The organism is Paenibacillus sp. FSL K6-2862 (assembly GCF_038005125.1).
In the GTDB taxonomy this organism is placed as follows: domain Bacteria; phylum Bacillota; class Bacilli; order Paenibacillales; family Paenibacillaceae; genus Paenibacillus; species Paenibacillus illinoisensis_A.
Map to the genome: position 1 here is coordinate 1,582,424 of NZ_JBBOSN010000001.1, position 230,686 is coordinate 1,813,109.

The 230,686-nt window shown below is 45.2% G+C and carries 238 protein-coding genes, 4 tRNA genes, 3 rRNA genes and 8 pseudogenes (2 of these 253 cut by a window edge); 211 read left to right on the plus strand and 42 right to left on the minus strand.

From position 1 onward, the window contains the following. Positions 1-399, minus strand: partial view of a GNAT family N-acetyltransferase gene (locus MHB82_RS07220; RefSeq protein ID WP_341174269.1) — the 5' portion only. The gene continues 147 nt to the left of window position 1, outside the view; 399 of the gene's 546 nt are visible here — the first part of the coding sequence; it begins with the start codon at positions 397-399; the stop codon falls past the left edge of the window. A 494-nt stretch (positions 400-893) separates the two neighbouring features. Between MHB82_RS07220 and MHB82_RS07225 the strand changes: the two genes are divergently transcribed. Further along, a complete protein-coding gene (locus tag MHB82_RS07225) occupies positions 894-1,778 on the plus strand; it encodes an alpha/beta fold hydrolase (RefSeq protein ID WP_341174270.1) in 885 nt (294 codons plus the stop codon). A gap of 56 nt (positions 1,779-1,834) precedes the next feature. Here MHB82_RS07225 and MHB82_RS07230 read toward each other — a convergent pair whose 3' ends face one another. After that, on the minus strand, positions 1,835-2,041 hold the full coding sequence (locus tag MHB82_RS07230; RefSeq protein ID WP_095360513.1) for a DUF1272 domain-containing protein: 207 nt from the start codon (positions 2,039-2,041) through the stop codon (positions 1,835-1,837). Positions 2,042-2,208: 167 nt separating this feature from the next. Between MHB82_RS07230 and MHB82_RS07235 the strand changes: the two genes are divergently transcribed. Together MHB82_RS07235 and MHB82_RS07240 are read left to right on the plus strand one after the other, a co-directional pair. Continuing rightward, a complete protein-coding gene (locus tag MHB82_RS07235; RefSeq protein WP_095360512.1) occupies positions 2,209-2,631 on the plus strand; it encodes an Lrp/AsnC family transcriptional regulator in 423 nt (140 codons plus the stop codon). A gap of 138 nt (positions 2,632-2,769) precedes the next feature. Further along, entirely contained in the window at positions 2,770-3,276 is a 507-nt protein-coding gene (locus tag MHB82_RS07240; protein ID WP_095360511.1) for a GNAT family N-acetyltransferase, read from the plus strand. Positions 3,277-3,405: 129 nt separating this feature from the next. On the opposite strand, the gene MHB82_RS07245 is transcribed toward MHB82_RS07240, so the two are convergent. Then, entirely contained in the window at positions 3,406-3,897 is a 492-nt protein-coding gene (locus MHB82_RS07245; RefSeq protein WP_095360510.1) for a DinB family protein, read from the minus strand. A gap of 280 nt (positions 3,898-4,177) precedes the next feature. On the opposite strand from MHB82_RS07245, the gene MHB82_RS07250 reads away from it, so the two are divergent. The 10 genes from MHB82_RS07250 to MHB82_RS07295 all read left to right on the plus strand — a co-directional run bounded on the left by MHB82_RS07250 (position 4,178) and on the right by MHB82_RS07295 (position 13,994). Next, positions 4,178-4,597 carry a hypothetical protein gene (locus MHB82_RS07250; RefSeq protein WP_095289285.1) on the plus strand — a complete coding sequence of 140 codons (420 nt, stop codon included), beginning with the start codon at positions 4,178-4,180 and terminating at the stop codon, positions 4,595-4,597. Next, positions 4,594-5,883 (plus strand): ammonium transporter, encoded by a 1,290-nt coding sequence (locus MHB82_RS07255; RefSeq protein WP_127539633.1) that lies wholly within the window; start codon positions 4,594-4,596, stop codon positions 5,881-5,883. The genes MHB82_RS07250 and MHB82_RS07255 overlap by 4 nt, the downstream gene beginning before the upstream one ends. 150 nt (positions 5,884-6,033) lie before the next feature. Next, complete coding sequence (locus tag MHB82_RS07260; protein WP_341174271.1) at positions 6,034-6,975, plus strand: YwqG family protein; 942 nt, start codon at positions 6,034-6,036, stop codon at positions 6,973-6,975. A 198-nt stretch (positions 6,976-7,173) separates the two neighbouring features. Beyond that, a complete protein-coding gene (locus MHB82_RS07265; protein WP_341174272.1) occupies positions 7,174-7,632 on the plus strand; it encodes a DinB family protein in 459 nt (152 codons plus the stop codon). Positions 7,633-7,766: 134 nt separating this feature from the next. Then, positions 7,767-8,708 carry an aminoglycoside phosphotransferase family protein gene (locus MHB82_RS07270; protein WP_341174273.1) on the plus strand — a complete coding sequence of 314 codons (942 nt, stop codon included), beginning with the start codon at positions 7,767-7,769 and terminating at the stop codon, positions 8,706-8,708. Beyond that, positions 8,705-9,436, plus strand: a complete 732-nt coding sequence (locus MHB82_RS07275) for a response regulator transcription factor (protein WP_176476115.1) — start codon at positions 8,705-8,707, stop codon at positions 9,434-9,436. Before MHB82_RS07270 ends, MHB82_RS07275 begins: the two co-directional genes overlap by 4 nt. Before the next feature lie 66 nt (positions 9,437-9,502). Continuing rightward, the gene (locus tag MHB82_RS07280) at positions 9,503-10,639 is read left to right on the plus strand and encodes a sensor histidine kinase (RefSeq protein WP_341174274.1); all 1,137 of its coding nucleotides are present in this window, start codon (positions 9,503-9,505) and stop codon (positions 10,637-10,639) included. 123 nt (positions 10,640-10,762) lie between these two features. After that, positions 10,763-11,485 (plus strand): HAMP domain-containing protein, encoded by a 723-nt coding sequence (locus MHB82_RS07285; protein ID WP_095360504.1) that lies wholly within the window; start codon positions 10,763-10,765, stop codon positions 11,483-11,485. Beyond that, positions 11,482-13,344, plus strand: a complete 1,863-nt coding sequence (locus MHB82_RS07290; RefSeq protein WP_255247989.1) for a transglycosylase domain-containing protein — start codon at positions 11,482-11,484, stop codon at positions 13,342-13,344. The genes MHB82_RS07285 and MHB82_RS07290 overlap by 4 nt, the downstream gene beginning before the upstream one ends. Positions 13,345-13,448: 104 nt before the next feature. Beyond that, positions 13,449-13,994: a DUF2569 domain-containing protein gene (locus tag MHB82_RS07295; protein ID WP_341174275.1), complete on the plus strand. Its 546-nt coding sequence runs from the start codon at positions 13,449-13,451 to the stop codon at positions 13,992-13,994. 131 nt (positions 13,995-14,125) lie between these two features. On the opposite strand, the gene MHB82_RS07300 is transcribed toward MHB82_RS07295, so the two are convergent. From MHB82_RS07300 to MHB82_RS07355, 12 genes and pseudogenes are all read right to left on the minus strand, one after another. Continuing rightward, positions 14,126-14,575, minus strand: coding sequence for a threonine/serine exporter family protein (locus tag MHB82_RS07300; RefSeq protein WP_095360501.1), 450 nt, complete (start codon positions 14,573-14,575; stop codon positions 14,126-14,128). A gap of 18 nt (positions 14,576-14,593) precedes the next feature. Further along, complete coding sequence (locus tag MHB82_RS07305) at positions 14,594-15,355, minus strand: threonine/serine exporter family protein (RefSeq protein WP_153980604.1); 762 nt, start codon at positions 15,353-15,355, stop codon at positions 14,594-14,596. A 278-nt stretch (positions 15,356-15,633) separates the two neighbouring features. Further along, the gene (locus MHB82_RS07310; RefSeq protein ID WP_095289295.1) at positions 15,634-15,939 is read right to left on the minus strand and encodes a hypothetical protein; all 306 of its coding nucleotides are present in this window, start codon (positions 15,937-15,939) and stop codon (positions 15,634-15,636) included. Positions 15,940-16,003: 64 nt separating this feature from the next. After that, on the minus strand, positions 16,004-17,047 hold the full coding sequence (locus MHB82_RS07315; RefSeq protein ID WP_341174276.1) for a S66 family peptidase: 1,044 nt from the start codon (positions 17,045-17,047) through the stop codon (positions 16,004-16,006). A 93-nt stretch (positions 17,048-17,140) separates the two neighbouring features. Continuing rightward, a complete protein-coding gene (locus tag MHB82_RS07320; RefSeq protein ID WP_341174277.1) occupies positions 17,141-18,478 on the minus strand; it encodes a DUF4179 domain-containing protein in 1,338 nt (445 codons plus the stop codon). Positions 18,479-18,480: 2 nt separating this feature from the next. Further along, positions 18,481-18,990: a sigma-70 family RNA polymerase sigma factor gene (locus MHB82_RS07325; protein ID WP_095360498.1), complete on the minus strand. Its 510-nt coding sequence runs from the start codon at positions 18,988-18,990 to the stop codon at positions 18,481-18,483. Positions 18,991-19,198: 208 nt separating this feature from the next. Then, a complete protein-coding gene (locus MHB82_RS07330; RefSeq protein ID WP_341174278.1) occupies positions 19,199-19,720 on the minus strand; it encodes an ankyrin repeat domain-containing protein in 522 nt (173 codons plus the stop codon). Between the two features lie 16 nt (positions 19,721-19,736). Further along, positions 19,737-20,168 (minus strand): NUDIX domain-containing protein, encoded by a 432-nt coding sequence (locus MHB82_RS07335; RefSeq protein ID WP_341176602.1) that lies wholly within the window; start codon positions 20,166-20,168, stop codon positions 19,737-19,739. Between the two features lie 117 nt (positions 20,169-20,285). Beyond that, positions 20,286-20,777, minus strand: a pseudogene (locus MHB82_RS07340) (GNAT family N-acetyltransferase); the annotation flags it as partial. A 180-nt stretch (positions 20,778-20,957) separates the two neighbouring features. Further along, positions 20,958-21,794, minus strand: a complete 837-nt coding sequence (gene speD / locus MHB82_RS07345) for an adenosylmethionine decarboxylase (RefSeq protein ID WP_095289300.1) — start codon at positions 21,792-21,794, stop codon at positions 20,958-20,960. Positions 21,795-21,906: 112 nt separating this feature from the next. Further along, complete coding sequence (locus tag MHB82_RS07350; protein ID WP_341176603.1) at positions 21,907-22,485, minus strand: DUF1273 domain-containing protein; 579 nt, start codon at positions 22,483-22,485, stop codon at positions 21,907-21,909. A 54-nt stretch (positions 22,486-22,539) separates the two neighbouring features. Continuing rightward, the gene (locus tag MHB82_RS07355; RefSeq protein ID WP_095360494.1) at positions 22,540-23,661 is read right to left on the minus strand and encodes an RluA family pseudouridine synthase; all 1,122 of its coding nucleotides are present in this window, start codon (positions 23,659-23,661) and stop codon (positions 22,540-22,542) included. A 181-nt stretch (positions 23,662-23,842) separates the two neighbouring features. Here MHB82_RS07355 and MHB82_RS07360 point away from each other — a divergent pair, with 181 nt between their 5' ends. Beyond that, a complete protein-coding gene (locus MHB82_RS07360) occupies positions 23,843-24,259 on the plus strand; it encodes a hypothetical protein (protein ID WP_341176604.1) in 417 nt (138 codons plus the stop codon). A gap of 145 nt (positions 24,260-24,404) precedes the next feature. Here MHB82_RS07360 and MHB82_RS07365 read toward each other — a convergent pair whose 3' ends face one another. Then, positions 24,405-25,115 carry a GT-D fold domain-containing glycosyltransferase gene (locus tag MHB82_RS07365; protein WP_095360492.1) on the minus strand — a complete coding sequence of 237 codons (711 nt, stop codon included), beginning with the start codon at positions 25,113-25,115 and terminating at the stop codon, positions 24,405-24,407. A 250-nt stretch (positions 25,116-25,365) separates the two neighbouring features. On the opposite strand from MHB82_RS07365, the gene MHB82_RS07370 reads away from it, so the two are divergent. From MHB82_RS07370 to MHB82_RS07390, 5 genes are read left to right on the plus strand one after another with little or no spacing between them, the layout of a single operon-like run. Then, the gene (locus tag MHB82_RS07370; RefSeq protein ID WP_341174279.1) at positions 25,366-26,055 is read left to right on the plus strand and encodes a glycosyltransferase; all 690 of its coding nucleotides are present in this window, start codon (positions 25,366-25,368) and stop codon (positions 26,053-26,055) included. An 18-nt stretch (positions 26,056-26,073) separates the two neighbouring features. Further along, entirely contained in the window at positions 26,074-27,063 is a 990-nt protein-coding gene (locus MHB82_RS07375) for a polysaccharide biosynthesis protein (RefSeq protein ID WP_341174280.1), read from the plus strand. 32 nt (positions 27,064-27,095) lie between these two features. Continuing rightward, the gene (locus MHB82_RS07380) at positions 27,096-28,571 is read left to right on the plus strand and encodes a nucleotide sugar dehydrogenase (RefSeq protein WP_341174281.1); all 1,476 of its coding nucleotides are present in this window, start codon (positions 27,096-27,098) and stop codon (positions 28,569-28,571) included. After that, on the plus strand, positions 28,558-29,304 hold the full coding sequence (locus tag MHB82_RS07385; protein ID WP_341174282.1) for a class I SAM-dependent methyltransferase: 747 nt from the start codon (positions 28,558-28,560) through the stop codon (positions 29,302-29,304). Before MHB82_RS07380 ends, MHB82_RS07385 begins: the two co-directional genes overlap by 14 nt. Before the next feature lie 54 nt (positions 29,305-29,358). Beyond that, positions 29,359-30,483, plus strand: coding sequence for a glycosyltransferase family 2 protein (locus tag MHB82_RS07390; protein WP_341174283.1), 1,125 nt, complete (start codon positions 29,359-29,361; stop codon positions 30,481-30,483). An 83-nt stretch (positions 30,484-30,566) separates the two neighbouring features. Here the strand turns inward: MHB82_RS07390 and MHB82_RS07395 are convergent, their stop codons facing one another. The 3 genes and pseudogenes from MHB82_RS07395 to MHB82_RS32090 form a co-directional block, all read right to left on the minus strand. Then, complete coding sequence (locus MHB82_RS07395) at positions 30,567-31,091, minus strand: DUF5412 family protein (protein WP_341174284.1); 525 nt, start codon at positions 31,089-31,091, stop codon at positions 30,567-30,569. 405 nt (positions 31,092-31,496) lie between these two features. Further along, on the minus strand, positions 31,497-32,411 hold the full coding sequence (locus MHB82_RS07400) for a phosphotransferase (RefSeq protein WP_095360486.1): 915 nt from the start codon (positions 32,409-32,411) through the stop codon (positions 31,497-31,499). Between the two features lie 258 nt (positions 32,412-32,669). Continuing rightward, positions 32,670-32,902 (minus strand): annotated as a pseudogene (locus tag MHB82_RS32090) (IS1595 family transposase); the annotation flags it as partial. Between the two features lie 26 nt (positions 32,903-32,928). On the opposite strand from MHB82_RS32090, the pseudogene MHB82_RS07410 reads away from it, so the two are divergent. From MHB82_RS07410 to MHB82_RS07545, 28 genes and pseudogenes are all read left to right on the plus strand, one after another. Then, positions 32,929-33,603: pseudogene (locus MHB82_RS07410) on the plus strand (Rpn family recombination-promoting nuclease/putative transposase); the annotation flags it as partial. Positions 33,604-33,950: 347 nt separating this feature from the next. Continuing rightward, positions 33,951-35,831, plus strand: coding sequence for a DNA helicase RecQ (gene recQ, locus MHB82_RS07415; RefSeq protein ID WP_341174285.1), 1,881 nt, complete (start codon positions 33,951-33,953; stop codon positions 35,829-35,831). Between the two features lie 521 nt (positions 35,832-36,352). Then, positions 36,353-38,362: a B12-binding domain-containing radical SAM protein gene (locus tag MHB82_RS07420; RefSeq protein WP_341174286.1), complete on the plus strand. Its 2,010-nt coding sequence runs from the start codon at positions 36,353-36,355 to the stop codon at positions 38,360-38,362. 756 nt (positions 38,363-39,118) lie between these two features. Then, positions 39,119-40,372, plus strand: a complete 1,254-nt coding sequence (gene thrC, locus MHB82_RS07425) for a threonine synthase (protein WP_341174287.1) — start codon at positions 39,119-39,121, stop codon at positions 40,370-40,372. 39 nt (positions 40,373-40,411) lie between these two features. After that, positions 40,412-40,915, plus strand: coding sequence for a hypothetical protein (locus MHB82_RS07430; protein ID WP_341174288.1), 504 nt, complete (start codon positions 40,412-40,414; stop codon positions 40,913-40,915). Between the two features lie 9 nt (positions 40,916-40,924). Next, on the plus strand, positions 40,925-41,476 hold the full coding sequence (locus tag MHB82_RS07435) for a thiamine pyrophosphate-dependent enzyme (RefSeq protein WP_341174289.1): 552 nt from the start codon (positions 40,925-40,927) through the stop codon (positions 41,474-41,476). Positions 41,477-41,523: 47 nt separating this feature from the next. Continuing rightward, entirely contained in the window at positions 41,524-42,534 is a 1,011-nt protein-coding gene (locus tag MHB82_RS07440) for an aldolase (protein ID WP_341174290.1), read from the plus strand. Positions 42,535-42,545: 11 nt separating this feature from the next. Beyond that, positions 42,546-43,448 carry a phosphoenolpyruvate mutase gene (gene aepX, locus MHB82_RS07445; protein WP_110757536.1) on the plus strand — a complete coding sequence of 301 codons (903 nt, stop codon included), beginning with the start codon at positions 42,546-42,548 and terminating at the stop codon, positions 43,446-43,448. Positions 43,449-43,468: 20 nt separating this feature from the next. After that, the gene (locus tag MHB82_RS07450) at positions 43,469-44,308 is read left to right on the plus strand and encodes a phytanoyl-CoA dioxygenase family protein (RefSeq protein ID WP_181429723.1); all 840 of its coding nucleotides are present in this window, start codon (positions 43,469-43,471) and stop codon (positions 44,306-44,308) included. Positions 44,309-44,376: 68 nt separating this feature from the next. Further along, positions 44,377-45,417 carry a hypothetical protein gene (locus tag MHB82_RS07455; protein ID WP_341174291.1) on the plus strand — a complete coding sequence of 347 codons (1,041 nt, stop codon included), beginning with the start codon at positions 44,377-44,379 and terminating at the stop codon, positions 45,415-45,417. 1 nt (position 45,418) lies between these two features. After that, a complete protein-coding gene (locus tag MHB82_RS07460) occupies positions 45,419-46,561 on the plus strand; it encodes a nucleotidyltransferase domain-containing protein (protein ID WP_341174292.1) in 1,143 nt (380 codons plus the stop codon). Positions 46,562-46,587: 26 nt separating this feature from the next. Then, positions 46,588-46,815, plus strand: a complete 228-nt coding sequence (locus tag MHB82_RS07465; RefSeq protein WP_341174293.1) for a hypothetical protein — start codon at positions 46,588-46,590, stop codon at positions 46,813-46,815. Between the two features lie 23 nt (positions 46,816-46,838). After that, on the plus strand, positions 46,839-47,246 hold the full coding sequence (locus MHB82_RS07470) for a YjbQ family protein (RefSeq protein ID WP_341174294.1): 408 nt from the start codon (positions 46,839-46,841) through the stop codon (positions 47,244-47,246). 16 nt (positions 47,247-47,262) lie between these two features. Continuing rightward, entirely contained in the window at positions 47,263-48,411 is a 1,149-nt protein-coding gene (locus MHB82_RS07475; protein ID WP_341174295.1) for a pyridoxal-phosphate-dependent aminotransferase family protein, read from the plus strand. Further along, positions 48,404-48,673, plus strand: coding sequence for a glutaredoxin family protein (locus tag MHB82_RS07480; RefSeq protein ID WP_110757520.1), 270 nt, complete (start codon positions 48,404-48,406; stop codon positions 48,671-48,673). Before MHB82_RS07475 ends, MHB82_RS07480 begins: the two co-directional genes overlap by 8 nt. Then, positions 48,670-49,341, plus strand: coding sequence for a metallophosphoesterase family protein (locus tag MHB82_RS07485; RefSeq protein WP_110757519.1), 672 nt, complete (start codon positions 48,670-48,672; stop codon positions 49,339-49,341). Before MHB82_RS07480 ends, MHB82_RS07485 begins: the two co-directional genes overlap by 4 nt. Before the next feature lie 16 nt (positions 49,342-49,357). Further along, entirely contained in the window at positions 49,358-50,587 is a 1,230-nt protein-coding gene (locus MHB82_RS07490; RefSeq protein WP_341174296.1) for an ATP-grasp domain-containing protein, read from the plus strand. Beyond that, positions 50,580-52,892 carry a hypothetical protein gene (locus MHB82_RS07495; RefSeq protein WP_341174297.1) on the plus strand — a complete coding sequence of 771 codons (2,313 nt, stop codon included), beginning with the start codon at positions 50,580-50,582 and terminating at the stop codon, positions 52,890-52,892. The genes MHB82_RS07490 and MHB82_RS07495 overlap by 8 nt, the downstream gene beginning before the upstream one ends. 29 nt (positions 52,893-52,921) lie before the next feature. Then, on the plus strand, positions 52,922-54,160 hold the full coding sequence (locus tag MHB82_RS07500; RefSeq protein ID WP_341174298.1) for an ATP-grasp domain-containing protein: 1,239 nt from the start codon (positions 52,922-52,924) through the stop codon (positions 54,158-54,160). Beyond that, positions 54,153-55,406 carry an MDR family MFS transporter gene (locus MHB82_RS07505; protein WP_341174299.1) on the plus strand — a complete coding sequence of 418 codons (1,254 nt, stop codon included), beginning with the start codon at positions 54,153-54,155 and terminating at the stop codon, positions 55,404-55,406. The genes MHB82_RS07500 and MHB82_RS07505 overlap by 8 nt, the downstream gene beginning before the upstream one ends. Before the next feature lie 120 nt (positions 55,407-55,526). Further along, positions 55,527-56,669, plus strand: coding sequence for an aminoacyl--tRNA ligase-related protein (locus MHB82_RS07510; RefSeq protein WP_341174300.1), 1,143 nt, complete (start codon positions 55,527-55,529; stop codon positions 56,667-56,669). Between the two features lie 41 nt (positions 56,670-56,710). Beyond that, positions 56,711-57,277: a histidine phosphatase family protein gene (locus MHB82_RS07515; protein WP_341174301.1), complete on the plus strand. Its 567-nt coding sequence runs from the start codon at positions 56,711-56,713 to the stop codon at positions 57,275-57,277. A gap of 64 nt (positions 57,278-57,341) precedes the next feature. Then, on the plus strand, positions 57,342-58,070 hold the full coding sequence (locus MHB82_RS07520) for a hypothetical protein (protein WP_341174302.1): 729 nt from the start codon (positions 57,342-57,344) through the stop codon (positions 58,068-58,070). A 373-nt stretch (positions 58,071-58,443) separates the two neighbouring features. Further along, positions 58,444-58,965: an NUDIX hydrolase gene (locus tag MHB82_RS07525; protein ID WP_095360480.1), complete on the plus strand. Its 522-nt coding sequence runs from the start codon at positions 58,444-58,446 to the stop codon at positions 58,963-58,965. Between the two features lie 191 nt (positions 58,966-59,156). Further along, positions 59,157-59,753 carry a chloramphenicol phosphotransferase CPT family protein gene (locus tag MHB82_RS07530; RefSeq protein WP_341176606.1) on the plus strand — a complete coding sequence of 199 codons (597 nt, stop codon included), beginning with the start codon at positions 59,157-59,159 and terminating at the stop codon, positions 59,751-59,753. A 486-nt stretch (positions 59,754-60,239) separates the two neighbouring features. Beyond that, the gene (locus MHB82_RS07535; protein ID WP_341174303.1) at positions 60,240-61,280 is read left to right on the plus strand and encodes an ABC transporter substrate-binding protein; all 1,041 of its coding nucleotides are present in this window, start codon (positions 60,240-60,242) and stop codon (positions 61,278-61,280) included. Between the two features lies 1 nt (position 61,281). Further along, on the plus strand, positions 61,282-62,055 hold the full coding sequence (locus tag MHB82_RS07540; RefSeq protein WP_341174304.1) for a (2Fe-2S)-binding protein: 774 nt from the start codon (positions 61,282-61,284) through the stop codon (positions 62,053-62,055). A gap of 45 nt (positions 62,056-62,100) precedes the next feature. Continuing rightward, a complete protein-coding gene (locus MHB82_RS07545) occupies positions 62,101-63,822 on the plus strand; it encodes a helix-turn-helix domain-containing protein (protein WP_337033942.1) in 1,722 nt (573 codons plus the stop codon). Positions 63,823-64,030: 208 nt separating this feature from the next. Here the strand turns inward: MHB82_RS07545 and MHB82_RS07550 are convergent, their stop codons facing one another. Continuing rightward, on the minus strand, positions 64,031-66,379 hold the full coding sequence (locus MHB82_RS07550; protein ID WP_341174305.1) for a helix-turn-helix domain-containing protein: 2,349 nt from the start codon (positions 66,377-66,379) through the stop codon (positions 64,031-64,033). 328 nt (positions 66,380-66,707) lie between these two features. Between MHB82_RS07550 and MHB82_RS07555 the strand changes: the two genes are divergently transcribed. The 4 genes from MHB82_RS07555 (at position 66,708) to MHB82_RS07570 (ending at position 74,705) form a co-directional block, all read left to right on the plus strand. Further along, entirely contained in the window at positions 66,708-68,270 is a 1,563-nt protein-coding gene (locus MHB82_RS07555; RefSeq protein ID WP_341174306.1) for an extracellular solute-binding protein, read from the plus strand. An 83-nt stretch (positions 68,271-68,353) separates the two neighbouring features. Continuing rightward, on the plus strand, positions 68,354-69,253 hold the full coding sequence (locus tag MHB82_RS07560) for an ABC transporter permease (protein ID WP_095360474.1): 900 nt from the start codon (positions 68,354-68,356) through the stop codon (positions 69,251-69,253). Between the two features lie 19 nt (positions 69,254-69,272). Continuing rightward, entirely contained in the window at positions 69,273-70,142 is an 870-nt protein-coding gene (locus tag MHB82_RS07565; RefSeq protein ID WP_095289326.1) for a carbohydrate ABC transporter permease, read from the plus strand. Between the two features lie 51 nt (positions 70,143-70,193). After that, complete coding sequence (locus MHB82_RS07570; protein WP_341174307.1) at positions 70,194-74,705, plus strand: Ig-like domain-containing protein; 4,512 nt, start codon at positions 70,194-70,196, stop codon at positions 74,703-74,705. 52 nt (positions 74,706-74,757) lie between these two features. Here MHB82_RS07570 and MHB82_RS07575 read toward each other — a convergent pair whose 3' ends face one another. The 3 genes from MHB82_RS07575 to MHB82_RS07585 all read right to left on the minus strand — a co-directional run bounded on the left by MHB82_RS07575 (position 74,758) and on the right by MHB82_RS07585 (position 80,478). After that, complete coding sequence (locus MHB82_RS07575; RefSeq protein ID WP_341174308.1) at positions 74,758-75,729, minus strand: alginate lyase family protein; 972 nt, start codon at positions 75,727-75,729, stop codon at positions 74,758-74,760. 69 nt (positions 75,730-75,798) lie between these two features. Continuing rightward, the gene (locus MHB82_RS07580; protein ID WP_341174309.1) at positions 75,799-79,791 is read right to left on the minus strand and encodes a glycoside hydrolase family 2 protein; all 3,993 of its coding nucleotides are present in this window, start codon (positions 79,789-79,791) and stop codon (positions 75,799-75,801) included. A 30-nt stretch (positions 79,792-79,821) separates the two neighbouring features. Beyond that, positions 79,822-80,478, minus strand: a complete 657-nt coding sequence (locus MHB82_RS07585) for a hypothetical protein (RefSeq protein ID WP_341174310.1) — start codon at positions 80,476-80,478, stop codon at positions 79,822-79,824. Between the two features lie 76 nt (positions 80,479-80,554). Between MHB82_RS07585 and MHB82_RS07590 the strand changes: the two genes are divergently transcribed. Then, the gene (locus tag MHB82_RS07590) at positions 80,555-81,415 is read left to right on the plus strand and encodes an AraC family transcriptional regulator (protein WP_341174311.1); all 861 of its coding nucleotides are present in this window, start codon (positions 80,555-80,557) and stop codon (positions 81,413-81,415) included. Between the two features lie 114 nt (positions 81,416-81,529). On the opposite strand, the gene MHB82_RS07595 is transcribed toward MHB82_RS07590, so the two are convergent. Next, on the minus strand, positions 81,530-82,417 hold the full coding sequence (locus MHB82_RS07595; protein WP_341174312.1) for a helix-turn-helix transcriptional regulator: 888 nt from the start codon (positions 82,415-82,417) through the stop codon (positions 81,530-81,532). Between the two features lie 140 nt (positions 82,418-82,557). Here MHB82_RS07595 and MHB82_RS07600 point away from each other — a divergent pair, with 140 nt between their 5' ends. The 14 genes and pseudogenes from MHB82_RS07600 to MHB82_RS07665 form a co-directional block, all read left to right on the plus strand. Further along, a complete protein-coding gene (locus MHB82_RS07600) occupies positions 82,558-84,531 on the plus strand; it encodes a beta-galactosidase trimerization domain-containing protein (RefSeq protein ID WP_341174313.1) in 1,974 nt (657 codons plus the stop codon). After that, positions 84,498-85,700 (plus strand): serine hydrolase domain-containing protein, encoded by a 1,203-nt coding sequence (locus MHB82_RS07605; protein WP_341174314.1) that lies wholly within the window; start codon positions 84,498-84,500, stop codon positions 85,698-85,700. The genes MHB82_RS07600 and MHB82_RS07605 overlap by 34 nt, the downstream gene beginning before the upstream one ends. Positions 85,701-85,711: 11 nt before the next feature. Then, complete coding sequence (locus MHB82_RS07610; protein ID WP_341174315.1) at positions 85,712-86,512, plus strand: polysaccharide deacetylase family protein; 801 nt, start codon at positions 85,712-85,714, stop codon at positions 86,510-86,512. A 66-nt stretch (positions 86,513-86,578) separates the two neighbouring features. Next, positions 86,579-87,766, plus strand: coding sequence for a glycoside hydrolase family 88 protein (locus tag MHB82_RS07615; protein WP_341174316.1), 1,188 nt, complete (start codon positions 86,579-86,581; stop codon positions 87,764-87,766). Between the two features lie 418 nt (positions 87,767-88,184). After that, on the plus strand, positions 88,185-89,996 hold the full coding sequence (locus MHB82_RS07620; RefSeq protein WP_341174317.1) for a serine hydrolase domain-containing protein: 1,812 nt from the start codon (positions 88,185-88,187) through the stop codon (positions 89,994-89,996). Between the two features lie 866 nt (positions 89,997-90,862). Then, on the plus strand, positions 90,863-91,111 hold the full coding sequence (locus MHB82_RS07625; RefSeq protein ID WP_341174318.1) for a hypothetical protein: 249 nt from the start codon (positions 90,863-90,865) through the stop codon (positions 91,109-91,111). Between the two features lie 2 nt (positions 91,112-91,113). Beyond that, entirely contained in the window at positions 91,114-91,176 is a 63-nt protein-coding gene (locus MHB82_RS07630; RefSeq protein ID WP_341176607.1) for a hypothetical protein, read from the plus strand. Positions 91,177-91,485: 309 nt separating this feature from the next. Continuing rightward, positions 91,486-91,857 (plus strand): hypothetical protein, encoded by a 372-nt coding sequence (locus MHB82_RS07635; RefSeq protein ID WP_341174319.1) that lies wholly within the window; start codon positions 91,486-91,488, stop codon positions 91,855-91,857. Positions 91,858-92,008: 151 nt separating this feature from the next. Next, the gene (locus MHB82_RS07640; protein ID WP_341174320.1) at positions 92,009-92,752 is read left to right on the plus strand and encodes a DUF1643 domain-containing protein; all 744 of its coding nucleotides are present in this window, start codon (positions 92,009-92,011) and stop codon (positions 92,750-92,752) included. A gap of 214 nt (positions 92,753-92,966) precedes the next feature. Then, positions 92,967-94,046: a phospholipase D-like domain-containing protein gene (locus MHB82_RS07645; RefSeq protein WP_341174321.1), complete on the plus strand. Its 1,080-nt coding sequence runs from the start codon at positions 92,967-92,969 to the stop codon at positions 94,044-94,046. 211 nt (positions 94,047-94,257) lie between these two features. Then, positions 94,258-94,626 carry a hypothetical protein gene (locus MHB82_RS07650; protein WP_341174322.1) on the plus strand — a complete coding sequence of 123 codons (369 nt, stop codon included), beginning with the start codon at positions 94,258-94,260 and terminating at the stop codon, positions 94,624-94,626. A 114-nt stretch (positions 94,627-94,740) separates the two neighbouring features. Continuing rightward, positions 94,741-95,355 (plus strand): hypothetical protein, encoded by a 615-nt coding sequence (locus MHB82_RS07655; RefSeq protein WP_341174323.1) that lies wholly within the window; start codon positions 94,741-94,743, stop codon positions 95,353-95,355. Between the two features lie 145 nt (positions 95,356-95,500). Next, positions 95,501-96,244, plus strand: a complete 744-nt coding sequence (locus tag MHB82_RS07660) for a barstar family protein (protein ID WP_341174324.1) — start codon at positions 95,501-95,503, stop codon at positions 96,242-96,244. A gap of 89 nt (positions 96,245-96,333) precedes the next feature. Then, positions 96,334-96,435, plus strand: a pseudogene (locus MHB82_RS07665) (IS30 family transposase); the annotation flags it as partial. Between the two features lie 182 nt (positions 96,436-96,617). On the opposite strand, the gene MHB82_RS07670 reads toward MHB82_RS07665, so the two are convergent. After that, positions 96,618-97,325, minus strand: coding sequence for a CAP domain-containing protein (locus MHB82_RS07670; protein WP_341174325.1), 708 nt, complete (start codon positions 97,323-97,325; stop codon positions 96,618-96,620). A 716-nt stretch (positions 97,326-98,041) separates the two neighbouring features. On the opposite strand from MHB82_RS07670, the gene MHB82_RS07675 reads away from it, so the two are divergent. From MHB82_RS07675 to MHB82_RS07720, 10 genes are all read left to right on the plus strand, one after another. Next, positions 98,042-98,425 (plus strand): nuclear transport factor 2 family protein, encoded by a 384-nt coding sequence (locus MHB82_RS07675; RefSeq protein ID WP_341174326.1) that lies wholly within the window; start codon positions 98,042-98,044, stop codon positions 98,423-98,425. A gap of 192 nt (positions 98,426-98,617) precedes the next feature. Then, on the plus strand, positions 98,618-99,370 hold the full coding sequence (locus MHB82_RS07680; RefSeq protein ID WP_341174327.1) for a nucleotidyltransferase domain-containing protein: 753 nt from the start codon (positions 98,618-98,620) through the stop codon (positions 99,368-99,370). Positions 99,371-99,730: 360 nt separating this feature from the next. After that, positions 99,731-101,260 (plus strand): PucR family transcriptional regulator, encoded by a 1,530-nt coding sequence (locus MHB82_RS07685; RefSeq protein ID WP_445671224.1) that lies wholly within the window; start codon positions 99,731-99,733, stop codon positions 101,258-101,260. A gap of 130 nt (positions 101,261-101,390) precedes the next feature. Beyond that, a complete protein-coding gene (locus MHB82_RS07690; protein ID WP_341174328.1) occupies positions 101,391-102,656 on the plus strand; it encodes a cytosine permease in 1,266 nt (421 codons plus the stop codon). Next, the gene (locus MHB82_RS07695; protein WP_095360453.1) at positions 102,657-103,760 is read left to right on the plus strand and encodes a DUF917 domain-containing protein; all 1,104 of its coding nucleotides are present in this window, start codon (positions 102,657-102,659) and stop codon (positions 103,758-103,760) included. It abuts the gene before it with no gap. After that, on the plus strand, positions 103,753-105,303 hold the full coding sequence (locus MHB82_RS07700) for a hydantoinase/oxoprolinase family protein (protein ID WP_341174329.1): 1,551 nt from the start codon (positions 103,753-103,755) through the stop codon (positions 105,301-105,303). Before MHB82_RS07695 ends, MHB82_RS07700 begins: the two co-directional genes overlap by 8 nt. A gap of 182 nt (positions 105,304-105,485) precedes the next feature. Beyond that, complete coding sequence (locus MHB82_RS07705; RefSeq protein WP_341174330.1) at positions 105,486-106,610, plus strand: GntR family transcriptional regulator; 1,125 nt, start codon at positions 105,486-105,488, stop codon at positions 106,608-106,610. A 527-nt stretch (positions 106,611-107,137) separates the two neighbouring features. Then, positions 107,138-108,439, plus strand: coding sequence for an ABC transporter substrate-binding protein (locus tag MHB82_RS07710; protein ID WP_341174331.1), 1,302 nt, complete (start codon positions 107,138-107,140; stop codon positions 108,437-108,439). Positions 108,440-108,511: 72 nt separating this feature from the next. Further along, positions 108,512-109,447, plus strand: a complete 936-nt coding sequence (locus MHB82_RS07715; protein ID WP_110757450.1) for a carbohydrate ABC transporter permease — start codon at positions 108,512-108,514, stop codon at positions 109,445-109,447. Between the two features lie 17 nt (positions 109,448-109,464). After that, positions 109,465-110,301 carry a carbohydrate ABC transporter permease gene (locus tag MHB82_RS07720; protein WP_095289351.1) on the plus strand — a complete coding sequence of 279 codons (837 nt, stop codon included), beginning with the start codon at positions 109,465-109,467 and terminating at the stop codon, positions 110,299-110,301. Positions 110,302-110,388: 87 nt separating this feature from the next. On the opposite strand, the gene MHB82_RS07725 is transcribed toward MHB82_RS07720, so the two are convergent. Then, positions 110,389-110,664, minus strand: a complete 276-nt coding sequence (locus MHB82_RS07725; RefSeq protein ID WP_095360449.1) for a hypothetical protein — start codon at positions 110,662-110,664, stop codon at positions 110,389-110,391. A 1,051-nt stretch (positions 110,665-111,715) separates the two neighbouring features. Here MHB82_RS07725 and MHB82_RS07730 point away from each other — a divergent pair. The 9 genes from MHB82_RS07730 (at position 111,716) to MHB82_RS07770 (ending at position 117,839) form a co-directional block, all read left to right on the plus strand. Further along, entirely contained in the window at positions 111,716-112,090 is a 375-nt protein-coding gene (locus MHB82_RS07730; protein WP_341174332.1) for a pentapeptide repeat-containing protein, read from the plus strand. A gap of 130 nt (positions 112,091-112,220) precedes the next feature. Further along, complete coding sequence (locus MHB82_RS07735; protein ID WP_341174333.1) at positions 112,221-112,754, plus strand: GNAT family N-acetyltransferase; 534 nt, start codon at positions 112,221-112,223, stop codon at positions 112,752-112,754. A gap of 183 nt (positions 112,755-112,937) precedes the next feature. Continuing rightward, positions 112,938-113,363 (plus strand): hypothetical protein, encoded by a 426-nt coding sequence (locus tag MHB82_RS07740; RefSeq protein WP_341174334.1) that lies wholly within the window; start codon positions 112,938-112,940, stop codon positions 113,361-113,363. A gap of 153 nt (positions 113,364-113,516) precedes the next feature. After that, positions 113,517-114,170, plus strand: a complete 654-nt coding sequence (locus MHB82_RS07745; protein ID WP_341174335.1) for a lysozyme inhibitor LprI family protein — start codon at positions 113,517-113,519, stop codon at positions 114,168-114,170. A gap of 226 nt (positions 114,171-114,396) precedes the next feature. After that, positions 114,397-114,939, plus strand: a complete 543-nt coding sequence (locus MHB82_RS07750) for a GrpB family protein (RefSeq protein WP_095360444.1) — start codon at positions 114,397-114,399, stop codon at positions 114,937-114,939. Between the two features lie 214 nt (positions 114,940-115,153). Then, positions 115,154-115,747, plus strand: coding sequence for a hypothetical protein (locus MHB82_RS07755; RefSeq protein WP_341174336.1), 594 nt, complete (start codon positions 115,154-115,156; stop codon positions 115,745-115,747). Between the two features lie 162 nt (positions 115,748-115,909). Further along, a complete protein-coding gene (locus MHB82_RS07760; RefSeq protein ID WP_341174337.1) occupies positions 115,910-116,431 on the plus strand; it encodes a phosphotransferase-like protein in 522 nt (173 codons plus the stop codon). 26 nt (positions 116,432-116,457) lie between these two features. Further along, positions 116,458-117,177, plus strand: coding sequence for a metallophosphoesterase family protein (locus tag MHB82_RS07765; RefSeq protein ID WP_341174338.1), 720 nt, complete (start codon positions 116,458-116,460; stop codon positions 117,175-117,177). 392 nt (positions 117,178-117,569) lie between these two features. Continuing rightward, positions 117,570-117,839, plus strand: a complete 270-nt coding sequence (locus MHB82_RS07770) for a hypothetical protein (RefSeq protein WP_341174339.1) — start codon at positions 117,570-117,572, stop codon at positions 117,837-117,839. A 151-nt stretch (positions 117,840-117,990) separates the two neighbouring features. Here the strand turns inward: MHB82_RS07770 and MHB82_RS07775 are convergent, their stop codons facing one another. The 3 genes from MHB82_RS07775 to MHB82_RS07785 form a co-directional block, all read right to left on the minus strand. Continuing rightward, complete coding sequence (locus tag MHB82_RS07775; protein ID WP_110757432.1) at positions 117,991-119,670, minus strand: ABC transporter substrate-binding protein; 1,680 nt, start codon at positions 119,668-119,670, stop codon at positions 117,991-117,993. Between the two features lie 289 nt (positions 119,671-119,959). Next, complete coding sequence (locus MHB82_RS07780; protein WP_341174340.1) at positions 119,960-121,567, minus strand: response regulator transcription factor; 1,608 nt, start codon at positions 121,565-121,567, stop codon at positions 119,960-119,962. A gap of 233 nt (positions 121,568-121,800) precedes the next feature. After that, positions 121,801-123,591 carry a cache domain-containing sensor histidine kinase gene (locus tag MHB82_RS07785; RefSeq protein ID WP_341174341.1) on the minus strand — a complete coding sequence of 597 codons (1,791 nt, stop codon included), beginning with the start codon at positions 123,589-123,591 and terminating at the stop codon, positions 121,801-121,803. A gap of 186 nt (positions 123,592-123,777) precedes the next feature. Here MHB82_RS07785 and MHB82_RS07790 point away from each other — a divergent pair, with 186 nt between their 5' ends. From MHB82_RS07790 to MHB82_RS07820, 7 genes are all read left to right on the plus strand, one after another. Next, a complete protein-coding gene (locus tag MHB82_RS07790) occupies positions 123,778-124,728 on the plus strand; it encodes an ABC transporter permease (RefSeq protein WP_095360536.1) in 951 nt (316 codons plus the stop codon). A gap of 18 nt (positions 124,729-124,746) precedes the next feature. Next, positions 124,747-125,619, plus strand: a complete 873-nt coding sequence (locus MHB82_RS07795; RefSeq protein ID WP_095360436.1) for a carbohydrate ABC transporter permease — start codon at positions 124,747-124,749, stop codon at positions 125,617-125,619. Between the two features lie 141 nt (positions 125,620-125,760). Then, positions 125,761-126,450: a hypothetical protein gene (locus MHB82_RS07800; protein WP_341174342.1), complete on the plus strand. Its 690-nt coding sequence runs from the start codon at positions 125,761-125,763 to the stop codon at positions 126,448-126,450. A gap of 136 nt (positions 126,451-126,586) precedes the next feature. Further along, positions 126,587-127,066 (plus strand): stalk domain-containing protein, encoded by a 480-nt coding sequence (locus tag MHB82_RS07805; RefSeq protein ID WP_341174343.1) that lies wholly within the window; start codon positions 126,587-126,589, stop codon positions 127,064-127,066. Positions 127,067-127,188: 122 nt separating this feature from the next. Continuing rightward, complete coding sequence (locus MHB82_RS07810) at positions 127,189-127,431, plus strand: hypothetical protein (RefSeq protein ID WP_341174344.1); 243 nt, start codon at positions 127,189-127,191, stop codon at positions 127,429-127,431. Beyond that, entirely contained in the window at positions 127,432-127,809 is a 378-nt protein-coding gene (locus tag MHB82_RS07815; protein WP_341174345.1) for a retropepsin-like aspartic protease, read from the plus strand. Positions 127,810-128,077: 268 nt separating this feature from the next. Beyond that, the gene (locus tag MHB82_RS07820; protein ID WP_341174346.1) at positions 128,078-128,719 is read left to right on the plus strand and encodes a FusB/FusC family EF-G-binding protein; all 642 of its coding nucleotides are present in this window, start codon (positions 128,078-128,080) and stop codon (positions 128,717-128,719) included. 90 nt (positions 128,720-128,809) lie between these two features. On the opposite strand, the gene MHB82_RS07825 is transcribed toward MHB82_RS07820, so the two are convergent. Continuing rightward, positions 128,810-129,391: an NAD(P)H oxidoreductase gene (locus MHB82_RS07825; RefSeq protein WP_341174347.1), complete on the minus strand. Its 582-nt coding sequence runs from the start codon at positions 129,389-129,391 to the stop codon at positions 128,810-128,812. 329 nt (positions 129,392-129,720) lie between these two features. Here MHB82_RS07825 and MHB82_RS07830 point away from each other — a divergent pair, with 329 nt between their 5' ends. The 25 genes and pseudogenes from MHB82_RS07830 (at position 129,721) to MHB82_RS07950 (ending at position 145,793) form a co-directional block, all read left to right on the plus strand. Next, complete coding sequence (locus MHB82_RS07830; RefSeq protein ID WP_164764330.1) at positions 129,721-130,023, plus strand: winged helix-turn-helix transcriptional regulator; 303 nt, start codon at positions 129,721-129,723, stop codon at positions 130,021-130,023. 58 nt (positions 130,024-130,081) lie between these two features. After that, positions 130,082-130,591 carry a hypothetical protein gene (locus MHB82_RS07835; protein ID WP_341174349.1) on the plus strand — a complete coding sequence of 170 codons (510 nt, stop codon included), beginning with the start codon at positions 130,082-130,084 and terminating at the stop codon, positions 130,589-130,591. Between the two features lie 105 nt (positions 130,592-130,696). Next, positions 130,697-131,278, plus strand: coding sequence for a class I SAM-dependent methyltransferase (locus MHB82_RS07840; protein ID WP_445671225.1), 582 nt, complete (start codon positions 130,697-130,699; stop codon positions 131,276-131,278). Between the two features lie 188 nt (positions 131,279-131,466). Next, a complete protein-coding gene (locus MHB82_RS07845) occupies positions 131,467-131,994 on the plus strand; it encodes a hypothetical protein (protein WP_341174350.1) in 528 nt (175 codons plus the stop codon). A gap of 81 nt (positions 131,995-132,075) precedes the next feature. Next, positions 132,076-132,498, plus strand: coding sequence for an NUDIX hydrolase (locus tag MHB82_RS07850; RefSeq protein WP_341174351.1), 423 nt, complete (start codon positions 132,076-132,078; stop codon positions 132,496-132,498). Positions 132,499-132,530: 32 nt separating this feature from the next. Beyond that, positions 132,531-133,073: an AAA family ATPase gene (locus MHB82_RS07855; RefSeq protein WP_341174352.1), complete on the plus strand. Its 543-nt coding sequence runs from the start codon at positions 132,531-132,533 to the stop codon at positions 133,071-133,073. Between the two features lie 42 nt (positions 133,074-133,115). Beyond that, the gene (locus tag MHB82_RS07860) at positions 133,116-134,114 is read left to right on the plus strand and encodes a serine hydrolase domain-containing protein (protein ID WP_341174353.1); all 999 of its coding nucleotides are present in this window, start codon (positions 133,116-133,118) and stop codon (positions 134,112-134,114) included. A 66-nt stretch (positions 134,115-134,180) separates the two neighbouring features. After that, positions 134,181-134,555, plus strand: coding sequence for a hypothetical protein (locus MHB82_RS07865; protein ID WP_341174354.1), 375 nt, complete (start codon positions 134,181-134,183; stop codon positions 134,553-134,555). Beyond that, positions 134,552-135,292: pseudogene (locus MHB82_RS07870) on the plus strand (class I SAM-dependent methyltransferase). The gene MHB82_RS07865 and the pseudogene MHB82_RS07870 overlap by 4 nt, the downstream one beginning before the upstream one ends. A 99-nt stretch (positions 135,293-135,391) precedes the next feature. Further along, entirely contained in the window at positions 135,392-135,826 is a 435-nt protein-coding gene (locus MHB82_RS07875) for a GNAT family N-acetyltransferase (protein WP_341174355.1), read from the plus strand. Between the two features lie 72 nt (positions 135,827-135,898). Then, the gene (locus MHB82_RS07880; protein WP_341174356.1) at positions 135,899-136,375 is read left to right on the plus strand and encodes a GNAT family N-acetyltransferase; all 477 of its coding nucleotides are present in this window, start codon (positions 135,899-135,901) and stop codon (positions 136,373-136,375) included. Between the two features lie 168 nt (positions 136,376-136,543). Beyond that, complete coding sequence (locus tag MHB82_RS07885; protein ID WP_341174357.1) at positions 136,544-136,750, plus strand: GNAT family N-acetyltransferase; 207 nt, start codon at positions 136,544-136,546, stop codon at positions 136,748-136,750. 429 nt (positions 136,751-137,179) lie between these two features. Continuing rightward, complete coding sequence (locus MHB82_RS07890; protein WP_341174358.1) at positions 137,180-137,722, plus strand: GNAT family N-acetyltransferase; 543 nt, start codon at positions 137,180-137,182, stop codon at positions 137,720-137,722. A gap of 60 nt (positions 137,723-137,782) precedes the next feature. Continuing rightward, on the plus strand, positions 137,783-138,403 hold the full coding sequence (yqeK, locus tag MHB82_RS07895; RefSeq protein ID WP_341174359.1) for a bis(5'-nucleosyl)-tetraphosphatase (symmetrical) YqeK: 621 nt from the start codon (positions 137,783-137,785) through the stop codon (positions 138,401-138,403). A gap of 15 nt (positions 138,404-138,418) precedes the next feature. Continuing rightward, the gene (locus MHB82_RS07900; RefSeq protein WP_341174360.1) at positions 138,419-138,967 is read left to right on the plus strand and encodes a GNAT family N-acetyltransferase; all 549 of its coding nucleotides are present in this window, start codon (positions 138,419-138,421) and stop codon (positions 138,965-138,967) included. A 357-nt stretch (positions 138,968-139,324) separates the two neighbouring features. Beyond that, the gene (locus MHB82_RS07905; protein ID WP_341174361.1) at positions 139,325-139,870 is read left to right on the plus strand and encodes an HAD-IIIA family hydrolase; all 546 of its coding nucleotides are present in this window, start codon (positions 139,325-139,327) and stop codon (positions 139,868-139,870) included. A gap of 103 nt (positions 139,871-139,973) precedes the next feature. After that, complete coding sequence (locus tag MHB82_RS07910) at positions 139,974-140,750, plus strand: DUF4085 family protein (protein ID WP_341174362.1); 777 nt, start codon at positions 139,974-139,976, stop codon at positions 140,748-140,750. Positions 140,751-140,825: 75 nt separating this feature from the next. Beyond that, positions 140,826-141,293: an NUDIX domain-containing protein gene (locus MHB82_RS07915; protein WP_341176610.1), complete on the plus strand. Its 468-nt coding sequence runs from the start codon at positions 140,826-140,828 to the stop codon at positions 141,291-141,293. A gap of 4 nt (positions 141,294-141,297) precedes the next feature. Continuing rightward, the gene (locus tag MHB82_RS07920; RefSeq protein WP_341174363.1) at positions 141,298-141,615 is read left to right on the plus strand and encodes a hypothetical protein; all 318 of its coding nucleotides are present in this window, start codon (positions 141,298-141,300) and stop codon (positions 141,613-141,615) included. Positions 141,616-141,682: 67 nt separating this feature from the next. Continuing rightward, positions 141,683-142,054 (plus strand): hypothetical protein, encoded by a 372-nt coding sequence (locus tag MHB82_RS07925; RefSeq protein ID WP_255247985.1) that lies wholly within the window; start codon positions 141,683-141,685, stop codon positions 142,052-142,054. A 143-nt stretch (positions 142,055-142,197) separates the two neighbouring features. Further along, complete coding sequence (locus MHB82_RS07930) at positions 142,198-143,052, plus strand: MBL fold metallo-hydrolase (protein ID WP_341174364.1); 855 nt, start codon at positions 142,198-142,200, stop codon at positions 143,050-143,052. Positions 143,053-143,258: 206 nt separating this feature from the next. After that, positions 143,259-144,299: a hypothetical protein gene (locus tag MHB82_RS07935; protein ID WP_341174365.1), complete on the plus strand. Its 1,041-nt coding sequence runs from the start codon at positions 143,259-143,261 to the stop codon at positions 144,297-144,299. Positions 144,300-144,314: 15 nt separating this feature from the next. Then, positions 144,315-144,815 (plus strand): DUF6985 domain-containing protein, encoded by a 501-nt coding sequence (locus MHB82_RS07940; protein WP_341174366.1) that lies wholly within the window; start codon positions 144,315-144,317, stop codon positions 144,813-144,815. 165 nt (positions 144,816-144,980) lie between these two features. Beyond that, the gene (locus MHB82_RS07945; RefSeq protein ID WP_341174367.1) at positions 144,981-145,370 is read left to right on the plus strand and encodes a hypothetical protein; all 390 of its coding nucleotides are present in this window, start codon (positions 144,981-144,983) and stop codon (positions 145,368-145,370) included. A gap of 135 nt (positions 145,371-145,505) precedes the next feature. Then, complete coding sequence (locus MHB82_RS07950; protein ID WP_110757369.1) at positions 145,506-145,793, plus strand: SHOCT domain-containing protein; 288 nt, start codon at positions 145,506-145,508, stop codon at positions 145,791-145,793. Positions 145,794-145,925: 132 nt separating this feature from the next. On the opposite strand, the gene MHB82_RS07955 is transcribed toward MHB82_RS07950, so the two are convergent. Further along, positions 145,926-146,894 carry a cation diffusion facilitator family transporter gene (locus tag MHB82_RS07955; RefSeq protein ID WP_341174368.1) on the minus strand — a complete coding sequence of 323 codons (969 nt, stop codon included), beginning with the start codon at positions 146,892-146,894 and terminating at the stop codon, positions 145,926-145,928. Positions 146,895-147,236: 342 nt separating this feature from the next. Between MHB82_RS07955 and MHB82_RS07960 the strand changes: the two genes are divergently transcribed. The 10 genes and pseudogenes from MHB82_RS07960 (at position 147,237) to MHB82_RS08005 (ending at position 155,113) form a co-directional block, all read left to right on the plus strand. Further along, the gene (locus MHB82_RS07960; protein ID WP_095289417.1) at positions 147,237-147,914 is read left to right on the plus strand and encodes a response regulator transcription factor; all 678 of its coding nucleotides are present in this window, start codon (positions 147,237-147,239) and stop codon (positions 147,912-147,914) included. Next, positions 147,911-149,287, plus strand: coding sequence for a sensor histidine kinase (locus MHB82_RS07965; protein WP_341174369.1), 1,377 nt, complete (start codon positions 147,911-147,913; stop codon positions 149,285-149,287). The genes MHB82_RS07960 and MHB82_RS07965 overlap by 4 nt, the downstream gene beginning before the upstream one ends. Before the next feature lie 65 nt (positions 149,288-149,352). Continuing rightward, the gene (locus MHB82_RS07970) at positions 149,353-150,477 is read left to right on the plus strand and encodes an ABC transporter permease (protein WP_341174370.1); all 1,125 of its coding nucleotides are present in this window, start codon (positions 149,353-149,355) and stop codon (positions 150,475-150,477) included. Further along, positions 150,474-151,151, plus strand: coding sequence for an ABC transporter ATP-binding protein (locus MHB82_RS07975; protein ID WP_341174371.1), 678 nt, complete (start codon positions 150,474-150,476; stop codon positions 151,149-151,151). The genes MHB82_RS07970 and MHB82_RS07975 overlap by 4 nt, the downstream gene beginning before the upstream one ends. A gap of 154 nt (positions 151,152-151,305) precedes the next feature. Beyond that, positions 151,306-151,845: an NUDIX hydrolase gene (locus tag MHB82_RS07980; protein WP_341174372.1), complete on the plus strand. Its 540-nt coding sequence runs from the start codon at positions 151,306-151,308 to the stop codon at positions 151,843-151,845. Between the two features lie 60 nt (positions 151,846-151,905). Then, positions 151,906-152,418: a DUF4275 family protein gene (locus MHB82_RS07985; protein ID WP_341174373.1), complete on the plus strand. Its 513-nt coding sequence runs from the start codon at positions 151,906-151,908 to the stop codon at positions 152,416-152,418. 55 nt (positions 152,419-152,473) lie between these two features. Beyond that, positions 152,474-153,507: pseudogene (locus tag MHB82_RS07990) on the plus strand (alpha/beta fold hydrolase). Between the two features lie 26 nt (positions 153,508-153,533). Beyond that, complete coding sequence (locus tag MHB82_RS07995; RefSeq protein WP_341174374.1) at positions 153,534-153,845, plus strand: hypothetical protein; 312 nt, start codon at positions 153,534-153,536, stop codon at positions 153,843-153,845. 131 nt (positions 153,846-153,976) lie between these two features. Further along, on the plus strand, positions 153,977-154,714 hold the full coding sequence (locus tag MHB82_RS08000; protein WP_341174375.1) for an alpha/beta hydrolase: 738 nt from the start codon (positions 153,977-153,979) through the stop codon (positions 154,712-154,714). An 81-nt stretch (positions 154,715-154,795) separates the two neighbouring features. Beyond that, positions 154,796-155,113 carry an RNA polymerase alpha subunit C-terminal domain-containing protein gene (locus MHB82_RS08005; protein WP_341174376.1) on the plus strand — a complete coding sequence of 106 codons (318 nt, stop codon included), beginning with the start codon at positions 154,796-154,798 and terminating at the stop codon, positions 155,111-155,113. Here the strand turns inward: MHB82_RS08005 and MHB82_RS08010 are convergent. Next, positions 155,110-156,048 (minus strand): hypothetical protein, encoded by a 939-nt coding sequence (locus MHB82_RS08010; RefSeq protein ID WP_341174377.1) that lies wholly within the window; start codon positions 156,046-156,048, stop codon positions 155,110-155,112. The two genes, MHB82_RS08005 and MHB82_RS08010, sit on opposite strands and share 4 nt — an antisense overlap. A 358-nt stretch (positions 156,049-156,406) precedes the next feature. Here MHB82_RS08010 and MHB82_RS08015 point away from each other — a divergent pair, with 358 nt between their 5' ends. The 9 genes from MHB82_RS08015 (at position 156,407) to MHB82_RS08055 (ending at position 163,241) form a co-directional block, all read left to right on the plus strand. Continuing rightward, positions 156,407-156,913, plus strand: coding sequence for a DUF2569 domain-containing protein (locus MHB82_RS08015; protein WP_341174378.1), 507 nt, complete (start codon positions 156,407-156,409; stop codon positions 156,911-156,913). A 93-nt stretch (positions 156,914-157,006) separates the two neighbouring features. Further along, the gene (locus MHB82_RS08020; protein ID WP_341174379.1) at positions 157,007-157,414 is read left to right on the plus strand and encodes an Imm7 family immunity protein; all 408 of its coding nucleotides are present in this window, start codon (positions 157,007-157,009) and stop codon (positions 157,412-157,414) included. Between the two features lie 34 nt (positions 157,415-157,448). Further along, positions 157,449-158,063: a histidine phosphatase family protein gene (locus MHB82_RS08025; RefSeq protein WP_341174380.1), complete on the plus strand. Its 615-nt coding sequence runs from the start codon at positions 157,449-157,451 to the stop codon at positions 158,061-158,063. Positions 158,064-158,511: 448 nt separating this feature from the next. Then, a complete protein-coding gene (locus MHB82_RS08030) occupies positions 158,512-159,168 on the plus strand; it encodes a pyridoxine/pyridoxamine 5'-phosphate oxidase (RefSeq protein WP_341174381.1) in 657 nt (218 codons plus the stop codon). 78 nt (positions 159,169-159,246) lie between these two features. Continuing rightward, complete coding sequence (locus MHB82_RS08035) at positions 159,247-159,816, plus strand: GNAT family N-acetyltransferase (RefSeq protein ID WP_341174382.1); 570 nt, start codon at positions 159,247-159,249, stop codon at positions 159,814-159,816. A 226-nt stretch (positions 159,817-160,042) separates the two neighbouring features. Beyond that, the gene (locus MHB82_RS08040) at positions 160,043-160,999 is read left to right on the plus strand and encodes a radical SAM protein (protein ID WP_341174383.1); all 957 of its coding nucleotides are present in this window, start codon (positions 160,043-160,045) and stop codon (positions 160,997-160,999) included. A 231-nt stretch (positions 161,000-161,230) separates the two neighbouring features. After that, complete coding sequence (locus MHB82_RS08045) at positions 161,231-162,223, plus strand: phosphodiester glycosidase family protein (RefSeq protein WP_341174384.1); 993 nt, start codon at positions 161,231-161,233, stop codon at positions 162,221-162,223. 2 nt (positions 162,224-162,225) lie between these two features. Continuing rightward, positions 162,226-162,753, plus strand: coding sequence for a glycosyltransferase (locus MHB82_RS08050; RefSeq protein ID WP_341174385.1), 528 nt, complete (start codon positions 162,226-162,228; stop codon positions 162,751-162,753). Next, a complete protein-coding gene (locus MHB82_RS08055) occupies positions 162,750-163,241 on the plus strand; it encodes a GtrA family protein (RefSeq protein ID WP_341174386.1) in 492 nt (163 codons plus the stop codon). The genes MHB82_RS08050 and MHB82_RS08055 overlap by 4 nt, the downstream gene beginning before the upstream one ends. Before the next feature lie 150 nt (positions 163,242-163,391). On the opposite strand, the gene MHB82_RS08060 is transcribed toward MHB82_RS08055, so the two are convergent. Genes MHB82_RS08060 through MHB82_RS08070 form a run of 3 tightly spaced genes read right to left on the minus strand, consistent with a single transcriptional unit; the run spans position 163,392 to position 166,267 of the window. Beyond that, positions 163,392-164,849, minus strand: coding sequence for a PTS transporter subunit EIIC (locus tag MHB82_RS08060; RefSeq protein WP_341174387.1), 1,458 nt, complete (start codon positions 164,847-164,849; stop codon positions 163,392-163,394). 30 nt (positions 164,850-164,879) lie between these two features. Then, positions 164,880-165,386 (minus strand): PTS sugar transporter subunit IIA, encoded by a 507-nt coding sequence (locus tag MHB82_RS08065; protein WP_341174388.1) that lies wholly within the window; start codon positions 165,384-165,386, stop codon positions 164,880-164,882. After that, positions 165,383-166,267, minus strand: coding sequence for a PRD domain-containing protein (locus MHB82_RS08070; protein WP_341174389.1), 885 nt, complete (start codon positions 166,265-166,267; stop codon positions 165,383-165,385). Before MHB82_RS08070 ends, MHB82_RS08065 begins: the two co-directional genes overlap by 4 nt. 371 nt (positions 166,268-166,638) lie before the next feature. On the opposite strand from MHB82_RS08070, the gene MHB82_RS08075 reads away from it, so the two are divergent. From MHB82_RS08075 to MHB82_RS08310, 48 genes are all read left to right on the plus strand, one after another. Then, entirely contained in the window at positions 166,639-167,349 is a 711-nt protein-coding gene (locus MHB82_RS08075) for an AAA family ATPase (protein WP_341174390.1), read from the plus strand. Positions 167,350-167,363: 14 nt separating this feature from the next. Further along, the gene (locus tag MHB82_RS08080; RefSeq protein ID WP_341174391.1) at positions 167,364-168,362 is read left to right on the plus strand and encodes a hypothetical protein; all 999 of its coding nucleotides are present in this window, start codon (positions 167,364-167,366) and stop codon (positions 168,360-168,362) included. Between the two features lie 2 nt (positions 168,363-168,364). Beyond that, positions 168,365-168,847, plus strand: coding sequence for a DinB family protein (locus MHB82_RS08085; protein WP_110757324.1), 483 nt, complete (start codon positions 168,365-168,367; stop codon positions 168,845-168,847). 120 nt (positions 168,848-168,967) lie between these two features. Then, positions 168,968-169,456, plus strand: coding sequence for a cysteine hydrolase family protein (locus MHB82_RS08090; RefSeq protein ID WP_110757322.1), 489 nt, complete (start codon positions 168,968-168,970; stop codon positions 169,454-169,456). A 221-nt stretch (positions 169,457-169,677) separates the two neighbouring features. Beyond that, a complete protein-coding gene (locus MHB82_RS08095; protein WP_110757319.1) occupies positions 169,678-170,163 on the plus strand; it encodes a hypothetical protein in 486 nt (161 codons plus the stop codon). A 50-nt stretch (positions 170,164-170,213) separates the two neighbouring features. Next, positions 170,214-170,675: an NUDIX domain-containing protein gene (locus MHB82_RS08100; protein WP_341174392.1), complete on the plus strand. Its 462-nt coding sequence runs from the start codon at positions 170,214-170,216 to the stop codon at positions 170,673-170,675. Positions 170,676-170,706: 31 nt separating this feature from the next. Beyond that, positions 170,707-171,348, plus strand: coding sequence for a hypothetical protein (locus MHB82_RS08105; protein WP_341174393.1), 642 nt, complete (start codon positions 170,707-170,709; stop codon positions 171,346-171,348). A gap of 11 nt (positions 171,349-171,359) precedes the next feature. Then, a complete protein-coding gene (locus MHB82_RS08110) occupies positions 171,360-171,659 on the plus strand; it encodes a hypothetical protein (protein ID WP_095360389.1) in 300 nt (99 codons plus the stop codon). Between the two features lie 52 nt (positions 171,660-171,711). After that, a complete protein-coding gene (locus tag MHB82_RS08115) occupies positions 171,712-172,194 on the plus strand; it encodes a GNAT family N-acetyltransferase (RefSeq protein WP_341174394.1) in 483 nt (160 codons plus the stop codon). Positions 172,195-172,247: 53 nt separating this feature from the next. Beyond that, on the plus strand, positions 172,248-172,757 hold the full coding sequence (locus MHB82_RS08120; protein WP_341174395.1) for a hypothetical protein: 510 nt from the start codon (positions 172,248-172,250) through the stop codon (positions 172,755-172,757). A gap of 13 nt (positions 172,758-172,770) precedes the next feature. Further along, complete coding sequence (locus MHB82_RS08125) at positions 172,771-173,115, plus strand: hypothetical protein (protein ID WP_341174396.1); 345 nt, start codon at positions 172,771-172,773, stop codon at positions 173,113-173,115. A gap of 215 nt (positions 173,116-173,330) precedes the next feature. Beyond that, positions 173,331-173,777 (plus strand): LytTR family DNA-binding domain-containing protein, encoded by a 447-nt coding sequence (locus MHB82_RS08130; protein ID WP_341174397.1) that lies wholly within the window; start codon positions 173,331-173,333, stop codon positions 173,775-173,777. Then, on the plus strand, positions 173,774-174,184 hold the full coding sequence (locus MHB82_RS08135; protein ID WP_341174398.1) for a hypothetical protein: 411 nt from the start codon (positions 173,774-173,776) through the stop codon (positions 174,182-174,184). Before MHB82_RS08130 ends, MHB82_RS08135 begins: the two co-directional genes overlap by 4 nt. Positions 174,185-174,199: 15 nt before the next feature. Continuing rightward, complete coding sequence (locus MHB82_RS08140; RefSeq protein ID WP_341174399.1) at positions 174,200-174,598, plus strand: hypothetical protein; 399 nt, start codon at positions 174,200-174,202, stop codon at positions 174,596-174,598. 44 nt (positions 174,599-174,642) lie between these two features. Next, positions 174,643-174,843: an immunity protein Imm33 domain-containing protein gene (locus MHB82_RS08145; RefSeq protein WP_341176722.1), complete on the plus strand. Its 201-nt coding sequence runs from the start codon at positions 174,643-174,645 to the stop codon at positions 174,841-174,843. Positions 174,844-174,902: 59 nt separating this feature from the next. Further along, entirely contained in the window at positions 174,903-175,406 is a 504-nt protein-coding gene (locus MHB82_RS08150) for a GNAT family N-acetyltransferase (RefSeq protein ID WP_095360382.1), read from the plus strand. A gap of 177 nt (positions 175,407-175,583) precedes the next feature. Beyond that, positions 175,584-176,249, plus strand: coding sequence for an HAD family hydrolase (locus MHB82_RS08155; protein ID WP_341174400.1), 666 nt, complete (start codon positions 175,584-175,586; stop codon positions 176,247-176,249). A 70-nt stretch (positions 176,250-176,319) separates the two neighbouring features. After that, positions 176,320-177,186, plus strand: coding sequence for an adenylyl-sulfate kinase (locus MHB82_RS08160; protein ID WP_341174401.1), 867 nt, complete (start codon positions 176,320-176,322; stop codon positions 177,184-177,186). A gap of 125 nt (positions 177,187-177,311) precedes the next feature. After that, the gene (locus MHB82_RS08165; protein ID WP_341174402.1) at positions 177,312-177,497 is read left to right on the plus strand and encodes a hypothetical protein; all 186 of its coding nucleotides are present in this window, start codon (positions 177,312-177,314) and stop codon (positions 177,495-177,497) included. Next, positions 177,494-177,985, plus strand: a complete 492-nt coding sequence (locus tag MHB82_RS08170) for an NUDIX hydrolase (RefSeq protein WP_341174403.1) — start codon at positions 177,494-177,496, stop codon at positions 177,983-177,985. Before MHB82_RS08165 ends, MHB82_RS08170 begins: the two co-directional genes overlap by 4 nt. A gap of 8 nt (positions 177,986-177,993) precedes the next feature. Beyond that, positions 177,994-178,323: a histidine phosphatase family protein gene (locus tag MHB82_RS08175; protein WP_341174404.1), complete on the plus strand. Its 330-nt coding sequence runs from the start codon at positions 177,994-177,996 to the stop codon at positions 178,321-178,323. Continuing rightward, complete coding sequence (locus tag MHB82_RS08180) at positions 178,236-178,559, plus strand: hypothetical protein (RefSeq protein WP_341176723.1); 324 nt, start codon at positions 178,236-178,238, stop codon at positions 178,557-178,559. The genes MHB82_RS08175 and MHB82_RS08180 overlap by 88 nt, the downstream gene beginning before the upstream one ends. Before the next feature lie 45 nt (positions 178,560-178,604). Further along, positions 178,605-179,117, plus strand: a complete 513-nt coding sequence (locus tag MHB82_RS08185; protein ID WP_341174405.1) for a nucleoside deaminase — start codon at positions 178,605-178,607, stop codon at positions 179,115-179,117. Beyond that, a complete protein-coding gene (locus tag MHB82_RS08190; protein ID WP_341174406.1) occupies positions 179,114-179,488 on the plus strand; it encodes a hypothetical protein in 375 nt (124 codons plus the stop codon). Before MHB82_RS08185 ends, MHB82_RS08190 begins: the two co-directional genes overlap by 4 nt. A 124-nt stretch (positions 179,489-179,612) precedes the next feature. Beyond that, positions 179,613-180,269, plus strand: coding sequence for a Type 1 glutamine amidotransferase-like domain-containing protein (locus MHB82_RS08195; RefSeq protein WP_341174407.1), 657 nt, complete (start codon positions 179,613-179,615; stop codon positions 180,267-180,269). A gap of 2 nt (positions 180,270-180,271) precedes the next feature. Continuing rightward, complete coding sequence (locus tag MHB82_RS08200; protein WP_341174408.1) at positions 180,272-181,165, plus strand: PhzF family phenazine biosynthesis isomerase; 894 nt, start codon at positions 180,272-180,274, stop codon at positions 181,163-181,165. Positions 181,166-181,191: 26 nt separating this feature from the next. After that, positions 181,192-181,953: an aminoglycoside adenylyltransferase domain-containing protein gene (locus tag MHB82_RS08205; protein WP_341174409.1), complete on the plus strand. Its 762-nt coding sequence runs from the start codon at positions 181,192-181,194 to the stop codon at positions 181,951-181,953. An 80-nt stretch (positions 181,954-182,033) separates the two neighbouring features. Continuing rightward, the gene (locus tag MHB82_RS08210; protein ID WP_341174410.1) at positions 182,034-182,465 is read left to right on the plus strand and encodes a cytidine deaminase; all 432 of its coding nucleotides are present in this window, start codon (positions 182,034-182,036) and stop codon (positions 182,463-182,465) included. 21 nt (positions 182,466-182,486) lie between these two features. Continuing rightward, on the plus strand, positions 182,487-182,942 hold the full coding sequence (locus MHB82_RS08215; protein WP_341174411.1) for a GNAT family N-acetyltransferase: 456 nt from the start codon (positions 182,487-182,489) through the stop codon (positions 182,940-182,942). Then, positions 182,926-183,948 (plus strand): phosphotransferase enzyme family protein, encoded by a 1,023-nt coding sequence (locus tag MHB82_RS08220; protein ID WP_341174412.1) that lies wholly within the window; start codon positions 182,926-182,928, stop codon positions 183,946-183,948. Before MHB82_RS08215 ends, MHB82_RS08220 begins: the two co-directional genes overlap by 17 nt. A gap of 52 nt (positions 183,949-184,000) precedes the next feature. Then, a complete protein-coding gene (locus tag MHB82_RS08225) occupies positions 184,001-184,801 on the plus strand; it encodes an inositol monophosphatase family protein (RefSeq protein WP_095360370.1) in 801 nt (266 codons plus the stop codon). A 159-nt stretch (positions 184,802-184,960) separates the two neighbouring features. Beyond that, positions 184,961-185,551: an HD domain-containing protein gene (locus MHB82_RS08230; protein WP_341174413.1), complete on the plus strand. Its 591-nt coding sequence runs from the start codon at positions 184,961-184,963 to the stop codon at positions 185,549-185,551. A 49-nt stretch (positions 185,552-185,600) separates the two neighbouring features. Next, positions 185,601-186,056 (plus strand): NUDIX hydrolase, encoded by a 456-nt coding sequence (locus MHB82_RS08235; protein ID WP_095360367.1) that lies wholly within the window; start codon positions 185,601-185,603, stop codon positions 186,054-186,056. Positions 186,057-186,073: 17 nt separating this feature from the next. Continuing rightward, positions 186,074-186,406: an HIT domain-containing protein gene (locus MHB82_RS08240; RefSeq protein WP_341174414.1), complete on the plus strand. Its 333-nt coding sequence runs from the start codon at positions 186,074-186,076 to the stop codon at positions 186,404-186,406. A gap of 563 nt (positions 186,407-186,969) precedes the next feature. Next, positions 186,970-188,521, plus strand: a 16S ribosomal RNA gene (locus MHB82_RS08245). A gap of 308 nt (positions 188,522-188,829) precedes the next feature. Further along, positions 188,830-191,758: ribosomal RNA gene (locus MHB82_RS08250) — 23S ribosomal RNA — on the plus strand. Positions 191,759-191,833: 75 nt separating this feature from the next. Then, positions 191,834-191,950 (plus strand): 5S ribosomal RNA (rrf, locus tag MHB82_RS08255). The 16S, 23S and 5S rRNA genes sit together here with 4 tRNA genes alongside, the layout of an rRNA operon. 90 nt (positions 191,951-192,040) lie before the next feature. Next, positions 192,041-192,112: transfer RNA gene (locus MHB82_RS08260), tRNA-Glu, on the plus strand. A 123-nt stretch (positions 192,113-192,235) separates the two neighbouring features. After that, positions 192,236-192,311: transfer RNA gene (locus tag MHB82_RS08265), tRNA-Val, on the plus strand. 4 nt (positions 192,312-192,315) lie between these two features. After that, positions 192,316-192,389: transfer RNA gene (locus MHB82_RS08270), tRNA-Trp, on the plus strand. A gap of 9 nt (positions 192,390-192,398) precedes the next feature. Further along, positions 192,399-192,471 (plus strand) — tRNA-Lys (locus tag MHB82_RS08275). 323 nt (positions 192,472-192,794) lie between these two features. After that, the gene (locus MHB82_RS08280; RefSeq protein ID WP_341174415.1) at positions 192,795-193,403 is read left to right on the plus strand and encodes a transglutaminase-like domain-containing protein; all 609 of its coding nucleotides are present in this window, start codon (positions 192,795-192,797) and stop codon (positions 193,401-193,403) included. 580 nt (positions 193,404-193,983) lie between these two features. Next, the gene (locus tag MHB82_RS08285; RefSeq protein ID WP_341174416.1) at positions 193,984-194,763 is read left to right on the plus strand and encodes a hypothetical protein; all 780 of its coding nucleotides are present in this window, start codon (positions 193,984-193,986) and stop codon (positions 194,761-194,763) included. Between the two features lie 87 nt (positions 194,764-194,850). Beyond that, positions 194,851-195,552 (plus strand): hypothetical protein, encoded by a 702-nt coding sequence (locus tag MHB82_RS08290; protein ID WP_341174417.1) that lies wholly within the window; start codon positions 194,851-194,853, stop codon positions 195,550-195,552. A gap of 16 nt (positions 195,553-195,568) precedes the next feature. Continuing rightward, positions 195,569-195,985: a hypothetical protein gene (locus tag MHB82_RS08295; RefSeq protein WP_341174418.1), complete on the plus strand. Its 417-nt coding sequence runs from the start codon at positions 195,569-195,571 to the stop codon at positions 195,983-195,985. 32 nt (positions 195,986-196,017) lie between these two features. Next, positions 196,018-196,587 (plus strand): GNAT family N-acetyltransferase, encoded by a 570-nt coding sequence (locus MHB82_RS08300; RefSeq protein WP_341174419.1) that lies wholly within the window; start codon positions 196,018-196,020, stop codon positions 196,585-196,587. Positions 196,588-196,732: 145 nt separating this feature from the next. After that, the gene (locus MHB82_RS08305; protein ID WP_341174420.1) at positions 196,733-197,509 is read left to right on the plus strand and encodes a Cof-type HAD-IIB family hydrolase; all 777 of its coding nucleotides are present in this window, start codon (positions 196,733-196,735) and stop codon (positions 197,507-197,509) included. Positions 197,510-197,780: 271 nt separating this feature from the next. After that, positions 197,781-198,443 carry an HAD family hydrolase gene (locus MHB82_RS08310; protein WP_110821174.1) on the plus strand — a complete coding sequence of 221 codons (663 nt, stop codon included), beginning with the start codon at positions 197,781-197,783 and terminating at the stop codon, positions 198,441-198,443. A 97-nt stretch (positions 198,444-198,540) separates the two neighbouring features. Here the strand turns inward: MHB82_RS08310 and MHB82_RS08315 are convergent, their stop codons facing one another. After that, complete coding sequence (locus MHB82_RS08315) at positions 198,541-199,698, minus strand: glycosyltransferase family 4 protein (protein WP_341174421.1); 1,158 nt, start codon at positions 199,696-199,698, stop codon at positions 198,541-198,543. Positions 199,699-199,928: 230 nt separating this feature from the next. On the opposite strand from MHB82_RS08315, the gene MHB82_RS08320 reads away from it, so the two are divergent. From MHB82_RS08320 to MHB82_RS08330, 3 genes are read left to right on the plus strand one after another with little or no spacing between them, the layout of a single operon-like run. Next, positions 199,929-200,498, plus strand: a complete 570-nt coding sequence (locus MHB82_RS08320) for a DMP19 family protein (protein ID WP_341174422.1) — start codon at positions 199,929-199,931, stop codon at positions 200,496-200,498. Positions 200,499-200,522: 24 nt separating this feature from the next. Then, positions 200,523-201,077, plus strand: a complete 555-nt coding sequence (locus MHB82_RS08325) for an AAA family ATPase (protein ID WP_341174423.1) — start codon at positions 200,523-200,525, stop codon at positions 201,075-201,077. Further along, a complete protein-coding gene (locus MHB82_RS08330; protein WP_341174424.1) occupies positions 201,077-201,367 on the plus strand; it encodes a hypothetical protein in 291 nt (96 codons plus the stop codon). The genes MHB82_RS08325 and MHB82_RS08330 overlap by 1 nt, the downstream gene beginning before the upstream one ends. A gap of 109 nt (positions 201,368-201,476) precedes the next feature. Here the strand turns inward: MHB82_RS08330 and MHB82_RS08335 are convergent, their stop codons facing one another. Then, entirely contained in the window at positions 201,477-202,850 is a 1,374-nt protein-coding gene (locus MHB82_RS08335) for a hydroxysqualene dehydroxylase (RefSeq protein ID WP_341174425.1), read from the minus strand. 176 nt (positions 202,851-203,026) lie between these two features. Then, positions 203,027-203,800 (minus strand): sporulation protein, encoded by a 774-nt coding sequence (locus MHB82_RS08340; RefSeq protein ID WP_127539269.1) that lies wholly within the window; start codon positions 203,798-203,800, stop codon positions 203,027-203,029. Between the two features lie 225 nt (positions 203,801-204,025). Between MHB82_RS08340 and MHB82_RS08345 the strand changes: the two genes are divergently transcribed. The 17 genes and pseudogenes from MHB82_RS08345 (at position 204,026) to MHB82_RS08425 (ending at position 216,832) form a co-directional block, all read left to right on the plus strand. Further along, positions 204,026-204,712: a class I SAM-dependent methyltransferase gene (locus MHB82_RS08345; protein ID WP_341174426.1), complete on the plus strand. Its 687-nt coding sequence runs from the start codon at positions 204,026-204,028 to the stop codon at positions 204,710-204,712. 68 nt (positions 204,713-204,780) lie between these two features. Next, positions 204,781-205,332 (plus strand): hypothetical protein, encoded by a 552-nt coding sequence (locus tag MHB82_RS08350; RefSeq protein WP_341174427.1) that lies wholly within the window; start codon positions 204,781-204,783, stop codon positions 205,330-205,332. Further along, positions 205,329-205,790 (plus strand): annotated as a pseudogene (locus tag MHB82_RS08355) (GNAT family N-acetyltransferase); the annotation flags it as partial. The gene MHB82_RS08350 and the pseudogene MHB82_RS08355, both read left to right, overlap by 4 nt. Before the next feature lie 90 nt (positions 205,791-205,880). After that, complete coding sequence (locus MHB82_RS08360) at positions 205,881-206,405, plus strand: YfiT family bacillithiol transferase (RefSeq protein ID WP_176476029.1); 525 nt, start codon at positions 205,881-205,883, stop codon at positions 206,403-206,405. Between the two features lie 18 nt (positions 206,406-206,423). After that, positions 206,424-206,927 (plus strand): NUDIX domain-containing protein, encoded by a 504-nt coding sequence (locus MHB82_RS08365; protein ID WP_341174428.1) that lies wholly within the window; start codon positions 206,424-206,426, stop codon positions 206,925-206,927. Then, the gene (locus MHB82_RS08370; RefSeq protein ID WP_341174429.1) at positions 206,924-207,436 is read left to right on the plus strand and encodes a GNAT family N-acetyltransferase; all 513 of its coding nucleotides are present in this window, start codon (positions 206,924-206,926) and stop codon (positions 207,434-207,436) included. The genes MHB82_RS08365 and MHB82_RS08370 overlap by 4 nt, the downstream gene beginning before the upstream one ends. A 296-nt stretch (positions 207,437-207,732) precedes the next feature. Continuing rightward, a complete protein-coding gene (locus tag MHB82_RS08375; RefSeq protein ID WP_341174430.1) occupies positions 207,733-208,470 on the plus strand; it encodes a class I SAM-dependent methyltransferase in 738 nt (245 codons plus the stop codon). A 2-nt stretch (positions 208,471-208,472) separates the two neighbouring features. Further along, entirely contained in the window at positions 208,473-209,213 is a 741-nt protein-coding gene (locus tag MHB82_RS08380) for an SDR family NAD(P)-dependent oxidoreductase (RefSeq protein ID WP_341174431.1), read from the plus strand. Between the two features lie 158 nt (positions 209,214-209,371). Then, complete coding sequence (locus MHB82_RS08385) at positions 209,372-210,061, plus strand: response regulator transcription factor (protein WP_095359196.1); 690 nt, start codon at positions 209,372-209,374, stop codon at positions 210,059-210,061. Beyond that, positions 210,058-211,062: a sensor histidine kinase gene (locus MHB82_RS08390; protein WP_341174432.1), complete on the plus strand. Its 1,005-nt coding sequence runs from the start codon at positions 210,058-210,060 to the stop codon at positions 211,060-211,062. Before MHB82_RS08385 ends, MHB82_RS08390 begins: the two co-directional genes overlap by 4 nt. Before the next feature lie 100 nt (positions 211,063-211,162). Beyond that, positions 211,163-211,918 (plus strand): ABC transporter ATP-binding protein, encoded by a 756-nt coding sequence (locus tag MHB82_RS08395; RefSeq protein ID WP_095288406.1) that lies wholly within the window; start codon positions 211,163-211,165, stop codon positions 211,916-211,918. Continuing rightward, positions 211,915-213,840: an ABC transporter permease gene (locus MHB82_RS08400; protein ID WP_341174433.1), complete on the plus strand. Its 1,926-nt coding sequence runs from the start codon at positions 211,915-211,917 to the stop codon at positions 213,838-213,840. The genes MHB82_RS08395 and MHB82_RS08400 overlap by 4 nt, the downstream gene beginning before the upstream one ends. A 322-nt stretch (positions 213,841-214,162) precedes the next feature. After that, positions 214,163-214,750 carry a CDP-diacylglycerol--glycerol-3-phosphate 3-phosphatidyltransferase gene (gene pgsA / locus MHB82_RS08405; RefSeq protein WP_110821159.1) on the plus strand — a complete coding sequence of 196 codons (588 nt, stop codon included), beginning with the start codon at positions 214,163-214,165 and terminating at the stop codon, positions 214,748-214,750. Between the two features lie 37 nt (positions 214,751-214,787). Next, entirely contained in the window at positions 214,788-215,396 is a 609-nt protein-coding gene (locus tag MHB82_RS08410) for a hypothetical protein (protein ID WP_341174434.1), read from the plus strand. Between the two features lie 276 nt (positions 215,397-215,672). Beyond that, positions 215,673-215,840 (plus strand): annotated as a pseudogene (locus MHB82_RS08415) (GNAT family N-acetyltransferase); the annotation flags it as partial. 52 nt (positions 215,841-215,892) lie between these two features. Beyond that, positions 215,893-216,330 carry a GNAT family N-acetyltransferase gene (locus tag MHB82_RS08420; RefSeq protein ID WP_341174435.1) on the plus strand — a complete coding sequence of 146 codons (438 nt, stop codon included), beginning with the start codon at positions 215,893-215,895 and terminating at the stop codon, positions 216,328-216,330. 79 nt (positions 216,331-216,409) lie between these two features. After that, positions 216,410-216,832: a hypothetical protein gene (locus MHB82_RS08425; RefSeq protein ID WP_255247890.1), complete on the plus strand. Its 423-nt coding sequence runs from the start codon at positions 216,410-216,412 to the stop codon at positions 216,830-216,832. A gap of 69 nt (positions 216,833-216,901) precedes the next feature. Here the strand turns inward: MHB82_RS08425 and MHB82_RS08430 are convergent, their stop codons facing one another. The 3 genes from MHB82_RS08430 to MHB82_RS08440 are packed head-to-tail and all read right to left on the minus strand — an operon-like array spanning position 216,902 to position 219,132. Next, positions 216,902-218,341: an erythromycin esterase family protein gene (locus tag MHB82_RS08430; protein WP_341174436.1), complete on the minus strand. Its 1,440-nt coding sequence runs from the start codon at positions 218,339-218,341 to the stop codon at positions 216,902-216,904. 57 nt (positions 218,342-218,398) lie between these two features. Next, entirely contained in the window at positions 218,399-218,602 is a 204-nt protein-coding gene (locus MHB82_RS08435; RefSeq protein ID WP_095288443.1) for a helix-turn-helix transcriptional regulator, read from the minus strand. 23 nt (positions 218,603-218,625) lie between these two features. Next, positions 218,626-219,132 carry a DUF6773 family protein gene (locus MHB82_RS08440; RefSeq protein ID WP_110821158.1) on the minus strand — a complete coding sequence of 169 codons (507 nt, stop codon included), beginning with the start codon at positions 219,130-219,132 and terminating at the stop codon, positions 218,626-218,628. 291 nt (positions 219,133-219,423) lie between these two features. On the opposite strand from MHB82_RS08440, the gene MHB82_RS08445 reads away from it, so the two are divergent. Both MHB82_RS08445 and MHB82_RS08450 read left to right on the plus strand, forming a co-directional pair. Beyond that, positions 219,424-220,644 (plus strand): RtcB family protein, encoded by a 1,221-nt coding sequence (locus MHB82_RS08445; RefSeq protein ID WP_341174437.1) that lies wholly within the window; start codon positions 219,424-219,426, stop codon positions 220,642-220,644. Positions 220,645-220,717: 73 nt separating this feature from the next. Beyond that, positions 220,718-221,896, plus strand: a complete 1,179-nt coding sequence (locus MHB82_RS08450) for a DUF4272 domain-containing protein (RefSeq protein WP_341174438.1) — start codon at positions 220,718-220,720, stop codon at positions 221,894-221,896. Positions 221,897-221,991: 95 nt separating this feature from the next. Here MHB82_RS08450 and MHB82_RS08455 read toward each other — a convergent pair whose 3' ends face one another. Beyond that, positions 221,992-223,029 (minus strand): LacI family DNA-binding transcriptional regulator, encoded by a 1,038-nt coding sequence (locus MHB82_RS08455; RefSeq protein WP_341174439.1) that lies wholly within the window; start codon positions 223,027-223,029, stop codon positions 221,992-221,994. 519 nt (positions 223,030-223,548) lie between these two features. Between MHB82_RS08455 and MHB82_RS08460 the strand changes: the two genes are divergently transcribed. The 5 genes from MHB82_RS08460 to MHB82_RS08480 form a co-directional block, all read left to right on the plus strand. After that, the gene (locus MHB82_RS08460) at positions 223,549-224,931 is read left to right on the plus strand and encodes an ABC transporter substrate-binding protein (protein WP_437126815.1); all 1,383 of its coding nucleotides are present in this window, start codon (positions 223,549-223,551) and stop codon (positions 224,929-224,931) included. Positions 224,932-225,049: 118 nt separating this feature from the next. Beyond that, positions 225,050-227,977, plus strand: a complete 2,928-nt coding sequence (locus tag MHB82_RS08465) for an extracellular solute-binding protein (RefSeq protein ID WP_341174440.1) — start codon at positions 225,050-225,052, stop codon at positions 227,975-227,977. Between the two features lie 75 nt (positions 227,978-228,052). Continuing rightward, the gene (locus tag MHB82_RS08470; protein ID WP_341176611.1) at positions 228,053-228,964 is read left to right on the plus strand and encodes a carbohydrate ABC transporter permease; all 912 of its coding nucleotides are present in this window, start codon (positions 228,053-228,055) and stop codon (positions 228,962-228,964) included. Positions 228,965-228,966: 2 nt separating this feature from the next. Then, positions 228,967-229,830: a carbohydrate ABC transporter permease gene (locus tag MHB82_RS08475; RefSeq protein ID WP_017689719.1), complete on the plus strand. Its 864-nt coding sequence runs from the start codon at positions 228,967-228,969 to the stop codon at positions 229,828-229,830. 11 nt (positions 229,831-229,841) lie between these two features. Continuing rightward, positions 229,842-230,686, plus strand: partial view of an NHL repeat-containing protein gene (locus MHB82_RS08480; RefSeq protein WP_341174441.1) — the 5' portion only. 622 nt of this gene lie beyond the right edge of the window; only the first 845 of its 1,467 coding nucleotides appear in the window; its start codon is at positions 229,842-229,844; its stop codon lies off the right edge, out of view.

Sequence of the window (230,686 nt, forward strand, 5' to 3'; positions counted from 1 at the left end):
TCCGATAAGTTTTCTTTGTTTGGCCCATTCTTCTGCTTTATATAAGAGCAACTTCCCGACGCCGCTGCCTCTATAATCTTTTTTAGTAGCGATATTTTCAATATAACAGAAACGATTCCAATCCTTAATGATTCTGATTTGTCCTACGCAAGTATTATTCATATAAGCTAAAAACAACGTTTTATCCTCTCGGTTTATATAATGGCTCCAATCAAGTTGGTCATCTGGAAAACGTGTTTCTCTCGTTTCATCATAAAGTTCTTCAGTATAAGACCATCTTCCTGATTGTAAACTGGGGACAACTCTACCATATATCTTAAAAGAATCATTGGTCTTATTGATATCCTTTATTAGGTCATCATTTAATGGAGAAATATTGATTGTATTCTCACTATCCAATATTACACACTCCTTTTAGGATGTTTTGATGTATATAATACCATAAAAAGTAAATTGCTCGTTGTTAAAATTCAAAGCAACCAATTTTACGAAAAGAGCCGTTCAAGAAGCGAAGCCAACCCGTCATTATGACGGGTTGGCTTCTTTTAACAAATGGAAGTGCACGAACATTTCCTGTAAGCAAGCAACAGCACCCGAATTGCAATACACCACTGACCATCCACTTATCAAGAAATGAAAAAAACCAAAATTTAAACTTAACTTAAACTGGGTCCGCACTTCACCTTTAACCTGGAGGGTTATGATCGTTTCCAAGGTGATCATCAATAACAAATGGAGGAAAGAAAAAGGCATTTTTGATGACGAAAAAAATATGGAGGGGAGACAAGTATGAAGTGAGTGTCAATAAGAAAAGTAAGATTCTAACCATCTTCAAGAGAATGCTTGTGTTCATATTGTCCGTTGTACTCATCTGGATTTGCTTACATCACATCATGAAGCTGGTAGAAAGAGATAAATACCCGGCATTAGGAAAGTATATCCAAGTAGAGGATGGACGGATGCATGTCTACACGAAAGGGAACGGACCAAACACCATTGTGTTATTAAACGGCCTGGGAACAGCTTCGCCTGTGCTGGATTTTGAGCCTTTAATTAATGAAATGTCCACCCATAACAAAGTTGTCGTGATAGAGCCATTCGGATATGGCTGGAGTGATATGACCGATGAGAAAAGAACGGTGGAACACATCGTTGGGGAACTGAGAAGTGCACTGCAGCAACTGAATATCCCAGGGCCATATGTATTAATGCCGCATTCTGTTTCCGGAATTTATAGCATGTACTATGCTCATGAATATCCTGAAGAGGTTAAGGCGGTTGTAGGCATAGACGCAACACTGCCAGCAGCTCTAGAATACTTCAATGAAACTCCTCCATCCATGCCAGGTTATATGAGATATGTGGCACCCGCTGGATTAGCCAGGCTCGCCATCTCCCTGGATGCTCGTAATTATCTTCCCCTTGCGAGTGAGGGTACTTATTCGGACAAGAATCTAGCAATGACCAAAGCCATTACAGCATGGAAAGGTTACAACAAAAATGTCGTTCAAGAGACCAATGAATTGGGTAATAATGTGAAAAAAACAGATCATATGTCATTTCCATCAGATATGCCTGTGTTGTTTTTTAGCAGAGAAGATGACAGGGTGAGGGGGGATCGTAAATCTTTATTTACTTTTTTACAAACCCAACTTACGGATCATCCTGCGAGTACAATCATCTCTTTGCAAGGCCATCATTACCTTCATTGGACCCACTCCAAGGAGATGAGCGAAGCTGTCTTGAAATTCATGAATGATATTGAGGGTAGGGAATAAGGAAGCTCAACAAGAAATTTTAAAAAGGCAGCCGATCCATGATCGACTGCTTTTGTTCATTTAACAGGTGAAAGGGGACAACTCATTGAAGATTTACTTCTTGGCCTTTGTACAAGTTCTCCTTTACAATTAGGGCACACATAATTCATTTCCACAGTACACTCATGGCAAAAAGTACATTCATGCGTACAAATATAAGCTAAAGAATCCGTATGGAGCCTGCTTTCGCATGTTTCACAGGTATTTCTCATTTCTAAAGACAAGGTAAAGACCTCCTGTTTTTTATTTTATTGAAACGTTCTAATGATCTAATTTTAATAAATACGTTGCTCCCCTTACATAATGAACTGATTGTAATTTTATAGAATGACTTTCTTTTTAATTGAAAAAATAGCGTTTCACTTAAAATTCTTAATGAGGAGTTATAACCATGGATGAGATTGATCGAGACATACTATTACACTTGCAGGAAAATGCCCGGTGTTCCTTTACGGAATTAGGGAAAAAAGTAGGGTTATCCACCCCTGCAGTGAACGAGAGAGTTAAGAAGCTTGAAGAGAAAGGGATTATCGCTGGCTATAAAGCAATCATTAATCCGGATAAAATAGACAAACCTATCACAGCATTTATCCTCTATAACAATACAAAGTGTGAACAGTTCACAGCGTTTTGCAAAGATCATACAGGTGTGATCGAATGTCATCGGCTGGCTGGATCGTACAACTATTTAATCAAGGTTTTGACGGATTCAGTTCAATCTCTAGAGAGCTTTATAGATGCTTCAATGTCATTTGGACAGCCATCGACCTTGATTAGACTTTCTTCACCTGTAGAGAGTAAAGCCATCAACTAAAAGCAATGGAGTAAACCGTTCATGGTATGGTATTCCCTCGCCTTTTCATAGGAATGTTTGGGGGATGACGTCTGCTTGTCTTCTCCGTTATAATATTCGTCATACTAGAGTTCGATATGGAATGATGGGGGAATAGAGATGAAGCTGGAACGTGTGCAGATTGAATATGCGCGTCTTGAGGATTTGCCGAGAATTGTGGAGATTTATAATTCCACAATTGAGAGCCGAATGGTGACAGCAGACCTGGAGCCTGTTACGGTTGAGCAGCGCGTGCCTTGGTTTGAGGAGCATTCACCGGACCGTCGTCCACTCTGGGTGATGAGACTTGAAGGACAAGTTGTGGCCTGGGCCAGTCTGAGTTCATTTTACGGACGGCCGGCATACAACGGTACAGTGGAAGTGAGTGTGTACGTTGACGAGCGATGCCGGGGTATCGGGGCTGGTGGACGTTTGTTAAATACGATTTTTGCTGCTTGTCCTGCGCTGGGAATTACAACGATTCTGGGCTTTGTATTTGGACATAATGAACCAAGTCTTGGTTTGCTGCGCAAGCATGGCTTTGAGCAATGGGGCTACTATCCGGAAGTGGCAGTACTGGACGGTGTGAACCGGGATTTGGCGATTTTGGGCAAAAAAATAATGTGAATGATCTGCTGTCAGGCCATGAGCCATGAATTTAATTCATAATGACTACTTTGAACCCAAAAAACCTCCAAAGCACGATGATGTGCTTTGGAGGTTTTTTTACGTATTTATTGCAGATACGGAGAGCTCTTAAAATCCGAGCTGCTGCTTGATATCCTTGATCTGCCCGAGATGGCGTTCTTCATGATAGCTTGCAAAATCAACCCACTGGGCAAGGTCCATCTCTCCAAATACAGGATGAGGGAAAGACTTGCTGCGCAGCAGGGAGGAGTCATTGTTTTGGGCGAAATCAGTCAATGCCTGATGGGATTGTTCCAGATCTCGGCGAACGTCAGCAAGGGATTCCGGCTCTACGGGTGGCTGCAAATGGGGGGGAGCATCAACGGAACGGCTGCGGTCCAGTGAAAGTTCGTAAGGTTTTTTATCCACAGTCATATTTTGTTCCTTCTGCAGAGCAAGCTCAGCTTGCTTCACGATGATGCGCTCCATTAGGTTCAAGTGACGTAGTACCTGCATAACACTCCATTGCTCCGGTGCAGGTTTCCGGTTCAATTGTTCTTCGTCCAGCTCTGAGACGGTCAGCCAGATTTGGTGCCGAATATCGTCATTGCGAGTTAACATGTTGCAATCCTCTCCTTATACATGGGTTCTAGATGTCAATTTGTGTGGGTCCAGTACTGAAATGCGGATGCTTGATCTATAGCATAGAGGATCGAAGCGGGAAATGCGAATGGTGCCGAATTGATGTTGTTATGTGTAGTGATATAAACAAAAATAAAGCCGTCTGCGAAAAACGACTTCTCATCCAAATAAACGGACTCCAAAAAAAGATTGACGAGCAGACCACGGCAAACTATAATCGGTAACAAGTAACTTGATATGTAAGGAGTCCTGACATGATATGTTAGTGATCGACGAGGTGTATCACCATACAGCATTGCAAATATCATCGTCCGATTTATTGTACCTTATCGAGCAGTTGAAGGTCAAAAAAGAAAATGAGATTGGAACCCTCAAACATAAAATTGAACAATTTGAACAAAAGAAGCGTGCGGAGGAAGTCGCCTATCAATCCATGTCGACCGTACGAAAGTGGTTCGCAGGCCGTCCTGCGTCCCATCATCAGGCCGTGGAATATATGGTGCAGGTGAAGGAGCGCTTTCGCAAGATGGAACAGATCCGCCGTCATATTCGTGAACTGGATCGGATTATGGAGCAAATCGAGCACCCTCACATCAAGGAGAAAGGCGAGATTGAGCTTCCACCCGATATGATCCGCGAGATCAGACAGCTTAGTGAAACGGAGGATGTACAAGCATGACTTTGGAGACGTTAAGCTCCGGGATCGATACGGTCTGGGTAGTACTGAGTGCGGCCATGATTTTATTGATGGAGGGTGGATTTGCCCTCCTGGAGGCCGGGTTTGTCCGTTATAAAAATAGTGTGAACATTATTATGAAGGTTTTTGCCGACATTACGATAGGCACATTACTGTTTTATGCTGTTGGATTCGGATTGATGTACGGTTCTGATGCCGGAGGTTTTGTTGGAGTTACGGGATTCTTCCTGAATGGCGATCTGTCTCATATCGACGTGCCTGTATCGCTTGAAACGTTCTGGCTGTTCCAGGCCGCATTCACCATCGCTGTTATTTCCATCGTATCAGGTGCGGTAGCAGAACGGATCAACTTCCGGGCCTATCTCCTGTATATCATTTTGATGACGGCTATAATATACCCGGTTGGCGGTCACTGGGCATGGGGCGGTGGTTGGCTCAGCGAGCTGGGCATGCAGGATTTTGCCGGATCGGCTGTCATTCATGCCCTGGGCGGATTCTCGGCCTTGGCTGCAGCGATCATTATTGGTCCGCGCAAAGGCAAATACACGCCTCATGGCGTGAGTGCCATTGCTCTTCCCAGCAATCTTCCGCTTGCTTCCGTAGGCGCATTTCTGCTGTGGTTTGGCTGGTTCGGCTTCAACGCAGGGAGCACGCTGAGCGCCACGGATGCAAGAATCGGTCATATAGCGATTGTCACCATGCTATCAGCTGCCTCGGGTGGAGCGGTTACGATGTTATACACGCTGTTCCGCTTCAAACGTTCAGATGCTCCGTCGGTCATTAATGGATCTCTTGCCGGTCTGGTGGGGATTACGGCAGGCTGTGCATTTGTAGGTGATGCAGCAGCGATCTTTATTGGTGCAGTATCCGGCCTGCTCATGATGGCAGCAACCAATTGGCTTGAACGTCGCCGGATTGATGATCCGGTTGGTGCTTTTCCTGTCCATGCGGCATCCGGGATGTGGGGTACGATTGCTGTAGGGCTGTTCGCGACAGACGGCGGGTTATTCATGGGCGGTGGCTGGAAGCTGCTCGGTGTCCAGGCACTGGGACTCGCGGCGCTTGTCATTTGGGGCTTTGTCATGACCTGGTTCGGTCTGAAGCTCATTGGCAAAATGGTACCTGTTCGTTCCACGGAAGAAGAGGAAGATCTGGGACTGGATATTAGCTACCATGGCGTGATGGCTGCGCATCAGGCTCATGAGTTTCTCGACGGAGAAGAGCACATTCGGGCTTTACAGCGTGATTCTTCCGAGCAGATTCGTTAATAAGGTTATATATGTAAGGAGACCTGCAGATCGTTCTGCGGGTCTCTTTTTTTAACTTTAAGCAGGGAAAGAACTCGTGCCGGAAGAATATACAGGTGTGAACGTGAATATGTCTCACCATAGATGTATTGGCTGAAGGAGAGGATCTGAATGATTAAACCCGAACAATGTGAACGTCTGACTAGAAAAGCTCGCAAAACGCTGGAGGAGTACGGATTGGGCACTGCCGCTGATCTATTGGTATCTTCAAGTCGCTGGGGAATCCGGCTGGATGTATCGACACTCGATGAATATCGCCGAACGGGCAATTCACGTGTGGGCGGCAATCCGGACCTCCCTGAACATATCCAGTGGCCGCTGACACAGGATGGTGTGCCGATGACTTTTCTTGCCCAGCTGAATCTTGTGGACTTGCTTCCATATACCCCGAATGATGGACGCGTGAGCTTGCCTGAACGGGGAATGCTCTACTTTTTTATTGGAGTCGATGAGCCCGCCTACAATATTGAACATCATGTGATCTATGAGCCGGATTCGCATAACTTGATTAGGCGTGAGCCTGAAGGCGTTACCGCGCTGGAGACCGAATTTGCTGCACATGCCGTTACGGTACTGCCTAATTTGGAGTTTCCTACATATGCTTATGTTGATGCCCAGGCGCTGAATGCACTATCCGTACAGCAGACGGGCGAGAATGAAGTGGCAGACCCGGAAGGGGGGTTGTATGAGCGGTATCTTGAATTCGAATCGGACTGGAATCATCCGAGTACCCAGAATTGGGGCGGAATGTTCGGTTACCCTGACGGCCAGCACCCGGATGCAGAGCATCAAGCCCTGTTACAGATCGTACTTGGTGAAGAATACGAGTATGACGAAGAGAAATGCGAGAACAAGCTGACCGCCCATTATGGCGGAGATCCGGAACGCACACGGCAGGAACTGGAGGATACGTTACTGCTTCTTAAGATAGATACCCATGACGGCATTGGTTTCCAGTGGTGGGATTGCGGAGAACTGCAATTTTTCATTCGTAAATCGGATCTGTTTGCCGGAAGATTCGACCAAACGTATTGTTCGTTATATTCAAGCTAAGATCCGGATTAAATGTATAGAAGCAACAAAAATGTCCCTGTTTCCGTCCATATGATGGAAAAGGGATTTTTTTGTTCATTTTTTTGTTCAGTGAATGTTGGTTTTGGTGCACAACCTGTTTATTTATATAGGGGGTATGGTCTGGGTTGAAACGGGATCATATGTTCTGTATAATGGGATAAAAAGGAAGTGATTCGGATGATAGAATCCGTATTCAAACATATTGATGTGGCAGTCACATCGTTGATTGACATCTGTGATCAGCTGTCCGAAGAGGACTTGGCTTTAACTCCGATTGAGGGGAAGCGCTCAGTTGGTGAACTGCTGTCTCATCTGTCGTTGATCTGCCGTGCAGATGTGTACATATCCGAAGGTGCAACGGAAGAAGAGATGACGATGTTCTACGAGATGAATCATCCCCGTACGCTGAGTGAGATCAAGCAGTCCCTGACGGAGAATCGGATGTATCTGTATCAGCGGTACAGGCAGTTTAACACAGAGGAACTGTTGAAGGTAACAGACTCTTATTGGGGGGCTTCATACAGCCGTTTGGAATGGCTGCTCGAAATGATGGGGCATATATATCATCACAGAGGGCAGTTGTACACGATGCTGACTCTGGAGGGGATCGAGCCTGGCGTAGTATTGTTTGCATAGTGAACTACATAGTACATTTTGGTATTTCCCGAATCGTGTCTATCTACTCCATACATAGAATCGTGCAATTGATTGCAGGCAACGCACATTGGAGCAACAAGCTGATCATACGCTTCAATAACTTAGGAGGAGGAATGGGACAGAAAATGATGTATGATGCGTTAAAAGAAAAGCTCCGAAATATTCTTAAGCTGCAACAGGCGATGGAGCTTCAGCCAATAATGGAAGGTTATTCTTCTGATCTGAAGTTCAAGGTTAAAATCCCGGGTCGAGGGGATTTTTTGCTGCGCACATTTGACTTGTCTCAAGAACCCTTGAAAAGAAATGAATATCAATGCATGGCGGGCATGCAGGAGTTGGGGGTTCGCTGTCCGTTTCCGGTTAGCATGGGGCGACTTGATGAAGAAAATGGCTATATGCTGCTTAGCTACATAGAGGGTGAAGACGCATCGAAGATGCTCCCACAGATGAACCAACAGAGCCAGTGGGCTATAGGTGTGCAAGCAGGTGCTGAGCTGCGGAAAATTCACCAATTCAAGCTAGAGGATCAAGCAGAATCGTGGTACATACGTAAGAGCAAGAAGCATAAGCGTTATGCGGAGAAGTATAGACAATGTTCTGTCAAAATGGAACATGATCAGCATGTTCTGGCATTTATCGAGGAGAATCTGGACTGGATGAAACATCGGCCCGATGGGTTCCAGCATGATGACTTTCATCCGGGCAACCTTGTAATCAAGGACGATAGGCTCGCAGGTGTTATCGATTTTAACTGTTTTGACCAGGGTGATCCGGTTCATGAATTTCTGAAGCTGGGCTTGTTTGCATCCGAGACGAGCATTCCCTATTCCATTGGACAGATCCAGGGTTACTTGGGCGGGAATGAGCCTGACGAGCAGTTCTGGAGATTGTATTCACTATACACAGCAATGGCGCTTGTATCTTCTGTCGTATGGATCCAGCAGGTGAAACCGGAAGAGACAAATGACATGATGGACAAGATTGAGCGTGTCCGGGAAGATCATGATGATTTTCGCAGATTCGTTCCCCAGTGGTATAATTTGAAGAATCAATGATTCATGGAATCGAAAGGAATAATGCCGTGGCACAGCCAGCTACCATTCTGCTTGTGGATGACGAGCAGGAAATTATTAAATTGATGGAGATTTATTTTGGCAATGAAGGTTACAGGGTTTTGACGGCAAGTGACGGACTGGAAGCACTGGAAAAACTGAAGAAAGAACAGATCGATCTGATTATTCTGGATGTCATGATGCCGAATATGGACGGACTCGAAGCGTGCATGAAGATCAGGGAAGAGCAGAAGATGCCCATCATCATGCTGTCTGCCAAGAGTATGGATATCGACAAGATAACGGGACTAAGCATTGGTGCAGACGATTATGTGACCAAGCCGTTTAATCCCCTCGAACTTGTTGCCCGGGCCAAATCCCAGCTTCGCAGGTACTATACGTTCAATGAAGGACGGGAACACAAGGAGCATGAATGGGTCATCGATGATTTGGTCATCAATACCGATACACATGAGGTCTGGGTAGACGAGCAGCCTGTTCGTCTGACTCCGCGGGAATTCGCCGTCCTGGAGCTGCTCGCACGCCATCAAGGCTCTGTATTAAGCATGGAGCAAATTTACAGACAGGTATGGAAAGAAGAATTTATGGAATCAAATAATACGGTGATGGTACATATCCGGAAGATTCGCGAGAAAATTGAAGTCGACAGTAAACATCCGAAGTTTATTCAAACCGTGTGGGGCGTCGGCTACAAAATGATTAAACCTTAACACGAATGCTCGATTATATCGCAACGTTGCATGGCAGTTGAAGCACATGAGCAGGGAGTCTTGTAGATGAATTCAAAATTAATTAATACGGTCCGGTGGAAGTTTATCTATGCCTTTCTGCTGAGCGGAATTTTAACGGCAGCTATTCTGTATGGCGGCAGCAAGGTTGTGCAATCCATTCTGGCAGCCCAGGTCTATCCCAATTACTCCATTCCGGCCAGAGGAATCCGGTGGCTGATTAACCATATTGGTTCTGTTCCGCTGATGATTATGATCGGCGTGCTAGCTTTTGTGCTGTTCTTTTTCCTGTTCACGCGCAGGGTCATGCTGGTTCTGGATGAAATTACGGACGGTATTCAGGAGGTAGCCAAAGGGGAGCTATCACACCGGATCGAGGTGAAGACATCGGATGAATTCGGCGTGGTTGCTACCAGCATCAATCAAATGGCCGAGCAATTGCAGCAATCGCTGCAGGAAGAGCGAAGTGCGGTAACTGCCAAAAATGACCTGATCACGGGTATCTCTCATGATCTCCGAACGCCGCTGACCTCCATTCTTGGTTTCCTGGAGTACATCGAGAAGGATCGGTATCAGGACGAGATTGAAATGCGTTATTATGTCAGCATTGCATATGAGAAATCCTTAACCTTAAGGAAATTGATTGATGATTTATTCGAGTATACACGTGTTAGCGGTGGAAGCCTTCCCTTGTCTCTGACACCGCTTAATCTGAATCCGTTCCTGATGCAGCTGGCTGAAGAGTTTGCTCCCATGCTGGAAGAGGCAGGCATGACGTACAAGATCACTGGCGGTCAGGAGCCGCTGTGGATTATGGCAGCTCCTGGAGAGCTTGTCCGGGCCTACGAGAACTTGTTCAGCAATGCAATCCGGTATGGAGCACAAGGGAAAGTGGTTGAAATTGCATTATCCCTTGATGAGGGAGAAGCAGTGGTCCGTATCAGTAATTATGGAGAATCTATCCCTGCTCAGGATCTGCCTCATTTATTTGAAAGGTTCTACCGGGTCGACAAATCCCGCTCGCGCGAGACGGGAGGCACGGGGCTTGGCCTCGCTATTGCCAAATCCATGATTGAGCTGCATCATGGCCGTATCGCCGCATTCAGTGAAAATGGCAGAACGGATTTTGTGACCCGCTTCCCGCTGGCACCTGCCTCTGTTCATCATGATTCAGAGGAACAGTGAAGGTAACAGAAGCAGCATATATTAAGAAAATGATAAGAAGTTAACCACTTCCTTATTAAGAAATATTCGGTAAGCTTAACCTCAATCCACAAGGATCTACTTAAATGGAGGAGGAGACCGGATATGAGAGGTTCATTACGTACAGTCAGATTAAGATACATATACATCTGTGGAGCGAGTGCGCTGCTTAGCGCCATGCTCCTGTTTGTCGTTTATCGCATGACACGTTTCGCTTATCATCACCTCTTTTCTGAGACAACTGTGGTGACTCGTATGGTCAACTGGGGAATCAACCATGTCGGAACAAGGCCCTTCTTGATATTCATCGGAGGAGCCTTATTTGCTCTGTTCTTTTGGATTCGATCCCAGAAAATTTCAGACGATATGAATCGGATTACCATGGGAACACAGGAGATGGCGGCGGGGCAGATCCCCGCCCCGATTGAGGTGTTGAATCGAGGAGAGCTCCGGCAGATCGCAGCCAACCTGAATGAGATCGCGCTTGGCATGCATAAGGGACAGTTGAATGGACGTGAAGGTTTCGCTTCACTGACTGAACATACTCCGGGTTTCGATAATCATGCTGATGAGAAGATGAAAAGAGATGAAGTGCAGCGAGGTTCGGTGCAATCCGATTTGCCTATCAAACTGACGCTGTATGGAGTTCGATCTGCTCTGGAGGAAATCATGAAAGGACACTGCCGGGACCAAGCTGAGATAGAGCATTGGGCAAGAATGGCCTATGAACAGACATTACTGTTACAGCATGCACTTGAGTCCGTTCACCTGGATGCGAGTAAACATGCCTTCCCTGAAGAACAGGAAGGCAAGGAGCAGGGATATTGAGAAGTAAATTAAAGAAGGCCATATATCCTATTTTTGATGCAGCAGTAGTCGTTGTTGTTTTGTTACTGATGGGTTGTCTCTATATGGCTCTATACGGTGAGGCTATGGTGCGTAATCATCCGGAGGCCATAGCCAAAGCCTCTTCGACCGTTATTACTGACTCGACTGGAGCCGAAATTGCCAGATTCCGTACGCAGTCGAGCGGGTTTGCAGAATATACGGATCTCGAAGACATGCCGGAGCTGTTAATACAGGCATTTCTGGTTACGGAAGACCGCCGCTTTTATCAGCATGAAGGGATCGATTATATCGGTATAGGCCGGGCTGTTGTGCAGGATATCGCACACATGGATTGGAGTCAGGGAGGCAGCTCCATTACGCAGCAGTTGGCCAGAAATCTGTACTTGAGTGGAGAGAAAACGCTGGTGCGGAAAGTGAACGAAATGTCGATAGCTATTTCACTGGAGAAGAGATTTAACAAGGATGAACTGCTGGAGATGTATCTGAATCATATTTATATGGGGCGCCAGCAGTATGGAGTGAAAGCCGCCGCGCGGCGTTACTTCGGCCATGAAAACCTGCGTCAGCTTGAGCTATGGCAGATCGCTACGCTGGCGGGTATTCCCAAGGGGCCTTCCATCTATAATCCGGTGGATGATGATGAGCGATCCAAGCACAGGCGTTCCGTCATCCTTACTCTCATGTACGAACAGGGGCTGATTACCCGAGAACAAATGGAGGAAGCGCGCCGAGTGGACTATACGCCGCCTGAAGCAGCATCTGTGTCAGCTGCAGTAGATCAACCTATGCCGGATTATATATCTGCTGTGGATACAGTGATGCAGGAAGCTGCTTGTCTCACGGGCAAACGAGAAGCGGATATTCAATCCGCAGGATGGACCATTCACACCGGACTCGACAGCCAGGCGCAGCTTGCCATGGAGGAAGCATTCCGTGACCCCTCAAGGTTTAGCGATGATCGGGAAGATGAACAGGTACAGGCGAGTATGGTTATAGTTGATCAGCATAATGGTGAAGTGAAAGCAATGATGGGTGGACGAAATCCAGTGACGGGTGGCATGAACCGGGCAATCACCGACGCAAGGCAGCCTGGTTCGGCATTTAAGCCGATTATTGCGTATGGTCCAGCTCTGGAATCGGGTCATTTTAGACCGGAGAGCATGCTGCCTGACAAACGCACATCGTATGGCAGTTATCGACCAAGCAATCTGGGAGGACAGTATAGAGGTTCTGTCACGATGTCATTTGCACTCCAGAAATCCATTAATGCACCAGCGGTATGGCTTCTGAATCAGACGGGGCTGAAGCAGGCACATGAGTTTGCTAGCCGACTGGGGATTGAACTGGATCAGGAAGATTTCAACCTCTCCATTGCGCTGGGAGGTGTACATAAAGGCGTATCGCCGCTGAAAATGGCCCAGGCCTATTCCGTGTTTGCCAATGATGGCAGATTCAATACAGCACATCTAATTCGAGAGATTAGGGACACGAATGGACGAATCATTTACGCGTATCGACCCGAGAACAAGCAGGTGATCACGTCCACTACGGCTAATACAATGACCATGATGCTGCAAAATGTGGTTAGCCAGGGAACCGGCAGCCGGGCTCAGCTGAGCCGGTATAAGGTGGCGGGGAAAACGGGAACGACACAGGCCGCCGTACCTGGGATCGGCAGGGAGGGTAATCGGGATCTATGGTTTGTCGGGTACACGAGCAAGTGGACTGCAGCTGTCTGGATGGGATTTGACTACACCGATGCAGAACATTACATGCGTTCGGGGAGTGGTGCGGCAGCAGATTTGTTTGCATCAGTAATGAACCGTGCAGATCGGTAGAGTTGAAATGGATCCAACCTGTTGTCTTATATTTCCTGATTTACAACACAAAATATGGATCATGAGGTATAATGTACGTTTTAACGATTTGGAGGGAGGATGAGATGGGAGATCAAGAACGTAACATTGATGTTGACACAAGATCATTATTTTCTGAACCCGGGACAAGAGTGGAGCTGCCTGGAATATCCGGATTGGGCGGTTGGCTTATTTTAATTCAGATTAGCTTAATTGCTTCGCTGCTGCTACTTGTTGTGGATCTGTCCCAGGTTTCTGTTATCATGAATCCGGCCGATCGGGGAATGTTCAGTGAAGCGGATCTGGACCTGTACTATCGTGTCATGAACCCGTTATTATGGTACGGAGCGATAAGTAACGTCATTCTTCTGATCATCGTTATTGTGAATTTGGCCCTGTTGTATATGAAAAAAAGGCAGTTTCCGCGCATGATGATCGTGCTGTACTTGGCTAACGTGCTGGCTGCCATCGGGACATGGATCATGATTGGTCAGACTGAGATTCCAGGAGCGCTGAACGCGTTCGATACAACTCCCGCACGGAATTTAACCATAAGATCGATACTAACATGCTGTATCTTCATTCCATATTTTCTGAAGTCGGTCCGGGTGAAAAACACATTCATAAAGTAATCCATTCTTACCAAGCCATCATTCAAAAATAATATTGTTAAAAGGCCCGTTATGATCAGGTTGAATCCTGACGAAACGGGTCTTTTCTATGACTGTCTGTTGTATAAGTCGACATGTAATTTCAGAACCGATTATGACTTGGCTCTTAGCGCGCCAGGCAGCCGGCGTATCGTCTGGTTGAGAACTTCAGAGAGGACAAGCCCTACAGCGATGGCTCCCGATAACATTAGTGCTTTGGCAGCCATCTCGATAGCCGCACTATAGTCATTCTGTACAAAGCTGCGCATGGCGTTATACGCGAGACCACCAGGGACGAGTGGAATGATACCCGCGACGCTGAAGATAATGACCGGCGCCCGGAACAGACGGGAGAACATTTGGCTGATCACACCAACTGCGATGGTAGCTGCAAGTGTTGCAGGAACGGCATCTGCTGCATATTCCAGCACAACATAGATAATCCAGCCGATCATGCCGACGAAGCCACCATGTAGCAGCATGCGGCGTGGTGCATTGAATATGATGCCAAACGCAGCTGAAGCGACAAAGCTGGTCAGGGCTTGTTCTATAAAATGAAGCATAACCTGCATACCTCCGTCTTACGTAAAAAGTGAAAATACAACCGCAATGCCTGTACCAATGGCAAACGCCGTCAGGAACGCCTCAGCTCCCTTAGATAACCCGGACACCAGATGTCCAGCCATCAGATCACGCACAGCATTGGTTATCAGGAGTCCGGGTACGAGTGGCATGACCGATCCAATAATGATTTTGTCGCGTTCATGTCCAGCTCCGATAGCAACAAGTAAGAAGGCGAGCAAGCCGATAACAAAAGAAGCGCTCAGCTCTGCGAAAAACTTGACCAGCACCAGCCGGTGGAAAACGATAACTGCGGCATAACCGATGCCTCCGCAGATCACAGCAGGCAGGAAGTCATCCCAGCCTCCGCCGAACATGATGGTAAAACAACCGCTCGAAAGTGCTGCGGCAAGCAGTTTGACCCGTGCAGAATAAGAAGAGGGTTTACCTTCAATCTGCAGCAGCAGATCATGGGCTTCCTGAACGGAGAGTTCCCCTTGGCCAATTCGGCGGGAGACAGCGTTCACTTCGGAAACCTTATCCAGATCTGTGGTACGCTCGGAGATTCGAATCAGCTTGGCTGGTTCGGTAGCATCCACCGAGAAAAAGATACCTGTCGGTACAACATAGCTATGTGAATGAGGGAGTCCCAGGGCGGCAGCCATCCGTTTCATCGTATCTTCCACACGGTAGGTTTCACCCCCGCTTTGCAGCATGATTTTGCCTGCCAACAAGCAGATGGCTATCACGCGGGACTGTTCAGTCGTATTCTTTTCCGGAATCTCCTTCTCGGTCTGGACCGTGGGAAGGGGATCAAGAGGGTTGTATTCCAAGCGGGATCATGCTCCGTTTCTTATGAGATAAGGCCTGGGGCCGACACCATTGTATCATATTTCACACGTTAACACGGAAACATACCGCACGAGAGGAAAAGTCATGAACACATATTTAAAACAACCGCTCAATCGTTTGCAGCAGCACCGAAAAGGCTTCGTTCCTAATCCCCGAAGGTTACAGGAGCGAAGCCTTTTGAATGTTGCGTTATTACACATTGTATGGACTACATTAACAGGGTAATAACCAGCAGCTCATACAGCACGAGTGGCAGGATGGTTGGTCCAAACAGTGCGCGCGGCTCCGGATATCCATGCATTGGTGTAACCTGAAGATACAGAATTCCTCGATCTGCACTGATGATGACGCCTTCCCATACCTGACCATCGATATTTTGGACCTGTACTTTCTGGCCCACATACTGCCGGGCTGTATGATGAAGCATATTCCGCACACTTTGCACGGATTGGAGCATCGGTTGATTGGCTTGGTAGACGACGCGTGCGGATGGTGTGGATGTGGATTCAGACATGGTGCACAACCCTTCCTCGAAATAAGTTCTTACTTCAAGGTATGCATCCGCCTACAAAAGGTGATTACACAAATGACATCTCAAGTGCCGCGCGTCCATCCTGAACATCGACATGGCCCAGTGCTCCATTCACAAAAGTAATCTGCGGGGGAATGTGACCGAGGTCCACATCGTAAAGTACAGGCACATTCAGATCCCCAAGTGCAGAGGACAAGGCATCGGTGAAATTGAAATCTCCGGTATCCGAATAACCTGCTGGTCTGCCGAACAAAAAGCCCTTTACGCCCGCAAACCAGCCGGCCTGTCTCATCTGCCACAAATGGCGATAAATATCCCCAGCGTTCATCTCGCAGCTCTCCAAATACCAGATGGTGCCTTCATCTGCGCAATACTGGTCCAGATACGATGCAACCGGCGCGTAAGGAGTACCGATTAGGCAGGTGATCGTATCCATACAGCCGCCCAGGAGTCGTCCCGAGAACGTAACAGCGGCATTCGAATCATCAGGTTGACCGAGAAGTTTCCAGCGAGAAGGGGTGTCCAGATTGAAACCGGGTGACTCCCGTATCCAGGCCGATTGATAATGAGTGGAGGAAGATTGCGTAATTTGTCCTCCCTGACCCGTCTGTAATACATCAATCCAGCGGGCAGTCACCGGATCGAGCTTGTTCGATCTGAGGTCCACATAGTTGGTACCATGTGCTGTAGCCGTTCCCGTGAGCATGGTATAGGCGAATAAAAAAGTGCTGATATCCGAGTAGCCCAGAACCCATTTTGGCGGTAATGACCGCAGAGCTTCCCAATCCAGCAATGGCAGGATATCCATCAGAAATTCTCCGCCCCACGGTGGAATGATGGCCTTGATCGCTGGATCATGGAAAAAGGTGTTTAACTCTTCTGCACGGTTTTCTTTGGATGAGCTTACACACTTGATATTTTGCCGCAGCCAGCGACTCTCCTGAACGTGAAAACCAAGTCGCTCCATATTGCGTTTGCTCTCAATCAGATAATGATGCAGGGACTCATCCACACCACTTGAAGGTGCGGCCACGCCAATGGTGTCTCCTGAAGCAAGCGGCTGGGGGTAACGGATGGAATGGGTATTCATAGTGTAAGCCTCCGTTTCTGTACATCATTGTTTTTTGATAGATGATTTCCATTATATAGAATATCCCTATTTATTCCAGACGTTATTTTAGAATTAGTTATCCAAGGGAATTTCGAGAGAGAACGGCGCTTTGATTTTCATTGGATAAGTGCTCAGCTTCATTTGTAGATGGCCTTTTATTTTTGCTCCGTTTTCTACAGTAGAGTGGACAGTTGTAATCCCCGAAGAATCTCCATCTCCCGAGCGGTAACTTGAGGTCGGAACGTTATAAGTCTTACCAGCCTCGTCCTTAATTTCAGTAAAGCCCAGAGCAAACCCGCCCTCCATGTCTGGTACAGAGAACATTAGAATCCGGTCTTTGCCTACAATTTGGCTCCCTATAAACTTCATAGTGGGAGGGCCTCCCGTAATATTCCCCAACTCCAAATCAAGGGAGAGATCCAGTTCATCCTTATCGAGACCAGAAAGACCAGAACCCTGCAAAGTCAGCTTTTTCGGAATGGAGAAATACATGCTTTCAAAGTAAATGGAACGTTCGCCATCGCCACCCATCGTTGTGTCCGTTCTCCATGCACGTCCTTGCTCATCAACCAGTTGAAGATCACTGAGCCCGAACACCTTCTTCGTATTCCTTGGATTGAATGCCACATCAAGCACGAGACGAGTAGGGTAAAGCGTAGCTTGTTTAACATCAATACGCTGCCCATCTACCGTTAATGTTTGATTCACCGGCAGGATTCTCTTCATGCCTTTGGTTAAATTTTTGTCCACCGGGAAAGTGACCTTCCATTCTCCTGGATTCGCTTTACCTCTGGTTTTGAACACCACACTCAGCTCGTCGGGAGGGGTGGCCTCGTCGGTAAAAACAACATCAATCATATTCTCGTACACATTTTCGTCTGAAGTCGGTTTCGGTGAACCGTAGCCAAAAGCAACAGGAAGATGGTCACCATTCTCATCCAGCAAGTCGATATCATACTCACCCTTCTCCGGATCTTTCATGCCTTTTATCGTATAAAAAATGACCATGCGTGACTCGTCCGTTATTATGCCGTCAATGGTCACGGAAGCGCCGTCATGCTCGTCGGTAATCCCGACCTTCTGCAGCAGGGATTGATCAATCGCCATCTTCAGGCCTTTGTCCTGGCGAATCATGCTGACGATGCCTTCCATGCCAGGCCATTGCTCCACGAAGGAGGCAAAGGCGGGGGAGACCCGGATGCATCCGGTAAACAGCAGGATGATGGCCGCTGCGGAGATCGAGCTCATGTACCAGCGTACCCGCGATTTGCGCCTGCGTGTAGCCTGTCGTACTCCGGTCTGTACGGACTGATGTACAGCCGCATCCGGAACGATGATTGCATCATATTCTGTTTTACGTCCATGCAGACGTTGTTCCAACTCCTCAAACTGCTTCTGTTCATCGGTCATGATCATACATCTCCTTTCATTTCTAGCTGAGCACGAAGCTGTCCAAGTGTCCGGTGAAGTCGGGATTTGACCGTACCAACCGGAATGTCGAGGATCTCTGCGGTTTCGGTCAGGGAGAATCCTTCGAAATAACTCAGGATAATAATCTGCTTGCAATCCGGGTCCAATGCAGATACTGCTGCGGAGAGATCCGGGTCTTCGGGCCGGTCCCAGCTGCTCGGTTCGTGCATCTTCTTGACGGGGCTGTAACGGTTCTTCCGTTTGCGTTCGTCTGCACAGTAATTGAGCAGGATACGAATGAGCCAGGTGCCGAAGTATGAAGGCTCTTTTAGTTTTTTTAGTTTGCGGTATGCTCGGTATGTAGACTCCTGTATCGCTTCCAGGGCATCACCCTCGTTGTGCAGGTAAGCGTAAGCGATCCGATACAAGCGGCTCTGATGCATTGCCATTAAGGCAGCAAAAGCTTCAGCATCCCCTTTTTGTGCGGCAACAGTAAGCTCTGTAGGGGTCACATGGCGCCTCCTTTCATGGCTTTGTTTCGTATTAGACCGTGTGAAGGGCCAATCGGTTCTTGCGTTTAGAAAAATATGTAGATTATTGCTCAAATTCTCGTTCAGTACCTTGAATCAGATTGCAAACAACCGTCAGGCTGTCTCTTGTAGTTCAACAAGAGTCCTGACGGTTATTCAAGTTTGGTTTCACTTTGCCTGTGATGGATTACTATTTCGTTGCAGCTGCTTCTCGCAGATAGGAGGCTGTAGAAGGGTTGCCGCGTTCAGTTGCAATGTCCAGTGCAGTTTGACCTGCCGCATTCAGAGCATTCGGGTCCGCACCATACTGTAGCAGCAGTTGGATCAGTTCAGCCTGATTCGTATGAAATGCTGCAGAATGGAGGGCGTTCTGTCCATCGCTGTCAAGGATGCTGCAAGATGCTCCATGTTCCAGCAACAAACGGATGACCTCAGAAGAACGCTCCCCTGCAAGTGCCGCATGCAGCGCCGTATTGGAAGGAATGAATGAGATGCTGGAATGAGAAATGGCATTTACATCTGCTCCATGATCCAGGAGAATATGAACTGCATCTGCTTGTCCATAATGCGAGGCATATCCCAGTGGGGTAAGCCCATCTCCGTTCTCGGTATTGGCCAGCTCAGGGAAGGTTGCAAGAACCGATTGCAGGTTCGTTACATCTCCATGTTGTGCTGCCTGAAATAAAGCGTGAATTGCTTCGGATTGATTCAACCGAATGACCTCCATTCTAATCCATATAAAGTCGCTTAGCTGCCTCTAGGGCAGGTACGGCAAAACAGGCGAGTGGAGAAGGCAAGTCATGGAGCGGGAACCAGCCGATCTCACCAATTGCACCGCCTTCTTCCAGGTTTCGGGCGATGCCGCGGGTATTCCGGGCCGTGTAGAGGACGGATATCCAGTGTTCTTCTCGTTCCGGACGAATGGTCTCAGCGGTGCAGAGCAATTGATCGATGGTAATATCCAGATCCACTTCTTCCTTGATCTCCCGAATGACCGCCGTTTCCAGTGATTCGTACGGGTCGACTTTGCCCCCGGGAATGCTCCACGTGTACTGCTCCGGCTGACGATTCCGCCATACGAGAAGCACCTCATTGCGTTCGTTCAGGATTACGGCTCCGACACCAATACGAGGTTGATCGGAGGCAGCTGCGACCGGCATAGTGGATGCCGAGTACTCGGATTTCAGCTTCGGCGACGTGGATTGGAACGACAGCGGAAGTCCGGTTCGGGCAGCCCACTCCTCCGCCAGAATGCTCATGGAGATCAGGTCATAATGGGTTCCATCCCGCAATACAGCGGAGCGCTGCCGACCTTCCTCCCGGAATCCGGCTTTCAAGTACGCGCGTCTGGCAGCTTCATTGTATTCGATCACTTCCAGCGCAATCCGGTTCAGATTCAGTTCATGAAAGCCATATCGAATAATCAGGGCTAGTGCATCACTCCCGTATCCCTGACCGCGATCCTTATCTTCACCAATGCCAATGGCAAGGCGAGCAGAGCGATTGTTCCATTCAATTCGGTAGAGGGCGGTAAATCCGATAAATCGATTGTCCTCCAGTGTTCGCAAGGCAAATTCAAAACCGTTGTCTCTTCGAACGGCAGATGAACCTGTCTCGTCCGGGGTTAGAGGAACGGCAATGTCTGTATCCAGGTTGCGCAAATATTCGTAATTGTCCGTGTATCGTGCCAGACGCATGCAATCTTCCGGGCATGGTGCGGCGAGCCGGACTTTGGAGCCGTGAAAAGCATTCAAGTTACGTGGAGCCATGCTGCGTACACCTCTTTTGATTTGTAATCTGTTTTAGGTTTTAGGTCGTGTAAGCTGAAAAATATCTCGTATGTTTATTATACTATGGATGCCAGACAATTACCGAAAGACAGCAAAAAGGCTCTGCCGACCCGGTTGTCAGCAAAGCCCTGTTGGTGGGGCGCATAGCCCGATGATGGATTATAACGAATCGGAATTCTGTACAGAAGGACGGTTTATATTTTTGCCATAATAAATCTCATCCATCTCAAGCTTCAGCCACTCCGTAATTTCATGCTGTTCCGCCTGGCTCAACTTGTCCTTGGTATAACCAAAGAGGTAGTTGTCGAGGTCAAACGCCTTCAGTTTACATTTCGTGTGGAAAATATTTTCCTGATACACGTTAACGTCAATCATGTCGAAGCCTTTTTTGATCTCGTCCGGAATATAGTTCTGAATCGAACCGATCTCATGGTCAATAAACAGCTTGCGGCCGCTCGTATCCCGCGTGAATCCACGAACCCGATAATCCATAATCATGATATCCGTGTCAAAGGAATGGATCAGATAATTTAACGCCTTCAGCGGCGAGATTTCCCCACAGGTGGAGACGTCGATGTCGGCACGGAAGGTACTGATCCCTTCACTGGGGTGAAATTCAGGATACGTATGCACGGTGATATGGCTCTTGTCGAGCTGCATGACGACATTGTCCGGGAGCGGACCTGGGGATTCTTCAAACGATTCCTCCGGAACCTCCACGATCGGCCCTTCCGAGACAAGCATCGTCACGCTGGCCCCTTGGGGGACATAATCCTGCTGCGCGATATTGAGCACATGCGCACCAATGATGTCCGCGACATTTTTCAGAATTTTGCTCAGCCGATCCGCGTTGTACTGTTCATCGATATATTCAATATAAGCTTCGCGTTCTTCTTTGGTTTTCGTGTAGCAGATGTCGTACATATTGAAGCTCAGCGACTTGGTCAGGTTGTTGAACCCATGCAGTTGAATGCGCTGCTCAGGCGTTAATGTCATGGCTGCAGTTCCCCTTTATCCATACGACATGGTAATCGCAGTTTTAATACTACTTATACCCAACCTTTCGCCAAAAAAAACATAAGTATGAATTCCGGCTTATCTAGCCGCATTAGAATGAGGAGTCATCATACTCGCTTACGCTGTTCATCCGCTCGTCCTCGGCGATGGACTGAATATCCTCGGAAGTGACACTGATGATCGTGTAATCCTCATTCTGCTGTTTCTTCACGGCTTTTTCCTTCACGAAACGGGGGCTGCCCTCTGCGGCATCCTCATCATAGACCAGCAGGATGCCATCGCTTTTGCGCAGCAGCAAGTCATCCCGTGCTGTGAATTGCCATGGGCCGATGTAAGGCTGCTTGCTGACCGCTCCGTAGTAATCTACGCCCTGAAGGATGGTGCGGTAGTATTCCTGCTTGTCTTCCTTCCATTGTTCCTCCGGGTTCTGAAACGCAGTGATGATGGACAGCTTCAAGTGGGGATAGGTCTTTTTTAGCTCAAGTACCACCTCGCATGCCCACAGGTCCACACCATATTGTCCAGGAGTCAGCACCCACTCCAGTCCATCTTCCACAAGCGGTGTGAGACGGGAGGAGATGGCCTTTTTGATGAAGGGAATCCCTTCATGCTTCTGCCCGAAAATTTGCAGTTCATGTGCCCGGTATCCGGTAATTAACAGGTTTTTCAGCTTAACTTCCTCCTTCTCAGCACGACTTGTCCTCTAAACGCCCAACCAACAAGATTACTTCGAAGCTGGCGCATCTGTACGGAAAGGATAGAGGAATTGCTTCGGAATATCCGTCTCGAAGGTCATGAGTTCGTCGGTCGTAGGATGAATGAAGGATAGCACGCGTGCATGGAGTCCAAGACGTCCGAGTGTTTTGGTGCGAGAACCATATTTCTTGTCACCTGCAATGGGATGGCCGAGATCTTCCATATGCACGCGGATCTGGTTTTTGCGACCGGTCTCCAGCCGAACTTCGAGCAGGGAGAATTCACGGTTCGATTGAAGCCGTTTATAGTGTGTAACCGCATGCTGTCCATCATTGGGACGTGGACTGGAGTACATCTTCAGCGTTTTGCTCTCCTTCAGCCACGAAGAAATGGTGCCCACGGGTTTGGCTACCTGACCTTCGACAAGTGCCACGTATACGCGTTCCTGCACCTTGTCCTTCCAGTTGTCCTGCAGATTCTGCTTCACTTCTTCACTCTTCGCAAACATCATGACACCTGATGTATCCCGATCAAGCCGGTGCACGACAAATATGCGGTTCCGCGAATCGGTGCGGCGTACGTGTTCGGTCAGTTGACGATACGCGGTGATCTCATCGCTCCGATCTGCTGCAATGGACAACAGTCCGGCATCCTTGCGAATCACGATAATGTCATCGTCTTCATGCAAAATCGTAAGTCCTGACATGGTTGGTGCGGCTACGGCGCCTTCCTTGCTGATGGATACCATTTGTCCAGGCGTCAGCGGATGGTTAAACTTGGTGACTACGGTATGATCTACGGATACTTGTCCCCGTCCCAGGATGGACTTGACTGCATTCCGGCCTGATTTTAGATGCTGGAGCAGGAAGTTCAGCAGCTCATCCGGCTCAGTTACTTTATATTGGCGAGGTGGTTCCTGTTTACGATAATGGGCATTGCCCGCGCGTTTAGGAGCACCTGAATGTTTGGGTTTGGAAGCTGCCGAGGACTTCGAGATTAAGGGCTTCTTCGATGCTCCGCTATTACGGGATGTGGAAGAACCAGAAGACGAAGTCGAAGCGTTTGCTTTCGGGGAACGTGCTGCCGAGGCACTCGCTGGTCCTTTACCTTTGGCTGATGGACGGCCTGTTGATCGATTGCGTTTATTCATGAATACTAATCTCCTTCTGAACAGCCTGTACCGCTTGTGTGCATACGATCCGTTCATTTCGTTTATGCAGTTCAATATACCATTAACCGGGTGCAAATAAAAATAGGTGGATCGAATCTGTTATCCATCCAAGCGAGCGAGAATCGAGAATCATAGAATAACGTATCCCACAGCATTGGAGGTGTTACTCTTGGGTGTATTTCTGGATATGAGAACTTCCATGAACTCGCCATTTGCAGGATTCCCCGGGGTGAACATATCAAATACCCCGGTAATGTTCGGCTCCATTGGTTTGCAGACCCTCGGAGTTTCCAATCCGATTATCACCTTGAACGGTACGATCGGTGTTATTGGTGAACCAGGAGATACGTTCGTTGTTGAGCTCGTACGTGGGAGCGCATATAATCCGCAAAATGTGATCTATCGTGCTGAAGGCACGGTAGGTGAGAACGCTGGTGTCGAATTCCATTCGTTCACAGCACAGGATCTGGCCGCTCCACCGGCCCTGGAGAGTGTGTACTCCTCGTTTATTTCGGGGGTCTCCACATCGGTGCGTACCGGACCAGAGATGTTCTATGGTATTGCAGCCACTGGCTAGTTCAATAGCAAGTGACCAAACACAAAAATCCCGGACTTAAGCGAGTCCGGGATTTTTACTATAAAAGCATATGAAGGTGAAGGTGAAGCTAATCATATTGACTTTTTCCTGATACTGAGCTGCGTTACTGAGATCTGACCGCAGATCAGTTGGGGCGGCCATTCAAAATGATGTTGTTGGCTTTGCCGAAGTCGATGCCGACTTTGCCCGCCAGTGCTGCCGTGCGCTCAGCGAGTACAACGGCGTTGACCCCGCAGGAGAAGAGAGCGACATCGAAGGTATGTTGATTTGTTACAATCCATTGCAGCGTTTCTGCCATCTGATCCCAACTATCGAAGGGAAGAGCAGCAGCGATGTTCAGATGATAGGGCTCCTGCACAAGTGCTGCACGAAGTTCCTCGATTTGCCGAGTAACGAGCAGCACCCGTTTCCCTGCAAGCATGCTCCAGAAGCGGGGCATCTGGACCAGTTCCCGATTCACACAAGCATGGCAAGTGAGCGCTGGAGAGATGCCGAAATGCGCAAACAACATGTCGGTCAGCGGTCTTTTGAGATAATCCGGAGCTTTAATTGTAAGGTCACCGAGTGGAAGTACCCCTACCAGACTGGCCCGTTGCAGGGAAGCGGCAACCTCATCCCGGAGCTGCAGGTTGGGAAGGCGAAGTCCTTTTTGACCCCGGTTGGCCTTAATGGCCCAGCGCTCCTGAAGAACCTGCTCCGTCGTCCATACCGTTTCCTGGGACATGACAATATTCTCGCCATCCCCAACGCGAACAAGAGAGAATGGACGCTGTTCTCTGATTGCCTCTTCCAACTGATCCAGCACACCATCCGTTTCAAGATATTTTGAATTCATAGCAGCTTTCGGGCCTCCTTTGAAAATGGAACTGCTCTATTCTATGTTCACGTTCCCTTAACGTTTTGTACGTTCAACCCGAAGGGCCAATCTTGGGGTGTATATCAATCTATTTATATAGAAACTAGTGCAAGCGTCCGTACCGGTTCCTTCTTCCTTTCATACGCTATAGAGTCGACTGCCAAAACTATAAAAAAGAAATCCGACCTGTGCTAAGGAAGACTGGCAGATTCGGATGAGGAGGAATGTAATGTCCAGGAAAGTCGTGATTGAGATTAATTTCAATAACTATGGGATGGACCGGCAGCGATTAACAAGGGAATGGTTGGAGCGGCGCATGGACATTTTTCGCAGATTTACATTGCACTGCCTTAAGGCACAGACGAATCAGGATTTTCTGACGGTAGTGAAGCTGTCCAAGGAATCGGGAGAACTGATAAGAGAGATTCTCGCACAGCAGGAACCGCTCCCTGCCAACATTCGTTTTGGGACGAATATCGAGAGTGTGCGGGCGATTTTGGCATTTGCTGAAGGGGCGGAGCACCTCTATATTGCCCGTTTGGATTCGGATGATCTGTATCACCGGACCTTCGTACAGCAGCTCTATGACGTAAAGCCACAGCCGCAGACGATGGCCCTGATCAATCAGAACGGATATCTGTGGGACAGCGTGAATAACGAGATGGCCCCGGCATTTCACCGTTCACCTCAATTCTATGTCTATTTATATAAAACGTCCGAGTATGCAGCTGGATACCGGGTTAAGCTTCCAGGCAGAGGTACGCATGGCAATGTCATTGATCTGCCGCACGAGCTGCTGGCTCCGCGTAATTATGTCAACATCGTTCATTCAAACAACACGTCGGTTAAAAAGGTACCGCCAAAAGACCGGTTAAGCCCGGACGAGATGGCTCAGGTATTACGTGAATTCATGAACTGACCAGGGAGGGATTCATCCATGATTAAAGGACAAACGATTCTGATCACTGGAGGAACAGGCTCCTGGGGTCAAAAGCTGACTGAGGTCCTGCTGCAACAGGACCCTGCCGAGATTCGTATTTTGTCGCGTAATGAATATGCCCAGATTGCCATGAAGCGGGAATTCAACCATGATGCCCGTCTGCGTTTCCTTATCGGGGATATCCGGGATTACCGCGCAGTGGAGGATGCGTGCAAGGGTGTGGACGTCCTTTTTCATCTGGCTGCATTAAAACATGTTCCGGTATGCGAGGACCAGCCGGACGAAGCATTTAAAACGAATGTCATCGGCACGCAGAATATTATCCGCGCCGCGATCCGCATGCAGATTCCCAAAGTCATCGATGTTTCGACCGACAAAGCCGTAGATCCGATTAACGTATACGGCATGACGAAGGCTCTTGGCGAAAAAATGATGATCCGCGCCAATTGGCTGAGTGAACACACCCGGTTTGTCTGCATCCGCGGCGGCAATGTACTGGGTACAAGCGGCAGTGTGGTGCCGCTATTCCGTCGCCAGATCGATGAAGGCAAAAGACTGACCATTACGGACAAGGGCATGACCCGTTTTTTCCTAACCCGTACGGAAGCCATATACCTGCTGCTCAAGGCGGCTGAAGCTGCGGTAGGCGGGGAGACATTTGTGATGAAAATGAAAGCCTGCAAAATGACGGATCTGGCGTCAGTCATGCTGGAACAGGCCGGACGCCCGGCGAGCGACTACAAGGTTACCGGCATACGCCCAGGCGAGAAATTGCATGAAGTGTTGATTTCGCCTTATGAGGCGCCGCGTACCTATCAATACGATGAGCAATATTACGTGATCCTGCCGCAGGAACCGGACAAGCGCCTGACCGATGCATATCGTAAACTGCCCCACGTGACCTTTTCCGAGTACCGTTCGGACAGTGACATGATGAAGCAGCAGGGCATTGCGGAATTTTTACGTGCAGGCGGCTATATCGACTAACTAGGGAGGCGGAGCGTTTGGAGGGGGAAACTATGCAGGACAGAATAAACAGCCGCTCCCTGAAAGCCGTCGTGATTGGTCTCGGTTATGTCGGACTTCCCATGGCGGTGGAGATGGCACATGCCGGTTATCGCGTTCACGGGATTGATATTGATGCTTTCAAGGTGGCAAGACTGCGTGCGGGTGATTCATATGTCATCGGGATTGAAGATGAGGCCATACAATCACTCACCCAAGCCGGACTGTTTACAGCCGGTACGGATTATGCCGCAGTAATGCAGGCCGATGTCATTATTATATGTGTACCTACGCCGCTGACGGCTGATCATCAGCCTGATATTTCATATATTGCTGCCGCGGTGGATGGTATGACTCCTTATTTGAAGGAGGAAAGCCTGGTTATTTTGGAAAGCACGACGTACCCCGGTACAACGGAGGAGCATGTGAGGCAGCCGCTTGAAGCAGCCACTGGCTGGAGAGCAGGTGAACAATTGTATGTCTGTTATTCTCCTGAACGGGTTGACCCGGGCAGCGCTAGCTACGGTGTGAAAAATACCCCGAAAATTATCGGTGGTTCAACGCCTGCCTGCCTGTCCTATGGAAAAGAATTCTACGGCTCGTTCCTCAATGAGGTCGTACCCGTTAGTTCAACAACCGTGGCCGAAACGGCGAAGCTGTTCGAAAATACGTTTCGCAGTGTGAACATTGCACTGGTGAATGAGCTCACACCTGCCTGTGAACAAATGGGTGTGGATATCTGGGAAGTGCTGAACGCGGCAGCAACCAAGCCGTTTGGATATATGCCGTTCTACCCCGGTCCTGGCATCGGTGGGCATTGTATCCCCATTGACCCGATCTATCTATCCTGGGCCGCTAACCGGCAGGGGTCAGATCTGCAATTCATCACACTCGCAGACGCGACGAATCGACAAATGCCGGAGCGTGTGGTTCAGCGTGCAGCAGCACTGCTGGAACAGGCAGGTACGCGGGTTCAGGGAGCGCGTATTGTGCTGGCAGGCATGGCTTACAAAAAGGATATCGACGACTTGCGCGAATCGCCAGCGCTGGACGTCTTCCGCCTGCTGAGCGCAGCGGGAGCAGAGGTTGTTTTCACAGATCCGATGGTACCGGTCTTCCGCAAGGATGATGGCTCTGTGCTTCAGTCTCAGCCTGCTGTGCCGGGCTTGTGGACCTGGGCCGATCTGGTCATTGTCACGACTGACCATTCGGGCTTCAATTATCAGGAGATGGCGGATCATGCGAAGCTCATTTTCGATACTCGGAATGCGACAGCCGGGTGTCACGGGGGACATATAGTGGTACTGGGGCAGCCTAATCGGCATGAGATAACAGCAGTGCAAACTGTCCAAGAAGCGCATGATGTGCAAGAGGAACAAGTGAATGAAGAGGAACAAGTAATGCAGAATACAGAGGAAGTTCAGGATGGAGCCAAGGAAGAACCTGCACATCTTCCAGAGAAATCGGGGGATACTCATGGCGAATCATGATCGCGTAAGTGAACGGTATTATGGCGAGATCAACTCGGAAGATTCACATGAAGCCACCCGGACCCGCATCCATTGGATGTGCCGGGAAGCCACCGGCAAACGAATTCTGGACGTTGGATGCAGTCAGGGGATTACCTCCATTTTGCTGGCGCGTGAGGGGTTTCGTGTAACAGGAGTCGATCTGGAAGAAGAGAGTATCCGGTATGCGCAGGTAGAGCTCGCCAAAGAGTCCAAACCTGTACGGAACAATGTGGATTTTCGCATGCTGGACATTACGCAGTGGAAAGTAAAGACCACCTTCGATACCGTGCTGCTCGGAGAAGTGCTGGAGCATTTTGCCCATCCGGAGACCTTATTGCTTCAAGTTCACCGGCTGCTGCAGGAGGAAGGGACGCTGATCGTAACTGTGCCGTATGGTTATCATCCGTTCTATGACCACAAGCAGACGTTCTATGCAGGAAACCTCGCCATGTGCCTGATGCCGTATTTCGAAGTCTTGAAGCTGGAGGTTCATCATAAATATTTATGTTGCGTGGCCCGCAAGCGGCGGAAAACACAGCTGCATATGTCGCCAACCCTGAAACAAGTGACGGAGTGGATGCAGATGGATCATGTACATTTTGCTGAGGTTGAGCAGAACCATCTTCGCCTGATGAAACAGCGCAAGAAAGCGCTGGACCAAGCGGTGGAGCAGGTGAAAAGGCTTCGCCGTCAGGAGAATGTAGAAGGGTAACGGGAGAAGGCAGAACCAACGAAATACGCGTACGACAGGAAGGGGCACGGGAACGTGATCACCATCAGTCTGTGCATGATTGTGAGGAACGAGGAACGCACGCTTGCGCGCTGCCTGGATTCGGTAGCTGGAATTACGGACGAGATCGTCATTGTGGATACCGGTTCATCCGACCGTACGATGGATATCGCTGCGCAGTATACCGACCGGATCTTCACGTATGAGTGGGCGGATGATTTTGCCGCGGCGCGAAACTACTCCTTCGACCAGGCCACGCAGGAATATATCCTGTGGCTGGACGCGGATGATGTGCTGCTGCCAGCGGAGCGGGCGAAGCTGGAGAAGCTGAAGCAGCAGCTGCCGTCCGAGGGGGAGACGGCAGCTGTGATCTTGAACTATACGCTGGCCGAGGGGCCGGAGGGGAGTCCGCTTGTGACGGACCGCAGGCTTCGCCTGGTCAAGCGGGATGCCGGGTGCCGCTGGCAAGGCCGGCTGCACGAGCAGCTCAGCTTCCCGGCGAGTGGGGTCATTACGGCAGACATTGCCGTCACGCACCGCCGCGAAGCGGGCCATCATTCGGCGCGTAACGTGCGCATTCTGCGCAAATGGATCGCCGAAGAGGGCATAGCCCAGGGTCGCCTGCTGTTCTACTATGCAGGCGAATGTTATGACCGCCAGCGTTATGCGGCGGCGGCTCGGGGGTACGCGAAGCTGCTGGAACAGCCCAGCGGCTATCGCGAGGATCGGCTCATTGCCTGTGCGAGGCTGGCGGAATGTTATGAGCGGCTGGGGCAGCCGGGATGCAAGCTGGGTGCTCTGCTGCAGTCGTTCCAGTACGATCTGCCGCATGCGGATTTCTGCTGTGGGATCGCGGCCTGCTTTCATGAACGGCAGGAACTGGTCTCAGCCATCTACTGGTATATGCAGGCTGTAGATGTGAGCAGCCGTGACACGGGTCTGCGGCCGGTACCCACAGCCTGCCGCACCTGGCTGCCGCATGCACGTTTATCCCTCTGTTATGCCCATCTGGGTAATTGGGAACAGGCACTCATGCATAACACGAAAGCCCGCGAGTATCTGCCGAGCGATCTCGGCTTGCTGGATAATCGTCAGAAGCTGGAAGCCATTTTACGCAAAGAGATTCGGAATCGTAAAGAGCAGGACGAAGCACAGTCTTGAAGGTAAGGATAGGTTAATAGAAGTGAAATAAGCAGCTCTCTTGCCTAGAAATTTGGCGAGCAGAGCTGCTTTTGTGTTGGATTTTATTGTTCAGGGGTTAAACACCGCACATACTGGTCCTTCATGCGCAGGCTTTTGCAGGCCCAGCCCCGGCCATCAAAGATTTCGTCGTGAATGTTGAGCGTCGTGGTTTCATCCGAGTATTCACTCCAGTTTTCGATCCGAAGTGTGTTTTCGCTCTCCCATTCCAGATGGTTATTCCCGTGATGCTCGGCGCGATAGATGGTTTTCACTCGGGAGGCATCCGAATCATTCGTTTTCCTCACATCCACCCAGATGGTTACTCCACCGGCTGCACCGCCGTAAGGTAAACCGTAAATCTCAGCTGTATATTCTCTATTCCGTGAAGGCATAGAATAGCTTAGTTCTCCTTGTTCAGAACGGTCAAATGTTGAGAAGTAAGGACGAAGGTTGAAATAGGCGACGAGCAAGAATAACGGCATGAAGATCAATAAGGCGAATGTCGTGAGGAGGGGATGTCTGCGTATCCAGAGCTTACGGGACTTGGTTGAGGATGAACTCGAATTAGCCAGTTGGTGGCGTTCCATTGATGTTTTGCCTCCTTTGGAGTCAAATGACATGGATATGTAGGTGGTTTTATTCATGTGAATCATTTAAAGCTGCATTTAATGATGATATCATAGGAATTGATTTAATGATTACAAATAAGTTAAAAATATCCTAATATTCAGTACCTAAGTGCAAATCCTGCTTTCTTTTATTTAGGCTATGTTAAATTCTAATGTTGATATTTGACCATAAGAAAACCGCCTTCGTTGAAAAGGCGGTTTATTGCTATCGTGTCCCGTTAGAGCAACGACTTACTCTGTTGAATTTCGTGTTCCTCAACATAAAGCGACATCAGAGAAGGCGGATCGTACCTTATCGCGGCCTTTAAACGACAAAATGGTGCCGATAGCCATAGCCCCATAGCCGCAACGAATATAATGAGCCTAATCCGACAGTGCCCGCATGATGTTGGATTTCGCCTCTGTCGCAATCGATTCATCCCCGTCATCGACCGCTTGCATTAAGATCAGTATGGGGATGTATACCGCGATCAGCCGCGCCAGTAGCTTCGTTTCCTCGTCCGCTCCTCCGTACGTTTCGAAAAACATGCCGCGAGCGTAAGGTGGTAAAAAGCTATAAGCAACGCTCAAATCGCAAGCCGGATGGCCTACGCTCAGATCGCCCCAATCAATGATGCCGGAAACGATCCCGTTCTCATTCACAAGCATATTTTTGAAATGAAGATCGCCATGTAGCAGTGCATTCACCGCCTCGACACGGTCCTTTTGCAGCCTGCTAATATACGCTTCGATCACACCGGACTCCTCCGGCGACAAGTGTTCAACCACCTTCGATAGAAAGCCCTCCAATTTAACTTTGCGCGATGCTATGTCCGTCAAGTTTCGATGATCTTGCTGAACTCCGCACGTCAGCGCAGCCTGCACCGGAAACTCATGCAATCTCCGCAAAAATTTCGCCAGCGTCTCTGCCGATAAAGCCCGGCGTTCTTCCGTCAAACCGATTGGGAAATCTCCTGGCACGTAGGCATAGCCAAGAAATGGTGCCGGGTATTCGTCACTGGCTTCGCCATAAAACAACGGTTTCGGATAGGGGATGGTCATATATGACTCCAGCTTCGGCAGCAGCTTCCCTTCCATACGAATCGAGCCAACTGCAATCGTTCTTCTTGGAAACCGGAACACGTACTCGTCACCGATGAGAAAAACCGTATTGTCCCAGCCCCAGCCCAATCGCTTCACTTGCTTCGATGACAGCTGAGGGAATTGTCTGCCGATCAGCGCCCGCGCCTGCTCTTCGTTAACCTCCCACTCCGCATCCCATACATTCGTTCCTCCCATGAATTGTCTGCCTCCTCGTTCCTTACTATATTTAGATGTTTACATTCACTGGAAGTTACGCATAACTGCCCGTTAGCTTAACAAGAATAAGCAGAAAGTCGAAGTTTGGTGTTTGTGTCGGTCACAGTAAACAGGCACGATTTGACCAACATATTTTTCTTATTCGATGCGGTATTCTCAAATTCCTTGCTGTCTAAGTAACGAAACTACGCCAAGCAATTCTGCAAATAATTTGTTGCAACACCATTGAGGCGATCTTTTCTGACGGACACGGGCAACCAGCACGCACACTTGATCGTGGCTTATACCATGGTATTTCGCTTTGCCGCCACATTACGTGGCTTGCGTTCGGCAATATTCCGCTTGCCCTTTTCCGAGTAAAGAAAGTAGGTCTCGTCCATTTCAACAATATCTTGAAATGCTTCGGTTGGAATCAGCTTCAGAGCGGAAAGAATCTTATGCCGCCAGTAAAACAAGGTGACATGCGTGACTTCATCGTTTAACTGCTCTGCACTACCCGTATACCGATAAAGATGCTCCACTAGACAAACAGTCTACATTTGATATCTGGGCGAAAACAGCGGAAGGCAAGTTAATCAATATTGAAATGCAGTTATTTAATAAATACGATATTGAAAAACGTACACTACACTACTGGAGCAAGCGTTACTCAAGCCAGCTGCAGGAGGGTCAAACCTATAAGGAACCTAAGAAGTGCGTCACCATCAATATTTTAAATTACTCGTTTATCGCCAACGAGCGTTACCATAATGTATTTCATCTGAGAGAAGACCATACGGGGCTTGAACTAAGTGATGATCTTGAAGTACATTTTATGGAATTATCCAAACTGGACGATCAATCCGTCCCGATGGAAGGTGGGCTGATCAACTGGCTCTTGTTCCTGAAAGGTGCTGACAAATCCAATTGGGAGGTGCTGCAAATGAATGAACCTACGCTAAAGAAAGCAATGGATACGCTGGAGTTTTTAAGTCAGGATCGAGAGGCGCGTCGTTTGTATGAAGAGCGACAGAAGTATTTGCATGATGAAGCCTCAATGATTGAGTGGGCTACGGAAAAAGGAGAACGTAAAAAGGATCTTGAAATTGCAAAAAATATGCTTTCGTTAGGAATTGAAGTTTCTGTTATCGCGAAAGCCAGTGGCCTGTTGGAGTCGAAATTGAGTCGCTGAAAGATTAGCATTGGATTACAATGAGCACACGAGCTGATCGGTGCAATTGATTATGCCGCCGGGATATGAGTGTGGTTCGTTCATAATCAAAAAACAATCGTTTGTCCAAACAGGATGAACGGTTGTTTTTGTTTTGGCGATGCAGCTTCAAACGTTTTACAGTAAAACGCGGTTGCTCATTCGGGGCTGGCCCGTTAAACTAAAGAGAGCGGCGTTTTGCTTGACGGACAAGTCATGAGAACGCCATTTTGTTGTCAAGGATGCGGCAATGGTGCCGTGTTCGGATGTCAGAATCGGATGGGACCAAGCTGGTGGATGAACACCAGTGACAAGTAAGGAGTCTTTACATGAGTGTGCAAGCACCAACTTTAGAAGAAGCGCAGGGTCTCCTGCAAAAATATTATGGCTATCCCGACTTTCGCGAGGGCCAAAAAAAGATCGTGTCCAGCCTGCTTGAATACGAAGATACGCTGGGCATTATGCCTACCGGGGGCGGTAAATCGATCTGTTATCAGATTCCCGCTCTCTTATATCCGGGGCTGACGCTGATCGTTTCCCCGCTCATTTCATTGATGAAGGACCAGGTCGATGCACTGACGACCGCCGGCATTGCCGCCGCTTATATTAATAGTACGTTAAGCGGCAAAGAAGTGAATGATCGCATCCGCGCGGCGCAGCGCGGTGAGCTCAAGCTGCTCTACGTCGCGCCGGAGCGACTGGAGCTGGACTGGTTCCGCGATGAGATGGGGCAGCTGCCCATCTCCTGCGTGGCTGTGGATGAGGCTCACTGTGTATCACAGTGGGGCCATGATTTTCGGACAAGCTATCTGGCGGTAGCGCCGTTTGTGGACAGTTTGCCGGAGCGGCCGGTGGTTGCTGCTTTCACGGCGACGGCAACGCCCGAGGTCATGGGCGATATTCTGCGGCTGCTGCGTTTGCAGGACCCGCAGACATATGTGACCGGACTTGGGCGGGATAATCTGGCGTTTAGCGTACTGCGCGGCGAGAGCAAAAAGGATTTTGTGTTGAACTACGCGCGCGAGCATGCTAGCGAGCCGGGGATTGTATACGCCGCGACCCGTAAGGACGTGGACGATCTGCATCAGCGTTTGCTGCAGGCAGGCTTGCCGGCAGGGCGCTACCATGCAGGGATGACGGACGATGAACGGGCCCAGAGTCAGGAGCAGTTTTTGTACGATGATATCCGGGTCATGGTCGCGACAAATGCATTCGGGATGGGAATTGATAAGTCTAACGTACGCTACGTGCTGCATTACAGCATGCCGAAGAACATGGAGGCATATGTACAGGAAGCCGGACGTGCGGGACGGGACGGAGAGCCGAGTCAATGCATTCTGCTGTTCGGAGCGCAGGACATTATTACCCAGAAGTTTCTGATTGAGCAGAATCCGATGGAGGGCGACCGCAAACAGAACGATTACCGGAAGCTGCAGCAGATGGTGGACTACTGTTACACGACACGTTGTTTGCGCAGTGCGCAGCTGGATTATTTCGGTGAGATCCATGAGGACAAGCCATGTGGCATCTGCAGTTCCTGTACGGACGACCGCGAGCTGGTGGATATGACAATTGATGCACAGAAAATCTTCAGCTGTATTCACCGCATGCGCGAACGATACGGTGTATCTCTGGTGGCGTCGGTGCTCAAGGGCTCGCGTGCCAAGAAAGTACTGGAGTACGGCTTCGATTCCTTGCCGACCTATGGCGTCATGGGCAATCGCACGGAACGTGAAATTGCCGAAATTATCAACGTCATGGTATCCGAAGGATATCTGATGCTGTCCGAGGGACAGTATCCGGTCGTGCGTTTACAGCCGCTGGCGGTGGAAGTGCTGAAAGGCCAGCGTGAAGTGATGCAGCGTGTGGTGCGCAAGACAGCGGCTACGGCTTCGGGTACGAACTATGGCGGACGTCGGGGTCGCGATGCGATGCCATCGGCAGTCAACGAGACGGTATTCGAGCAGCTGCGCCTGATCCGGCGCGATCTGGCGGCGAAGGAGCATGTGCCATCGTATATTATTTTCAATGATGCAACGCTTCGCGAGATGAGTGTGGTATGTCCGCAGACGGAACGTGACATGCTGATGATTAAAGGGGTCGGTGAGGTCAAGTACCGTAAGTACGGTCTGCCATTCCTTGAGTTCTTCCAGAAGCAGACGGGCGAAGAAGTGGATACGGATGATGATGCTTTTTACGAGTATGAGTAAGTAAAAGGGCAAGGCTACAATTCCAGAACGGTGCTTATGAAATGATGGATTTTGAATTTTGATTGCGAATCGTGGATTGTTAATCATGGATTATGGATCGTGAACAAAACTTGAATCCAGTCATTGGCAAAGTTATATCGGTCGGAGTGTCTCGTGTGTCTCTATGCGGTGGACGAAATGAGGTAGATTGTCTTTCATAAGGTGGACATTGTCTTTGAAGAAAGCGATTGTTGGCTTACACAGGATATGGTTCCGATGAGTGTCCATGGGTCAAAATCTAGTATATTGGAGGGGCTCAGGGAGTGGATGTCTTTTTGAAAAGGGTGTCCACCCTTTGAAAGACAAAATTCGAATATGTCCATGATACGTGGAATGGCTATTTATAGAGATTTAACACGAATAGCATCCAAATCTGGGTGCCGAAATAGGTTTACATGAACAGCATCCGGGACTGGATGGCTGTGGCGCTTTACTTTTACCAAAAAAATATGGTCTGGGTGTCCAGGCAAAGGTTGTGAACCATGAAGGTTATTCTCTCTACATTAAATGCAAAGTACATCCATACCTCGCTGGCTTTGCGTTGTCTGAAGGCGTACAGTGAGAAGGATTTTGATATTGAGCTGGCGGAGTATACGATCAAGGATCCCGTCATGAACATTGTGTCTGACCTGTATCAGCGCGGCGCGGACGTGATTGGATTCTCGTGTTACATCTGGAACATTGAAGAGACGATCAAGGTTATTGATAACCTGAAAAAGGTTATGCCTGACGTGAAAATTTTGCTTGGCGGGCCGGAAGTGTCCTACGACACGGAATATTGGATGAACCGGATTCCCAATGTGGATTTCATCGTCATGGGTGAAGGGGAAGAGACGCTGCATCAGCTTCTGACGGAGCTGGAGGGAAGCAAGAAGTTCCATTTTGTATATGGACTGGCCTACCGCAAAGGGGAAGAGGTCATCCTCATGCCAGGACGGCCGAAGGCGGATCTGAACGATCTGCCGTCACCGCATCGATTTGAAGAGGATATCCCGGATCTCGGGAAACGAGTGGTTTATTTTGAAACCAGCCGGGGCTGTCCGTTCAGCTGTCAGTTCTGTCTGTCCAGTATTGAGGTCGGCGTGCGATATTACGATATTGAGCGGACGAAGTCGGACATTTTGTATTTGATCGAGAAGGGTGCGAAGCTGATCAAGTTCGTGGACCGAACATTCAACATTAAGCGCGATTACGCGATGGAGATGTTCAAATTCCTGATTGAGAATCATCAGGGAACGGTGTTCCAGTTTGAAATTACGGCTGATATCATGCGTCCTGAGGTACTCGATTATCTGGCAGAGAATGCGCCACCGGGTACGTTCCGGTTCGAAATTGGAGTGCAGTCCACGAATGATCCGACGAATGAACTGGTGAAACGCCGTCAGAACTTTGCCAAGCTGAGCCGTACAGTGAACAAGGTCAAAGCTAGCGGGAAAATCGACCAGCACTTGGATCTCATCGCCGGATTGCCGGAGGAAGATTACAATACGTTCCGTAAGACGTTTAACGATGTATTTGCCCTGGGGCCGGAAGAGCTTCAGCTCGGATTCCTCAAAATGCTTCGTGGTACGGGTCTTCGTCTGGATGCGGAAAAGTACAATTACACGTATATGGATCACGCGCCGTATGAGATTTTGGGCAGTGACGTGCTGCCATTCAGCGACATCGTGCGCTTGAAGCGGCTCGAGGATGTGCTGGAGAAATACTGGAACGCACACCGGATGGACCATACGCTGAAGTATCTGATGGAGCAGGAGTTCAACTCGCCGTTCGACTTCTTCCAGGCGTTCGGGGATTACTGGGAGGGTCAGGGCTGGCAGAAGATCGGCCACCAGCTCGAAGATCTGTTCACTCGTCTGCACAGCTTCCTGGAGTCGCGGAACACACCGCATATGGATATCGTGCTCGGCCTGATGAAGCTGGATTATTTCCTCGGCCACAAGTACAAACCACGCAAAATCTGGTGGGACGATGCGCTGGAGAAGGATCAGTGGGCGCTCTATATGAAAACGCTGGCTGAACGTCCGGAAGACGTTCGCCTGCCGCGCGTTGCCGGTGCCGCAGGCACGGCATGGCTGGAAAGCAGCGGCACGGGTGCAGGTGCCGCTGCGGGAAGTTCGGCTGCTGCCGGGGAAAACTCTGCCGCCGATTCGGCGGGTGTGATCGGCAGCGAAGCTGCTCAGTCCGCCGCGGATGGATCGGCGGACGGTGGGGACGGCAGCGCTTCGCGTGCGCTGCCGATGACCTCGGCCATGACCGCACAGACGGTCATGGGTGCCCGTGCTTTCGCCGACCTTGGTCTCGGCGAAAAGGAACTGCAGAAGCACGCCGTACTGGACGTGCTTCCGTTCCGGCTTGAGCGTGTGCTAGCTGGCGCCAGCCCGCTTGCCGCGAAAGGCCGGACGCTGCTGGTGGTTGTATACCAGCAGCATGAAGACCAGCAGGCGCAGTATTACACGCTGCCGCTGGGAGAAGAAGCCGCTGCCATGTAGGTGCAGCGGCAAGGAAGAAGCTGCATAGGCCGCCGGATCGGCATCATGCAGCAGAAGAAGCGCCACGGCTTTGCGGTCGTGGCGCTTCCCCATGTGGTGCTGCCTGAATGAGCGCAGCACCTCAACCTAACGCGGCCTGCCATTGCACCAGCCGCGTGATGCTTTCCCTTTCACAACATCTACACTATATCTTTCACTATATCGGAAGGTCATCTACATCCCATCTGGGAAGAAGAAGACCTTCTTTCTTTGTTTTGGCAATGCCTCAGTAACAATTACCACTTCCTCATCTAACATGTTTTGATATGGATCATACGTACCTCGCTCCTTAGTTCGTTTAACCCCGTCTTCCTTATACCTGTTGGTCTGTTTATAGCTCGCCTTCCTCCTAATACGAAGTACCTTGTGAATTCCATTTAACTTATAGCAATACTCCGAAGCAGTCTGTTTTCTCCCATAATTTATGCTCGAAATTTGTCATGGTTTAGAGAATTTTGTGATAAAAAATTGGCTTTTTGATTTAAATTTAAAATTATGCAAAAAGCGCTTTTCAAGAGTAACGTCTTAGTGTAACATAGTGGAAAATAAAACCTTATTTTGGATATTCAACTAGAATTGAGTCTAAAAGACGTAGATTATGTAATTAAACAGAAAATATCATTTTCTTGTGCAAGCATCTTTAAATACCATGACAGGATGTTCTAAAGTCAGAATAAGAGGGGGATAGGATAGACTCTATAAGTCTATCAAATAAAGATGAAATATATCTGTATAAACTGTGAGACCGAGTATAGCGAATTCCGTTATACATGTACATGCAATGGAATGCTCGATATTCAACAAGACTTTAGTAAAGTCGATTCGGACGAACTCAAGCATCTTTTTCATCAACGTTTGTCTGACCGCCGGTCCATCTATGCCAGTGGCGTTTGGAGATACAAAGAACTTATTTTTCCGGACGTGGAAGAAGAGTTGGTGATTTCAAAGTATGAAGGGAATACAGGGTTGTACAATTCGGCAGTCGTGGAGAGATATGTGGGGGCAAGATCAGTGTGGTTAAAAGCGCAAAGTGAAAACCCAAGCGGTTCCTTCAAAGATAATGGAATGACCGTTGCGGTCACACATGGTAAATCCATGGGATACAGCAGATTCACATGTACCTCCACAGGAAATACATCCTCTTCATTGGCTATGTATGCCGCAATCGCACAAACCAATTCCTATGTTTTTGTGCCTAACAAGAATATTTCTTTAAACAAGGTACTTCAGACCTTGGCGTATGGTGCGAATATTTTCTCTTTCGAAGGTACATACGATAATGGTATTAAATTTCTAGAGGAAAATAGTGAATCACTGGGCCTCTATATTTGCAATTCGATTAACCCCTTTCGGATTGAAGGTCAGAAAAGCATTGTGTATGAACTTGCGCAAGACTTGAAGTGGGAACTTCCAGATTGGATTGTGGTACCTGGTGGGGCGCTGAGTAATGTATCAGCTTTAGGAAAGGGCCTTTCCGACCTGTTCGCTTTGGGTTTTATTGATAAATTGCCTAAAGTGGCTGTTATTCAGGCAGAGGGAGCCAGCCCATTCTATAGGATGATTGCTGAACAAAAACAATTGCTAGAACCTGAGCCACATCCATACACCCTGGCTTCAGCCCTGAATATTGGTGATCCACCAAGTTGGCGCAAAGCGAAGCGTACGCTCGAGGAGACCAACGGTGTAGCCATGTTTGTGACAGATGAGGAAATTTTAAATGCAAAAGCTGTGGTAGATGCTTCTGGAATCGGTTGTGAACCTGCATCCGCTGCAACGGTAGCCGGTGTCAAAAAGTTAATACAAGAAAAGGTAATCGATAGGGACGAAACGGTGGCATGCATCTTGACAGGTCATATTTTGAAGGATACCGATGCGCTTCGTATGTATCACATTGAGAAGGAGCACCCCTATTCCAATAAGATCATTTCTTCTTCACTTTCTTTGGATAGCATTATGGAGAAAGTGAGATAAAGGTTTAGACAAACTAACGTAGAGATGGAGATATTGTGAATGAGTAATGAGGCGCTAAGCATTACAAATGAATTATTTGAGCAAGGCTACAATGCATTTACGGGAGTGCCATGCTCCTTATTGAAGGGATTATTCGGGATTCTGGAAGATAAGGAGTACGTGGAAAAGAAAGAGATTATCTACATGCCCGCAATTCGGGAGGATTCCGCATTAGGAGTTGCAGTAGGTATGCATCTAGGTGGCAGGAAATGTGCAATTCTGATGCAAAACTCAGGTCTGGGCTATTCCATGAATGTCCTGACATCCTTATATTCAATCTATCAAATTCCGGCTTTGTTAATCATTAGCTGGAGAGGGGCTTATGAGAACGATGCAGTCGAACATGATCTGATTGGCGAGAGGCTTCTTCATATACTGGATGCTATCAAAATACCTTATGTGGAATTTGAAAAAGAACGTGGTACAGCTTCTGTTAAAGCATGCACGGAGCTTATTGAAAAGAACAGCATGCCGGTGGCTTTGCTGATCAAAGAGGCGATTTAAGGAGGCAATATGAGGAAAATAGCAGTCATTGAAAAATTGCTTACAGTTTATCCAGATGCCCATATTATATCAACTTGCGGATACATCACGCGAGATTTGTATAATGCCAGTGATAGGCAGGAACATTTTTATATGGTAGGTTCCATGGGGATGGCTGCACCTATTGCCCTAGGATTGGCCATAACGAATCCTCATAATACGTTTATCGTTCTGGATGGGGATGGGTCGTTTGCAATGAATTTTGGGTTTACGCTTATGATTGCCCAACACCAACCCTCCAATCTCATCCATGTCGTTCTGGATAACGAAATGCATGAGAGTACAGGGGGGCAGCACACCGTTCCCTTCTCAAATTCAAAAGAAACCTTGGAGAACATAGGGTATAACAAGGTGCATGTTATTGAATCACTCGATCAATTCCCGGAAAAAGTGGAAGAAGGTCCTGTGATGTTCCATTGCAAGGTAGAAGCTAATGCAGGGAAGATTGGAAAACGTGTAGAGTGGACACCACAAGAAATTGTACAACGCTTTATGTCTACTTTGGCTGTAAGTGTCTCTTGATTTGCAGCTGTGAAACGGAGGTTTGAACCATTAGCCCAATATCTTTGTTGGATTGTACATTGAGAGATGGCGGAAATCTGAACCAATGGATGTTTACATCTGAAGAGATTAATCTGCTGATTCATCAATTGGATCATGCGGGCGTTGAGATTATTGAAATTGGATATCGCGGAGGATCGGGCAGCAATCGTTCCACTCAGGTTGGAAGCGTTGCTAAATGTGATGCTGAATTTATTCGTTCCCTTCCGCAACAACTCAGGTATTCACAGTATGCTGTCATGGTAATTCCTGAAGTTTGTACCCTTCGTCAGCTTGAAGACTTACGAGACTCATGTGTGGCTTGGATTCGTGTTGCCGCATACCCCCAACATGTGCAAAAAGCATTAACTTATGTCTCTGTTCTGAAAGACTGGGGATTTAAGGTTTGTTTTAATTTGATGTCAGCGAGTTATATTGAAGCCGGTAAATTAGCCATGATTGCCCAAGAGGCTGAACATGCAGGTGCTGACGTCTTTTATTTTGCAGATTCTTATGGTGCTTTTCATCCTGACGATATTACAGCCATTGTCAATGCATTGAAAAATAAGACCGAACTACCCCTCGGGTTTCATGGTCATAACAATCTTGGGCTGTCATTTGCTAATGCGCTGAGAGCTTTGGACTTAGGCGTATCTTACATTGACACATCCATATGTGGGATGGCTAGAGGAGCAGGTAATTTGGCGACGGAACAATTCGCAGCGGTTATGAATAAGTGGAAGCGGTATGAAGGGAAATATGAATTAACGCCGATATTACAGCTTTCAGCGTATTTCCTTGAAAAGGTACTAACGGTGCCAATGACCATTGCCCAGCCGGAAATAATCTGTGGACTCAATAACCTGCATTATTATTATTATCAGCACATTGAACGGGTTAGCAAAACGAAGGGCATTGACCCCATGTACCTTGGCTACCGAATTGGTCAGCTGATGCCGCATGAAGTCGACGCGGATCTCGTGGAAAAGATAGGTGACATCATTCAGTCCGAACAAGGAAGTCCCATTCCCAAAAAGTGAGGAGATTTAATGTGAAAGCACAAAAACTCAGAAGTTTGTTTGCTGATGATAGAATTATCCAAATCGTAGGGGCGCATGACGGATTAAGTGCAAAGCTGGTAGAGGAAGCGGGCTTTGACGGCATATGGGCAAGTGGTCTGGAAATCTCGGCAGTAAATGCTGTGCCAGATGCGAATATTCTCACGATGACACAATATTTGCAGGCCGCTGCTTCAATGGATGCTGTAACCAACATTCCGGTGATCGCCGATTGTGATTCGGGTTATGGAAATGTCAATAATGTGATGCATTTGGTACGTGAATATGAACGAAATGGTATAGCTGCAATCTGCATGGAAGATAAACTGTTTCCTAAGTTAAATAGTTTTGCTGGCGGAGAACAAAAGCTCGCTACTATTGAAGAGTTCTCCGGAAAAATCAGAGCTGCTAAGGATACACAGCGTAACCCTGATTTTATGGTTATTGCCCGAATTGAAGCGCTCATTGCGGGTGCTGGAATGAATGAGGCTGTAGCAAGAGCAGAGGCTTATGAAGAGTCAGGAGCAGACGCCATATTAATTCATTCCAAGAAAAATGATCCGTCCGAAATTATACATTTTTTAAGTCTCTATTCCAATAGATTACCCATCATCCTGGTACCCACAACCTATCCTCAGATTAGTGCCTCAGAATTGCAAGACTATGGAGTGAAAATGGTGATTTATGCAAATCATGGACTAAGAACTTCCATCCACGCTATCAGACAGACATTTCAGCAAATCAAATTAGCAGGGAATACCTTACAGATTGAAGATAAAATCGCATCGGTTCAAGATGTTTTTAAACTACAGGGGCTTCAAGAAATGCTTGATGCCGAAAACTATTATACTGAGCAACGATATAAAAAAGTGGAAGTGCCGGCTATAAGTAAATAACGATAAAGGAGCTGTTTGCCTTGTTAACCATCGATCAGCTGCAATCCTATCATACGGATGGATTCATTTTATTGAAGAATGTAATATCAGCCGAGGAGTTGGAAAGGTTAAGATCGGCTATAGAATTGGTCTACCAAAAAGTTAACAGTGATCCTTTACAGTTCAAGACCCGTTATACCCAAAAGGATGAGGGCTACGATACATGGGGTGTGGCGGACATCTTATCTCCGGAACTCCGTCATCCTTCTTTTGACGAGTTGTTTGCTAATCCAAAGATCATGTCTCCTATATCCCAAATCATCGGTAATCAACTTCGATTTTGGACAATGCATTCCTTTTGGGCTCCCCAAAGAGTGGATTACAATCTGGTTTGGCACCGTGATCAGCAGGATCCCTATGATTTTGATCAACCGGGGCAAACGACGTTTTTGCTAGCCAATCTTTCCTTATATGAAGATGAAGCTTTTAAAGCGGTTCCTGGTACACATATCAGGGCATTGAATGAACAAGAATTGCAAGCAATTTTAGACAGGGAATCGTCTCCACTCCCTAACGAAGTCACACTGTATTGCGAACCTGGTGATCTGGTTTTATTTAACGCTTTAATACTTCACCGTGGATTCGCAGAGGCAGGTAGTGAAAGGCGAACGGTCCATTTTAGCTTGCAAGCCAAGGATGAAGCAAAGGGCGGATATACTTCACGTCCATGGATGAAGGATAAAGCTTATAGAGAGAGTCTTCACCCTGTAACCCATGAACTCATTACCTCCTTAATTGAGTGGGAGGATGCGCATCCTATCAAGAAATCGTTGGCTGGGATGCGAAGAGCCTATAGGGATCACAATCATATTACGAAGTAATTCTAAACTGAATAGAGGTGTTTGAGATCAGAACGATTACACTTCATTTTCTGAACACAAATCTGGTTATGTTGGTTGAAGATGAAGTTCATATAGACCGGGTGATTGACTTCTTCAGCACACATTTTGTTATTTGTGAATCTAAGGGTGATACTTCTTCGTGTGTAGCGACCATTCGTATACGGAAGGGACAAGCAGATCTTGCGAATTATGCTGGACATCATGATTGGGAACCTCTCTATATTCGTAAAAGTGCTTCTCCATTTTTTACGATTCCAGCTGTCCGTCAACACGTTGGAGAAAAGGAACAATTATTCTGCAAGCATACCAATACGCTCTTAACTTTGGATGCTTCTACTAAATTCATTGATGTTACAAGTGAAGACGTCACTTCTGAAGCATTTAATTTAATTTTAATTGAGCTGATTAGAGATGTCGTAATTAAGAATGAAGAAAATGAAGGAACCGTGATTCTTCATGCTTCATGTGCTTTCCGTAATGGCGCAGCCTATTTGATTACAGGTCCAAAAGGCTCGGGAAAAACAACGACAATCATGGAATTGGTACACCGGTTCGGCTATCAAATCATGAGCGGAGACAAAACGTTTTTATTTGAGAAAAATGGTGTTCTGATGGCTAGTGGTTGGCCGGATTACCCTCATATCGGCATAGGAACACTAACCAAATACCCTGAAGTGATTAATAAGGTAAACATGAGCATCAACGCCGAAGAAATTAAGGATATTTGGTCACCTAAACATAAGGTAGCCGTTGATCCTCAATTATTCAGAGAACTAATGCCATCATCTGAGCCCGGATTACAGTGCCCGGTGGCCTATATTTTTTATCCAACCGTTTCATCTTCTCCGGATTGCTACATTGAACCGTTATCCAATCATCAAGATAGAATAGGTGAAAATATTGAAACGATACCAGAGACCAGCGACAGTTCCTGGAATCATTATATAAAAGTCAATCATGAAAAGCTTCAATTCTCTGTTAAAAAAATTACAGAAATGTTAGAGCAAGTACAAGCGCTCCGAATCATCGGATCAGGGGTGCTGCCGGAACATGAGAGTATATCATTATCACTTCATTCAGGAGGATAAAATGAACGAAAAATTACAGCTTCATGATCATGAAAGGCTCTTATTACTTTGCTCACGTATTGAGATGACCGTAGAGAACGAAGAAGAAGCCAAAGTAATTATAGATAACGGATTCGATATCGATAAGTTGGTTTCGTTGGCAAATCGTCATAAGGTGCTCCAGCTCATCGGTGGTCACTTACTTCGACTAGATCAAACAGGGAAAATCAAAAACATGTATAAGCGATTGTTCAATTCCTACTATCTTAGCAATAAACATCGTAATGAACTGATGTTTGCGGAAGGGCTGCAGGTGATACGGGCATTTGACCAAGAATCGATCAAAGCCATCCCTCTCAAAGGCTTTGTGCTTCTTCCAAACGTCTACAAAGATATGGGGCTTCGAATTTGTAATGATCTGGACTTCTTGATTGATTTGTCGGATCGAAACAAGGTCTCTCAGGTACTTAAATCGCTTGGGTATGTGATAGGTGACTACGATTGGTCAAGCAACACGATCAACCAGGTATCGAGGCAAGAGGAAATGCTGTGGAAAATGCATATCGGGAACATTTATCCACATGTAAAACTCTCTGATGACCCTTTCCTAAGGCATATCGATATCGATTTTTCCTACGATGTTGATCTGAAGAAAAATTATCAAGCCTCAAAAGCATTACTAGAGAATGCAGTAAAAACAAATTTGGAAGATACCCCTGTTTTTTTACTTGAAGAAATGGATTTTTTGATTCATATTGCAATCCATTTATATAAAGAAGCAACCAACGTTCAATGGGTATTACTGCATGCCGATTTGAATTTGATTAAGTTTTGTGATTTGCGGGAATGTACGCTGAACTTGTTGGAAAGAGGTCAATTGGATTGGAATTTACTCGCAAAACGAGCTAATGAATTGCTGGCAACCGAAGCGTTATTCTACTCTTTCTACTATTTGGACTATCTGTATGATGAACATTATTCAGATGTACTCCAACCCATTCTAAATATTAGAGATGAAACATTCCTGGAAAAGTACGGAGAGCTGGATTATGGCAGCGCCGTGAAATGGAAGAAATCATTTGTTGAGCGCTTCTTCTCCCTTTCTAATGAGGATGAAATAGAAGGAACCTCAAGACTGGAACAATTCAAAGAAAAAATGACATGAAGGTAGGTGGAATGATGCATAACGAGTTGAAACAAAAAGTAACCGAAATCGTCATGACCATTACAAAGCTCGAAAAAACACCTGCAGAGCAAGAAATTTTGCCGATTGATTCCTTTGCATCCGTAGCCATTATCGTTAAATTGGAGGATGATTTTAGCATTATGTTTGAAGACAAGGATCTAGTTCTCGATAACTTTTTATCCATTGGTTCCATTGTCAACATGGTGGCTGCAAAGAAATCATTAGTTAGCTAAATTTTTGAATGTAGGAGCGCGCCATGTTAAAAGAAATAAAATTGGCTTCAAAAGGCTTTGATCATGCCTATGATATTACAGAACAGATTGAAGGCTGCCTTGGAGAAATGGAAAGAGGTAGTGGAATCGCACATGTTTGTGCAGTGGGAAGTACGATCGGTTTGACCGTCATGCGTTATGAGCCAGGGGCGGTTCAAGATCTGTTGCAGATGTTAAACGAAATCGCACCTTATGAAAAAAAGGTTGAATATCATCATTTTCGTACGACTGGTGATATGAATGGAAGTTCTCACATCAAGAGTTCCATTCTAGGAACAAGTCTTTCGCTTCCTGTCAGCAATTATAAATTGGCCATGTCCGCCACCCATCGTGTAGTCTTATTTGATTTTGATTTGCAGGAAGCAACCCGCACCCTTTTTATTGATCTATAGAGAGGAAAAGATGACTATGAAACTTCGTATGGCAACTCCGGGACCGACGCAGGTTCCCAATGAAATTTTAATGGCTGGTGCAAAGGAAGTCATTCATCACCGCTCACCACAAATGCAGACATTGATTGAGGAAATTAATCAGGAGCTCCCCAAATGGTTTCGCACACAAAACGATGTTTACATTTTACTCTCATCAGGAACCGGAGCTATGGAAGCAGCCATTTCTAATAGCTTGAATACCGGTGACAAGGCAATTGTAGTGTCCAATGGGTATTTCGGTGAGCGATTTGTAGATATTTGCCGCATACAAGGTGTTGAGGTGGTTGAGATCCGCACTCCATGGGGAACAGCAGTTTCCATGGAATCCATCCAGGAAACGTACGAACTGCACCAGGATGCCAAGGCCATCTTAGTCGTCTACAGCGAGACTTCTACAGGTGTTAAGAACGATATCCAAAGTATTGGACAGTTTTTTAAGGATAAGGAACCGATTGTTATTGTGGATGCGATCAGCGGTTTGTTATCTCATGCCTTAGAGATGGACGAGTGGGGTCTGGATATCGTACTTGCTGCATCACATAAAGGATTCATGATGCCTCCTGGTCTCGCGTTTGTTAGTGTGTCGGCTAAAGCATGGAATGTTATTGGCCTGGTGAAACCACGCAGTTATTATTTTTCTTTTGAACGTTATCGTAAATTCTACCCTATGGCTCCTTCCAGCCCTGGTGTATCTCTGATTCAAGCTCTGCAGGTATCTTTACAATTGTTGAATGAAGAAGGCTACGATGCTTGTGTACGTAGACATCAAGGCATTGCTAAGGCGACAGGAGCCGCACTCGAAGCGTTGGGGTTTGAATTGTTCGTTCAGGATCCGAAGGTAAGAAGTAATACGGTTACCGTTGCTAAGGCACCTGGTGCTGTATCTGCAAAAATGTTACTTCAAATCCTCAATAACCAATTTGGGCTTACCGTAACAGGCGGACAAGGTGAAATAAAAGATACCGGTATTCGAATTGGCCATGTGGGTGCTGTCGATGTAATCGATATCATGGGCATTTTCGGTGCTATTGAAATGAGTTTAAGTGAAATGGGCCATACCTTTGATCGAGGAAGCAGTCTGCAAGCCATTCAACACTCATTAGCGGAGGAATCAGTCTATGTTTAAGTTATATCAAAGAGAAAGATGTCCCTATTGTAAACCTGTGCGGGAGCTATTAACCGACTTGGGTGTTTCTTATATCAATATCAATGTTACGAAGGAAAGATCTGAAAGGAAAGAACTGATTGAGCTTACGGGTGTGCCTTTTGTTCCGGCTCTGCATGACGGAGATCATATTCTCGCAGGCCGCTTAGAAGATAACCAGCATATTCTGGAGTACATTCAACAGCATTTTTCCAACGTAAAACAGGACGTTAGTGCGAAATGAAGATTGCTTTGATTGGCGATATTCATAGTCGGTTTGCTCAAGCGGAACAAGTGGTAACCCAAATACGTAAAGATCATGCTGAAGCGGAAATCATATGTATGGGTGATGTTTTTGAAGTGGAGAAAAAAAGCTTATATTCAGCGGATGAAAGTGCAGTGGAGCCGGAACAATTATCCGACTATGTTATGAATTTAACACATTCATTTATCCATACACTTCGTACGTTTCAAGGCGTTATCGGTAATCATGAAGAAAAGCTGAAGAAGCTGATACCTTTAACACAAATACCCGAAAATATCGCTATATTTCTAGATTATCCAAGGGAAATAGCCAAAGGTAATCTGCTCTTTATCCATGGTCATCAGCTGTCATGGGTAGAGAGCGGTCCTGATGCGTTTCATCCGTTAATTGAAAATGAAATGTTAACGTATCGGCTTTTTTTTTATGGGCATAACCATGATCAAAGATTATTCGGTGTGCATCAGGTGCATGGTGAGATGCTTTACCATGAAATTCCGATTCAGTTGGGGAGACCGATACCTCTGGATCAGTATGAAAAATACCTGATTAATGTTGGAGATATAAAGAGCACACCTTCTAAATGGGCGTTCTATTGTAGTGATGCAGATACCATAACCTTCTATGAGTTGTCCGCTGCCAAAGTATAGAGAGGAGTATTCCATTGTGGCTATTTTAATCATTAATCGAAGAAATCATGCCATTACACCCTATGAAAGCTGGTTAAACTCAACAAAACAAAAATTAGTGATGTTGTCTTCCTCTGAATACCAGTCAAGCTATAATCACGTTGTAAATCACTATGAACACATGGAATGGTTCGATCAATTCTCGGCCAATGGTAATGTGGAGAAACGAGCCATTGCTCTACATAGAACATATCAGTTTACGGCCATCATTGCTATTTCTGAATCTGATCTGATTCGGGCAGCGGAATTACGTGACTATTTAGGTATTCCAGGCCAAACGATGGAGAGTGCTCTAGCATTCCGCAATAAAGTGATGATGAAAGATAAACTGAAACATACAGACATAAAACTGTCGCCTTACTGCAAGGTAACTTCAAGTTTGGACTTGTTAAAGTTTGTTGAGTCTCATTCCTATCCTATTGTAGTGAAGAAAATAGACGGAACAGGCTCCAAAGAGGTAGCGGTCATCCATTCGGAATCAGAACTGGAGCACAGATTGGAAGAAGGCTTCAAGGGAGAGTGGATCGCTGAGGAGTTTGTACCTGGACGAATTTATCATATTGATGGTCTTGCCCAAAAGGGTGAACTTTTATTTTGCTGGCCTTCTGTCTACATTAATTCTTGTCTGGCTTACATGGATGCTAAACCATCTGGAAGTTACATTCTGGAAGCTAATAATCCGCTGGTAACGCGGTTAAATGAGATGGTAAACCAGATTTTATCCCATTTACCCTGCCCGGAGGTTATGGCTTTCCACGCGGAGATATTTCACACAGAGGAAGATGAGCTAATATTGTGTGAAATTGCCAGTCGTGTGGGGGGTTCCAAGATTGGTATAACATTAAAAACGGCCTTTAACATTGATTTAATGAAAACATGGGTCCAAATGCAGTGTGGTATCCCGATATCCTGGGAATCTATTGAGAGCGAGCCGCGCACTATCAGTGGCAATGTGCTGGTTCATCCAGGAAAAGGCACTTTTTTGGGCCCCCCGGAAACGGAGTATCCGGATGAGATAATCGATTTTGAGCTTCTTGCTTCCGCTGACCAACACTTTAATTATGGTCGTAATTGTAATGATTGTCTGGCTTCCTTCGTATTGATGGCTAGTAGTGAACAGGATATCGAGGAACGATTACTAGCAGCAGTGGATTGGTTTCAAACGTCAATGAAATGGGACAATGGAGAAGTTCTTCAACATGGATAATCATTCGGTCACACTTCATTCATTACGATCCAAAGATCAGCTGCGCTTTTTTGTTAAAGATCAGATAGAAGCCGTTGGTTCAGGTAAAAGGATTGTGCCTGTTTTTGAAGAAAACCAACAAAGCATTTTTGCTTTTCTGGAAAAGGAAAATAGTGCACATCTATTGCTGGATAGCCAATATGAACCTGCCGCTTCTGAGTTCCATTGTGCAGACTCCATTGAAGAATTGATTGCACAGCATAATGCTGCGATGTCCTCCGCCTGCCGCGAAGTTTGTCTGTGGGTGGAGAGTCCAACGTGGGGGTTGGAAGAATCCCTTTTTGCGTTACTATATGCAATTTATTTTGGCAAGATCGTGGTAAGGCTGAATAGCCTGGATGAGTTTATCCAAAATAAAGGGCTAAGTGTCAGAGACGACTATGACTCTTGGTTTTTTATTATGCCGTATTCATGCTTGGATGGCGAAATTAACCTCAAGCTGGCCCATTTTTCAAAGCCCATGGGATTTCTACCATTTACCGATTACACGACTTTACGTTTGTATTTGTTGAAGCGTATCGTGCTCGAGGATAAGCTGAATAGCAGCATTCAGTTGAATTCTGTACTGGCCAATCGGATTAAACTCCGAGAGGATGAAGCCAGACAAGGCATCGCGGGTCAGATGGTAACTCATTATTTACCTCGAGATTATTGTTCCCTGGAAAGCACGTCAGACCTAATATTCCAACAAAGCAGGCTGCTTGAGTTTAGCTATATGTCACATTGTCGAGAATGTGCAATCGTCATGAATGATTATTTGTTTTGTAGTGTGCAGGCAGATGAGACCGATAAAGACAACACAACGAGAGAATGTAACCAATTTTCGCCACGTTGTCTGTCACACACAGACCAATGCTGCATTGAGAACCGTAAAAGGCTTTCCATCAACGATCTGTATGCGAAATTCCTGTTTTTGAATGGCTGTAACCTTGGTGATGGAGCTCAAAGCTTTATTCCATACCGTCATACGATACTTAGGAACCTTATTGAAGGGCATGCATTGAGTATCATAACAACACCGAGTATTAAAATTGGTGATATTACTGAGAATATTCTGGCTCATAACTTATCGAAATATGGATATTCTGAAGGGATCAAAACACAGTATATCAATGAATTCCTTAGGTATAGCGGTATTGAAAACAACTATTACTCACAAATTGGTGATCCGGACTTAATGTATGGGGGTCTTACCGTAAAGAAGACTCGTTTGTCCATGAATGATGTTTCAGAGGTCACAGCCATCCTGTCAGATCTGGCTGATGAAACTTATGCTGAGGTCGAAATTCAGGTGGAAGAGTCGAGTTTGCAGCAGTTGGATATCGCGAAAATATCCTTTTTGGACTCCGATCATAAACAAATATCCATAAATCAGAAGAAAATATACTTCGCCTTTATTAAACGTGATCCTTGCAGCGTGAAATTAATGCTGTTCTCCAACGAACCCTTTGAACATGATGAGATTCATGTGGTTCTAACCGCACGAAATCATGTAGAAGAAGCCATGAAGCGAGTAGATGTTTATCAGAATAGCCTGGACTTCTTCAGGGAATGTGTCTCCATAGGCAGCCATGTAAAAGGGAAAATAGAGGATGTCTATAACTACTGGAAGTCCATCCCTAATTTATATCGTCGATATCGTTACTGCTTCCAATCGAGGAGCAAGCTGGAAAAAACACTTCGCAAGTTGGAACAGAAATATTTGAATTTGAATCAGGAAATTTTCACTCAGATGGTTTCCTATACGAACAGCAAGAGAGATATATTTTTTGAAAAGATAAGCGAAAAACGTACGCACATTACTGCTCTTGCCTTTATTTCTACTTGTTATGACTGTGGTTATTCAAGTGCTAGATTCGAATCATCGATTCTGACAGGACCAGGGAAGTCAGTAAAACGAATAAGTTATAAATGTTTTCATTGTGGATGCATTTCTGATTTTCCAGAGGCTACTTTGTCGATCACAGGGAATCCATATCTCCGTTTTGGAAACGAAGGTTTGGACACAAAATTGTATGAGATAAACAATCAGCAAAATGAGCCTCTCCAAATAAACATTGCCGGAATTAGCATTGATAGTGAACTTATTGACGTGGAGTTTCATCAAGACAAGCTGGAAATTCAACCAGGTGAACGTTCATCCATTTTTATCAAGTTGAAGCCGAGCCCGGAGTTAAAGCAAGGTGTCTATTTGTTCTCTTTTTATATCTTGGTGAACAGCCAATTCTATTATTTATCCAAAACATTTGGATATGAGGAAAACTAATATCTGACTGCACTTATTATGGAAATGGAGTGGAGCTTGTGCGAACGGTTATATTAAATAGGTTTTCTCCGAATACAGTCAATTACGAAGAGTGGCTCAGTGGTATTGACAGTGAATTCATCATCTTTTCGAAGCATAAACATATCGAGCATTTTGGTGATTTCTTTGATGAGAAAATTGGATATGAAAATATAGATACTGACCAAAGAGTTTATTCTGCGATTGTGGAGCTCCATCAAGCTAAGAAAATTGATTGGATCATTGCTGCTCACGAATTTGATTTATTGAAAGCTGGACAGCTTAGAGAGTATCTGAATATTAAAGGGCAAACTGCGGAAAGTGCACTTGCTTTTAGGGATAAAGTGGTTATGAAAGAGAAAGTTTCCGAAGTAGCTAACGTACCTGCGTTCGTAAGAATAAATCATGTATTTGATTTGCTGGAATTCAAAAGCAAGCACGGTCTTCCTATCGTAATCAAGCCGGTAGATAGCGCCGCTTCTGTAGGTGTACAAATCGTTCGTGATGAAACGGATTTTGAGCGTCTTTTAGCTAACGGTCTCGATAAGAATCTGGAGGCGGAATGTTTCGTTGATGGAGATATGTATCATATCGATGGATTATACGAGAAAAACAACATGTTATTATACAGCCCGTCCCGTTATATCAATGGATGCTTGGCTTTTCAGGAAAATAACTATTTAGGCTCCGTAATGTTAGATACAGAAGACCTGCTGTATGAAAGACTTCAGCAAACACTGCTAACCGTGTTAAAAGCTCTTCCTGTACCCGACCATCCTATTGCATTTCATGCAGAGTTTTTTCATACGACTAATGATCAAATCCTATTATGTGAAATCGCCTGTCGTGTAGGTGGAGGGGAAATTAATGATGGTGTAAAGTTTGCAACCGGAATTGATATATTACAAGAATCTATACGATCCCAATGCGGTCAAACCATAAACATAACTCAGACATCAAACAAACTGACGGGTTGGATGCTGGTACCTCCTCAAAAGGGGAAGCTATTATCGGTTAATTCTAATTTGCCCTTTGAATGGGTACTGAAATGCACCATAAAAGAAGAAAACATCGGAAAATCATTTAACGGTGCCGAGTCAAGTGTAGATGCTATTGCTTCATTATTGATCTATGGAGATAGTCAGACAGAGATAGAAAGTCGACTGCATACATTATATTTGTGGTTTCAGGAAAATACAGTGTGGAAATACCACTCTGAACCAGTAAGCATAGGACATACTTATGAGTGATTTTTTTCAATTGCATCGAAATGTAAGGCTGAGAGTCATCATTATTTTTTTTAGTACCCTCACCTCCAACATGATTTTTCCGTTTATGTCTATCTATTTCGCCAGATATATCGGAATTAGTGCAACAAGCATCATTCTTTCCATAGCGATTTTGTGTAATATTGCTGCAGGCATGTTGGGAGGATATTTCTCGGATCGAATAGGGCGCAAAAAATTGATGATTTTATCAGAGGGTTTACGCGTAATTACCTATCTGATGCTGCTGTTATCGAACTTACCTGGCAGCACTTTTCCTTATATAACCATAGTCTTTTTTGTGATGAATAGTATATGTTCCGGTTTATACGGTCCCGCCTCCGAAGCAATGCTTCTTGATGTAACGAATTCATCTCAGAGGAAATTAATGTACAGTATATTATATTGGGCTACCAATCTGTCTATAGCCTTGGGGGGAACGCTTGGAGCGTTACTGTTTAACAACCATTTATTCATTTTATTCATGTTGCTGCTGTTATCCTCCATATGCTCGTTCATCATTACTTACAAATTTATTGTAGAAACCAACATGCCTCAAGAGGAACAAAACAAAAAGAGAAATGTATTTAAGGATCTATTTCTCAATTACAGAACTGTAATGAAAGATTCTCTGTTTATCCTTTTCATCCTGTCGAGTATGTTATTATTTTCGATTGAAAGCCACTTGGCCAATTTTATAGCGATCCGCCTAGAAAATAATATTCACAATGTTGAACTGTTGAATTGGACGTTAGATGGAATACAGGTTTACGGTTATTTGAGAACAGAGAATACGATTCTTGTCATTGCTCTTTCAATTATTTTCACGCAGTTCATTAAAAAGTGGCACGAAAAAAGAACCATGTTCATAGGATTTTCCATGTATATTTTGGGCTATGTGATTTTATCATACAGTAATCAAGTGTGGATCTTATTCGGAATCATGGTCATAGCGGTTTTAGGCGAAGTGCTTTTTGTGCCCATTTACGAATCTCTTTTAGGAGATCTTGCACCTGAAAATTTGCGGGGTTCTTATATGGCACTGAACAAAATTGCGACCAAGGGTGCTAGTTTAATTGGTGCGATAGGGGTTTACCTCGCACATGTTTTGTCGCCCATAGGTATTACCGTTTTTGTTGGTTTATCTGGCTTGATAGCGATCCTATTGTTATACATGATTATGCCGGCCATTTATGAGCGTCGCAAACAAAACAATGAATATAGCCACTAATCAGATCAGCAGCAGGACTTTCCTAGAGCATATCGAAAGTCCTGCTTGATTTTAATTTGAATAGTTATGCTCCGCTTTTCAGAGTCTAATCACATTTCAATTCGAAGGAGGTCATCCATCATGTCTATCCGGGTTCCTATTACAGGGGTACTGAATGATAAACAAGCACATGCACTCACTTTAAAATTGGCTTATAGTATGGAGGGAATATTTGGATGTACATACGACGAAATCAACAGAGAGATCTTGATTGAAAGTGAAAACGAAGCGAATACGGAATATTTGCTTGGTATTGTCCACAAAATGATCCTTGAAGAAAAAGAAATAAGAGCAATGGGATCTCGTTTGATTAGAACGCAAGATCAACAAAAGCAAACCTATCCTAAAATGGATCAATTGGAAATGGCAAACGATTTCGTTTTGAATGGAACAATGAAAAAAGAACTTGCAGCAGAGCTGTATTCCATATTTGATTTGCTTTTTCAAAGCATCAGCCAAAAGTACAATGCAAAAAACAGAAAGTATTCCTCTCTTATACCGCGTGAAGTAATGGATATTTGCAAATATGTAAATTACTTTCCTCAAAATGCATACTTTGTAGCTGAACTGCCTCATGACTATTACGCACTCAAAAAAGTTCAAAATGAACAAGATATTGAAAATCTCGTTAGGATGAATGAATTTATGCTTTCGCCTGCTGTATGTTTTCATTGTTACCAAGAGCTGAAAAATCAAGAAATCAAGGATCCAATTGTTTTCACGGCTGAAGGAAGCTGCTTTAGACACGAAGCAGCATGGAGAATTGGGCAACATCGAATGAATGAATTTTCAATGAGAGAGATCATATATTTCGGACAACCTGAATTTGTTACTCAAATACGAAATGATATTTTAGAGGAGATCTGGGATCTTTTCAATGAATTAGGTTTTTGCGGTAGAATAGAAACTGCACACGACCCGTTTTATTTTCCTCAGGATTCCTCACGAGCCCAACATCAAATGCTTGCAGATATGAAGTATGAATTAGTTGTGGAGATCCCCAATTCAGATATTTCCTTTTCCATTGCCTCATTTAATAATGTCAAAGATACACTATGCAGGGAGTTTGATATCACATCCGCAATGGATAAAAAATATCTGCATTCTGGTTGTGTAGCATTTGGTATCGATCGCTGGGTCTACGCCGTAATGTCCACTTTTGGGTTGGATATTCAAGGGTACCCCGAGAAAATCCGTGAATATTACAAGAGATCAATCATGTGAATTTACGTAGAGATCTACGTCACTAACTTTCAAGGGGGCATATGAAGACCATTATTTATATGGTTAGGCATGCAGAGTCACCGTATACGGAAGGAACGGAAAGAACGAGAGGACTTACCTTGAAGGGCCAAGGGAATGCAGCACAAATAACAGAAATATTAAAGGAAGAAGGAATACATACCATCTTTTCAAGTCCGTATGCCCGAGCTGTCTTAACCTTGGAGGGGCTGGCGACAGCGCTGGGAATAGACATTCATATTATGGAGGATCTTCGGGAAAGGCATTTTTCAGATAATATTATAGCGGATGAAGAATTTATGCCTGCTTCGAAGCGAATGTTTGAAGACCCTGATTATGCATTACCAGGAGGGGAGTCTAATACGGTTTGCCAGAACAGAGCTGTGGAAGTGTTGAAACCCATTCTAGAAGAATATAAAGGAAAAAAAGTAGCTATTAGCACGCACGGACATGTCATGACGTTGATAATGAATTACTTTGATGCAAGCTACGGCTTTGATTTTTCAAATCACACCAGCAAACCCGATATCTATAAGCTTCAATTTGAAGGGATGGAATTAGAGCAAGTGACAAGGTTATGGGAAGAATAGGGTAAAAATAATTGGTAGGGAGAGAGAGTAGTAATTGAGTTGATCCAAGAGAGGGATGGTATGGATGGAACAACAGGAATACGGCCGCTATTTACTAGCGATGGGCGGAGACGAATTTGAGCCAGAAGATGATGAGGAGGTTGAAGCAGACCATTTCTATGGATTATTTCAGTGGTTTATGCCAACGGGAGCAGGGGTTGAACGAGTATTTGAGCCGATTCCAGACGGTCAGCGTTTTCTGGACAGAATACGTCCGATCTATGAGATGTTGAATCCAGAGGATTTCGCCGGCGAATATGTGCCAGGTTATTTCAATGGTGGGAATGAGGATGCCTCCGAGGACTCATTGCGTAGTCTGGGGGAGGAGTTAATCCAAAGATTGAAGCTCCTGTTCTCCAAGGTACCGGAGGATGACGAAGCGGCGGACGCAGCTAAGGAAGCATTCAGAGCTTTGTCATGTATGAAGGAAGTTGTTGTATTACAGCCAGGCGAAATTGGCAGGTTAGAGCAAAGATTGATTCAAGGTGCGGATGAAGAGGATAGTGAGATCGTTTACGAAGCGCTTGGAGACCTTCTTCGCTCACGTAGCGATTACAACGAAAATATCGAGCTGTTAAGTGAAGCATACTATTCCATCGCATGCGACTATTGGGTAGCCTATTACTTGCAGTGGCCCCGCTATCAAGGTTTGAAGGAGGCAGAAGACTGCCTGTATCCATACTTTGAACTATATCGCTATGGCTATAATCTACATTGGACTCAGAGTAAGTTATTTATCGGTAGACGCTCATGAATACAGAAAAATATATCCAACACATGTTACAGGCGATCATTGAAAAAATACAAATCATAGTTAACGATCGAAGTAAGCAATCCTTCGGCTCTTTGGAGTATCTGCTGAACCATATGATAGATTATCGGAATCGTAAACAATATTTGCAAACGAGTGGCATATTAACACACCCCGTTGGCTAGGGGAATATGGAAATACACCTGAGGAAGAAGAGGTTTGTTCAGACATCCACAGATTGCAGTTATACATTGCTGAGAAGTTAAAGGGTGGATGGGGAAAATAATAGTTAGGAACTACACATTATTTTTACGCACTTCAATTAGATGTGCATGAACCCTTTGAGTGCGAAACGTTAACTAAAGGAGAATCATTCATGTTCTATGTTAATGCCAGAGCTTTTATTGAACGCCAAGATAGGGATAGAACAGAAATCATAATTCAGACTCGAAATAAAAAGAATGAGGTTTCATTGGAATTGCCGGGAGGCAGATTGGAACTTTATGAATCCATCATAGATGCATTGAGAAGAGAAGTATATGAAGAGACAGGCTTGACCGTTGTAGCTGTAGAAGGTAGTCACAAGCGAATAGATACATGTGGGATCAACCCAAATTTTGAAGTTGAATGTTTGGAGCCGTATTGTGTATATCAAACCATTAAAGGGCCTGTGGATTCAATCGGTATGTATTTTATATGTCAGGTGGAGGGGGAGCTCTTGCAAGAGGGTGACGAAACGACAAATATCGGATGGAGAACAATTGATGAGGTCTATGATCGCATGATCGATGATCCAAGACAGTTCTCAGATGTGGATCGCGCAGGGATAACATATTATTTGAAGCACAGGTTTGGAAAAGAACTCGAAGGAGCAGGGACCACGAAAAAACAGTATTAGATAGAGGTTTTCTTACCATTGAGCAAGAATATGTAAATCTGCTTGATAAGAGTAGATAACTACACATAACATCATATTCAAGCTGCAGGCATAGGGCCTTGATTCGACAGGTGTTGGCTACCCCAGCACAAGGATACGGGAATATGTTTCTGAAAGAGAGATACGCCAATCTTAACGTGAGGGTGATTTATGTGGAACGAGGACTCATTATATTTTTGAACGGAACGTCAAGTTCGGGGAAGACAAGTATCTCGATGGAAATGAAAAAGCAGGGAGACATTCCGTTACATCATTTGTCTGTAGATCAATTTTTCCAGAATTATGACCAGTTTATCGACAGTACATACCCAGATATGAAACCTACAAGAGAATTGGAACCTCATATGATGACAGGTATCCTTTTTGACCCAATTGTCTCATTGTTCTATTCAACCATTAAACTGTTTTCGGAGATGGGTTTGAATGTCATTGTGGATACGGTCATTACCAATGACGAGTGGTTTAACGGTTTTTATGATTTGCTTTCAGACTATCCGATATTGTTTGTGGGCGTGCACTGCTCCAAGGAAGAACTCACCAGAAGAGAGCAAAGCAGGGGAGATCGCGCAATCGGACTTGCCCATTCCCAGTTTGACTACATATATGCCTATGATGAATATGATCTTGAAGTGAATACGGAAGAACTCAGTTCAGCGGACTGTGCTGCAAAGATATTAGATTATATCAATTCCGAGCAGAAATACTCGGTATTTAAGAAGTTGAGTAGAAGAGAGGTTACATTATCGTAAAAGAACAGAATTCAAGACCAAGGTTGGTAAAGTGGCATTTTGATGATGAAGTGAGATCGGATCATCCAGAAGAATGGAATTGGATAGAGATTACAATGTATTTCACGGACGGCTCCAGAAGGTGGAGCATCTTATATACACCAGAACGTTTACTAAATAACTTGTCACGACCGAACATAGACCCACCAGGTCTTCATATGCAACAGCTTATTGTTGTTAGAAGCTATGAAGTGAATGACATTGAGAGAGTTTTGAACGTTTCTGATGAAGAAGATGAATTGATCGAGGCCTCAAGGGAGTATCCGGAGTAGCTTAGAAATGATGAGTTCTATATCAAACGTGTTAGGTACGGGCTTGTTGATGTCGCATTAGTCCGGCTGAAATGTCGCAAAAGTACATGGTAACGCCATGCGGAGATCGTTTATACTCTCCTTATGTTTCGATAATGAAAATCATTATCAGTATTATACATAAGGGGGATTCATCATGAAACAAGGAACGAAGGGGCAATCGGCTGGAAGCAATGCCTACAATGCCTGCCAATCACGATTGTTAATGGGCCTGATGCTGGCCCTGATTCTTGTCCTGACGGCTTGCGGGGCGGCAACAGGTACAGATAGTGGTAAGCCGTCAGCTGCAGCACCAGCGGAGACACCTGCGAATGAAGAAGTTCAGACTGCAGGAGCATTCCCTGTAACGATCACACACATGAAGGGTGAGCTGACACTCAACGAAAAACCAAATAAAATTGCTGTACTTGATGTTAAGTTTCTGGATCAAATGTTGGCCGTTGGCGAGAAGCCGGCAGGCAGTGTTATTGCTGGAGGCAACACCGATTTTCCAGAATACCTAGGTGATCAGCCAAGTGACGTACAGGTTCTGGGTACACGGGACGAGCCCAATCTGGAAGCAATTGTAGCCTTGGACCCCGATCTGATTATCATGACGGACTTTCAGGAGAAACAGTATGAGAATGTAAGCAAAATTGCACCCACCCTCGTACTCGACTTCTACGAAGATTGGCGCGATACATTAGCCACGGTCGCTAAGATTACAGACAACCAGGACGAGGCAGAGACGGTACGTCAGGCGTATGAGGACAAAGTCGCTGGTCTGAAGGCGAAGCTGTCAGAGAAAATGGGGGATGAAACGGTAGCCCTGATCCGTCCGAGAAAAGAAGGTATTCGTGTTCATGGTATTGAGCATCGTACAGGCGGCATTCTATATCAGGATCTGGGCTTGAACATGCCTGCACTCGTTGAGGGAATCAAGGATGATACCTCTGTCGAAATCTCAATGGAGAAGGTTCCTGAGATTGGCGCGGATCGTTATTTCGTACTGTCGGATGAGCTGTTTGCCGCAGAAGCAGAGGCTATGATTAGCAATCCAGTGTGGAAGTCCCTTGATGCTGTGAAAAATAACCGTGCGTATGATGTGAATTCGACCCTTTGGATCGCATACTATGGACCTCTTGCCATTAATCTGATTGTAGATCAGGCTTCGGAAGCCCTGCTCGAATCGAATTAACATGAACCAATATCTCTCGACAGACTTATGGCAACAAACGGTGGAGGATCATTCGATATGGCTTGGTGAGCCGCCTGAACATAGTGTCCGTACCATTGCTTTGAGCGAGCTGCATGAAGAAGCTGCATGCCGAGAGTATATCAGCTGGTTTCAGGAGTATATCGATGCGCCTGACATGAAGGTTGCCGTTTCAATGCTAGCCAAGCGAATTGGCTATCTGTGGACTGCTCCGCTGGTGACGGCGATGACTTTTCATCATCAGCATGTTTCCTTTGAGCTGGAGAACAGCTTCCTCTATCATCCGACGCTCTCCGCTCATGAGGGTGGTACACGTTTTCCTTTTCTGGCGGTGAATCGGCTTCAGGCAGATGCAGTGACAGGAGACAGGGAAGTGTGGCGGGAAAAGGTGGTAGAAGAGATGTTTGCAGTACAGCTTACACCGCTGTTAAAGTCCCTTGCTGCGATTGCACCTCTATCCATGAGTATTCTCTGGGAGAATATCATGGTACGTATTGGCCGGTTGTATACACCTGATGCAGATGATGGGCTGGAAAGCCAGCACGTTCAGAATGATTTTACTTATCTGACACAAGGCGCGCCAGGGCAGGTGTTCGGTGTAAAACGTAATCCGTTTACCCGATTTACCGAAATCCAAAACAACGTTCCTGTTGTGAAGAGCAAGCGCATCACCTGCTGCTTGTACTATCAGATGTCAGAGGAGTATTGCAACAAATGTCCGAAAATTGACAATGAGAATGAATCTCAATTAAAATGACAGCAGCAACAACTTTACCTTTGCTATTGTCAGGAGATGAGAGAAATGCCGCTGCAAGAACAGACAAGTCTATGGAGTGATACAACGATCAAGATGCTTGACGTGCATAGCGGTACGTTGCAGCCAGGCAGTAGTCTTAGCGAAGCCGAATTAACGTCAAATCTGTTGCTGCTGGCAGGCGGCGGAGAAGGGGAGCTTGCAATGGATGGTGAAGTTTGCCACATTGGGGCTTCTTTTGCTGCTCATGTGATTGAGGGATCCTCCTTTACACTGATTGCCACCTCAGACAACATGGATTATATCTTGATCATGTATAAGGCAGTCTCCATGGAAGGAGTCTCCCTTGTTTTGCCCTCGCACCGCAATCACCCGCTGCGTACTTCATTTGTTGAGCACCCGGGAACTCAGGCGGAATGGGTTCAGATGGCGGAAAAAATTGCAGCGAAATGGAGTAGGGGCGAAGGGCTGGAACGTTTTCACGCCAATGCACTGCTGCAGGGGATGCTCTACGAACTCATTATGGAGTATGAACGTGGTCAGGGAGGGACAGCGTCAGACATGGTGGATGTTGTCGCTGCGTATATAGCGGGGCATTATCGCCAGAATCTGGAGCTGAAACAGCTGGCCGCACTTGCGGGATGCAGCGTAAGACAGCTGCAACGAAGGTTCAAACAGGAGAAGCAAATTGGACCGATGGAGTACGTCATCCAGCTGCGGATGGAGAGTGCATCACGGATGCTCCGCCATACCGATGCTCCCATTGGGGAAATTGCAGAGAGAATGGGCTACCGCGATATGTATTATTTCAGCAGGGCGTTTAAGAAATATCATGGAGTTCCTCCGCAGTTCTATAGGCAAACGGCTGCTTCGAGAGCAAATGAGCTCTCTATGTATCCCTTGCCGCAGAACCGCATGGCTTCCTGGTATGAGTCTTCAAAAGGCACCGTGATTTGCCATCTGCGAGGTCAATATGATGTCACCATATCTCCACAGCGTATTGCTGTACTCGATGTACAATATGCGGATCATCTGCTTGCACTTGGCGTGTCCCCGGCAGGCAGTGTAGGATCGGGAAGTGCGGCATTCCATTTCCCTCAATATATCAGGGCAAGGCTTCAGGGTACCGAATTACTTGGAACGTATGAGTATCCCGATCTTCCAGGGGTGGAACGACTGTGTCCGGATCTGATTATATGTACGGAGGTGCATGAAGCGCACTATGAACGGTTAAGCCGGATCGCTCCGGTTCTCATGTTTAAACGTAATGAGAGCTGGCAGACCATTCTGAGTCTGTTCGGTGAACTGACAGGCAAGCGTGCAGAGGCCAAGCGAATCATTGCAGATTATCATCGACGAACTGCATTGCTGTCAGAAGAACTTGCTCCTGTACTGGCAGGTAAGAGCGTGGCATTAATTCGTCCGTTTGACTCTATGGTTCGGGTACATACAGCTTCTCATCGTACAGGTGCTGTGCTCTATCGAGACCTGGGTCTGCCTGCCCCGTTATTTGTAGCCGATCCCTCCGACACGGCTTATCATATTTCGGTTGACAGACTGCCGGCCGTACATGCCAGCCACTACTTTTTGCTTAGCAGCGAAACCATGCAGGAGGGGATGTCTGCGACAGAGCAAAGTGTCTGGGGGATGCTGGATACCGATGAGCGACAGCATATATATTCCGTAGATGCCGCGACTTGGATCGGCTGTTATGGACCAACCGGCATCAATGGCATCATCGATGAGATTGCTCAGGCTTTATTGGCTTGAGAGCGCCATCCTGAAAATGATAAACCCTAAAGAAACCGTTCCTTGTAAAGTGGATGTGTTCGCAATCACATACCAAAGGGACGGTTTCTTTTTACATTTAACATATCTAGGCGAGTCATTTTAGGGATATATCGCTCTTTGCGGAATGACAAGAACAACGGAATATAGGGTCAGTCCTGATCGGCTCTTCATTCGGAAATGGTTCCAATTAGGATGTCTTCGGCCCCTTTCCCTGAGTTAACCGTTGGTCTGCCGTGTGTTGGTGCCGGAATTGCCCCGGGGTAAGTCCTGTTCTGGCCTTGAATATTTTGTTGAAATAGCTGACGTTTGCGTACCCTATCTCCCGACAAACCTCCTCAACGGAGGCATCTGTCTGCTTCAACAGCTCCATGGCACGTTTGATGCGCAGCTGGATGAGATAGTCATTAACCGTCATGCCCGTTGACTCTTTGAAGATGCGACCCAAGTAGGACGAGCTGCGTTTTACGTGTTCCGCCACGTTATCCACTGATATATTCTTATTGTAATGGTTGTCCATGAATTCGGTTGCCAGCTGAAGGGTCACATCCGTCATTTTGGAGCGCTTCTCCCGGTGGTAGTCAATGATATTGCTGCATATCGTTAACACACATTTCTCCATATCCTGAACGGTTTCGGCACGCGCCAGAGCATCGGTATAGGACGATCCTTCACCGATAACAGCGGTCACCTCGCCGCCAGTCTGAACGAGTGTTTTAACCAGCTCCCCGCTTAATTGAACGTACAGCTGATGAATATTTGCCTTACCCAGCCTTTGCTTTAGCACCTCCCGGGTGATGGCCCGGATTACGGCAGTACATTCCTCTTTATCCGTCTTCAGCAGGGACTGCTGCAGCTTCGTTTCGAGTTCATACGGATAATAGTAGGTACCTTCTTCCGATTTCCATTCATCAAGGATCGAATAGGGCAGAATTTCGCCCTTCCCAATGTAGATTTTCATATTTAGTGCCTCCTGAGTCTCGTTGTAAGCTGCACGCACGGCTTGTTCTCCGGAGTGAATGCTGCTGACAGCGATGGTTACAGAGATCCTATAACGACTGAGAAAATATGATTTAAGGCCTCTGGCTTGTTCCACAGGAAAGGTATCATCGGCATCCGGATGTAAGGAGAGAAGGATGACCGTGTGCCTGCTGTCTTTGACAAAAATTTCTCCGTTGATATCCTTTCCCAGCTCTTCCATCAGACCGTACTGGAGCAGATGGGAATGGAATATATCCTCCGATCCCCTCAACGGCTGATGCTCCTCGAGTTCAAGGGTCAGGATGGCAAAACGATTGAAATCAAGCTGTAATCCCAGCAGCTCTGCCGCATGGTCCGGTCTGTCTGCTGCTTCTTCCTGTACGTTGCCCTGGATTAGATCGTTCAAATACTTTTCCTTAATGGCCGTTCGATTTCCGGTGAGGAGTTCATCTACTTTCAGCTTTTCTTTGATTAAAATATCGCGATTACGTGTCATCTGCTCAAAGGAATGACGGATAAAGCCGACTTCATCCGTGCTGCTGGGAGCACCGGATCTGTCGCGCCGTTCGGATTCTTCAGAGCTCACAATATAGGAAATCACACTTTGCAGCGGGCGATATAATCTTCTCGATAAAAAATAGGAAATAGCAACAGCAGCCGTTATATATAGGATGGCGACTGTCCAAATGAGGACTTTAATTCGGTTCATGCCTTGCAGAAGGACGGATCGTTCGGTGATATCGACGAATCGCCAGCCTGTCATATTTGATGCACTGTAGGATACGATCTGATCGGAATCACCAATATAGTAGCCGCTCTCCGATGTTACCTGTTCGGCATCCCACTGCTGAAGAAGGGCTTCTCTGTCATGAGCATCGGAATAGAGGAGTTCACCCTGTGGACCAATGACCATGATGGTGCCTTTCTTGCTATTGTAATGACTTAAGTAGTCAGCGAAGAGTCGATCCAGATTCAAATTAATGACGATCGCGCCATCCACTTGGCCAATCAGTGGCATTTTCTGAATCAGGGAGGTCGCAGGATGATCCGGAGAAAATCCATTCGATCTTCCCGTTAACCAGACGGTACGAGATGATGAGTCTTGATTTAAGGTATCCAGCCAGGACTGGTCAGCAAAGTCGGATATAGGAGATGTCTTTATCTCCGGACGTGATGTCAGGACAAGTTCAAGCGGGGCGTAGTATAGATAGATGGAATCGATGTAGGGACTGAGCTTTTTTTGCTCTTCTACAAGAGTGGATAGATCAATTAATGAACCTACAGAGAGCTTGCCTCCGATGGTATGGTACACATAGGATTGAGCCATCAGCAGACTATTGGCCGCATTTCCGATGGTTGTCAGCTCCTTATGAATCAGCTCCTTCTGCTGAGTCAAGACAGATTCATTATAACTGATGGCATTACGGACACTGTTATCAGCCGAAATCATGTAAGTGACCGAAGAAATGAGAACAACAGTGATCAAAGCTATGGCAGTCATCGATAGGAGCAGTTTCACGAACATGGAGTTATTTTTCATGGCTAAAAGTCCCCTCATGGCAATCCCCTCCTTACCTACAATATGTTAGCGCTTACAACAAAATTTGATGATCTCAACAGTTGTGCAGTCCATTATATATCACACCAGCGGAATTAGAACAGATCGAAATTGAAAAACATACAAAAAACGGAATAACGTCAGTGGCTCTATACGGCTTCGGAAGCCAAAAACATAAAAAAAATGGAATGAGAGGATTGTGCGCCGGAAGGTATAAAGCTTAAATTTTAAGTATGTAAAAACCGTTTCCAATACCCGGCCGGGTCGTTATGCGGGATGCGGGAATCTTCGAATCCAAAACCAATCCAACAACAGGGGGTAGGTTCTATTGAGTAAAAGAATCAAATTTGTAAGCGCTATCCTACTAGCTGTAAGTTTAACGGCAAGCTTGCTTACCGGATGCACTTCCGAGACGAACTCCTCAAGCCCGAGTTCAAATCCAGGAGAAACGCCGGGAGCAAACTCCAATCCGATCGAAATCTCCTGGGGCATTCACTTTGCCGCAGATGGAGTTGTCAATGACTCGGAGGTTCAGAAGTGGCTGGAGCAGAAGTTTAATGTAAAGATCAAACCCGTGAAGGTAACGGACGCCAGTATCGCTTCCGGGGATATACCAGACATATTCATGCTCGGTGATCCTTCTAATGTAATCGCTTACCAAAATCAGGGCGTGTTAATGAGCATTGATCAGAACATGTTGAAGGAGAAAATGCCGGAGTATTACGCGGATATTGAGAAAAAGAAAGAGCTTTTCCAGACTGTTACCGTTAATAACGAGCTGTGGGCTATCCCGATGTTTATCGATTTGAAGCCTTACGATCTGGGGATGTTGTGGCGTAAGGACTGGCTGGATCAGGTCGGCATTCAGAAAGTCCCAGAGACGTTGGATGAATTCGAGGCAGCCGTTTATGCCTTTGCACAAAAGGATCCGGACGGTAACGGTGTGAAGGATACGTACGGGTTGACAGGAACGGCTACGTCCACGTGGTCATCCGGGTTCTATTCCATCTTCGGTGCATTCGGTGTGGAGCCGACCATGTGGATGGAGAGGGATGGTCAGATTGTAAATGGATCGATCATGCCGGAGACCAAGGAAGCCTTGGCGAAGCTGCGCAAATGGTATGAGGATGGGGTCATCGATCCGGAATTTATTACAGATACACAGGATTCATATCGTAAGAAACTGTACAACAACCGGATCGGAGTCATTGAAGAGCAGATCAGCAAAGGCGCATTGCCGGAATCGGCAACAGTCAAGGAAATGCTGGCCTTGAATCCGGATGCCAAGATGGCATTTTCCAAAAATCCGAAGGGACCTGGCGGTGACGGCTCCTGGGATTGGGGAATCAAGAGCAATTTCCTGGTTATCGGCAGCAAAGTCAAGGATCAGCCCGAGAAGCTTGAGAAGCTGTTCGAAATTCTACAGGCACAGAGCAATGATGAAGAGACCATCAATATGACCAGCCTTGGTGTGAAGGGGGAGCAATGGGATTTTGCTGAAAGCGGTGCTACCTCAGGGGCGACGACATTCCTGCCTGGATTCGATAAGCAGGAGCAGCGTGATCAACTGGGAATCCGTCTATTCTCTTTTGGTAACATTACCACTCAGGCTTATCGGGACAAATATTCCGATCCGAAGCTGAATGAGGCGGTCAAAACGTATTCATCGGCTCCAAGATGGACCGATGCGCTGCTATTCTCTGTGCTGCCTTCGGACGGAAAATACAAACAGGAATTGACGTCACTCATGCAAAAATATTTCGCACAAATCATCAGCGGCGAAATTCCTCTGACTGATTTTGATACCTTCGTGACGGAATGGAAGGCAAAAGGCGGCGATGAATTAACGAAGGAAGCCAATGAGATGTACCAAGCTCAATTCAAAAAATAACCTTGACTTGGCTAAGCCACCCGTGAGGGCTTAATCATCTCTTGCGGGAGGGCTGGCGGTTCGGTTTAACAAGGAAGTGCGCCATGAAAACGATAAAAAAACACGGAGAGCTGCTTCTACTATTTCTATTCGCCTTTGCATTCTTCGTCGTATTTAAATACGGCCCTTTATATGGAGTCGTCATTGCCTTCAAGGATTTTCGGGTCGTCGACGGGATATGGGGAAGTCCGTGGGTCGGATTCCGCCATTTTCAGGAAATATTTCAGAATGGGGATTTTTATCGATTACTTAAAAATACCCTGCTCCTGAATTTGTATCAGATGATCTTTGCTTTTCCCGCACCAATCATACTGGCGATTTTGCTTAACGAGGTGAGGTCAAGGTATTTCCAGCGGTTTATCCAGACGACCATGTACTTGCCTCATTTCGTATCGTGGGTCGTCATGTCCGGGCTGATTATTTATTTTCTCTCTCCAACGTCCGGCGTTGTAGGGGAAATTGTGAAATGGTTTGGAGGGGAACCTGTCTTTTATATGGGAAAGAAGGAATATTTCCGTCCGATTGTGGTCATTTCTTCAATCCTCAAGGATATCGGCTGGGGCTCGATTATCTACTTTGCTGCTTTGGCGGCGATCAACCCGGAGCTGCATGAATCGGCCGTCATTGACGGAGCCAATCGGTGGCAGCGCATCATTCGAATTAATATCCCATCCATTATGCCCACGGTCGCTATTATGTTCATTCTGAGTCTTGGTGGTTTCTTAAGCGCAAACTTTGAACAAATCATCAATCTGTTAAACCCGGTCAATTATGAAACGGGTGATGTCATCGATACTTATGTCTACCGGGTAGGTCTGCAGCAGTTCCAGTACAGCTACACGGCGGCCATAGGCTTGTTTAAATCGTTGGTGGGGCTCCTGCTGATTCTGGGGGCTAATCTGACCGTGCGAAAATTGAGCCGCGGGGAGAGCGGTCTATGGTAAAGGCAGGAGGAAGACAGTCATGAAAATAAAAAGATGGCAAGAGCTCATTGCACCCGCCATGATCTACCTTATATTGTCCATCCTGGCACTCATCGTTGTGTACCCGTTCATTCATGTCCTGTCCGTCTCCTTCAGTGGTAGGGGAGAAGCACTTCGAAGCGGATTTCATTTTTATCCTCGGGATTTCGAGTGGGAAGCATACCGCGGGCTGCTGGACTATCCATTAATCTGGTCAGGATATGCGAATACGCTGTTTCGGATGGTCGTAGGGACGGCCTTAACACTTCTCGTTACCATCTGCGCAGCTTATCCGCTCTCCCGTCCCGATCTGCCCATGAAACGGCTGCTGATCATGCTGCTGTTGTTCACGATGATCTTCGATGGCGGAATTGTCCCGCAATATCTATTAATCAAAGAACTGCATCTGCTTAACACGCACTGGGTCTATGTGCTGCCATCCGCTGCCAATGCTTTTCATGTGCTTGTAATGATCTCGTTTTTCCGTTCCGTTCCAGATGCGCTGATCGAAGCAGCTCGTATCGACGGGGCAAGGGACTTGCGAATTCTGTTCCGCATCCTGCTCCCGCTGTCCATTCCGTCTCTTGTGACGATCGGGCTTTGGAATTTGGTTTACCACATTAATGCGTTTATGGATAACCTGCTTTACGTCACCGATTCATCCAAATTCGTGCTGCAGCAGGTTGTCCGCCAGATCCTCATCGAGAGCAAACTTGACCCGTTTACTACGGCGACACTTGCAACACCGCCTGCTCCGGAGAGTTTGAAAATGGCGGCTGTCATTGTCAGCTCCCTGCCGGTGATTGTCATGTATCCTTTCCTGCTTCGATATTTCGAAAAAGGAACCATGATTGGATCTGTAAAAGGGTAGTGATCATGTGCATTTTATCTGATTGATCTTATAAGGGAGGTATTTCCGAAGATGATGAGGAGACGGATCATTATTGCATTAATCTTGGTCTTGTTGGTGGGGTGTCTGCCGGTTACGGGAGTGAATGCGGAAGATGCGGTGAACCCTGGTGCTGTCTTTTATATTTCAAATGATGGTGATGATTCGAATCCGGGAACGGAAGCGGCTCCATTCCATACACTTGAGAAGGCCAGGGATGCAATCCGGCAATTGAAGAAGGGTTCAGGGCTGCCTGAAGGCGGTGTGACGGTCTATTTAAGGGGCGGCACCTATAATCGAAGCGAAAGTTTTCTGCTGGAGGAGCAGGACTCCGGTACGGAGAATAAGCGGATAACTTACAAAGCTTATCCCGGAGAAAGCGTGCGGTTAAACGGCGGTCTGGAACTTCAGAAAAGCTGGTTTTCTCCGGTAACGGACACGAATGTCCTGGACCGAATCATCAGTGCGGATGCCAGAACGAAGGTTCTGCAGGCAGACCTGAAAGCGCAAGGCATTACCGATTACGGTGTAATGAGCCGGCATGGTTATTACAAAGCCAATGACGTCAGTCAGGTTCCGCCGATGGAGCTGTATGTCGAAGGTCAAGGCATGACCCTTGCCCGCTGGCCAAACAATGGAACGGTCCAGATGGGCACCATCACCGATCCCGGACCTACCCGTAGTGACCCGGATTTGCAGACACGCGGCGGAACCTTTACCTACAATTACGAAAGACCGGATCTATGGGAAGAGGCGGATGACATCTGGTTGGATGGTATATTCGGTTACAGCTGGGAATGGTCGTACAACCAAGTGGCATCCATCGATACAAGCAACAAGACGATTACCTTGGCATACGGAGAGATGAGCGGTCTGTTTACCAACTGGTACCCGGACTTCCATTTTGCCCAAAACTTGCTTGAGGAGATCGATATGCCTGGTGAATATTACATCGACCGGAAGCAAGGCAAACTCTACTTCATGCCTACGGCTGCCTTTGAAAGTGATCATCCTGAGATCATGGTTACGATGCTTAAAACACCGATGATTAACGCGAATAATCTTTCGCATGTGACCTTTGAGGACCTGATCCTGGAGAATGGCCGGGACTCCGCAGCAGTCATTATGGGCGGGGACAGCGTCCGATTGGAGCACTGCGAGATACGGAATTTCTCCAATGGGGGCGTTTTGATTAATACGCAGAGCCGCTGGTTGTATAACGACTTTGCCAAAGTGGACGGAGTCAATCATGCGGTGAGCAGCTCCCATATTCATCACATCGGAGGGACCGGGGTGATTCTGAATGGTGGAGATAAGAAGACGCTTGAGCCAGGAAACAATGTCGTGGAGAACAGCCATATCCATGATTTTGCTTACTACCATAAAGCCTATAATCCGAGCATCTTCCTGACTGGTGCGGGGAACAAGGTTTCACACAACGAAATTCATGACGCTCCCCATCCGGGAATGCTGATCTTCGGCAATGACCATCTCGTGGAATACAACAATATTTATGACGTCTGCAAAACCTTCTCGGACCTCGGCGCCATTTATATGAATCTGGGCGAGTCGCCTCAGGAACGGGGATCGGTAATCCGCAGGAATTATTTCCACAATATCGGGGAAGGCAAGGCAGGGGTTCAAGGGGTATATCCCGATAATTTTACCATGGGCATTACCATTGAAGAGAACATATTTAACGGCATGGGTAACGATGCCATCCTCAATAACGGCGGTGCCCATATCAAGACCCGAAACAATCTTTTTATTGATGCCAAAGTACCGTATGAATATTCGGACATGTATCTAGGCGATCAACCGGATCAGCAAATATCCAAAAACTATATGCCCAAATGGAAAGCGTTGTTTGAAAAGAACAATAATTTCGAAGGCACGCCGCATATGGAGAAATACCCGGAACTGGCGGATTTCTTCACGGAGAACCGGTATTTTCCGGATACCAACACGTTTCAGAACAATGTGATCTATAACCCGACGAGGAAATTAAGCGGCACGAATAATCAGGGAGCAAATGACAAACGAAACCTGCTCCAGTATGCGAACAACTGGATTACGGATCATGATCCTGGCTTCGTTAATCTGGCAAATGGGGATTTGAATTTGAAGGCGGATGCGGAAGTGTTCCAAAAGATTCCTGGCTTCCCGGCCATCCCTTTCAGCGAGATAGGAATCCAGGGGAAAGCCGGTCCGTATCTGGCTCCGGATCACATTGCTGTGGATCGAATCCAATTGTATGACGAGAGCGTAACCATCGGTATCGGGAAGTCATACGCTCTGTATTCCGCAGTCATTCCCTGGAACGCAACGAACCCCGCTATTCAATACACGTCGAGCGACCCATCGATTGTGAAGGTGGATCCAAGCGGCAAGTTGAAGGGGGTTAGTATAGGGAACGCAACGATTACAGCCGTTTCTGCTGACAACCCGGCCTTAAAGGATGAGGTTCAGGTTACGGTTGAAGTTGGGGATGGCATTATCGATTATACCGATTTCGAAAACGGGAGAAACAGCTGGCCGACAGACCCGAACCGGAGCATTGTCGAGGTGGAAGGCGGCAACCATATGTATAAGCTCGTTAAAGGAGCAACAACGTTAAATGAGAACGAGTTTAACCATTATGAGCTGACTTTTAAGATGAAGACGCCGAAAGTCATCGCAGATGATGCCACATTCTATGTGTTTGACCGTTTGAACTCTGGCGGAAGCGGCGGCAGAATTGGTTACCGGAAGTATGCAAACGGAACATCTGCCTGGCTTTTGTACAATGCGGCCTGGGCAGCAGTGAAGCAGAATACACTGGCTGCACCTGATCTCCAGCCGGATACGGTTTATAACATGAAAGTCATCGTTAAGGGTCCGGAGATCAGTGTTTATGTGGATAACAAATTGAAGCTAAAGGCAAGTGATTCGACATTCAATGCGTCCGGCCATGTTGGGTTCTATGCCGGCGGCTTCAGTGAGCTTCTGTTTGATGACATCAAATTTACCGTTCCAAGCAGGGAAGTATCCGGTTTGCTGCTGGGTGAGAGTCATACCAACATGGTCATAGGAGAACAAAAGCAGCTGCAAGTTCAATTTGATCCGCTTGATGCCGAGAATAAGGAGGTTATCTTTCATACCTCCCAACCGGGAATTGCCGCTGTGGATGAACATGGATTGGTAACTGCTTTGGCGGAAGGCGAGGCTGATATCACTGTAACATCAGTCGCCAACCCGGAAGCTTCAGCATCCGTACGCATTCAGGTATCTGATGTGATGCACTTTACGGATTTTGATTCGGGAGCGAACGGATGGCCGGTGGATCCGAACCGCAGTATCGTAACTGTAGATGGCAATAAAAAGTATAAAATTCTCAAAGGTGCCTCGGCCCTTCATCCGAAGACATATACCGACTATGACCTTACCTTCAAGCTGAAGACGCCGGCGGTCATGCCGGATACGGGAACACTATATGTATATGATCGTTCCGTCTCCAGCACATCCGGGAAAATTGCGTACAAGAAGCTGGCGGATGGCACTTCACAATGGATTCTTTATAATGGAGCATGGACAGCTCTGAAAACGACGAACCTACCTGATGAGGACCTGCAGCCTAATACCGAGTACACCATCCGCATCCGGGTCGAAGGTGCCGACATCCGCGTGTACGTAAACGGGGAACTTCGACTTGAAGGGTCGGATACCAAGCACAATCCATCTGGAACGGTAGGTTTCTATGTAGGCGGGTTCAGCGAAATGTGGTTCGATGACATCACATTTTCCCTGATCGATACCGATCGGACTGCTCCAGAGACCACGGCCGTCATGAGTCCGGCAGAACTGGACGGCATGAATGGATGGTATACACAGCCTGTAACCCTTGCCTTGCATTCTTCTGAAGGCTCTGAATCTGCATCGACAGAATATAGTCTGGATGGAGGGGATACCTGGCTGGCCTATCAGGACTCCCTGACCTTCAGTCAGGATGGCCGTTATACCATTCGATACCGTTCACTGGATTCGTCCGGAAACGCGGAGGAAGCGAAATCGCTGGCGTTTAATCTGGATGCTTCGGCACCCATGATTTCGGTGGTAGAGCCGTTAGCCAAAGAATTTACAAGTGCAGAGTCCCTAAATCTGTCATGGACTGCTGTCGATGAGGTGTCCGGGGTTGATGAATTGAAGAGTACAGCAAGGCTTGATGATCAGCAGATGGAGCTGGGGGCGGCAGTGCCCCTCTATACGCTGCCCCTGGGAGCTCACACCTTCACAGTAACCGCTATAGACGAGGCGGGGAATGAAGAGGAAGCGGTTGTGACCTTCTCCACTTATGCAGACATCAGCTCACTGAAAGCGCTGGTAACCCTCTTTCGGGAGAAGTCCTGGATTGATAATGTAGGGATCGCTAACAGCCTGCTCAAGAAGCTGGATAATGGGAATACGGAAGCATTCCTCCATGAGGTTCAAGCCCAGAGCGGCAAACATATTACGGAGGAAGCAGCAGCCTACCTGCTTCGGGATGGGCAGGCTGTAACAACAGAATAGACCATAGAAAAAAGCCTTTCCGATCATATTCGGAAAGGCTTCTTTCTTATAGCTAACGTTGAAATTGCAGCTCGGGATAGATCCAGGCATAAGCATGATAAAGACCGCTGTTGATATTGATATTGCCCGTGATTGGACGGTAAGGGGCGACAAAACGTTCAAAGTCCGGATTCTTATAGATGTTCCCCATCGCTTCAACCAGATCAAGGGGCCATGTTCCGGCAGAGAGCTGTGCCGGGAAGATCGGATTATCGTCATACGGCCATTCCTTTAGATGCCCGTTTACATAATGAAAGAATTGTTCGACGGCATACTCGAGGCTTTTACCGCCCGGTGAAACCCAGTGGAACAAATCCTCTCCCGTCGTGTCCAGGACGAGCTTGGCGGCAGCCGTTACCGGAGCGAGAGCGAAATAATGATACCACAGGGAATGCTTGCCTCTGGACGCTTCTTCCGGAATGAATCCTTCGATGGAGAGGGAGTGGTCGAGATGTCCTTTGAGTGCGGTAACCTCTTCTGCCAAACGAAGCTTATCATCCATAAAACGATACAGCGCTAGCTGGGCATACAGACTCCAGCTCCACCAGTTGTTGCGGAGGGGGATTCGATCCCACTCCGGCAGACATACCTGGGTCATCCATTGTGTGAAAACACTCTGCTCTTCTTTACTCCAGTCCGCGTATTCTTTAATTTCATTAGCCGCGAGTATGAGTCCTACCCCCAGATAAGCAGATACCAATGGTCCGTCCGCACCTGTAATCTCCCGATTAACTACTGCCCAGCCCATGATGATTTCCTTCGCTTTGCTTGCATAAGCAGCTGTTCCTGTCATCCGGTAGGCCAGTGCAGTCGTATAGGCCGCCTGGGCGTCCTTTTCCATCCGCCGCTTCGCGAGCGTGTGTCCCTCGGTATCCTGGTAAAAGCCAGGAATTTCCCAAGTGGCAATCGCATGACTGTTCGCAGATAGACTCTCGTTTGCTTGATCAAGAAGAACTTCAAGTGCAGTCGGATGTTTTATATGCATAGAACCCACCTCTTTTGAAATGGAATGATACATCAATATCCTTATCGCAGTAGATACGAAAAAGTAAACTTACTTGGGCTCTACATCATCCAGGGTCAGACGATATTGAAGATGCCTCATATATGAACCGCCCGCGTTCCTAAATACCATACCGAATCGGATGTCCTCCCCGGCTCCTTGTACGATGGCGATCAGACGGTTAATACCAGTCCGCAGCTCAATATGCCTCTCTGGATCGGGAACACGGTACCCGTTTATATAAATCTCATATTCGCAGTTTGTGTTGACTTGAAGCTTACCTCGAAGGGTACCATCGATCGGACTACATGAAGGGTCAAAACCATGAACGAAACAGCTCAGGAACCAGCGCTCATCCCCGGGATTCTGTATAAGAAAGGCACCGTCTGAAGAGCTTCGCTCTTTCTTGAGCATCCAGCCGTAGAGCCCCTCGCCCAGATTGTTCAGCGAGAATTCCGGATCCGTATAATAAGTCTTCATTTCCTCGTAATTAATCCACGGCTTGCAAGGCAGTGCCATGACCTTTTCAACGGACCAGTGCGCGTCTCCTTTGGAGCTATAGAGAAGACCGTCGTCTATGGCGACCCCCAGATTGGCCAAAAGTCGGCTATATAAGCGTATGGACTTGGCGGAATCCGGTTCAAGGAGCAGTTGAGATAAAATGATACATCCTTGTTCCTGTTCCGCTTGGAGTACGAAACTCCCAGCAGGACGCTGATGATCCCGGTTTAACTCCACCAATGCCAGCCTGCTGTATTCCGACGTATGCCCGTGCACAAAATAATCTTTCCATGCTGTCCCTTCTACGCTTGCACATAGTACCGCTGCATCGGTCGTATGTAGACTGTAAGAGGCCAAGGGACGATTAACAACTTCTCTGGGCGAGAGAAAAACCTTATCGAAACCGAACAGGTCAACCGGACTTAATCCTTGGACCGCAGGTCTATCGTAATTCGCCTCCAAGTGGTACGTTTCATGCTTCAGGATCGAGACAGGACGCTTTAACAGTGCAGATAGGGCGGCTTCATGACCTGGAGCAGCGGGAAGGACGACGAGTTGACCACCATGCCGAACATATTCATTCAACAGGGAGATGGAATCCCGATCCAACAGGAGGTTTGGCTCAACGACAAGCAGTTGATATGTCGCAAGAAGGCTGCTTGTGATAGTCTCAAGCACGTCGAAGGAAAGGCCAAGGGACCGCAGGAAATGCTCTGCTGCTCCTCCCGGTTCGACCCATGCACCCGTTCGAATCGATATCGTTTCAACGTTTCCTGCATAAGCGAGCATGTTGCGCAGCAAGCAGCAGGCCGCAGGGACGGTATTGAAGTGCTCCATGAGCTGCAATTGACTAGCGATGAAGAAGCTGCTGCCGTCCCGGTATTCCAGAAGGGGTGACCACAGGTCCCCGCCATCTCCAAAATCCCCTGCGCTGCATTCCAGGATCATATTGAAATTGCCCTTGATCGGTTTCTCGAAAGCGGCGTGGATGATAGGAGGGGGACCTTCCTCACGTATCTTTTCATCCCAAAACATCAAATCATCATCGTCCAAGCCCTGAAGGATTGGATGGTCATAGCTGCCCGCGTGGGCTCGGATGAAGTCCTGCCGCGAAATCGTCAATTGACCCAGAGACAGATGGTGCTGTTCCAACAACAGAAGACGGCCGCCCCTCCGTACATAATCTTGGAGCGCCATCTCCAGTTGACCGTCCTCATCCTCGAGTCCGCTGCCTGCAACGACGAGGTGATTAGGTGAAAGTTCACCAAGCTGTTCAAGCCGGATTCGTCTGCATTCCGGGACAAGGCTGCTCAACAAATGGAAGTCTTGGTCCTGACCTATGTAGGCCACAGGTCGGCCTATAGAGACAGGGGTGGTTTTATAATGTGAGGGATACAATTTGTACTGCAAATTTAGCTCATGAACGAGCTTGTCATCGTGAAACATTACAGCATGCACGTGTATAGCGGTTACATCCTTAACAGGCTCAGGCTTCCAGGTTACGGTCACGATCTCATGATCCGCCGGTTCTTGGTCGAATAGGAATAGCTCCTGGTGAAGGAGTCTGCCTTCCTGGCGTACTTTGCATTCAATCCGAGTTTGGCTTGAATGAAAGGTATCGTTATAGACATCAAAGCTTCTGGAAATGGGCTCATCATCGAAGAAGGAACGATTGTATTCTGCCGGTATCATGGTAGCGGGCTTGAAAGAGGCTTCCATGATCGGAAAGGACGGGTTCTTCGTATACAGCGGATATTCCTGCGGAAGAAGGCCGTTGTTCAATGTTAAAGAATACTTTGGAATCACTTTTGGCTTCGGCCCCGGCGTATCTAAAGCGGATGGAGAAAGAACAATATTGCGTTCCGGCATGGCCCGCATGAAATAATGGGCGAAGTTGAAGGTGGAGATTCCGGAAACGCCTTGCCGCCTCGCATATTCCACGAACAGCCGCTCCTTCTCGGCTAGACCTTGGATACATTCATCCGTGTTTCGGTACGCGGCCAAGCCTACGTACATGCTGCTGTTCTGGGGGCAGACATACCACCAGCCGCCATGCTCGCCGAACACGAGAGGTGCTTTGCGATCCCATGCGTCAATTGTGCCGTCTATGTTATAGTGCCTGCTCTCCACCTCCGTGAGTTCTTTGGGGAGGAGACGGTTATCGCCTTCTGCGATGATCGGGCGGGTAGGATCCAACTCGCGAATGAGGTTCATCATGGAAGGCATATGCTGCTTGAATATATCGCGGCCGTCCACCCAGCGCATCTCGTTCTGCAAGCTCCACAGGATGATGGATGGATGATTACGGTCACGCTCTACCAGCCTGCGGACATGGGCTGTGCAGTTCGCGATATAAGCGGGATGATCTGCAGGCATGGATTTGCTCGAACCGTAGATGGCCGTTTCATCCACAATCAGCATGCCCATCTCATCGGCGATATCCAGATAATGGGTCGGATGAGGCGCGGCATGCAGACGAACACAGTTAACTCCGGCCTCCTTGCACATGCCGTACCAGGTGCGTACGTACTCCTGCGTTTGTTGAATGGCACCCTGGAAATGCCAGGAGTCACCGCGCAAGTTCATGGGCGTACCGTTAAGGATAAACCGCGAACCCTCTGTCCAGATCTCACGGAAGCCGAATGGCTGTACCACCCGGTCGATAACCCGTTCACCGTCCAGAAGCGCAAGCTCCAAGCTGTACAAGAAAGGCTGCTCCGGATTCCAGTACTTGGCGTCCTCCCAATCCAGGCGGAACGTGAGCCGTCTTGAATCCCCTTGGCCGCTCACGGCTAACACATCAGCTTCAGCCTGAAGAATGGGGGAGGACGTCAAATCACCGTTCTCGCGCACATGAAGAATAGCCTTGTGGGATGTCTTCAAGGAGGAAGCCAAGGGATGGATTACCGCAGCATCTACTTCCAGCCGATTCTCCCGTACTGACGTACGGATCGTTACATCGGCAAGCGAGATCTCAGGCCGGCTTTCCAGATATACGTCCTGCCATATCCCTCTGGCAATCGAACCAAACCACGAGCCTGCAAGACCCGTGATTTTCTGTTGACCTGAAGGAATCACCACCTTGTCAAAACTGCCGCAGACTACATGAAGTTCATGATCCGTATCCTTTCTGACCAGTTCGGTAATCTCCACGAGAAGAGGCAGGTAACCATCCTCCCACATGGTCACGAGATGATGGTCGAGATACACAGCAGCCTTTTGCATGATCCCGTCCATACGGAGGAAGAACCGTGTCCCTGGTTCTTTCATGGATGGAGGTATCCGGAACGATCGATGAAGAACTCCAGCTTCGGCTTTTGCCCACTCCTTCGGATATTGAAATACATCATAAGGCGCATATTCGTACTCGGGAATGATTCCAAAGTTCTTTCCCGGCAGCCTTTCGTAGGAGCTTCTCCAACTGGAGGGGACTTGAACCTTCTGCTGTTCATAAACCAGCTCTGCAGGAAGCCCGAAGCCAGTGCCCTGCTCATACAAAGGCATGAAATTCCATTCACCGTTTAAGCAATATTCAGTTCGCATGATAGGAATGCTCCTTTCGTTTGACATTCGTTATGCCCGGATAACGAGCGGAATTTCCAGCCAGATCCGGGAGCTGCCTTCGGACAAATCCCAGGGTATGAAGTGAGGCTCCATCGTTCCCGCCCAGTCGGACGGCGTATGGGATGTGGAGAGCTTGCCTGAATAGGACGGCTTCTCGATGGTTGCCGGATCTTCCGAGTAGAAGAACATCAGATTCTCATGCAGCGCAATCATCCCGTACTTATCGCCATCCCCCGGCTTCTCCTCCTGGTATTGGTAATGGTAAAACACATAACTGGCGATTTTATCCGGCTTGAGATGGGCGATTCTGGCATAAGGCCGGGCCGAAGCGTTTTGTCTTGACCATTGCTGCTCGCTGACCGGCTTCTGATAATGGAAAATATCCATCATCGGTGCCCACCTTCTAGCACTGCTCGTTCCGGGCCAGGTTTCCAAAGCGTCTTCGCAGTGAGCGAACAGTTCATGAGGATCCACCGATTGGACCGGACTTTCATAATAAAGAAACAGCTGTGTCCCGAAATGGAACAGACTAAGTTGACGGGCGCCGAGTTCCTGCGTCTGGATTTGGAGTACGGGTAAAGCCTCGCGGAACACTTGCTTCAGGTCCATATTCTCGCGGCACTGCGCACGGAAATGATAGCGGTACATAAGCCACCTCAGTTTCATATCGTTTATCCCCATGTTACTGTAATTTGCTTCAGGATTCCTTGACGATAGTGACCTTCTTTAGCATAATAGCGACATGAATAGAAAAAGCCATTATCTGGACCTGGGGCTGGAAACGGATTTTATTTTTCGCATCGAAAAATGCCCTCTAACTCATGACTTTGATGTCCACCAGCATGACTATTCCGAGCTAGTTGTTATTCTTGGAGGAACCGCAACTCACATTATCGAAGGAAGGGAGTATCCGATCTCTGCCGGGCAGGTGTTCTTCATCCATGGCAATGTGTCCCACGGCTATAAAGACGTGGATCATATTCAGTACGTCAACGTCATGTTTCACCCTGACCAGATGACTCAGCTGCAGGAACTGAAGCTGATGGCGGGCTTCCAGGCATTATTTTATTTCGAGCCGTTCTACCGGAAGGAAATGAACTTCAAAGGGATGCTTACCCTGAATGATGAACAGCTGCGGCAGGTCACCGGTTTACTTGATGTCATTCTGGATGAGTATGAGCAGCGGCCAGAAGGTTACCGAATGCTGATCCGCTCCTATTTTACGGCACTCATGGGGGTGCTCTCCCGCTATTATGTGGCGAACAACGGGTGGCCTCAGAATAAAGCGCTGCGAATCGCCGAGTCCATTACGTACTTGGAGGAACACTTTCAGGAGCCTCTCAATCTGGATATGCTCGCGGAAAGGGCGTATTTGTCCAAAAGGCAGTTTCTTCGCGAGTTCGCAAGGAACTTCCAAACGACGCCCATGGACTATGTGATCCGCCGGAGGCTGGATTATTCCTGTACGCTTCTGCGTAATCCCAACCTGTCCATTCTGCAAGTGGCTCAAGAGAGCGGATTCCGGGACCAGAATTATTACGCCCGCCAATTCAAGAAGATTTACCTGTGTACGCCTACGGAATACCGGGAGAAATACGTCTAAACGTCTTGATAAGAAAACAACAGAAACTGGTAAAAAAAGATTAGGAAACTCATAACAAAATAATAGGAACCCATAACAAAACAGCAGGAACGATTCACGTTCCTGCTGTTTTTGTCATGTGCGGCCCAATCGGGTGCTTCGATATTGACCGGGTGTCATTCCCAGTTTTTTTCGGAATAAGCGAATAAAATAATTGGCGTTCTCAATCCCGATCAGGACACCGATCTCGGATACGGGAAGGCTGGTATTTTCCAAAAGAGATTTAGCTTTACTCATCTGCAGCTCGTGTAGGTATTGAAGCGGACTCAGCCCTGTGTATTTCTTCAGGCAGCGGGAGAGATAGTCCACATGGAAATGGAGCGTTTCTTCCATATGCTTGGCATCGAAGGGACGGGTGATATGCTCTTCGAGATAGGTTATCGTTTGATCGCACAGTATTCTCGAGCGGGGAGTATATTGCAGGCGCATAGCCGACTGCAATTCGGTCAACAAGCCAGCGAGCTGACCCTGCAGCGGCAAGGACGTTGCGGGCGACAAGCTTAGGTGAAGCTCCATCATTCGCTGCAGGAAGGGAACAATGCTTGTGGTGTGCAGGCTTGTGAATTTGGGAATATACATGACCTGCCGGTGCGGAGTGACATCCAGGTTGGAGCCTTTTGTGAAGGGGGTCGACCATGGAATTTGTCCGCTATCCATCGTTCGGACAGGCGCTGGGTGGGCCAAGTGGAGCCAGTATATCTCCGTTTCTTCCTCGCAAGGGCGATGCCCGACATGCAGACGGTTCGGCTCAAGCACAAGCAAGGAGCCTGCTGTAATTTCGAATGGCACTTCATCTTCCGTCATGTACAAGGTGCCCTTCATTACAAAGAGCATGTCATACAAGTTAAACGAACGACTCAGGTGCTGCTGCCCCGGATCCCAGAAGGAGTGACCGATCGTCACTAATTGCGGAAGTGGGGGAATGGTTAGCTCCAGACAATTCATAAGGCCAGCCCTTTCCATTACTTCTTGATGCACCTATTGTATCATGCACTGAATTGCGAATGGTCGGAATTGTGCTATAAAAAGTCGTCTTTACACCTATTCGTCCAATGCTGGAAGGAATATATTAGGGGTATATGAACGAGAAAGGAAGCGAAATCATGCGATTCCGTCAAGTCCATCTGGATTTTCACACCTCGGAAGCCATTGTCCCCATTGGGGACCGTTTTAACAAAAAGCAGTTTCAAGACATGTTGAAGCTTGGGCATGTCGACTCAATTACGGTGTTCTCCAAGTGCCATCATGGCTGGGCGTATCATCCTTCGGAGGCCAATGAGATTCATCCGGGTTTAAGCTTCGATTTGCTTGCGGCGCAGATTGAGGCAGCTCATGAAATCAACGTAAAAACACCAGTGTACCTTTCGGCCGGTTTGGATGAAAAGCTAGCCCGCCGTCATCCCGAGTGGCTGATCCGTGACATGAATGATCGAACAAATTGGGCCGAAGGCTTCATGCAGCCAGGGTATCATCAATTTTGCATGAACTCTCCTTATCTCGATATCCTGATCGAACAGATTCGGGAAGTGTTGCTCCGATATGATGTAGACGGATTGTTTCTTGATATTGTGGGTGTACGCAAATGTTACTGTCATAACTGTGTAAACACCATACGGCATAAGGGGGATGACCCTCGCGACGAGGAAGCGATGAAGAGCCTCTGGGAGAGCACATATGCCAATTACACAGCCAGGGTGAAGGAAACGGTGGAATCGATAAAACCAGGTCTGCCCATTTTCCATAACGGTGGGCATATCAAGCGCGGTCGTCGTGACCTGGCTGCCATGAATACCCATTTGGAACTGGAGTCGCTGCCTACCGGCGGATGGGGGTATGACCATTTTCCTCTTTCGGCCAGGTACGTACAAACGCTCGGATTCGAATTTCTTGGCATGACCGGGAAATTTCATACCGCGTGGGGAGAATTCGGCGGATATAAACATCCAAACGCACTCCGATATGAAACCGCTCTCAGTCTTGCAAATGGTGCAAAATGTTCGATTGGGGATCAGCTTCAGCCTGACGGCCGCATGGATCCCGCAACCTATGAATTAATTGGTACGGCTTTTCGAGAAGTCGAAAGCAAGGAAGCATGGTGCGTGAATGCTGTGAACGTTGCGGATGTAGCGTTGTTGTCCTTGGAAGCAACGGGCGTGCACCCTAAAGCCCAAGAATACGCAAGTCGGAACGATTCGGATGCAGGGGCTGTACGCATGCTGCTGGAGGGCAATATCCTATTTGATGTGATTGATACGGAACATGATTTTTCGAATTATCAGGTGCTGATTTTACCGGATTATGTGGCGGTGAATGACGAGCTGAAGGGTAAGCTGGATTTGTTTTTGCAGCAGGGAGGTAAGGTCCTCGCCACAGGCTGGTCGGGTCTGAACCAGGACGGCACGTCCTTCGCTATTGATTTCGGAGTGAGATATGTGGGAGTGAATCCATACCGTCCGGACTTTTTTCATCCGTTGTTCAAGCCTGCGAGCCTGGGGGAAGCTTCTTTTGTCATGTATACGGAAGGCCAGAAGCTCGAACTTGCCGGAGGAACGGAGCTTGGAAGCAGGAAAGACCCGTATTTCAACCGCGATGTTTTTACCTTCTGTTCGCACCAGCACACGCCAAGCAGCGATGTTTATGGAGGACCGGGCATGGTAGAGAGCGCCAGCGGCATCTATCTGGCCTGGAATGTGTTCGAGGATTATGCGAACCAGGGAAGTCTGATCCTGAAGGAGACGATCCTGTATGCGCTGAACCGCCTCTTGCCTAATATAACGCTAAACACCGATCTGCCTGCCCAGGGCGTAACCACCCTGCAGGATCAAAAGCAAGAGAAAAGGCTGGTCCATCATCTGCTGTATGCGTCCCCGGTCCGCCGTGGCAAACAGATCGAAGTCATTGAGGATATCATCCCCCTATATGACGTTGAGGTGTCCATCCGGACCCCCCATCAAGTGAAGAATGTGTATTTGGCGCCGCAAGTGCAGTCCATTCCCTTTCAGTGGGAGAAGGGTTCGGTTAGCTACAAGGTTCCGAAGCTTGAATGCCATCAGATGGTAGTTATCGATTACGAGTGATATTGAGACAGGAAGGAAGCAAAGCGATGGACTTCAAACCGCTATCCATATTTATCGACCGCTTAACAGATTGGCGTATTCCATGGGCAGAGGTTTTGGTTATGCACCGTAATCAAGAGGTCTTCCGCTACCGCAGTGGTTATGCTGACTTGGAAGAACGTATTCCCATTCACGACAAGCAGATTATTCGGCTGTATTCACTGACCAAAATTCTGACCTGCACGGCAGCCCTTCAGCTGGTAGAAAAGGGAGCGCTCCTGTTAAATGATCCGTTGTCGGACTATCTTCCGGAATATGGCGAGATGGCCGTGAAGGTGACCTTGCCGAGCGGTGAAATGGTATTGGAAAAAGCCCAGAGAGCGATCCGGGTACGGGATCTCTTTACCATGTCGGCCGGGCTCTCTTATGATATCCGTTCCCCTTCGATCCGGGAAGTCGTAAGACGCACAAGCGGAAGAGCGCCAACCCGCGAAGTTGCGGCGGCCATCGCCGAAGAACCGCTGTTGTTCGAACCGGGGGCGAGGTGGAGCTACAGTTTAAGCCATGACGTTCTTGCCGCCTTGGTCGAAGTTGTCGATGGAAGACGGTTCGGCGCCTATGTTCGGGATGAAATTACCGGCCCGCTCGGGATGTGTGATACCGGCTTCGATGTATCGGAAGAAAAGCAAAGCCGTTTGGCTCCCCAGTATGAATATAGCGAGGCCTTAGGCAAACCTATTCCCAAGGAGGGGAACGATTACCGGATCGGTTCGGAATATGAGAGCGGCGGTGCCGGGTTATTCTCCACGGTGGATGACTACGCCGTCTTTCTGAATGCACTTACCCAACAAGGAACAAGCCCCGAAGGCGTTCGAATCCTGGCTGCCGAGACGGTGGATCTCATGAGAACGGATCATCTGACGGAGGCCACTCGCAGTCATTTCTCGTGGTCACAGCTTGCGGGGTATGGTTACGGGCTCGGTGTTCGCACCCATTGTTCTAAGCAGACCAGCGGGTCGCTTAGTCCGCTTGGTGAATTTGGCTGGAGCGGCGCAGCCGGTGCTCTGGCGATTATGGACCCGTCTTCTCAGCTGACCGTCATGTATGCGCAGCATATGTTGAACAATCAAGAGCCCTATGTGCATCCACGCTTGAGAAATCTCGTATACGCTTGCTTGAACCATCGTTAGGAGGAATTGGCATGAGAATTCGCTATGATCGCTTTCCGGGTGGGGTGCATAAGGCCATCACCCTGAGTTTCGATGATGGACAGATTCATGATAGGAGACTGGTCGGGAAGTTTAATGAATATGGTCTCAAAGGCACGTTTCACTTAAACAGCGGTACGCTCGGAAAAGAGGGATTTCTTACACGGGAGGAGATACGCCCCCTGTTCACAGGGCATGAAGTATCTGCACATACCGTCAGCCATCCTTTTCTCGAACAGTCGCCGGTCGAACAAATGGTTCAGGAAATCACGGAGGACCGAAAGGGACTGGAAGCTCTGCTTGGTTATCCTGTGCGTGGGATGAGCTATCCTTTTGGTACATATAATGACCAGCTAGTCTCGCTGCTGCCTTCGTTGGGAATAGAGTATGCCCGGACAGCAGCAAACGAGTTCGGGTTTAATATGCCTTTAGACTTCCTGAGATGGCATCCGACCTGCCATTATCGGCAAATGGTGGAGTACGCGCAGCAGTTACTCGCTTTAAAACAGAGGCATACCAAGATGGCTTTGCTGTATGTGTGGGGGCACAGCTATGAATTTGAGAACGACAACAACTGGGAACTGATCGATCGGTTTGGAGAACTCGTTGCCGGAAACGAAAACATCTGGTTTGCTACGAATGCTGAAATTGTTTCGTATATGCATGCATTACGGCAGCTCCGATTCTCGGCAGATTACCGGATCGTCCATAATCCTTCTGCACAAAGTGTATGGGTAAGCGTGGAAACGGACGTCGTAGAGCTTACGGCAGGCCAATTGACCGAGCTTGGTTGATGATCCTTTTTTGCTGTCATTCTCTGGATCATTGCTCCTAATAGATGAAGAGAGGACTGAAGTGCGATGTCTACCGAGGGAATGCAAACAACGGAATTACAAGGAAAACAACGTTATATACAAGCCATTGGGGACATTCTATCGAAAACGCTAAATAATATGGATAAGTTCGGGACCCGATTTCCCCATGTCAGCCTGAATGGAACCTATATTTTGAATGATAACGACGACTGGACAGATGGCTTCTGGCCAGGGATATTGTGGTTGTGCTATGAATATTCACACGATGAATGCTACCGGAAGGCAGCAGAAGAGGCTGTAGTAAGTTTACGTCAGCGGCTTGAGCAGCATGTCTCCCTGGATCACCATGATATCGGATTTCTGTACAGCTTATCGGCCAAAGCCCAGTGGATCATCACTGGCGATGAAGGCGCTCGGGAGCTGGCTCTTGCTGCAGCTGATGTATTAATGAAACGTTGGCGGACTACGAGTGACGGCAGCGGTTATATTCAAGCTTGGGGGGCCCCAGATAATGAGGAAGAAGCGGGGAGGATTATTATTGATTGCCTGCTTAATCTGCCGTTATTGTATTGGGCAAGCGAGCGGACGGGGGATCCAACGTATGGTGAAATAGCACAGATCCAAGCAGAGAAAACACGGCGTTATATCGTTAGAGGGGATGATAGTTCATATCATACGTTTTTCTTCGATGCGAAGTCGGGTGTTCCCATCGGCGGTGCCACTCATCAAGGCTACAGCAAAGGTTCGACCTGGACGCGAGGGCAAGCTTGGGGAGTATATGGGTTCGCACTATCCTATCGTTATACTGGAAATAAGGCATTTCTGGAGACTTCCAAACGCATGGCCCGCTACTTCCTTGAACATTTACCCGAGGACAGCGTTGCTTATTGGGACTTCAATGCTCCTGTAGCTGCGGATACTTACCGGGACAGTTCCGCCTCAGCGATCGTCGCTGCCGGACTGGTGGAGCTCATCTCCCATTTGGCTACTGGTGATCCGGATCGTCTGTATTTCGAGCGGATGCTGGCAACAAGCATGGAATCGCTAATCAACAACTATGCTACAATCGGTGTCGATGAAGCAGAGGGCTTTCTTAAGCATGGCTCGTACCATATCCATGGCGGCTTATCCCCGGATGATTATATGATTTGGGGCGACTACTTTTACCTGGAAGCGTTAATGCGTCTTGCACGTGGTATTCCTGGTTATTGGTATGAGCGTAAGGGGAAATAACGCTGTAATAACGGTTATATAAGGCATTGGGGAATAAGAGACTTGGAAAAAACAACGTACTGACACATTGGGATGATGATCCTCTTTCAAACTTGGTTCTTTGATAGGGCCGTGGGAGAGGGCATTGTCCCGTACTCTTTTTTAATATAGACATCCCTCCAGAAATCCGAAAACAATCAGAGATAACCTCCCCTTTAATTTTGTATATTCACTATTTGAGATCAATTACGAAAACGCTTTATTTTGTAATAAAATTACTGTTATACTAAATGAAAGATTGAAGTAATACATATTACTAAAAATGTCTTAGTCAGCTCAATGATCGTGATGAAATTCACAAAATGTGTGTAATCCTAGATTTACATAGAGGAGAGGTGAGTTAGGTTCGATCTTATCTGATATTGAAGGAGAGTTGCTGATGCAGAAAAATTGCCAGAAAGTTCGTAGTTTTCACACGCTAAATAAAGTAATTGCATGTGTTTTGTCACTCGTATTCGTCCTTATCACATGTGCGGTACCAGTCAACGCGGAAGAAGAACAGATTCAGACTACACCATCCAGAATTCCTTTAACAGAGTTAGAGGACATGATTGATTCTTATGTTGAGTCGTATCAGAAGTATACCGCTGCCGTTTCTGTTGTGGCGATCAAAGATGGCGAATTCATAGTAAATAAGGCATATGGCTTTGCGGATATTGAGAATCAGCGAAAGGCGGAACCATCCACTGTTTTTGAATGGGCTTCCATCTCTAAACTGTTGGTCTATACGAGTCTGATGCAGCTTGTCGAACAAGGGAAGCTTGATCTGGATACGGATATCAGAGAATATCTGCCAGAAGGATTTTTCAAAAAGCTCGAATACGATGAACCGATTACCCTATTGAACCTGATGCATCACAATGCGGGTTGGGAAGATCAAACAGCGACCGAAGTGTATTATTACGACGAGAATAAAGAATATGATTTAGGAGAAACGCTGCGTAAAAACGAGCCGAAACAGATATACAAACCGAATAGCGTCGTCGGATATTCGAACTATGGCGTTGGTCTAGGCGGTTACATCGTGGAATTGGTAAGTGGCCAACCTTATTATGAATATGTTAATCAACATATTTTTGAACCGCTTCATATGAACGATACTACGGTTCATCCAACGGGGCAGGATCGCCCAGACCTCGTGCAAAGAAGGAATAAGATTGAAGGGTATACGAAAAATTTGGAACTCATCCCTGAGAACAGAGTATACGTAACGTTCTATCCTACAGGTGCAGCCATGGGGACAGCAGAAGATTTAGGGAAATTCCTTGCAGCGCTGATGCCTGTTGATGATAACAGTGTATTATTTGCCAAGAGAGATACGTTAGACGAAATGTTGTCAACCAGTCTGTATTATGACGGGACTTCGATTCCGCGATTTGCGCATGGGTTCGCTGAGGTGGAATATTGGGTACCTACATTGCTTCATGAGGGGAATTTAAAAGGGTTTTCAAGCAAAGTTGTCTTTGATCCAGAATCCAAATTTGGAATGGTGGTCATGACAAACATTGCGTTTGAGGAAGTCTATTATTATGGACTTATTAGCAAGATTTTCGGTAACAGCACATACGTTAATTCGGTTACTTCTGAGGGGGGAGGATATTTTCAATCCGCAAGGCGGCCCGCCTCTAGATTTACCGATTTATTTAGGCTGCTGGATATAACCAAATTTTCAAAAGCGGAGCTAAGTAGCCTTTATAATGTAGTCGAGCATAATGGCGTTGTTGAGAAAATTTCCTACACTCCTTACATGGATTACTTACCTGTATCGAATCTAAAGGTGAACTTGATTGCAATATCTCTTATTCCCGTTGCGCTAGCTATCATTTACAACTTAGTTGCTTTGATTGGTTACATAATCCGGATGCTTCTTTACAAACTTAAAAAACGGGGATATCCTCCAACCCATTTTGATAAATATTATCTAGCTATTAATTTCGCAGGTGGGTTGCTCCTTCTTAATCTTTTTATCATCCTTACCAGACTTCCAAGTTATCCCGCATATTCTTCGTTACGCATCAATTTAGGGTTTAACCTGCTATATGTAGTTCTGGCAGTGGCGTATCTTGGTTTGCTCATTTACAAACTGCGGAAGAGTAGTTACGCCAAAAAGCAAAAGGTGATGTACATTATGTCTGGCATCTCGGCATTTATCTTGGCTGCTTTTGTTGTGGGATGGAATTTGTATGTTTAGAACAGTAACCGCTGAATATTGGTATTTCAAGTATTTCAAAGGCTAGAGGATGCCTTCTATACTTAAGTGACATAATAGTGGACTAATTATAAAGATGCAAAGACAGCATTTCCTTATTTGGACTGCTGTCTTTGTGTTAGTAAGACAGTTGGCAGCTAGTGTCTCGGAATATTGAAAGGGGAGGCAAGATCATCTTATTTTTTTATGTCTCAAAATAAATGTTTTAATGAAACTGTAAATTACCACTAGAATATTCAATAATAATAGACCTATATATCCATCCGTTAACTTTGTTCTTTCAATCCACTTATTCACTAACTCTCCCGAGAGAGCTTGTTTTTCTATATATTTGTTTATATCATTTTGATTTATTTCATCCATATGTATAAGTGGAAACTCCATGCTGTTGAGAGAAAAGGCTAGCGGTGGGTAGAACTCTACCCATTTTTGACCTGTCCATCGATCATACTTATAACGAAAGTCTGCGCTGGATTCAAGACTCTCCCACCTGAGAAAACCCAATACGATAAGAATACAGAGTGTGATGACGCTAATTATTAGGCCCTTGTTAATCAAATAAACACCATCCTTATATTTGTATTAATAAAAATACTGTTGTTATTCATCTAATATTTCATAATTAAAATTGTAGGACCACAAAGGCCATTTTATTTAGCGTTTAACATAAAATCACTTAATTATCCGTTTTATTCTAGAAAAATTTTCCGATATCTGTAAGTGGATTGTTTCATTTCGAATAAAATGCTAGCAAGATAAACAACCAATGAAAATCAAAGAACCTTTGCAAAAGGCACTTAAAGTTACAAAGATCAGCCTATTCTTCCGGGCTTCGTGTAGGTGAAGTTGTGCGTCTGCCTTGCAGTGATCTGGATAGTGAAAGGAAAACAATCATCGTGAGACAGGGGAAGGGGCACAAGGATCGGAGGACGCTTCTTTCAAATCTTGCCTGGGATATCGTGCAGAAATACATAGCAGAATATAGACCTAATGTTGGCTGTTTCCGGGGCAATCTTCTGACTGACATTTTACCGAGCGGAGCGTGTAGAAGGTTTTTGAAGAAGCAAGACGACGTGCAGGTATTGAGAAAAAGGTAAGTATTCATGCATTGAGGCATTCCTTTGCCACTCATTTGTTGGAAAACGAGACAGACCTGAGCTAATTATAGGAGCTACTTGGTCATACGAGTGCACGTACAACTCAACGATATTCGCATGTTAGTACGAAAAATATCCAGCGTAATCAAAGCCCGCTGGACCGGATGGAATTGAGAGATTGAGGGCTGCTCTAAGTCTCCCTTGCTCTCCAAACTTTTCTACGCAAATGTAACATTTTGGTTTATCATAGACGTAGTTCGGATAATGGAAGGAATGCGTTGTATTTACGAAGTACATAAATTAGATGTTATCTGAAATATCGGTAAACCATTTTAAAATATACACATCAAATTTAATTGAATTGAGGGAAGTAATTGAATTGGTTATTTAGCAATAAAGGGTGGTTATTCAGTGGAGTTGGGGTGGTAGCTTTAGGCGCAGTACTTAAGTTCATTTACTCAAAAATTAAAAAAGGGGAAAATGATAAAAGTAAAAATATAGATAGAATCTTTAAATTTGAAGATCAGGTATATTGGAAAAAAAGCGATTTGACGAAAGAAAATCCATATTGTCCTCGTTGTCTTGATGTAGAAAATAAAAAAGTGCATTTATCAAAGATATCGCCAAAATATAAAAATTATCAATGTCCAAATTGTAAAACCAAAATTATTAACGAATCAATTCCATCAATTAAGCCAGTTGTGATTAAGACGAATACAAAGCAGTTTAAGAGAAAGGATTTTTAAATGCTAATCAAAGATACCGATCCATCAGATAACATAATATTCAAGCTGCGGACATTCGTCCTTGGCCCGGCATTCGCCGGACACCCGACATGCGTCGGGTCGTGAATACAGGAACGTTATAGGAAATCAACAAAAGCTAATAAGAAAGGAAATGATTAAAATTAAATATCCTATTTCAGTGGACTTGAAGAATATTAGATTAAACAAAAAAGAAATAGCGAAAGTTAAAACATGTATTAGTTTTGATGATCTCAAAATAGATAAAACAATAGAAAGTACTCTTTTTACAAGAGAATACCTCGAAATTCCAATTTTGAACGGTGGCTCAAAAAGAATTTGCTTTTGTTTAATGAATCCTAGTAAAGCTGATACTGAATGCTCTGATAAGACAGTAAATATTGTTATAAACTTTGTAAATGAAAAACGCAAAGAAGAAGCTTTTGAAGATATCGGAACAATAGTTATTGTGAATTTATTTCCGTTTTATGAGACGGTATCCTCATTTCTGGGAGCAATTATAAACTATTTTGGAGAAGATCAAGATAAGGACTTAGAAGTTATGTTAGAAAAGAACCAGCAAGTAATTCTAGAACGATTGTCATCTAGTGATTGGATTGTTCTTGGCTGGGGAGATTGTCCAGACAACTTTAAAAAAGTAATTTATGATAGTGAAATTAAAGAAGTTTTGAAAGAAGCATCTAAAATGAAAAACGTATACATATTCGAAGATGAGAATAATAAAGGAATCACAATAAAAAAGCAACCAAGGCATCCAAATCGATTGCAACTTAATAGTTTAAAATTAGTCGAGGTTGAAATAAGTGAAGTTGAAATACAGAACAAAAGTAGGAGACCAGAAAAGTCATATGAAATTGAAGTGAAGAAAGAGATTTGACATCCTATAAAATAATATTCACGCTACGGACATACGCCCTTGATCCGGCAGATGCCGGATACCTGACATGCGTAGGGTCGTGAATAAAGAAACGTTAAGTGAAATTACCAAAGACAACAAATGCTTTGATGTGATCGAATACATTTCAAAATGTGAAAGAGTAGGATCTTAAATAAACACAGCTTTTAAAATCTAGTAAAGGGGAGAAAAGTTAATGAGTTATCAAAAGTTTTCTCTAATACCTGGTCAAATAGAAATCGTTACTTCTAAAGGAGAATCTAATTATAAAGAGGTACTGAATGATTTTGATTCAGCGGATTATATTTTTGTGACGACTTATAATATATCCCAAAATAGAAAAGCGTTATTAAATTCGCTGAAAGAAGCAGCGAAACATGCAGAGGTAAGAATTGTAGCCAATATACCAAATCGTTTCGAGACTTATTATGGCGATAAGGTACGTAAGAAAGCTAGAGAAAGTATAAACAATTATACGAAGAAACTTAATAGCAACGACGAAGAATCAATAGATGCTTTTTTTAATTTTCAAAATCATTCTAAAGTTATCCTTACAAACAATATTGCTTACATCGGCTCTGCTAACTTCTCTGAAGAAAGCAGTAATAATAGAGAAACTGGATTTATAATAAGAGATAAAAATCTCGTTCAAGTTGTGATAGATAATCTTGTTCCAATAATTTTGAACGAAAGTATCAGATATTACGGGAATTCTTTCGAGGAAAAAAAGCTTGTATTTTCATTGCTTGCTTCTCGGCTTGAGTCTGCTTCTATAAGAATTGAAGAAGAATCCTATACGTACGTTGGAAGATTTGAAGAAGTGAAAAACTATAATTACTGGGACCCACAGCTTCATCAAGAATCGTTAGAAAATGTCTTAGAGCTTTTAGAAGAAGTTGAAGAAGAAATATATAGAGTTAATGAATTGTACGAAACGGATGAATTCGCAGATTTAATAGATTCAGAATCTATCGAACAAATTAAAATTCTTTTTTCACAAAATGAACATATCTCAGAATTAGCAAATTTCAGCGAGAGAAACTATGCTTCAGATTTGATTGCTGAATGGAATGTTCATAATGAGGATATGGACGAAGCTGCGCAACAAGCCTCAGAACAGACTGCTGAGAGAAAACGAGAGTTAGCAGAAGCTGCGCAAGAAGATGTAGAGAATTTTTTCTTATATATCTCAAAAATTCAGAATAGTTTTGAATCAGTCATTACAAAGCTTAAAAAACTAGAAGAAGAACAAAAAATGAATATTGATAACACGTAATTCAAAAAATGAGTGAGTCAAAATTAAAGGCTCACTCATTTTTAAAAGTAAAACTAGCAAGAAAACAGTAACTTCACTTAACATAATATTCACGCTGCGGGCATACGCCCTTGGTCCAGCATTCGTTGGACACCCGACATATGTCGGGTCGTGAATACAGGAACGTTATAGGAAATCAGCTAAAGTCCAAACAAACATTTAGGAGAATTAAATGGAACTTAAATACAAGGAAATCAGAAATTACAACGAAGAAGAGATTAAAGAAATATTAGAACGACAGGTGATTGAAGAGCTGATTTTGGTATCGCTATCAGTGGGAATGCATCATTCCAATTGGAGGATTGCTCAGAATCTGTGTTTGAAATTAGCCGAACATTCTCATCCTCATGTTAGGGCAAATGCAATATTGGGGTTAGCTCATGTTGCACGAACCAAAGGGGAGCTTGATAAAAGAATAGTAAAACCAATGATATTACAAGAATTGAAGAATAATGAAGAACATAGAGGGACGATTATAGATGCAATAAGTGATATAAACCATTTTTTAGAATGGAACTTGGCTAGAAAGCATGATTTGTAGGAGATTCGTAGAAGTGGCTGACATCCTATAACATAATATTCACGCATCGGACATTCGTCATGTCGAGTCGTGAATATGGGAACGTTATCGGAAATTCCTTAAAGGAGAGACATTATGGAAACATTGATAAGAAATCTGATTTATTCATCAATACAAAATTTTTTTCAGAATGAGAACGACTTTTTTGAGTATACAAGTCAAACAGGCATGACTGAATGGAACTTAACCCATCATGTCTCTAATGAACTCAGTAAGTATATTTTTTGGCTTAATCATGAATTGGATGTAACAAAATTAGAGTACAAACGAAAGAGGCCTGATGTTATTTTTCACAAACGAGCGAGCAATCGTTTTAATTTCCTTGTAGTAGAAGCTAAAAAAAATCGTAGAGATAAACAAAGAGATATACAAAAAATTGAAGAACATTGGATGAGCAAAACTCTTAATTACCGATTTGGAGCATACATTAATATTTGGGGCCCTAACCAGTTTAAAGCGTTTTTGATAGTGCAAGAATTTGATGGATTTAAAGAGATAGAAATCACTAAAAATAATAGTGAATATATATCACTTCACATATTAGGAGAGCAATTTAAGAATCATATTAGAAAAACCTTTCATGAAGTAAATGAAGAATCGACGGGTGAATTTTTAGAGAAAAACTTAGAGAAAAAACTAGATAATGAAATTTTAAAATTGTTTTCATTAGCAAATCGGAACATCCGATAACATAATATTCACGCTGCGGACATTCGTCCTTGGTCTGGCAGTCGCCAGACACCCAGCATGCGCTGGGTCGTGAATACAGGAACGTTATAAGAAATCGGTGTAAAGAGTAAACTCATAATTAATGCAAATATATAGGAGTAAATCTATGAATTACAAATATAGTCTATTCGACGAGGATGGCAGTTTAATTATCGGACATTGCGATAATATTGCTGGATTATTAGAAACGAACATTAGTGAAACTGCGGATGAGGATTACTACGATCTCAGTTTTATTAATTTTCATTTCAACGCTGACTTTAAACAGATTTGCTCAAACCGAAAGTATCCCATAAGTAATTTATACATACTTATTTTAGATCATTGTGGTAATAAGATAGGTAATTATTATTTTGTATTGAATACTCAGAAAGTATTTACCTCTTCAGATTTAAAAGATGGGCAAGATGTTAATATTGCTGGTTATCTTCCAATTGCTCTTTCTATGGAAATTCTAAGACTCTGGGATCTTGGTAGAGAGTTAAAACAAAAAAATATTTGGTCTCAATTTACTAACCGCCAACGCGAGATCTGGATGGAGATAATCAGAAATCGCGATAATTGTTGTAAAATCTCCAGTAATATTAAGGACATAACTAATCAAACGTACTATGTTGATGGTCGACATATCACAGATAAGATTTCTTTTTATTTTGCGCTGGGTGAATCCATCAATGGCCCTGGAGGTTATTTCGGCGGATGTCTGGACAGCTTGTCAGATTGCTTGTGCGGAGGTTTTGGTGTGAAACCACCTTTTACGATTGGAATCAATGGATTTGCTAATAAAAGCGAAATAATTGAGAATATTTTAGAAGTGCTTAACGAACATAATGTTAAAATCAAACTTTAAAACTAAAAATGATTTTTTGAAAGTTAATCGAAGAAGACACCCACATCTTATAACAAAATATTCAAGCAGCGGCTCCTTTCGAGCCAACATTGGAGCGTTCGCTTCATTTAATCAACCATTGCCCTCGGAAATGTCTGGGCTGGAAAACCGCTCACGAATCTTTCACAGAGGAACTGTCGCACTTGGTTTGAGAATCAACCACATAAAAATGGTAGGTGAAATTAATGCAAATAAGATGAAGGTGGATAATACTTACAATTTTATCTGGTTCGAGGAAACAAAACAACTGGTGGCGTATGCAGGATCTGTAAGTATCAAAAACCCGACATAAATTGCGGGTTTTTGATATTTTATTGTTGGGAGATGAAAGGCGCTATCCAGTAAATTCCTGGACCCATGTGTTGTTATAATAAGCAATACCGATATGAGTATAACTATTATTCAGTATATTTGCTTTGTGACCAGGGCTATTCATCCACTCCTTCATAACCTGGGTAGGGGTGGTTTGCCCTTTTGCGATGTTTTCTCCAGCGGTATTATATGTGATCCCGAATTCCTTCATCATATCGAAGGGGGATCCATGTGTTGGCGAATTATGATCAAAGTAACTGTGGTTGTACATGTCCTGTGCCTTGACCATAGCCACATTTGACAATTCTTCATCCCTACTCAAGGAACTTAATCCCGTTTTGGCCCTTTCTTGATTGACCAGATCCAGAACCTGCTGCTCAAAATCTGTTTTATCCGTAGTATTTTTTTTACCTTCCTGTACTTGTCCTGTTGGCTCCTTATTTTCAGGATTTCCTGCAGGTGCCTGATTTACTGGATTTCCATCCGGTGTTCGAATCAGATCCAACAAATCCAATGGAATTCCATTTTGGGCTTCTTTTGTTGTAATAGATTTCTCTTGCCAAGATGTAGCTGTTGATGATGCCTTTGTGAGGACAGAGTTTGGTGCAGCAGCATGATCATGAATTGAAATTTGTTTTTGCTCAGGAGTCACTTGTTTTTGCATCATATTGTTATGGGACGAACAGCCTGCCACCAATAATAATATTGTTAAAACGAAAAACTTTGCCATTTGCCAACCTCCTAGATCCGTTAGTTAATGAAGTTCCCGGATTTATGTTTTCCTGTATGCCATTTACTTATTCCTAATATGGTTCTCTCCTTATCCAGTACTTTTTTATGATCGATACCATTTAGATCGCCTTGTCTTTTTTTGTGTCTCGAGGAAAGCAAAGCGTGTTGCGAATGGTTATGGATAAAGAAGGCCATATCGGATCATAAATGCATCACGGGATGAATGTTATCTATTTCAATGGGATTCCTGATGATTGGAGTATTTCGATGGATAATTGGGAGAATCTATTCAAACTAATTTCACTCATTCATTATTGCCGCGAGATACAGTGTACTTTTCGAAGTCCTGCTTAACTAAACGCCTCCGTTGGTGGGATAGACAATTTTATAGAGTATAAACCATATGCTGCATCATATAAAACAAACTGAAAGCTAGTATTTGATAATTCGATGAAGTCAGAAACTGCGCTTAACACAGTATTCAAGCTGTGGGGCTATCGCCCCTTGATTGACAGATGTATAATCATGGAAGAAATCTCAGTCAACAAACGCCCCAGCCTAAGATAAGAGCGGACTCAGGCGACAACCACTGAGAGGCAAGTCTGACGGACCCAGTCGCTACGCTCCTTTAACCCTCTCGGATTCGTGAATACAGCAACGTTATCTGAAATCAGGACAAATATGTAATATCAAAATCTAGGAGTGTGATTCGACTTGGAGAACTCAAATTTAAAAGATCTTATTGAAAAATACCTGAGCGCATATAACACGTTTAACATTGATGGAATGATAGGAGTTTTGAATGAAAATATTCATTTTCGAAACATCTCTAAAGGTGAAGTGAATTCGGAAACAAAGGGGATTCAGGAATTTCGAACATTAGCAGAGCAGTCAATTCAAGTATTTTCTCAAAGGCGTCAAGTAATAAAGAACATTATTTTCGCAGGAGATAAAGCAGAGGTTGACATTGATTATGAGGGAATATTGTCCAGTGATCTCCCTAATGGAATGAAGGCAGGAGAAACATTAAAACTACAAGGGAAATCAATATTTCAAATAAAAGATAAGAAGTTAATACTGATTGAAGATCATAGTTGAAACATTATAGAAAGTTATTCATAGATTACCCTGAATTCAGATAACAATATATTTATGCATCGAGCATACGCCCTCGGTCCGACAGAAGCATTTCAGGGAAGCAGAGGCTGCCGGACATACTTGGCATAAGCCAAGCGTCAATGAATGCGGGAACGTTAGCCGAAAGAAGTTCTTAATTTAGGAGGAGTCAATATGATACTAGAAAAAGTTATAGATAGAATTGAAATACAAAGTGAATATAAGGATTTGGTTGATAAGTATATAGATCAGATCCTTACCGAATTCAAAGGTAAGATTCATAGCGTTTATATGTGTGGCTCAATTCCCAAAGGAACTGCTACACCTTTTAAGTCAGATGCGGACTTTACTATAGTCTGTGCAAATCCCAAAGATATTGATTACGAAAAATTGACAAATATTAAAGACAGGCTTTTGAAAGAATATCCATTCATCACTAAGATTGATACGATCATTTGCTCGATTGACGATGTATTAAGTAAACCGAATGAGTGGGGTTTTTGGGTTAAGATCATTTGTGTTTGCCTATATGGTGATGACATTGGTGAAAAAGTACCACCGATCATTATTTCTCCAGAGTTTATTCTAGACTTAAATATAGAGACCAAGGAAGAAGTAGATCGTATACGTCGTTCACTTTCTACTGCTAGTGATGACACGCTGAAAACTAGATATATTAAAGGGTATTCGAAGAGATTAATTCGTGCATTATACTCTTTGGTTATAGTAGATACAGGTGTATGGCAAGATGACATTGTTGAGATGAAGAATGCCATAATAAAGTATTGCGAGATTGACTCCGCTTTAGTTGAGTATCTGTATGCTTGTTACTTGGATAGTGATGTACTTGTTGAAGAGTTTCTGGGAATTGCAGATGAAGTATATAGCTATTTTGAGAACGCTTTAAATGCAATGAGAAAATCATAAAGCAGTTTAAAAATTGCGATGTCAGTACGGATCGATACTCGACTCAGCATCTAAGTGGACTAAGCCGAGTATGCAATAAATTTCATAGTTGGCCACGAACTCACTTGGTTACTTATCATAGCGAGGGTTATACTAATATATAATGAGAGCTATCTTAGGCTGCTTCGTTATGCCGTGCATCATAGCCTGGTTTTAACAAGCTTTTACGAAGAGAAACTCCTTCTGGTTGAAATGGTCTATTATAGATACAGATTACGTACAGATTGAAACATAGCAGCATGAATTGAACAAAAAAGTGGTGGTTGAATTGGGGTAACCGTTAAAGATTTACTGCAGCTTCCTTCATTTAGAGGAGCTCAGGTGCTCACTGGAACAAGCAGGCTTCATCAGACCGTTTCCTCTTTATCTGTGTTGGAAGTGGCGGATGTCAATTTCTTTTCGCAAATTATTCAAACCGTTCAAGAGGAATGGTATGCTGAAGAGCTGGTCATCAGCTCTTTTTATTCCATTAAGGACAGCGTGGAGCAGCAATGTCAGACAGTTCAATACTTGCATGACCTTGGTGAAATGGGATTGATTTTGTACTATGTTGGCATTGTATTGCCGGATATTGCAGCTGAAGTGCTTGAGCTGGCAGAATCACTGAATTTTATTATCATTTGCATGCCGAGAAACGATTACTCGCTTAGGTATAATGAAGTCATTTATGAAGCCATGGAGGCAATCGTAAGCAATCAGAAGGTGAATGAGCATTTCGTAAATGAATCACTGGAAAAGGTCTCGCTGCTGCCGGAACATTTGCGGAGCGTGGAAATTACCCTTAAACTGCTGTCGGACCGGATGAAAGCGAACATCGTTCTGACAAACAGCAACCTGGATATCATCAATCGTGTCATGTGGCCGCGCAATTCATCGCTTGATGTAACGAGTCTGATCCGGTCCATGGCGCCTTCTATTTTGAACGGCAGACTGGGAGAAGATGAGCTGGATTCGTCCTGCTTTGTTGAATACAAACGTGTTCATCAAAAAAATGGGGAGGTCCTTTACCTGTTTCTCATCAAAGAGAATACGAAGCTGCCTCCGAAGACGATGGATCAAATCAGCGAAGTGGTGCAGGTGGCCATCAATTTGTGGGGAGATAAGCATAACGAGGTCAGCGAGTACGCTTTGGTTAAAGCCATCGTGAATGATGAAAGCGAAAAAATGCGCAGATTGGCCAGTTTGCTCCATATTGACGTTTCCGGGATTCAAATGATGTGGCTCGTGTACGTTCGGGATCTGTCGGAGGAAAGAAGGGTAAGGGAAGACTTAAAAGCGCATCTCCTGCAATATTATAAAACCGCGGTCATTCAAACGATCGATCACTGCGTTGTCGTGTTGCTAGGGAATTGTTCCTCTAAATACAATGAGTATGAAATCGCAGCGGAATATATCGAAACGACGAGTCTCATTGCTGACATATCAAGCATCGTGTATTCTCCGAGAATGCGTAACACACAGGACGTACGCCGAATGTATCAGCTCGTTAACGGAGTCTCTAAAGAAGTTCACCGCATTTATCATCACCGCAAATTGTACACCGCGGCTGAAGTTCGTTCTATGAAACGAGCCATAGACCTCAGTAAGCAAGGGGAAGAAATCACAGAAGAATGCTTGTCCGTCATGGAGCCAATTATGGACGACCCTGACGCGTTGAAAACCCTGATGACTTTTCTGCTGGATGCGAAGGGGAATATCGATGATTGCAGCAAGCTGTTGTTCGTCCACAAAAATACGGTGAAATATCGCATTAAAAAAATTTGCGAGCTCATAGGGTATGATGTGACCATCAATTCCGAATCGTACGATGTTTATATCGCCTGCATGGTCTATCGTCTCATTCATGACTAAAAGTTCCGATGTTTTGTCCAATAAGACAAAAACATCGGATTTTTTTTTGTTTTCTGAAAAAGACGCTGACCTACTTCATCTTTTACAATAAGAAAACAATATTCGAACGAACAGGATTGGGGGGGATCACATGAAAGCCGTTAAAGAGCATCAATCCTGGTTCAGTCTCGGGATCATCTGGGCTGGCGCAGTCATCAGCATCCCGAGTTTGTTGGTAGGGAATGCGCTGATTGCTGGCATGGGACTATCGAAGGTATTACTTGTCACGTTAGTAGGTTACTCCATTATTGTGCTGCTCATGATTTTGCAGGGGATTCAAAGTACGGATTTGGGAAGGCCGACGGTTCAGGTCGCAGGTCAGGTGTTTGGCAAAACAGGGTCTCGAACGATTCTGTCCATTATCCTCGCTATTGCGTGTCTTGGATGGTTCGGGATCCAGGCGAATGTATGCGGGGAAGCTTTGGCCAATCTGCTAGCCGAGATCGGTATCAATATTCCTGTACCGCTGGCATCACTCATCTGCGGTCTCGTGATGGTCGTTTCGGCCATGTACGGCGTTAAAGTGCTGCGGGTGATCAGTTATATTGCTGTGCCTTTATTGATCGGAATCAGCGTGTACGGTCTGATCGAAGCATTGACTGGGGACTCTCTGCAGATCATCCAAAATTATAAGCCTGCGGCCGTTATGAATTTTACCGACGGACTGGCCGTAACCCTAGGTTCATTTGCGCTGGGGGCGGTCATCGCGGGAGATTATTCGCAATTTTCGAGAAAACGGTCTGATGTCCTGAAAGCCGCTCTATTCGGGATTGTTCCGGCAGGCTTGCTGATGATTGGTGCAGGAGCCGTCCTGACGATTGCTTACCAAGCCAGCGATATCACAGCAACCTTTTTGAGCATCATGACGCCGTTTGTTGGCGGTGTGATTTTGATCTTGGCTACATGGAAAACGAACCTTGTGAATGTGATTTCAGGTGGTTTTGCCTTAATTAACGTGTTCAACGTTTCCAAGGAGAAAGAGAAGTGGGCTGTCGGTATTGCGGGAACCCTTGGGACCGTACTGGCTGTCGTTGGCATACTTAACTATTTTACTCCCATCATGTCCATTCTGTCGGCTATGATTCCGCCGGTGGCAGGCGTGATGATTGCTTCGTATTGGGTGCTTGGCAAAGGGGATAAGAGTCGCTGGCAAGAGGTTGAGGGTGTGAACGTGTTGGGCGTTGTCTCATGGCTAGTGGGCGCGATCATAGCCTGCACGCCTGTCGTGTTATCCTTGTTCCCAAGCCTGCCGCAGGTACCCAATCAGCCGTTGACCGGAATTGTCATTTCTTTTGTCATATATTATATCGGCTATCGTTTGTTTGCTCAGAAGACTGTTATATTGGAGGAATCATAAATGAGATATTTAGATGAAACAGCTGTTGAACATATTGCCGTCGGAGCAGCATTTCTGGGAACAGGTGGAGGGGGAGACCCTTATATCGGAAAATTGATGGCTCTCTCGGCCATTAAGAAGTTTGGACCAGTCAAACTATATTCCGTGGACGAGATTGGGGATGAGGACTTTTTCATTCCAGCTGCGATGATGGGGGCGCCTTCCGTATTAGTGGAGAAATTCCCTCGCGGGGACGAGTTTGTGAAGGTTTTTCAGAAATTAGCGAATTATTTAGGAAAAGACAAGATTGCGGGTACGTTTCCGATGGAAGCGGGGGGCGTCAATTCCATGATTCCTATTGTTGTTGCGGCACAGCTAGGATTGCCTCTGATCGACTGTGACGGTATGGGCCGGGCGTTCCCGGAGCTCCAGATGGTGACGTTTAACCTGGACGGCATTCCAGCGACACCGATGGCCATAACGGATGAGAAAGGGAATATTGGCATCTTTGAGACCATTGACAACAAATGGACAGAACGGCTCGCCAGGGTAGCTACAGTCGAAATGGGGGCCAGCTCTTTAGTCAGCCTGTATCCGGCAACGGGTGCACAAATGAAGCAGAGTGGCGTTCATCACATCGTAACCCTGTCCGAACAGATCGGAGCAATCATTACATCGAAGAATCGAGATGCCAAGGACAAGCTTCAGGAACTATTGAAACGGGTATCCGGCTATGAGCTATTCCAAGGAAAAATTGTGGATGTCATCCGTGAAACCAAGGGTGGATTTAATCTAGGCTGCATGCATCTTGAAGGCATCGAGGCGTTTAAAGCCGGGGAGATGAAGGTTCATTTTCAAAATGAAAACCTGATTGCTGAAAAGAACGGTCAGGTGATAGCGATGACGCCCGATTTGATCTGTCTGGTTGATTTCGAAACCTTGCTGCCTGTGACCACAGAGAGCCTGAAATACGGTAAACGCGTACGGGTTATTGGATTGCCCGCTCATGAAAAGTGGAGAACGGATAAGGGAATCCAAACCGCAGGTCCAAGATACTTCGGCTATGATTACGATTATGTACCACTTGAGGAAATGGTGAAAAAGGCGGTGGCTGAGAATGTATAGAATCGGGATCGATGTAGGCGGCACCAACACAGATGCCATCATTTTGAACGAGGATCATCAGTTGATCCATGCGGTGAAATCCCCAACAACCTTGGATATTCGCACAGGGATTGAAACCTCGCTCCAGCAGCTGCTGCAGGGGGCGAATATTGATAAAAATCAAATCACACATGCCATGTTAGGCACAACACAATGCACCAATGCCATTGTTGAACGGAAAAAGCTAGCCCAAGTCGGTGTCATTCGTCTGGGGTACCCGGCAACGGCTTCCGTTGCTCCGTACACGTCCTGGCCTGAGGATATGGTTCAGAAACTTTCGGGTAAATATGCTCTCGTACAGGGTGGATACGAATATGATGGTCAATTGCTTGGAGAAGTCGATGAAGGCGAAATCACAGCTATTCTGGAGGAGTGGCGCGGTAGTATTGAATCCATAGCGGTCATCGGCGTATTTTCATCCCTTAAAAATGACCAGGAGTTCCACGTTCGCGATCTCATCCATCAAATGTATGGACCCGAATTTCCTGTTTCCTGTTCTTCATTGATTGGTTCGGTTGGTTTAATCGAACGGGAAAATGCGACCATCCTCAATGCGGCACTGTGCAAGGTCATTGAAACGACAACCGAAGGGTTTGTGAAGGCATTAGAAGAAGAAGGTATATTGGATGCTGCGGTGTTATTATGCCAAAATGACGGTACCTTAATGTCAGTAGATTACGCTAAACAGTTTCCGATCCTGACCATTGCCTGTGGACCTACGAACAGCATACGCGGTGCCTCTTATTTGGCAAAAATCAAAGATACGATGGTTCTTGACGTGGGCGGCACGACTTCGGACATCGGCGTTTTGCAGGACGGCTTCCCGAGGGAATCGTCGGTTGCTGTCGAGGTTGGCGATATCCGCACGAATTTCCGCATGCCGGATATTATCTCAGTGGGACTGGGCGGCGGAAGCATCGTGCGCTCGGAGAATGGCAAAATTACAGTTGGCCCGGACAGCGTAGGATACAGGATCGGACAAGAGGCACTTGTCTTTGGCGGGAATACGCTCACGACTACGGACATTGCCGTTCGGCTGGGTCTTGCAGATGTAGGGGATCAGAGCCTGGTAGCGCATCTGGATGAAGACTTTGCTAAACAGGTGCAGGACGAAATTGCAGCCATCATCGAACAGACCATTGATAAAATGAAGACATCTTCAGGTGATGTTGAGCTTGTGTTGGTAGGCGGCGGCAGTGTCGTGATTCCGGACACCATTCGCGGGGTATCCCATATGATTAAGCCTGAGAACGGGGGCGTGGCTAATGCCATTGGTGCGTGTATTGCCCAAATCAGCGGCCAATATGAGCAGATTTACATCTATTCTACAGAGCCCCGTGAGGCAGCATTAAGAGATGCTCGGGAAAAAGCCGTGAAACAGGCGGTACTTGCTGGCGCCGATCCGGCGACGGTTGAGCTCGTGGAAGTGGAAGAAACCCCGCTCGCTTATCATCCGGGAAATGCGACAAGACTTCGAGTGAAAGTCGTAGGAAACATGAAGTAAAAGAGGGCTTCACATGAGTTGATATAACTTGTGTGGGGCTCTTTTTTGTGATCGACGAGGTGCAGTTGATGAGTGGAAAAGCCTGAGCAGTGAAGCAGGTGAAGAGACTATTTGATAACTTTGCGAATTACTTCTGGTGTAATATACTTAGTATATTAATATTATGATGTCAGGGTGGTCTTGTGGAATTGCATTTATACGAGCAGATATATGTCTATATTGTACAAGAGATCAAAGACGGTCGATTAAAAGAAGGAGACCGTGTCTCTTCTGAAAAAGAGTTGGCTGAACAATTTGGCGTCAGTCGTATTACATCTAAAAAGGCTCTGGAGAAATTGGCAGATTCTGGGGTTATTAAACGGATACAAGGGAAGGGTTCATTTGTGGCCGATGGTATCATTGGAGGACAAGAACCGAAGCACTATTCAGAGGTAAGAACGACCTTGGTTCCTGAGGATGATAAGCAGTTGATCGGGTTTATTATACCGAATTTTTCTGACGAGTTTGGTTTACAACTTCTTAGATCGATGGAAAAGCGGAGTGCTGAGCATAATTATCAACTCATTATCAAGCGAACCTGGGGGGATCGGGATGAGGAAAAACGTGCGATTGACTTATTTATTGGTTTAGGCATCAAAGGATTAATCGTGACCCCCATTCATGGTCAACACTATAATTCTGAACTGCTTCGACTTGTATTAGATCGGTTTCCAATTGTTTTGGCCGATAGATATCTAAAAGGAATTCCGGTTTGTTCGGTATATACAGACAATAAGAAAGCAGCCATGGATCTTACGCGTCATCTGATTAGCAGAGGTCATAAAAAAATTGCCTTTTTATCTCCGCCGGAAGAGAACACTTCAACATTAGAGGAAAGGCTGCTCGGATATACATTTGCCTTCACCCAGGAAGGAATGAATTTGAACAAAAATTATGTATTGACGAACTTGATGGGCACCCTTCCCAAGAACATAAATGGAACAGCGATTGAAAATGATAAAGAAATAGTAAAGCATTTTTTGGAACAACACCCTGATGTAAAGGCGTTTGTCGCATCGGAATTCCTAATAGCTACCATGCTGGCTCAAGTCATCCACTCGATGGGGAAATCTCTGGAGGAATTCGAGATTGTTTGTTTCGACTCCCTGAACGATCACCTGGGTCAACCCATCTTCACTCATATTAAGCAGGATGAGAAGCAGATGGGTGAATTGGCAGTGGATATGTTAATCTCTCAATTGCATGGAACAGCAGTTCCCGAGCTGAACATTATTAAACATCGTATGGTCGTGAAAAATAACGGGTAAGGTTTATATAAGGGCAGCTAAACCAAAGCAATTGTTCAAAGTGTCGAGAAGTCCCAAGGGGCTTATCGGCACTTTTTTTGATATCAGACATATAAACTTCAAAGCAGGGACCTTCCTGGCCTGATATCGCAAGAAAAATCCCTTTTAGACGCGGTCTGTCTTCTATGAAGTATATCGATAGATAGGCGATTTTCTTATGGTAAAGCATGTTTCACATCAGGGAATTGGTTAGGGGACCGGAGATTAACCAACCTTGAAACGTCGATTTCTATATCTAAATTATAGCCATACATCATGAATAGTGATGTCGTAATATTGCAATTGACATGTTTTATAATGTCATATTAATATACTTAGTATAACTAGTGGGTTCCTATAACAAATTCACGGTGTTCATCATTTTCTGATTTTAATAGTTCATATCACCAGAGTTGTTAGCGCTTACATAAGTGTGGATGATTAGAAAATGAAGTGGATCCTATAGGAATTCAAGTTAAACGAATTCATTTAACTAAGGGGGACTTTGAATGAGGAGATCCAAAAAATTCGCATTTCCAATTCTTGTTTGCTTTCTGGTTATGTTACTACTTGTAACGGCTTGTTCAACGAAGGGAGGCTCTAGCGATCAGGCCGGAGAGGGGATTACAACGGTTACGATGTGGCATGGTCTTACCTCCATTGATTTAGATAATATGAATAAAGTCGTGAAGGCATTTGAAGAGAAAAACCCTACGATCAAAATGAATTTGGTTTATACAGAATCCAACGAGGGATCCGATCAGAAGCTGCTGACTGCAGTCGCAGGCGGTAATCCTCCTGACGTTGCACTTTTCGATCGGTTTAAGGTCGGTACTTGGGCTGCGCAAGGTTCTCTGACTGACTTATCCTCGATGGCAGCAGAATCCGGAATACGTAAGGAAATGTATTATCCATTTGCATGGGAGGAGTCCAGTTATCAAGGAAAGCTTTATGCAATGCCGATGGATACGGACTCTCGCCTGCTATTTTACAATAAGGATCATTTCAAAGAAGTAGGGTTGGATCCCAACAAACCACCACAAACGATCGCCGAGCTTGAAGCGGCCGCCGATAAGTTAACCATCAAGGAAGGTAAACGTTTCAAACGGATCGGGTTCATCCCATGGTATTCGCAAGGCTGGCTGTATACTTGGGGATGGGCATTTGGAGGAGAATTCCAGGATGCTGCCACCGGCAAAATTACCGCAAATGATCCTAAAGTCGTTGAAGCATTACAATGGATGACCGACTTCGGCAAAAAATACAATGTCGAGGATATCGCCGGATTCACAAGTGCAGCGGGTACGGAGGAAATGGATCCGTTCATTTCCGGTCAAGTCAGCATGAAGATAAGTGGGAACTTTACGGTGAAGGGTATCGAAAAATTTAAGCCGGATTTAAACTACGGTGTTGCACCAATACCGACCCCAACAGGTACTAATTTTACGACATGGTCGGGAGGCGGGTCCGCTATTATCCCTAAAGGCGCCAAGAACATCGCAGCTGCTTGGAAATTCCTCGAATTCTTAGGGAAAGAAGAGGGGCAAACGTTATTAAACGCTGACTCTCAAATTTCGGTTATCGATTCGGTTAACGACAAATACGGTTACAAGGACGATCCGATTATGAAGGAATTTATCAATATTTTGCCCAATTCACATAACCGCCCGGTTATTCCTGAAGGACAACTGCTGTGGAATGAGTTAGCTTCCGCAACGGAAAAGGCTACCCGCGGTAACGGTACTCCGAAAGAGAACCTGGATAGAGTAACAGAGACTGTTAATAAGGCTCTAGAAAAATACGACAAATAGGGTGCTCGGTAGGCAGGGAGCGAACTCTCTCTCCTTGCCTATTCATGAATGACAATTGGAAGGAGAATGTACATGGCGAAACTGGCCGATCCAGTTCAAGTAAAAGCAATTCCATCGGCAAGGAAACGAGCACTCCACAGAACTAACGTGATTGGGTGGCTGTTTGCTTCACCTTGGGCTATAGGGCTGCTATGCTTTTATGCAATTCCCATGCTAATGTCCATCTACTTCAGCTTCACTACTTACAGCATTCTGCAGCCTGGTGAATTTGTCGGAATGAATAATTATAGAGATCTTTTCCATGATCCTCTGTTTTGGAAATCCATATACAACACGATTTATTTTACGGTATTTTTTGTTCCATTAAGTATATTTTTCGGTGTGGCACTCGCTATGATGTTGAATATGAAGGTCAAGGGTATGGCTGTATTCAGAACGATCTTTTTCTTACCTACTCTCGTGCCACAAGTAGCTCTGGCTGTTCTGTGGATGTGGCTGTTACATCCAAACTTCGGATTGGTGAACGGGATGTTAGCGAATATCGGTATCGATGGGCCCGCTTGGCTTGGTGGTGAGTCGTGGTCCAAGCCCTCTCTCATTCTGATGTCGCTTTGGGGTATTGGGCAAGCTGTTGTTATCTACCTTGCTGGATTAGGAGACATCCCTGAGGAGTACTATGAAGCGGCGCAAATCGATGGAGCTAACTGGTTTCAGAAAACGAGAAAGGTAACCCTGCCTTTGCTCACTCCCGTTATTTTCTACAACCTTGTCATGGGAATGATTGGTGCATTCCAACAGTTTACTCTTCCCTATACGTTGACCAAAGGGCAAGGAACTCCTGCAAATTCCATGACTTTCTACGTCATGTATTTATATGAGAACGGATTTAGGTATTTCAAAATGGGTTATGCCTCCGCAATGGCCTGGATCCTATTTATTATCGTTATGGCATTAACCGGAATTATTTTTATTACGTCTAAACGCTGGGTTCATTATCAGGGGAAATAAGGAGGAGGAAGTAAGGGATGAATCCTACCGCTATCAAAAGAATCAATCGTGCGTTAGCCTATGTATGTCTAATTGTTGCTTCTGCATTTTTCATGATTCCGTTCATTTGGCTGCTTTCGACTTCTCTTAAACCACTCACACAAATCTTTACATTCCCACCAGAGTGGATTCCGCGTCCAATTCTGTGGAGTAATTATTCCCGTGCTGTTGAGTATATCCCTTTCTGGACATATCTGAAAAACACGGCGATTATAACTATCGTTAGTACGCTTGGTGTGATCATATCCTGTCCCTTGGTTGCATATAGTTTTGCCAAGTTAGAGTACCGTGGGAGAGGTATACTTTTCTTTGTTACCCTTGCTGTTATGATGATTCCCGGACAGGTGACAATGATTCCTCTATTCCTGTTGTTTACTAAATTAGGTTGGGTAGGGACACCTCTTCCACTGATTGTACCCCAATTTTTTGGAGTGCCCATTTACATTTTTCTGTTACGGCAGTTTTTCATGGGACTGCCTGATGCCCTGCGCGAAGCGGCCCGCTTAGACGGCGCTAGTGAGTTCCGCATATATTTACAGATCATGTTTCCACTAGCCAAATCCGCCGTATTAGCCGTGGCATTGTTTCAATTTATGGGGAGCTGGACTGATTTCATGGGTCCCTTGCTCTATTTAACCAATGAACCATCTTACACGGTTTCGCTCGGATTGCAGCAATTTCAGAGTCAAAAAGGATCGGAATGGGGTCTATTAATGGCCGTATCCACCTTGATGACATTACCTATTATCGTTTTGTTCTTTTTTCTTCAAAAGACGTTTATTAGCGGCATTACATTTAGCGGTATAAAAGGTTGAACATCATTTAAATGAATTAAGCTCCAACGATGCGGAACCCAAGGGAGGTTAGGACGGACCAAGGCAGAGACGGGATGCTGAATTTGATTAAATGTAAGGGTGTGGGTCATAAGCGGCGCGGGAACATACAGCATTTTCGGAAATACGATTACGCTCAAATTTGCGGACGGCAAAACTGAGCGGTTCGTATTCTTCGTCCATTCGGGGAAAGATGGAAATCTGAATTCGCAGGATATCCAAATCGGCGACCGCGATTTTTATGTAGATAACGATTGATAGGTCCGTTGGAAAAAAGTTAATAAGCAAAAAGGCAGCGACATGTAAAGCAGAAGCTGCCTTTTTGCGTACCAATGCATTCTGCATAACAATGAGGCCCGCGGGCAGATGGAACGATAGTTTGTGGATTTGATATAAATGTAAACCTCTGGACCGACTTATAAGAAGCAACCTGTCGGAGATGGAGGATTAGCCCTCTCTTCGTCTAATAATATATATGGGAACATTACGCGAATTTCATATATTGGCTCCTACGCAGGAAATGGGTGAATTCGTAGTACTTCATTTGTCTTTTCAATGCACCAAGGGTATGAAATTAGATTTTTTGATGTCAATATGGGCGAGAATCCACCTGTATTTCTTTGGTACGAAGGAATGGAAAACCCGGCATCAGCTATTAAGTTATTTTATACATTCGAGGAGTTCTTGTTACAAGAGATTGAAGTTCATTCAAGCGTAAGTTGGAGAGATTAATATAGTAGGATAAATTCGAAGAGGTCTGGAGCATCACATAACAATATATTCACGCTGCGGACATTCGTCCTTGGCCCGGCATTCGCCGGACACTCGACATGCGTCGAGTCGTGAATACGGGAACGTTATTAGGAAATCAACATAAGGATTTAAAGCAAAAGCTGAAAAAGCTACTCCTAACCTTAAAGAATAGAGGCTTAGAATAATGAAAAACAGTAGAATAAGAATGCTGATAACATTTTTTTTTTGGAGTAACATTCATTGTTTCTGCTGGAGCAATTGTTTATGTATTGAAGAAAGATAAAAATAGCATGGATTTAGGGCTATTACTGACTATTAATTCATTCTCATTTTTAATTGTAGGTCTAAACCTCATTGTCCTAATCACAAGAAGAATTCAAGGGCAGATGAAAACTGGTGAATAAAAAAAGAGTAACTCTTGGTATTGTGCTCGATTCAATAAAGATGCTGACATCCTACAACAACGCATTCACGTATGGATGCTCTATTGCCCTCGATTGTCAGATGTATAAACATAGAAGGGGCTCAGACAACAAACGCCCTGCCTAAGATAAGAGCTATCTAAGGCTGTGCCGTTTCGTGAATACAAGAACATTAGAATAAATTTGGCGAAGTGAGAAAGTGAAATTTAGAGGAGTAATTTATGATAATAGAAACTGAAATGACAATCAAAACATTAAAAGATCTTGTTAGTTCAGGGGAGAAGCATTTTAAACGAGTCGAAATAACGGAGTACGGAAAAATTCGAAATTTCAATTTTAGTGAAGTGATATTTGAAGAATGCATGTTGTCATTAGATTTTACTGGTTCTTCATTTAGAAGTGCTAAGTTTATTAACTCAAACATTAAAAATTCAATTTTTAGTGAAACAGATTTATCTAATTCGGAATTTTTTAATAATAGTATTGATGCTTGTGTGTTTAGGAATGCAAATATAGAAGGAATTATTTTTTTGAAAAACACTCAATACTCAAGTGAAAATACAATTGAAGATTTAAAAGAAATGGTGAAAAAATAAGAGAGATTAATGTGATAGTGAATCAAGAAGGTCCAACATCATCTATGAGAAATCACTCTAAATAATATAAATCAGTTAATTGTATTTTATATTAATTATTTTTACTAAAAAAATTTAGGGGATGATTATGTTGCATATCAGAGAAGCTACCATTAATGATGCCGAAGGAATTGCAAAAGTTCATGTGGATAGTTGGAGAATTACATACAAGGGGATTATTCCTGAGGAATTCTTAACCAATCTATCATATAAACAAAGAACTGAACTATGGATTAAAAATATCGGAAGAACAGACAATTTTGTGATAGTTGCAGAAAATAAAGAAGGGGAAATCATTGGATTTGCAGATTGTTGGAAGAGAGAAACAAATACGGTATCCAACTCAAGTGATTTGACCTCAATTTACATACTCAAAGAATATCGAGGGATTGGGTTAGGGAAGGAACTACTTAAAAGTATATTTTTTCGATCCAATGTATTGGGGTATCAGAAGATATTTGTTAATGTTCTAGAAGATAACAAGGCACGCTATTTTTATGAGTATTATGATGCTCACTTATGTGAATCAGTTCAAATTAAAATTGGAGGAAAAGTCCTTAATGAATTGATTTATGAATGGGATAACATTGACGGTGTATTAGCAAGATTAACTAAAACGAATTAAAAAAGTGAATGTATTGCCGTGGGGGTTATGACATCTCATAACAACGAGTTTATAGATTCAGGGCATTGGCCCCTCGCCCGGCCAAGTCCGAGGCTTTGCCCTTAAGTCGGTGAGACTTCATGAACACAGGAACGTTATACGTAATACTTCGAAAGTAGGAATAGTATGAAAATAAACAAGGCGATGAGAAATTTATTGAATGGGTTAGCTCAGCCAAACGAATTGATAAGTTTGAATCTATTCAACCCCGATTTTTGTGTATGGGATAATTGCATTGTAATTGATGCTTCAAGTTTAAGAGAGAGAGGTTCTATTGAAGAAACCATTTATCATGATCGAACGGATTTGGAAGCCTCAATTAATCATTACCATCTAGACGACCTAAGAACTGGAATAAAACTCATTTCTAATTGGGAAGAGAATTTAAAGTTGAGCTATCCAGAAAGGGACTTTATTTTAATTTTAAGTTCTACAACTGAAGGAGAAGATGTCGTTATTAGGTTCTATCAACTCAGAGATAATGAAGCTGAATGGATTAAATTAAACAATCTTGAAGGATATAAAGAAGAAGCCATTTTAGTAATTAAGATTTTGAATGAAGTTCAATGATGCGAATTACTTTTTATAACATAATGTTTACGCAGCGGACAGTCGTTCTTGATTCGCATACGCCGGATACTCAGCATTGGCTGAATCGTTAATACAGGAACGTTATGCGTAATTACCTGTAAATATTAAAGATAATATTTAAGGAGATAACTTATGAAAGGTAAGATACTCTTATTATTTTTTATGACGATAATGTGTTCATCTTGTCAAGATAGTAGTCAACCGACTACTTTAAACAGCGAAACTAATTCAATAATGAATTCAGAACTGCCTTCTGATGTAGTGAGTACAGGTGATGGAACAGAATCAAAAGAAAAAACGGAAGGTCGATCAGATCCTGCTAACAATAAAATATTACCCATGAGCATTGGAAAGCTTGATTCGAAAGGAGAATTTTATGATGAAATGCTTCGTAACCCTATAGATCATGATTATGAATTGGAATTTAATGAATTTCAAAATTCTAAAGAGATTATTACAACATTGGAATGGGGGGCATTTGAAAGCAAATATACAGAGATTTGGGATAAAGAGTTGAATCAAATATATAAAACGCTTCTTTCTAAGTTGGATAGAGAACCAAGAGAAGCACTAATTGAATCGCAGAAAGAATGGTTGCAGTATCACTTAAGGGAATCAAAATTTGTAGAGGAGACATTTATTTATAATGGTTATCTTGGATCAAAAGGACCGGTAAGCCTAACAACTTCTATAAGGGAGAGAATTAGAGAAAGAACAATGCAATTATTGGAATATCGATATTTACTAGATAGTGAAGTTGAGTTTGTTTACCAAAATAAAAAATAAAGTTGAAAAAGGTTTTTAGGTGATGCTTCGAATGCAGTAACGGCGTATATCTCTGTATTCAAGCTGCTGGATACCACCCTTTGGTTTTTAGATGTATAATCATGGAAGAACAGTCAGATAACATACGACCCAGCCGAAGATAAGATTATCTATAACTGGGTCGTTTCGAGAATACAAGAACACTATCAGAAATCTTCGTAAATAATAATTACGCAAGGAGCATCCAATGAAGATTCAAAAACCAGTAATTATTGAAGGATACAATAATGAATGGCCAAGATCGTTCAATATAATAGAATCGGTTATTTCCAACAAATTAAATGGTCTGGTATTAGAAATTGAACATGTTGGAAGTACATCAATCCCGAGTCTTTCAGCCAAACCAATTATTGATATAGATGTAGTAATTGAATCTATGGACTGCCTACCACAGGTAATCAAAAAGCTAGAAGAATTGGGATATATTCATGAAGGTGATTTGGGGATTAAAAACAGAGAAGCATTTGCAAGAAGGGACGTTTATGTACCCTACACTAGTGAAGGCAATGAGAAGCACGAACATCATCTATACGTATGCAATAGGGAAAGTGAAGAATTGAAAAGACATATAATGTTCAGAAATATACTAAGAAAGCATCCCTTATTAGTATCTGAGTATGCGAATTTAAAATTCCAACTAGCAAATAAATACAGAAACAATCGCCAAGCCTATAGTGCTGGAAAGACAGAATTTATTACGAGAATAATGAATGAATATCAAGATATTTAAGTGTATTTCAGGTAGACGGTTACATCTGATAACAAAGCTTCTTCGCTGCATTCCATTCGGCCGTTGATTTGCAAGCTGAGGTAACCAGAGAAGCGGATTCATCTTACCACCCTACGGGGCTAAGTCTGTCGCTTCTTAAACCTCTTTGGTTCGTAGATAAAATAAACGTTAGCTAAATTCCCTAAACTACCTATTTAGAGGTGTACATTCAGAGATGTCTTATACAAAACCGGTTATTAGAGAACCTTATTATGCTTGTCCAAAGTGGTTTGATAATGATGTGCATCGTTCAGATTATCTTACGCTCTCGGGCAAGTGCACATCTTCTGAAGTGGAACTCTTTTTAATACATTTATTTGGATATAGCAATACAAATATAGATCAATCAATGGAAGATACTTTTAATGAACTATTTGCGAATGAATCTGTAGCTATTTTGGGTGGTGTTGCTTTTTATGAAAGTGAAGAAAAATATATTATGCCAAGTTGTTGTTGTGGTCTAGAACAATTTAAGGAGATTTATAATTCTATTCTTAATAGAGAGAGTCCATGGCTTGGACATGATCCTTTACCGGAAATAACTTATAAGGATAACATGGCATTCGTCTGGTCTGATGATCCAGATTCTAATGATAGATCGGACGTTTTCCATATTGATTTTAAGTTTGAAGAAATTTTATCTTGTCTTGAGCAATCCCAATATGACTTGAAAGATTTTATTGATAAGCCGCTCTTTGATTGGATTTATCGAAGAGATCAAGCTACAGCTAATAAAATGAAAGATAGAATGTATGAGTGGTTTTTTTAGGAATTGTAATTATTAGTATTTCTAAGAAGGCAGAAACAGCAGCTATCGTTATATTCACCTGCGGATCGGCTGTAGCTGCCATAAAATTTTCGGGTTGGTGAATACATACAGTTATCCGGCCCCGAATCTATAAAATAACCGATGCAAAGGAAGATGAGAAATATGGAAAAAGGGAGAATTATATTTTTGAATGGTGTAACAAGTTCAGGTAAAACCTCAATAGTAGAAGCTATGCAAACTTACTCTGAACCGTTTTTTTATGTAGTGGCCAATGATCTTTTTGAAAATACGATTGGTGATAAACACCTACAAGATAATTACTGGAAGCATCTAAGTGAAGCCATAATTATGATGTATCACACAGCAACATTATTTTCGGATCGTGGAAAGAATATCTTAATCGATGGGATACTTGTTGAAAGACCTGAGTTAAAGCCACATTACGATAAGGTCATAGAAGTTTTTAATGGGTATCCTTTGGATATTGTTGAAGTGTATTGTCCTTTGGATATCTGTCGTAAGAGAAATGTAGAACGTGGTGACAGAAGGGAAGATCAATCTGATGAGCAAAACAAAATAATGTCGCAAAACATTTGCTATAGCTGCTCAGTTGATACAAGTTTAAATTCGCCAGAAGAATGTGCGGAAATTATTATTACATCCTTATTTCAAAATAACAAATAATCATAAAATTACAGTTAGGAGCCTCTATGAAGCGAACAATTATGATTAGCGATATTCATGGATGTATTGATCCATTGAATCAAATGCTGCATCTGATCGAATTTAATTCGATAGATGATCAGTTGATTTTGCTCGGGGATTATGTAGATAGAGGGCCTAATAGTAAAGCAGTAGTTGACAAAGTAATCGAGTTAGTAACTGTTCATCATGCCATTGCTTTACGAGGTAATCATGACCAACGATTGGTTGATTTAATAAATAATGATAGCGAATTGATTAGATCTAAATTTATCGAACATGGGGGAATACCAACCCTTCAAAGTTATTGTGATATGAATATCATGGATAGCGAAATGTCTAATGAGATATTTAATCAAGTAAAGGCTACAATGAAGACTTCTTATGGTCATCACATCGATTTTTTAAGTAAACTACCTTTATATCACGAAGACCATAATCACATTTATGTTCATGCGGGGTTGAACCCCAGTGTTATGGACTGGAAGAACCAGCCAGAGCATGATTTTATGTATATTAAAGATGAATTCATTCGACATACTTTTGAGAATCTAAACAAAAAAGTTATCTTTGGACATACACGAACGATGGATATCCATGGCACATCAGATATTTGGTTTAGTGTTGACAAGATAGGAATTGATGGCGGGTGTGCATATGGAATGCAGTTGAATTGTTTAATTTTCCAAGAAGGATTGTATACAACGGAACAGGTAAAGAACTGTTGAAAGTTAATCTGGATTGCAGGAGACATATACTAAAATCATATCCACACATCGGAGCCTAATGGATCCTCGGTCCACGGGAAACGATTGGCAGGGAAGCAGCTCATCGGGCACATCCATATCGGCTGAGCAGCGTGTTCGCTCCCTCTGTCGCATAAGTCGCTTGAGCGTTGTCAGTACAAGAACGTTGTATGAAATCTTTGAGAAGGTGCGAAATGAATAAATGGATCGTACTCTTAATTTGTTTCCTTCTATTTGCAACAGGTTGCAGTACTACATACAGAATCAACACCGATGCAACCAAAGAATTAATAAAAAACTTGAAAGAACTGTCTCCGACAATCGAAAGAGTCCAATTTACATTTACTCGTCCAAACCTTTCTTGCAGAATAGATATGAGTGAGGAGCCGAGTAAAGAGGAACTGGAGTTCATTCTTACGGAACTGGATGAATTTTCAACTGTAGATAACATCAACGAAATTGCTCGCAGTGTCAAATGGGGGTTGGAAATATCCAATATCTATCTGGATATCAATACGGATAAGAATAAAAAGACAATTGAACATGCGTATTATGCTAGGTATTTCAAGACATCCGACGCCAGTGACCACTCAGATACAAACTTTGAGGGGTACGAGACGTGGTATGAGTTGACCGAACAATAGAAATGGGTATCCTTCTTAAAACCACTCAAAGGTTCTCATAAACAAAGGGTAGCATCCTAATCTTGAACGAATAAAACAAGCCGAAGCGACAGAATTACACGCTTCGGCTTGTTTTTGTTTGTTTTTCTTTTAACTAAACTCTAACCCAATCTTACTTCGCACTTACCGACTTAAACCAATCATTCACTTCTTGTGTGATCTGATCTCCGCCGTTGGATTTCCAGTTGGCGACGAATTGGTCAAAGGCATCGATCGGCAGTTTGCCGTAGATGATTTTGTTGAAGGTTTCCATCTCGGACTGGCGGAGCAGGTTCCATTTGGAGACCATCGTTGGTGTGGCTGCGCCGGTGAAGTAGTTTTGTTTACGAATGTCCAGCTGCGACATCACGACTTTGGCAGCGGCCCAGTTTTCAGGTTTGCGGAACTCGGCCATTTGTTTCTCGTATGGGGTTTCGGGCTTCTCGCCGTCAGCCAGCTTCACGAGGGTTTTCATGTACAGATCCGGAATACGAGCCGGACCAGTCAGGAACGGGAACTCGTTGGAGAAGTCTTTGATCTTCTCTTTGTCACTGGTCGGTTGACCGTCTACGATATCCCAGTCATATCCTTTGGCAAAGCCGTATTCGTATTCACTGCCTGCAGCCGGGTTGGCCAGGTTATCGAGCAGGTAGTTATAGTACAGGAAAATCGCTTCGGGATGCTTGGCATCCTTATTGATCATGATGCTGGCGTTGACGCCAGAGTTCTGCCACTTCGTACCGATCTTGCCGTCTGGACCAGCCGGAATAGGGTAGGCTTTGTATTTTGCGCCAGGTACGTTCTTGAGCAGGTCAGGTGCAGGCCAGTCGGGTACCCAGTTTGCGCCAGGCAGGATACCAGCCGTACCAGCAGTCCAGCTTTCAGCAGACTTGCCTTCGTCCCACAGCGCGGAGTCGGTATGGATATACCCTTTGTTCATCCATTCATTCAGTTTGGCAAGGGCTTGCTTGGCACCGGGATTAATGGAGCCGTACTCCAGATTGCCGTTTGCATCTTTGTTCCATTGTTCCTGGATCGTGCCGTAAGCGCCGAACAACCAATCGAGCGAGCCCATCCAGGTGTTGGTGTTATTTTTCAGCGAGATTGCCAGTGGGAATACTTTATCCGGAGACAGGCCGTCCGGGTTCTCGTTTTTGAATTTATCCATGATATTCTCAAGATCTGCGATGGTCTTAGGTGCTTCGAGGTTCAGCTTCTCCATCCAGTCTTCTCTGAGCCAGAGCAGGGTATCATCGTTATCGGTGTACTCCAGGATCGGCATGTTGTATCTCTTGCCATCCTTGGTGAACGGGTACCACAGCTCGGGATGCGCTGCAGCGTGGTCTTTCAGTATTTTGTTGGCGTACTTGTCGAACAGTTCATCGATGGGGATGAATTGACCGGAGTCGATCAGCTGATTGGTGAGTACTGCGTTCGTTGGAACGGATACGAAATCAGGCAATTTCTCGCCTGAAGCAATGGCCAGCTGCAGCTTCTGTCTGTATTGATCGTCATTGGCAGGATACCACGAATCCTTATGCTTCATGCCCAGCGTTTCGAGCATCCAGCGATCGTGTACGTTGTTTTCTTTGGTGTCACCTTGTACGTATTTCTTCGGCATACGAACCGAACTGAATTCGATGGGTGGATCATATTTTCCTTTGGCAAAAGCAGCTTCAGCTTCAGCTGAGCCGACCGTCGCCGGCGTATCGTCTGTACCATTCTCGCTGGCTGAATCGCCACTGCCGCACGCAGTGATGGTGATGAGTGCGATGACCATGAGCAAGGACCACCATGTTTTGAATTTGATCATTGTTCAATCCCCCTACGGTGTATGATCTTTACAAGTGTAACTGTACCAATTCAGGCGGGAGGGCATCTATATGAGTTTGTTAGTTTCGATAGGACTCTATTAGTGAAAGTTCAAAAAGATCGGTTTTCAGTACCGAGAAGATGGGATAAAGCTAGAAATGGAGTAGCGGAGCGTAGGAAGCTACGTGAGCAACGGACATTTCGGCTGAATTCCATATTCGATGCTGATGATGCCGTTAGGCATGATTCGTAATCAAAAGCGGACTTTTTGAACAACCTCTATATGCTGTTTAATGTTGGTCTCTATATTCCTGCGGGGTAACGCCGAACTGACGCTTGAACACTTTGATAAAATACGCCGGGTCCATATAGCCAATCTCCATGCTGATTTCATATACTTTTTTGGTGGTCGTGACCAGCTTGTGGCAGGCCCGATCCATGCGCAGGCGCGAGATATATTCACTGATGCCTTCGCCCGTTTCGATCTTGTAAATCTTGGACAGATGGGTCGGATGCAGATTGACATGATCGGCGAGCACACGCAAAGACACATCCAGATGCAGATTCTTGTCCGTAAACTCCTGAACCTTCTTCACATACTCGGACCGGATATCCTTGACCTCGTTGGACGTGCCTTCCTTGAGCTTGGCGAGGACGCCAAGTGACCATTTCCGTAATTTGCCGATGGTAGAGAAGGCCTCTCCGCTCTGAAGATACTCAATATCGCTGCCCATGAGGCTCGTCAGGGTCAGCTTGTTTCGGTGGGCGAGGTTAGTGAACGAAGCGGTAATGAGAAAACCAGCCTCCATGCAATGCTCCCACGATTCCGACCATTTCTCATCCAGCTCTGCGCAGACGGCGAGTATTTTCTCCTCAGCAGCATCCCATTGTCCGCTCTCCAGCAGATGGATGAAGGTGGGCGGGGTGTACAGCACGTCCAGCGGACCTTGAGCTGAAGGTGTCTCCACATCACTGACGCGCATGACGAATTCGCGCTCGTCCCCAACGATCTGCCGGAAATACGCGGAGGCCTGACGGAAGCGAACGTAGAGCTGGTCCGGAAAGGTAAACCACTCGGTCATGACAATGGAGAGGGAGCCTTTCAGAAACTGTTTTACTTTGGATTGAAGCTGAATGGACAGCTTCTCCAGAATGGTCTCTTTTCCAATATCGTCATTTCGTTCCTTCAGCTGCAGCAAAAACACTACATATCCGTGTTCCTCCTTCACACCCCACACGTGCATAAACTCACCCATAATTTCCTCCGCCATGTTGATGATGGCATACTCGATCAGGGTCTGATCGTGGCTGTCATAGTGTCCGAATTCTTCATCCAACCGAACGAGCATGAGTGCGGCGTCCCCGGCGTGAAAGGGCAGATCGTAATTGGTGAGTTTTCGCTCCCATTCGCCGGATGAAAACCGGTGCCCCTGCAATGCCTTCAAAAGCAGTCGTCCACGCAAGTGTGGCAGGTTCTCTCGTAAAGTAAACTGGGTCCGACTCAGTGAACTGACGAGCTCCCATTCAATGTTTAATTGATCGATGGCCTTCTGCACGGCGCCCATTAATTCATCGTCTGTCGGCGGTTTGAGCAGGTAGTCCACGGCTTCGTACTGGATGGCTTTTTTGGCGTAATCGAATTCGGAATAACCCGATAATAGAATGCATTTTATTTTTTTGTCCCGGATCCGGATGCGTTCAATTAGTTCAATACCTGTCATTTCCGGCATCTGAATGTCCGAGATCACGATATCGATGGGGTGGGTGTCGATCAGTTGTAAGGCTTCATGCGCGGAGTACGCCCTGTGAACCTGTTCGATCCCCAGGGTGTGCCAGGGCTTGGTCATGGACAGGTTATCGACCCAGTGTGCTTCGTCGTCTACGATGATCATCTGCATATTGTATCGTCTCCTTGTTGATTGAACTAAGGCATATTTACACTTGCCACTCCGATGACAGAACAACCTTCCGATCGCTGTTACCCCCGGATTTTTTATGAATACTTTATAAAGGTGAAAATCTGGGGATAAAGGCGAACGCTTCGCTTCTTCAGGTTTTTTCTGTCCTCTACGTTCACGTGTAGATATTTCGTTTCAAATGAAATGGCTCAACTTATATTAATGTCGGTATCTCACTCAGAATTTGTATCGTCCTTCGGCATCTCCCAGACGATTTCGGTGCGGAATCCGCCAAGTGGAGATGGGCCGAATTGAAGGTGGGACTGGCTGCCGAACAGATGCATGATTCGCTGGTTCGTATTCCAGAGGCCGCAGCCCATTTCCTCCTGTAGTGGCTCCTGCATTTTCAGGTTCAGCGCATCGTACTGTTCCGAACTTAAGCCGGGGCCGTCGTCGTCAATATAGATTTTGCCGTAACCATCCACGCTCTCGCCGGTAATGCGAATCTCCCCGGATGAATAGGACTTCGCCACACCGTGTATAACGGAATTCTCGACCATCGGCTGAAGCATTAATCGCGGTACAGACTGGGCAAGCATGTCCTCAGGGATATCGATATGATACTCAATTCGTCCATTGCGCAGCTTTTGAATATCCAGATAGTTGATGAGCAGCTTGATCTCGTCCCGGAGCGAGGACGTCTCCCGTTCCATGCGGGTGGTGTACCGATAATATGCACTCAGATTATGTGCCATGGAAACGACGGCCTGCTCGTCCTTCATTTGAGCCATGTTGATGATGTAGCCAAGACAGTTATATAGAAAATGGGGATTGATCTGCGCCTGCAGCTGCTTCAGCGTTGCTTCTTTGGCTCTGATTTTCTCATGGAATACATTCTCGATCAGGTCTTGAATCTGGTGAGACATATCATTGAATCGATGAAACAGGAATGAGAACTCATTCTGATCCTTGCTGTGCAGCCGTACGGAATAGTCACCGCGCTGCACGCGGCGCAGGCCCTGGATCAATTTTTTGATCGGAGATTGAATGTTTCTGTACAGCAGAATCGAAGCGGATATACCCACTACAAACAGCAGCGTCATAAAGAGGTAGAACAAATTTCGGCTGAGCGAAATCGGCTGCAGGATCTGATACAGTGGGACCACGTCGACCAAATGCCAATCCAGATAGGATGATTTGACTGCGCTAACCAGATACTTTTTTCCATTCAGTTTCACAACGTCCTGTGCAGTATCCTCCAGGGAGAGTGTATCCAGATATTGAATAAGTTCCTCCGATAACTGACTGTCCGCACTACGATTCATAATGGGGTCATTGCCCTTGTGATAAAGGAAAGGATCTCCCTGCCCACCTGCCTTGTACGTATCGAGCATGTTCTGAATGTTCTCATAACTGAAGCTGGCCTCAATGACGAGATTGCTGCCGGTCAACATCCCCGGTTGGGCCAAGGAATCGGTGTAAAACCAGTAAAAGGACTGCATACCCTCCTGCGATTCCGCCCCTTGATCCCCGTATGTCCATTGTCCGCTCATATTACGTTTCAAGTAATCCTCGTCATACCCGGAAGAGCGGTTGTAGTTGGCGATAACATCCTGATTCTGCTGCGAGTATACGGCATATCGGGTGTTCCATATATCCGTGACGCCAGATTGGAGCACCATCTTCTCCTGAATGGCATAGCGGGTCTGCATCTGATCATACCGATCATCCCATATGTTCAGACCGTTAAATGCGCGGACATTGGGATCTCTTGAAAGGATCAGACTGAAATCCATCATCTGATTAATGCGGGAATCGATCTGACTGGCTAGAAACGTGAGCTGTTTCGTATTCGAGATCTGCAGTTCTTTGCTGACCACGTTATAGGTGACGTTGTTCGAGTAGGTATACATGATAATAATGGGGATGAACAGCAACACGATCAAACAGTTGATTTTTGCAAACAGGCTGAAGCGGGAACGGGTCCTTTTTTCGAATAATATAAAGCGCTTCCATATATGCATAAAAAGTCTCCTTCGTATTGGTGTTTGTAAAGACTGGTATTCACCAGATTCCTAACAAAACCCTATCCGGCCTAACAATGTTATATAGTCAGAGCTCAGAATGGCCTGATACTATTTATAGCAGAGAACCCCATTAACACACAAAACTTTTTTTGGGAACAGGAGAAGGGCACTATGGAGGCTAAAATGGAGGGTCAACGGGTCCCACAGGCGAATGTGGGGAACAAGCTGGAACAGAAGAGAAAGAAACGCTACAAACAGCCGTGGGTACTGCACTTCATGGTGCTGCCGGCGGCCATTATGGTTTTTATTTTTTCGTATATTCCGATGTCGGGAGTTCTAATGGCATTTCAGGATTACAAGCCTGCGCTTGGGTTCGCGGGTTCGGAATGGGTGGGACTGAAGCATTTCAGGTATATGTGGGAAAATGATTATTTCCTGCAGATTACGTGGAACACGCTGTTCTTTGCCTGCTCCAAAATCATCATGAATCTGATCATACCGTTTGTCTTCGCGCTATTGCTTAATGAGGTACGGAAGATGGCGCTGAAAAGAACCATTCAGACACTCGTGTATCTGCCACACTTCTTGTCCTGGGTAACGCTGTCCGGTATCCTGATCGATATTCTGGCACAGACGGGTATTCTCAATCAGTTCCTTGTCTCGGTGTTCGGCATCAAGCCGATTTTCTTCCTGGGGGATGGCAACTGGTTCCGATTTACGATCATTGCGAGTGATGTTTGGAAAGAGTTTGGTTTCAACACGATTATCTTCCTTGCGGCATTGTCCGGCATTAATCCGTCACTGTACGAAGCAGCTGAAGTGGATGGGGCGGGACGATGGAAGCAGACGATCTATATCACCATCCCGGCGCTGATTCCTATCGGAATCGTAATCGCCACACTGGCACTGGGGAATGTGCTTAACGCCAACTTCGACCAAATCTTCAACTTATATAGTCCATTAATCTACCAGCAAGCGGATATCATCGATACGTTCGTGTATCGTGAAGGTCTGCTGAGTGGGCAGTTCAGTTTCGCTACTGCGGTGAATCTGTTCAAATCGGTCATCAGTCTGATTCTCATCGTGATCTCTTACCGACTGGCCTACCGATTCGCCGGATACCGAATTTTCTAGAAAGGATGATGACGAGCCATGTATCATAAAACGCTGCCCTATCGCATATTCAGCATCTTCAATAATGTGTTCCTGACCATCCTTTCGCTGCTCTGCCTGCTGCCTCTATATCACTTGCTGATGGTATCGCTCAGCGCGTCCGCACCTGCGAATGCCGGTCTGGTGACGTTCTGGCCGATTGGATTTACGCTCGAAGCATATGCCAAGACGTTCGATAACGCCAATTTCCTGTCCTCCCTGTGGGTGTCCGTGGAGCGGACGGTGCTGGGAACTGGGCTTGCGCTCATCGTGAATACGATTGCTGCCTATGCGCTCTCCAAGGAGACACGTGTGTTCCGGGCACGTAACATCTATCTGTGGTATTTTGTTGTCACGATGCTGTTCAGCGGAGGTCTCATTCCGGGGTATATCCTCATTCTGAAGCTCGGGCTGATGAACACATTGTGGGCACTCATTCTGCCGGGACTCGTGGCGGTATTCAATATCATCCTGCTGCTGAATTTCTTCCGTACGGTGCCGAAGGATCTGGAGGAGGCTGCATTTATCGATGGAGCAGGACACTTTCAGTCGTTCATCAAAATCTATCTGCCTGTCTCCGTGCCTGTTATCGCCACCGTTTCTCTCTTCATGATGGTTGGTCATTGGAACGCATATTTTGACGGGATCATCTATATCCGTGATTCGGAAAAGCTGCCGCTCGCGACGTTTATGCAAACGATCATCGTGCAGGCCGACATGACGAAGCTTGATCCGGAAGCGATTGCGAACCTGTCGCAGCGAACCATTCGGGCGTCCCAGATTTTTATTAGTGCACTGCCGATCCTGCTCGTATATCCGTTCCTGCAACGGTACTTTGTAACGGGGATTGTGGTGGGGGCTGTGAAGGAGTAGCCGCTTGGAGCGGATGGAATAGGGTTGTGAAAAGGGAGTTGCTGAACTGGCCTCAGGCCAGGGAGGTGACTCTCTTTTAGTGTGAAAAAGATGTAATTACCTTTATTTGAATTAAATGGTATTATGGGAGGGGTTTCGAGCGTGAGTTATTCACTAATAAGGGATGTGTACGAAGTGAAGAAGATGATGGTTGTTACTCTTGCTTGTGTATTATTAAGCGGATCCATGGCTTTTACAGCTACAAGTGCAACAAAAAAGATCGACATCGTACTTAATGAAAAAGAAATAAAGACTCAAGCAGGTACTGAAGCCAAACTCATCGATAATCGTGTGTACATCCCGGCCACTGTCCTTCGAAGTGCGAGGTTTTCGGTAGAGTATAAAAACTCAACGCTTCATTTGGTGAATAGCTATTTTCACTACACGAAAAATTTAATGGAAATGCATGTTTTCAATCATGTATTTACAACTAGATTCAACAAGATCGACCAAGAAGTAGTTAATATATTGGGCAAAGTGATATTAGAAGAGCCATCAGACTTCTCAAGATTACATGAGTTCATTGAGGAAGCTGGATCGAATGTCGCAATTAGTCCGGATAACTTTACTCCTGTATTGGACTATAATTCTTTTGATTTTTCTCCTGTCAGGGAAAGTGTGGAAGCATACAAAAAAGCAGTGCATGAGTTAATAGCTTATGTCGATACTGGAGACAAGGAAAAGTTGAAGTCTTTCTATCAAGCAAGAAAACAGGCACTTGAGTATTACGATTCATATACAAATGTATATGATCTTATTTTTAAAGCGAGTTTTACTAGTGCAATAAAGTAGTGTATGGATATCTTGAGCGGAAAATTTTGAGGTATGAAGAAGAGGGCTGGACTCACTAGACATTGCGGGATATCTCGTGAATACGAGTAAGTTAAGCGAAGTCAGGAAAACTCACTAAATTTGAGGAGATCATAGAATGAAAAAATCAATATTATTCATCTTTGCGATTTTTCTATTTATCACTAGTGCCAATTCAATAAGTGCCGAATCTCACCAAAACTCGATTGAGGTAAAGATTGACGAACAGACCTTCCACTTAGTAGAAGGAACTGATTATATCATCTCTGCAGGTCATATACTGGTTTCGCCAGTCTATATCGTTAGTGTGCTAGATTTCGCTGTGCCTGGTAAAGGGATATGGTGGGATAACAAAGCTAAAAGTGTAACTTTTGCATATGTAGACATAGATGATTACCCCAAGCCAAGGTTAACCTTCAAGGTGGGAGAGAGCCATTTTACCGAGTTCGACAAGCAAATTGAATTAAAGAGTAAAACCATAATGGTGGATGGAAGAGTTTATTTACCGCTAAGAGCCATTAGTGAAGCATATGGTAAAGAGATCCATTGGGAATCCAATAACGGTCAAAACGTGGTTCAAATAACTACGAAGAATTAGTAGATGTTGAAAGAAAGATCAGCATTTACTTGTGAATATAGAGATACTAAGTTAAATTCCGGTAAGTGCTGCGATGTACTGCATGGTATAATAAAACCATCAGAAAGATTGGAGGGATGCATGTGAAATGGCAAGAGGTTCAGCAGATTTTCCCAAACCAGTTTGTGAAGTTTGAAATCCTTCATTCTGAAGAGACAGAGAGTCAAGAAGTTATAAATGAGGTCGCTGTAATTAGTCCTGTAAGCGATGAGGAAGCTACCCGTGAATTGTTAAATAGCCGAGATAACACCTTAGTCTACCATACCTCCAAAGACACAGTTATTGTTAAGGTACGGAAGAATGTAGGTCTAAGGAGAAACTTATAAATGAAGATTGAATATAGAGAGGGACTGCTTTTTACGGAAGTAGCAGTCCTTTATAATGGAACAAAAAAATGTATTGATAATATTGTCATTGATACAGGAGCAAGCCATACTTTGATCGCACAAGATGAAGTGGATGATATTGGAATTGTTGTTGGAGCAGAGGATGAGATCATAACAAGTTATGGAATAGGTGGTAAGGAGCATGCCTTTAGCAAGCGGGTTGAGGGAATACAGGTAGGCGATTTTATTATAAAAGATATTCCGCTAGATTTCACTTCATTTAGATATCATAACATTAATGGTTTATTAGGGCTCGACATACTTATAAAAGGCGAATTCCATATAGATTTAGTAAACTTTAGACTGCATCATGTTTGAAATGAAGAATAACGAATCCCGTTGCCCATACAGTCCCAGTCCTGTTATAATTCCGGTATATCTATTGCATTGGGGGTTATACCGTGGCAATATTGGCAGCGCCGGATTGCTCGTTCGCTAGAAAGGCCTTACGCAAAGCCTGTTAGGGGCGGACTTTGTGTAGGGCGCGATGAGAAGAACTTCGATCGCCCTGAGTGAAACATAACGTATCATCCCGCGGGCTTTGCACCTTATTTGTTTTACCAATAAAAATAAGGGGCTGAAAGCCATGCAAACACCATTTATCCACAATCATCAATTTAATTATATTCAAAAACAAGCTGATTTCCTGCTCAAAACGCTGCGCTCGGTCGTGGATCGAAAAGTATTAGAAACTGTCCGTTACACAGTCGGGACGAATGCAGTCGGCATCTTCAATGAACTCACTTCGGATCAGAAGCAACTGCTGGAGCAGTTATCCACTTATGACACAGCACATGAACTGCAGTCATATCTGAATCGGCTCGAAGCACATCTGATTCCATTCCCACAAGTGTCGGCGAAGCAGATTCAGAAGCTATTTCCGAAGGCGAAGAAACTCAAACTGCCCGATCTGGAAACGGTCGATTACGCACGTACGACCTATCTGAGATGGACGGATATTGCTACCAATCGCCTGTTCATTGTGTACCCGTACGAAGAGAAGTTTCTCGGCATCGAGGGACGGATTACGGCTACGAACAAGAAGGGGTACTGCATGTTCTGTAATCGACATCAGGAGCTTGGATTCTTCAACGTGAAGACGAAGGGTCACTCGCCGGATAACTTTGCTTCCATTGGCCAGTACGTATGCATGGATAGCGCGGCTTGCAACAATAGCATTACCGACCTCACCATGCTGGAGAAGTTTCTTCTTTCGACAGTAAAATAACACTTAAACAGACAGGGTCGCTCTCCGGAGCGACCTTTTTGGTTTGATTATACATGAGCCTCTCATTTCGATTACCCGACTAACGTATGGTTAGCGTATGTCCTTATCATAATTTACGCCCAACTGATGCGCCTGGTTAAGCAGGTTCTCATAATGTTCGGGCTTGGCATCTAACGTCTCATACAGAAATTCAACGCTGGAGTTAGGGACGCCGCAGTAATCTGCAATCCCCACATTGAGCAGGTTCGTGATCGATTCATCGTAGTTTCGCTTCTTCATCTGTTCTTCGGTCACGCCTGCAAGCGCGATCCACGTGATTTTCTGATGGTGAAGCTTGTTCGAACCGTAGGCAAATCCGTTGTTCATGACACGATCCACATACCCTTTCAGCATGGCTGGCAGATGCCACCACCAGAGAGGAAACACAAAAGCCACAGCATCATGCTTCTTCAATCGCTCCATCTCCGTTTTAACCTCAGGGGAAAACATTTGATTCGGTTGGGTGTAATCAGGTTCATCCATGCCTCGGAGAATAGGATCGAAGCCAATCCCATGTAAATCCAATATCTCAACATCGTGACCAGCCTCAGTAAGACCTTGCACAAATCGATCGGCGGCCTGAAATGTAAGGGAATCCTTTCTTGGATGAGACACAACAACTAATACGTTCATGATTATATTTCACGACCTTTCTACAGCGCTTGTTTGGTAGCCACACTTCATGGCTGATGCTATTATAAACAGAGATGGATATATTCTGGAAGAACGCACTTTGAAGTTCTATAGGAAGATTGAAGTGCTATAGGAACATGAAAGTACCCTGAAATTGAGCCTTATTTTGGGCTGGAATAATAGACATAAATGAAGGAAATAGCTATGTTTTTACCTTGGTTGTAGTCTTTGGATATAGTCTGATGAAGGAGAGATATAAGTTGACAGAAGATCGTGAAGCTGGCGCTCCCAAAAAGTATAAAGTAGGTGTCGAGGCGGCTTTGGAAGTGATGGGCGGAAAATGGAAGCCTCTGATTATTTACCACTTGATGACAGGAAGAAAACGCTCATCCGAGCTTAGGAAGCTGATACCTGAAATTACGCAAAAGATGCTGACGACGCAGCTAAGAGGCTTGGAAAAAGACGAAATTGTGCAAAGAAAAGTCTATTCGGAGGTTCCCCCTAGAGTGGAGTATGAGTTAACAGACTACGGTTGGGGATTAAAACCAGCCTTGGACCATTTGTGTTACTGGGGGGAAGAGCATCTGGATAAGGTTTACGGGGATAAGTCCAAGGTATTGGAGGAATTTTGAAGCTACGGTGTGTTGAAGAGTTAAATACAAGCAGGGGACGGGAAAGGGGAATGAAGTAATGAAAACAATAGAAGAATTCCTAACAAGCGATTGGTACAAAAAGGTTACGGCTGAACTTGTTCAGCTTAAACCAGATATCAAGTTTGTTGAACATGCCAGTTATGAAGCAGAGTTCTTAATGGATTCCTTTAGAGAACGGATGTATACTCTGCACGGCTTCGGCATCTCGTCTCCAACAGAGGAAGAATGCGTTCAGTGGATCTTGGAGCAATTGACCCAAGATAAGGAACATATCATGTCTTATGTTGTTGCTCGTCTAACATTCAGTGAGCAGCTGGACGATGACCCGGACGGGGAATTTCGGGAAGGAGAGGAGCTTGATGAGGGGGATAAATCTGAAGTAGTCGAGATTTTGGGTTTTACGAGATCAGTCATCGCTGACACCGTTATTGAATATGATCTGGTCAAAAATCATCCCAAGCTGTTAACCGGATATTTCAAACGCACACGAATTCCAGGTGCAGCTAAATTCTCATCCCAAATTAAAAAAGTTTACGCTTCAAATTAAAAACTAAATCCAGTTGCCGTCCTCTGTTAGTGAGAAGATATTTAATGACTCCAATGCGATATAAGCTATGTGTTAATTTGGATAATTTAAAGGAGGCCATACATAATGATAGATATTTCCCATCTAGCGCCGACAGAAACAATTAAGATCATCATAGGTGCTTCATCACAGAAATATCAAGGATGGATGCAGACACAAAAGGAAGAATTGGATTTGCTACGATTAGTAGACTGGGAAGATAGTTTTAAGGAACGAAGGATTGAAGCAATTTTATCAGAACATGTATGGGAGCATTTGACTTATGAGGAGGGAGTTCAAGCTGCGAAGATTTGTTATAAATATTTAAAAACGAACGGTTATATCCGTTGTGCAGTTCCTGATGGATATTTTCAGAATAAAGAGTATCAGAACATTGTCAAGATTGGAGGGCCTGGCCCCCTAGATCACCCGGCTGCAAGTCATAAGATAGTACATAATTATAACACGATAACTAATTTGTTCGAGGAGGCAGGCTTTGAAGTAGAGTTGTTAGAATATTGTGATGAAGATGGGAAGTTTTATTTTACAAATTGGAACCCTGAAAATGGATTTATCTACAGATCTAAGAGATTTGACCATCGGAATCAGAATGGAAATTTGGGATTTGTATCATTAATTGTTGATGCTAAAAAAGTGCAGGGTATCTGATGAAAGAGATGCTCTAAACTAGTTTTCTACTTCAGACTACGGCTCACTTCCAGCACAGGGATTTTGGTTAATAGGAGAAATTAGTAGCACGAAGAATTTGTAAGCGTAGTCATTACAATTTCTATGACAGAGAGGAAATAACCAGAGTGAACAATACATGGACCATTTGCATATCAGGAGATTATGACTTGAATTTTCTTATGTTTGTGGCAAGTGCACATGGACTGTTGACAGATGAATTCGGAGAAGGTACGTGGCCTGGGAGTCAATTTTCTAATGGTGGACGAATTAATGAAAAGTTCAAAGGGCAGTGGAATGAGCTATGGAAACAATGTGTCTATAATAAAGGACTGATTAAAAGTGGAGTCCAGAGAAGTTTGATTTTGGATCCCCCTGAGTTTTCAATGGTAGATAAGGATGTGAGGGCTGTTCTAATCCATATGTGGCCTTCTTTTATTAAATGGTGGAACATGCCTGCAGGCGGCCAAGCGGCGATGCACTACTGGGAAGGTGCGCCGAATCTTTTGTCTTTTGTACAGGAATTCGAAAGTCAGGTTGGAAGAAAAATCAAACCTTTTAAGTTAGATATTGATTTGGTGTATACAGGTTTAAGAGAACCCATTGAAGTGAATGAACAATTTATGATCATGCCAGTTAAAATTGATTATTTATTGAACAGGAATTGGTGGATGAAGAGATTTGAAGAGCGTTATTAAGTATTTTGAAGAAGCAATCATACTAGACCAGCTACTGCGAATTAAATAAAGATCTAAACCATCTCGAAAGGAGAGAACTCAATGAGACGAGTTGACGTAGTCTATGCATTAATCCTGGATGATACCTCATCCAAGATTCTAATGGTCAAGAATAAAGGCAATGCTAGTTGGTCGCTGCCTGGTGGCGCGGTGGAAAAGGAGGAAACATTGGATCAAGCAGCCATCAGAGAAGCCAAAGAAGAAACAGGTCTTGATGTAAGAGTCCATGGGATCATTGCCATCAATGAATGTATATTTGAGAAAAAGCAGGAACATGCCATCTTCTTCACGTTTAGAGCTGAGGTCATTGGAGGAAGGTTAGAGCTTATCAGGCCTCATGAAATATCTGAAATTGCCTGGATGGATGTGGATAAGGCTGATGAGCTAATGCCGTATTATACGGATGGCATACGGAGTTTAGTCGAAGGAAAATGGATTCCTCATTATGACCAAGGGAGAAAGTAATGCGGTTAAACTTCTAAAAAAGGAGTGATCATATGATCGTTATGATTAATGGAGCGTTCGGTTCGGGCAAAACGTCGGCAGCAAAGATGCTCCAGCCCTTGATCAACAATAGTATGATATACGACCCTGAAGAAATAGGGTATATGATCAGAAAACTCATTCCGGAGGAATGCCGGGAAGAGAATGAGCGTACGGATGATTTTCAAGATATCGAACTATGGAGAGTCCTAACTGTGAAGACGGCTGTAGAAGTAAGGCGGAAATATAACAAACACCTAATCGTTCCCATGACTATTTATAAAGAAGAGAACTTTAACCACATCTATAACGGATTCAAAGCCATTGACGAAGAGTTATATCATTTTTCGCTAGTGGCTACTGAAGAAACGCTATACAAGCGGTTAGCTAAACGCGGAGATGAATTTGGAGGCTGGCAGTATCAACAAGCGCCGAAGGTTGTTCATGCTCTGAAGGATGATAAGTTTGGAATACACCTGAGAACGGATCATCTTGAGACCAGTGAGGTTGTAGATATCATATTGCGGAAGATAGATCAACATCATAATCATACCTAGTTAACTGATAGATAAAAGTGAAGAATGGTGGTGTGAGTCTCCTTGCTCAACTTACAGAAAACGGAGAATACAACATTCAAGGAACTGAATGATTATGTTTTACGGGTTAAAAACGAGCTATCTGCTACAGCAGCTGCAACCTGCATTATTCATCATGACCGAATCGTGAATGAATGGTACTCAGGAGTACATACCGAATCCACAGGCAGTCGATTAGTGGATGAGGAATCTCAATTTCATGTGGCATCGGTTCGAAAGACATATTTAGGACTTGCCATTAGTCTTGCCTTATATGAAGGAAAGATTTGCAGCATAGATGATGATGTTGCCGACTATTTGGATGATGTGGATACAGTGGCAGTGGGAAACACAACGATAAGACATCTGCTAACACACACCCATGGTTTAGGTGATCTGCATCATCGATTGTTTTTGCCAGGAACGGACTGGAAATACAATAATGTTGGAGTCAATTTGCTCATTAAGATCATTCAAAAATTATATCATATGCCACTATCTCAACTACTTGAAGAACGTGTATTTACGCCCATGAGTTTTAGTCATACCGGTTGGAGAAAGGAACCGAATGAAAAGTTAGTTTGGCTCCTCAATGAACAATATAACGATAATCAAGGCGATGAAGCCAACTTATTTGTGAGTACCAAGGAATTGGCCTACTGGGGTTATTTGCATTTGAAAAAGGGCGACATGCATGGGCAGCAAATAGTGCCGAGAGAAGTCTTTGAGCAAGCGACGACAATCATTAGTCCTCCAGATCTCGAACACCAATTACCGAGAAATGGTTTCTTTTGGTTTGTGCAGGATGAGCCGCGTGCTATGACGGAACTTGGGGATGAGCTTCCATCCGGTTCTTTTCAATCCTTGGGCATCACCGGCTGTGCCTGCCTTGTCATTCCGAAGTATAGAACGGTAGCAGTAAGAATGTATAATCAAACCACACCCAATCCAGCAGGATATGATTATCTAGAGGATATCAAAACATTTGGAAATCTGGTTAACAAATGCGCCCAAGATCTATAATCCCTGAAAGTTGATCTACAGAATCATACAAGGATATAGACAGCGGCGAAAGGAGGACAGCCCTATATGGAAAACGTATCAGAACGAATTCAATTGCAATCCATACAATCCCTCCAATCAACCATCCTTAAATCCGAAAATGCCCTGGCTCAGATGACTCTGAAAGGGGCAAATACAACTTTAATAGAAAAGAGACTCAATGCTCTCCGTATTGGTTTATCCATGCTTGAACATGTGTGGCAACACAAACCTCATTCATATACCCTGGGAGATCTGACTGAAGCTCGCAGTGTTCTTACGGGTTTAATGCCAACCATTGACAACTCACTTGCTAAGGCTAAGGAAGGCAGTCCTCAGAGAACTCTTCTAATAAGGAGAATACAAGCATTGGAACTGGCTGTTCAGGCGATGGATGATCTAATGAAGGAGGAACACCAGTGAACAGTTATTATGGAGAACTTTGTACGAAGATATATGAAAGCGACAAATCGTTAGCGGAAGGCAGAGAGCTTGATTTTTACCTTTCGTTTGTTGACAGAACAGATATGCGTGTGCTTGAACCCATGTGTGGAAATGGTAGAATGCTGATCCCTTTTATGCAGCGTGAAATACAAATAGAGGGATTCGATATATCCGAAGATATGCTTAAGGTATGTAAAGAAAAAGGTGAGCGATTAAATCTGAAGCCTCATGTATATTATCAAAAGATTGAAGATTTCGTAAGCTCCGACCAGTTCGATTTGATTATGATCCCATTTGGATCGTTCTCGCTGCTTCCCAGTGAATTAGTGAACCAAAGCCTGGCCAATCTGCAATCTGCGCTTAAGGCTGAAGGGAAACTTCTATTGACGATTATGTTAAAAGGGAACGACGTGGAAGAAATTCCAGAATGGAGAGAAACGGATCGGAAGATTGTTAACCATGAATTAATTGTTTTATCCAAAAAAGTTCAGTATCGCAAAGAGCAATCCTTGCTCGTAACGGAGCTGAAATATGAGTTAGTCAAAGACGACAAAATCGAAAAGACCGAGGTGATGAACTTCCCACTTTGATTGTATGATATGAAGGAGTTTGAAGACATTCTTAAGACAAATGGATTTCAACATATTCATTTGCATGAAGTGAAAGACGGATATGGGGAAGGCACCTATTTTCATGTGTTTGAATGTTCCTTGTGATCTTGGTCAGGGAGCAACTTAATGGACATAAGCCCAAATGACCAATCTTATTAGTGATGAATGATAGTCCCAGTTCTATAACATGAAGGAGGTATTTCATTGTCCATTCCTAGTTTGCTCGTTCGTGAAGCTGTGAAAGAAGATGTACCATTTTTAATAGAATTGAATGATCAATTTAATGGAGTTCGCCGAAGCCGGGAAGAGGTAGATACGGACCTTTTTAATGGAAGAGAAGTTATTGTAGTAGCTGTAATGGAAGAGCGAGTCGTTGGATTTGCATGCGGACAGATCTATAAATCGTTTTGCTATGCAGAGCATCAGGCTGAGATCACTGAAATGTACATACAAGAATCTGCACGCAGGAATGGATTGGCCGGAATGATGATTGAACGACTGGAAGGGATTTTTAATCATTCAGGAGTGAAACACATCAAAATTTTGACAGGAAATAAGAATGCTAAGGCGATAAAAACATATGAAAAAGCAGGTTATGACCCGGAGGATGAATTCGTATTTGCTAAGGAATTGAAGTGAATTTTCAGCAGTGTACTTAATTTTTACTAAAGGAAGGCGGGTTGAAAAGTGCCACGTTACCATTTTTACCCCATGACCAAGGATAGAGCCTTGCAGATTTCAAAGTGGCAGTACGAATATCCGTATTCAATGTATAACATGGATAGTAGTGAGGACAGCATTTTGGAGTTGATGAATGAAGAATATTATTACGCGTTAGATGAACATGATGATCTAATTGGTTTTATATGCGCAGGCGAATCAGCACGGGTCCCAGGCGGATATGCAGCGGGCATCTATACTGATCTGAGGAAGTTGGACATTGGTTTAGGGTTAAAGCCTGACTTGGCGGGAAACGGCAAAGGTCAGGGGTTCCTAACAGAATTTCTTTCCTTTTTGAACAATCAATTTAGTGATCGAGAGTATCAATTAGTCGTTGCAGCTTTTAATGAGAGAGCTATCAAGGTGTATGAGCGGATTGGGTTTATGAAAGAAACACATTTTATGAGCAAGTATGAAGAGAAGGAATTAGAGTTCATTTCGATGAGCTATATTAAGAAGAATGTGTAAAAAAAGACTCGAGAATTATTCAAAACGAGAAAGGAGATAGAATTCATCTATTCCTATAGGTCTTTAATAAATGACGATTTAAAAGATATAAGCTCTTTCCCTCAGTCAGATGAAGAATTGTTTTATGTTAGTCCACAATTTAAATATCCGCTAACACCAGATCAGATAGTGAAACTTCTTGAGAATCGATACGAACCTACCGTTATAGTTCATAAAGAGTCAGATCAAGTTATAGCCTATGCCAATTTGTATAATTATAAAGACGATGTGTGTTGGCTAGGCAACGTTATTGTATCCAAGCGTTTTAGAGGACAAGGTGCTTCTTCGTATTTATTAGAGACGATGGTAATGAAGCTAAATCGATTTATAGAGTAAAGAATTTATTATTATCATGTCATAGCACAAATTCAAGAGGGCTCGCATTCTATCACAAGCATGGATTTAAACCCATTGATATGAGAATAACGAAATTAGAAGATGGAAAAAGGATAATAACTATACAGATGAAGCTAGAGATTTGAATGGACATATTCGCAACGTATTGTGGCACGTTGAAAATGATTGGGTGGATCTAAACAGCTACAATTTAGTCGTATTTAGAAGTTCAAGTTCTTGGTTGATATATGTATAAAAATGGAATAAAATAAAGTTTGAACCACAAACGCCTAACCTAAGATTAAGAGAAGTCTCAGGTTGAGGTGTATTTTTGTTTACTGGCGGGGAAACACAGAACAAAATACATACGGAGCTGGTATCGAGAAACTTAAAGGCAGACCCTAGATTGATGTTGATGGAGGGATTAATTTGTTTCCGTTTCAAGTGAATGAATCGATAGTAATCAATTTAATTCAACCGCAAGAAAGAGATGAATTGTACACAATAATTGATGAGAACAGAATGCATCTTCGAGAATGGTTGCTATGGGTGGATAAGCGACAATCCCCAGAAGATTTAGATCCAGTAATAGAGATGTGGAAACAAAATTATGAAGATCAAAACGGCATTGATGCTGGCTTGTGGTTCGATGGTAAACTGGTTGGAATGATTGCATTACATTATATTGATTGGAAGAATAAAGTAACTAGTATTGGATATTTTTTAGCGGCGTCTGCGGAAGGTCAAGGGATTATTACCAAAAGCATCACAAGGCTACTTGATGTCTTATTCAATGAGATGAAATTAAATCGTGTAATTATACAATGTGCAGAAACTAACCCTAAAAGCAGATCGATACCAGAACAGGTTGGTTTCACTAATGAAGGGATTTCTAGAGAAGCGCAATGGCTTCATGATCATTATGAGAATATTGTTACATATAGCATGTTATCGAGTGATTGGAATCGGTAAATGTCACTAATCATGTAGGGATGGGACTGTTAGCTAAATTAACGTATAGGTGGTCAAAACATGAATCCAATTCTTAAGCCATATGTATTGAATGTGGAATTATCCAGTGATCTAAGTCAAAATATTCATTCTTTCTTCGAAGCACATAATGATCAAGAAACTCTGAAACACACATTAGACGTTGCCGTAGAAGCCAAACGAGTAGCTGGATTATTTGGAGCCGACCCTGAAAAGGCAGAACAAGCGGGGTTATTACATGATATTAGTAATGTGGTTCCAATTAGTGAAATGTTAAATCTGGCCAAGGCATTATCGATCGAAATCATGGATGAAGAATATAAATATGATAGAATCATTCACCAGAAGTTATCCAAAGCTATGGCAAAAGAAATATTTCATATCAACGATCAAGAAATACTAAGTGCAATCGAATGTCATACCACGTTTAAACCACAAGCTAGTTTACTGGATAAAGTACTTTTCATTTCAGACAAAATATCTTGGAATTTACCAGGAGAGCATGGTTACCTGCAAGAGATACGAGATAAAGTAGATGAATCCAAACTCAATGATGGAATACTCATCTATCTGAACCATGTATGGGAACAACGTTCCAAGCTTAAATTAGTACATCCCTGGCTTATAGAAGCGAGAGAAGAATTGATAGGAATGAATCGATAATGAAAGGAGAAGAATATGCCTCAATTTCCCATGTTAGAGACAGCTCGGTTCGTATTAAGAGAGATTAAACAAGAAGATTCAAGAGATCTATTTCATTATTTTTCTTCAGATGAAGTGACGAAGTTTTATGATGTAGAGAGTTTTACGAGTGTTGAACAAGCGGAAGAGCTCATTCATAGATGGAACGATCGGTTTAATCAAGAACAGGCCATTCGCTGGGGAATTACGTTGAAATCGGAGAACAAGGTGATTGGCTCATGTGGGTTTCATGGTTGGGCGAAAAATCATTACAAAGCTCACATAGGATATGAATTAGCACCGGAGTATTGGGGGCAAGGATATATGACCGAGGCGATTCAACGAATCATAGAATTTGGATTTAGCCATCTTGCATTAAACCGAATTGAAGCCTATGTAGAGCCAAAGAATACGGGATCCAAAAAGTTGCTTGAGAACATTGGATTCAGAGAGGAAGGAATTTTAAAGGAACATTATTATTGGAAGAATCAGTTTGTGGATACGGTTATCTATGCTCTATTGAAAAAGCAGTTTCTACATCTTTGACTTCTTCCGTTGTATTCCTTGGAAAATCAGCATGAACGCCATTAAGAAAAATAAGATATTGACCGAGCGTATAGACTGATTTTCAGAAAAATCCTTGATTAGAAGATAAGATTGAATAACTAGAATAACTGAGGCATAAAGAAAATACATGTTGGATTTGTCTTTAAATTTCCTTCCAAGCAGCTTAATTAGCAAAGTAAATGCGATAGCATAAATGGTTATAATCCCAACAAAAAATAGAGCTAAAAACGATAAGTTCATACAATCACCCCTATTCATTTTTAAATACATTTTATAACATTTATTATAAAATTAACATGATTTTATTCCGGTAGTTAACGGAGAAAGGAATAAACCATGATCAAACCAAATTTGGACATACAAGCTGTTTTTGTGGACAGAGATGGAACCATAGGTGGCACAGGACACTTTATTCACCCTAGAGATTTTGAGTTATACCCTAATGCACAAGAAGCTATAGCACTTCTGAAGAAAAATGGAATTAAGGTATTTGCTATTACGAATCAGTATCGGATATCGCGTGGAGAGGCAACGATCCAAGAGTTTGAAGAACAATTTAGTGAATACGGATTCGATCAAGCCTATATATGCCCACATGAACAAGAATGCAGCTGCCGAAAACCAAAACCGGGCATGTTGGTGGAGGCTTCACAGCAGCACCATTTAGATTTATCAAGATGTATCGTTATTGGTGATGTAGGCGATACGGATATGCTTGCAGCTCACGCAGTAGGAGCCATGAAGGTTCTTGTAAGAACAGGCTGGGGAGAATCGTCATTAACAACGTATAGAAACAAATGGATGGAAACGGAACCTGAGTACATAGCAGAAGATATTTTAGATGCAGTTCATTGGATCATCCAAGCCAAATTGAAGAATTGAAATAGGAGAGAATACGCATGAAACATCTTACAAAAGAGTGGTATGAACTTTGCCAACAAACACATCTTCACTTTGGTATGTGAGTAACAGCGGAGCTCAACAAATGGATGAAGAGCTTTATCTTCGGTTATATAAAAGAAAAGAAAAAGAGCATGTAAAGTTTCAACGAGATGTTTACAATGTTGACCCCCGTTTTATGTTAGAGCAAGATGGTGCAGTTCTTGTGCGTGCTGAGAAATTTATTAGTGGGGATGAGGTATCGGAAGAGGATACGATGGTTTATCATATGCCGGCTGAAGAAAGAGAGCATATAGAGAAGTTAATTGCAGATTACGATTCGAGGCCACCTTTTGATGAGTTAAGCAGCAAACAAGAATTTAAAAGTAATCTGGAATGGAGTTGCCAAAACAAGGTTGTACAATTACCGAAAGAGATCAATGACTTAATTGCAGATATCCGTGTGTTTGCCCTGGGTTATTGCACTAAAGAGGTCATGCAGCAGTTGAAAAAACAGAGCAAAATAAATGAAGCTCAAATGCAGCTGATTTCGAAGGAGTATAGGGAGGCGCAGCTAGCTGAACCTATTCCTGAACATATTCGTAACCAGGTCCATTTTCATGATTGCACCGTGACGGAATTGGTCTCGGATTCGGACTTGGTCATACGATTCGATACCCGAGGAGGGTTTACGAATTTAAATAAGATTACGTTTATTGCACCTGAGATCATTAAGCAAGAAGGGAACATCGTCGGTAGGTACTGGCTATATCAAGAACTGTATTGTATCGAAAATGGATATGAACTACATATGCTTTTTGATGGTGAAGAAATGTCTGAATTGATTATCCAGTGCCAAGATATTGTTGTAGAAGAAGAGTAACACAGAACGAAGTGTGAATGATGTCAGTTGTAGCATTTTATAAACTGTGTCTAAAGGGGGGGACTGAAATTGAGTATGTCGGATTACTATAAAAACCTTAGAGCTAAGATTGGGAATGAGCTCATATTTATGCCAGGTGTTGCTGGTATTATTCGAAATGAACATGGAGAGATCTTATGTGGACGTAAACATAATGAATCAACATGGGGGTTAATTGCTGGAGCGATTGAGATTGGTGAAACACCGGCACAAGCGATGGTCAGAGAAGCTTTGGAGGAGACAGGTCTTGTCGTTGAGCCCGAAAAGATCATTGGTGTCTACGGCGGAGAAGGTCAACGTTTTACATACCATAACGGTCATCAAGTTGAATATTTAACCATTGTATTTGAATGCAGAATCCAATCGGGGCAATTAACATCAAATAATGAAGAGATGAAGGATTTGAAATTTTTCCGGGAGCATGAACTTCCATCTTTAGCCAATCATTACCCGGATTATATTTTCAGTTCCACTCAAGAAGAACGAGCGCATTTTGATAGATAATCCAATGAACTTATTTGCTAAGAAAATGAATGGAATTGAAATTGAATGGACGGCCAGTACGTTTGGTTACTTATCCATTCCGGTATTTGTGACAGGTATAGTGGTTTATTTCTTTCCCGATATTCTTTATAAACTATTTGTTCTGATGAGATATCGAGGCATAAAACCGAATAGCGAATTTGAAGAAAACTTGCCGAGCATGGAACTCCCTAAGACGATTGAAGTGATATTAAAAGGATTAGGGTGCATCATGGTGATTCTGGGTTTCATATGGTTCTGGTTTTCGGAAGAATTTTATCGATTGTGGTTTGAAGAATACTGAACGATTTGCATCAATAAAGTATAAGGAAAAGAAAGAAACTATGTGGGGATGTGAATTGGTGATATTAGTGTCTTCGATATTGTTTACTGTCCTAATTCTGATTGTCATTCTCTTTCAAGTGGCACTCGCTGCAGGTATGCCGTGGGGAGAGGCGGCGATGGGTGGGAAGTTTCCCGGGAAATATCCGACACCAATGCGCTTTTCCTGTTTACTGCAGATCACTATTCTCGTATTCATTGGTTTAGTTGTACTGAGTAGAGCGGGTGTGTTATTGCCTGAGTGGTCTTCATTTGCAGATACAGCAATTTGGTTTATTGTTGGGTATCTGGTGCTGGGAACAATCCTAAATCTGATAACACGCAGCGTGTGGGAACGAAGAATCTGGGCTCCGGTAACGCTGCTGCTCCTTATTACCAGTTTGATTATTGCCTTATCTTAAAAAGCATTTACATACGTACTACCTAAAAACGAAATCGGGGTGATTCCATTGGTAAATCGATAAAACGAGAAAGATCCATAGTTAATATCCATTAACATGCGGTTTTTCTCTTACTCCAACAATACAATTAGAGGAGAATTGACATGTTAAATAAATTAAGTGAATCGATCTATTACTTATCTAACCAGAATGATAAAGATAGACCGACTTTAGGATTAGTATGTGGAGATCAATATAGTCTAGTGATCGATGGCGGGAATTCGGTTCAGCATGCCCAAGAATTTTTGCAGGAAATAAGCCGTTTAGATGTACCCCCAATTAAATATCTGGTTATCACACATGCGCATTGGGATCATTTTTTAGGAATGAATGAATTCAATGCGACGATTATTGTTAATCGTTTAACCCAACAAATGATGAACATCTGGAGAAACTTTTCTTTTGATGACCACTCACTCCATGAATATGTCGAGTCAAACAAGATGAGTTCTCACTGTATGGAGATCATCAAGAATGAAATACCCATGAGAAACTCGTATCAATTAAATGATTCTGATATCAGTTTTGAAGGTTCTCTCGAACTTGATTTGGGCAATAAGGTCTGTAGGATTGAAACCATTCGGAGCACACATACAGATGATTCAACAATCGTATACATTCCGGATGCAAAGACTATTTTCCTTGGAGACAGCCCTTATGGAACAACAACTAATTCATTGTTTCATTACAAGCAAGCTATGTTGTTACCGATGATAGAGGATATTCAAAAGTATGATGCGGATCATTTCCTACTCGGGCATGAATCCATATGTGACCTGGATGAGATGGATGTGTTTTGGAGAGAGCTGACTTCCTGTAATAGAGCAGTGACATCTACATCATTAGATAGCGCAATATCAAACTTCGAGAAAGAACATGAGCGGACTCCCAATGAAAACGAGATGTTCTTTTTACAAGCATTTGTTAACGATCAACGATTACAGTTACAACATATGTAGAAAGTTTTAAACGTACGAATGCGGCATTAATGTCGTGTGGAGTGCGATTCAGATTACCGAAAGTCCATCGACATCGAAGGATCAATGTTATTAAAGGGCCCTGGCTTGTATGCCTAAGGGCTCTTTAATAGTTTTGAATCGTCATATATACTAATGGGAGTTTCACCCATACATAGAAAAGAACAACGGAGAGGAGAGGCTCTATTATGCCTATCTACTACTACATTGCAGCAGGATTACTGGTGGTTGCAGCCTTGGTGATTCGGCTCAGGATCAGGATTTTTCGTTCAAAAGGAAGACGCAGAAGGCACACGAGAGTTACGTATAGACGCAAAAAATTACCTTTGAATCTTGGACTGCGTGATGACATTTCCTATGAGCAAACCATTCAACAACTGGAGAAGAGCTTTAATAAGCACTTTTCAAATAAACTTAGGCTCCGTATGGAGCAGGAACATCCCCATATGAAAAAGCTGGAGTATCGATGGAAGCTGCTCGAGCTGAAAAGATACTTCGTTATGGCTTCTTTGCTGAAGCAGGTACCGATGTTTAGTGATGAGGTAGACGAGTTGTGGCATGAAATGCTGATGTTTACGAAATCCTATGCTGATTTTTGTGCGGAATTTATGGGTTCCACGGTACATCATGAGCCGGCAGTTACCCGCCGCGAGAATCCAGGAGCACGGGCGTGGTTTGATTGGGTGTATTGTCAATTATTCGAGTTCACTCCATATAGCTCCGCAATCTGGGGGGAGTTCTTCAGCTACCCGATATCCGGTGACATGCAGAAGCTGATCGCTCAGGGAGATCGAACTGAATTGGTGAATCAATTTTTCCACACGAGACGCATGCAGGAAGATCCTGAAGCTGCACAGGTCATTTCTTATTTGATCGATAGGCTGCAGAGATCGGCAAGTCTAAACGAAAAAGAGCTATCCCTCGAATCCTCAGGTTCGGTCGATGTGGCTCTCATCATGGCGAGTGCCATGGTATATCACTCCATGTATCATGAGGCAACGTACGGAGTGCACATGGGTCGTCTCGAACAGGAACTTATCCCACCGGAAAAGGCAGCCCAAGGAGCTTCGTCAAGCAGCAGTTGTTCAAGCAGTTCGAGCTGTTATGCCGATCATTGTAACGACAGCAGCGGTTCCTCGGGAAATTCCGGTTCATCGTGCAGTAGCTCCTCTTCTGACTCTTCCTGCAGCTCATCCAGCTGCTCATCTTGTGGCGGAGGCGGAGATTAAGGGAGGAGGGGCTGTATGACTCAACGATTCCATCTGGAACGTGTTGGCTCAGAAGATCCTGCAGATGAGAATCGGGTGTCTGGATACGGGCTGCTTGAGTTGTTCCAATGCGAGGTGGAGTATCGATTTAATACGGAAGACATCCGTTTAGAAGAAGCAGAGGGGTATATCCAAAATGTGCTGAATCGCTTGCCGGACGACACCGTTAACGACATATGCAACCGGGCACACAAATGGAAAACAGAGAAAATGTCAAGTGATACGGCGGATTACCCTGCAGGCTTGGCCGAAGTGGAGGGCAGGGGGATTCTCGCGTTCATGGCGGTTGGCGAAGTTGAACTTTATCGGAATCCGGCTGATCCGAAGGACAAGATCCTGGGAGCCATACTAGGTGGCAGCACAGATTGGGACACGGAGAATGGTATGGAGATTGTTATGCTTGGTCAGCAGGTTCTTGAAGTACGTGAGTATTTGGGGTATGGCGAATTTGCCATCTGGACTGAATCGGATGAGTAGTAATGGTTATAAGGGGTGAGCAGAATCGGAAATACCATTTCAATGCCTGAACATGCTGTACCAGTGATCGAATCCCTCGGAATGTCAAATGGGTTAACATCAGTGTTTATAGAAGTGCTCTCCATCAGTGGCTCGATGCTCGCTAGGACGAACCGTGAGAGGGAAATGACCATCTGGTTGGCCCAGAGGGATCAGTCCGTCGTAGGCATCGGAACGGTTGGCTTCGACATCGATGAGATGCCTTGGTCCATAGATACCTTTGAAGAGGAAAAGGATTTTATGCTCCGTATGATTATACATGCTATTGCTGGAGCGGGGTGGGAGAGGTTAAGTTATAAACCGCGAGAAGAGTCGCTCATACCCTGCTTGGAGCAATTTCATACCATGATTCATGCGTTCTATAGAGACGACGTTAATCTGGACAATTATCTGGAGTGGTCCGAGATTGAAGAGGATGATGATCAACCGACAATCCCGCCAGGATACCCGAAATGCGAAAATCATGAAGTGTACTTGTCTTGCCATGGCTGCATTATATGTAATAATGGAAGTTAGAGACCTTCTGCCAGTGGAAGAATGAGTAACGAAGAAGAATATAAAGAACAGGCTAAGAGATTCAAAACAAGCTTCGCAATTAAAATCAGTTATCTCGTCAATTAGAAAGTACATAATGTTTGGGAGGAATTTGTTTTGAAAGTATTGTCGACCATTGGGATCGTGTTATTCACATTAACATTATTTATGATACTGGGTTTAGGGCCAGAAGATCCAGATAATGCAGCATTTTTGGCGCTGTTAACCATGTTGTATGCAATACCTTTTTCAATTGTTGTTTTGGTTAGAGCAAATAAATTGAAGAAGCCGCCCGTTAATGTTCATGAACAACTTTTGCAGTTAGGTGAGTTGAAGGAAAAAAACATCATTACTGATTTTGAATTTGATCAAAAGAAACAGAAGCTACTCTCTAAGTACAAGTAATCCAGAGGTTTTGGTAGGTTAGAGCTTGGGCCAACCTAATAACAGAAGGAAGATTTACACAAATCAAAAACAGGGCATTCCCTTGAGGGAATCAGCCCTGTTTTTAATTTAATGCTATATGTTGCACCATACTCAATGGTGATGATGTGCGTGCGCATCGGGTGCGTCGCCCTTAACGGTACATAATACTGAACTGTCGTGAAGGTGCTTCTCAGACTCTACCTGCAAGGTGACATGCTTGATATCTTTGTGCTCCAGCATATGTTCAATTTTCTGCACAAGCGTTTCAGCTTCATAGATGGTCAATGTTCCATCGACTACAATATGAGCGGTCAGTGCATTCAGGTTACTAGTGATGGACCATACATGCACATCGTGAACGCCATGGACACCGTCTACTTTTTTAATCGTTTGCACGAGGTCATTGACATCTACATTCGCCGGGGTGCCTTCCATCAAAATATGCAGGGAAGATTTGGTTACGAAGAACCCGCTTCGCAGCACCAACACGGCCACAATTACACTTGCGAGTGGATCTGCCCAGCCCCAGCCGAAGAACATCATTAGCAGTGCTGCCGCAATGGCCCCGATGGACCCCAGCATATCGCTGATGACATGCAGGTAAGCACCTCGCATATTGAGGTTATTCTCCGTATCGCTGCCGCGCATCATAATCCAAGCAACGAGAATGTTTACGAGCAATCCAACGATGCTGATGATCAGCATGCCGACCGTGGCTACTTCTGGTGGATGGATGAAGCGGCCGATCGCTTCGTAAAAGATGTATAGGGAAATGGCAATTAAGGTAATTCCGTTTAAGGTGGCAGCCAAGATCTCAAATCGTCTGTATCCGTAGGTTTTGCCCGTATTCACTGCTTTTTCCCCAAAGGTAAACGCCAGTAAGGCAATCCCCAGAGCGACTGCGTCTGACAGCATATGTCCTGCATCGGAGATGAGGGCCAGACTGTTGGTCACAAAGCCGCCTACAGCTTCTACGATCATATACAGCGTAATGATAATGAAGGAAAACAGTAGCACTTTCTTGTTATTGGGATGAGCATGATGGTGTCCATGGTCGTGATTGTGGTGATGTCCGGACATACGAGATCCTCTCCTTTGGAGCATGGCTCCGTTATGTAATAATGATGATTGCTATTGTGGCTTAGAATATCCCTTGCATGAATCTAATTAATCGAATGAATATATGAGCGTTCGTTCATATGTTATGGTTTTATTATAGATGTGCTTGATAATAGTGTCAACCAGATTCAAGTAAATATAAACACGAAAGCATTGCTTCCAGTGGTATGTGCTGGCGAACGCCTTTGCTTTTGTGCTACCATCTGTGCAGGATCCATGTGCGGAAGTACTTGTTACAAAAATTCGAACCAATGGATATGATCATTATACATTCAACTTAGAAACAGAGGGGCGGACAAAGATATGAAACACCTGCTTCTGGCGGACGATGACGCCAACATTAGAGCACTCCTTCGGCATGTCATGACCAAAGAGGGGTATCAGGTGCATGAAGCGCAGGATGGGATGGAAGCGGTCAAGCTGATAAAGGAAACACCGATTGATCTGGCGATCCTGGACGTGATGATGCCAGGCATGGACGGACTGGAGCTATGTGATTTCATCCGGCAGCAGTATGACATACCGATTGTGCTGCTAACGGCAAGGGACCAGCTATCCGACAAGAGGGAGGGTTATCTGAAAGGTACAGATGAATATGTGACGAAGCCGTTCGAACCCGAAGAGTTGATCTATAGGGTCAAGGCACTGTTTCGCCGTTATCACCGCACGTCAAGTGATATCATTCGCATGAATCGCATAGTGATTGACCGGAATAACGTGGAAGTATCTGATGGTCAATCCATTCTGTTTTTGCCCATGAAGGAGTTCGAGCTGCTCTCCCAGCTGGCACAATATCCAGGTCGTTTATTCTCGCGGGATGAATTAATTAGACTTGTCTGGGGCGCAGATTACGAAGGAGATGACCGTACGGTGGATGTGCACATCAAGCGGTTACGCGATCGGTTTGCTGATTATACAGATGACTTTGTCATTCATACCGTGCGGGGGATCGGTTACAAGATGGAGGTGAAGACCCGTTGAGGACTTTGTATGTTCGAGTCTTCCTCATTACGATCGCTGTCATTGTAGTCAGCGGCATGCTGGGTTTTCTTTTATCCAATATCTATTATCATGCGAAGCTTAAGTCCTTCAATGACGAGAAGCTGGTAGGTATCGCCATGGAAATGAAGCAATTTGTGGAGCGGGAGCCAGACATGATGCAACCGTATCTGGACAATGCCGCAGCTCTCGGTTACGAGATCTATGTGACAGATGGCAAGGGCAATGATGAATTCTACGGTAGCGAGTTCCGCGGGAAGGATCTGGACAAGCAAGCTGTAGATATGGTGCTTGACGGTGAGGTCTACCATGGTGTTGCCCAGTTTCCAAGCAAACCCTTCATTACGGGTTTCTTTGACAATCAGCTAAGCAATACCGTTGGTGTTCAACTTCAGATCGGAAATACAAGCTATGGCCTGTTTATGCGTCCGGACGTCATTTTGCAATTTGGTGAACTGCGTATCTTTTTTGCACTGATTGGGGCACTGACGGTAGGTATTAGTATCTTGATCTTTCTCATCAGTACGCGCTACTTGGTCAATCCAATTGAACGTCTGTCGGAGGCGACCAAGCGTATTGTACAGGGGAACTATAATCTGAAATTACCCACGAAGAGGCGGGATGAGATTGGGCAGTTGGCTCAGCACTTTATGACCATGAGTCATGAACTGGAGCGGGTAGATCAGGCGCGTCAACAGTTTGTATCGAACGTCTCGCATGAGATTCAATCGCCACTGACCTCGATCCAGGGATTTGCCCAACTGCTCTCAGATCGGGATCTTCCTGAACGGGAAAGGGAGCACTATGCATCCATTATTGAGGAAGAGAGCCGCCATCTCTCGTTGCTCAGCAAACAGCTGCTGCTGCTGTCATCTCTCGATCAAGGCCAAGAGGATCTGACCAAAGAAGAATTCTCTTTGCGCGATCAATTCCGTCAAGCCGTTCAGGTGCTGCAATGGCAGCTGGAAGATAAGGAGCTGCTGCTCCGGATATCGGTACCCGAATCCATCCAGCTGGTTGGTAATGAAGTACTGCTCATGCAGGTATGGATGAATCTGCTGGGCAATGCAGTGAATCATCTTCCGCAAGGAAGAAGCATCGAGATCCGAGCAGAGCAGATTGATACTCTCTGTGTAATCCAAATTCGGGATACGGGGGATGGGATTGCGGCAGAGCATCTGCCATTCCTGTTCGATCGTTTCTATAGGGTGGACCGTGCACGGGAGCGTTCTTCTGGTCGAACTGGGCTCGGGCTTGCCATTGTGCAGAAAATTGTCCGGATTCATGACGGTACAATTGAAGTCTCCAGTTCGGCCGAAGGTACGGTCTTCACTGTGACTCTTCCGCAGATGTAATCTGTTATTCATTTGCCGTTCATTTTCACCTCCTATACTTGGTTTATCAAGAGGAGGTCAGAGATATGTACTTGGCTATTAGAGAGATGAGGTTTGCCAAAGGGCGGTATGCGTTAATTGCTACCATTATGGTACTGGTTTCATTTTTGGTACTGTTTGTTACAGGACTTGCGCAGGGGCTGGCGTATGACAACGCCGCGTCGATCAAAAATATGGCAGCAACCCATTTCGTTCTCGAACAGGATTCAAATCATCGTTTTACCCGGTCCCAGGTGAATCAGGATCAGCTTGAACAGTCGCGCTCAGTGGTAGGACAAGATAATGCAGAGGCGCTGGGTGTGAAAATGACAACCGTTAGCCCGGCTGACGACACCAAGAAAATAGATGTCACTCTGTTTATGGTGAACCCAGAAGGCTGGCTTGCGCCAACCGTCACTGAAGGAGTTTCGATTGCGGATCAGAAGGACGGACAAGTTGCAGTGGACCAAAAGCTGTCAGAGTCCGGCGTGACCATTGGGACCGTTCTGGTCGATCAAGCGTCGGGGATGGAGTGGACAGTCGGTGGATTTGTGCAAAATGAGTCCTTTAGCCACTCGCCGGTTGTGTTCCTGAATGAACAGGAATGGCTTGCATTGCAAGGAAGTTCGCGTACTAGTCCAGATACAGCGGGCAATAATGCTTCGTCATACAATGCCATTGCCATTAAGGATGCTGGTGAGAAGGTTGACAGCCTGAGTGCTGCATTGCCGAATTCGGAAGTGATTACGAAGTCCGATGCGGTATCGGCCATACCTGGCTATAAGGAAGAGCAGGGCTCGCTGCTCATGATGATCGCCTTTTTGTTTGTCATCTCGGCGTTTGTACTCGCGGTATTTTTCTACGTCATCACCATTCAGAAAACGAGTCAATTTGGCATTTTGAAAGCCATCGGGACGCGCAATACGTATCTGGCTGGCAGTGTTTCATTACAAGTTCTACTTCTATCCGTCGGCAGTTTGGTGATCAGTGTTCTGCTGGTCCGACTGTTTGAGTCCATCCTGCCAGCTTCGATGCCGTTTCAATTAGGCTTGTCCACCCTGGCACTGACCTGCACTTTATTTGTAATCATGTCTGTGGCAGGTTCGTTATTCTCGGTGTGGAAGGTTGCCAAAATTGATGCGCTTGATGCGATTGGGAGGACAGCAGCATGAGAAACCGATTGATATTGCATGAAATTACACAGACCTTTGAGGATGGCGGGGTCAAACGTACGATTTTGGATCAGCTGGATCTTGAAGTTGCCGAGGGGGAACTCGTCGCAGTCATGGGTCCTTCCGGGTCAGGCAAAAGTACATTTCTGTCCATTGCAGGTGCACTCCTTGAACCAACTGAGGGGCAGGTTCTGCTTGATGGTGTATCCATCATGGGCAAAAATAAGCAGGACATTTCCGATGTGCGGCTTCAGCAGCTCGGTTTTATTTTTCAAAGCGCCAACCTCATTCCTTATCTGAAAGTGGAAGAACAGCTGATGGTCGTTGCGAAGCTTGCCGGAACGGATAAGAACAAGGCTTCAAAGCGAGTGGATGAGTTGCTTCATACGGTAGGTTTATCTCACCGCCGTAAGGCATATGCTGAGAAACTATCTGGCGGGGAACGTCAGCGGGTTGCCATTGCGCGGGCGTTGATGAATGATCCGGCTGTGCTGCTGGCGGACGAACCGACAGCCAGCCTGGATGCAGCACGAGGGCTTGATATTGTTGGCATGATTGCGAAGCTGGTTGCAGAGCAGGGCAAGAGTGCGGTAATGGTTACGCATGATGAGCGGATTCTTCCGCTGTGTAATCGGGTACTCTTTTTGGAAAACGGGAAACTGGTGCACAAATAAGGCGCATGCCATGATACAGTATTGTTCTCTGAATCTATGATGAGAAGGTCACCTATTCCATGAGGGAAGGTGGCCTTCTTTCTTTCCTTTCATCTATAATTGAAGAAAGAATGAAGTGGAAGATTTTACTTTATCTAGAGAGGGGCTGATGCGGATGCCAAGCTTAAATATTGAACATTTTCCGGCACTGAGTGCCTCTATTCATTGGGGGACGGTGACAGCGGAGTTCAGGTTGAACGATATCGTGGATGAATCGCTGGTGAGCAACGTGAGCATTATCCCGTTCGTCGGGAAGAAGTGCGTTGTGTTTCAACTCGATAATGGCAAATGGGAGTTGCCAGGAGGAACCTTGGAACCTGGAGAGAGATATCCGGATGCATTGAAGCGCGAAGTGATGGAAGAGCTGGGTGCGGAGCTGCAGTTGTATCGGATATTCGGTCAGTTCTATTGCACATCTGGTGCCACTGAACCGTATCGACCACATATTCCGCATCCTCATTTTTTGAGAGTGATTGGATATGGAGATGTTGAACTTGTAGGTGATCCGCTGAATCCGGTGGATGGAGAGCAGGTTATTGCCGTAGAGCTTGTAGAGATTACTGAAGCTATTCGAAGATTCCAGGAGCAGAATAGACATGATATTGCGGAGATGTACCAATTGGCTTATGTATTGCGAGAAGAAGCTAGACGGTAAGAAACAGGGATGTGGCTCAGGTCGAAGACACACCTAATTTCATTTCAAACGGAGGTCAACGTGATTCGAGAACAAATTAACAAGATGTTAGACGTTTTGCCTGAAAGTGAACTGAATGTGGCGTACTCGCGGATCGAGCTTGTATATCATAGATATATGTTTGAACAAAATCTGGAGAATAAGGGCGTTCAGGTGACGGAACTGTGTGAGGAATCGGAGAGCATTACTCGGCAGTGGGATGAGGTATTTGCCGGCAATCTGGATGACGAGGCAAAAGAAGCGATCTACTACAGCGAATATAAATGGCATATGTTTAGTTATCAGAAACAAGCGTGTTTAACGGGCGATTCAGCACGAGATGCGTTTGATGCCGTGCTCAAAAATGATTTATATATCATGTATCAACATACGCCGTTGATCCAGGTCTATGAGAATGCGAAGGCAGTCGTTGCAGCGGACTTTGATTCTGAACAAGATATCTATATCTTTGACCAGGAGTTTACCTGGACCTACGTACATACGCACGAAGACATGTGTGGGCCTTATTTTTATAAAATTAGTCCATTAAAGTAACAGTACTCAGCAGAATTCCATTTCAACGAATCATTGTGCAAAAGGAGATATCCCCATGCGTAAGAAGCTCGTTAAAATATCCAAACGCTTTCTGATTCTCATTTTGCTTATGGTCTTACTCTCGCTTATATTTCCGACATGGACACCAGGAATCAGGGGAGAGAACAGCATTAGTACGATGGGGCAGGTTGTGATTAACGGCGCAGGCCACGAGGTTATGATTCGGGGAACGAATCGGGACAATCCTATCCTTATCTTTGTACACGGTGGTCCGGGATGCTCCGAAATTCCTTATGTCAGAAAATATCAAAAGGAGCTCGAACAGCATTTTACCATTGTGCATTATGATCAACGCGGGAGCGGAAAGTCTTATCACTTTCTGGAGGATTATTCGGAGTTGACAACGGATGTGCTTGTAGAGGATTTATTGGCATTAACCGATTATGTGACCGCTGAGCTTGGACAGGATAAGGTCAGTTTGGTCGGTCATTCATTTGGTACATACATAGGAACGAAAGCTGCAGCCAAGGCACCAGACAAATTCAATGCTTACATCGGTATCGGGCAAGTTGCTGATCACGTGCAGAGTGAGCTGGACAGAATTATACCCTTGCTCAGGCGAAGAAGGCTGGTCATGCAGAGGACGTGGCAAGTCTGGAACGTCTACGAGGTTCAATTGAGCGAGGGGAGATGTATACGCCAAGGAATATGGTGCGTAAATACGGCGGTGCAGCCAGACAGATCGATGAAAATAGGGATTATATACTCGGCTTCCTGTTTGGTCCTGAATACAATGCACTGGATGTCATTCGATACTTCATGGGCATTCAGGCTACCCAGGAACTGCTTTTGAAGGAGGAATCAGGCCAGCACTTACCCGACCTTGTAGAAGAGCTGGAGATTCCGACATACTTTGTCATGGGAAAATATGATTATATGACGTCCGTGAATGCGGCACAGAAATATTTCAATGAGCTGGAGGCTCCAGTCAAAGAGTTCAAGGTGTTTGAACATCCGGCACACTATCCTCAGTTTGAGGAAAAGGAACAGCTCGCTGCGTGGTTGATGGAGTTGTATAAGTCTTACTAATGATTAAGAAATTAGGGGGCTAGTTTGTGAAGACAATTGACGATAACATATGGAAACTCATTCTTAAATTGAATTCCAAAGATATGTTGCCCGTATATGGCCTTAGAAGAAATTCCTCACATTATAATTTAATAACCGCAATAAATCATTCAATAGCTCTGTTAGTCAGCGGTTCGTATGACGGTATAGTTGTTATGCTAAACAGAGCTAACAAGGAACTGGAAGCTAGAGACTTTGAAGAGACGGACTATATTAGGACGTGCAAAGAATACCTAAAGTTACTAAAGGATTATTTAGTTGAGAACCAATTGGTAGGCCACAATGCACAAGAACAATAGAGAGGACAAAAGGATCATGTCAATTCCAGAAAAATACCAGAAGCAGTGAAAATATTAAATGATAGTGTGGGAAAGTACTTCATAGCATATTTCCGATAAATCAACCTAATAATCAAGTATGGCGAGGGATTATGAGAATAATAAATGAATGTACCATTGTTGGAGTGCCTTGCTTACAGATAGATCCATACTTACCCCCTGTAGGCACAATCATCCTATATCATGGTTGGGGGTCCAATATACGAGACTATCTGTTTTTTAGATCAATGGTCTCGGACTGGGGATACAAAGTGGTCATCCCTGAGCTGCCTCACCACGGTGAACGTGGGAATCTAGCGTACTTCGATACCGTTATTTTACAACAATACTTTTGGTCAGTCGTGATACAAGCGGTTGAAGAGGCAAGCACTATCGTTACAGATATCCTGAATATGAACGACCACCCTGTGGGCATTATTGGGAATTCGGCTGGTGGATTTATTGCAGGTGGGGTTTGCGCGACCAATTCAAATGTAAACTCTGCAGTGGTCATGAATGCTTCTTGTGCCTGGTTAAGGTCTGAGGAGATTTTCCGTGTACATGATGGGAGGAGTCCGATGAGTGCAATCGAAGCCGAAAATATCAGGAAATATGATCCTTTGTTCAATATTGACGCTTCTAATGACCAAGCATTCCTCTTGCTGCATGGAAAAGAAGATACAACCATTTCTATCGAAAGCCAGCGATACTTTATGGAAGGCATGACTGTAAATGATAATCAAAAATCACTTAAATTCGTTGAGTATGCTGGCGTAAATCATCAAATAACGTTGGGGATGCTGCAAGAGGCAAAAGAGTGGATGGAGAGATATGTGCATGTAGAACAGTAAAGCTTTGTTAAAACGATATGATCGTATTATCCCGGAGGTTGAAAGTTGGATGAAAGTGTAACTCGGAAGGAGAGATCTCATATGACAAACGACAAAGGAACACGAAGAACATGTGAACATGGACATTCGTATTACAAAAAAAGTGACTGCCCAACTTGTCCGATCTGCGAATCTGAACGTAAACCGAAAGAAGGATTTCTGGCCTTATTGTCTGCACCTGCCAGACGTGCCTTAGAAAATGAAGGGATTACAACGTTGGCTGAACTTTCGAAGTATACCGAGAAAGAGATCCTGAAGCTTCATGGCATAGGGCCGTCTGCGATCCCGAAACTTAGACAAGCACTGGAGGAAGAGGGTTTGTCCTTTGCGAGATTACCCTCTCCGCTCCATGACCATTAATCCAGACTAGAAATCAGCTCTTCGATTGTCAGCTGGTACAGTAAATTCCCTTCGCTAAGGAGCAGTCGCTGCTCACGAAAATCCTGCCGTGCCTGTTTCAATGGTTTATTGGCTTCGTTAACCAATTCAATCTTTTGCCCCTTCGTCAGTCGTCCTGGCTTATCCATTTTTTTGAGAACAAACGTCCCGTGTTTACCGTATCCAGCATCGAACAAAAAGTGATAACCATCCGTACTGAATCCGGAAGAGCCGGATATGTTCGGTTTCACAAACGTGACCTTGGAATCCACGGTACTCCCTGAGACACAACCAAGTTCGAAATCAGTATAATAATAAAACCATACCTCATCCTCATTCACGACATTAAGTGCATAGCAATCGGCGATATCAGCTTCGCGGTTTTCATAGAGTTTGTTACCTTGCTCATCCCAGGCCAGCAGACCGCAGGAACCAATCGGATCGCTCCATCCGTAATTGCCGCATACACCTTCATCAAAGTAACTGGTCCAGATCGTTCCATTCCCTGTCACCTGGACACTCTGAATCCCGTCCCCTAACAGAAAATCCCGAATTGGCTTTCCATTCATATCACACACTCTGGCATTCAGGTCATACTGATCATTACCGTAGTAGGTACAGCGCGCACCGACAAGCAAAAGATGATCATGCAGCGGCTGGACATAATGATAATTGTAGGTTTGTCCCCAGATCACGACATCTTCTACATGTTTCTCAGATACTATTAGAACTTTGTAGGTGTAGGTTTGATTTAAATGGGTCTGAACGAACATGTTCCGTTCTCTCTCCGGCACTTGATTTATTAACAGAATGTACACCTTCCCATCTGCACCCCACTGCGTGGAAACGATCTTGAAACCACCAATATATGCTGAGAGGTCAGCAAAAGGCATTAGTTTTATGTTTTGTTTGGACATATCCTTGTCCTCCTTCATTCCGTTATGCAGAAGTCTCATCTGCACTTGATGAAGTAAATTATGACGTACAAATGAAGGGCTGAACATGGCATAAGTATAGCGAAGAGGTCTTCTTTTACCTCTACATTGTGGAATTAATGGATGGTTGATATGCTGTATTAGTTTATTTTAGCTTGTAGTATAATAAGGAAGCTGTGTAAATTTTTATAATCGAGGAAGGTGAGGAACGTATTTGTAATGAAGGAGTTAGTACATAGAACGTACGAGAAGTAAGGAAAGGTAGGGGCAATTGTAGGTTTGAAAATGATGAGAAATGATTCATCTCAGAATGACAAAACAGTATAAGGACGTGTTATCCGTGGAACCACCTATTGAAGAGCAGAAGAGAGACTATCGACCACTGGGCGTGTCGGGATTAGGAGGATGGCTGATCCTCATCCAAATTGGTCTCCTTCTTACGATTGTTCTGCTCGCAGTGCAATTGATTCAACAAATCGTGCCCATATTTACGACAGAAACATGGGAGCTGCTAACTTCCAAACAATCAGATTATTATCATCCGTTATGGGGACCTGTACTCATTTTTGAACTGGTATATAACGTGCTATTTCTATTGTTTAGTTTGTATACGGTCTATGCATTTTATAGTAAAAAGGCTATTTTGCCACGTCTTATGATTATCTTCTATAGTGTCAGTTTGGTCGTGGGCATCATGGATTATCTGTTGTTACTTCAGATTCCGATGGCGAGTGATCTTGAGGATGGAAGCTCGATGAGAGAAATTGCGAAGTCAGTTCTCACTTGCGCAATCTGGATTCCTTATTTTGTAAAATCAGTCCGAGTTCGTAATACTTTTGTAAATTAAATTGTAAGAACCAAAGGCCCCGATCTTGGATAAAAACCATCTGAGGTCGGGGTTTGTTTAGCAAATTTGATAGACATAAAGGAGAATTACCTTATGTATGAATTTCATGGGTGGGCTGTTCTGAGATATCATACACATGATACGAATGAACAACTGCAAGAAGAGGCTTTTTTACAATTCGAACAATACATCAAGGAAACTGACAAGATGAATCTATCCATAATTAAGAGATGTAACGGTCAGGATTCATTTTTAATAACAGGGCTGCACAATCATTATGCAGTGTATGTTCTTGAGATTTTTGAATGGATTGCAACTCATTTACCGGGGGCTTATGGACTCCTATATGTTCATGATGATGAGGCTGGAGATGATATCAATGAAAATCAATTTGTAGTATGGAAGTTGGCACGTGGGAAGCTGGAGAAAGTGAAAGATCCGTTCTTGTCACCTTACATACCAGCAGTAGAGGATTCATATGATCCGTCTAGAGATGATTAAAACTAGCTAAAACACAGGTTAAGGAGGAATAGCCTTGAAGATCTTTCTAGTAAGACATGGCGCGGATGATGAAGGGTATCGAGGTGGATGGAGTAAGCGGGGGCTTACGGAACAAGGGATCATTCAATCCGAAAAACTCGGCGATTATCTACAACATCATGCTGAGCAGTATGATATCCATACGATTAAAAGTAGTGATCTTCCTCGTGCAGTACAGACGGCAAGGGAGATTGAGCAGAAATTAAATATTTCGGGCAGCTTTGTGAAAGGTTGGCGAGAGATGAATAATGGATATTTGGCGGGAATGCTTCATGAGGAGGCTGAAAAGAATTACCCCGGAGTTTATTTCAATGCTCTTGAGATGGATTCTCCTTTTCCAGGAGGAGAAAGTCCACGGAATTTTTATAACAGAATCTGTGCATCTTTCGATACACTCTGCAGAGACATGGAGGAGCAAAAGATACAGTCTAATGTTCTGTTGATTACGCACGGCGGAGTGATTAATATCCTCTATTATCTGCTCGATAAGCGGGAATGGAGCAATAAATCCAGCTTTCATGCGATCGATCATACTAGTATGCACACGATTGAGAAGAGTGTGAACGGTTGGAGATTGAGCAGCATGAATATGGTGAGCCATTTGGGTTGAATTTGGTTCAGAGGAGGAGAACTCTTAGGTACAGACAAATGAAAGTTGAAATCATACAAGAAAGGGATCAATTTTGTTGAAAAAAAGAATTGCAAATGTAGTCTTGGTTATCTCTATAGTCGTGTATTTATATTATTTATGTAGCATGCTGTTTAATCCGCCAACAGATTTTTCGGATATTGCACAATTGAAAATCAGGTCATCTGTATCAGCTGGGATTATGGCGATTGCTGCATTTATTAGGGTGAATATTAAGAGTAAGAAATAGATATTATCTAGTTAACCGGAAGGTCAATTAAGCTAAAGTATTAACAGAACGTATTTATAAGTTGAGCACATCTGCCCTCTTAGTTATGACGATATTTTATTGTATTATTCTAAAACTCTCTATTTCCAGTACGTTACAATCGCGCTACAATGGAATGAATTGGAAGGCGGGAGTGATCGTATGAGCGGTGAATCGAGTGAGTTGTTGCGGAGCTTGCATGCATTGTCTGGGCCTTTCCTTCCTTGGGACATCCATCATTTGCCAGACCGTCCTGGGGAATTATTTTTGGACTGGTTGCAAGGGGCAATCAAGGCCAATGTGAAGGAACCTCATGCCATGACAATCTCAACGGTGGATCAAGATGGTTATCCGGATGCACGCGTATTGATTTTGAAAAATGTCATTGATGAGGCGTTTTACTTTGCATCCAGTTCCGAGAGTCGGAAAGGAAGGCAGTTGGAGGATAACCCGCACGTGGCACTGACATTTTATTGGCCTGCGCTCGGGAGACAGATTCGTATAAGGGGTACAGCCGCGGATATGGGAAATGAAGCAGGAGCAGATGACTTCCGGAAGCGCTCGGCTGGAGCCAGAGCGGTTGCCATGACAGGGTGCCAGAGTCAGGAATTGGAGAGCGAGGAAGTATTGGATAGCTCCATTGAAGCTCAGAAGGAACGGATTCAACGTGACCCGGATGTTGTTTCGCCCCATTGGCGGTTATATGCTGTGAATGCTCGAGAAGTAGAGTTTTGGCAGGGGGATTCGGGGCGGAAGCATACAAGAATTCGGTATGAGCTGCAAGACGGGCAGTGGAAGCAGCACCGATTGTGGCCATGACTTTACATTAAAAGAACGTACATTTTATAAACGAGTTTAGTATGTTTCTTTATTCTAATATTCTAGGGAGGGACATGTATGAATACGATTGAAAGTTATTTTGACCCATTTCCCGTATTGGAAACCGAACGCACCTTGCTTCGCCCTCTCACCTACGATGATCTGGACGATATGTACAGCTATTGCTCGGTTCCTGCCGTTGCCGAATTCACCACGTGGGAAGCTCATCAGAGTAAGGAGGATACCAAAGGTTTTATCGATTTTGTCATGAATCGTTATGAGGCGGACAAGCTCGGGCCCTGGGGGATTGAGGATAAACAGACCAAAAGGCTGATTGGCAGCTGCAATTATTTGGGCTGTGACAGCAATAGTATGAGAGTAGAATTGGGCTATGTGTTGTCCGACCAGTATTGGAATCAGGGCATTATGACAGAAGTCGTAAGCAAGATCATCCAATTTGGATTCGAGGAAGTAGGATTGGAGCGAATTCAAGCCAGGTGTATGGTGGATAATACAGGTTCGGCCAAGGTGATGGAGAAGGTAGGCATGCAGTTCGAGGGTGTTTTGCGAAATTATATGAAGGTGAAAAATGAGCTTCGGGACTTGAAGATGTACGCCATTCTAAAAGAAGATTTCCATTCGATATAGTACATGAGTGTGTTTGAGAGAGGCAGCTTCCCAAGGGCAAGGCATCAAATTTTAAATTATATAATCTAAATGCTAGAACAATCGTACCCATTCCCGCTGATCGGAGAGATGGGTTTTATTTTTTTCGGACTCAGCGTACAGAATGTCATATCCGAACCCTGTATGCTTCCGCTATAATCTCCAGGTTGTAATCACATGGGATGAGGGAACCAGGAGGTATTTGGAATTGACCGCAAAAAACAGATATAAATCACTCGAGCTGGAAACACCCGGTGTATACGAGCTGGAGGGACTGGAAGTCGGGGTGACTTCCAATTGCAATTTCAAGTGTGACTATTGCTGTGCCTATAACCGGGACGATGGACAATGTATTGATGCACAGGAAGTTATTCGGATCATCGGTGAGCTCCCAAGGTTGAAACGTGTGCGCTTGTCCGGGGGAGAAGTGACCCTCAAGTATCAGGATTGTCTGGATATTGTTACGTATTGTGCAGCTCATGGAATTGATACGCAATTGAATACAAATGCCAGTTTACTGACGGAAGAGCGAATTCATGCGTTGCGTGATGCAGGGTTGTCCAATATTCATATTTCGTTCAACTACACTGATGCAGATGCTTATTCCGCATACTATCGTGTTCACCCACGCATGTACGAGAGACTGGAACGCAATATCCGTTTGTGTACGGAAGCCGGACTGGAGACGGTACTGGAAACCCTGCTGTTTGAGGGAACACAATCGAATATGTTGGCTATTAGCCAAAAGGTCTATGATCTGGGTGTACGCATTCACGAGATTCAGAACAGTATTGTGATGCCGCATAGCGATTGGAGCAATATCGTTTCCAAGGAATCGCTTATTCGATCCGTAAATGAGCTGATTGAACACAAGAAGGAAGACACAACCCTCTATTTTACCTGCATGGATCGCTTTGCTGATTTGTTGGGGCTACACGAGCAGCCAGGGGTGTATTTTTCCAATTGTGTGGATGGGACGAAACAGCTGCATTTACATGGTAACGGAGACATTCTTATCTGTGAGCTGTGCCATCCGGTCGTCATCGGCAACATCTACCATGGAACACCATTGAACGAAATTTACGACAAGCAGCCGCGCGCATTAGCGGATTTTCTGGAGAAGCGGCCATGTCCTGCGTACGATGCACTATTTGCAGGAGAGTAGTGAACCATATCGAGTCTCCATGATTGAAATTAATTTTTAACACATTGTCCATTTATGCCATTACGAGTTCTTATCGTGTACAACCGATTTATCATGAAATGGTTAGAAGGTTACCTGATTCCCGAGAGGAACAGGTAACCTTTTTTTGCCTTCGACAGGTTTCAGATTCATTTAAGCTATCCCGCCTATCATGGCTTTAAGAACTTAGATGATGAAGAGGTGGCTTCAATGATGAGAATGTATGATAAACCCAATCCGAAAGATCCACATAGAAAAGCAATCCCGAATAAAAGGCGTAAATGGCTGATTGCCACGCTTGTCGTTATCTTTGGAATCGGCGGAATTGTCTACAGTCTGGCTGACCGTTACCTGATCCGGCATGTGGAAGTGGTCGTGGCGGATGATAACGCGTCGGCCACTAGCAGCAGTACAAATGATGCGTCAAACGCAGCAGCAGAGGCCAATGCAACCTCAGATGACTGGAACTATTCCAGTGACGATATGCAGGTGAGCATCGAGAAGGTGCAGACCGGCTCCGGTGCGGACCAGATTACATATTACGTCGCAGATGTTCAGATGACGGACGCAAGCAGTCTGCGCTCGGCTTTGGCGGATAACAGCTTCGGCACGAATATTACGGAAAACACCTCAGAGATTGCTGCAGCGAACAACGCGATATTTGCCATTAATGGTGATTACTACGGTTTTCGTAGTGATGGCGTAATTATTCGCAACAGTACGGTATATCGGGATGATCCGGTTCGTGATGCGATGGCACTGTTCGCTGACGGGACGTTGAAGACATATAACGAAACGGAAGTTTCCTCTTCGGAGCTGCTGGCCGAAGGTGCAACGAATACGCTGTCGTTTGGACCCATTCTGATTCAGGACGGGGAGATCGTAAGTGATTTTAGCAGTGTGAAAATCGATAACAACTTCGGTAATCGTTCCATTCAGGATGCGAATCCGAGAACGGCCATCGGCATGATTGCCCCGAATCATTATGTATTTGTTGTCGTGGACGGACGGCAGGATGACAGCCGGGGGATGACGCTGGCAGAGCTCGCGGATGTAATGAAGGGCCTAGGAGCAACCGAGGCCTATAACCTGGACGGCGGTGGTTCATCCACGATGTATTTCATGGGTAGAGTCGTGAATAATCCGCTGGGTAGAAATCAGGAACGCGGCGTAAGTGACATCCTTTACCTCAAGGAGGGACAATGATCATGACCATATTAATTCCATCCTACGAACCGGACGTACGTTTATTAAATCTAATTTTGCAATTACAGACGTTCCAACTGGGGCCTATTGTGATTGTGGATGATGGCAGCGGCCAGGAATTCCGAGGGATTTTCGAGACAGCCGAGGCGTATGGATGCACTCTGCTGACTCATCCAGAGAATCTCGGCAAGGGACGAGCACTGAAGACAGGCTTCCAGTACATCAAGGAATTCGGACCACAAGGTGGCGTCGTATGTGCCGACAGTGATGGTCAGCATCTGCCGCATGATATCCGGCGTATCTTCGATGTGCTGCTGGAGCAAACCACACAGGCATTGTACTCGGAAGCCGCCGCTTCAGCGGCACGATTCCTGCACGCAGTCGTTTTGGTAATACCGTCACACGAGCGGTCTTCTCTCTCACGACGGGGGCCAAAGTATATGATACACAGACTGGTCTGCGTGGTTTTCCCTATTCGATGCTGGACTGGTTATGCCAGATCCCGGGGGATCGTTTTGAGTATGAGATGAACATGTTGTTAACCGCACGCAAAGAGGGATACGAAATCACCGAGGAGTTTATTGATACCGTATATCTGGATCATAACAAATCTTCTCATTTTCGCCCGCTGGTAGACTCGTTCCGCATTTATATGCCGATTCTCATGTTCAGTACATCATCGGTACTGTCCGCGCTGATCGATTTTGGACTACTGTTTGTCATCCAGTATTTCACGCATAATCTATTTCTGTCAGTTGTCACGGCAAGGTTATGCAGTTCGATTTTTAACTACACGATCAACCGGAAGTATGTATTTTCAGCCGGGGGAAGAACATCGAAGGTACGTCAGTCTTTGCCCAAATACTTCTCTTTAGTCATCCTGGTACTGCTATTAAATTACGGACTGCTATACTTCTATAACGAAAAACTGATTATCCCGCTGATTGCGGCCAAGGTATTGACGGAAGTATCTGTTTTCCTGTTCAGTTATTGGGCACAGCGAAGATTTGTCTATTAACAAGGAGAGAGTGAGCGTATAGCTTGCGCTCTTTTTTCAATCGAAACCGATTTAATAGAATATCCTTCGCTTCTTGGTTAACAAAAAAAGGTCGAGAACAGGGGAACATACCCTTGTTCTCGACCTTTTAAACTCAAAGGAGGACGAGCGTTACATCAGCCTCTTAATCTCATCCTTCAGGATTTCGGACTGGGTGCCAAAGATGACCTGCACAGCTCCGCCACCGAGCCTCATGACGCCGGAAGCGCCAAGCTGTTTGAGCGCCTGGTCGTTGACGGCTTTGTCGTCCCTAACAACTAGCCGGAGGCGAGTGATGCAGGCGTCGATACTCTCGATATTGTCTGCGCCACCGATCTCCGCGAGCACTTTGCCAGCCTTGGTGTCGGCAGACGCAGCTGTCACGGCGGAAGCATTAGTGGGGGTATCGGCATCATTAGCGTCATCCTCGCGTCCCGGCGTTTTCAGGTTAAACTTGACAATCATGAACCGGAAAAGGAAATAATAGACGACCGCAAATGCGAGACCGACCGGGATCATGAGCAGCGGATTGGTCGACAGCTTCATGTTTACGAGGTAATCAATCAGACCTGCTGAGAAGGCGAAGCCAAGCTTAACATCCAGCAGGTACATGATCAGGGCTGCTGCACCGGTAAGAATAGCATGTACCACGTACAGCAGAGGCGCCGCAAACATGAAGGAGAACTCGAGCGGCTCGGTAATACCCGTTAAGAACGAAGCCACCGCTGCGCCGATAAAGATTGAAGCGACCATTTTGCGCTTTTCAGGCCGGGCTGTATGAATCAAGGCAAGCGCCGCCGCCGGAAGAGCGAACATCATAATCGGGAAGAAGCCAGACATGAACATGCCTGCCGTAGGGTCTCCGTTGAAGAAGCGGGTCAGGTCGCCGTGCACGACTTCCCCGGCTGCATTGGTATAATCTCCGATCTGGAACCAGGCAATGGAGTTGAGGACATGATGCAGACCAAGCGGGATAAGCAGGCGGTTGGCGATCATGAAAACCATGGAGCCAACGCCGCCAAAGTCTACAATCCAGGCGCCGAAAGCGCCGATGGCATTCTGAATCGGGCTCCAGATCATGCCGAACAGGATGGCCAACACCAGCATGGAGCCGGCGGTGACCATCGGCACAAAGCGTTTGCCGGAGAAGAAGCCGAGCCAGTCAGGAAGCTTGATATTATGGTATTTTTTATACATATAGGCTGCAAGCAGTCCGGCAAATATACCGCCCAATACGCCCATATCCAGCTTAACATCGTCAGGAATATAGCCGAATACACCTGGAACGGCTCCCAGAATCCGCGTCAGCACCATATAAGCGATCAGGGCGGAAAGCGCGGCGACCGCATCCCCCGCCAGTCCGATTGCCACCCCAATGGCGAAGATGAGCGCAAGGTTGCCGAAGATCGCCCCCGCTCCCTCATTCAGGAATGGAACTACATACTGATTAAGAAATCCCCCGATCACGGGACCGAGCGGAATGTCCTTTTCATAATCAAGAAGACCGAGGCCTTGAAGAATTCCTGCCGCAGGCAGGGTTGCTACAGGAAGCATCAAGGATCTTCCCAGCTTTTGCAGTGCTTTGAGCATATTGTTCTTCCTTTCTTTTTTTGATTTAGGCTATTTGGATAAGCTGACCTTCATGATAGTTCCCATGCCTGCTTCTACGCCGCCATACTCCGGGTGCGACTCCCACAGCTGTTCAGCCGCATTCGCAACGATGACAGGGGTGATGACCGGATAATCGGCCGAAGCGATCGCATTCAGGTCAAATTCAATCAGGGTCTGACCGACAGCGACCTGATCCCCGGTCTGCACTCGGGGAGTGAAGCCCTGTCCTTTCAGGCTGACAGTATTCATACCGATATGCAGCAGGAGCTGCAGCCCGGAAGCGTGCTCAATCATTACGGCATGGTGCGATTTGATCAGGTGCACCACAGTTCCGTCGATAGGGGCGACCAGCCTGCCCTCCTGGGGAATCACTGCAACTCCCGGTCCCATAAGTCCTTGCGCGAACGCTTCGTCAGGCACTTCTTCCAAACTGACACAGGTTCCGGTGAGCGGGGAGGCGACGGATATCGTTTCAGATATTTTGGCAGATTTGTTGTTTTTCCATTTCCAGATCATTGTGTGTTGTCCTTTCTGTTGTTGGTTTTGGCATGGCTTTGAAAAAGCCGATATAAATGCATGGCGAGAAAAGCCGTTTCTTCTTCAGGTACCTCTGTCCCCAAATCCTCGGCCATTACAGCGCTCAGTTTTCTGGCCAGCTGGTATTCGGACGGATATTCATTTTTCACATATTGTGCGAAGGTGGGGGCCGTCATCGGCTGCTGATACAGGCGTTCCATGGAGAAGCGCAGGTGTATCATGAGTCTTGCCTGGCTAAGGCTGCCCTGGTCAAATCGAACGCCACCTTCCTCTTCAATAATGGACTGAAGCTTGCTGATCACATTGGATACCTTAACCAGCTGTCCGACAGGGACGTGATTTACGGAGGAGTACACATGGTATGTCAGGAACCCGGCCTCATCCTCCGGTACCTCTACGCCAAAGGCCTCTCCGATCATGGCCGCTGCTTCTGAGGCGAGTTCGAATTCTTTCGGAAAACTGAGCTTTGTCTCCGTAAGGAAAGGATTCAGAATCTCCATCCCGTTGCGGATACGATATAAGGTGAACTGAATATGACTCGGAAGAGCAAGGTAGATCTTGTCATTCAACTTGCCGGGAAACTGATCAGCGATGAGACGGATAATCCGGTCAGAGATGTCGATGACATTGGGGTCCAAGTCCTTCATCAGCTCCTGCGCCTGCCCCCATTCCTCCCGGTCTTCCAGCCGGAACCTTTTCTCAATCCGCGGATCATCGGCCTGGACGGTGCTTTCCGCCTTGAATGCAAATCCCAACCCTTTACCGATCAGTACATACTCCTTGGTATTCTGGTGCGACCGGGCCAGAACAATATTGCTGCCGACGACCCGCTCTACCTGCAGCATCATTTCTTTACTCACGGTTCACCGCCTCCTCGTTTCTAAAGTTAACGCTTTCAGACCTCCGGAACGCAAAAAGAGCCAAGGAGCGAATATAGTCTCAGGTTCGCTTCTTGGCTCATGCCCTCTGGGGTGGTAACACGCCAATTCATTTTATATTTTATGCAGAACGTTCTTCGTACATAATATAGAACCTGATCTGCCACCGTCAACCATAATTTTTGTCATCCATCTGTTCGTCGTTTAATATAGGGAATGTGTAAACAAAAAGGACCCTGCCGTATTGGATAAAAAAGGAGCCATGATCACCTTTTAAGGTGCAATGAGCCTAATCCGTTATTGATCATGTCCAGGTAGATGGAGCCAAATCTTACAAGAATAGGAGGATGCATATGTATCTTAGAAGTGTGGAGCTCATGATGGATAAGGTCGAGAATCGCAAGAAGTATCCGTTTGATATACCAGCCATAGAATCCTTGAAACGGTTGGAATTCAGAAATAACATTACTTTTTTTGTCGGCGAAAATGGATCGGGCAAATCCACCCTGCTGGAGGGAATCGCTCATCAATGCGGATTCAATACAGCGGGGGGCGGCAGGAATAACGTCTTTGAGATGCATGCTTCGCAATCATCGTTAGGGGATTATCTGCGACTCGCCTGGCTGCCCAAAATTTCGAATGGTTTCTTTATGCGATCGGAATCCTTCTATCAATTTGCATCCCATGTTGATGAGGTAGGCTCTCTTGAATACTATGGCGGGCGTTCACTGCATGAGCAATCTCATGGAGAGTCCTTTCTTAATCTGTTTGTGAACCGCTTCAGCTCGAAAGGCATCTACCTGCTTGATGAGCCCGAAGCCGCGTTGTCTCCTGCCAGACAGCTATCCTTGCTGCGCATTCTTCATGACCTTTCCGGGACATCCCAATTCATTATTGCAACGCATTCCCCCATTTTGCTGGGCTATCCCGATGCTGACATATTGAATTTTGATGATAGCTGCATTCAGAAGATGGCTTATGAAGATACAGAGCACTATCAGATCACGCGAAGCTTTTTGGAGAATCGCCATCGCATGCTGGATGAGCTGTTCAAGGATTATTGAAGGAAGTGATTCAGATGTGTGCAATCAATCTGTCAGATCCATATATGACGGTAACCACTCAGCAACTCAAATCAAAAGAAGAGGCTAAGGAAATATTGCTGGCTTTGAAAAAGTTTGCAGAAGAAGGTTTGAATTTTGTGGTATACACCCACGATACTCGGAAGGAGATCATTATTGCTGGCAAGGGCGAGAAAGATCTCCATGAATTGATATCACGTTTTAGAGACGAATTCGATCTGGAAATAGATGCTTTAGAACCGCAAGTTCTCTACAAGACATCGATACAAGAAACAGTTCAATCGGAAGGAAGGTACATGAGACAGTCGGGAGGGATTCATCAATACGGTCATTGTTGGATTAAGCTTGAACCCAAATCCAGAGATGGCGGTTTCGAGTTCACAAATGATATTGTCCATGATCATGTTATTCCTCATGAGTATATTCCTTCTATCAGGAACGGAATCGAAGAAATGATGGTTAGAGGTATACTTGGCCATTTTCCGGTGGTAGATGTAAAAGTAACACTGTTGGATGGATCGTTTCATTCATTCGATTCTAAAGGAATGTCGTTTAAAATTGCTGCGGCTTTGGCATTCCGTGATGGCTTTGAACGAGCAAACCCTATACTTCTCGAGCCTATAATGAGAGTGTCCGTGACGACAATGAAATGTGAGATTTCGGATCACTTGTCGGTATTAACTTTACTTAGAGCACGTAATATTAACGTTAAATCTAAAAATGGAAAAAACTTAATTGAAGCAGAAATCCCTTTAAAATCTTGGATGAGTTTCCGCAAACAAAGTCACGAATCTAATGTAGTAATGGATATTAATGTGATTGAATTTGGATATTACGACGAAGTTCCTGAGTATCTTTACGAATCAATAATCCAGGAATCGAACTTGGAAGGGGCCAATTATACGGATTTATTTAGCTGGGAGAAGTGGGGCAAGGTTAATGAGAAAAGATATTTACACGATTTTGTAGAATCATTTTGGGAGGAGGAGAGTTAATCATGAGTTTTAAATTGATATTGCTGGACCAACTGGCTGCCTGTCATCATGATAAGAGCTGGTTTATCCCGCTGGATGAAATGTTACGTGATGTAACCGCTGCTCAGGCTGCATGGACGAATGATGAAGGTCAATCCATCTGGAGGCTGGTACATCATCTGATATTCTGGAATGAGCGATGGTTGGATCGTTTTATCCAAGGTGAAGTAAGAATGGATCATGATATAGATAATGATGAAACGTTCTATGTGGACCCTTCACGCGTTAGCGAAGAGGAATGGCAGAAGAGTATTGAAAGAGTCGGATCTACTTTTCTTCAATGGATTCAGGCCGTACAAGAAAGTGATGATGCAAAACTGGCACTGACCATCCCTTCTTATTTCAATGCTCCGTGGTGGAACGTCATATCTAATGTGTGCATTCACAATGCGTATCATATTGGGCAGATCATGATGCTGAAAAAGAAAGTCATAGCCTCAGCATAACCATAAGCTGCAGGAGATTTAGAGGAGTCCCGCCTGTAATAATCGAATACGTATATTGGGAGTATTCTTCATTTAGATGCACCAATAAGGCAGTAAATCAAAATTTCAAGGAGTGTTCGGATGAAAATAGGTTTTCTGATTGTGGATATGCAAGAGAGTATTGTACGAGGTCGAGTCGAACAAAAAGGTATAGACCACGCTTGTGAATATATCAACCACGTTGCAGATGTGCTTCGTTCAAGTGATCATGTGGTGGTCCATGTGCAAGACGTCGAAGGTATGGAAGAATCTTCTCCGGAGGAATATCGGATTATTTCCGAGGTGAATGTCAATGAGAAGGATCTCATCGTTACCAAAGAAAGCTCGAATGCATTCTGGCAGACAGAGCTGGAACCAATATTGAAGAGTCATGGCATTGAGCTCGTGATCATTTCCGGTTTTGCCGCAGAGGAATGTGTCCTATTTACCTATAACGGAGCGATGGAGCGAGGATTCAGACCCGTTATGCTGCAAAATGGGATTCTCAGCACACATCAGGAAGCAGTGACTTCTACCTACAGAGATCGGAATGTAATTTCATATCCTGTAGTAGACTATCTAATCAAATAAATGAGAATATCCATGGATGCGACGAGGTCGTATCCATTTTTGCTATATCTGGCTGATCCGTCAGATAGGATGGGGCTTTTGATTGGATCGATATTGCATATTACATCTGGGAAAGGGTTAGAAGTTTACGAACATAAGCATCTTCGCATTATCCAAAACATGGGTTATGATGGGTGGATAGGAAGCAGAGTGTTAAATTCAGTAGGTTGGGAGATACATATATGCCGATGATTCATAACTTTGTTATTGAGAATAAATCGGATGTAAATGAGGATGTTTATACTTCTTATTCATGGGATAGAAACGGAAAAATACATAAAAACGGACTCACGCGAGACAACCAGGCGCACCTGGACGACAACTTCATTTCTTATATACATGATTCACTCCAATGGTTAGAGACCACGAATCCATCCACCGGTGAGAAGGCAATGGGACTGAACAATTACGGCATTACAGTGATTGAAGATCAACAAGTATTGCAGAGGCTTTATCAGATCTTGAATGCATGGATAGATCTATTTGGTTCAGCACCTGATTCAATCAAACTCAGAGGGGATTTCTGTGTTGATGATGGGGATAGAAAAGGTTACTACGAGAAATTAGTGTATAACAAATCTGACTTGATAACTGAATTAAAAAAGCTTACCAGTATGGCAGTACATGCTGCTGAACATGGAAAGTGTATTGTGCATTTTGGAATATAGGATTAGAGTGTTCATCTCTTTTTCATTTGACGAGAGAAGGAGCAATGGAGATGACAAGTCGAATTGTGGTTACAGGCGGGGCCATTATCAGAGATGATCGTGGGAGAATTCTGCTGCAGCAAAGATCCGATTATGGAGACTGGGGATTGCCAGGTGGCGGTATGGAGCCCGGAGAGCGTATCGAAGAAACCATGATTAGAGAAGTGAAGGAAGAGACTGGTCTGGATGTAGAATCGTATGAACTGGCTTCCATCTACACGGGTGAGAGAATGAAGTATACCTATCCGGATGGCAATGAGGTTGTATTTGTCATGTTTCTGTTTAACGTCAGAGTTAATTTAGACGGAAAACTAGCTGAGGATGGGCGAACACTGTGTTTTGAAGACGAGAATAACGAATCGTTGCAATTAACGTTTACAAGTTTGGATGAAATCGAGATCGATACGATTAATAAGGTGCAGAAGCCGGCTATTATAGATTTGATTCAAGAGAAGCAGGGGATTCTGCGTTAAGGAAAACTAATAACAAAATGGAGTGATACTCATGCCTTGGCCCATGGTACATTTTGCGGTTGCATCCGAAATCAGTTCTAATCCATCCCCGGAATTCTTGCTGGGAAGTCTCGCTCCTGATTCAATTCACGTAAGAAGTGATGTGCGCAGTGAGAAAGCCAAAACACATCTTATGATAGAAGAAGGCAGGTTCGCTACAGATGAAGAGCTTCGGGCATTTTGGGAGTCCCATAGGCAGCAGGCGGAACTAGATCCAGCATTCTGGCAGTATTTGTGCGGATACATCGCCCATATTTATACGGACCGTGTGTGGACCTTTGATATCTACCCTGCATATGAAGAACATCCTGACGGCAGAAAACGCTATACGCAGGAGGTAACGAAGCTGGAATTTATGATTTTGCGGAATCGTTCTGGGTCTCATGAGCTGCTAAATAAACTGAATGCGGGAAAGGCCTATGATTTGGGGGGTTTGCTGGAACAAGAGGTGGTTCAGTACAGGAAAGTGAAAGTGGATTTCTTGAGTAATCCTGCGCATGAGCCCGTGGAAGATTTGAGCATTTTATCCATGGACGTTCTAGAACATTTCATTCATACAACTGCTCTAAGACTAAAACAATTGTTTACGGAATGGAACGTGTTTGAAGATTTACACACCAAAACCTCAAGCTAGGAAGTGGTTTATTGAAGGTATATAAGAAAGAAGTCCGTAAAATAACGGTCAATGAGGTTTTATTTCTCTACGTTGTGGATGAGCAAGCCTACGATATAATTATCCGTATATATTCGAATGCATTTAAATCTACCTTCGTAGAGTTTGTGGTCCTTTGGAGAGAGACATGGGATATTTTGTTCTATGAGCCCAAGCTGATTTCCAAACTCGTTCAATATGCGATAAACCAAGGATGGGACTTCCATCAGAAAAATAATCAAATGAAATTCGACAACGCGACAAGTATCATAAGAGTATTGATGTCAGAGTAGAGTAGATACATCAGGAAAGTGTTGCTCTATATAAAAATTGAGGTGACTGCATATGCACCAATTAATTCGCCTTACCGAATATCACGAGAGATATGATGCAGCATTGGCCAATTTTTCACTGACCGGAGAGCAGTTCTCGTTTACTGTATTACCTGCAGAAGTGATCGATGAGGCTATCTCCAACCCGGATAAGGTTCCCATTGTGATTTTAAAAGAGGAGACACCGGTAGGCTTCTTTATTTTACATAAAAAATCAGAATACGCCGAAGGAAAGAAATATTCGAATGCAATCTTAATAAGAGCATTATCCATTACGTTGGAACATCAGGGGAGAGGGTATGCCCGGGCTGCCATGCAGGCAATTGGTCCATTGCTTCAGCAGATTGAGCCAGGGACGAAGGAAGTCATCCTCGCTGTAAATGAACAGAATGTTGCAGCACAGAGTCTGTATTTGAAGGTAGGTTTTCGTGACACGGGCATTCGCAGGATTGGAGCACATGGTCTCCAGTTCGTTTTTCATAAAAGAATGGATTAACCAGAGCAATGAGAAAGTATTTGAATCCATGGAGGAAAAGAGAGGAGAATGTTATGCGAGCCAAAATCAAACAGGCAGACTTGTGTTCACCGCAGCTTAGCTGGTTCTGTGTCCAGCCGATGCTCATTTCAGTTCGAGGTAAAGATGTTGCAGCCAAAACAGAGTTATACCGTCAGTTAAATGAAGGCCAACAAGCACTATTCCTGTTTTACTCCTACCATAACCATACGAAAAGTCTGGCGGAGTTTTACTGGTTCTCGGCTTACAATATCATGGAGATGAAGAGCTGGAGCGGCATTCGAAATGGAATGCGTTTTTTTAATCAGAATGAGATGGTAGCTCTGTTGGACAACATCGAGCGTGTAATTGTAGATAAAAATAGAATCGGAGATCAGTGGCGTGAGGTTACGCCAACAGATCTGGAGCAAGATCCTAACCTGTATCAATTAATTGAAAACTTGTTCAATGATTATCGTGCTCAAGCTGAGGAAGTGATCGCGAGTATAAATAAGGAGATTCTGCAACATCAGGAGATGTATTTTGAAATTGAAGATGAGGGGTAAGGAGACTTAAAAATTGAAATTTGAATATCAGAAATTTTCATGCAATGTGGATGTATTTCATAGAGATCTGGACATGATCGTTAGGTTTTATGATGGATCAAGAGAACCTGCCCAAGAGGAAATAGTTGATCTGGTGATCGCCGATCCGGGCTATGGCTACCTTATGCTGAAGTATAAAGGGGATGCCGCGTTATTGAGTGGATTTCTGAATGAGTCGGTTTTTGCATCGGATGAGATGATAGAAGCTGCAATTGATTATGCTGAACGCTTATCACCACATTCCCAAAGTGTATATATGCCGTATCACGTGTCTCGATTCAAGCCAACAAGTTATGTGGAATACAATGGGGAATACTGAGCATTCCCCATACAGCATTCTTTAGGGTAAATATACAATGGATATTAATTCATATAACAACGTTGTTTAGTGGCAAATGAGAAGAGCTATTTATTCAATCTACATACATTAGTCAGCTATTGTGCAACAAACCTGCAACTTCTTGCAACAAAACGCAATTTGGTATGCCGGTTTTTGTTTTGCCTGTAATATGAGTGATGAGAGGAGGGCAACACGTGAAAGTGACATTTGAAACAGATGCATCCATGGAACGAAGGCTAGCCAAGGTAGTGACCAACCCTGCCGAACAACAGCGTTGGGAGGAGATTGATAATGCGATTAGCCACTTGGAAAAACAGATGGTCGTCATCAATCCGAAGAATAACCGCAATGTCCAGATCCAGCCAAGCTCAATTCTTGCCATTGAGTCCGAGGACCGAATGTGTAATGTACGTGTGATTTCGGGTGAAAGCTATCTGCTTGGCAAACGTCTTAAATATGTGGAAGAAGACATGGATTCGTCCCAATTTCTGAAGATTAACAACTCAACGATGATCAATGTTAAACACATCCAGACGTTCGCCGCCACAGATCATGCCAGAATCCAGGTTGAGCTTAAGGATGGATCCAGCTACTACGTCAGTCGGTACTATATCAAAAATTTCAGGGGGAAATTATTATGATCGCAAATCTCAAAAACTCGTTTTTTCAGGTATTTACATTAACTTCGCTATGGGTCACGCTGCTGATCACCTTGTTCTTCAAAGATCAGACGATCCAGATGGGGTATCTATGGAACCTCGCCGGAATTGCGTTCATCGCTGCCGTGGTATTTGGAGTCATGTACGATGCGCTGTGGAACTACTTTACGTTGAAACCGATCTGGAATATTGTGATCTCGTCCACCATTAACATCCTCGGAGGAACGGCGGGTGTATGGTTGTTCTCAGAGGAGATGTTCCACTTTATTGCTCCGTGGTTCCCTGGCATGTGGCTTATGTCGATTGTGCTGCACACCATTGCCTTTTATTTTTATGCTAGAATGGATAGCAGGAAAAAGGCGGAAGAATTAAACAAGATCTTGAAGTAGACAAGGGGAAAGCATATGAATGAAGAAAAGGCTCTTCAGGAGTTCGGCTTCGAGCCGGGCTCCCGGGACAGGGAGCGCATTCGTACACTGCTGCAACTAGAAATCGACAATCCAAATGTGATGGACAATGATTATCTCAGAATCTTATGTGTCATGTTGTTTTCAATCGGTCATGTAGAGGACACTCAGCTCATCTGGCAGGCCAAAAGAAAGAATCAGGATACGGGAAGTTATGTGGATGTACAACTGCTGTGTGGTGCCGGGTTCGAGGACACGATAACGTATCTGGAGCAATTGGGAGGACAGCAAGCAGAAGAGCAGTTACAATATCTCAGACAGTGTGAGCCATATGACTTTGTGGACTTTTCCAGAGAGGAATGGATCGCCCGGTACAAGCAATATTACGGGTTGTAGAGAGACGGTCCTTACTATGACGACATCGTTTATACAAGCTACGCTTGAAACCTGTTGGAGATACAACCGGATGGTACATCTGGGCGGGGGAATATTCGGATGCAGATGACTTTTTCGTACCATTACATACAGCAGAAGTGGATGAGTGGGATCCCAAAATCAAGAAGTACCTGGGACTCGCGCCAGGTTGTCGATTTCTAATTGCAGAAGACTTGAGGATGTGTGGTTTGAAGAACAGTTACTAGATCATGAATAACCACAGAAGATCAATGAAGTCAAAGACATCGTCCAAGGAGAATACAACATGAATAACCCTACTATTGAGATACAAGAGTACTCTGCCAAGTATCAATCCAAGGTGGTCCATTTGATTTTGCAGATACAGCAGCAGGAATACCAGATTTCCATCACCGGAGAGGATCAGCCGGATTTGCTTGAGATCGAAACCTTTTATCAGAAAGGAAGCGGGAACTTCTGGATCGCACTTGCCGATGAAGAAGTGGTGGGTACGATCGCTCTGCTGGATATTGGAGAGGAGCAAGCTGCGCTCAGGAAGATGTTTGTAGCCAAAAATTACAGAGGCAAGGAACTTCAAGTTTCGAGTCGCCTGCTGTATCAGGCATTTCAGTGGGCCAAGGAGAAGGCTGTGCATGATATTTACCTTGGAACGACACATCAGTTTGTGGCAGCACATCGATTTTACGAGAAAAATGGGTTTGTTTCGATTACACGCGAGGAATTACCGGCTGCTTTTCCGGTGATGAAAGTAGATAGCAAGTTTTATCACCATACCACGCCCTTTGCATGAGGCAAGTCATGCAGAGCGGCGTGTTTTTTTATTCAATAGAAAGAATGAAAGATAGCAAATTTGAATCGTTCGCAAATTCCACATTATGGGTTATGATGTATCAAAGAGAAATTGTAACATACATAGGAAGTTTGATCCGGACGGTTTGGAACCTTTGACACATTGGGGAGGAAACAGATGGAGGCCATTTTTCTTGATTTCTATGGGACGGTTGTACATGAAGACGACGATATACTTCCAGTGATTTACGAACGAGTACAAGTTGCGGCGCGTGTTGAATGTACAACAGCCGAAATAGGTGATTATTGGTGGAAGGCATTTTCCGAAATGTTCTATGCCAGCCACGGCAGTCAGTTTAAGACCCAACGAGTACTCAATGTACAGTCCCTGACAGCAACACTCCTTCATTTTCAAGCAGATGGTATTGCGGAGCTGCTTAATCAGGAGCAATTGGCTCACTGGCGTGATCCCGGGATATTTGAGGACTCCATTCCCTTTTTGCAATCAGTAGACATCCCCGTGTATATCCTCTCGAATATCGATACAGAGGATGTAAAAGCTGCAATGGAGAAGCATGGCATTGAGGCGGCAGGTGTAATTACCAGTGAAGATGTCCGTTCTTACAAACCAAGACCCGAGATGTTTAATGAAGCATTAGCCAGATATGATCTGTCCCGGCAAGATGTCATACATATTGGCGATTCGTTGACAAGTGACGTACAGGGAGCCCAAAACGCCGGCATTCAGGCTGTCTGGTTAAATCGGAAAGGCAAAACCAAACCTCAGCATATCCATCCGGAATATGTGTGCGGGGATCTGACAGAAGTTCTAAAATTGTTGTGAGGATGACCAAGAATAGGGTCACGATACCGAAAGTCTATTAAATTTAAAACGAAATTCAGGTGATGTAATTATGGCGAGACAATTAATTCTGGTTGAAGGGTTACCCGGCTCAGGAAAGTCCACGATTGCCCAGATGATATCCAACATCCTGGTTCAGCGAGGGCTGCGAGTTCAACTCTTCCAGGAAGGGGATCTGAATCACCCGGCTGATTATGAAGGTGTAGCCTTTTACACTGCGGATGAGTTTGGAGATTTATTGGATGCTCATGAAACATGCAGAGATATATTAGAGAGCAGAGCCATAGCTTATCGTAATGGTTATCTGATTCCTTATCGCAAAATAAAAGAGGAACTGGGAGAGGCATTTCCTGACCATACGGTGCAGGAGATTTTCAGCCGCGATATTTACGAATTGCCTTTTGAACAAAATAAAGATCTGATCACTTCTAAATGGCGAAGCTTCACCGAAAGCGTGTTAGCGGCTAATGAGGATACCGTCATTATCTTTGAATGTTGTTTTATCCAGAACCCATTAACGATGGGTCTTGTGAAATGCAATCAATCCCGAGAAGATAATGTTAACTATGTGCTGGAGCTGGAACGTATGGTTCAAGCACTGAATCCGCTATTAATCTATATTGATCAGAAGGATATTGCGCATACCTTTGATAAAGCAGTTAAGGAAAGACCCAAGGAATGGTCTGAAGGATTTATTCATTATTACACGAACCAGGGGTGGGGAGCTTCGAGAGGATATCATGGGGTTCCAGGCACCGTGAAGGTGCTTCAGGCAAGAAAGGAACTCGAAACCGAGATTTTTCAGATACTGAAGATGGACAAATATTGGCTGGATAATTCGGAGTATAACCTGTCTGCTTGTCAGAACGAACTGGAGAACATTCTCAATGAGGCGTTTAAAGGTGTGGAAGGAGAATGACGCAGGAAATGAAAAAGACGTTATTCGAGCTTGTCAACGAAGTTGAGAATGAAGCTCTGTATATGGGCAAGATCTATGAGTAGAGTGAATAGGGATATATCAATACATAATGGAGGTTTGGTTTCATGACAATTGCTGAGGTAGCACTAATCTCCATAACCATCTTGTTAATGATTATAGGTGTGAGGGGCAAACGCAAATCAGTACTCAGATGGGGGATCGTCAGTTTCATAGCATTGATTATCCTCATTATTCCTTCGTTCATTAACGGATTCGTGGATGGATTCTCCGATGGGTGGTCAGCACGATGACAATTCCCAACAACAATAACATCTCATATGAGCGAAATAACAGTAAATTTAACTTCCGGGTGGCAGGCATTGTGATGGATGCGGGACGAGTTCTGCTGCATAAGACGGAACAGGACGATTTCTGGAACCTGCCCGGGGGACGGGTCGAAATGAATGAGGCGACAGAAGCGACTATCGTGAGAGAAATGATGGAGGAATTGGGTATCCACGTTGAAGTGCAGAGGCTTGCGTTTGTTAGTGAAGATTTTTTCGATTACGAAGGCCAGAAGTTCCACGAGATTGGATTCTATTACGTCATCGCCTTACCGGAAGCTCATAAGCTGTATAGTGAAATAGAAGTTAAGGGGCTGGAGGATAACGGAAAGTTAACGTTCCGTTGGTTTTCCTTGGATGAGCTTGAGCACATGGAGGTCTACCCGGTATTTTTGAAAAAGGAACTGCATACTCTGCATGATGTGAAGAGCATCCAACATTTCATTCAGAAATAGAGGGATATATGGACATTACATTTATTCGTCATGGTCATGGTGAACATTTGATAGATTACCCGAATCGGTTAAATGAGCTTCACCCTGGTCTCACTGAACTGGGAAAGAGTCAGGTGACAACGCTGTGTAAACAGTTGAAGCTTGATCCTCATGACGTTATCTTGGTGAGTCCAACGAGACGTACCATTGAAACAGCACTTCTTTTAACCGCAGAAGAACATCTTACGATTGTCCTCTTGTTGGTCCAAGAATGTTTCCTCAGGATCCGGAGTTCGTTCCCTTCATCTGTGATCAGATCTATTCCAAGGAGGAGCTTGATACTCAGTTCCCCGGGTTAAGCGTACTGGATTTTGGATTAGAGTGTTGGAATGAAGGTGTTAACCGGATGGATGGACATCAATTTGAAGTACTTGCTAAGGGGCTTCTCCAATGGTGCAGGGAACAGGATAGCAACATCTATATCATTTCACATGATGGCACGATAACCAACTACAGGATGTTGCTTGGAGAAAAAGGACTATCAAGAAGAGATTTTCTTGGTGAGGCGGGAAAGTACACGATCAAGAACTTTTAACGGTAAACAAATTCATAAGACAACCAATTTAAGGAGGAATTCCAGATGAGGTTATCCGATTATGAGTATTTAGTTTTGGCGCTGGAAGAGGCAGATCAGGCGTTTATTGAAGGGACATATCCGATCGGCGCAGTAATCGTGGATGAGGATGGGGATGTCCTGAGTAAAGGGAGGAACCGAGTTTTCTCCGAATGCGATCCTACCGCACATGCTGAGGTGGACGCCATTCGCCGGGCGGGGAAGCATTTGCTGGATTTAGACCGGAAGAAATTCACGAAAAACAACCTGACACTGTACACGACTTGTGAACCTTGTCCCATGTGTTCTTGCACCATATTAATGTCGGGAATCAAAAGAATTGTATGGGCAGCGGACGATGAAGAGTATGGGGGTCTTCGGCGTTTCAAGGAGGGTCCCCATTTCATCCATATGTTTGACACCCTTTCCTGTGTTGCCGCGCCATATCTTGACCTGGAAAATAGACAGAGGGCGATGCTCGCCAAATGGAATATTAGTAGAGGATTACTTAATACAGAGTGGGAGACAGCTAAGCAATGAAATCCATTCCAGTCTCGATTCTGCTTGCTAGTGTCATCTTAGGCATTTCATTTATAATTGGCTGCTTCTTCCTATCGAATCAAGAGAGCGTAAACGAGCCAACTCAAGTAGCACAGGAGGAAGTTGCTAAGGATAAGGTGTTAATGACGATTCAGGAAACAGCGGAGTATCTAAGTATGACTGAAGAACAGGTGATGAGCATTATTCATGCTGAACAAAGAAGTTTTGCGGCAGCAGGTTCCTTTAACGGAACAATGTTCCCCTTTATTAAGGTTCAGGATGAATTCTTTATTAGTAGGATCGAATTGCTGCTGTGGGCCCAGGATGCCTCTCTCTACCATAGAAGGTATGTTAACGGGCAGTTACAATAGCTGTGTTGGTATTGCAACTGTAGTCATGAGGAGTATAAATTGACGTGGAATTGATAGGAAGTAAGGTTTGCCTAACATCAGTTGCAGAACGGGATCTCGACTTTATATGCAAGGGAGGAAAAGCATGACCAAGGTGGTTTTATTAAGTGATTTATCTTTTCAACCAAATGAAGAATTGAATCAAAGGATATTGGAATTGCTCGGTCGCGACAAGCCTTCGATCGGTTATATTCCTTCTTGTTCCGACCCGGAGCGGAAATATTTTGAGCATACCGTACATTACTATAATCAACTGGGTATCGAGAATATTCATTATTATGATCTGGACCTGGAATATGATCCTAGCATGTTTGAGCAGATTTTGGCAGCTGATGCGATTCATTTATCCGGAGGAAATACATTTTATTTTCTACATTTATTACAGAGAAGAAACGTACAGGACTTATTGCGTTCCTATGTGCAGGAAGGCGGTATGCTGATCGGAGTCAGCGCAGGCAGTATTCTGACCACACCAACCATTGAAATAGCTGGATATGGCAAGGATGCAGACGAGAATCATGTGGGTCTTCAGGACAAACATGCTCTTGGACTCGTTGATTTCGATTTTGCACCCCATTGGGACGGAGAGGAAGACAGTCTCGATTCGCTCAGAGGTTATGCAGATACAATCGGTACGGAAGTTTATGCCTGCCAAGACGGCGACGGGATCGTAATTGATGGAAAAGTCATAGAGCTATATGGGGATGTGCGTCTCATAGATCCTAGGAAAAGGGGGATTTAAACATGGCTGAAGTTAAGGTCTACCATTATGATGCATTTTCAGCAGTTCCGGGCAAAGGTAATCCGGCAGGAGTCGTCTTTGATGCTGATGATCTAAGTGAGATGGACATGCAGCAGATTGCGTATAAAGTTGGTTTTAATGAAACGGTATTTGTGCTTAACTCCAGAACAGCCGATGTGAAATTGCGTTATTTTACGCCGGGCCATGAAATTAATCTGTGCGGTCATGCGACGATGGCATCGCTGTATGGTTTGAAGAAACGTGGACTGCTAGGGGACCAGAAGTCAATCACGATCGAGACCAATGTAGGCCTATTACCAATACGGTTTGAGCAGGATGGCGACACAATCAACATGGAGATGAAGCAGGATCAACCGCAGTTTGTGCCGTTCAGAGGTGATATTGGTAAGCTTGCAAACAGTATAAATCTAACCTCGGATGATCTGGATCTATCCATGCCTATCGTGTATGGGAGCACAGGAACCTGGACGTTGTTGATCCCCATTCGTAAACTGAACTCTTTTTCTAAAATGAAATCGGAATCTGCTGAGTTTCCTGAGATTTTGCTTGAAAACCCCAAGGCTTCCTTGCATCCTTTTAGCTTCGAAACTCGTGATTCCGAGGCGATGATGCATGCCAGACATTTTTCTTCCCCTTACTCAGGGACTACGGAAGATCCTGTAACAGGAACGGCCTCCGGGGTGATGGGTGCCTACTATTTAACCTATGTGAACCGTGAAGCGGATCAGGTCAAGTTCGTCGTGGAGCAGGGACATGAGATCGGAAGCGATGGGAAAGTTGAAGTGAACGTGACCCGGCAAGGACAGGGTATGGATGTGAAAATTAAAGGAACAGCTGTTTTTGTGCGTGAGATGAACATTGAATTGGATATGTAACAACGTACTTGAAAGGGTGTTTTTCCTTGGATGAACGAATTGTTTTGCAAGACGTTACTCGTATTTTAAAAGAAGAATTATCGGATTCGCTCGTGGGAATCTATTTGCACGGTTCTATGGCCATGGGGTGCTTCCATCCGAACCAGAGCGATATCGATATCTTGGTGGTCTGCCGGGATAAACGATCTGCTGATCTATATCGAAGAATTGCACAGAAACTAATGCATATCGAAGACGAGATGCGCATCACGAAAGGCTTTGAGCTCAGTATTGTACTGGAATCCACAATCGCGAACCTGACATATCCAACTCCGTTTGAATTCCATTACTCCGCATATCACCGGGAAAGATATCGAACAGATGAGCACTATCTCTGTGGAGGGTACGATGATCCGGATCTTGTCGCACACATGGCGGTCATCTATGACAGGGGAATTGTTTTGCATGGCACACCTATTAAGGAACTCTTCCATCCTGTGAAACGTGAGTATATGCTCGCCTCCATTACGTCAGACGCCGGTGCAGCTTCGGAAGAAATCGTGGATAATCCTGTCTACTATGTATTGAACTTGTCGCGTGTTTTGCTGTATGTGAGAGATTCAGTGATCTATTCCAAGCGAGAAGCCGGAGAGTGGGGATTGGAGAGGCTTCCAACGAAGTATAAGGACGTTATCTCGCAATGCCTTGCGAAATATAATGGAGAGCTGGAGAACCTGAATCTCAGTGAGTCGCTGCTGTTGGAATATGCAGATTATATGTTGAGAGAGATCCACAGCTATAAGAAATAAATGATTCAATAATTCTACGAATTGCAATTACTGATTTTAACATTTCAAGTATCAACAGTTGTTTTAAAAGGAGAGACATCATGACAATCACGACAGAAGATTTGGAATTAATCCAGGAAGCCAAGAACATCATCAAGCATCTATACTGCGAAGGCAAACATCACATTGGAGCCGCAGTGCGTACTCAATCCGGAAAGATATATACCGCGGTACATCTGGAAGCCTACATTGGTCGTGTCTCGGTGTGTGCGGAAGCCATTGCGATTGGCAAAGCCATTTCGGAAGGGGAACACGAACTTGCGACCATTGTTGCAGTACGGCATTCGGAAATCGATCCGGATAATCTCGCGGAAAATGCTGATCCACAATTGGACGTGGTTTCCCCATGTGGTATCTGCCGAGAATTGATCAGTGATTATGGGCAGAGCACGCAGGTCATTTTGCAGGGAGAAGAAGGATACACCAAAACAACAATTGGTCAGCTTCTGCCACAGAAATATTCAAGGTCATAAGGAAAGAAGGAAGGTGCGAAGATGTTTGAGATTGTGGATATCCGGCAAAAGCCAGACATGCTGGAGGCAGCTGTTCAATACTTTTGGAAGCAGTGGGGTACGGAAACAAGTTATCATTTTTACCGGGATTGCATGGAGCGTTCAGTGGATACGAACAGTGATGTTCCAAGGTTTTATGTAATGTTGGATGGAGATCGCATTATCGGAGGATATGCTCTGCTAAGAAGCGACCTGAACAGCCGGCAGGATCTCTTTCCCTGGTTTGCATGTCTTCATGTCGTTCCGGAATACCGGGGCAAGAACCTGGGCGGCCAATTACAGAAGCACGCTGTAAATGAGGTGAAGTTGAAGGGATACGACAAACTCTATTTGTGTACGGATCTACAAGGTTATTACGAGAAAAATGATTGGACCTACACTGGCAAAGGATATTTGCTGGATGATGAAGAGACAAGAATCTATGAACTGCAATTTTGATGAAATCATAAGCCACTACTTCAAAAACGCGGACTATACCTTGGAGGCCGTTCCGTTCGGTTTGACTAATACAACCAAAGTTATTGAAATCAATAAACAGAGGTTTATTATACGGATTTATAACAGCCACATCAAAACGATTGATGGGTTGGAGCTTGAATCTCAAGTAACAGCATTTCTACATAAAGCAAAGGCTTCATTTAAAGTCCCGATCTTCCTTCATACTTGTAATGGTGAGGATTATGTGGTTATGAGAGACGGTTCGCTTGCGGCAATGACTACTTTTTTGGAGGGGAAGCTTCCCCAATTGTCTGACATGGACAAAGCTGTGAAGTTCGGCAGGTTGGTAGGGGAGTTTTCGTTTCGAATGAGTGAGTTCCTGATGAAGAAGGGCGCGTATATGGGCATATCCTTTCATAAAATGTATAACATTCACCCGCTAGCTAATCGTGATTCGGTGAAGTCCTTTTTTGCAAATTTGCCTTTTGAATTAACAGCAGAGCGATGCACGTTTTATCAAGCAATGATTACTGAGATCGACAATTCACATCTTGATCTAGAAGTGCTGCCGCAGCAGCTCGTTCATCATGATTTGTTGATTTATAATCTACTGGGTGAATCGGGTAAAATTACAGGGGTATTAGATTTTGATTTTATGGGGATGGATGCTGCTTTCATGGAACTTACGATTAGCCTGAATCATATTATTCAGGAGTCTAGCGGTTCCCTGGATTTGATTGAGGCCTTCCTTCAGGGATATGGAAACGTTCGCAAGCACTCTTCTATTGAATTTGGCTATTTACGCCTGCTAACTCAAATCTATTTTGTTGCTGTGTTGCATTTCTATATTGGTCAGCATTATGCGGGAGCTGCGATTGAATCTCCTTTTACGTTTATGATCGATCAGTTTGAAAGAAATATAAGCTGGCTGGCGGAGCATGATGTACAGATTCAACAATTGCTTCATAAGTATGTAATGGAGACAAATACAGATCATTCGAAGTGACTTTGTCTGGAATCCAGGTAGACTGATCAAGTAAACCAACGGAGGAACCTTTATGGAACAGACCATTCGTTTAGCTCAAGAAATCGCAGAGAGAGTCATTCGTGAAGCGGGACAGATCGCCAGAGTTCATTTTGACCAGATTACCTGTGCAGTGGAAAAGGACAAGTTCGGCGATGTTGTAACTGATGTGGATCATGAAACAGAGCGAATCATATGTGATGCAATCAGCCATACGTTTCCCGCGCATGAGATTCATAGTGAAGAACGGGGACATAACGGTCAAAAGAGCGAATGGTTATGGATGATCGATCCGTTAGATGGAACTAACAATTACGCCATAGGATTTCCCGTATTTTCCGTTTCCATTACTTTGATGTACCGTTCAGAACCTGTTCTCGGGGTTATTTATGAACCGATGGTAGACCGTTTATTTGTGGCATCACGGGGGAATGGGGCAAGTTGTAATTTGAATCCGCTGACAGTTAACAAGAAAGATAATCTTCTAAAGGGAACGATTGGTTGGATACAGGGTCATCAAGTGCAGCATGAAGAGAATGCCGTCCGGCTGCGACAACATCTGGATATACGTTTTAAGAGAGTGATGAGATTATGGGCTCCGACCCTGCAGTGGTGTTTGCTAGCCAAGGGAGATATCGATGGTATTGTGCTCTACAATTCAGAGGGTGACGATCTTTACTCAGGAATCCTGATGGTAAAAGAAGCGGGAGCCATGGTTATGGATTTTGATGGGAATTTATTCGAAGGTATGAGTTCAGAGCCTTACCTCATTGCCTGTCATCCGGAGCATCGCGACTATTTTCTGAGTGTGGTTCGGGAGGGATTGGGCGTATGATTAGTGAGCTTAATCAACTTGATTTTGATAAGGTGAAGCATCTTATGGACTTATAATGAATTAAGACTACATATGATAGCGGTTGAAATTGGTGTGGCGAGGTTTACTGGTATGATCTCATAACATAGGGTTGGGATCGCATTTAAAGGAGGAAATATGATGAGTGAATCACTACAGGATCAGATTCAATTTCTAATTGAGATTGATAAACTGAAAACAATTGAACGGAGAACAAGAATTATCCATGGCGATAGACGTGAAAATGATGCGGAGCATTCATGGCATCTGGCCATGATGGCATTGGTTTTACAGAGTCACGCGAACAAGGATGTGGACATCCTGAAAGTCATTAAGATGCTTCTTATTCATGATCTGGTTGAAATCGATGCAGGAGACACCTTTGCTTACGATACAGCTGGGTACACGGATAAATTCGATCGTGAGATCAAGGCGGCTCATCGGTTATTTGGCATGCTGCCCAAGGAACAGGCTGAAGAAATGCATAATCTCTGGCTAGAGTTTGAGGCAAAGGAAACGAATGAGGCACAGTTTGCCTCGGCTCTCGATCGATTACAGCCTCTGATTCACAATTATCAGAATGAAGGAGATACGTGGCTAAAATACAACGTTACAAGTGATCAAGTCATCAATAGAAATCGTGAAATGGCAGACGCTTCGGATACATTGTGGACGTACGTGCAGCAGTTAATTCAAAACTCCATAGAACAGGGAATCCTGACCAAATCATAGCAACACGGATGGACTGGGCACATTCATTGAGGGAAAAGAGGGAACACTCATGGGCTACATTATGGAACTTCGAAAACTCGTTGGCTCGCGGCCGCTGATTATGGCAGGTTCTTGTGTATTGGTGTTCAACGAAGAGGGCCATCTGTTGCTGCAAAGACGTACAGACAGTCTCGACTGGGGGACGCTCGGTGGTTCGCTTGAACCGGGTGAGTCGCTAGAAGAGGCGGCAGCACGGGAATTGTATGAGGAAGCGGGATTAAGGGCAGAGACGTACAAGCTTATTACCGTTTTCTCGGGTCAGGATATGTATTATAAGTATCCCCATGGAGACGAAGTATACAATGTGACGGCTGTTTATGAAGCTACAGGAATCAAGGGTAATCCAGTGGTTATGGACGATGAAGGGTTGGAACTTCGATACTTCGATCTGGCCCAACCGGTCCCGGAGATTAATCCCTTTACAGAGTATGTACTAAAAAAGGCAGGGTATATCAAATCCAACTAAAGAAGGGATCATTCCATTTGACACAAGACTTTTATTGTGAGGAAGTTCTGAGTGGTAGGACGGAAGTGGAAATTGTCATGGAGACGGATAACGTGCTAGCCTTTCACCATACCCGGCCTTCTTATGAACATCATATCGTGGTTATTCCCAAGGTCCACATTCCATCCTTCATCTCAGAGGAAGAAACGAATGACGATGAGCTGATACTTGGAATTATGCGGGTCATTAAAAAGATCGCTGCCGATATGGTGGAGCGTACGGGTGCTTCCAAAATTGTGACCAACCTCGGTAGTTATCAGGATTCAAAGCATCTACATTGGCATGTCATCAGTGGTGAACGAGTGACTTAACTCGTGTGAGCAACGGGCGTAGGGTGTGGTTATACTTTCTTGAATTGTAGTTTGTAGTGAGCCTTATAATAGAATAATTGATATTGACGACCGGCTTGAATAGTCGGTTGTTTGTTTTTTCATTAAGCCATTGGGCAGTTATTTCAAAGCAGATCTTTCAAATATATAATTTGATCTTCAGATTTAGAAATTCGAGAAAATTGAAAAAAACTTTACAAACATTCTTCAACATGATATATTATCTTTCCGGCCGCAAGAGGCATGGGAAACCTCGAAAATATTTCGAGAAAAGACTTTACAAGTCATAATGGAATGTGATATATTCTAATTCCGGCCTTGATAGAGTCGGCAAGGAAGTTTGATCTTTGAAAACTGAACAACGAGTGAGTAATCATCCTGCTTGCAGGATGAACGTGAAGGTTTTTGGTGCATGCCATTTGGCTGTATGAAAACTGGAACACAAATGAGATTTTTAATCTCGTCAGATTCAAAATGAGCTAATCGCTCTTTTCAATACCTCAGATGATTTTCATAGCGCCTAACCGCGCTGCTGAAATTCATCTTTATTGGAGAGTTTGATCCTGGCTCAGGACGAACGCTGGCGGCATGCCTAATACATGCAAGTCGAGCGGACTTGATGAGAAGCTTGCTTCTCTGATGGTTAGCGGCGGACGGGTGAGTAACACGTAGGCAACCTGCCCTCAAGCTTGGGACAACTACCGGAAACGGTAGCTAATACCGAATACTTGCTTCTTTCGCCTGAAGGAAGCTGGAAAGACGGAGCAATCTGTCACTTGAGGATGGGCCTGCGGCGCATTAGCTAGTTGGTGAGGTAACGGCTCACCAAGGCGACGATGCGTAGCCGACCTGAGAGGGTGATCGGCCACACTGGGACTGAGACACGGCCCAGACTCCTACGGGAGGCAGCAGTAGGGAATCTTCCGCAATGGGCGAAAGCCTGACGGAGCAATGCCGCGTGAGTGATGAAGGTTTTCGGATCGTAAAGCTCTGTTGCCAGGGAAGAACGTCCTTGAGAGTAACTGCTCAAGGAGTGACGGTACCTGAGAAGAAAGCCCCGGCTAACTACGTGCCAGCAGCCGCGGTAATACGTAGGGGGCAAGCGTTGTCCGGAATTATTGGGCGTAAAGCGCGCGCAGGCGGTCATTTAAGTCTGGTGTTTAATCCCGGGGCTCAACCCCGGATCGCACTGGAAACTGGGTGACTTGAGTGCAGAAGAGGAGAGTGGAATTCCACGTGTAGCGGTGAAATGCGTAGAGATGTGGAGGAACACCAGTGGCGAAGGCGACTCTCTGGGCTGTAACTGACGCTGAGGCGCGAAAGCGTGGGGAGCAAACAGGATTAGATACCCTGGTAGTCCACGCCGTAAACGATGAATGCTAGGTGTTAGGGGTTTCGATACCCTTGGTGCCGAAGTTAACACATTAAGCATTCCGCCTGGGGAGTACGGTCGCAAGACTGAAACTCAAAGGAATTGACGGGGACCCGCACAAGCAGTGGAGTATGTGGTTTAATTCGAAGCAACGCGAAGAACCTTACCAGGTCTTGACATCCCTCTGACCGTCCTAGAGATAGGGCTTTCCTTCGGGACAGAGGAGACAGGTGGTGCATGGTTGTCGTCAGCTCGTGTCGTGAGATGTTGGGTTAAGTCCCGCAACGAGCGCAACCCTTGATCTTAGTTGCCAGCACTTCGGGTGGGCACTCTAAGGTGACTGCCGGTGACAAACCGGAGGAAGGTGGGGATGACGTCAAATCATCATGCCCCTTATGACCTGGGCTACACACGTACTACAATGGCCGGTACAACGGGCTGTGAAGCCGCGAGGTGGAACGAATCCTAAAAAGCCGGTCTCAGTTCGGATTGCAGGCTGCAACTCGCCTGCATGAAGTCGGAATTGCTAGTAATCGCGGATCAGCATGCCGCGGTGAATACGTTCCCGGGTCTTGTACACACCGCCCGTCACACCACGAGAGTTTATAACACCCGAAGTCGGTGGGGTAACCGCAAGGAGCCAGCCGCCGAAGGTGGGATAGATGATTGGGGTGAAGTCGTAACAAGGTAGCCGTATCGGAAGGTGCGGCTGGATCACCTCCTTTCTATGGAGAATCGTCTTCTGTAACGAAGACATTCAAATACAAAATCTAGCCAGGTCGGCTAGTTGCTCACTCGTTGCTCAGTTTTGAGAGCTCAAACTCTCAAACAGCTTGCTTTTGCATGGAGCTTGTTCTTTGAAAACTAGATATCGAAACGAAAATTGCGAATTAGAACATTCCTTTTAGCTGAACTTGTGTTAAACAAGTTTCAAATATTAGCGAAAACTGCTTTGCGATGGTATCGAATGGGAACGGCTTTTGGATTTGCACAAGCAAACCAAGGGAAGTGAGAAGTCGAAACCGGAGCAATTGGTTAAGCTACTAAGAGCACACGGAGGATGCCTAGGCGCTAGGAGCCGATGAAGGACGTGGCGAACAACGATACTGCCTCGGGGAGCTGTAAGCAAGCTTTGATCCGGGGATGTCCGAATGGGGAAACCCAGCTGGGGTAATATCCAGTTACTCATAACTGAATACATAGGTTATGTAGAGGCATACCAGGGGAACTGAAACATCTAAGTACCTTGAGGAAGAGAAAACAATAGTGATTCCGTCAGTAGCGGCGAGCGAACGCGGAGAAGCCCAAACCAGAGAGCTTGCTCTCTGGGGTTGTGGGACGTCTCACATGGAGTTACAAAGGAGCCGGTTAAACGAAGAGGTCTGGAAAGGCCCGCCAAAGAAGGTAAAAGCCCTGTAATTGAAAGTCTGCTCTCTCCGAGACGGATCCCGAGTAGTGCGGGGCACGTGAAACCCCGTATGAATCCGGCAGGACCATCTGCCAAGGCTAAATACTTCCTAGCGACCGATAGTGAAGCAGTACCGTGAGGGAAAGGTGAAAAGCACCCCGGAAGGGGAGTGAAATAGAACCTGAAACCGTGTGCTTACAAGAAGTCAGAGCCCATTTTAGGGGTGATGGCGTGCCTTTTGTAGAATGAACCGGCGAGTTACGTTCCCGTGCAAGGTTAAGGTGAAGAGCCGGAGCCGCAGCGAAAGCGAGTCTGAATAGGGCGACATAGTACGTGGACGTAGACCCGAAACCGGGTGATCTACCCCTGTCCAGGGTGAAGGTGCGGTAACACGCACTGGAGGCCCGAACCCACGCACGTTGAAAAGTGCGGGGATGAGGTGGGGGTAGCGGAGAAATTCCAATCGAACTCGGAGATAGCTGGTTCTCCCCGAAATAGCTTTAGGGCTAGCCTCGGAAAACAGAGTCGTGGAGGTAGAGCACTGATTGGGTGCGGGGCCCGCAAGGGTTACCAAGCTCAGTCAAACTCCGAATGCCATAGACTTACTTCCGGGAGTCAGACAGTGAGTGCTAAGATCCATTGTCAAAAGGGAAACAGCCCAGACCATCAGCTAAGGTCCCCAAGTGTGTGTTAAGTGGGAAAGGATGTGGAGTTGCACAGACAACCAGGATGTTGGCTTAGAAGCAGCCACCATTGAAAGAGTGCGTAATAGCTCACTGGTCGAGTGACTCTGCGCCGAAAATGTAACGGGGCTAAACACACCACCGAAGCTATGGCTTGATGCTTTGCATCAGGGGTAGGGGAGCGTTGTATAAGGGTTGAAGGTGTACCGTAAGGAGCGCTGGACATTATACAAGTGAGAATGCCGGTATGAGTAACGAAAAGATCAGTGAGAATCTGATCCGCCGAAAGCCTAAGGGTTCCTGAGGAAGGCTCGTCCGCTCAGGGTAAGTCGGGACCTAAGGCGAGGCCGAAAGGCGTAGTCGAAGGACAACAGGTCGAAATTCCTGTACCACCGTAAATCGTTACGAGCGATGGGGGGACGCAGTAGGGTAGTGACGCAGACTGATGGATGTCTGTCCAAGCAGTGAGGCTGATGTGTAGGCAAATCCGCACATCATTAAGGCTGAGCTGTGATGGGGAGTGAAAATTACAGTAGCGAAGGTCATGATCTCACACTGCCAAGAAAAGCCTCTAGCCAGATGAAGGTGCCCGTACCGCAAACCGACACAGGTAGGCGAGAAGAGAATTCTAAGGCGCGCGGAAGAACTCTCGTTAAGGAACTCGGCAAAATGACCCCGTAACTTCGGGAGAAGGGGTGCCCCGGTAGTGTGAATAGCACGAGGGGGCCGCAGTGAAAAGGCCCAAGCGACTGTTTAGCAAAAACACAGGTCTGTGCGAAGCCGTAAGGCGAAGTATACGGGCTGACGCCTGCCCGGTGCTGGAAGGTTAAGGGGAGCGGTTAGGGAGTAATCCCGAAGCTGTGAACCGAAGCCCCAGTAAACGGCGGCCGTAACTATAACGGTCCTAAGGTAGCGAAATTCCTTGTCAGGTAAATTCTGACCCGCACGAATGGCGTAACGACTTGGGCGCTGTCTCAACGAGAGATCCGGTGAAATTTTAATACCTGTGAAGATGCAGGTTACCCGCGACAAGACGGAAAGACCCCATGGAGCTTTACTGCAGCTTGATATTGAATTTGGGTACGATCTGTACAGGATAGGTGGGAGCCTTTGAAGCATGAGCGCCAGCTTGTGTGGAGGCACCGTTGGGATACCACCCTGATCGTATCTAGGTTCTAACCTGGTGCCCTTAGCGGGTACGGGGACAGTGTCAGGTGGGCAGTTTGACTGGGGCGGTCGCCTCCTAAAGAGTAACGGAGGCGCCCAAAGGTTCCCTCAGAATGGTTGGAAATCATTCGAAGAGTGCAAAGGCATAAGGGAGCTTGACTGCGAGACCTACAAGTCGAGCAGGGACGAAAGTCGGGCTTAGTGATCCGGTGGTACCGCATGGAAGGGCCATCGCTCAACGGATAAAAGCTACCCTGGGGATAACAGGCTTATCTCCCCCAAGAGTCCACATCGACGGGGAGGTTTGGCACCTCGATGTCGGCTCATCGCATCCTGGGGCTGAAGTAGGTCCCAAGGGTTGGGCTGTTCGCCCATTAAAGCGGTACGCGAGCTGGGTTCAGAACGTCGTGAGACAGTTCGGTCCCTATCTGTCGTGGGCGTAGGAAATTTGAGAGGAGCTGTCCTTAGTACGAGAGGACCGGGATGGACGTACCGCTGGTGTACCAGTTGTTCCGCCAGGAGCACCGCTGGGTAGCTATGTACGGACGGGATAAGCGCTGAAAGCATCTAAGCGTGAAGCCCCCCTCAAGATGAGATTTCCCAGTATGTAAGACCCCTTGAAGACGACGAGGTAGATAGGCTGGGGGTGGAAGTGCAGTAATGCATGGAGCTGACCAGTACTAATCGGTCGAGGGCTTATCCAAATTGCAGGTTTTGATTGCAAGTTTCGTTTCGGATCTAGTTTTCAGAGAATAATCTCTGAGTGTATAGCAGCATCGTTTGGTGGCGATAGCGGAGGGGTTCCACACGTACCCATCCCGAACACGACCGTTAAGCCCTCTAGCGCCGATGGTACTTGGACCGAAGGGTCCTGGGAGAGTAGGACGCTGCCAAGCGAGACCCCACTGGGGTATTTTTTTTGGCTCATTTGAGTCAAAAGCTCAGTTAGTAGATTTTACAGCTTCTTGTTTGTTGAGAGCTATTAAGGCCCGTTGGTCAAGGGGTTAAGACACCTCCCTTTCACGGAGGTAACAGGGGTTCGAATCCCCTACGGGTCATAACTTTACTTCTTAAAGCAACAAGGGATGAGAATCCCAAAGGTTCGTCGGAGGATCATCATCGTTAGCAACTGCTACGCAGTCTCGAGCGAAGTGAGAGTATCCCCTACGGGTCATAGATACGGAGGCTTAGCTCAGCTGGGAGAGCATCTGCCTTACAAGCAGAGGGTCGGGGGTTCGAGCCCCTCAGCCTCCACCATTTTAGGGGCATAGTTTAAAGGTAGAACAACGGTCTCCAAAACCGTTGGTGTGGGTTCAATTCCTGCTGCCCCTGCCATTTTATTATGAGCCATTAGCTCAGTTGGTAGAGCACCTGACTTTTAATCAGGGTGTCGAAGGTTCGAGCCCTTCATGGCTCATTGTTTTTGTACATGTTGGGGGATTATTCATCCCGCGTGTAACTTCTAAAATCATCAAAATGTACCATAGTTATAAGCTATACTGACGATGGTGCCTGCTGAATATCAAAAACCCTTGAGTATTCCTCAAGGGTTTTTCGTATTTTCTCAAACTCTACGGAGTAAAATTAAATGATAACTCACTACACTTTAGTTTATTAAGCTAACGAGCAGTACAACAGAATAAAGAATACAGGGATTATTATTCTTTACTATGTATAATTATGCTATTAAACTAATTGAAGACTTGCATATTAAGTATAATTATTGAAAGGTTGATAAAAATGAATCTAATCTGTGAAACTCGAGTCGTTGCGGATTATTTGACCGTGACTGACGAGGTCAATTATGACCACCCACTGGTTGCTGGACTGGCTTCAGAATTAGCAGCATCATCGGAAGATCAGGTGGATTATATCAAACAGTCATATATGTATGTCAGAGATCAAATTGCCCATTCCTGGGATATCAAGAGTTCTAGAGTCACATGTTCCGCTTCAGAAACATTGATTTATAAAGAAGGTATCTGCTATGCCAAAGCAAATCTTCTATGTGCCATATTACGGAGAGAGGGAATACCATCTGGCTTCTGTTATCAACGACTTACGATCGGGGACACTCCAGATACGGGCTATTGTATCCATGCATTAAATGCTGTTTATATTCAACATTTAGATTCATGGATCCGATTGGATGCTCGAGGAAACAAGCCTGGAATCCAAGCAGAGTTTTCATTGGATGAAGAAAAACTTGCCTTTACGATCCGAAAAGAGTACGACGAAGCCGAGTATATGACGATATTTAAGTCTCCACATGTTAAGACTATTGAAGCTTTGAAAAATAATACGGACTGCATAAATATGTATTTGTACGGGCTGCCTGAACAACTGTGATTAACGAACTGCGGGGCAATACGGTACAGTTTAGAACTAAGATCAGCATGGGGATAGATAAATTCTAATGCATAACCTAGAAGTACTTTGAGTGAAGAATGGATCAAAATATTATTGAATCTCTATAAAACTCCTTTCAACTATTTTTGAATGGGAGTTTTTTTGTTTTATCAGAAACCCATAACTGATTAAGTACTCATTGATCTACTTAAAAGTAAACTTAGGTAAAATATGCTAAAATAGGAATCATAACTAAAAATAACATGCCTGTAGCTTAGACGTTTCTGCTTTGATCAGGTTGATTAGGAGGAAAAAGTATTGTTCTCAATAGTGTCAATCTTTGCAATTATATTTAACTTGGTGTTATACGGATTGGGCATATACGCTCTAATCCTATTTATAAAACTTGCTCAACGTGGAATCCAAGCATTGGATATCTATCTAAGTGAAAAACGCGGGGGACGCTTCTAATTCTCTCATGAATCAACCAACCACAAGATTATCATTTTTCTCTCAGTGTTTTATTTCTACTGGTTTAGTATGATTAACACATCAATTAAGTAAAGAGAGGGCAAATGACATGGTGGATACTTTCTTAGAACAAATCAACGAGTTGAACGAGCTTCAAAAAGACTTGGTCAGCATACATCCTTTATTTACAGAGCATTATCCTGTGGTTGTTGCATTTGATGCCCTATTATATATGTATGATTATTCGGTAGAGAAAGGGCAATATGAATGGGTGAAAACTGTTCCGGATGATCTTAACATCCCTGACGAGTGTCTGGCAGCCATGCCAGTGCACCATATGAACGAACGAATGTGTGCAATTGTGACAGACTCAGCCTTCCAAAATTTTGAGCAGAAAGTGTTTCTGTTTCACGAGTATGTTCATTGTTATGTCCATGAGAAATATGAGGAGATCGGAAATCGTCTTCCAATTAAACATAGGATGGAGAAAATTAAACGTGTGACATGGGAGTTGGATTACGAATTCCCTTATGAGGATGAGAATGTGGTCCAGTGGATCAATTCACTGTTATCAGCCTTAAAGAGCGGGGATGTAGTCCAGGTACAATCAGCAAGAAAGGCGTTATTCAGCTCTTTAACAGAGGAACAAGGGGAGTACTGGAACTGGCTGGAGTGGAACGAAGGCTATGCGCGATATATCGAGAATCGGATACGAGAAAAATTCGGGCTGGAATTGAATCATTGGGGGGACGCAGCCCCTTATAATCGTCTGGTTTTCTATGAGTGCGGATCGGAGTACATCAGTCTGTTGGTTCGTGAACAGCCGGCTCTTCATACAGATTTGGAACAGTTGTTTAATACAATTCTGTTAGAACGAGTTCAGGGATGAATTTGCTTTTCCTCGGCTAAATGCTGTTAAGTAACGGTTCTTATCGGTTCTATGAGCAGCAGACTCTTATGTAAAGGAGAATATTCCATGCCACTGCCTATGGTTCACTTACATGTCGCTGTGCTATTTGCTGATGCTAATCCAAAACGTGTTGAACGAGGTCCATTCTATCTTGGGAATATTGCACCGGATTCCATTCATATGCGTGAAGGTATAACAAGGGAGGACAAGGAATACACCCACTTCAACCCCAAGGGTGATGAGAATTATGTCGCACGTTTGCAAGAGCTATACTCCGTCTACATTCAACAATGTTCAGATGAGGGCTGGAAGTGGTTTATACGCGGTTATTTCATACATGTCATGACGGATTATTACTGGTTTCGGAGTTTGTATCCTGAATTCGTGGAACGAGTCACCAGCACGGATGAAACCAACGATGTGAAGCGAACCAAGGATGAACTTGGCCGTTTGTACTACCAGGAGACAGATCAGATTGATTTTAACCTCTACCATCATGCCAGTTGGAGTGAGGGCGTATGGCATATGCTTAAGAGCACGCAGAGTTATGATGTCGAGGGACGTTTAACCGCAGAAGAGATTCTCCGCTGGAGGGATCGTACGATTTCATTTTTTAACGAGCCGGCCAATGAGCCCAGAATCGTGCCAACATACTTGACTGATGACTTGGTACAGGCGTTTGTGACCGATACGGTGCAGCGGTTGATCTTGTTATTCCAATCTTGGGACCCTGAGTTGCAGCATCTGAATGTGAACATGGGGAGCTAGAGAGGGGGAGTATCTAATGAAAAAAGGAGCAATCTTCTTATGTTTGTTCGCTGTTTTCCTTGCGAGTTGTACACATACCGATACTTCTGGTGCAGATGAAAATCTTCCCTCGCTCATCACTTTAACCTGTAACCCTGATTACACATTTGAACCCTGCCAAGATATTCAGTTCAATGAGCCAACCGAAGTTCGGGTGATCATGAATGCGATAGGAAACGCGGAACTTTTACCCGGAAATCTTAATTACCTAGCACGATACAAAATGAGTGTAACGAATACGGATCAATCCGTGACCAAATATGATTTTTCTATAGGAACTGATCCTAAAATGAAGGCCCTGTTGGTAGACGGGATAGACACCACCACGGGATATAGCATATCGCTAGAGGATTCAAATCAACTAAGAGCATTAATTGAGAAGCATACCGATTAATCAGACATCATGAAATGGAGAGACCGTTATATATGGATCAACCGACTATCATTCAACCCTTAAATTCAACAGATGTGGAGGGTGCCTACCTGGTGTTTGAACGTTCCATTACGCAGGCGTTTAATCAAGAGGGATTGGGTTCGCTTCAAGATGATATTAAGGATGAAATTCAACACAAAAAGTCGCTGCTTCAATCAACATTGCATCCGGACGAGTATAGTGAGTCTACTGATACCGGGTCTTTTTTTCTGCTGGCTAAACGCGGAAATAGCGTAGTTGGGACGATTTCATATGCGCCCTGCGGCGAGGAGATTCGGATTCTGAGTGAGAATCGACTGAATGATATCGGGGAATTGGGTAGCTTATACATACTGCCGGAAGTTCAAGGTCAGGGAATAGGTTCGATGCTCATTGAGGCGCTCGCAACTGAACTTCAGAAGCGAGGAGTTAAGCAATTTTGCCTGGATAGCGGCTACCGGACCGCGCAGAAGAAGTGGAAGCGAAAGTTTGGAGAACCCTACACCGTGGCGCGCAACTACTGGGGCGAGGGAACGGACCATATGTTGTGGTTATGCAATGTGAATGATTTTGCAGCAAATTAGAAGCCCAAAAGAGATGACAACCTGAACTGCACAGGGGTCATCTCTTTTACTAAGTGGAACATTCAAAATGTGAGGGGGCTTTCTGCTGAGGTTTGCTTTCCTCAGTGTATTCATTCCAATTTACGCAGAAGAGGGGGAAGGACGTTTGATACGAATTGTGTTCTTCGATGTAGACGGTACATTGTTGAGCGAAACAGACCGTAGTTTATCATCAGCTACGGCGGATTCCATTCGCGAATTAATACATAAAGGCATACGGGTGGTGCTTGTCACAGGCAGGCCCTACAGTTTGTGTGAGGAATTCATTGACTTGGGGATTGATACCATTATTTCGGCCAACGGGGCATTGATCAAAATCGGGGATGAGATTATACATAAGTCCGTGCTCTCTGGACAGACGGTCCGGGAATTAAGTGAATTTGCCGAGTTGAACAATCACAGCATTTCTTATTTTACAGAGTCATTTGCGATAAATGGTTTACGTGCCACGGATGTCCGCGTCTTAGATGCCATGCAGGAAACCCTTGGCGTAATGCATCCTCCGCAGAAAATCGAATCTTTGGAGCAGGAAGTGGTTTGCATGTGCTTATATGCGGATGAGCCAGAGGCTGAGAAATTTCAGGCCAGATTTTCTTCATTGCGCTTTGTGAGATTTCATCCGTATGTGTCCAATGTGCTGGAAGAAAACGAAGTATCCAAATCTGCAGCTGCTGCGAGAGTCCTTGACTATCTCCATCTGACCAGAGAGGAAGCCATGGCCTTCGGTGATGGGGAGAATGATATTGATCTGCTTGAGTTTGTAGGCCTCGGGATCGCAATGGGAAACGGGGGAGAACGTCTTAAACAAAGCGCAGATTACGTTACTCTTAGAGCGAGTGAGGACGGGGTCGCCCATGCATTGAAGAAATTTAAGTTGATATGAGCAAGAAGGATTTAATGTAAAATATATCCTTAATATGGATTTTAATATAAAATGGTAGATAAAGAGGTGAGGGAGATCGAAGAATTGATTTTTTTTGTGTGTATCTTGATGATGACAGTCACATTACTTAGCATCGAAGTGAAAACCAAAAAAATAATGCAGGAGCAAGCCCGAATAAATCAGAAGCTGGAGCAATTTCTGGAGAAAGACTCCTGACTGACGAGGAACAGATCCACGTAATTGAAGTCAAAGCTAAGGGGGCAAAAGTACAATGGACCAAATTAAAGCCATTATTTTTGACTTGGACAATACCATTTTGAACAGGACGCGAACTTTCGAGGGATTTACCCAAACCCTATTGAAGACATACTTCGGCCATTTGGAGACTACCGATAATATCAGCCAACGAATTATTGAACTTGATCAGGACGGTTATAAGGACAAACCGCTTCTATTCAATGAATTGCTGCAGGAACTGCCTTGGTCCGTGTACCCGCCGCATGCAGAGCTTATGGAGTTCTATGGCAAGGAGTATGTAAGAAGCGCGGTGCTGATGGAAGAGGCGCGGGAAGTGGTGCAGCAACTCCGAAGCAAATATCGAACGGGATTAATCACCAATGGCAAAACAGATATACAGTATGGAAAAATCGATCAGCTTGGAATTCGGGATGATTTTGACCTGATTATTGTTTCGGAAGAAGCTGGGGTGAAAAAGCCCGATCCGCAGATATTTCGGATAGCACTCGATCATTTCGGTCTGTCTCCCGAGCAGTGCATTTACATAGGAGATCATCCGACGAACGATGTTGAGGGAGCTGCCAATGTAGGGATGAATACCATCTGGATGAAAGTCAACCAGCCTTGGCAGGATAGCATCACGGCCCGTCCCTTGCATTCCATCACGCATCTGCGTGAATTGCTGCCCTTGCTGTAGGGGAGAAATAGTTGTAAAGAGTGAGGATGTGGGCTGCATCCCCACTCTTTTTTAGCATTACCGACCTCAAATTCAAGCATTGTCTATCTAACAAGGTTCAGGCTGTTATGATTCGAGACTTCGAGCGTGTGCTGCGGTTTACAATGGCTTCTTCATAGTCCCTGATCAATCCGTCAAAAACATGTTCCCAGGATCGCTGGAGAGCCAGCTTCCTGCCTTCCAGCCCCATCCTTTGAAGCTGATCCATGTGAGCGCCCCAGAGACATATCTCACGAATCAAGGCCTCGGGATTGCCCGGCTCAAACAAAACACCACTACGGTGATGCACCACCAGATCCTTCACACCTCCAGCATTTGCAGCAAGAACAGGCAGTCCGGAAGCCATCGCTTCCAGCACCACATTTCCAAATGTCTCTGTGCAGGAAGGAAACACAAACCAATCCGACGAAGCATACATAGCAGCAAGCTCTTCGCCATGCACATAACCAGTAAATGTCACATTGGGCGGGCATTGCGAACGCATTTTGGGAAGTAAAGGTCCGTCCCCTACAATGAGCCAATGAACACGGGATTGCATGTGTTCAGGCAGGTTCTGCATGGCAGACGTGAGCGTAGCGATATCCTTTTCTGGGGCAATTCGTCCAACGTAGAGTAAAATAAGAGGGGCTGTTATATTGTAGCGAGTACGAATCGCATCTCTTCGTTTATCTGGTGTATATAGATCACAGTCAATTCCGCGTGACCAGAGCTTAAGACGCTGAATACCTTGCGACTGGAGTGTGTTTAGCGTTTCCAAGGACGGTATCAGGGTGGCATCGGCGGATCGATGGAACCATTTGATGTACTTCCAATAGAGAGGAATCATGCTTTTTAATCGGTAATATTCGAGGTAGCGATCGAAGTGGGTATGGTAGGAGACCACATGTGGCCGCTGATGCTTGAGTGCATACTTGAGACCGAGAAGTCCCATATTGAAAGGTGTAGCGATGTGCAGCAGATCTGGCTCAAAAGCTTGCAGCTGTTGATGGATGGAGGTCCGGTTAGGTAAGGCGATCCTACATTCCGGATACAGAAAAAAGGGGATATTCGCGACCGCTCGTACCGAAGCGGAGTCGCTGCCATCAATGACAGACATCGGAGTAAACAGCAGATGTTCGATACCTCTGCGGTTCATGTGGTTACTCAGGCGGTGCAGTGTACCAGCAACACCATTGGTTTCGGGAATGTAGGTGTCGGTAAACAAGGCCAGGCGCATCATTACCCCTCCCATGACTCTTGATGTGAAGATCATAACAATGGATCGTTTTCCGTAGGTCAAATGAAGGTTAACTTCAAGACGCTCTATGTAAATTTGAAGATAGCCTGTCCAGGAGAAATGATGAATGTATTCAATTAAAATAGGTTATTCTGCTATGATATAAAAGTTCAAGCGACTGAGAGGTTGTTTTGACCGCAAATGGGTCTAGTGTATATAGGAGGAAATGGATGAATACTTTACAGGAAGAATTACAACAATTATTGCCTTTGGATCAGCTTGAAGCCATGTCTGGGGAAGAAGTGGTGGGGAGTGTGGCCATGGATCTATACCGTGCGGAGTTTGCAACCATTCGTGAATGTGGGCCTGAACTTCCGCAGGTTCTGCGTGACGTCATCCTAATTATTGATCTGGATACCGAGCTGTCCATGAACGGCATGTCCGGATTTTTGGAAAATGCAAGCGGAGGGTTCCTGCAGGAAACCATAACAGCGATGCAGCGGATCGGGAACGAGGCTGATGCCGAGATCCTGAAGAGTATCCAGCACGAGTTATCCGGAAGTGGCGTAACTTCCGAGCAACTGAGGCAGAATGTGAATGCATTGTCTGAGCACGACGTAGCCACGTCGCTGAAAACACATGGACCGCATATTCATGAAGTCTTGCAGCGGGTAGAATTGCAAGCCGGAAGCTTGAGCATGCAGGAAGATAATGAAGAAGCATTCGATCTTCTGTATCAATATGTGGACAATAACAAAGACAGCTTAAGACAGGAAATTGAGCAAATCTTAATGAATTAAATTCAGTTCACGGGGAGAGCTGCCATGATTGTGATGATTAACGGAGCGTTTGGTTCGGGGAAGACATCGGCTGCGCATAAGCTGAACTCACTCATGTCGGACAGTATGATCTTTGATCCGGAAGAAGTCGGTTATATGCTGAGAAACGTGATTGTGGACGATGTGAAGCTGGAACATGAGAAAACGGACGATTTTCAGGATATGGAGCTATGGAAAGTCCTTACCGTTCAAGTCGCCCGTGAAATCAAGCAGAAGTATGGCAAACATCTGATCGTGCCAATGACAATCTATAAAACCGAACCATTCGAGTACATCCATCGTGGCCTGCGAGAGATCGATTCTGAGCTGTTTCACTTTACACTGATGACTTCAATGGACACATTACACGAGAGATTGCTAAAACGCGGGGATACGCCCGGCGGGTGGACATTCAGACAAGGGGAGAAGTGTCCTGAAGCTTTCCACGGATCTCGATTTGAAGAATATGTGATGACAGACAGCTTGACCACAGGTGATGTGGTGGATCAACTATTATCCAGATTGATTAATGAAAACACCGTGTATAAGGGGGCCAAATGATGAGGATCAATAGGCGTTTGTGCGTTGAATCATTACTGGTTACACTGTTCATGACTTTGGGTATAATCGGTTGGAAGGTAGCTCGAGGAATGTGGATGACAGCGACTTACGTACCTGAAATGTCACATAGCTATTCATCTGTTGCTAATTTGCAATCCCAAGTTACATTTGGAGCTGTCGTTCGATGGGATGCCGGGTTGATTTTTCTCTATGCCGCTGGTTTTATTCTGTTTGCCGCCGCTTATTATGGAATCCGTTCAGGCCTCATGCGGAGAAAGCAACGTTCTTAGAAGCCGCGTTATCTCGTATTTTCTATACACCAAGGGGCAGCTCTGCTCGTCAGGTCATGACGGCGCAGGCTGCCCATTTTGCTACACCGGCATTAGCTAGGCCAGATGACTATTCAGTCGCTTCCTCAAGAATGCCGGCTGCTGCCTTCTGCCCAGATAACACGGCACCTTCCATCGTGGTAAACATGGGCTGTTTGGTATAATCACCAGCAAGATAGAGCCCACGGATAGGAGTCACCTGTTCGGGACGCTTGCGTTCATTGCCTGGGGCGATTCGATAAAAGTTTTCATTCCCTCGGACAATACGATACTCGGTTACGGATGAAACCCCTTCATGAAGTCCGATGGCAGCAAGGCCTCTCCGAGCCCGATGCCAGACTTCCTCATCTGGCAGATCAATCAGCTCATCCGGGTTAACCATTATGATCGAAGCTCTCCCAGGTCGTCCACGAAACGTAGTGCGGGATTGTTCTCCGAACGAGCCAACATCAGTACCTGGTCCAAATGTTGTCCGGTCTTCGGGCAGAAGAGGGAGTTGCGATTCGAATTGTACCGTAACATGCGGCATCGCATCCAGGGTCAGGAAAGGTTGGAACCATTCATGCTCACTGAAATGCTCTTCAAGCAATTGCTGGGAACGACGTATATTGGCGGCAACAACGATACGATTCGCTTTGATTCGTTCACCATCTTTTAATTCCACACCTTCCAAACCATTCACTCCCACTAACAATCGCGTTACAGGGGCGTTGGTGCGAATGTGCCCTCCTTTTTGCTCGATTGCTGCTGCAAGAGGGGCGCACATCACATCCGTCATGCCCCCGGTGAAGGCACCAATCCGCATTTTATGAATACGCGGGATGCCCGGAAGAAAGAGGCCGAAGAAGGCGTATGCTGAATATTGCTCAAGAGGCATGAAGAAAATGCCGGAAGATAACGGTTCAACGATACGCTCCAGAGCCTGCTCATTTACTCCGTGCTGCTTAGCATAATCAAGCAGCGATATCTCATCCAGTTCCTCAGGCCTAGAGACACAGTCCTTGAACCCTGCAGCCAGAAACGGGACAAGGGAAGCCTTATCGCCAGGTGTAATAAAATCATTGTTGCCTAGTACGCCTGATAATGTTTTAAGTGGAGCATGGATAATGTCCAGTCCAAATTCGCCGTACTCTTCTGCATCAGGATGGCGGACTTGCATGGTTGTTTCCCAAGCCAGCATTTGATCCAGATCTATGCCTGCCCGTTCAAGTAATTTTGGCAATTCTTTATAATATCCGATGAATTTATGAAATCCCGATTCGACTTCCATCCCCCGCTCGTCCCAATTGCCTGTGCGTCCCCCTACATATGGGGCTGCTTCGACAATCAGCACGGGCTTTCCCTGGTCCACAAGTTCAAAGGCACAGCTTAAACCAGCCAGGCCTGCGCCAATGATAATCGTTCGTTCTTCGTTTTTTTTCTGATTTTCATGTAGTGCACTCAAATGGAATTCGCCTCCTCTGTTTCTATTTAATATACCCATTATTTCCAGCAGACAAGCTGGATAAGTAGATCCCGTAAGAGGCTATTTATAAATCAAATCAACAAATGCAAGAAAAACAGCCCACTGACCGCATGAAATGCAGCCTGAGAGCTGTTGATTTACTACAAGAATTGAATTTATAGATGCTTGGAAATGACTTCTTCAAGACCTTGGGCTACAGAGTGAGCTCCTCGCTCCAAATGTCTGTCATACAGATGCAGACGCACGAAGCTTTCATCCGTGCCCATCGCTTCCGCAAAAATGCCGCCAAGACCACGAGCTCTTCGGTCGATCTGCAGCAGCAATTCCATGGAGTCGCCCATCGGATAGAACAGCACTTCGAGTTCATCCAGATATCCACGGAACTTGTTCGTTGGCACAAACTCAAACTCCTGTACAAATGGCAGATTGCCGCCAAGTTTTGGAGCATAATCATTGGTCACTTCGCGCAGCCGAAAACCAAGGATGTCGATGGCATCCAGCACGGTACGCATATTCTGAGTGGGCACAACGCGAAGTCTGTCCCGATCTGAAGGGTCAACGGCACTTGAAATATCCAGGCCGGTCTCTACCCAAACCTCTGCGCTATGGAGCGTAATTGGAAGGTTTTCTGGCAGGTCGAACGAGAATTTCTTCTCAAGCTTCGTCCCAGGTTGAAGTGTAAATCCTTCGGTCAGCAAATATTTGGCGACCACAGCTGTTTCCTTTACTTTGCGATCATCACGTTCCCTTATGTAATGCGTGTTGATGGTCAGATAGATCCGGTCCACGTTTTGTTCCACATCTCCAGCTTGAATATAGACGGTTCCCGAAAGGACTCCTCCTGGCTCGACCTCTGGTGTATCAAGTTCCGTGTTGACCTTCGCTGCTCCAACACCTACACTGGCTAACATTTTCTTGAAAAAAGACATCCGTTCAACCTCCAGATCATAATGGTTTATACATGGAAAATAATTCGACTTCGACCTTAATACGGAATCGATGAGATAGTCGTTTCAAATTTGTCGTGAATGGTTGTTGAGAACGAACAAAGCACTCGCTTAGCCAAAAATAAGATAGTGAAAAGACAGGAGAAATGGACTCCAGTTGTCGAATATTGTTTAATTAGGGATTTCCTTCTGGAAGGAGATGTAACGATGGGAATGGATTGGTACGATATGATCGCCCTGCGAAACGGAGGGTATAAGGGGAGATCTACATATACCTGGGAAGGTCAATCGGCGGAAGACATTTTTGAAGAACGGTTGATCCGGTTGCTCTCTCAGCATCAATCCGTGCTCGATGCGGGCTGTGGTGATGGTGATTTTACACTGAGAATGTCTGCACATACCCGTCATATTACGGGTTTTGATAACTCTAAGGAGTTGCTGCATATCGCACAGGCTGCGCTTGAAGCGGCAAGCGTAGTGAACAATGTTGAGTTTGTGTATGCCACAACGAAGACCGAAGTCCCTTTTGAAAATGGACAGTTTGATCTGATCTATGATCGCAGAGGGCCTACTTCCATCATTGAACATGGAAGAGTGCTGCGGAGTGGCGGTATGATCTTCGGCATACATACAGACGTAAGCAAGGTGAAGGAACGATTGCTGCGCAACTGTTACGAGCAGATCGAGATTGAGGCGTTCAATGAGGCGTTCATGATTTTCCCGAATGAACAGGAATTTGCACTCTTTCTCTCCGATGTTCCAGGCAATCCAGATTACACACTGCCCGAGTATCGCGAACAATTACAGGTGAAAATCCAGGAGCATCACATGAACGGAAGAATTGCTGTGCGAGAGCTCAAGTACATCTGGAAGGCTATAAAAACCGCCACATAACAACAATTTATCGCTTGGGGGTGCAACGATATGAAAAAAGGCAGCTAAGCAGTCAGGGGGATGGACCAATGCGAAAACGAACCATATTTTGGATCACGGGGATCGCTATTGTAGTTGTTGTGATCCTGCTTACCTACAACAACTTGGTCCCCAGTCTGAAGGAGCAGAATGTCAGCATGAAAGGCACCATTCGTCAGGTCGATACGGATAAGTTTGAGGTGGATATGCAGATCACCCGTACCAGAGAAGACAATGGTATTCACATGGTATACCCCGTGATTTTCGGTTGGGGCAATCTGTCTTTCAATGAGGAACTGAACGATTCATATTTCAGACCTTCTTCCGTGGGGACTTCAGGCGAATTGGAACAGCTCGTTCAACAAGCATTGCAGGATGAGGGGATTAATACGAGTAACGTAAATGGGCATTTCGCGGGATTCTCCATACCTGATGAAGCAGGTACTTACAGAGTGCGTTTCTCGATCTCTCCTTTGAGTGAAAATGTTCATTCACTAGATGATCCCAAGATCTATTATGTGCATCAAGAGAAGGTACTCGGAAAAAATCTAAATTGGGTCAAGAAGGAGCGCATGGTGATGATTAAGGAGAATTTGGAGTGAAGTCAATATACCGATCCAATGAGATTACCGTACGATTGTTGCAAAAAGCAGACGAAGTTCATCTCGTTCAGTGGCTGTCTGACCCGGCAGTACTGCAATATTACGAGGGCCGTGATCAGCCGCATGATCTGGAGCGAGTAAGAGAACATTTTTACAGACAGGAGGATGCCACGAGTCGTTGCCTGATTGAGGTGGAAGGTAAGCCTATAGGCTATATTCAATTCTATGAGCTTGAAGAAGATGAACGAAATGAATACGGCTATGGAGATACGGATGAGATAATCTATGGAACAGATCAATTCATAGGCGATGTAGCGTACTGGAATAGAGGTATGGGCACAAAACTTGTGCAATCTATGGTAGCCTATTTAACAGATGAGAAGCTGGCTCGGAAAGTAGTCATGGATCCTCAGACATGGAACGTACGGGCCATCGCTTGTTATGAGAAATGCGGTTTTAGAAAAATCAAACTGTTGAGGGAACATGAGCTGCACGAGGGCCAGATGAGAGACTGTTGGTTGATGGAATATGACAAGGAGGAATGGAGAATGGATTTGCGTTATCCGATAGGCACATTCGAACATACCGGCGAAATTACAGCCGCACAGAGGGAGCAGTGGATTCAGGATATTGCCGAGCTTCCAGAGCGTGCAAGAGAAGCTGTAAAAGGATTAAGTGACGAGCAATTAATTCTGCCCTACCGGGAAGGTGGGTGGATGCTCAAACAGGTTATACACCATATGGCAGACAGTCACATGAACAGCATGATCCGTTTCAAATTGGCTCTCACCGAGGATACACCAACGATAAGACCTTATTATGAAGAGCGTTGGGCAGAGCTAAACGATTCAAGGGATTTGGATATTGAGTTCTCCCTACAAATACTGGATGCGCTCCATCGACGCTGGGTTGCACTGCTGCAAACATTATCCGATGAGGATTATGCTAAACAATTCTATCATCCGGGTTCGCAGGAAACGACGAGACTGGATTACAACCTGGGGGTTTACTCCTGGCATGGCAGACACCATGTAGCCCATATCACTTCGCTGAGAAAAAGGCTGGGGATCTAACAGAGAGGTGCAGCTATTGTGAAAGAGCCGAAATGGTTTTATTTAAATGAAATGGAGCAGCCTGAACGAGGAATTGCATTCGTGATTATGGTTACACAGTTTCAGGAGAAATACGTCATTGTTTACAACAATAAACGCAAAGGATGGGAGTTTCCGGGGGGCACTTGTGAACCAGGTGAAACTCCGCAGAACGCTGCAGGCAGGGAACTCTACGAAGAGACAGGAGCAATAAGGTTCAATCTTGAGCCTTTTGGTATTTACAAAATGAATGAGAACCTCGGTATGGTTTATTATGCCTCTGTTGACGAGTTCAACTCCATGTCTTTTGAGCTTCCGAATCATGAAATTGGAGGGCTAAAATTGGTGGATGCCTTGCCTTCGGGCATGAGCTTTGGAGAAATGTTCTATACTTTTTTGGATCAATGGACAGCGTACCCCTCTAAGGGAACTATCCAGTATGATATGGATTTAACGGGTGCGTTACTAAAATCTAAACGATGTTGTAAGGGAGAGACAAGATGAACATACATATTCGAACGTTGAATGAGGATGATCCAGCCTTAATCTCTCGTGCCTTTCAGGAACAAGGCTGGGACAAACCTGTCGAACAGTACCTTCACTACCTGGCAGAACAGGAAGAGGGTAAACGCGTCACCTTGATCGCCGAGCTGGATGGAGCATTTGCGGGGTACGTCAACATCCTATGGAGTTCATCCTACCCATCGTTCAAGGAGCAGGGAATTCCAGAAATTAATGATTTCAATGTGCTGATCCAATATCAGCGTCAAGGCATAGGTTCACGATTAATGGATCGCGCGGAGGAATTGATTCAAGAGCGCACGGATACTGCAGGGATTGGGGTTGGCGTATTCACCGATTATGGCAAAGCCCAGATCCTGTATGCGCGCCGCGGATATATCCCGGATGGCAAGGGAATTCACAAGCATGATCGGTACCTTATGCCAGGGGATGAAACCATCATTGATGATGACGTCGTACTTTATTTAACGAAGAAATTGAGGACAGTTTAGAATTAATAATATATATTTGAGCGTGGCAGTAAAACAGGGCTTGAGCAGAGGTTTTTCTCCTGCGATAAGTTCTGTTTTTTGATTCATATTAACTGGTTTTATCTATGGAAACGCACAAGAAAAATAGAGATATATTCGGCAAAAATGGTATAATATAGTGTAGGCTTTTTGAAGCAATATGACGCGTTAAAAGGGCTGGATATCAACGGGTTTGCATGGATAACTAACGATTAGTTTCATACATAATAGAGATCAGGCAGGAACACCTTTGGAGGGATTTGAGGAGGGATATTGCGTTGGAGAAGACGATTAAAAATGTACAGGATCTGTATGATATGCTGGATGCAGAGTTTAGATCAGCGAAGCAATTCTGGGAGCCATTCTATGAAGATCGGGATCGTCCGATTCCCTTTTTCCCTAACAAGCCTGATGAGAATCTGGTTGAGCAAGTGAATTCGGGCTTACTTACCGGCGGAAAAGCAATGGAGCTTGGGTGCGGACCCGGGCGAAATGCCCTCTATTTGACACAGGCAGGGTACAGCGTCGATGCGTATGACCTTTCCGAAACAGCGATTGCATGGGCCAAGGAACGAGCTGGCGAAATGCAGTTGGATGTGAACTTTGAATGCCGATCCGTATTTGAACTAGAACCGCAGCAGGCGTATGACCTTGTCTATGATTCCGGCTGCTTGCACCACTTGCTGCCACACCAGCGTATCCCTTACATTCAGATGATTACCAATGCACTCAAGCCTGGGGGCTATTTTGGCATGACGTGTTTTGCTCCAGGTTTTGGAGGGTTGGGCGGACCTGAGACCGTGATGAACGACTGGGAAGTGTATCAAGAGCGATCGATGAAAGGTGGACTGGCTTTTACAGAGGAGAAGCTTCGTTATTTGCTGGAAGATCCGTTTGAATGCGTAGAGCTGCGCCCGATGCAGGCGATGGGTAAGGAAGATCATCGTTTCGGCCTGCCCATCCTGTGGGTGACGTTATGGAGAAAACCACTTACTGATAAAAAAAAGGAGGACTAAGCATGGGGAACAAGGGGTTTATTATTACTGGTACGTCCAAGGGGATTGGCTTGCAACTGGCTCAGTTGCTACTGGAACAGGGAGACCGGGTCTATGGCGTTTCAAGGGAGACTGCTGAGCTTCTGCATGGCCATGACCTGTATAAGCATTTTAAGTATGATCTGAGTGATCTGATGGGTATAGAGATGTTGGTGACACGAATACTGGAGCATATTCCTTTACAGGAAACCGAGTTCATAGGACTTATTAATAATGCAGCAATGCTGGAACCCTTGAAACCGATAGATCAGTGCAATGCAGAAGAGATAAGCAAAAATTTGAATATTAGTTTGGGAGCCCCGGTGATGTTGAGTTCTTCTTTTATACGGCAAACTAATCATCTTGCTGCACGGCGGAAAATTGTGAATCTGACCTCGGGTTCAGGTAGTTACCCGGCACCCTCCATGTCTGCATACTGTACTTCAAAAGCTGGAATTAACATGTTTTCGGCGTGTGTGGCGATGGAACAGTCTGAGAAGATGAACCCTGTAGAGGTCATAGCGTTCGATCCTGGCATGGTAGATACAGAATTACAGGCTGTGGCAAGAGGCAAGAGTGCAGATGAATTTGTGCTATCTGGTCTATTTAATCAAGTATATGAAGCGAAGCAATTAAGGTCGCCACGGGAGGTAGCCAAGCAGCTCATTGAACGGATCGAAGAGATCAGTGATACAAACAAAGTCATACATACCATGGAGAGCTAGCATGACCCAGTACGTTTTCTCGATTTTACTGCAACATGTTAAGATCCCTTTGATCTAACTTCAACTTCGCTGTAAACTGACAACATACTGAGATGGGATTAGTTCATTTGTAATTAACTTATTCCAGCCTTAGAAGAACGGAAATGTGGTGAAGGAACTTGTTTAAAATTATGCTCATTGAGGACGATGAATCCTTATTCAGCGAGATCAAGGAAAGGCTGTCCCAATGGTCTTATGACATATATGGCATACAGGATTTCGGCAAAGTCATGCAGGAGTATAGTGACGTTCAGCCGCAGCTGGTCATCATTGATATACAATTGCCCAAATATGACGGTTTTCACTGGTGCCGGATGATTCGTGCTCACTCGAACGTGCCCATTATTTTTTTGTCTTCACGGGATCATCCTACGGATATGGTCATGTCTATGCATCTGGGCGCGGATGATTTTATCCAGAAGCCCTTCCATTTCGACGTCTTGATCGCCAAAGTCCAGGCCACATTGCGGAGGGTGTATAACTACAACACGGAACGCATCGAACTTCGAACCTGGCGCGGGGCTGCGATAGAGTATGTGAAAAATACACTTACGCTGGGTTCTGAAGCGGTTCTTTTGACCAAAAACGAGATGTTTATTCTCAAAGTGCTGGTAGAGCACAAAAATCAGATTGTCACCCGTGAGGAAATGATTCGAAGCTTGTGGGATCATGAACACTTTGTGAGTGATAACACGTTGACGGTCAACGTCAATCGGCTTCGCAAGAAGCTCGAGCCGCTTGGGCTGGATGGATATATCGAAACCAAAGTGGGACAGGGATATATGGCAACGGAAGAGGCCGAAGCGTGATCGGCAAATACATCAGAGAGAAGCTCAGCTGGATCTTGCTGCTGGTAGCCATACAGCTCATCATTTTGTTTGTTGCCTATATGGATTCTTCCATCCCTCTTCAATCCTTGGCATACGTTGTTATCTTGAATGTGGTGATTTGCATTGTGTTTATCTGGGCGAGATATCCGAGGGAAACCCGTTTTTATAAAAAACTAACGACCTGGGACCATACCTATGATCTGACAGATCTGGATTCAGCCGAAAGTCCCTATGAGCTTATCGTGCAGGATGCCGTAACCTCTCAGACTGAGCGCTATCGGAAGGAATCCTCATCCAGTCTGATTCTGCTCGAGCAGGAGAAGGACCAGATGTTATCCTGGATCCATGAGGTGAAGACACCGCTCACGGCGCTGCAGTTAATGATTGAGCGTACCCCGGATGAGAAATTGCGGAATCAGATGACGTACGAGTGGCTGCGAATTCACCAACTGCTCGATCAACAGCTGCATCAGAAGCGAATTCCATTTATGCATAACGATCTCTATATCGAAGAGACGGAGCTTGAACCAATTTTGAATGCAGAGATTCGAGCCTTGAAATCCTGGTGCATTTCCAAAGGCATTGGTTTCGATGTATCTCTAGGTGTTACGCGTGTTTTGACCGACAGTAAATGGCTGAGTTTTATGATAAGGCAGCTGCTAAGCAATGCGGTGAAATACAGTGAATCCTCGGATATTATCATCGAAAGCTGGGAGCAGGAAGGACATCACGTTCTCTCGATTCAGGATCACGGGCGAGGGATTGAAGCGCAGGATTTACCCCGTATCTTCGATAAAGGTTTCACCTCAACTCGAGGCAGGCTGGAAGGTGCGGCTACCGGTATGGGGCTGTACCTAACCCGGCAGGTGGCACAAACGCTTCATATGGACATTCACGTCGAGTCTGCTCCCGGCGAAGGCACAACCGTTAAATTAACCTTCCCCCGGAAAAACGACATGGTGCATCTTACGGGCGTGTGACAACAATGTCACATGCTTTTTCGTTTTGTTCGGTGAATCGCACGATAAGTTGGCAGATCCCGCCTATGATAGAGACATACCAAAGGAGAGTGTGTGGGATATGTGGATACTGGAAGCCAAAAAAATTAGCAAAGTATATGGCAACAAACTGAATAAGCAGGAAGTGCTGAAAGGGATAGATCTCGGGGTTGGCAGAGGAGAATTTGTAGGCATCATGGGACCGTCGGGTTCAGGGAAAACGACATTACTTAATGTGCTCTCTTCGATAGACCGGGTAAGTCAGGGGTCCATTGAGATTGAAGGCAAGGAGTTCACCGGGATGAAGGAGAAGCAGCTTGCTGAATTCCGCAAACATCATCTTGGTTTTATTTTTCAAGAATATAACTTGCTTGATACGCTTACCGTGAAGGAAAATGTACTGCTGCCACTTTCCATCACGAGCGTGCCGAAGCAGGAAGCACATCGGAAGTTCGAACAAATTGCCCGTGAACTGGGCATCTATGAACTAAAAGACAAATACCCATCTGAAATTTCGGGTGGTCAGAAACAGCGGACCTCGGCTGCGCGAGCCTTTGTTCATGATCCGAGCATCATATTTGCCGATGAGCCGACAGGCGCACTGGACTCCAAATCAGCTTCGGATTTGCTTGGCAAATTAAGCGAAATGAATATCAAGCATCAGGCTACCATTGTGATGGTCACTCACGATCCGGTTGCTGCGAGTTATTGCAGCAGGGTGATTTTCATCCGGGACGGGCAGATCTATACTCAATTGAATAAAGGAGACGAGTCCCGTCAGTCCTTCTTCAACGACATTATCAAAACCCAAGGCGTGTTGGGTGGTGTGCAGCAATGAGCTTGCGTTACATCATCTTCCGCAATCTGAGAAAGAACCTGAAAAGTTATTATTTATATGTATTTGCGCTTGTTTTTAGCGTGGCCTTATATTTTTCATTTGTGACGCTGCAGTATGATCCTTCCATGGATGAAGTGGCGGCCTCGACCAAAGGAGCGGCGGCGATTGGTACGTCTTCCGTATTATTGATTGTTATCGTGGGCATTTTCCTGCTCTACGCCAACACCATCTTTATTAAGAGACGCAGCAAGGAGATTGGTTTATTTCAGTTAATTGGGCTGACGAAAGGAAAAATTTTTGGCATTCTGAGTACGGAAAATTGCATTCTCTATTTTGGCTCCATGGCGGTAGGTGTTCTGATCGGTTTCCTTGGTTCCAAGCTGGTGCTGATGATTTTGTTCAAGATCCTTGGCATTGATGCGATGACGAAACTGTATTTCTCTCCGATGGCCTTGGTCCAGACCCTGATTGTGTTTGCTGTGCTGTATTTGCTTATCATGCTGATGAATTATACCTTTATCAAGGCGCAGAGTATTCTCTCGCTTTTCCGGGTAACGGCTAAGGCTGAGCAGCAGGTACAGAAGATGTCTATCGCACAGATCATCATCGGCATCCTGGGTATTGTCCTGATCGTGTTCGGATACGTATTATCCGCAAGGATGTTCAGCGGCCAAGCACTGGATATGCAGCAGCTGATGTATATGATGCTCCTGATCCTATTTTCGGTCATCCTGGGGACGTATCTGTTCTACAAGGGTTCAGTCAGTTTTATATTTAATCTGATTCGCAAAAGCAAAAACGGTTACCTTTCCATCCATGAAGTCTTGTCGCTATCCTCCATCATGTTCCGTATGAAGTCGAATGCGCTGCTGCTCACGATTATTACGACGGTGTCCGCACTTGCCATCGGCATGCTGTCACTGAGTTATATTTCATACTATTCGGCTGAAGCCCAAGCGAAAGAGAGTCTGCCGGAAGATTTCTCTTTTGCTCAGGCAAGTGTAAAAAATCGGTTTGTAGCAGAGCTTGAGGAGAAACAGATTCCATACGAGGAGAAGCACAGACAGCCCATTTATATTGAAATCGATGCCAGCGAAGTAATGGACGATTCATTGAAAGGAGAGCTTCTGTTCAGCAGCGTGGTCAGTGACAGCATGGTCGATGACATGGATCTGAAGCCCGGTGAAGTGATCTTTATGGGGTATGGCAATGTTGTTAAGCAGATGATTTCCATTCAGGAAAAGGGGTCAATCGTTCTGCATGGCTTGAAGCAAACCTTAGATCAACAGTTGGTCGGTACAACCAAACAGGGAGTCCTTCCCGTATACTATACCAAGGGGACACCCGTAGCTGTGGTGGATGACACGGTTTATCAGCAGCTTCAGAAGGATCTTGATCCTTCATTGCAAGAAGACGAGCCGACGGACTATTATGGTGTGCGCATTATGAATGAGGAACAAGCAGAAGAGGCTTATGGCGTTTTCCAAGCACAGCAGCTTACGGCCCCAAGCTTCTCGCAGATCGAGTTCAGAAATAACCAACGCACCAGTATGGGGCTGATCATGTTCATTGTCGGTTTCCTTGGTCTGACCTTCCTGATTACTTCTGGATGTATCTTATACTTTAAACAAATGAATGAAAGTGAAGAAGAAAAACCGAGCTATACCATCCTGCGCAAGCTCGGATTCACACAGGGCATTCTGCTGCACGGCATTCAACTCAAGCAGGTCTTCAATTTCGGAATTCCGCTGGTGGTGGGATTGTGTCATAGCTATTTTGCGGTGAAATCCGGGTGGTTCTTCTTCGGTACGGAACTGGTGACACCAACAATCATTGTCATGATTCTGTATACACTGCTGTATTCCATCTTTGGACTGTTATCGGTGTGGTATTACAAGCGGGTTATTAAGGAAGCGTTGTAGATCGGAATGAATGATGTGGCAAAATATCACGTAAAAAGGTCAGGCTGTCTCTGCAGCCTGGCCTTTTTGCCATCAAGATGAAGGATAATTGAATCCGTGCAGTTGCTCCATTCCATCAAACATGGAAATCCGACTCTGTTCTGAACCTGTCAATATAAACATGTTTTGCATGTCCATATCGCATGCTGGCTAGTCTTTTTTGTGTAGGTAGATATCACATTCAAAAAATACCTCTTGAAAAAAAAGGTGATAAATGGATGCTGGACGAAATGATTAGAAGTGAGAGTACTTTCCAATGAGTTATCATGAAAGGGGGGATATGATGAATTGGGCTAATCGAATCACGCTCGCTAGGATGGCTTTGATTCCGTTATTTATGCTGTGCTTTGTTCCGTTATCTCCTTCAATTCTGGAGCAAAGTGAAATTCTGCAACTCATGAATCAGCATGGGACTACCTTTGGGGTAATTATTTTCATTATTGCTGCCGGTACAGACAAGCTGGATGGTTATATAGCCAGAAAGTATAACCAGGTGACCAATCTGGGGAAATTGCTGGATCCGCTTGCCGATAAACTGTTGATTTCCGTGGCTCTGCTCGTCATGGTACAAGAAAATATGATCGGTTCATGGATCGCGGTTATCATTATTGGACGTGAGATTTTGATTACGGCAATAAGAATGGTCGCAACCGAACAAGGCATTGCTCTCGCGGCCGATCAGTATGGCAAGCTCAAAATGGTGCTGCAGGTTGCTGCAATCATAGCAATATTGCTGGGCAATTATCCATTTCACCTGCTGACGAATATCCGGGTGGACATAGCTCTACTATGGGTGGCAGCAGGCGTCACGCTCATATCCGGGATGAATTACATACGAGTGAACTATAAGATGCTTCAATTAGGAAAATAAATTAGGGGAATACAGTTTACATGTCAGATGAAGGAGGTTGAGAGCACTGATTGAAGCTAAAGTTTTGCTTGTTAAACCTGGGTCATTAATAGAGGAGGAAACGGGGACAGATAACTGGCTGATTGCTGTGACACAACGGCCGGAGGTACAGTATGCCGATGTAAATGATCGTAACCAGGTAGAACGGTTAATGATGAGTAGAAAGTTTGGACTTGACGCTCTTCAGATGTCTATTCATGTATTTGATGATCGTGGACAACCTTTAATCGGATATGAAGTCCCAAGTGGCTTGAATATTTGGCACGATTATCTGAAAGCGATTCGTATGTTGATGGAGCAGGGCAAAGTCTCTGTGAGTTACGGTATTGATCCGCTCTTGCTTGAAATGGAGCAGTATGCAAATGGACAAATTAGGTTTGCTATACGTTTGGAGCTAGTTCCCCAGCATATACTCACACAGTTCACCATACATGCCCGGACGTTTCTGTTGGAAATTTTGAGATCTATTGAACTCCTATGGATCAAAATGTTGCATGAGTACCATCCACCTAGTGTGCTCGATATATCAAGACCCAAAGATGACGGTAAAGAACGATTTATAGAAATTAATGCTTTGCGTAAATGGGTATTAGAGTTACCCGAATAGTTTACAACATAGAACGGAGCAGGCATGAAAAATGCAGGTTCCGTTTTTCTATGACACAACAGCAATCAAAAAAATATAGGGCCTTGGCAGCGTTCCCGAGTATACTTGTAGTAGTAGCTGAAACCACATGATACATATCGGAAAATGGCACAAGTGTGCTGACTCAGGAGGATATTAATGCACCAAGAGCATACCGCGGGTCTAGAGGAAAACTGGATTCAATTCATGATATTAAAGACCAAACTGGAACTGCCTCCGTTGGATCGTCCAAGGCTCGAGATTGAACGTATTGCACGTGATAAAAGCTGTGATTTTATTATGCTTAATACATTTTCATTCCAGGCACCGGGTTTCTACAAGAAGCATGGATACCAATTGATGACCACCATTGAGAACGCGCCAACAGGACATCGTCATTATTACTTTAAGAAGGATCTAACGTAGGGTAAGATATAGAGTACGGAACAACATGATAGGAATTTAGGAGGATCGATCTATGGTTACAATCAAAGCCATTGAACTTCAGGATTTGCCGGCCTTAAGCAAATTGTACAATGAGTTGATGGGGACCCCCACCAATGAGGAGCAGATGCACAAAATGTTTAAGTACATACAGCAAAATGGTCATTATCATGTGCTTGGTGCATTTTTCAATGGCGAGCTGGCCGGATCTGTTATGGGGATCGAATGCATGGACCTCGTGGGACAATGCAAGCCCTTCATGGTTGTGGAGAATGTGATCGTATCCGATCAGGTGCGGAGACAGGGAATCGGTCAGAAGCTGATGCTACAGATTGAACGGATTGCTAGAGACCTCGGGTGCGAGTACATGATTCTGGTATCTGGAGATCAGCGTAAGGAAGCACATCTTTTCTATGAAAAGCTTGGATTCAAGGATGAGAAGGTTCAAGGGTACCGGAAGCATTTTAACTGACCAGAAGGATTACTTAAGGAGCAAGGCGAATAAGGCATAGTCAACTTGAAAACTTCATGAATCTGAGGGAGGCACTCTCGTGTTCAAAAAATGGGCTAATGTCTTGATGATTGTGAGTTTGATCTTCGCTGTATGTTCCCCAACATCCTACGCCGCTGCCAAAACGCTTAAGGTAACGGTGACGCTGGTCAGCGCCGAACTGATAGAGAACAACTCCGTCGGCAACGAATGGGCGATAGGCGCAAGCGTGAACGGTAAAAACCTGAAGGAGGGTTCATCGGTTACATTAAATCTGAAATCAACCGATACGCTGAAATTAAAAGCGGAAGCCGAAGAACAGGATAAGATTCCGGATATCGGAAGCAAGAGCGCGAATGTGAAGGTATCTTCATTCTCCAAATCAACCAATAAGACTCTTTCCGTTGTTGTAAAAGAGAACAGAGGCCGTTATTCGGGTAACACGGCAACATGGGAGTTCAAATTCAAAATCAGCAAGAAGTGAAAACTGTTATAACCGCAAGAAAAAAGAGAGCTGTCAGCTCTCTTTTTGTATTTATTCCTTGTTTTGTTCTTAAGAATCTGATGAGGAGGAGCGGATATATTGCGGTGGATGTACGTCGTCAATCATCAAAATGCCGTCATACTGATCACGTGGGACGAGGCTCTCAGGGATCATGCCCCAGCTGTATGCAAATCGTGGTTCGAACATCCAGGAGTTCCCGGTCTCTCTGGACTGGTACCGAAGATCCAGGAAGCTATAAGGTGTGTTCGTCGCAGACATAATACCTTCAATGGAACCGGGTGCTGCTGGCTCAACGGCATGAATTCCACCGATGTTATCGGCTGTTTGACCACTTGATGCATACAATCCCAAAACATAGCTGGATTTCTTCATTTCTTCCGAAAGTTTCTCCCCCATCATGGTAATGGGATAGGGCGAGCCCATGACTTCGCTCTGCGCCTTTCTGATATGATCATTATGTCCCCATACTATAAATTTTTCGTTTGGATAAACTTCGGTTGCAAGCCACACGAGATTGTCATGCATCGCCTGATCGCGCCACTCCATGGAATCTAGAAATGTCTCATATTTGCCCTCATTCATTTCACTTGTAGCCCGGATGGAAAGATCGACATATTCCTTCGCGACACGAATTCGATCACTGAGGCTTCGCTCTAACAGCATGGAAAGCCTGGGCTGATCAGGGTATTCTTTTTGCAGATAGGTCTGGTTCGGTTCGGATCTCAGGGATTGGAGAACGTCTTGGTATACCTTGATGATTTTATTTTTCTCAGCTAGATAGGCTTTCAGGTCCGTTCCGGCAGAGAAACTGGCTAGTTTTTGTTCCGTGTGTGCGAGCCGATTGGCAAGTTCTTTATCCTTCAGCCACTTACCATCCAACAACGGGAATTGCAGCTGCATGTCGAAACCGGTTAGAATGAGGGGCTGTTCGGTTTTTGTATTGGTTTTGAGGTAATCGAATAAGGGCATCATTTCCTTGGACCACCAGACGCCAAAAATAGCGTTTTTCATCGTTTGCTCCGGATGCTGCTGGTTGGCCGTGGCATTAGCCAGCGACGTGTTGGAAAGACCACTCTCAAATGCAAGAATGTTGTATCCCATTTCCTGATGCAAAAACTGGATCAGCCGGGTCTTCGCCAGATTAAACTCGGCAACCCCATGAGAGCTTTCACCAAGGAATACAACTCGCTTGTCATGAAGCAGGGGTTTCAACATCTCGAGGTCCGAGAAGGAATCGGTCTCCTGACCTGTCTTCGCAGGCTGGATGCTCTCCAGTCGATATGCGTGATCTCTAGCCCACTTGTTCCATTCTGCAATTTTCTCATCCGATGTTTTCGCAGTTTCCACCTGGGTTACCTGTCCATGAATGGTCTCCATAGCGGTTGATGAAGCTGCACCTGCATATCCGGTTGGGTAGAGCAGATTCACCAGCATGACTGTAGACAGTGCAAGCACTGCACCTGTTTTTCGTTTTCTGAAATAGCTCAAAATAACGCCTCCTCCATCTATGAATTAACATAATGATTCCGTAAAGAACGTTCCGGCTTATGTCTGCTCATCGTCCCAGAACAGATCATTCAGTGTTCTGGAGAGTGCCTTGCATATGGCGATACATAAGCTGAGAGACGGATTATACTTGCCCAGTTCTATGAGACCAATGGTCTGCCTCGATACACCAACAATCCGTGCCAGATCATCCTGTGACAGATCTTTTTCTACCCTGGCGACTTTCAATCGTATATTTTTCATGCCCATTCACCCTTGTATCCTTTCTATGAATCACACTGATCTTTACTTGCGGCCTTTTGACTCGCCTTGTTTGCAAAGTGATGAACGATGACATTAAATCCCGCAAAGAGCGGAATGTAAAGAAGCAGTGAAAATATAAACACGAGGAAGAAATACCACCACTTCTCATGCACGGTATCGGCAAACAAAACGGAGCTTCTTATGCCCAGGAACAAGGCCATCGAAATACCGATAATGAGACCCGTAATTACGTTTCGCTGGCTGTACGACATTTTGCTTGTCTGGTCATGGACCTCAACTTCATCCGAATAAATGCCCAGCATGACGGACCGAACTCCGAAATAAATACTTCCTGCGAGAATGACGATCACTTCCGTCAGCATGGAATACGTTTCCCAACTGAGAAAGCTTTTGATCAGGATGGAGATGCCGCATAGATACATAATTAATATGTAAGCTTCCTTGTACACCTTGTTTTTGAGATTGACGATACGCTCATCCTGATTGCCCTTTTTGTTGAACCATTTCATGATTGACCTCTCCTTTGTAGGAATTGAAAATGTGGGGAATATTTCCTATTGGCTTTATGATAATATTATTTGAGTCTTTTTGCAATATATATATGTCATTTTGTTTGATATAGGATGCATGAGATCAAAAAAAAAACCTGAAATTGTTCCGATTACACACAGCGATCATTAGAAGGTGCTGCCATCAGAGCAGCAATTTGTTCATCCAATAGAGATTGATGTACTGCCCATTTGGAATAGTTTTTGGTAATATATACAAAGTGTTTGATAAGACTGGAGGTCATACATAACATGAGAATCGTAGATAACATCAAAGTATGGGGGGAGCCGCTGGAGAATGCAGTGAGTCAGGCGGTGACGTGTTCACTGCATGGAGATGTGCTTGGCGTTGCACTGATGGCTGACCATCACAAAGGGTATTCACAACCGATCGGAGGTGTTGTCGCCTATCGTAACACGATCAGTCCTTCGGGCGTTGGATACGATATTGCCTGCGGAAACAAGGCAGTACGCACCAATCTCATGTGGGAGGATATCAAGGACCAGATTGCCGTTATTATGGATGATATCAATGCAAATGTATCGTTTGGGGTGGGTCGCAATAATCCAACTCCGATTGATCACGAGCTGTTTGATGATGCGAGTTGGAAGCTGTTTGATTCGATTGAACCTGGGCTGCAGCACAAATTAAAAACGCTCGCACGCAACCAGCTTGGTACGGTAGGCAGCGGCAATCACTTTGTGGATATTTTCGTAGAGGAATCAACGGGTAAAGTATGGGTTGCGAATCATTTCGGCAGTCGGGGGTTTGGTCATAAAGTCGCGAGCGGTTTCCTCAATCTGGCTGCAGGTCGTGAGTTCAGCGGGAAAGCGCCTGGAGAATCCATGGATCAGCCACCAACGTTGTTTGACTTGAACAGCGAAATGGGCGAAATGTATTGGGACGGAATGACACTCGCAGGCCGGTATGCCTATGCAGGACGAGATTATGTTATAGAACAGGTGCTTGGTATTCTTGGAGCGAGTGCGGAGTACTCGGTTCATAACCATCATAACTTTGCCTGGAAAGAACAGCATATGGGAGAAGACGTGGTCGTCGTCCGCAAGGGAGCCACCCCACTGGCACCCGGACAGCTTGGTTTTGTCGGAGGTAGCATGGGAGATATCTCAGTGATTGTGGAGGGCATCCACAGCGAGGAGAACACGGAGTCCTACCGCAGCACGGTGCATGGGGCTGGACGGATCATGAGTCGTACCCAGGCTGCCGGTAAAATGAACTATAAGCTGCGCACTCGCATGGGCGGCGAAATAAGTGAAGAACAGATGCATGCGGCGATTCGTGCGTATGGCGTGGAGCTGAGGGGTGCAGGCACGGACGAAAGCCCGTTTGTGTATAAAAAGCTGCAGGATGTCCTGAATGCTCATGCAGACACTCTAAAAATCAATCATGTGCTGCGCCCTGTTGGTGTTGCCATGGCTGGTGGCAATGAATTTGATCCGTATAAGGACTAGTGAACGAGGTTCTGTCCCGGGAGTCCTTGTTTAATTATGAATGATATGAACTTAATAGAAGAAGGTGAGCACCATGAGAAACTGCGCATTATACAGCTCCCAGTTTGACCTGGACCAGCTGTTTGAACTTATTCAATCCATCTATCCACAGGATAAGATCATACGCAAGGAAGACAAGACGCATATTCAGGTTATCCGCAAGAAGTGGCTCAGCAAGAAAACCAAGGGCTTCAATATCATGACCAGTCAGACACACCCCGATAAATTCACTTCGATGATTCAGGGTATGATGGGGTTCATGAGTCAGATTGAAGGACGTAAACCGGCAGTACAGGAAAAAGTGCTGATCAAATGCTCGACCCTGAACATGGTCATTGGCATTGAGACCGAAGAGGATATATCGGAGGAGTTCTTCCAAGAATTATTGAAGCTTGCTCAAGGGCTGGATGCGGTTATTTTTTGGGGAGGTGGCTCCCTGCTGGACGCACAAGGACAGCTGCTGCTGGATGTGAATGGGGAATCCGAGGTAGAGGATTACCAAGTGACGGCGCACACCAGTCTTTTGGATGATGTCAGATCACCGTCCGAGTCAGGCACTCGCCGCAAGGAAAATTCCGAGTCCATTATGGCAGCGCAGGGAATTCCATTCAATGTGCACTTACCCGCAAGGGCTGGAGATGAGCATACAACGATTCGAAGTGTGGAAGAAGTGGCACAACGAGCGGTAGCCTTATGTCTCGCAGCACTCAAGGGTGAATGCCTCGGTGCAGGAGAAAGTCCAGAAGACACAGCAGCACTCGTTCAGGAAGTCATCGACAAGTACGATGCAGTCTCATTTTTCTCCCCAGCGGAGAAAAGATTTATCGAGCAGCATGGAGCGCAGCAGCAGGAAGTCATCACCTTTTCGTGGGGATATGAAGCTTACCACGTCATGCTGTGGGCGCTTGGTTATGTCGATGAGCTGGGAGCTCCAGTAGAGCTATGTAACGTTGGACAGGCTGTAGGTTATTTGCATCAAAAGGACAGCTTCGAGGACTTCCTCGCGGGTGCATCCCTGCGCAGCAAAAGTGAAATTCTCGATGCGGCCGACCTGATCTACCGTTACAACTGGGTATGTGTGAACAGCCGGATTAATGAGCAAACACCTCCCGCGGGATTGAATGGAGGCGTGGCTTACGAACGCCACCGTGCCTTGAATTGGCTGATTTGTTATATGGATCAGGAATGGGACGACGTGCGGACAGATACGTAATAAGCATAGAGCCGACTTTGATATGTAGGCATGATTTTAAAATCCCCCAGCCAGTCAAACACTGGCGTGGGGGATTTTTTGTCGTTAGCGTTGGTTTATCCGCTATGCCGGCCATATTGCTCCCGAATGAGGACATCAGCCATAATCAGCTTTTTCTCCACATTACTTTCGGGGTTTATAATGCGCCACAACATCTGGTCCACTGCACGTGCACCGATTAATTCCTTGTTCACATTGACCGTGGCAAGCACGGGAATATTGTCGTACGTGTTATCAAAACCGGTGACCACACATTGTTCAGGTACGCTGATCCCCATACTCTCCAGTGCTTCAATGGTGTAGAGGGCGAAGAAGTCATTGGCACATACAAACACCTCTGGCAAGTTCGTTTCATGGAGCACAGAGGTAAATGTTTGCCGGAAATCATCAACCGCAGGACTGCACAATTCAGGTATCTGATTCATCTCTATCCCGTTACCCATAAGCACAGAGCTGTAAGCAATCCAACGTTCATAAAAGCTGTGAGCGTCACTGGTGTTTCCGACAAATTGAAAGCTTTTGAAGCCCTTACGAAGGAGATATAGCATAATTTCACGCATGGAAGCAAAGTTATCCGTAAAAATGCTGTCACTGTGGAAGACTGGATCGAGATGATCCACCATGACAACAGGGATTCCCAGACGTTTGATTTCTAGCAAAATGGGTGTCGTAATTGAACCGACTGTAATAATGCCCCGAATGGCATCGGGATTGAGCAGTGTAAATAATTGATCTGTAGAAGGCTCCGTCAGAGTGAGGATATTAAACCCTTTCTGGTTCAGTCTGGATGATATCCCGTTAAAGATAGGACCCCAATAGACGGATTCCTGGTTCTGATAACGGACATTGGGAAACAGAATGAGAATCGTTCCGCTCCACCGTATGTTTTGAGGGTCGTGAAGTTCATTGCTGTTGTTCATATCGCCAGATAACAGGCTGTTATCTTTGAAATATCCAAGTTTGCCAGCGGCCTTGAGGATGATATCACGTGTCTGGTCGCTCACACCGGATTTACCCGAGAGCGCACGTGAAACCGCAAATTTTGACAGACCCGTAAAATGTGCAATTTCTTGAATTGTTACCTTCGTCTTCATCATACCATCCTTACATTCTTAGTTCTGCCGTATTCTTGACCATGTAGCATGAGACTGACTCCAGTATATCATGATATATTTCCTCTAATCTAATAACGGATACAGAATGAAAAATGTTAGTGGTTCTATCGTTCTAAGTTGGACAAGAAACTGGAATGATGAAGTTTGGTGAGAGAAAAGATCGGAATATGTCATTCATTATTATCTATTTGTTATTTTTATAAAATAACAAAAATTTAACGAGGTGGAGATCTCAAAACAAAGATTAGGACGAGAGAATCTTTCGAACATGCTTATTATCAGCATTTTTATGGGTTTTATCAGCATAATACCAGATAAATTAGAAAATGTTAACAATAAAATGTTGACGCTTACATTTCGCTATGTTAAATTTTGTTTGTTAAAACCAAACGTTAAAATAACAAATGGTGGTGGTGTGATAATTTTATTAGGTGAGTGAGTGCTAGTGATTGGACATGACCATTTCAGGCATACACATTCGGGGAGGTTGTAAAAAACATGATTAGAAAATGGAACGTTCTGCCGTTGATGTTACTGGCCGTGATGCTTTTTGTATCCGCTTGCAGTGGAGGTGGGACAGTGCAAAATGGCGCGGATCCAGAGGGGACCGCCAATTCGGGCACGACGACCGAAACCGCAGGAACAGAGACAGAAGGCGGGACAGAAGAGGTGGCAGCAAATGTACCGGATCTCGGTGGACGTGTCATCAAGGTTGCTGCCTGGTGGGATCTGACGCCAGCGGGGGAGACAGCATCGGATAAGGCCCGTCTCGATAAGATTGCTGAAGTCGAAAAAAAATATAACGTAAAAATCGAGTTTGTTAATGTCCCGTTCGAAGAATACATGAATAAATTCACCACGACTGCGCTGGCTGGCGAGCCATTCGCAGACATCGTCCAGATGGAATACAAGTCCGCTCTTCCTGCAATCCTCAAAGGGCAGCTGCTGCCGATCTCCGAATTCACCACAGCCGAGAACAACATCAATCAAGAAGCCAATTTGATTACCAAATATCCGGCCATCGCCGGTGATCACTACTCATTCGATAATCCAATCAGCATTGGTCTGGGACTTCACTATAACCGTGACCTGTTCAAAAAAATGTCGCTGCCTGATCCACAGGAACTCTATAACAAGGGTGAGTGGAATTGGGACAAATTCATGGAACTGGCCAAACAGGCAACGAAAGATACGGATAACGATGGCAAAATTGACGTATACGGATTCTCCGGCTGGCCGATTGACGTGCTTCGTCATTTTACCGCTGCCAATGGCGGCACGATCGTAGATGACGAAAATGCAAAAGAAGGATTGTCCGATCCAAAAACCATTGAGGCTGCCGAATTCGTTAAACGCCTGTATAACGTGGAGAATGTCGTGAAGGTCAAAACGGGCGACAAAACCAACTGGGAGGAAAGCAATACATTCAAGGATGGAGACGTTGCCTTATTCACTGCCGCTGAATGGCAGCTGGGCGATATCACCTTTGCCGCTGGTGTAGTTCCCATTCCGAACGGACCTCAGGGCAGCAAGGATATAACGTACGCCAATAACGCAGCCTCAGCAAAATTCATTCCTAAGGGTGTAGAGGATCCTAAGATTGTCTACCAGATATATGAAGAGACCTATGATATCCCGCAGATTGAAGAGTATCCGGGTCAGGATTACCTGGAGAGCCGTTATACCGACGAGAAGGACATTGCCATGATTCGTGAGCATATTGCCGGAACGGGACGTATCCTGCTCGATGATGCCTACGCAGGGTACCCCATCGGAGATTATGTGAACGACATCATCAAAAACAACGCGTCCGTTACAGCGACAGCTGAGAAATATAAGGCTCAGGCACAAGCTGCAGTTGATAAACTTGGCAAGCAATAACACCAGCAAGTGATTCAGAGAGGGGGTTCCGGTGCCTGTAATCATGCACGAAACCCCGTTTTTCTGAATTCCAACCAGGGTGTTGCTGGCATCAGCCTTGATGAGGAGGACTCGTAGAATGGCTGGAATTCTACAACGAAACCGATGGATCCTGCCTACTGTACTCGTAGCGGCTGCAGCCGGCATTTTGCTGTATTTCACTTCCGGTACGGATGTGGAGAGTGCAGATGTCCCGCCTGGCAGTCTGCCCGCTATTGAGGTGGATACAATCTTGCAGCAGACCAGGCAGAAGAAGGGATACGAACAATATGTAATCCAAGCAGGTGAAGCATCGCGGCCAGAGGTGGATATCACCATTGAAGTGGGGGACTACATACGAGCTGAGGGTGAAGAGGTCCGCAAACTGATCGATTATGAAGGCAAGGAAGGGGTTTCCTTGTATACCGGTGAGACAGGAGAGGTTGATTGGGTTGTCGATGTGCCGGAAACCGGAATATACAATCTCTCGGCAGTTTATTTTCCTGTAGAAGGCAAAAGTTCCGCGATTGAGCGTGCGCTCTATATTGACGGTGAACTTCCATTTGCGGAAGCGGCCTATTTGCAATTTGACCGGGTATGGGGCAGTGAGAAAGAAGCCGCTGAGCAGGATAATCAGGGAAATGATCTTCGTCCGAAACAGGTGGAGAAACCCCGCTGGATGGAAGAGACGTTCCAGGATTCAGATGGATACGAGCAGGCACCATTCAAGTTTTTTCTAGAGAAAGGGGAACACACCCTAACACTGAAATCTACGCGTGAACCGATGGTCATTCGATCCCTGCGGCTCTTCAACGAGAAGAATGTCCTTCCTTATGCGGAAACCGCAGGGGCACAGCAGACGGATTCTTCCGGACAGCCAAAAGATGTACTCATTCGGATTGAAGGAGAAGCGGCGATTGCCAAATCCTCACCAACGCTATACCCGACCAGCGAAAGGTCAAGTTCAGCAGTATTCCCGTATAGTGCTTCCCAAGTGCGCGTCAATACGATTGGTGGCTACAACTGGCGTCTGCCGGGACAGTGGATTGAGTGGGAGGTCGATGTGCCGGAGAGTGGACTTTATCATATCGGCTTTACTGCACAGCAGAATTTCGTCAAAGGCATCTATTCCACGCGCAAACTGACCATTGATGGTGAGGTCCCATTTGCCGAGATGGCGAAAGCACCCTTCCGCTACCAAAGCGACTATCGCGTGGATGTGATGGGCGGGAAGGAACCCTACAAGTTTCAGCTGGAAAAAGGCAAACATGTCATACGGCTGGAAAACAGCCTAGGTGACTTCGCACCGTTGATACGCAATGTAGAGGATAGTCTGTATAACCTGAACTCCATGTACCGGCGAATTCTGATGATCACAGGCACCAAGCCGGATGAATTCCGGGATTACCGGGTGGAGAAGCAAATTCCGAACCTGCTAGAGGTATTTGCCGGGGAGAGTAAACGACTCAAGGACGTGGCAGCGCAGCTTCGCCTTCTATCTGGCCAGTCCAGTGATCAGGAAGCGTTGATCAAGACGATGGCACAGCAGCTGGACGAGATGATTGACAAGCCGGATACCATACCAAGACGGCTGGCAGCTTACAAAACAAATACAGGTGGGCTCGGAACATGGGTGCAGCAGGCACGGGAGCAGCCGCTTGAAATTGATGCCATGTATGTCGCGTCCATCGACAGCAGTATTCCTCATAAAGGGATGGGCGCACTTGCCAAGGTCAGTCATGAAGCGAAGACATTCTATCATTCGTTCTTCATTGACTATAACCAAATCGGCAATGTTGCCACTTCGGAAGACCAGCGTACCGTGACGGTCTGGATTGGCAGTGGACGTGACCAGGCCAATACGATGAAGGCAATGATTGATGAGACCTTTACGCCGGAGAGCGGCATTAATGTCAATCTGAAGCTGGTGAACATGGGGACGTTATTGCCGGCTACCTTGTCTGGTGAAGGACCGGATGTAGCGATGCAGATCGGCAATGACCTGCCGGTAAACTTTGCTATGAGGAACTCGGCAGTGGATCTGACCAAGTTTGCTGACTATACCTCAGTGGAACAGGAGTTCAGAGAAAGTGCGATCGTCCCCTATGTCTATGATTCGGGTGTGTATGCCCTGCCGGAAACACAGACTTTTAATATGCTCTTTTACCGAAAAGACGTACTCGCAGAACTGGGGCTTGAAGTCCCTCAAACGTGGGAAGACGTCGAAAGTCTGCTGGCTATTCTTAGCAAAAACCATATGGAATTCGGCATGCCGGTTGTGACTCAGGCTAATATGCAGGGTGTCAACATTCCGCCCAACTCGCAATACGCAACGATGCTCCTACAGAATGGAGGATCCTTCTACCGCAACGATGGCAAGGAATCCGATCTGGATTCACGTATCGGGATCGAGACATTCAAGCAGTGGACAGAGTTCTATACCGATTACAAGCTGGAGCGGGAATATGACTTTGCCAACCGCTTCAGAACAGGGCAGATGCCGATCGGCTTGACGGATTACACGATGTACAACCAGCTATCCGTATTTGCACCGGAGATTCGCGGACTATGGGGCTTCGTTCCTGTCCCGGGTACGGTACAGGCGGATGGCACATTGAATCGGGATGTGCCCGGCGGAGGCAGCGCAGTCATGATGCTGGAGAGCGCCAAGGATAAGGAAGCCGCGTGGGAGTTCATGAAATGGTGGACCAGCACACCGGTACAGGCTGAATTCGGCCGCGAGATGGAAGGACTGATGGGCGCTGCTGCGCGTTATCCAACGGCCAACATCAAGGCGCTTGATTCATTGCCGTGGCCAGCTGAGGATTATGCCAATCTTAAGGCACAATTCGAAACGGTGAAGGGCATTCCCGAAGTGCCAGGGGGTTATTTTACCGGGCGCCATCTGTTCAATGCCTTTTACAAAACGGTGGTTGGTCAAGTGGAAGCCAGAGAATCCATTATGGACTACACCCAGTATATTCAGGACGAGATTCGGGTCAAACGTAATGAATTTGGTCTTCCGTAAGCAGAGGGAGGGTTAACAGTGTCACAAATATCACTCCGAGACGGTCAACACAGTCCTCCTGAGAAGGCTTCAAGGATGGGCATGAAATCATGGTGGAGCTGGAAGCTCCAGGAGATGAAAGCCAGCAAGCATTCCTACGTCCTGCTGGCTCCCTACATGATTCTGTTCACCATGTTTACCGTGATCCCGGTTGTTATCTCTATCATTCTCAGCTTCACCTATTTCAACATGCTGGAGTTTCCGCGTTTTATTGGCTGGCAGAACTACACTCGGTTGTTTTTGGAGGATGACGTATTCCTGATTGCCATCAAGAACACGCTGCTGTTTGCCATTATTACCGGACCCATCAGTTATATTGCCTGCTTTGTGTGTGCCTGGATCATTAATGAATTGACGCCCAAATGGAGGGCATTCATGACGTTGATCTTCTACGCGCCATCCATTTCCGGGAATGTCTACTTTATCTGGTTGATGATCTTCTCGGGCGATCGCTACGGTATTGCCAATGGATTATTGATCCGATGGGGCTTCCTGCTGGAGCCGATTCAGTGGCTGAAGACCGAGGCGTACATCATGCCTATCCTTATCCTTGTGCAGCTGTGGCTGAGCTTGGGTACAGGGTTTCTGGCATTCATCGCCGGATTGCAGACAGTTGACCGGACGTTATATGAAGCAGGTGCAGTAGACGGTGTCAAAAATCGCTGGCAGGAGCTCTGGTATATTACATTGCCTTCCATGCGGCCGCAGCTGATGTTCGGTGCAGTCATTCAACTTACTACCTCGTTTGCCGTGGCAGACGTCTCCATCGCACTGGCTGGGTTTCCAAGCGTGAACTATGCAGCTGAGACGGTGGTCACTCACCTGATCGACTTTGGTACAACACGGTTTGAAATGGGTTACGCTTCGGCGATTGCAACCGTACTCTTCATGATTATGGTAGGCACTAACCTGCTTGTACAGAAATTGCTGCGAAGGGTGGGAGAATAGCTATGGCTGCAATTGCGACAGGCAAAAAGCGGGTGAATCGCTCGTTATCCGGCAGTCTCTCCCTGTTTGCCCTTCTGCTCGTATTTGGTGCCTTCATGGTACTGCCGCTAATCTATGCGATCAACAATGCATTCAAACCGCTGGATGAGATTTTTACCTTTCCACCGACGTTGTTTGTCAAAAATCCAACGTTCAGCAATTTTACGGATTTGCTGAATCTGCTGAGCGACTCGTGGGTGCCCTTCTCACGATATATTTTCAATACCGTATTTATTACGGGCATTGGCATTGTGGGCCATGTGCTTTTGGCTTCAGCAGCAGCCTATCCACTTGCCAAGCATAAATTTCCGGGCAAAGTGTTCATGTTCCAGGTGGTTGTGCTATCGCTCATGTTCACCCCTGCCGTAACAGCGATTCCCAATTATATGATCATGTCCTGGCTTGGCTGGATCGACACGTATTGGGCCGTTATCATTCCGGCATTTGCCTATTCACTTGGACTGTATCTGATGAAGCAGTTCATGGAGCAGATTCCGGATGCGCTGCTGGAAGCAGCGAAGATTGATGGTGCAAGTGAATACCGGATCTTCTGGTCGATTGTCATGCCGAATGTGAAGCCGGCCTGGCTGACCTTGATCATCCTGCTGTTCCAGATGTTATGGGGCAGTGACGGCAATGGCTACATTTACAGCGAACAGCTCAAGACACTGCATTACGCAGCAGGCCAGATTATTCAAGGCGGAATATCCCGGGCAGGAGCAGGTGCTGCGGTGGCACTTATTCTGATGAGTGTGCCGATTACACTGTTTATTTTCTCGCAGAGCCGCATTATTGAGACGATGGCGAGCTCGGGCATGAAGGATTGAGGGGGAGCGATATGGCACGCACAGTGAAAAGGTGGCTTGTTCTCCTGGCGGCAGTATCCCTGCTGCTGGTGAATGCCGTGCCTGCGGCAGCTTCTTCGGCGCCGTATGAGAGTTATAACTACAACTCCTGGAGAGAAGCCGTTCCTTCCCCGGATGCCTATCTGCCCAAGCGAACCATCTCGGGCAGCGAATTAGGCATTGGGGAATTCAAGGATCCCAGTGATGTGAATGTATCTTCATCCGGTCAGATCTATATTTTGGATAGCGGCAACAGCCGGATTGTCATATTGGACGAAGAGTATAAGCTTCTTCGGGTCATGGACGGGTTCACGAGAGAAGGCAGCAAGGAAACATTCAATGCTCCCGGTGGACTGTTTGTGGATGAAGAGGAGCGAATCTACGTCGCAGATACAGGGAACAGTCGGGTCGTGATCCTGAATGCGAAGGGACAATTGAATCGTATTATCAATGCTCCCGAGTCGGATGTTCTGGCGACTGACTTTCAGTTCCAGCCGCTGAAGTTGACGGTTGACCATGTGGGCCGGGTTTATGTGGTAGCTCAAGGCGTTTACGAAGGAATTATGCAGTTTGACGAGACGGGGAAGTTCATCGGATACGTCGGCACCAATAAGGTGGAGCGGGACTACGGCGAATATATCTGGCGCATGTTCTCCACCAAGGCCCAGCGGGCACAGATGGTCCTGTTTGTACCGACCGAGTTTTCGAGCGCGGATATCGACCATAAAGGGTTTGTCTACGCAACCAACATCGATCCTGGTTCGAGTGAGCCGATCAAACGACTCAATCCGTCCGGAGAAGATGTGCTGAAGCGGTTTGGTTATTTTGACGTGAAGGG

Bases quoted from the DNA above. Each gene is read 5' to 3' on its own strand.
- MHB82_RS07225 (WP_341174270.1), top strand. From the start codon at position 894: ATGAAGCTGGTAGAAAGAGATAAATACCCGGCATTAGGAAAGTATATC.
- MHB82_RS07235 (WP_095360512.1), top strand. From the start codon at position 2,209: ATGGATGAGATTGATCGAGACATACTATTACACTTGCAGGAAAATGCC.
- MHB82_RS07240 (WP_095360511.1), top strand. From the start codon at position 2,770: ATGAAGCTGGAACGTGTGCAGATTGAATATGCGCGTCTTGAGGATTTG.
- MHB82_RS07245 (WP_095360510.1), bottom strand. From the start codon at position 3,897: ATGTTAACTCGCAATGACGATATTCGGCACCAAATCTGGCTGACCGTC.
- MHB82_RS07250 (WP_095289285.1), top strand. From the start codon at position 4,178: ATGTTAGTGATCGACGAGGTGTATCACCATACAGCATTGCAAATATCA.
- MHB82_RS07255 (WP_127539633.1), top strand. From the start codon at position 4,594: ATGACTTTGGAGACGTTAAGCTCCGGGATCGATACGGTCTGGGTAGTA.
- MHB82_RS07260 (WP_341174271.1), top strand. From the start codon at position 6,034: ATGATTAAACCCGAACAATGTGAACGTCTGACTAGAAAAGCTCGCAAA.
- MHB82_RS07265 (WP_341174272.1), top strand. From the start codon at position 7,174: ATGATAGAATCCGTATTCAAACATATTGATGTGGCAGTCACATCGTTG.
- MHB82_RS07270 (WP_341174273.1), top strand. From the start codon at position 7,767: ATGGGACAGAAAATGATGTATGATGCGTTAAAAGAAAAGCTCCGAAAT.
- MHB82_RS07275 (WP_176476115.1), top strand. From the start codon at position 8,705: ATGATTCATGGAATCGAAAGGAATAATGCCGTGGCACAGCCAGCTACC.
- MHB82_RS07280 (WP_341174274.1), top strand. From the start codon at position 9,503: ATGAATTCAAAATTAATTAATACGGTCCGGTGGAAGTTTATCTATGCC.
- MHB82_RS07285 (WP_095360504.1), top strand. From the start codon at position 10,763: ATGAGAGGTTCATTACGTACAGTCAGATTAAGATACATATACATCTGT.
- MHB82_RS07295 (WP_341174275.1), top strand. From the start codon at position 13,449: ATGGGAGATCAAGAACGTAACATTGATGTTGACACAAGATCATTATTT.
- MHB82_RS07300 (WP_095360501.1), bottom strand. From the start codon at position 14,575: ATGCTTCATTTTATAGAACAAGCCCTGACCAGCTTTGTCGCTTCAGCT.
- MHB82_RS07310 (WP_095289295.1), bottom strand. From the start codon at position 15,939: ATGTCTGAATCCACATCCACACCATCCGCACGCGTCGTCTACCAAGCC.
- MHB82_RS07315 (WP_341174276.1), bottom strand. From the start codon at position 17,047: ATGAATACCCATTCCATCCGTTACCCCCAGCCGCTTGCTTCAGGAGAC.
- MHB82_RS07320 (WP_341174277.1), bottom strand. From the start codon at position 18,478: ATGACCGATGAACAGAAGCAGTTTGAGGAGTTGGAACAACGTCTGCAT.
- MHB82_RS07335 (WP_341176602.1), bottom strand. From the start codon at position 20,168: ATGCCGGTCGCAGCTGCCTCCGATCAACCTCGTATTGGTGTCGGAGCC.
- speD (WP_095289300.1), bottom strand. From the start codon at position 21,794: ATGACATTAACGCCTGAGCAGCGCATTCAACTGCATGGGTTCAACAAC.
- MHB82_RS07355 (WP_095360494.1), bottom strand. From the start codon at position 23,661: ATGAATAAACGCAATCGATCAACAGGCCGTCCATCAGCCAAAGGTAAA.
- MHB82_RS07365 (WP_095360492.1), bottom strand. From the start codon at position 25,115: ATGAATTCAAAATATCTTGAAACGGATGGTGTGCTGGATCAGTTGGAA.
- MHB82_RS07370 (WP_341174279.1), top strand. From the start codon at position 25,366: ATGTCCAGGAAAGTCGTGATTGAGATTAATTTCAATAACTATGGGATG.
- MHB82_RS07375 (WP_341174280.1), top strand. From the start codon at position 26,074: ATGATTAAAGGACAAACGATTCTGATCACTGGAGGAACAGGCTCCTGG.
- MHB82_RS07380 (WP_341174281.1), top strand. From the start codon at position 27,096: ATGCAGGACAGAATAAACAGCCGCTCCCTGAAAGCCGTCGTGATTGGT.
- MHB82_RS07385 (WP_341174282.1), top strand. From the start codon at position 28,558: ATGGCGAATCATGATCGCGTAAGTGAACGGTATTATGGCGAGATCAAC.
- MHB82_RS07395 (WP_341174284.1), bottom strand. From the start codon at position 31,091: ATGGAACGCCACCAACTGGCTAATTCGAGTTCATCCTCAACCAAGTCC.
- MHB82_RS07400 (WP_095360486.1), bottom strand. From the start codon at position 32,411: ATGGGAGGAACGAATGTATGGGATGCGGAGTGGGAGGTTAACGAAGAG.
- recQ (WP_341174285.1), top strand. From the start codon at position 33,951: ATGAGTGTGCAAGCACCAACTTTAGAAGAAGCGCAGGGTCTCCTGCAA.
- MHB82_RS07420 (WP_341174286.1), top strand. From the start codon at position 36,353: ATGAAGGTTATTCTCTCTACATTAAATGCAAAGTACATCCATACCTCG.
- thrC (WP_341174287.1), top strand. From the start codon at position 39,119: ATGAAATATATCTGTATAAACTGTGAGACCGAGTATAGCGAATTCCGT.
- MHB82_RS07430 (WP_341174288.1), top strand. From the start codon at position 40,412: ATGAGTAATGAGGCGCTAAGCATTACAAATGAATTATTTGAGCAAGGC.
- MHB82_RS07435 (WP_341174289.1), top strand. From the start codon at position 40,925: ATGAGGAAAATAGCAGTCATTGAAAAATTGCTTACAGTTTATCCAGAT.
- MHB82_RS07455 (WP_341174291.1), top strand. From the start codon at position 44,377: ATGTTGGTTGAAGATGAAGTTCATATAGACCGGGTGATTGACTTCTTC.
- MHB82_RS07460 (WP_341174292.1), top strand. From the start codon at position 45,419: ATGAACGAAAAATTACAGCTTCATGATCATGAAAGGCTCTTATTACTT.
- MHB82_RS07470 (WP_341174294.1), top strand. From the start codon at position 46,839: ATGTTAAAAGAAATAAAATTGGCTTCAAAAGGCTTTGATCATGCCTAT.
- MHB82_RS07475 (WP_341174295.1), top strand. From the start codon at position 47,263: ATGAAACTTCGTATGGCAACTCCGGGACCGACGCAGGTTCCCAATGAA.
- MHB82_RS07480 (WP_110757520.1), top strand. From the start codon at position 48,404: ATGTTTAAGTTATATCAAAGAGAAAGATGTCCCTATTGTAAACCTGTG.
- MHB82_RS07485 (WP_110757519.1), top strand. From the start codon at position 48,670: ATGAAGATTGCTTTGATTGGCGATATTCATAGTCGGTTTGCTCAAGCG.
- MHB82_RS07495 (WP_341174297.1), top strand. From the start codon at position 50,580: ATGGATAATCATTCGGTCACACTTCATTCATTACGATCCAAAGATCAG.
- MHB82_RS07505 (WP_341174299.1), top strand. From the start codon at position 54,153: ATGAGTGATTTTTTTCAATTGCATCGAAATGTAAGGCTGAGAGTCATC.
- MHB82_RS07510 (WP_341174300.1), top strand. From the start codon at position 55,527: ATGTCTATCCGGGTTCCTATTACAGGGGTACTGAATGATAAACAAGCA.
- MHB82_RS07515 (WP_341174301.1), top strand. From the start codon at position 56,711: ATGAAGACCATTATTTATATGGTTAGGCATGCAGAGTCACCGTATACG.
- MHB82_RS07520 (WP_341174302.1), top strand. From the start codon at position 57,342: ATGGAACAACAGGAATACGGCCGCTATTTACTAGCGATGGGCGGAGAC.
- MHB82_RS07525 (WP_095360480.1), top strand. From the start codon at position 58,444: ATGTTCTATGTTAATGCCAGAGCTTTTATTGAACGCCAAGATAGGGAT.
- MHB82_RS07535 (WP_341174303.1), top strand. From the start codon at position 60,240: ATGAAACAAGGAACGAAGGGGCAATCGGCTGGAAGCAATGCCTACAAT.
- MHB82_RS07540 (WP_341174304.1), top strand. From the start codon at position 61,282: ATGAACCAATATCTCTCGACAGACTTATGGCAACAAACGGTGGAGGAT.
- MHB82_RS07545 (WP_337033942.1), top strand. From the start codon at position 62,101: ATGCCGCTGCAAGAACAGACAAGTCTATGGAGTGATACAACGATCAAG.
- MHB82_RS07550 (WP_341174305.1), bottom strand. From the start codon at position 66,379: ATGAGGGGACTTTTAGCCATGAAAAATAACTCCATGTTCGTGAAACTG.
- MHB82_RS07560 (WP_095360474.1), top strand. From the start codon at position 68,354: ATGAAAACGATAAAAAAACACGGAGAGCTGCTTCTACTATTTCTATTC.
- MHB82_RS07565 (WP_095289326.1), top strand. From the start codon at position 69,273: ATGAAAATAAAAAGATGGCAAGAGCTCATTGCACCCGCCATGATCTAC.
- MHB82_RS07570 (WP_341174307.1), top strand. From the start codon at position 70,194: ATGATGAGGAGACGGATCATTATTGCATTAATCTTGGTCTTGTTGGTG.
- MHB82_RS07575 (WP_341174308.1), bottom strand. From the start codon at position 75,729: ATGCATATAAAACATCCGACTGCACTTGAAGTTCTTCTTGATCAAGCA.
- MHB82_RS07580 (WP_341174309.1), bottom strand. From the start codon at position 79,791: ATGCGAACTGAATATTGCTTAAACGGTGAATGGAATTTCATGCCTTTG.
- MHB82_RS07585 (WP_341174310.1), bottom strand. From the start codon at position 80,478: ATGAAACTGAGGTGGCTTATGTACCGCTATCATTTCCGTGCGCAGTGC.
- MHB82_RS07590 (WP_341174311.1), top strand. From the start codon at position 80,555: ATGAATAGAAAAAGCCATTATCTGGACCTGGGGCTGGAAACGGATTTT.
- MHB82_RS07595 (WP_341174312.1), bottom strand. From the start codon at position 82,417: ATGGAAAGGGCTGGCCTTATGAATTGTCTGGAGCTAACCATTCCCCCA.
- MHB82_RS07600 (WP_341174313.1), top strand. From the start codon at position 82,558: ATGCGATTCCGTCAAGTCCATCTGGATTTTCACACCTCGGAAGCCATT.
- MHB82_RS07605 (WP_341174314.1), top strand. From the start codon at position 84,498: ATGCCATCAGATGGTAGTTATCGATTACGAGTGATATTGAGACAGGAA.
- MHB82_RS07610 (WP_341174315.1), top strand. From the start codon at position 85,712: ATGAGAATTCGCTATGATCGCTTTCCGGGTGGGGTGCATAAGGCCATC.
- MHB82_RS07615 (WP_341174316.1), top strand. From the start codon at position 86,579: ATGTCTACCGAGGGAATGCAAACAACGGAATTACAAGGAAAACAACGT.
- MHB82_RS07620 (WP_341174317.1), top strand. From the start codon at position 88,185: ATGCAGAAAAATTGCCAGAAAGTTCGTAGTTTTCACACGCTAAATAAA.
- MHB82_RS07640 (WP_341174320.1), top strand. From the start codon at position 92,009: ATGATTAAAATTAAATATCCTATTTCAGTGGACTTGAAGAATATTAGA.
- MHB82_RS07645 (WP_341174321.1), top strand. From the start codon at position 92,967: ATGAGTTATCAAAAGTTTTCTCTAATACCTGGTCAAATAGAAATCGTT.
- MHB82_RS07650 (WP_341174322.1), top strand. From the start codon at position 94,258: ATGGAACTTAAATACAAGGAAATCAGAAATTACAACGAAGAAGAGATT.
- MHB82_RS07655 (WP_341174323.1), top strand. From the start codon at position 94,741: ATGGAAACATTGATAAGAAATCTGATTTATTCATCAATACAAAATTTT.
- MHB82_RS07660 (WP_341174324.1), top strand. From the start codon at position 95,501: ATGAATTACAAATATAGTCTATTCGACGAGGATGGCAGTTTAATTATC.
- MHB82_RS07670 (WP_341174325.1), bottom strand. From the start codon at position 97,325: ATGGCAAAGTTTTTCGTTTTAACAATATTATTATTGGTGGCAGGCTGT.
- MHB82_RS07680 (WP_341174327.1), top strand. From the start codon at position 98,618: ATGATACTAGAAAAAGTTATAGATAGAATTGAAATACAAAGTGAATAT.
- MHB82_RS07690 (WP_341174328.1), top strand. From the start codon at position 101,391: ATGAAAGCCGTTAAAGAGCATCAATCCTGGTTCAGTCTCGGGATCATC.
- MHB82_RS07695 (WP_095360453.1), top strand. From the start codon at position 102,657: ATGAGATATTTAGATGAAACAGCTGTTGAACATATTGCCGTCGGAGCA.
- MHB82_RS07700 (WP_341174329.1), top strand. From the start codon at position 103,753: ATGTATAGAATCGGGATCGATGTAGGCGGCACCAACACAGATGCCATC.
- MHB82_RS07710 (WP_341174331.1), top strand. From the start codon at position 107,138: ATGAGGAGATCCAAAAAATTCGCATTTCCAATTCTTGTTTGCTTTCTG.
- MHB82_RS07715 (WP_110757450.1), top strand. From the start codon at position 108,512: ATGGCGAAACTGGCCGATCCAGTTCAAGTAAAAGCAATTCCATCGGCA.
- MHB82_RS07720 (WP_095289351.1), top strand. From the start codon at position 109,465: ATGAATCCTACCGCTATCAAAAGAATCAATCGTGCGTTAGCCTATGTA.
- MHB82_RS07725 (WP_095360449.1), bottom strand. From the start codon at position 110,664: ATGCAGAATGCATTGGTACGCAAAAAGGCAGCTTCTGCTTTACATGTC.
- MHB82_RS07730 (WP_341174332.1), top strand. From the start codon at position 111,716: ATGATAATAGAAACTGAAATGACAATCAAAACATTAAAAGATCTTGTT.
- MHB82_RS07740 (WP_341174334.1), top strand. From the start codon at position 112,938: ATGAGAAATTTATTGAATGGGTTAGCTCAGCCAAACGAATTGATAAGT.
- MHB82_RS07745 (WP_341174335.1), top strand. From the start codon at position 113,517: ATGAAAGGTAAGATACTCTTATTATTTTTTATGACGATAATGTGTTCA.
- MHB82_RS07750 (WP_095360444.1), top strand. From the start codon at position 114,397: ATGAAGATTCAAAAACCAGTAATTATTGAAGGATACAATAATGAATGG.
- MHB82_RS07755 (WP_341174336.1), top strand. From the start codon at position 115,154: ATGTCTTATACAAAACCGGTTATTAGAGAACCTTATTATGCTTGTCCA.
- MHB82_RS07760 (WP_341174337.1), top strand. From the start codon at position 115,910: ATGGAAAAAGGGAGAATTATATTTTTGAATGGTGTAACAAGTTCAGGT.
- MHB82_RS07765 (WP_341174338.1), top strand. From the start codon at position 116,458: ATGAAGCGAACAATTATGATTAGCGATATTCATGGATGTATTGATCCA.
- MHB82_RS07770 (WP_341174339.1), top strand. From the start codon at position 117,570: ATGAGTGAGGAGCCGAGTAAAGAGGAACTGGAGTTCATTCTTACGGAA.
- MHB82_RS07775 (WP_110757432.1), bottom strand. From the start codon at position 119,670: ATGATCAAATTCAAAACATGGTGGTCCTTGCTCATGGTCATCGCACTC.
- MHB82_RS07780 (WP_341174340.1), bottom strand. From the start codon at position 121,567: ATGCAGATGATCATCGTAGACGACGAAGCACACTGGGTCGATAACCTG.
- MHB82_RS07785 (WP_341174341.1), bottom strand. From the start codon at position 123,591: ATGCATATATGGAAGCGCTTTATATTATTCGAAAAAAGGACCCGTTCC.
- MHB82_RS07790 (WP_095360536.1), top strand. From the start codon at position 123,778: ATGGAGGGTCAACGGGTCCCACAGGCGAATGTGGGGAACAAGCTGGAA.
- MHB82_RS07795 (WP_095360436.1), top strand. From the start codon at position 124,747: ATGTATCATAAAACGCTGCCCTATCGCATATTCAGCATCTTCAATAAT.
- MHB82_RS07805 (WP_341174343.1), top strand. From the start codon at position 126,587: ATGAAAAAATCAATATTATTCATCTTTGCGATTTTTCTATTTATCACT.
- MHB82_RS07815 (WP_341174345.1), top strand. From the start codon at position 127,432: ATGAAGATTGAATATAGAGAGGGACTGCTTTTTACGGAAGTAGCAGTC.
- MHB82_RS07820 (WP_341174346.1), top strand. From the start codon at position 128,078: ATGCAAACACCATTTATCCACAATCATCAATTTAATTATATTCAAAAA.
- MHB82_RS07825 (WP_341174347.1), bottom strand. From the start codon at position 129,391: ATGAACGTATTAGTTGTTGTGTCTCATCCAAGAAAGGATTCCCTTACA.
- MHB82_RS07830 (WP_164764330.1), top strand. From the start codon at position 129,721: ATGGGCGGAAAATGGAAGCCTCTGATTATTTACCACTTGATGACAGGA.
- MHB82_RS07835 (WP_341174349.1), top strand. From the start codon at position 130,082: ATGAAAACAATAGAAGAATTCCTAACAAGCGATTGGTACAAAAAGGTT.
- MHB82_RS07840 (WP_445671225.1), top strand. From the start codon at position 130,697: ATGATAGATATTTCCCATCTAGCGCCGACAGAAACAATTAAGATCATC.
- MHB82_RS07850 (WP_341174351.1), top strand. From the start codon at position 132,076: ATGAGACGAGTTGACGTAGTCTATGCATTAATCCTGGATGATACCTCA.
- MHB82_RS07855 (WP_341174352.1), top strand. From the start codon at position 132,531: ATGATCGTTATGATTAATGGAGCGTTCGGTTCGGGCAAAACGTCGGCA.
- MHB82_RS07865 (WP_341174354.1), top strand. From the start codon at position 134,181: ATGGAAAACGTATCAGAACGAATTCAATTGCAATCCATACAATCCCTC.
- MHB82_RS07880 (WP_341174356.1), top strand. From the start codon at position 135,899: ATGACCAAGGATAGAGCCTTGCAGATTTCAAAGTGGCAGTACGAATAT.
- yqeK (WP_341174359.1), top strand. From the start codon at position 137,783: ATGAATCCAATTCTTAAGCCATATGTATTGAATGTGGAATTATCCAGT.
- MHB82_RS07900 (WP_341174360.1), top strand. From the start codon at position 138,419: ATGCCTCAATTTCCCATGTTAGAGACAGCTCGGTTCGTATTAAGAGAG.
- MHB82_RS07905 (WP_341174361.1), top strand. From the start codon at position 139,325: ATGATCAAACCAAATTTGGACATACAAGCTGTTTTTGTGGACAGAGAT.
- MHB82_RS07910 (WP_341174362.1), top strand. From the start codon at position 139,974: ATGGATGAAGAGCTTTATCTTCGGTTATATAAAAGAAAAGAAAAAGAG.
- MHB82_RS07915 (WP_341176610.1), top strand. From the start codon at position 140,826: ATGTCGGATTACTATAAAAACCTTAGAGCTAAGATTGGGAATGAGCTC.
- MHB82_RS07920 (WP_341174363.1), top strand. From the start codon at position 141,298: ATGAACTTATTTGCTAAGAAAATGAATGGAATTGAAATTGAATGGACG.
- MHB82_RS07930 (WP_341174364.1), top strand. From the start codon at position 142,198: ATGTTAAATAAATTAAGTGAATCGATCTATTACTTATCTAACCAGAAT.
- MHB82_RS07935 (WP_341174365.1), top strand. From the start codon at position 143,259: ATGCCTATCTACTACTACATTGCAGCAGGATTACTGGTGGTTGCAGCC.
- MHB82_RS07940 (WP_341174366.1), top strand. From the start codon at position 144,315: ATGACTCAACGATTCCATCTGGAACGTGTTGGCTCAGAAGATCCTGCA.
- MHB82_RS07945 (WP_341174367.1), top strand. From the start codon at position 144,981: ATGACCATCTGGTTGGCCCAGAGGGATCAGTCCGTCGTAGGCATCGGA.
- MHB82_RS07955 (WP_341174368.1), bottom strand. From the start codon at position 146,894: ATGTCCGGACATCACCACAATCACGACCATGGACACCATCATGCTCAT.
- MHB82_RS07960 (WP_095289417.1), top strand. From the start codon at position 147,237: ATGAAACACCTGCTTCTGGCGGACGATGACGCCAACATTAGAGCACTC.
- MHB82_RS07970 (WP_341174370.1), top strand. From the start codon at position 149,353: ATGTACTTGGCTATTAGAGAGATGAGGTTTGCCAAAGGGCGGTATGCG.
- MHB82_RS07975 (WP_341174371.1), top strand. From the start codon at position 150,474: ATGAGAAACCGATTGATATTGCATGAAATTACACAGACCTTTGAGGAT.
- MHB82_RS07980 (WP_341174372.1), top strand. From the start codon at position 151,306: ATGCCAAGCTTAAATATTGAACATTTTCCGGCACTGAGTGCCTCTATT.
- MHB82_RS08000 (WP_341174375.1), top strand. From the start codon at position 153,977: ATGAGAATAATAAATGAATGTACCATTGTTGGAGTGCCTTGCTTACAG.
- MHB82_RS08005 (WP_341174376.1), top strand. From the start codon at position 154,796: ATGACAAACGACAAAGGAACACGAAGAACATGTGAACATGGACATTCG.
- MHB82_RS08010 (WP_341174377.1), bottom strand. From the start codon at position 156,048: ATGTCCAAACAAAACATAAAACTAATGCCTTTTGCTGACCTCTCAGCA.
- MHB82_RS08020 (WP_341174379.1), top strand. From the start codon at position 157,007: ATGTATGAATTTCATGGGTGGGCTGTTCTGAGATATCATACACATGAT.
- MHB82_RS08030 (WP_341174381.1), top strand. From the start codon at position 158,512: ATGAGCGGTGAATCGAGTGAGTTGTTGCGGAGCTTGCATGCATTGTCT.
- MHB82_RS08035 (WP_341174382.1), top strand. From the start codon at position 159,247: ATGAATACGATTGAAAGTTATTTTGACCCATTTCCCGTATTGGAAACC.
- MHB82_RS08045 (WP_341174384.1), top strand. From the start codon at position 161,231: ATGAGAATGTATGATAAACCCAATCCGAAAGATCCACATAGAAAAGCA.
- MHB82_RS08050 (WP_341174385.1), top strand. From the start codon at position 162,226: ATGACCATATTAATTCCATCCTACGAACCGGACGTACGTTTATTAAAT.
- MHB82_RS08055 (WP_341174386.1), top strand. From the start codon at position 162,750: ATGAACATGTTGTTAACCGCACGCAAAGAGGGATACGAAATCACCGAG.
- MHB82_RS08060 (WP_341174387.1), bottom strand. From the start codon at position 164,849: ATGCTCAAAGCACTGCAAAAGCTGGGAAGATCCTTGATGCTTCCTGTA.
- MHB82_RS08065 (WP_341174388.1), bottom strand. From the start codon at position 165,386: ATGATCTGGAAATGGAAAAACAACAAATCTGCCAAAATATCTGAAACG.
- MHB82_RS08075 (WP_341174390.1), top strand. From the start codon at position 166,639: ATGTATCTTAGAAGTGTGGAGCTCATGATGGATAAGGTCGAGAATCGC.
- MHB82_RS08080 (WP_341174391.1), top strand. From the start codon at position 167,364: ATGTGTGCAATCAATCTGTCAGATCCATATATGACGGTAACCACTCAG.
- MHB82_RS08085 (WP_110757324.1), top strand. From the start codon at position 168,365: ATGAGTTTTAAATTGATATTGCTGGACCAACTGGCTGCCTGTCATCAT.
- MHB82_RS08090 (WP_110757322.1), top strand. From the start codon at position 168,968: ATGAAAATAGGTTTTCTGATTGTGGATATGCAAGAGAGTATTGTACGA.
- MHB82_RS08095 (WP_110757319.1), top strand. From the start codon at position 169,678: ATGCCGATGATTCATAACTTTGTTATTGAGAATAAATCGGATGTAAAT.
- MHB82_RS08100 (WP_341174392.1), top strand. From the start codon at position 170,214: ATGACAAGTCGAATTGTGGTTACAGGCGGGGCCATTATCAGAGATGAT.
- MHB82_RS08105 (WP_341174393.1), top strand. From the start codon at position 170,707: ATGCCTTGGCCCATGGTACATTTTGCGGTTGCATCCGAAATCAGTTCT.
- MHB82_RS08115 (WP_341174394.1), top strand. From the start codon at position 171,712: ATGCACCAATTAATTCGCCTTACCGAATATCACGAGAGATATGATGCA.
- MHB82_RS08120 (WP_341174395.1), top strand. From the start codon at position 172,248: ATGCGAGCCAAAATCAAACAGGCAGACTTGTGTTCACCGCAGCTTAGC.
- MHB82_RS08135 (WP_341174398.1), top strand. From the start codon at position 173,774: ATGATCGCAAATCTCAAAAACTCGTTTTTTCAGGTATTTACATTAACT.
- MHB82_RS08140 (WP_341174399.1), top strand. From the start codon at position 174,200: ATGAATGAAGAAAAGGCTCTTCAGGAGTTCGGCTTCGAGCCGGGCTCC.
- MHB82_RS08150 (WP_095360382.1), top strand. From the start codon at position 174,903: ATGAATAACCCTACTATTGAGATACAAGAGTACTCTGCCAAGTATCAA.
- MHB82_RS08155 (WP_341174400.1), top strand. From the start codon at position 175,584: ATGGAGGCCATTTTTCTTGATTTCTATGGGACGGTTGTACATGAAGAC.
- MHB82_RS08160 (WP_341174401.1), top strand. From the start codon at position 176,320: ATGGCGAGACAATTAATTCTGGTTGAAGGGTTACCCGGCTCAGGAAAG.
- MHB82_RS08165 (WP_341174402.1), top strand. From the start codon at position 177,312: ATGACAATTGCTGAGGTAGCACTAATCTCCATAACCATCTTGTTAATG.
- MHB82_RS08170 (WP_341174403.1), top strand. From the start codon at position 177,494: ATGACAATTCCCAACAACAATAACATCTCATATGAGCGAAATAACAGT.
- MHB82_RS08175 (WP_341174404.1), top strand. From the start codon at position 177,994: ATGGACATTACATTTATTCGTCATGGTCATGGTGAACATTTGATAGAT.
- MHB82_RS08180 (WP_341176723.1), top strand. From the start codon at position 178,236: ATGTTTCCTCAGGATCCGGAGTTCGTTCCCTTCATCTGTGATCAGATC.
- MHB82_RS08185 (WP_341174405.1), top strand. From the start codon at position 178,605: ATGAGGTTATCCGATTATGAGTATTTAGTTTTGGCGCTGGAAGAGGCA.
- MHB82_RS08190 (WP_341174406.1), top strand. From the start codon at position 179,114: ATGAAATCCATTCCAGTCTCGATTCTGCTTGCTAGTGTCATCTTAGGC.
- MHB82_RS08195 (WP_341174407.1), top strand. From the start codon at position 179,613: ATGACCAAGGTGGTTTTATTAAGTGATTTATCTTTTCAACCAAATGAA.
- MHB82_RS08200 (WP_341174408.1), top strand. From the start codon at position 180,272: ATGGCTGAAGTTAAGGTCTACCATTATGATGCATTTTCAGCAGTTCCG.
- MHB82_RS08210 (WP_341174410.1), top strand. From the start codon at position 182,034: ATGACAATCACGACAGAAGATTTGGAATTAATCCAGGAAGCCAAGAAC.
- MHB82_RS08215 (WP_341174411.1), top strand. From the start codon at position 182,487: ATGTTTGAGATTGTGGATATCCGGCAAAAGCCAGACATGCTGGAGGCA.
- MHB82_RS08220 (WP_341174412.1), top strand. From the start codon at position 182,926: ATGAACTGCAATTTTGATGAAATCATAAGCCACTACTTCAAAAACGCG.
- MHB82_RS08225 (WP_095360370.1), top strand. From the start codon at position 184,001: ATGGAACAGACCATTCGTTTAGCTCAAGAAATCGCAGAGAGAGTCATT.
- MHB82_RS08230 (WP_341174413.1), top strand. From the start codon at position 184,961: ATGAGTGAATCACTACAGGATCAGATTCAATTTCTAATTGAGATTGAT.
- MHB82_RS08235 (WP_095360367.1), top strand. From the start codon at position 185,601: ATGGGCTACATTATGGAACTTCGAAAACTCGTTGGCTCGCGGCCGCTG.
- MHB82_RS08280 (WP_341174415.1), top strand. From the start codon at position 192,795: ATGAATCTAATCTGTGAAACTCGAGTCGTTGCGGATTATTTGACCGTG.
- MHB82_RS08285 (WP_341174416.1), top strand. From the start codon at position 193,984: ATGGTGGATACTTTCTTAGAACAAATCAACGAGTTGAACGAGCTTCAA.
- MHB82_RS08290 (WP_341174417.1), top strand. From the start codon at position 194,851: ATGCCACTGCCTATGGTTCACTTACATGTCGCTGTGCTATTTGCTGAT.
- MHB82_RS08295 (WP_341174418.1), top strand. From the start codon at position 195,569: ATGAAAAAAGGAGCAATCTTCTTATGTTTGTTCGCTGTTTTCCTTGCG.
- MHB82_RS08300 (WP_341174419.1), top strand. From the start codon at position 196,018: ATGGATCAACCGACTATCATTCAACCCTTAAATTCAACAGATGTGGAG.
- MHB82_RS08310 (WP_110821174.1), top strand. From the start codon at position 197,781: ATGGACCAAATTAAAGCCATTATTTTTGACTTGGACAATACCATTTTG.
- MHB82_RS08315 (WP_341174421.1), bottom strand. From the start codon at position 199,698: ATGCGCCTGGCCTTGTTTACCGACACCTACATTCCCGAAACCAATGGT.
- MHB82_RS08320 (WP_341174422.1), top strand. From the start codon at position 199,929: ATGAATACTTTACAGGAAGAATTACAACAATTATTGCCTTTGGATCAG.
- MHB82_RS08325 (WP_341174423.1), top strand. From the start codon at position 200,523: ATGATTGTGATGATTAACGGAGCGTTTGGTTCGGGGAAGACATCGGCT.
- MHB82_RS08330 (WP_341174424.1), top strand. From the start codon at position 201,077: ATGAGGATCAATAGGCGTTTGTGCGTTGAATCATTACTGGTTACACTG.
- MHB82_RS08340 (WP_127539269.1), bottom strand. From the start codon at position 203,800: ATGTCTTTTTTCAAGAAAATGTTAGCCAGTGTAGGTGTTGGAGCAGCG.
- MHB82_RS08345 (WP_341174426.1), top strand. From the start codon at position 204,026: ATGGGAATGGATTGGTACGATATGATCGCCCTGCGAAACGGAGGGTAT.
- MHB82_RS08350 (WP_341174427.1), top strand. From the start codon at position 204,781: ATGCGAAAACGAACCATATTTTGGATCACGGGGATCGCTATTGTAGTT.
- MHB82_RS08360 (WP_176476029.1), top strand. From the start codon at position 205,881: ATGGATTTGCGTTATCCGATAGGCACATTCGAACATACCGGCGAAATT.
- MHB82_RS08370 (WP_341174429.1), top strand. From the start codon at position 206,924: ATGAACATACATATTCGAACGTTGAATGAGGATGATCCAGCCTTAATC.
- MHB82_RS08380 (WP_341174431.1), top strand. From the start codon at position 208,473: ATGGGGAACAAGGGGTTTATTATTACTGGTACGTCCAAGGGGATTGGC.
- MHB82_RS08395 (WP_095288406.1), top strand. From the start codon at position 211,163: ATGTGGATACTGGAAGCCAAAAAAATTAGCAAAGTATATGGCAACAAA.
- MHB82_RS08400 (WP_341174433.1), top strand. From the start codon at position 211,915: ATGAGCTTGCGTTACATCATCTTCCGCAATCTGAGAAAGAACCTGAAA.
- pgsA (WP_110821159.1), top strand. From the start codon at position 214,163: ATGAATTGGGCTAATCGAATCACGCTCGCTAGGATGGCTTTGATTCCG.
- MHB82_RS08420 (WP_341174435.1), top strand. From the start codon at position 215,893: ATGGTTACAATCAAAGCCATTGAACTTCAGGATTTGCCGGCCTTAAGC.
- MHB82_RS08435 (WP_095288443.1), bottom strand. From the start codon at position 218,602: ATGAAAAATATACGATTGAAAGTCGCCAGGGTAGAAAAAGATCTGTCA.
- MHB82_RS08440 (WP_110821158.1), bottom strand. From the start codon at position 219,132: ATGAAATGGTTCAACAAAAAGGGCAATCAGGATGAGCGTATCGTCAAT.
- MHB82_RS08445 (WP_341174437.1), top strand. From the start codon at position 219,424: ATGAGAATCGTAGATAACATCAAAGTATGGGGGGAGCCGCTGGAGAAT.
- MHB82_RS08450 (WP_341174438.1), top strand. From the start codon at position 220,718: ATGAGAAACTGCGCATTATACAGCTCCCAGTTTGACCTGGACCAGCTG.
- MHB82_RS08455 (WP_341174439.1), bottom strand. From the start codon at position 223,029: ATGAAGACGAAGGTAACAATTCAAGAAATTGCACATTTTACGGGTCTG.
- MHB82_RS08460 (WP_437126815.1), top strand. From the start codon at position 223,549: ATGATTAGAAAATGGAACGTTCTGCCGTTGATGTTACTGGCCGTGATG.
- MHB82_RS08465 (WP_341174440.1), top strand. From the start codon at position 225,050: ATGGCTGGAATTCTACAACGAAACCGATGGATCCTGCCTACTGTACTC.
- MHB82_RS08470 (WP_341176611.1), top strand. From the start codon at position 228,053: ATGGGCATGAAATCATGGTGGAGCTGGAAGCTCCAGGAGATGAAAGCC.
- MHB82_RS08475 (WP_017689719.1), top strand. From the start codon at position 228,967: ATGGCTGCAATTGCGACAGGCAAAAAGCGGGTGAATCGCTCGTTATCC.